Annotated in this window: 208 protein-coding genes, 1 tRNA gene, 2 pseudogenes, 1 riboswitch and 1 other annotated feature (1 of these 213 cut by a window edge); of the genes and pseudogenes, 43 read left to right on the forward strand and 168 right to left on the reverse strand. The window is 48.9% G+C overall.

The annotated features are described in order from the left end of the window. The 16 genes from H8S18_RS12390 to mazG all read right to left on the reverse strand — a co-directional run. On the reverse strand, nt 1-105 hold a 105-nt coding region (locus H8S18_RS12390), incomplete at its 3' end, for a GTP-binding protein (RefSeq protein WP_207721724.1). A 107-nt stretch (nt 106-212) separates the two neighbouring features. Continuing rightward, nucleotides 213-2,291 carry an elongation factor G gene (gene fusA, locus H8S18_RS12395; protein WP_186858595.1) on the reverse strand — a complete coding sequence of 693 codons (2,079 nt, stop codon included), beginning with the start codon at nt 2,289-2,291 and terminating at the stop codon, nt 213-215. Between the two features lie 383 nt (nt 2,292-2,674). Next, nucleotides 2,675-3,145 (reverse strand): 30S ribosomal protein S7, encoded by a 471-nt coding sequence (rpsG, locus tag H8S18_RS12400; RefSeq protein WP_186858596.1) that lies wholly within the window; start codon nt 3,143-3,145, stop codon nt 2,675-2,677. A 218-nt stretch (nt 3,146-3,363) separates the two neighbouring features. Next, a complete protein-coding gene (gene rpsL / locus H8S18_RS12405; RefSeq protein WP_186858597.1) occupies nt 3,364-3,738 on the reverse strand; it encodes a 30S ribosomal protein S12 in 375 nt (124 codons plus the stop codon). A 73-nt stretch (nt 3,739-3,811) separates the two neighbouring features. Continuing rightward, a complete protein-coding gene (locus H8S18_RS12410; RefSeq protein ID WP_186858598.1) occupies nt 3,812-4,060 on the reverse strand; it encodes a ribosomal L7Ae/L30e/S12e/Gadd45 family protein in 249 nt (82 codons plus the stop codon). A gap of 47 nt (nt 4,061-4,107) precedes the next feature. Then, a complete protein-coding gene (locus H8S18_RS12415; RefSeq protein WP_186858599.1) occupies nt 4,108-4,908 on the reverse strand; it encodes a hypothetical protein in 801 nt (266 codons plus the stop codon). Between the two features lie 85 nt (nt 4,909-4,993). Then, the gene (gene rpoC, locus H8S18_RS12420) at nt 4,994-8,563 is read right to left on the reverse strand and encodes a DNA-directed RNA polymerase subunit beta' (protein WP_186858600.1); all 3,570 of its coding nucleotides are present in this window, start codon (nt 8,561-8,563) and stop codon (nt 4,994-4,996) included. A gap of 74 nt (nt 8,564-8,637) precedes the next feature. Beyond that, nucleotides 8,638-12,420, reverse strand: a complete 3,783-nt coding sequence (rpoB, locus tag H8S18_RS12425) for a DNA-directed RNA polymerase subunit beta (RefSeq protein ID WP_243165157.1) — start codon at nt 12,418-12,420, stop codon at nt 8,638-8,640. Between the two features lie 331 nt (nt 12,421-12,751). After that, nucleotides 12,752-13,498 carry a DUF1638 domain-containing protein gene (locus H8S18_RS12430; RefSeq protein ID WP_186858601.1) on the reverse strand — a complete coding sequence of 249 codons (747 nt, stop codon included), beginning with the start codon at nt 13,496-13,498 and terminating at the stop codon, nt 12,752-12,754. Nucleotides 13,499-13,569: 71 nt separating this feature from the next. Next, nucleotides 13,570-14,667, reverse strand: coding sequence for a PIN/TRAM domain-containing protein (locus H8S18_RS12435; RefSeq protein ID WP_186858602.1), 1,098 nt, complete (start codon nt 14,665-14,667; stop codon nt 13,570-13,572). Nucleotides 14,668-14,779: 112 nt separating this feature from the next. After that, nucleotides 14,780-16,126, reverse strand: coding sequence for a DNA repair protein RadA (gene radA / locus H8S18_RS12440; protein ID WP_186858603.1), 1,347 nt, complete (start codon nt 16,124-16,126; stop codon nt 14,780-14,782). Between the two features lie 13 nt (nt 16,127-16,139). Next, nucleotides 16,140-17,330 (reverse strand): hypothetical protein, encoded by a 1,191-nt coding sequence (locus tag H8S18_RS12445; protein ID WP_186858604.1) that lies wholly within the window; start codon nt 17,328-17,330, stop codon nt 16,140-16,142. 18 nt (nt 17,331-17,348) lie between these two features. Next, on the reverse strand, nt 17,349-18,518 hold the full coding sequence (ispD, locus tag H8S18_RS12450) for a 2-C-methyl-D-erythritol 4-phosphate cytidylyltransferase (protein WP_186858605.1): 1,170 nt from the start codon (nt 18,516-18,518) through the stop codon (nt 17,349-17,351). A 3-nt stretch (nt 18,519-18,521) separates the two neighbouring features. Beyond that, nucleotides 18,522-18,764, reverse strand: coding sequence for an RNA-binding S4 domain-containing protein (locus tag H8S18_RS12455; protein ID WP_186858606.1), 243 nt, complete (start codon nt 18,762-18,764; stop codon nt 18,522-18,524). A 446-nt stretch (nt 18,765-19,210) separates the two neighbouring features. Further along, nucleotides 19,211-19,567, reverse strand: coding sequence for an HU family DNA-binding protein (locus H8S18_RS12460; protein WP_207721766.1), 357 nt, complete (start codon nt 19,565-19,567; stop codon nt 19,211-19,213). 43 nt (nt 19,568-19,610) lie between these two features. After that, nucleotides 19,611-21,029, reverse strand: coding sequence for a nucleoside triphosphate pyrophosphohydrolase (gene mazG / locus H8S18_RS12465; protein WP_243165158.1), 1,419 nt, complete (start codon nt 21,027-21,029; stop codon nt 19,611-19,613). Nucleotides 21,030-21,336: 307 nt separating this feature from the next. Between mazG and H8S18_RS12470 the strand changes: the two genes are divergently transcribed. After that, complete coding sequence (locus H8S18_RS12470) at nt 21,337-21,957, forward strand: MarR family winged helix-turn-helix transcriptional regulator (RefSeq protein ID WP_186858607.1); 621 nt, start codon at nt 21,337-21,339, stop codon at nt 21,955-21,957. A gap of 75 nt (nt 21,958-22,032) precedes the next feature. Here the strand turns inward: H8S18_RS12470 and H8S18_RS12475 are convergent, their stop codons facing one another. The 10 genes from H8S18_RS12475 to H8S18_RS12520 form a co-directional block, all read right to left on the reverse strand. Next, a complete protein-coding gene (locus H8S18_RS12475; protein WP_186858608.1) occupies nt 22,033-23,256 on the reverse strand; it encodes a peptidylprolyl isomerase in 1,224 nt (407 codons plus the stop codon). A 350-nt stretch (nt 23,257-23,606) separates the two neighbouring features. Continuing rightward, the gene (gene mfd / locus H8S18_RS12480) at nt 23,607-27,005 is read right to left on the reverse strand and encodes a transcription-repair coupling factor (protein ID WP_186858609.1); all 3,399 of its coding nucleotides are present in this window, start codon (nt 27,003-27,005) and stop codon (nt 23,607-23,609) included. A 25-nt stretch (nt 27,006-27,030) separates the two neighbouring features. Continuing rightward, nucleotides 27,031-28,200 carry an aminoacyl-tRNA hydrolase gene (gene pth / locus H8S18_RS14715; protein WP_243165159.1) on the reverse strand — a complete coding sequence of 390 codons (1,170 nt, stop codon included), beginning with the start codon at nt 28,198-28,200 and terminating at the stop codon, nt 27,031-27,033. A gap of 5 nt (nt 28,201-28,205) precedes the next feature. Beyond that, complete coding sequence (gene glmU, locus H8S18_RS12490) at nt 28,206-29,570, reverse strand: bifunctional UDP-N-acetylglucosamine diphosphorylase/glucosamine-1-phosphate N-acetyltransferase GlmU (RefSeq protein WP_186858610.1); 1,365 nt, start codon at nt 29,568-29,570, stop codon at nt 28,206-28,208. Nucleotides 29,571-29,696: 126 nt separating this feature from the next. After that, nucleotides 29,697-29,984 (reverse strand): septation regulator SpoVG, encoded by a 288-nt coding sequence (gene spoVG, locus H8S18_RS12495; RefSeq protein ID WP_186858611.1) that lies wholly within the window; start codon nt 29,982-29,984, stop codon nt 29,697-29,699. Between the two features lie 131 nt (nt 29,985-30,115). Next, nucleotides 30,116-30,910 carry a pur operon repressor gene (gene purR, locus H8S18_RS12500; RefSeq protein ID WP_186858612.1) on the reverse strand — a complete coding sequence of 265 codons (795 nt, stop codon included), beginning with the start codon at nt 30,908-30,910 and terminating at the stop codon, nt 30,116-30,118. Between the two features lie 10 nt (nt 30,911-30,920). Then, entirely contained in the window at nt 30,921-31,424 is a 504-nt protein-coding gene (locus tag H8S18_RS12505; protein WP_186858613.1) for a GNAT family N-acetyltransferase, read from the reverse strand. Continuing rightward, on the reverse strand, nt 31,424-31,618 hold the full coding sequence (locus H8S18_RS12510) for a DUF6485 family protein (RefSeq protein ID WP_186858614.1): 195 nt from the start codon (nt 31,616-31,618) through the stop codon (nt 31,424-31,426). The genes H8S18_RS12505 and H8S18_RS12510 overlap by 1 nt, the downstream gene beginning before the upstream one ends. 2 nt (nt 31,619-31,620) lie before the next feature. Then, nucleotides 31,621-32,058 carry a tRNA adenosine(34) deaminase TadA gene (gene tadA, locus H8S18_RS12515; RefSeq protein WP_186858849.1) on the reverse strand — a complete coding sequence of 146 codons (438 nt, stop codon included), beginning with the start codon at nt 32,056-32,058 and terminating at the stop codon, nt 31,621-31,623. Nucleotides 32,059-32,068: 10 nt separating this feature from the next. Further along, nucleotides 32,069-32,479 (reverse strand): hypothetical protein, encoded by a 411-nt coding sequence (locus H8S18_RS12520; protein WP_186858615.1) that lies wholly within the window; start codon nt 32,477-32,479, stop codon nt 32,069-32,071. A 95-nt stretch (nt 32,480-32,574) separates the two neighbouring features. Between H8S18_RS12520 and H8S18_RS12525 the strand changes: the two genes are divergently transcribed. The 4 genes from H8S18_RS12525 to H8S18_RS12540 all read left to right on the forward strand — a co-directional run bounded on the left by H8S18_RS12525 (nt 32,575) and on the right by H8S18_RS12540 (nt 35,475). After that, nucleotides 32,575-32,663, forward strand: a tRNA-Ser gene (locus H8S18_RS12525). A gap of 307 nt (nt 32,664-32,970) precedes the next feature. After that, the gene (locus H8S18_RS12530) at nt 32,971-34,422 is read left to right on the forward strand and encodes a LuxR C-terminal-related transcriptional regulator (protein WP_186858616.1); all 1,452 of its coding nucleotides are present in this window, start codon (nt 32,971-32,973) and stop codon (nt 34,420-34,422) included. Between the two features lie 240 nt (nt 34,423-34,662). Continuing rightward, nucleotides 34,663-35,022: a DUF5640 domain-containing protein gene (locus H8S18_RS12535; protein WP_186858617.1), complete on the forward strand. Its 360-nt coding sequence runs from the start codon at nt 34,663-34,665 to the stop codon at nt 35,020-35,022. A 39-nt stretch (nt 35,023-35,061) separates the two neighbouring features. Then, nucleotides 35,062-35,475 (forward strand): hypothetical protein, encoded by a 414-nt coding sequence (locus H8S18_RS12540; RefSeq protein ID WP_186858618.1) that lies wholly within the window; start codon nt 35,062-35,064, stop codon nt 35,473-35,475. 267 nt (nt 35,476-35,742) lie between these two features. On the opposite strand, the gene H8S18_RS12545 is transcribed toward H8S18_RS12540, so the two are convergent. From H8S18_RS12545 to H8S18_RS12665, 25 genes are all read right to left on the reverse strand, one after another. Continuing rightward, on the reverse strand, nt 35,743-36,324 hold the full coding sequence (locus H8S18_RS12545) for a DUF1989 domain-containing protein (RefSeq protein WP_186858619.1): 582 nt from the start codon (nt 36,322-36,324) through the stop codon (nt 35,743-35,745). A 636-nt stretch (nt 36,325-36,960) separates the two neighbouring features. Further along, on the reverse strand, nt 36,961-37,584 hold the full coding sequence (locus H8S18_RS12550) for a precorrin-8X methylmutase (RefSeq protein ID WP_186858620.1): 624 nt from the start codon (nt 37,582-37,584) through the stop codon (nt 36,961-36,963). Further along, a complete protein-coding gene (locus H8S18_RS12555; RefSeq protein WP_186858621.1) occupies nt 37,581-38,114 on the reverse strand; it encodes a cob(I)yrinic acid a,c-diamide adenosyltransferase in 534 nt (177 codons plus the stop codon). Before H8S18_RS12555 ends, H8S18_RS12550 begins: the two co-directional genes overlap by 4 nt. Before the next feature lie 3 nt (nt 38,115-38,117). After that, on the reverse strand, nt 38,118-39,572 hold the full coding sequence (locus H8S18_RS12560; RefSeq protein WP_186858622.1) for a cobyric acid synthase: 1,455 nt from the start codon (nt 39,570-39,572) through the stop codon (nt 38,118-38,120). Beyond that, nucleotides 39,557-40,639, reverse strand: a complete 1,083-nt coding sequence (locus H8S18_RS12565; protein WP_243165160.1) for a pyridoxal phosphate-dependent aminotransferase — start codon at nt 40,637-40,639, stop codon at nt 39,557-39,559. The genes H8S18_RS12560 and H8S18_RS12565 overlap by 16 nt, the downstream gene beginning before the upstream one ends. Beyond that, nucleotides 40,636-41,592, reverse strand: a complete 957-nt coding sequence (cbiB, locus tag H8S18_RS12570) for an adenosylcobinamide-phosphate synthase CbiB (protein ID WP_186858623.1) — start codon at nt 41,590-41,592, stop codon at nt 40,636-40,638. Before cbiB ends, H8S18_RS12565 begins: the two co-directional genes overlap by 4 nt. Nucleotides 41,593-41,642: 50 nt before the next feature. Then, nucleotides 41,643-42,752, reverse strand: a complete 1,110-nt coding sequence (gene cobT / locus H8S18_RS12575) for a nicotinate-nucleotide--dimethylbenzimidazole phosphoribosyltransferase (RefSeq protein ID WP_186858624.1) — start codon at nt 42,750-42,752, stop codon at nt 41,643-41,645. After that, the gene (locus tag H8S18_RS12580; protein ID WP_186858625.1) at nt 42,739-44,103 is read right to left on the reverse strand and encodes a cobyrinate a,c-diamide synthase; all 1,365 of its coding nucleotides are present in this window, start codon (nt 44,101-44,103) and stop codon (nt 42,739-42,741) included. Before H8S18_RS12580 ends, cobT (H8S18_RS12575) begins: the two co-directional genes overlap by 14 nt. Further along, on the reverse strand, nt 44,097-45,284 hold the full coding sequence (cbiE, locus tag H8S18_RS12585; protein ID WP_186858626.1) for a precorrin-6y C5,15-methyltransferase (decarboxylating) subunit CbiE: 1,188 nt from the start codon (nt 45,282-45,284) through the stop codon (nt 44,097-44,099). The genes H8S18_RS12580 and cbiE overlap by 7 nt, the downstream gene beginning before the upstream one ends. A gap of 3 nt (nt 45,285-45,287) precedes the next feature. Continuing rightward, the gene (locus H8S18_RS12590; RefSeq protein ID WP_186858627.1) at nt 45,288-45,641 is read right to left on the reverse strand and encodes a sirohydrochlorin chelatase; all 354 of its coding nucleotides are present in this window, start codon (nt 45,639-45,641) and stop codon (nt 45,288-45,290) included. Between the two features lie 10 nt (nt 45,642-45,651). Beyond that, nucleotides 45,652-46,908: a glutamate-1-semialdehyde 2,1-aminomutase gene (gene hemL, locus H8S18_RS12595; protein ID WP_186858628.1), complete on the reverse strand. Its 1,257-nt coding sequence runs from the start codon at nt 46,906-46,908 to the stop codon at nt 45,652-45,654. A 3-nt stretch (nt 46,909-46,911) separates the two neighbouring features. Continuing rightward, nucleotides 46,912-47,889 carry a porphobilinogen synthase gene (gene hemB / locus H8S18_RS12600; protein WP_186858629.1) on the reverse strand — a complete coding sequence of 326 codons (978 nt, stop codon included), beginning with the start codon at nt 47,887-47,889 and terminating at the stop codon, nt 46,912-46,914. Nucleotides 47,890-47,901: 12 nt separating this feature from the next. Beyond that, nucleotides 47,902-49,365: a uroporphyrinogen-III C-methyltransferase gene (gene cobA / locus H8S18_RS12605; RefSeq protein ID WP_186858630.1), complete on the reverse strand. Its 1,464-nt coding sequence runs from the start codon at nt 49,363-49,365 to the stop codon at nt 47,902-47,904. Continuing rightward, nucleotides 49,366-50,238 (reverse strand): hydroxymethylbilane synthase, encoded by an 873-nt coding sequence (hemC, locus tag H8S18_RS12610; RefSeq protein ID WP_186858631.1) that lies wholly within the window; start codon nt 50,236-50,238, stop codon nt 49,366-49,368. After that, nucleotides 50,216-51,418: a precorrin-6A reductase gene (gene cobK, locus H8S18_RS12615; RefSeq protein ID WP_186858632.1), complete on the reverse strand. Its 1,203-nt coding sequence runs from the start codon at nt 51,416-51,418 to the stop codon at nt 50,216-50,218. Before cobK ends, hemC begins: the two co-directional genes overlap by 23 nt. Beyond that, nucleotides 51,415-52,146: a precorrin-3B C(17)-methyltransferase gene (gene cobJ / locus H8S18_RS12620; protein ID WP_186858633.1), complete on the reverse strand. Its 732-nt coding sequence runs from the start codon at nt 52,144-52,146 to the stop codon at nt 51,415-51,417. Before cobJ ends, cobK begins: the two co-directional genes overlap by 4 nt. Then, nucleotides 52,143-53,129, reverse strand: a complete 987-nt coding sequence (locus H8S18_RS12625) for a glutamyl-tRNA reductase (protein WP_330598783.1) — start codon at nt 53,127-53,129, stop codon at nt 52,143-52,145. The genes cobJ and H8S18_RS12625 overlap by 4 nt, the downstream gene beginning before the upstream one ends. Before the next feature lie 5 nt (nt 53,130-53,134). After that, entirely contained in the window at nt 53,135-54,124 is a 990-nt protein-coding gene (locus tag H8S18_RS12630; protein ID WP_186858635.1) for a cobalt-precorrin 5A hydrolase, read from the reverse strand. Further along, the gene (gene cobM, locus H8S18_RS12635) at nt 54,121-54,876 is read right to left on the reverse strand and encodes a precorrin-4 C(11)-methyltransferase (RefSeq protein ID WP_186858636.1); all 756 of its coding nucleotides are present in this window, start codon (nt 54,874-54,876) and stop codon (nt 54,121-54,123) included. The genes H8S18_RS12630 and cobM overlap by 4 nt, the downstream gene beginning before the upstream one ends. Next, nucleotides 54,873-55,559: a precorrin-2 C(20)-methyltransferase gene (gene cobI / locus H8S18_RS12640; protein ID WP_186858637.1), complete on the reverse strand. Its 687-nt coding sequence runs from the start codon at nt 55,557-55,559 to the stop codon at nt 54,873-54,875. Before cobI ends, cobM begins: the two co-directional genes overlap by 4 nt. A gap of 12 nt (nt 55,560-55,571) precedes the next feature. Continuing rightward, nucleotides 55,572-56,702 carry a cobalt-precorrin-5B (C(1))-methyltransferase CbiD gene (gene cbiD / locus H8S18_RS12645; protein WP_186858638.1) on the reverse strand — a complete coding sequence of 377 codons (1,131 nt, stop codon included), beginning with the start codon at nt 56,700-56,702 and terminating at the stop codon, nt 55,572-55,574. A gap of 1 nt (nt 56,703) precedes the next feature. Further along, complete coding sequence (locus tag H8S18_RS12650) at nt 56,704-57,540, reverse strand: ATP-binding cassette domain-containing protein (protein ID WP_186858639.1); 837 nt, start codon at nt 57,538-57,540, stop codon at nt 56,704-56,706. Further along, nucleotides 57,531-58,316 carry a cobalt ECF transporter T component CbiQ gene (gene cbiQ / locus H8S18_RS12655; RefSeq protein WP_186858640.1) on the reverse strand — a complete coding sequence of 262 codons (786 nt, stop codon included), beginning with the start codon at nt 58,314-58,316 and terminating at the stop codon, nt 57,531-57,533. Before cbiQ ends, H8S18_RS12650 begins: the two co-directional genes overlap by 10 nt. Further along, a complete protein-coding gene (locus H8S18_RS12660; protein ID WP_186858641.1) occupies nt 58,313-58,642 on the reverse strand; it encodes an energy-coupling factor ABC transporter substrate-binding protein in 330 nt (109 codons plus the stop codon). The genes cbiQ and H8S18_RS12660 overlap by 4 nt, the downstream gene beginning before the upstream one ends. A gap of 14 nt (nt 58,643-58,656) precedes the next feature. After that, the gene (locus H8S18_RS12665; protein WP_186858642.1) at nt 58,657-59,394 is read right to left on the reverse strand and encodes an energy-coupling factor ABC transporter permease; all 738 of its coding nucleotides are present in this window, start codon (nt 59,392-59,394) and stop codon (nt 58,657-58,659) included. 120 nt (nt 59,395-59,514) lie between these two features. Beyond that, nucleotides 59,515-59,700, reverse strand: a riboswitch (cobalamin riboswitch). A gap of 637 nt (nt 59,701-60,337) precedes the next feature. Here H8S18_RS12665 and H8S18_RS12670 point away from each other — a divergent pair. Further along, nucleotides 60,338-60,952, forward strand: coding sequence for a hypothetical protein (locus H8S18_RS12670; RefSeq protein WP_186858643.1), 615 nt, complete (start codon nt 60,338-60,340; stop codon nt 60,950-60,952). Between the two features lie 252 nt (nt 60,953-61,204). Here H8S18_RS12670 and H8S18_RS12675 read toward each other — a convergent pair whose 3' ends face one another. After that, nucleotides 61,205-61,384: a hypothetical protein gene (locus tag H8S18_RS12675; RefSeq protein WP_186858644.1), complete on the reverse strand. Its 180-nt coding sequence runs from the start codon at nt 61,382-61,384 to the stop codon at nt 61,205-61,207. 100 nt (nt 61,385-61,484) lie between these two features. On the opposite strand from H8S18_RS12675, the gene yaaA reads away from it, so the two are divergent. Then, nucleotides 61,485-62,228: a peroxide stress protein YaaA gene (gene yaaA, locus H8S18_RS12680; protein ID WP_186858645.1), complete on the forward strand. Its 744-nt coding sequence runs from the start codon at nt 61,485-61,487 to the stop codon at nt 62,226-62,228. Between the two features lie 88 nt (nt 62,229-62,316). Here the strand turns inward: yaaA and H8S18_RS12685 are convergent, their stop codons facing one another. The 5 genes and pseudogenes from H8S18_RS12685 to H8S18_RS12705 form a co-directional block, all read right to left on the reverse strand. Beyond that, nucleotides 62,317-63,384, reverse strand: a complete 1,068-nt coding sequence (locus tag H8S18_RS12685; protein WP_186858646.1) for a DNA recombination protein RmuC — start codon at nt 63,382-63,384, stop codon at nt 62,317-62,319. A 421-nt stretch (nt 63,385-63,805) separates the two neighbouring features. Then, nucleotides 63,806-63,946 (reverse strand): annotated as a pseudogene (locus H8S18_RS12690) (transposase); the annotation flags it as partial. Nucleotides 63,947-63,985: 39 nt separating this feature from the next. Next, nucleotides 63,986-66,457, reverse strand: a complete 2,472-nt coding sequence (locus tag H8S18_RS12695; RefSeq protein WP_186858647.1) for an alpha-ketoacid dehydrogenase subunit alpha/beta — start codon at nt 66,455-66,457, stop codon at nt 63,986-63,988. A gap of 52 nt (nt 66,458-66,509) precedes the next feature. Further along, nucleotides 66,510-67,874, reverse strand: coding sequence for a dihydrolipoyl dehydrogenase (gene lpdA / locus H8S18_RS12700; RefSeq protein ID WP_186858648.1), 1,365 nt, complete (start codon nt 67,872-67,874; stop codon nt 66,510-66,512). A 167-nt stretch (nt 67,875-68,041) separates the two neighbouring features. Further along, a complete protein-coding gene (locus tag H8S18_RS12705; RefSeq protein ID WP_186858649.1) occupies nt 68,042-69,298 on the reverse strand; it encodes a dihydrolipoamide acetyltransferase family protein in 1,257 nt (418 codons plus the stop codon). A 221-nt stretch (nt 69,299-69,519) separates the two neighbouring features. On the opposite strand from H8S18_RS12705, the gene rlmD reads away from it, so the two are divergent. Further along, nucleotides 69,520-70,866, forward strand: coding sequence for a 23S rRNA (uracil(1939)-C(5))-methyltransferase RlmD (gene rlmD / locus H8S18_RS12710; protein WP_186858650.1), 1,347 nt, complete (start codon nt 69,520-69,522; stop codon nt 70,864-70,866). 555 nt (nt 70,867-71,421) lie between these two features. On the opposite strand, the gene H8S18_RS12715 is transcribed toward rlmD, so the two are convergent. The 17 genes from H8S18_RS12715 to H8S18_RS12795 form a co-directional block, all read right to left on the reverse strand. After that, nucleotides 71,422-73,887, reverse strand: a complete 2,466-nt coding sequence (locus H8S18_RS12715; RefSeq protein WP_186858651.1) for an alpha-ketoacid dehydrogenase subunit alpha/beta — start codon at nt 73,885-73,887, stop codon at nt 71,422-71,424. An 18-nt stretch (nt 73,888-73,905) separates the two neighbouring features. Continuing rightward, nucleotides 73,906-75,273, reverse strand: a complete 1,368-nt coding sequence (gene lpdA / locus H8S18_RS12720) for a dihydrolipoyl dehydrogenase (RefSeq protein ID WP_186858652.1) — start codon at nt 75,271-75,273, stop codon at nt 73,906-73,908. 10 nt (nt 75,274-75,283) lie between these two features. Then, nucleotides 75,284-76,543, reverse strand: coding sequence for a dihydrolipoamide acetyltransferase family protein (locus tag H8S18_RS12725; RefSeq protein WP_186858653.1), 1,260 nt, complete (start codon nt 76,541-76,543; stop codon nt 75,284-75,286). Nucleotides 76,544-76,756: 213 nt separating this feature from the next. Beyond that, the gene (locus H8S18_RS12730) at nt 76,757-77,722 is read right to left on the reverse strand and encodes a sugar-binding transcriptional regulator (protein ID WP_186858654.1); all 966 of its coding nucleotides are present in this window, start codon (nt 77,720-77,722) and stop codon (nt 76,757-76,759) included. Between the two features lie 54 nt (nt 77,723-77,776). Continuing rightward, nucleotides 77,777-78,232: a hypothetical protein gene (locus H8S18_RS12735; RefSeq protein WP_186858655.1), complete on the reverse strand. Its 456-nt coding sequence runs from the start codon at nt 78,230-78,232 to the stop codon at nt 77,777-77,779. A 56-nt stretch (nt 78,233-78,288) separates the two neighbouring features. Next, entirely contained in the window at nt 78,289-79,788 is a 1,500-nt protein-coding gene (gene xylB / locus H8S18_RS12740; protein ID WP_186858656.1) for a xylulokinase, read from the reverse strand. A gap of 1 nt (nt 79,789) precedes the next feature. Next, nucleotides 79,790-80,752 (reverse strand): transketolase family protein, encoded by a 963-nt coding sequence (locus H8S18_RS12745; protein WP_186858657.1) that lies wholly within the window; start codon nt 80,750-80,752, stop codon nt 79,790-79,792. A gap of 6 nt (nt 80,753-80,758) precedes the next feature. Further along, nucleotides 80,759-81,616 carry a transketolase gene (locus tag H8S18_RS12750; protein WP_186858658.1) on the reverse strand — a complete coding sequence of 286 codons (858 nt, stop codon included), beginning with the start codon at nt 81,614-81,616 and terminating at the stop codon, nt 80,759-80,761. 39 nt (nt 81,617-81,655) lie between these two features. Further along, on the reverse strand, nt 81,656-82,798 hold the full coding sequence (locus tag H8S18_RS12755; RefSeq protein WP_186858659.1) for a glycerol dehydrogenase: 1,143 nt from the start codon (nt 82,796-82,798) through the stop codon (nt 81,656-81,658). Between the two features lie 50 nt (nt 82,799-82,848). After that, a complete protein-coding gene (locus H8S18_RS12760) occupies nt 82,849-83,793 on the reverse strand; it encodes an ABC transporter permease (RefSeq protein WP_186858660.1) in 945 nt (314 codons plus the stop codon). After that, on the reverse strand, nt 83,793-85,289 hold the full coding sequence (locus H8S18_RS12765) for a sugar ABC transporter ATP-binding protein (protein WP_186858661.1): 1,497 nt from the start codon (nt 85,287-85,289) through the stop codon (nt 83,793-83,795). The genes H8S18_RS12760 and H8S18_RS12765 overlap by 1 nt, the downstream gene beginning before the upstream one ends. A 122-nt stretch (nt 85,290-85,411) precedes the next feature. Then, nucleotides 85,412-86,557, reverse strand: coding sequence for a substrate-binding domain-containing protein (locus H8S18_RS12770; protein ID WP_186858662.1), 1,146 nt, complete (start codon nt 86,555-86,557; stop codon nt 85,412-85,414). Nucleotides 86,558-86,761: 204 nt separating this feature from the next. After that, entirely contained in the window at nt 86,762-87,820 is a 1,059-nt protein-coding gene (locus H8S18_RS12775; protein WP_243165161.1) for a zinc-dependent alcohol dehydrogenase, read from the reverse strand. A 39-nt stretch (nt 87,821-87,859) separates the two neighbouring features. Then, on the reverse strand, nt 87,860-89,395 hold the full coding sequence (locus H8S18_RS12780; protein WP_186858663.1) for a xylulokinase: 1,536 nt from the start codon (nt 89,393-89,395) through the stop codon (nt 87,860-87,862). Between the two features lie 58 nt (nt 89,396-89,453). Continuing rightward, on the reverse strand, nt 89,454-90,581 hold the full coding sequence (locus H8S18_RS12785) for an SDR family NAD(P)-dependent oxidoreductase (RefSeq protein ID WP_186858664.1): 1,128 nt from the start codon (nt 90,579-90,581) through the stop codon (nt 89,454-89,456). A 25-nt stretch (nt 90,582-90,606) separates the two neighbouring features. Next, nucleotides 90,607-92,130 carry a xylulokinase gene (locus H8S18_RS12790; protein WP_186858665.1) on the reverse strand — a complete coding sequence of 508 codons (1,524 nt, stop codon included), beginning with the start codon at nt 92,128-92,130 and terminating at the stop codon, nt 90,607-90,609. Between the two features lie 9 nt (nt 92,131-92,139). Then, nucleotides 92,140-93,183, reverse strand: coding sequence for an alcohol dehydrogenase catalytic domain-containing protein (locus H8S18_RS12795; protein ID WP_186858666.1), 1,044 nt, complete (start codon nt 93,181-93,183; stop codon nt 92,140-92,142). Between the two features lie 209 nt (nt 93,184-93,392). Between H8S18_RS12795 and H8S18_RS12800 the strand changes: the two genes are divergently transcribed. Together H8S18_RS12800 and H8S18_RS12805 are read left to right on the forward strand one after the other, a co-directional pair. Further along, nucleotides 93,393-94,181 (forward strand): DeoR/GlpR family DNA-binding transcription regulator, encoded by a 789-nt coding sequence (locus H8S18_RS12800; protein ID WP_186858667.1) that lies wholly within the window; start codon nt 93,393-93,395, stop codon nt 94,179-94,181. A gap of 20 nt (nt 94,182-94,201) precedes the next feature. Continuing rightward, entirely contained in the window at nt 94,202-95,737 is a 1,536-nt protein-coding gene (locus H8S18_RS12805) for an ATP-binding cassette domain-containing protein (protein ID WP_186858668.1), read from the forward strand. A 131-nt stretch (nt 95,738-95,868) separates the two neighbouring features. Here the strand turns inward: H8S18_RS12805 and H8S18_RS12810 are convergent, their stop codons facing one another. Further along, entirely contained in the window at nt 95,869-96,642 is a 774-nt protein-coding gene (locus H8S18_RS12810; RefSeq protein ID WP_186858669.1) for a DeoR/GlpR family DNA-binding transcription regulator, read from the reverse strand. Between the two features lie 256 nt (nt 96,643-96,898). On the opposite strand from H8S18_RS12810, the gene deoC (H8S18_RS12815) reads away from it, so the two are divergent. Then, a complete protein-coding gene (deoC, locus tag H8S18_RS12815) occupies nt 96,899-97,552 on the forward strand; it encodes a deoxyribose-phosphate aldolase (protein WP_186858670.1) in 654 nt (217 codons plus the stop codon). Nucleotides 97,553-97,710: 158 nt separating this feature from the next. Here deoC (H8S18_RS12815) and H8S18_RS12820 read toward each other — a convergent pair whose 3' ends face one another. Continuing rightward, the gene (locus H8S18_RS12820; protein WP_186858671.1) at nt 97,711-98,337 is read right to left on the reverse strand and encodes a hypothetical protein; all 627 of its coding nucleotides are present in this window, start codon (nt 98,335-98,337) and stop codon (nt 97,711-97,713) included. 238 nt (nt 98,338-98,575) lie between these two features. Between H8S18_RS12820 and H8S18_RS12825 the strand changes: the two genes are divergently transcribed. Further along, complete coding sequence (locus H8S18_RS12825) at nt 98,576-99,559, forward strand: diguanylate cyclase domain-containing protein (protein ID WP_186858672.1); 984 nt, start codon at nt 98,576-98,578, stop codon at nt 99,557-99,559. An 80-nt stretch (nt 99,560-99,639) separates the two neighbouring features. On the opposite strand, the gene H8S18_RS12830 is transcribed toward H8S18_RS12825, so the two are convergent. From H8S18_RS12830 to H8S18_RS12890, 13 genes are all read right to left on the reverse strand, one after another. Next, nucleotides 99,640-100,692, reverse strand: coding sequence for a LacI family DNA-binding transcriptional regulator (locus tag H8S18_RS12830; protein WP_186858673.1), 1,053 nt, complete (start codon nt 100,690-100,692; stop codon nt 99,640-99,642). 89 nt (nt 100,693-100,781) lie between these two features. Then, complete coding sequence (locus H8S18_RS12835; RefSeq protein WP_186858674.1) at nt 100,782-101,471, reverse strand: L-ribulose-5-phosphate 4-epimerase; 690 nt, start codon at nt 101,469-101,471, stop codon at nt 100,782-100,784. Continuing rightward, the gene (locus H8S18_RS12840; protein WP_186858675.1) at nt 101,472-102,974 is read right to left on the reverse strand and encodes an FGGY-family carbohydrate kinase; all 1,503 of its coding nucleotides are present in this window, start codon (nt 102,972-102,974) and stop codon (nt 101,472-101,474) included. 5 nt (nt 102,975-102,979) lie between these two features. Beyond that, nucleotides 102,980-103,807 carry an L-ribulose-5-phosphate 3-epimerase gene (locus tag H8S18_RS12845; protein WP_186858676.1) on the reverse strand — a complete coding sequence of 276 codons (828 nt, stop codon included), beginning with the start codon at nt 103,805-103,807 and terminating at the stop codon, nt 102,980-102,982. Nucleotides 103,808-103,877: 70 nt separating this feature from the next. Then, on the reverse strand, nt 103,878-105,074 hold the full coding sequence (locus tag H8S18_RS12850; RefSeq protein ID WP_186858677.1) for a hypothetical protein: 1,197 nt from the start codon (nt 105,072-105,074) through the stop codon (nt 103,878-103,880). A gap of 17 nt (nt 105,075-105,091) precedes the next feature. Further along, nucleotides 105,092-106,294 (reverse strand): cupin domain-containing protein, encoded by a 1,203-nt coding sequence (locus H8S18_RS12855; RefSeq protein WP_186858678.1) that lies wholly within the window; start codon nt 106,292-106,294, stop codon nt 105,092-105,094. 23 nt (nt 106,295-106,317) lie between these two features. Then, entirely contained in the window at nt 106,318-107,676 is a 1,359-nt protein-coding gene (locus H8S18_RS12860) for a uroporphyrinogen decarboxylase/cobalamine-independent methonine synthase family protein (RefSeq protein WP_243165162.1), read from the reverse strand. 15 nt (nt 107,677-107,691) lie between these two features. After that, entirely contained in the window at nt 107,692-108,666 is a 975-nt protein-coding gene (locus tag H8S18_RS12865; RefSeq protein WP_186858679.1) for an ABC transporter permease, read from the reverse strand. Between the two features lie 10 nt (nt 108,667-108,676). Then, nucleotides 108,677-109,672, reverse strand: a complete 996-nt coding sequence (locus tag H8S18_RS12870) for an ABC transporter permease (protein WP_186858680.1) — start codon at nt 109,670-109,672, stop codon at nt 108,677-108,679. A gap of 13 nt (nt 109,673-109,685) precedes the next feature. Continuing rightward, the gene (locus tag H8S18_RS12875) at nt 109,686-111,170 is read right to left on the reverse strand and encodes a sugar ABC transporter ATP-binding protein (protein WP_330598775.1); all 1,485 of its coding nucleotides are present in this window, start codon (nt 111,168-111,170) and stop codon (nt 109,686-109,688) included. An 84-nt stretch (nt 111,171-111,254) separates the two neighbouring features. Further along, a complete protein-coding gene (locus tag H8S18_RS12880) occupies nt 111,255-112,289 on the reverse strand; it encodes a sugar ABC transporter substrate-binding protein (protein ID WP_186858681.1) in 1,035 nt (344 codons plus the stop codon). A 54-nt stretch (nt 112,290-112,343) separates the two neighbouring features. Beyond that, nucleotides 112,344-112,703 (reverse strand): L-rhamnose mutarotase, encoded by a 360-nt coding sequence (locus tag H8S18_RS12885; protein WP_186858682.1) that lies wholly within the window; start codon nt 112,701-112,703, stop codon nt 112,344-112,346. 372 nt (nt 112,704-113,075) lie between these two features. Further along, nucleotides 113,076-114,209 carry an MFS transporter gene (locus H8S18_RS12890; protein WP_330598784.1) on the reverse strand — a complete coding sequence of 378 codons (1,134 nt, stop codon included), beginning with the start codon at nt 114,207-114,209 and terminating at the stop codon, nt 113,076-113,078. A 338-nt stretch (nt 114,210-114,547) separates the two neighbouring features. Here H8S18_RS12890 and H8S18_RS12895 point away from each other — a divergent pair, with 338 nt between their 5' ends. Genes H8S18_RS12895 through mutY form a run of 3 tightly spaced genes read left to right on the forward strand, consistent with a single transcriptional unit; the run spans nt 114,548 to nt 117,524 of the window. Continuing rightward, on the forward strand, nt 114,548-116,197 hold the full coding sequence (locus tag H8S18_RS12895; RefSeq protein WP_186858684.1) for an AMP-dependent synthetase/ligase: 1,650 nt from the start codon (nt 114,548-114,550) through the stop codon (nt 116,195-116,197). Nucleotides 116,198-116,206: 9 nt separating this feature from the next. Beyond that, entirely contained in the window at nt 116,207-116,440 is a 234-nt protein-coding gene (locus tag H8S18_RS12900) for an acyl carrier protein (RefSeq protein ID WP_186858685.1), read from the forward strand. Further along, complete coding sequence (gene mutY / locus H8S18_RS12905) at nt 116,424-117,524, forward strand: A/G-specific adenine glycosylase (RefSeq protein ID WP_186858686.1); 1,101 nt, start codon at nt 116,424-116,426, stop codon at nt 117,522-117,524. The genes H8S18_RS12900 and mutY overlap by 17 nt, the downstream gene beginning before the upstream one ends. A 37-nt stretch (nt 117,525-117,561) precedes the next feature. On the opposite strand, the gene H8S18_RS12910 is transcribed toward mutY, so the two are convergent. The 26 genes from H8S18_RS12910 to H8S18_RS13035 form a co-directional block, all read right to left on the reverse strand. Beyond that, nucleotides 117,562-118,428 (reverse strand): sugar phosphate isomerase/epimerase family protein, encoded by an 867-nt coding sequence (locus H8S18_RS12910; protein ID WP_186858687.1) that lies wholly within the window; start codon nt 118,426-118,428, stop codon nt 117,562-117,564. After that, a complete protein-coding gene (locus H8S18_RS12915) occupies nt 118,415-119,074 on the reverse strand; it encodes a redox-sensing transcriptional repressor Rex (RefSeq protein ID WP_186858688.1) in 660 nt (219 codons plus the stop codon). Before H8S18_RS12915 ends, H8S18_RS12910 begins: the two co-directional genes overlap by 14 nt. 217 nt (nt 119,075-119,291) lie before the next feature. Then, on the reverse strand, nt 119,292-120,281 hold the full coding sequence (locus tag H8S18_RS12920; RefSeq protein ID WP_186858689.1) for an ABC transporter permease: 990 nt from the start codon (nt 120,279-120,281) through the stop codon (nt 119,292-119,294). Then, nucleotides 120,278-121,774 carry a sugar ABC transporter ATP-binding protein gene (locus tag H8S18_RS12925; RefSeq protein WP_186858690.1) on the reverse strand — a complete coding sequence of 499 codons (1,497 nt, stop codon included), beginning with the start codon at nt 121,772-121,774 and terminating at the stop codon, nt 120,278-120,280. Before H8S18_RS12925 ends, H8S18_RS12920 begins: the two co-directional genes overlap by 4 nt. Nucleotides 121,775-121,833: 59 nt before the next feature. Next, complete coding sequence (locus H8S18_RS12930) at nt 121,834-122,874, reverse strand: sugar ABC transporter substrate-binding protein (protein ID WP_186858691.1); 1,041 nt, start codon at nt 122,872-122,874, stop codon at nt 121,834-121,836. 62 nt (nt 122,875-122,936) lie between these two features. Next, nucleotides 122,937-124,358: a rhamnulokinase gene (locus H8S18_RS12935; RefSeq protein ID WP_207721768.1), complete on the reverse strand. Its 1,422-nt coding sequence runs from the start codon at nt 124,356-124,358 to the stop codon at nt 122,937-122,939. Next, nucleotides 124,324-124,938, reverse strand: coding sequence for a class II aldolase/adducin family protein (locus H8S18_RS12940; protein ID WP_186858693.1), 615 nt, complete (start codon nt 124,936-124,938; stop codon nt 124,324-124,326). Before H8S18_RS12940 ends, H8S18_RS12935 begins: the two co-directional genes overlap by 35 nt. 18 nt (nt 124,939-124,956) lie before the next feature. Beyond that, nucleotides 124,957-125,511, reverse strand: coding sequence for a BMC domain-containing protein (locus H8S18_RS12945; protein WP_186858694.1), 555 nt, complete (start codon nt 125,509-125,511; stop codon nt 124,957-124,959). A 2-nt stretch (nt 125,512-125,513) separates the two neighbouring features. Further along, nucleotides 125,514-125,786: a EutN/CcmL family microcompartment protein gene (locus tag H8S18_RS12950; RefSeq protein WP_186858695.1), complete on the reverse strand. Its 273-nt coding sequence runs from the start codon at nt 125,784-125,786 to the stop codon at nt 125,514-125,516. A 19-nt stretch (nt 125,787-125,805) separates the two neighbouring features. Beyond that, entirely contained in the window at nt 125,806-126,084 is a 279-nt protein-coding gene (locus tag H8S18_RS12955; RefSeq protein ID WP_186858696.1) for a BMC domain-containing protein, read from the reverse strand. Between the two features lie 15 nt (nt 126,085-126,099). Continuing rightward, entirely contained in the window at nt 126,100-126,408 is a 309-nt protein-coding gene (locus tag H8S18_RS12960; protein WP_186858697.1) for a BMC domain-containing protein, read from the reverse strand. A gap of 17 nt (nt 126,409-126,425) precedes the next feature. Then, nucleotides 126,426-126,782, reverse strand: coding sequence for a BMC domain-containing protein (locus H8S18_RS12965; protein ID WP_186858698.1), 357 nt, complete (start codon nt 126,780-126,782; stop codon nt 126,426-126,428). A gap of 4 nt (nt 126,783-126,786) precedes the next feature. After that, nucleotides 126,787-127,386, reverse strand: a complete 600-nt coding sequence (locus H8S18_RS14520) for a BMC domain-containing protein (RefSeq protein ID WP_207721770.1) — start codon at nt 127,384-127,386, stop codon at nt 126,787-126,789. Between the two features lie 406 nt (nt 127,387-127,792). Further along, nucleotides 127,793-128,194, reverse strand: coding sequence for a TIGR04076 family protein (locus tag H8S18_RS12980; protein ID WP_186858699.1), 402 nt, complete (start codon nt 128,192-128,194; stop codon nt 127,793-127,795). A gap of 577 nt (nt 128,195-128,771) precedes the next feature. Beyond that, nucleotides 128,772-128,897 (reverse strand): hypothetical protein, encoded by a 126-nt coding sequence (locus H8S18_RS14865; protein WP_279288471.1) that lies wholly within the window; start codon nt 128,895-128,897, stop codon nt 128,772-128,774. A gap of 102 nt (nt 128,898-128,999) precedes the next feature. Continuing rightward, a complete protein-coding gene (locus H8S18_RS12985) occupies nt 129,000-130,286 on the reverse strand; it encodes a class II aldolase/adducin family protein (RefSeq protein WP_186858700.1) in 1,287 nt (428 codons plus the stop codon). An 85-nt stretch (nt 130,287-130,371) separates the two neighbouring features. Continuing rightward, nucleotides 130,372-131,529, reverse strand: coding sequence for a lactaldehyde reductase (fucO, locus tag H8S18_RS12990; protein WP_186858701.1), 1,158 nt, complete (start codon nt 131,527-131,529; stop codon nt 130,372-130,374). A 193-nt stretch (nt 131,530-131,722) separates the two neighbouring features. After that, nucleotides 131,723-131,878 (reverse strand): DUF4368 domain-containing protein, encoded by a 156-nt coding sequence (locus tag H8S18_RS15140; RefSeq protein ID WP_186858855.1) that lies wholly within the window; start codon nt 131,876-131,878, stop codon nt 131,723-131,725. A gap of 53 nt (nt 131,879-131,931) precedes the next feature. Beyond that, the gene (gene rpe, locus H8S18_RS13000) at nt 131,932-132,597 is read right to left on the reverse strand and encodes a ribulose-phosphate 3-epimerase (protein ID WP_186858702.1); all 666 of its coding nucleotides are present in this window, start codon (nt 132,595-132,597) and stop codon (nt 131,932-131,934) included. After that, complete coding sequence (locus tag H8S18_RS13005; protein ID WP_186858703.1) at nt 132,560-133,822, reverse strand: MFS transporter; 1,263 nt, start codon at nt 133,820-133,822, stop codon at nt 132,560-132,562. The genes rpe and H8S18_RS13005 overlap by 38 nt, the downstream gene beginning before the upstream one ends. Beyond that, nucleotides 133,819-134,799 (reverse strand): type I phosphomannose isomerase catalytic subunit, encoded by a 981-nt coding sequence (locus H8S18_RS13010; protein ID WP_243165163.1) that lies wholly within the window; start codon nt 134,797-134,799, stop codon nt 133,819-133,821. Before H8S18_RS13010 ends, H8S18_RS13005 begins: the two co-directional genes overlap by 4 nt. Before the next feature lie 46 nt (nt 134,800-134,845). Further along, nucleotides 134,846-135,820 (reverse strand): ABC transporter permease, encoded by a 975-nt coding sequence (locus H8S18_RS13015; protein ID WP_186858704.1) that lies wholly within the window; start codon nt 135,818-135,820, stop codon nt 134,846-134,848. Beyond that, on the reverse strand, nt 135,820-137,316 hold the full coding sequence (locus H8S18_RS13020) for a sugar ABC transporter ATP-binding protein (protein WP_207721772.1): 1,497 nt from the start codon (nt 137,314-137,316) through the stop codon (nt 135,820-135,822). The genes H8S18_RS13015 and H8S18_RS13020 overlap by 1 nt, the downstream gene beginning before the upstream one ends. Nucleotides 137,317-137,431: 115 nt before the next feature. Next, entirely contained in the window at nt 137,432-138,490 is a 1,059-nt protein-coding gene (locus H8S18_RS13025) for a sugar ABC transporter substrate-binding protein (RefSeq protein ID WP_186858706.1), read from the reverse strand. A gap of 38 nt (nt 138,491-138,528) precedes the next feature. Continuing rightward, entirely contained in the window at nt 138,529-139,764 is a 1,236-nt protein-coding gene (locus tag H8S18_RS13030) for an anhydro-N-acetylmuramic acid kinase (protein WP_186858707.1), read from the reverse strand. A 243-nt stretch (nt 139,765-140,007) separates the two neighbouring features. Beyond that, a complete protein-coding gene (locus H8S18_RS13035; RefSeq protein WP_186858708.1) occupies nt 140,008-141,057 on the reverse strand; it encodes a LacI family DNA-binding transcriptional regulator in 1,050 nt (349 codons plus the stop codon). Between the two features lie 418 nt (nt 141,058-141,475). Between H8S18_RS13035 and H8S18_RS13040 the strand changes: the two genes are divergently transcribed. After that, on the forward strand, nt 141,476-142,441 hold the full coding sequence (locus H8S18_RS13040; RefSeq protein ID WP_186858709.1) for a sugar-binding transcriptional regulator: 966 nt from the start codon (nt 141,476-141,478) through the stop codon (nt 142,439-142,441). Nucleotides 142,442-142,573: 132 nt separating this feature from the next. Here H8S18_RS13040 and H8S18_RS13045 read toward each other — a convergent pair whose 3' ends face one another. After that, nucleotides 142,574-143,860 (reverse strand): PHP domain-containing protein, encoded by a 1,287-nt coding sequence (locus tag H8S18_RS13045; RefSeq protein WP_186858710.1) that lies wholly within the window; start codon nt 143,858-143,860, stop codon nt 142,574-142,576. A gap of 193 nt (nt 143,861-144,053) precedes the next feature. Between H8S18_RS13045 and H8S18_RS13050 the strand changes: the two genes are divergently transcribed. Continuing rightward, nucleotides 144,054-145,163: a class II aldolase/adducin family protein gene (locus H8S18_RS13050; RefSeq protein ID WP_186858711.1), complete on the forward strand. Its 1,110-nt coding sequence runs from the start codon at nt 144,054-144,056 to the stop codon at nt 145,161-145,163. Nucleotides 145,164-145,261: 98 nt separating this feature from the next. After that, the gene (locus H8S18_RS13055; RefSeq protein ID WP_330598776.1) at nt 145,262-146,458 is read left to right on the forward strand and encodes an ATP-binding protein; all 1,197 of its coding nucleotides are present in this window, start codon (nt 145,262-145,264) and stop codon (nt 146,456-146,458) included. 179 nt (nt 146,459-146,637) lie between these two features. Here the strand turns inward: H8S18_RS13055 and H8S18_RS13060 are convergent, their stop codons facing one another. After that, nucleotides 146,638-147,765: a radical SAM protein gene (locus H8S18_RS13060; protein ID WP_330598777.1), complete on the reverse strand. Its 1,128-nt coding sequence runs from the start codon at nt 147,763-147,765 to the stop codon at nt 146,638-146,640. A 121-nt stretch (nt 147,766-147,886) separates the two neighbouring features. On the opposite strand from H8S18_RS13060, the gene H8S18_RS13065 reads away from it, so the two are divergent. Then, nucleotides 147,887-148,078 carry a helix-turn-helix domain-containing protein gene (locus tag H8S18_RS13065; protein ID WP_186858712.1) on the forward strand — a complete coding sequence of 64 codons (192 nt, stop codon included), beginning with the start codon at nt 147,887-147,889 and terminating at the stop codon, nt 148,076-148,078. 5 nt (nt 148,079-148,083) lie between these two features. Here the strand turns inward: H8S18_RS13065 and H8S18_RS13070 are convergent, their stop codons facing one another. Beyond that, entirely contained in the window at nt 148,084-148,950 is an 867-nt protein-coding gene (locus H8S18_RS13070) for a LysR family transcriptional regulator (protein ID WP_186858713.1), read from the reverse strand. Nucleotides 148,951-149,072: 122 nt separating this feature from the next. On the opposite strand from H8S18_RS13070, the gene H8S18_RS13075 reads away from it, so the two are divergent. From H8S18_RS13075 to H8S18_RS13100, 6 genes are all read left to right on the forward strand, one after another. Then, nucleotides 149,073-149,612 carry a prolyl-tRNA synthetase associated domain-containing protein gene (locus tag H8S18_RS13075; RefSeq protein WP_186858859.1) on the forward strand — a complete coding sequence of 180 codons (540 nt, stop codon included), beginning with the start codon at nt 149,073-149,075 and terminating at the stop codon, nt 149,610-149,612. A 2-nt stretch (nt 149,613-149,614) separates the two neighbouring features. Then, nucleotides 149,615-150,415, forward strand: a complete 801-nt coding sequence (proB, locus tag H8S18_RS13080; RefSeq protein ID WP_186858714.1) for a glutamate 5-kinase — start codon at nt 149,615-149,617, stop codon at nt 150,413-150,415. A 619-nt stretch (nt 150,416-151,034) separates the two neighbouring features. Beyond that, on the forward strand, nt 151,035-152,531 hold the full coding sequence (locus H8S18_RS13085) for a sodium-dependent transporter (protein WP_186858715.1): 1,497 nt from the start codon (nt 151,035-151,037) through the stop codon (nt 152,529-152,531). Continuing rightward, on the forward strand, nt 152,528-153,034 hold the full coding sequence (locus tag H8S18_RS13090; RefSeq protein ID WP_186858716.1) for a DUF6560 family protein: 507 nt from the start codon (nt 152,528-152,530) through the stop codon (nt 153,032-153,034). Before H8S18_RS13085 ends, H8S18_RS13090 begins: the two co-directional genes overlap by 4 nt. Nucleotides 153,035-153,115: 81 nt before the next feature. After that, nucleotides 153,116-153,913, forward strand: coding sequence for an SDR family NAD(P)-dependent oxidoreductase (locus tag H8S18_RS13095; protein ID WP_186858717.1), 798 nt, complete (start codon nt 153,116-153,118; stop codon nt 153,911-153,913). Between the two features lie 93 nt (nt 153,914-154,006). Next, complete coding sequence (locus H8S18_RS13100) at nt 154,007-154,459, forward strand: GNAT family N-acetyltransferase (RefSeq protein ID WP_186858718.1); 453 nt, start codon at nt 154,007-154,009, stop codon at nt 154,457-154,459. A gap of 68 nt (nt 154,460-154,527) precedes the next feature. Here H8S18_RS13100 and H8S18_RS13105 read toward each other — a convergent pair whose 3' ends face one another. Further along, nucleotides 154,528-156,177 carry an AMP-binding protein gene (locus H8S18_RS13105; RefSeq protein ID WP_186858719.1) on the reverse strand — a complete coding sequence of 550 codons (1,650 nt, stop codon included), beginning with the start codon at nt 156,175-156,177 and terminating at the stop codon, nt 154,528-154,530. A gap of 276 nt (nt 156,178-156,453) precedes the next feature. Between H8S18_RS13105 and H8S18_RS13110 the strand changes: the two genes are divergently transcribed. Further along, the gene (locus H8S18_RS13110; RefSeq protein WP_066687698.1) at nt 156,454-156,663 is read left to right on the forward strand and encodes a cold-shock protein; all 210 of its coding nucleotides are present in this window, start codon (nt 156,454-156,456) and stop codon (nt 156,661-156,663) included. 132 nt (nt 156,664-156,795) lie between these two features. Here H8S18_RS13110 and H8S18_RS13115 read toward each other — a convergent pair whose 3' ends face one another. Together H8S18_RS13115 and H8S18_RS13120 are read right to left on the reverse strand one after the other, a co-directional pair. Continuing rightward, the gene (locus H8S18_RS13115) at nt 156,796-158,403 is read right to left on the reverse strand and encodes an amino acid permease (protein WP_186858720.1); all 1,608 of its coding nucleotides are present in this window, start codon (nt 158,401-158,403) and stop codon (nt 156,796-156,798) included. A gap of 293 nt (nt 158,404-158,696) precedes the next feature. Then, nucleotides 158,697-160,097 (reverse strand): glutamate decarboxylase, encoded by a 1,401-nt coding sequence (locus tag H8S18_RS13120; protein WP_186858721.1) that lies wholly within the window; start codon nt 160,095-160,097, stop codon nt 158,697-158,699. Nucleotides 160,098-160,449: 352 nt separating this feature from the next. Between H8S18_RS13120 and H8S18_RS13125 the strand changes: the two genes are divergently transcribed. The 4 genes from H8S18_RS13125 (at nt 160,450) to H8S18_RS13140 (ending at nt 164,272) form a co-directional block, all read left to right on the forward strand. After that, nucleotides 160,450-161,127, forward strand: coding sequence for a response regulator transcription factor (locus H8S18_RS13125; RefSeq protein WP_186858722.1), 678 nt, complete (start codon nt 160,450-160,452; stop codon nt 161,125-161,127). Beyond that, the gene (locus tag H8S18_RS13130; protein ID WP_186858723.1) at nt 161,124-162,455 is read left to right on the forward strand and encodes a HAMP domain-containing sensor histidine kinase; all 1,332 of its coding nucleotides are present in this window, start codon (nt 161,124-161,126) and stop codon (nt 162,453-162,455) included. The genes H8S18_RS13125 and H8S18_RS13130 overlap by 4 nt, the downstream gene beginning before the upstream one ends. A gap of 193 nt (nt 162,456-162,648) precedes the next feature. After that, the gene (locus H8S18_RS13135; protein ID WP_186858724.1) at nt 162,649-163,683 is read left to right on the forward strand and encodes a PTS transporter subunit IIC; all 1,035 of its coding nucleotides are present in this window, start codon (nt 162,649-162,651) and stop codon (nt 163,681-163,683) included. Nucleotides 163,684-163,858: 175 nt separating this feature from the next. Then, on the forward strand, nt 163,859-164,272 hold the full coding sequence (locus H8S18_RS13140) for a hypothetical protein (RefSeq protein WP_186858725.1): 414 nt from the start codon (nt 163,859-163,861) through the stop codon (nt 164,270-164,272). A 71-nt stretch (nt 164,273-164,343) separates the two neighbouring features. On the opposite strand, the gene H8S18_RS13145 is transcribed toward H8S18_RS13140, so the two are convergent. The 22 genes and pseudogenes from H8S18_RS13145 to araD form a co-directional block, all read right to left on the reverse strand. After that, a complete protein-coding gene (locus H8S18_RS13145; RefSeq protein ID WP_186858726.1) occupies nt 164,344-165,381 on the reverse strand; it encodes a uroporphyrinogen decarboxylase family protein in 1,038 nt (345 codons plus the stop codon). 566 nt (nt 165,382-165,947) lie between these two features. Beyond that, on the reverse strand, nt 165,948-166,781 hold the full coding sequence (gene mutM / locus H8S18_RS13150; RefSeq protein ID WP_186858727.1) for a bifunctional DNA-formamidopyrimidine glycosylase/DNA-(apurinic or apyrimidinic site) lyase: 834 nt from the start codon (nt 166,779-166,781) through the stop codon (nt 165,948-165,950). Between the two features lie 54 nt (nt 166,782-166,835). Beyond that, nucleotides 166,836-168,005 carry a tRNA uracil 4-sulfurtransferase ThiI gene (gene thiI / locus H8S18_RS13155; protein ID WP_186858728.1) on the reverse strand — a complete coding sequence of 390 codons (1,170 nt, stop codon included), beginning with the start codon at nt 168,003-168,005 and terminating at the stop codon, nt 166,836-166,838. Nucleotides 168,006-168,034: 29 nt separating this feature from the next. Then, nucleotides 168,035-169,180: a cysteine desulfurase family protein gene (locus H8S18_RS13160; protein ID WP_186858729.1), complete on the reverse strand. Its 1,146-nt coding sequence runs from the start codon at nt 169,178-169,180 to the stop codon at nt 168,035-168,037. A gap of 417 nt (nt 169,181-169,597) precedes the next feature. After that, nucleotides 169,598-170,986: a S1C family serine protease gene (locus tag H8S18_RS13165; RefSeq protein ID WP_186858730.1), complete on the reverse strand. Its 1,389-nt coding sequence runs from the start codon at nt 170,984-170,986 to the stop codon at nt 169,598-169,600. 295 nt (nt 170,987-171,281) lie between these two features. After that, nucleotides 171,282-171,734: pseudogene (gene tnpA / locus H8S18_RS13170) on the reverse strand (IS200/IS605 family transposase). A gap of 257 nt (nt 171,735-171,991) precedes the next feature. Then, nucleotides 171,992-173,416, reverse strand: a complete 1,425-nt coding sequence (locus tag H8S18_RS13175; RefSeq protein ID WP_186858731.1) for a sensor histidine kinase — start codon at nt 173,414-173,416, stop codon at nt 171,992-171,994. 146 nt (nt 173,417-173,562) lie between these two features. Then, on the reverse strand, nt 173,563-174,234 hold the full coding sequence (locus H8S18_RS13180; RefSeq protein ID WP_186858732.1) for a response regulator transcription factor: 672 nt from the start codon (nt 174,232-174,234) through the stop codon (nt 173,563-173,565). A 33-nt stretch (nt 174,235-174,267) separates the two neighbouring features. Then, entirely contained in the window at nt 174,268-174,705 is a 438-nt protein-coding gene (locus H8S18_RS13185; protein WP_186858733.1) for a DUF523 domain-containing protein, read from the reverse strand. A 128-nt stretch (nt 174,706-174,833) separates the two neighbouring features. Next, nucleotides 174,834-177,191 (reverse strand): endonuclease MutS2, encoded by a 2,358-nt coding sequence (locus H8S18_RS13190; protein ID WP_186858734.1) that lies wholly within the window; start codon nt 177,189-177,191, stop codon nt 174,834-174,836. 89 nt (nt 177,192-177,280) lie between these two features. Then, nucleotides 177,281-177,595: a cell division protein ZapA gene (locus H8S18_RS13195; protein WP_186858735.1), complete on the reverse strand. Its 315-nt coding sequence runs from the start codon at nt 177,593-177,595 to the stop codon at nt 177,281-177,283. Nucleotides 177,596-177,815: 220 nt separating this feature from the next. Further along, complete coding sequence (gene pheT / locus H8S18_RS13200) at nt 177,816-180,191, reverse strand: phenylalanine--tRNA ligase subunit beta (protein ID WP_186858736.1); 2,376 nt, start codon at nt 180,189-180,191, stop codon at nt 177,816-177,818. 75 nt (nt 180,192-180,266) lie between these two features. Next, entirely contained in the window at nt 180,267-181,283 is a 1,017-nt protein-coding gene (gene pheS / locus H8S18_RS13205) for a phenylalanine--tRNA ligase subunit alpha (RefSeq protein WP_186858737.1), read from the reverse strand. Nucleotides 181,284-181,462: 179 nt separating this feature from the next. Further along, nucleotides 181,463-182,224 carry a TrmH family RNA methyltransferase gene (locus H8S18_RS13210; protein WP_186858738.1) on the reverse strand — a complete coding sequence of 254 codons (762 nt, stop codon included), beginning with the start codon at nt 182,222-182,224 and terminating at the stop codon, nt 181,463-181,465. Nucleotides 182,225-182,405: 181 nt separating this feature from the next. Continuing rightward, nucleotides 182,406-182,765, reverse strand: coding sequence for a 50S ribosomal protein L20 (gene rplT, locus H8S18_RS13215; protein ID WP_186858739.1), 360 nt, complete (start codon nt 182,763-182,765; stop codon nt 182,406-182,408). 29 nt (nt 182,766-182,794) lie between these two features. Continuing rightward, on the reverse strand, nt 182,795-182,992 hold the full coding sequence (gene rpmI, locus H8S18_RS13220) for a 50S ribosomal protein L35 (RefSeq protein WP_186858740.1): 198 nt from the start codon (nt 182,990-182,992) through the stop codon (nt 182,795-182,797). Between the two features lie 48 nt (nt 182,993-183,040). Continuing rightward, a complete protein-coding gene (gene infC / locus H8S18_RS13225) occupies nt 183,041-183,550 on the reverse strand; it encodes a translation initiation factor IF-3 (protein WP_186858860.1) in 510 nt (169 codons plus the stop codon). A gap of 145 nt (nt 183,551-183,695) precedes the next feature. Next, nucleotides 183,696-183,820: a sequence feature (ribosomal protein L20 leader region), on the reverse strand. Nucleotides 183,821-183,899: 79 nt separating this feature from the next. Next, nucleotides 183,900-185,837, reverse strand: a complete 1,938-nt coding sequence (thrS, locus tag H8S18_RS13230) for a threonine--tRNA ligase (RefSeq protein ID WP_186858741.1) — start codon at nt 185,835-185,837, stop codon at nt 183,900-183,902. Between the two features lie 67 nt (nt 185,838-185,904). Beyond that, on the reverse strand, nt 185,905-187,281 hold the full coding sequence (locus tag H8S18_RS13235; RefSeq protein WP_186858742.1) for a GTP pyrophosphokinase: 1,377 nt from the start codon (nt 187,279-187,281) through the stop codon (nt 185,905-185,907). A 97-nt stretch (nt 187,282-187,378) separates the two neighbouring features. Continuing rightward, entirely contained in the window at nt 187,379-188,560 is a 1,182-nt protein-coding gene (gene nadE / locus H8S18_RS13240; RefSeq protein ID WP_186858743.1) for an NAD(+) synthase, read from the reverse strand. Continuing rightward, nucleotides 188,561-189,556, reverse strand: a complete 996-nt coding sequence (locus H8S18_RS13245) for a helix-turn-helix transcriptional regulator (RefSeq protein ID WP_186858744.1) — start codon at nt 189,554-189,556, stop codon at nt 188,561-188,563. Continuing rightward, complete coding sequence (gene araD / locus H8S18_RS13250; protein ID WP_186858745.1) at nt 189,546-190,223, reverse strand: L-ribulose-5-phosphate 4-epimerase AraD; 678 nt, start codon at nt 190,221-190,223, stop codon at nt 189,546-189,548. Before araD ends, H8S18_RS13245 begins: the two co-directional genes overlap by 11 nt. A gap of 179 nt (nt 190,224-190,402) precedes the next feature. Between araD and H8S18_RS13255 the strand changes: the two genes are divergently transcribed. Beyond that, nucleotides 190,403-191,611, forward strand: coding sequence for an OFA family MFS transporter (locus H8S18_RS13255; RefSeq protein WP_186858746.1), 1,209 nt, complete (start codon nt 190,403-190,405; stop codon nt 191,609-191,611). Nucleotides 191,612-191,678: 67 nt separating this feature from the next. Here the strand turns inward: H8S18_RS13255 and H8S18_RS13260 are convergent, their stop codons facing one another. Then, nucleotides 191,679-192,089, reverse strand: a complete 411-nt coding sequence (locus tag H8S18_RS13260; protein WP_186858747.1) for a PaaI family thioesterase — start codon at nt 192,087-192,089, stop codon at nt 191,679-191,681. A 389-nt stretch (nt 192,090-192,478) separates the two neighbouring features. On the opposite strand from H8S18_RS13260, the gene deoC (H8S18_RS13265) reads away from it, so the two are divergent. Continuing rightward, nucleotides 192,479-193,180 carry a deoxyribose-phosphate aldolase gene (gene deoC, locus H8S18_RS13265; RefSeq protein WP_186858748.1) on the forward strand — a complete coding sequence of 234 codons (702 nt, stop codon included), beginning with the start codon at nt 192,479-192,481 and terminating at the stop codon, nt 193,178-193,180. A gap of 52 nt (nt 193,181-193,232) precedes the next feature. Here deoC (H8S18_RS13265) and H8S18_RS13270 read toward each other — a convergent pair whose 3' ends face one another. From H8S18_RS13270 to H8S18_RS13335, 14 genes are all read right to left on the reverse strand, one after another. Continuing rightward, nucleotides 193,233-194,747, reverse strand: a complete 1,515-nt coding sequence (locus H8S18_RS13270; RefSeq protein WP_186858749.1) for a sugar ABC transporter ATP-binding protein — start codon at nt 194,745-194,747, stop codon at nt 193,233-193,235. A gap of 113 nt (nt 194,748-194,860) precedes the next feature. Continuing rightward, complete coding sequence (locus H8S18_RS13275) at nt 194,861-196,018, reverse strand: sugar ABC transporter substrate-binding protein (protein WP_186858750.1); 1,158 nt, start codon at nt 196,016-196,018, stop codon at nt 194,861-194,863. A gap of 51 nt (nt 196,019-196,069) precedes the next feature. Beyond that, nucleotides 196,070-197,071 carry an ABC transporter permease gene (locus H8S18_RS13280; RefSeq protein ID WP_186858751.1) on the reverse strand — a complete coding sequence of 334 codons (1,002 nt, stop codon included), beginning with the start codon at nt 197,069-197,071 and terminating at the stop codon, nt 196,070-196,072. 18 nt (nt 197,072-197,089) lie between these two features. Next, a complete protein-coding gene (locus H8S18_RS13285) occupies nt 197,090-198,373 on the reverse strand; it encodes a uroporphyrinogen decarboxylase family protein (RefSeq protein WP_186858752.1) in 1,284 nt (427 codons plus the stop codon). Nucleotides 198,374-198,551: 178 nt separating this feature from the next. Continuing rightward, nucleotides 198,552-199,592 carry an NAD(P)-dependent alcohol dehydrogenase gene (locus H8S18_RS13290; protein WP_186858753.1) on the reverse strand — a complete coding sequence of 347 codons (1,041 nt, stop codon included), beginning with the start codon at nt 199,590-199,592 and terminating at the stop codon, nt 198,552-198,554. Nucleotides 199,593-199,825: 233 nt separating this feature from the next. Beyond that, nucleotides 199,826-200,956 (reverse strand): ROK family transcriptional regulator, encoded by a 1,131-nt coding sequence (locus tag H8S18_RS13295; RefSeq protein ID WP_186858754.1) that lies wholly within the window; start codon nt 200,954-200,956, stop codon nt 199,826-199,828. A gap of 242 nt (nt 200,957-201,198) precedes the next feature. Further along, nucleotides 201,199-202,461 (reverse strand): O-acetylhomoserine aminocarboxypropyltransferase/cysteine synthase family protein, encoded by a 1,263-nt coding sequence (locus H8S18_RS13300; protein ID WP_186858755.1) that lies wholly within the window; start codon nt 202,459-202,461, stop codon nt 201,199-201,201. A 143-nt stretch (nt 202,462-202,604) separates the two neighbouring features. Further along, the gene (ymfI, locus tag H8S18_RS13305; RefSeq protein ID WP_186858756.1) at nt 202,605-203,339 is read right to left on the reverse strand and encodes an elongation factor P 5-aminopentanone reductase; all 735 of its coding nucleotides are present in this window, start codon (nt 203,337-203,339) and stop codon (nt 202,605-202,607) included. Between the two features lie 201 nt (nt 203,340-203,540). Next, nucleotides 203,541-205,445: a DUF2207 domain-containing protein gene (locus tag H8S18_RS13310; RefSeq protein WP_186858757.1), complete on the reverse strand. Its 1,905-nt coding sequence runs from the start codon at nt 205,443-205,445 to the stop codon at nt 203,541-203,543. 60 nt (nt 205,446-205,505) lie between these two features. Next, nucleotides 205,506-206,078: a LemA family protein gene (locus H8S18_RS13315; protein WP_186858758.1), complete on the reverse strand. Its 573-nt coding sequence runs from the start codon at nt 206,076-206,078 to the stop codon at nt 205,506-205,508. A 36-nt stretch (nt 206,079-206,114) separates the two neighbouring features. Next, nucleotides 206,115-206,459 (reverse strand): cupin domain-containing protein, encoded by a 345-nt coding sequence (locus tag H8S18_RS13320; RefSeq protein ID WP_186858759.1) that lies wholly within the window; start codon nt 206,457-206,459, stop codon nt 206,115-206,117. Nucleotides 206,460-206,550: 91 nt separating this feature from the next. Further along, the gene (locus H8S18_RS13325) at nt 206,551-207,828 is read right to left on the reverse strand and encodes a homoserine dehydrogenase (protein ID WP_186858760.1); all 1,278 of its coding nucleotides are present in this window, start codon (nt 207,826-207,828) and stop codon (nt 206,551-206,553) included. Nucleotides 207,829-207,846: 18 nt separating this feature from the next. Then, nucleotides 207,847-208,608, reverse strand: coding sequence for a type III pantothenate kinase (locus H8S18_RS13330; RefSeq protein WP_186858761.1), 762 nt, complete (start codon nt 208,606-208,608; stop codon nt 207,847-207,849). 39 nt (nt 208,609-208,647) lie between these two features. After that, the gene (locus H8S18_RS13335; RefSeq protein ID WP_186858762.1) at nt 208,648-209,238 is read right to left on the reverse strand and encodes an ECF transporter S component; all 591 of its coding nucleotides are present in this window, start codon (nt 209,236-209,238) and stop codon (nt 208,648-208,650) included. Nucleotides 209,239-209,368: 130 nt separating this feature from the next. Between H8S18_RS13335 and H8S18_RS13340 the strand changes: the two genes are divergently transcribed. Beyond that, nucleotides 209,369-209,965, forward strand: a complete 597-nt coding sequence (locus H8S18_RS13340; protein ID WP_186858763.1) for a TspO/MBR family protein — start codon at nt 209,369-209,371, stop codon at nt 209,963-209,965. 269 nt (nt 209,966-210,234) lie between these two features. Here H8S18_RS13340 and crcB read toward each other — a convergent pair whose 3' ends face one another. Next, nucleotides 210,235-210,600, reverse strand: a complete 366-nt coding sequence (crcB, locus tag H8S18_RS13345) for a fluoride efflux transporter CrcB (protein ID WP_186858764.1) — start codon at nt 210,598-210,600, stop codon at nt 210,235-210,237. Continuing rightward, the gene (locus H8S18_RS13350; RefSeq protein WP_186858765.1) at nt 210,597-210,902 is read right to left on the reverse strand and encodes a hypothetical protein; all 306 of its coding nucleotides are present in this window, start codon (nt 210,900-210,902) and stop codon (nt 210,597-210,599) included. The genes crcB and H8S18_RS13350 overlap by 4 nt, the downstream gene beginning before the upstream one ends. Before the next feature lie 295 nt (nt 210,903-211,197). On the opposite strand from H8S18_RS13350, the gene H8S18_RS13355 reads away from it, so the two are divergent. The 3 genes from H8S18_RS13355 to H8S18_RS13365 all read left to right on the forward strand — a co-directional run bounded on the left by H8S18_RS13355 (nt 211,198) and on the right by H8S18_RS13365 (nt 214,302). Further along, a complete protein-coding gene (locus tag H8S18_RS13355) occupies nt 211,198-212,580 on the forward strand; it encodes a glycine--tRNA ligase (protein WP_186858766.1) in 1,383 nt (460 codons plus the stop codon). A 170-nt stretch (nt 212,581-212,750) separates the two neighbouring features. Continuing rightward, nucleotides 212,751-213,803, forward strand: coding sequence for a nicotinate-nucleotide--dimethylbenzimidazole phosphoribosyltransferase (gene cobT / locus H8S18_RS13360; RefSeq protein ID WP_186858767.1), 1,053 nt, complete (start codon nt 212,751-212,753; stop codon nt 213,801-213,803). 7 nt (nt 213,804-213,810) lie between these two features. Further along, nucleotides 213,811-214,302 (forward strand): hypothetical protein, encoded by a 492-nt coding sequence (locus H8S18_RS13365; protein WP_186858768.1) that lies wholly within the window; start codon nt 213,811-213,813, stop codon nt 214,300-214,302. A 134-nt stretch (nt 214,303-214,436) separates the two neighbouring features. On the opposite strand, the gene H8S18_RS13370 is transcribed toward H8S18_RS13365, so the two are convergent. From H8S18_RS13370 to H8S18_RS13380, 3 genes are all read right to left on the reverse strand, one after another. Then, a complete protein-coding gene (locus H8S18_RS13370) occupies nt 214,437-216,494 on the reverse strand; it encodes a heavy metal translocating P-type ATPase (protein WP_186858769.1) in 2,058 nt (685 codons plus the stop codon). Nucleotides 216,495-216,661: 167 nt separating this feature from the next. Continuing rightward, nucleotides 216,662-216,958 (reverse strand): ArsR/SmtB family transcription factor, encoded by a 297-nt coding sequence (locus H8S18_RS13375; protein WP_186858770.1) that lies wholly within the window; start codon nt 216,956-216,958, stop codon nt 216,662-216,664. Beyond that, a complete protein-coding gene (locus H8S18_RS13380; RefSeq protein WP_186858771.1) occupies nt 216,951-217,532 on the reverse strand; it encodes an NUDIX domain-containing protein in 582 nt (193 codons plus the stop codon). Before H8S18_RS13380 ends, H8S18_RS13375 begins: the two co-directional genes overlap by 8 nt. 253 nt (nt 217,533-217,785) lie before the next feature. On the opposite strand from H8S18_RS13380, the gene H8S18_RS13385 reads away from it, so the two are divergent. The 4 genes from H8S18_RS13385 to H8S18_RS13400 all read left to right on the forward strand — a co-directional run bounded on the left by H8S18_RS13385 (nt 217,786) and on the right by H8S18_RS13400 (nt 222,868). Continuing rightward, nucleotides 217,786-219,987 carry a bifunctional metallophosphatase/5'-nucleotidase gene (locus H8S18_RS13385; RefSeq protein WP_186858772.1) on the forward strand — a complete coding sequence of 734 codons (2,202 nt, stop codon included), beginning with the start codon at nt 217,786-217,788 and terminating at the stop codon, nt 219,985-219,987. Next, the gene (locus H8S18_RS13390; RefSeq protein WP_186858773.1) at nt 219,971-221,284 is read left to right on the forward strand and encodes an HdeD family acid-resistance protein; all 1,314 of its coding nucleotides are present in this window, start codon (nt 219,971-219,973) and stop codon (nt 221,282-221,284) included. Before H8S18_RS13385 ends, H8S18_RS13390 begins: the two co-directional genes overlap by 17 nt. Next, nucleotides 221,281-222,279, forward strand: a complete 999-nt coding sequence (locus H8S18_RS13395) for an alpha/beta hydrolase (protein WP_186858774.1) — start codon at nt 221,281-221,283, stop codon at nt 222,277-222,279. Before H8S18_RS13390 ends, H8S18_RS13395 begins: the two co-directional genes overlap by 4 nt. Nucleotides 222,280-222,352: 73 nt before the next feature. After that, a complete protein-coding gene (locus tag H8S18_RS13400) occupies nt 222,353-222,868 on the forward strand; it encodes a ferritin (RefSeq protein ID WP_186858775.1) in 516 nt (171 codons plus the stop codon). Nucleotides 222,869-222,962: 94 nt separating this feature from the next. On the opposite strand, the gene H8S18_RS13405 is transcribed toward H8S18_RS13400, so the two are convergent. Both H8S18_RS13405 and H8S18_RS13410 read right to left on the reverse strand, forming a co-directional pair. Continuing rightward, nucleotides 222,963-223,586: a TetR/AcrR family transcriptional regulator gene (locus tag H8S18_RS13405; protein ID WP_186858776.1), complete on the reverse strand. Its 624-nt coding sequence runs from the start codon at nt 223,584-223,586 to the stop codon at nt 222,963-222,965. A gap of 14 nt (nt 223,587-223,600) precedes the next feature. Then, nucleotides 223,601-224,998, reverse strand: coding sequence for an MATE family efflux transporter (locus tag H8S18_RS13410; RefSeq protein ID WP_186858777.1), 1,398 nt, complete (start codon nt 224,996-224,998; stop codon nt 223,601-223,603). Between the two features lie 171 nt (nt 224,999-225,169). Here H8S18_RS13410 and H8S18_RS13415 point away from each other — a divergent pair, with 171 nt between their 5' ends. After that, nucleotides 225,170-226,021 carry a sulfide/dihydroorotate dehydrogenase-like FAD/NAD-binding protein gene (locus H8S18_RS13415; protein ID WP_186858778.1) on the forward strand — a complete coding sequence of 284 codons (852 nt, stop codon included), beginning with the start codon at nt 225,170-225,172 and terminating at the stop codon, nt 226,019-226,021. Nucleotides 226,022-226,023: 2 nt separating this feature from the next. Next, complete coding sequence (gene gltA / locus H8S18_RS13420; RefSeq protein WP_186858779.1) at nt 226,024-227,418, forward strand: NADPH-dependent glutamate synthase; 1,395 nt, start codon at nt 226,024-226,026, stop codon at nt 227,416-227,418. 50 nt (nt 227,419-227,468) lie between these two features. Here gltA and H8S18_RS13425 read toward each other — a convergent pair whose 3' ends face one another. Next, a complete protein-coding gene (locus H8S18_RS13425) occupies nt 227,469-227,666 on the reverse strand; it encodes a hypothetical protein (protein WP_186858780.1) in 198 nt (65 codons plus the stop codon). A 268-nt stretch (nt 227,667-227,934) separates the two neighbouring features. Between H8S18_RS13425 and H8S18_RS13430 the strand changes: the two genes are divergently transcribed. After that, on the forward strand, nt 227,935-229,611 hold the full coding sequence (locus H8S18_RS13430; RefSeq protein ID WP_186858781.1) for an outer membrane protein assembly factor BamB family protein: 1,677 nt from the start codon (nt 227,935-227,937) through the stop codon (nt 229,609-229,611). Nucleotides 229,612-229,677: 66 nt separating this feature from the next. Here H8S18_RS13430 and H8S18_RS13435 read toward each other — a convergent pair whose 3' ends face one another. Further along, entirely contained in the window at nt 229,678-230,397 is a 720-nt protein-coding gene (locus H8S18_RS13435) for a lysoplasmalogenase family protein (RefSeq protein ID WP_186858782.1), read from the reverse strand. A gap of 25 nt (nt 230,398-230,422) precedes the next feature. Then, nucleotides 230,423-230,686, reverse strand: the 3' end of a protein-coding gene (locus tag H8S18_RS13440) for a cation:proton antiporter regulatory subunit (protein ID WP_186858783.1). 477 nt of this gene lie beyond the right edge of the window; the window shows 264 of its 741 coding nt (coding positions 478-741); the start codon falls outside the window, past its right edge; its stop codon occupies nt 230,423-230,425.

The raw sequence follows: 230,686 nt of genomic DNA on the forward strand, positions 1-230,686 counted from the left end.
TACCATCGTGATCGCCGCTGTCAGCGTCGTTTTACCATGGTCTACGTGTCCGATCGTTCCGATGTTTACATGCGGTTTCGTTCTTTCAAACTTACCCTTTGCCATTGCTTTTTTCTCCTTAATATTCGTTTCTTATTCGTTTCATTGCGGCGGTTTTTATTGCCGCCTGTTTCCTCTGTTCTTCCAAAGTCCCAGTCTTTCCCCGGTACTTTTTACTTCTTATCGCCAGTCAGCTTCTCCACCATGCTCTTTGGAACCGGTTCATAATGGTCAAACTGCATTGTGAACTGGCCGCGGCCTTGCGTCCTTGAACGCAAATCCGTCGCATAACCGAACATTTCGGAAAGGGGCACCATCGCACGGATAATCTGTCCGCTGCCGCGCGCTTCCGTTCCTTCGATTCTCCCACGGCGGGAGTTTACATTTCCCATAACGTCGCCGAGATATTCCTCCGGAACAACCACTTCAACCTTCATCATCGGCTCGAGGAGGATGCTGCCTCCCTTAGCAAACGCTTCCTTGATTGCCATGGAACCGGCAATCTTAAAGGCCATTTCTGAGGAGTCAACTTCGTGATAGGAACCGTCGACCAGCGTAACCTTAAAGTCTACTACTTCGAAGCCGCCGACAATACCGCTCTTCGCCGCTTCCTGAATACCTGCATCGATTGACGGAATATATTCCTTCGGGATTGCGCCGCCGACAATTTTGTTCTCAAACTCATAACCGCTGCCGGGCTCCAAAGGTTCAACGTGAATCTTACAATGTCCATACTGACCTTTACCACCAGACTGGCGGACATATTTGCCTTCCACATCAACCGGCTTGGTCATCGCTTCCCTGTAAGCAACCTGCGGCTTGCCAACTGACGCTTCCACTTTGAATTCGCGGAGCATACGATCTACGATGATCTCAAGATGGAGTTCACCCATACCGGCAATGATTGTCTGCCCTGTCTCTTCATCCGTATACGCACGGAACGTCGGATCCTCTTCGGCCAGTTTCTGCAGTGCAACCGACATCTTTTCCTGGCCGGCTTTCGTCTTGGGCTCGATCGCTACCTGAATAACCGGATCCGGAAACACCATGTTTTCAAGGATGATCTGCTGCTTGTCGTCACACAGCGTATCGCCCGTACCAACATCTTTAAAGCCTACTGCCGCCGCAATATCGCCGGCTTCCACTTCGTTTACTTCTTCCCTGTGGTTTGCGTGCATGCGCAGAATACGCCCAATTCTTTCACGCTTTCCTTTTGTGGAATTAAGAACGTAAGAACCGCTCCTGAGTTTGCCGGAATAAACACGGAAAAACGCCAGCTTTCCAACAAACGGATCTGCCATGATCTTGAACGCAAGTGCGGCAAACGGGCCGTTCGGATCTGCCGGGCGTTCGACTTCTTCATCCGTTCCGGGCTTGATGCCCTTTACCGGAGGAATGTCAAGCGGGGACGGCATCAACTCGACGATTTTATCGAGCAAGGGTTGTACGCCCTTATTACGGTATGCGCTGCCACAGCATACCGGGATGATCGTACCGGCGATCGTTCCCTTCCGCAAAACTTTGATAATTTCTTCTTTCGTGATCGCTTCGCCCGCAAAATATTTTTCCATGATGGACTCATCATGGTCCGCCACCGATTCAATCAACTGTTCGCGGTAATCGTCCGCGATTTCCTTCATATCTTCCGGAATATCCACTACCTCGAATTTTGTACCCGTAGGATCGTCTTCCGGATATACAATTGCCTTCATTTCAACGAGGTCGATCACGCCTGAGAACGTGTCCTCTACACCAATGGGCAACTGAAGAGGCACCGGATTCGCACCGAGCCGCTCCTTAATCATATCGACTACGTTATAGAAGTCAGCACCCATGATGTCCATCTTGTTGACGAACGCCATGCGCGGAACGCCATAACCTTCAGCCTGGCGCCATACCGTTTCAGACTGCGGTTCTACACCGCCTTTCGCACAAAACACCGCAACAGCGCCGTCCAGCACGCGCAGGGAACGTTCTACTTCCACCGTGAAGTCAACGTGCCCTGGCGTATCGATGATATTGATCTGATGGCCCTCCCACTGCGTGGTCGTCGCAGCGGATGTAATTGTAATACCGCGTTCCTGCTCCTGTTCCATCCAGTCCATGACTGCATTACCGTCATGGGTATCGCCAATTTTGTAAGTTCTGCCCGTATAGAACAAAATACGCTCCGTCGCGGTGGTCTTGCCCGCGTCAATATGAGCCATGATGCCGATATTCCTTACTTTTTCAAGCGGAAATTTTCCAGACATTGTATCTCCTTTCCAATTCACTTAAAATTTATATCAAAAATTTTTTTACTCAACAGACAACAGTATACTTTTTCTGTGAAGCATATGCCACTCTTTTTACACAAAATTCACGCTGTCTTTACGATAAGTTTACTTCTCATAAAACCAGCTTCAACCCGCGCAACAGCGTACACACACAGCCGCGTGTTCGTTTAATGCCGCAAAACCATACTGCCCCATATTGTTTACTGAACGCTTGCTTCGCGGCCGAAACGGCAGGCACCTTAGAAACCCGGACGCTGCATTCCATAGAATCCCTGTAAAGCATCGGCGGTTTTACAGGGAATTCCCCCGCAAAACCGCTTCCGCAATTCCTGTTGCCATTCAGTTGATATGCCCGGCGCTTACCACCGATAATGCGCGAATGCCTTGTTCGCTTCCGCCATCTTATGCATATCTTCTTTTTTCTTCACACTTGCGCCCGTATTATTGGCCGCATCCATGATCTCCGCCGCGAGGCGTTCCCGCATCGTACGCTCTCCACGCTTATTCGAGAAGAGTGCCAGCCAGCGAATCGCCAGTGTCTGCCGGCGTTCAGGACGTACTTCCATCGGAACCTGATAGGTCGCACCACCGACGCGCCGCGCCTTTACTTCCAGTACGGGCATTACGTTTTCCATACAGGAATTGAATACGTCGATCGCATCCTGTCCTGTTTTTTCTTTGATTATTTCAAAAGCGTCGTAGCAAATCCGCTGAGCCGTCCCGCGCTTTCCGTCAACCATAATCTGGTTGATGAGCTTGGTTACGACCGTGCTGTTATACATAGGATCCGCTATTACCTCACGCTTCGGAACTCCACCACGTCTAGGCATTGAAAAGCCCTCCTTGTTCAATCAATAGTCAATAAAATTAAATACAAATCATTCGCCGAAAAATATTTTCCTGGCCAAAGCCTCTGCTCCAGTGAAGTTTGCTTCCTGACAAAGTACCGTAACTGAATGAACTAAGTAAGTTCTATCATAAAGAAGCATTCATGCACCGGCAGGGGTATTTTCACCATGCTATTCGCATTCTATATGCGAACAGCCGCTTATTTTTTCGGCATTTTCGCGCCATAACGGCTGCGCGCCTGTTTACGGTCCGCCACACCGGCCGTATCGAGCGCACCGCGGATAATATGATATCTTACACCAGGGAGGTCTTTTACCCTGCCGCCTCTGATGAGGACAACGCTATGTTCCTGCAGGTTATGACCGATACCCGGAATATAAGCCGTACCTTCCATACCGTTTACAAGGCGAACCCTTGCAATTTTACGGAGAGCAGAATTTGGCTTTTTAGGAGTCATCGTCCTAACCGCGAGGCATACCCCTCTTTTCTGTGGGGACTGCTTCAGTATAGGCGAATTCGATTTCGTAGCCTGAGTTTTTCTGCCGTGTTTTACCAATTGGTTTATGGTAGGCATACACGCACCTTCCTTTCTTAAATCATCAATTCTTACAGAATATAGTTTAAATTCTCCGCAACCCTGAAGAGAATTAGTTTTTAAGGATTGCAGCGCATGCGGCAGCAACATCGATACCGCACTGCGTCCCTAATTCGCGCATGGATTCTACGTTCACAACGTGAATATCCTTCTCGCCAATGGCTGATAAAACCTGCTCTTTTACGTGACCGTCCGCATCATCGGCAATGTATACCACCACGACCTCATCCGCGGCAAGCCCACGCAGTAATTGCTTGAGTCCAACCACTTTATTTTCGGCGTTTTTCAATTCTTCAAACATTTTGCTCCCTCAAAAAACGCAAAAAGCGCGCCTAAATATAATACCACTCAAATGTTAATATTGTCAAGCATCTCGTCTTCTTCCTCTTCCGCACACTCACACGGCCGTTTCAGACGATCGTAAATTTTGGTTTTATGGAAGAAAATCTTAGGCATACCGTCACTTCCCGTCTGGAAAAAGAACCATCCACGATTCAGCATTTGCTTTATAAGCGGTATTTCAGTCAAATTCACCTTGACACGCTTTTTGATCTTTTTCAAATGTGCAGCCGCCAAATTTTTTCCAAGAAAATACCCTGCCAACAGCATCAGTGCAATAAAGATGTAAGGCATAAATGCCATCCAATTCGCCATGGCCTGTCCAATCTGCGGAATCATCAGTAAAACAAAAGCCAATACGAGAAATCCCAGGAATGTCCCAATCTGTAAGGCGTCTGTCATTTTCATCGCCTTCTTGCATTCCTTGCCAACAGAGGCCTGAATGGAAAGGAGGGAACCAATCGGCGTGCGCACCTTCTTGCCAAGCCCCAAAATCATCCCTTTTTCCGCGTAAGGTTCGGGATGGGCCATTTCAAATGTCGCATAATATTCTGCTTTTTCAGGCGGCTCATCCTTGCAAAACTGGCATTCGTCCGACATATGCAGGTCGTCAATATTATCCGGAAGATAGGAAAGCGTCACTTTCCAGTGCTCAAGCGCCTCTTCTTTCTGGGCGCTTGATTTCAGCGAACTGATATAGCACTGATAGCATCCGTTTTTTCCGAGCCACTCACATAGCTCGCTGTCCGCAATCGGGCATCTTCCTTTGATTTCTTCGTTCCGCTGCGGATCATAATTTGTATTGCTCATTGAATCCTCCCATTGGGCGCCCGCTTACGCGGGTTTTGCAAAAAGCGGAGGCGTAAGCGCCTCCGCCCAGCATAATCACTGTTTTTCAGAGTTCAGTATCTGAAAGATCGTCGTCAATTTGGGCTGCGATATCTTCGTTGACCACATTACTGATCACGTCGATGTTCTTATAACGCTTCATACCCGTACCAGCCGGAATCAACTTACCGATAATAATGTTTTCCTTGAGGCCGAGCAGGGGATCCACTTTTCCTTTAATCGCCGCTTCGGTCAGCACCCTCGTTGTTTCCTGGAAGGAAGCTGCCGAAAGGAAGCTGTTTGTGGAAAGCGAAGCCTTGGTGATGCCCAGCAGCACGCGCGAAGCGGTTGCCGGTTCCTTGCCGCTCTCGATCATTTGCTCGTTCTCTTTATCGAAGTGGAAAATATCCACAAGCTCTCCCGGAAGCATCGACGTATCGCCTGCATCCTCGATCTTACATTTCTTCAGCATCTGGCGTACTATAATTTCCAAATGTTTATCCGAAATCTCAACGCCCTGCATCCGGTATACCATCTGTACTTCCTTCAGTAAGTATTCCTGGACGCCCTTAACGCCTTTGATTTTCAGGATATCGTTCGGGTTAATCGAACCTTCTGTGAGTTCGTCGCCCGCTTCGATCGCCTGTCCGTCTGCAACCGTCACGCGTGAACCGTATGGAATGAGGTATGTCTTTGCCTCGCCCGAATCATTTGCCACCGTAATCTCACGCTTTTTACGCGTATCGTTGATAGCAACCGTTCCCGCAATCTCGGAAATAACGGCAAGGCCGCGTGGTTTTCTCGCCTCGAACAATTCCTCGACACGGGGAAGACCCTGCGTAATATCACCGCCGGCGACACCGCCCGTGTGGAAGGTTCTCATGGTAAGCTGCGTACCGGGTTCGCCGATTGATTGTGCCGCGATAACGCCTACCGCTTCACCAATGTCTACGAGGTTACCTGTCGCCATGTTGGCGCCGTAGCATTTCGCGCACACACCATGCTCGCTCTTACAGGTAAACACCGTACGGATATAAACTTCCTCGATACCTGCTTTATCGATTTTCTCAGCAATTTCGTTGGTAATCATCTCATTGGCCTTGATGATTACATTGCCGTCTTTGTCAATGACATCCTGAGACGTATACCGCCCGCGGATCCTGTCTGCAAGGGGTTCGATAACTTCCTTGCCGTTCGTGTTCGTAAGCTTTCTGATCGGCACACCCTGTACCTGCTCGCCAAGGTTCTCGAAGCAGTCCACCTCGCGCACGATCACGTTATGCGAAACGTCGACGAGGCGTCGTGTAAGGTAACCCGAGTCGGCCGTTCGAAGCGCTGTATCGGCAAGTCCTTTCCTTGCGCCGTGCGAGGAGATAAAGTACTCCAGAACGGTCAGGCCTTCACGGAAGTTTGCACGAATCGGGATCTCGATGATCTCACCGTTCGGATCCGCCATCAGGCCGCGCATACCGGCCAGCTGCCTGATCTGGTTTGTTGAACCACGGGCGCCGGAGTTCGCCATCATGTAAATGGGGTTGAACTCGTCCAGGCTTTTCATCAGGGCGTCCGTTACCTTGTTGGTTGTTTCTTCCCAAACCCTGACCGCATTATCTTTCTTTTCCTTATCTGTCAGCAAGCCGCGCTTATACTGCTTTTCAATCGTCAGTACGCGGTCTTCCGCTTCAGCGATCAGCTTCTTTTTCGCCGGTGGAATCTTGATATCGGATACCGAAACCGTGATCGCGCCAATCGTCGAGTAGTGGAATCCCTGCTTTTTAATCGCATCCAGCACATATGAAGTTTTCGTGGGGCCGAGCTTCGCATAACAAAGGTCAACCAATTTTCCAAGCTGTTTTTTGTCAATCAGCCGGTCTACTTCAAATTTCAGTTCATTTTCGGGAATAGAACGGTCCATATACCCGAGGTCCTGCGGAATCGCTTGGTTGAAAATCACACGCCCCGTCGTCGTCTCGATGATGCCCGTCTTCATTTCTCCGTTCACTTCTTTGGTTACACGGATTTTCACCATTGCCTGAAGATCGATATTGCCCGTATTATAGGCAAGGATCGCTTCCTCAGGCGAAGCAAAAATACTTCCCTCGCCTTTTGCGCCTTTTTTGTGGATGGTCAGGTAATAAGAACCAATAACCATATCCTGCGTAGGCGATACCACGGGTTTTCCGTCCTGCGGTTTTAAGATATTGTTTGCCGCAAGCATAAGGAAGCGCGCTTCGGACTGCGCTTCCACGGAAAGCGGAACGTGTACAGCCATCTGGTCGCCGTCAAAGTCGGCATTGTATGCCGTACAAGCCAGCGGATGCAGCTTGATGGCACGCCCTTCGACAAGGATCGGCTCAAATGCCTGAATACCCAGCCTGTGCAGCGTGGGTGCACGGTTCAGGAGCACCGGGTGTCCTTTGATTACTTCTTCAAGAACATCCCAAACTTCAGGACGCACCTTTTCCACCATCCGCTTTGCGGATTTGATATTGTGTGCAAAACCTTCTTCCACAAGTTTTTTCATAACGAACGGCTTGAAAAGCTCGAGCGCCATTTCCTTAGGAAGTCCACACTGGTACATTTTGAGTTCCGGTCCAACTACGATAACGCTTCGTCCGGAATAATCAACGCGCTTTCCGAGCAGGTTCTGCCGGAAACGCCCCTGTTTGCCGCGCAGCATATCGGAGAGGGACTTCAGCGGCCTGTTGCCCGGGCCCGTCACCGGACGCCCGCGCCTGCCGTTGTCGATCAGTGCATCCACCGCTTCCTGCAGCATACGCTTTTCATTGCGGACAATAATATCCGGTGCGCGCAGCTGGAGCAGCCTGTTCAGGCGGTTATTCCTGTTGATTACACGCCGGTACAGGTCGTTGAGGTCAGAGGTCGCAAAGCGTCCCCCGTCAAGCTGTACCATCGGCCGCAGCTCCGGCGGGATGACCGGCACCACATCCATAATAATCCATTCCGGCTTATTCCCGGACTGACGGAACGCTTCCACCACCTCGAGGCGCTTGATCGCACGAATACGTTTTTGCCCCGTTGAGGTTTTGAGTTCCTCGCGCAGCGTCTGCGCTTCCGCTTCAAGATCCACCTTTTTCAGAAGAACTTTCACCGCTTCCGCGCCCATGCCCGCTGTGAACGAGTCCTCGCCGAATTTTGCCTGCGCTTCGCGATATTCCTTATCTGTCAAAAGCTGTTTGTATTCCAGGGGAGTTTCACCCGGGTCCGTTACGACGAAGGCCGCAAAATACAGCACCTTCTCGAGCGAACGCGGAGACATATCGAGGAGCAGGCCCATACGGGACGGGATTCCCTTGAAATACCAAATATGGGAAACCGGCGCGGCAAGCTCAATATGACCCATGCGCTCGCGCCGTACCTTGGCGCGCGTCACTTCCACGCCGCACTTTTCGCACACTATTCCCTTATAGCGGATTCGCTTATATCTTCCGCAATGGCACTCCCAGTCCTTCGTGGGGCCGAAAATGCGTTCACAGAACAGTCCGTCCTTCTCCGGTTTCAATGTGCGGTAGTTGATCGTTTCCGGCTTTTTCACTTCACCGTGCGACCACTCGCGTATTTTTTCCGGAGATGCCAAACCAATCTGTATCGAATCAAATGTATTGAGTTCAAACAAAGGTAACTCCACTCCTCTCTGCTATCTCAAAAAAATTATAAACACTCATACGTCCGTCCAAAATGGGGGGAACGTTACATATCGTCGGGTTCATTCAGGCCTTCCGTATCGATGCCTATGTCTTCGCTGATACCGATCTCCTCATCCAGGTCTCCGATTACATCGTCTTCAAAATCGTCGAAATCGATATCTTCATCTTCGAGCAGGCCGATATCCGGCAGATCAAGTTCATCCATGGAAAGATCATCCAGGTCCTCGATCACCATATCGCCCGCGTCAAATTCCTCATCGTCTGCCGGGAGGTCTTCCGCGCCTGCAATATTGATGTCAATCGCCATACCGTCATCGTCGTCCGTTTCCTTGATGGCAATCTCTCCCCTGTCTTCAGACAGGACCTTGATATCAAGCCCAAGGCTCTGCATTTCCTTAATCAGAACCTTAAAGGATTCCGGCACACCCGGTTCGGGGATGTTTTCCCCTTTCACAATCGCCTCATAAGTCTTCACGCGTCCGACTACGTCGTCCGATTTTACGGTCAGGATTTCCTGCAGGGTATTGGCTGCGCCATACGCTTCGAGCGCCCACACTTCCATCTCGCCGAAACGCTGCCCGCCGAACTGCGCTTTACCGCCAAGGGGCTGCTGTGTAACGAGGGAGTACGGGCCCGTGGAACGCGCGTGAATCTTGTCGTCCACCAGGTGATGAAGCTTCAGGATGTACATATAGCCAACCGTTACACGGTTTTCAAACGGCTCTCCGCTCCGCCCATCGTAAAGCACTGTCTTCCCGTCCGGCGAAAGCCCGCTCTGGGCAAGCAATTGTTCAATATCTTCCTCCGAAGCGCCGTCAAATACCGGCGTCGCAACGTTAAATCCAAGGGCGCGCGCCGCCATACCAAGGTGTACTTCCAGTACCTGCCCGATGTTCATACGGGAGGGTACGCCGAGGGGATTGAGGACAATATCGAGCGGACGGCCATCCGGCAGGAAGGGCATATCTTCCATCGGAAGAATACGTGAGATAACACCCTTGTTTCCATGGCGCCCCGCCATCTTATCGCCCACGGAAATTTTCCGTTTCTGGGCAATGTAAACGCGCACGAGTTTATTAACGCCCGCTGTCAGTTCATCTTTGTTTTCGCGCGTGAATATCTTCACATCGACGACCACGCCGCCCTCGCCGTGCGGAACACGCAAGGACGTATCACGCACCTCGCGCGCCTTTTCACCGAAAATTGCGCGCAGAAGGCGTTCCTCCGCGGTAAGCTCCGTCTCGCCTTTAGGCGTCACCTTGCCAACCAGGATGTCGCCGCTCCGCACTTCCGCACCAATGCGGATAATGCCGCGCGAATCGAGGTCTTTCAAGGCCTCCTCGCCGACGTTCGGGATGTCCCTTGTAATTTCTTCCGGCCCGAGCTTCGTATCCCGTGCCTCCGCTTCATATTCCGCAACGTGCATGGATGTGAATACGTCATCCTTCACAAGCCGCTCGGAAAGAAGCATAGCATCCTCGTAGTTGTAGCCCTCCCATGTCATAAACCCAATCAGCACGTTTTTGCCGAGGCCAAGTTCGCCGTCCGCCGTAGACGGCCCATCTGCGAGAACCTGTCCCGCTTCGACCCTTTGGCCTTCGTATACGATAGGAAGCTGGTTGATGCACGTTCCCTGGTTGGAGCGGGCAAACTTAATCAAATGGAATTCCGATTCCGTACCGTCGTCGTTCGCCACTACGATATTTTTCGCATCGACGCTTTTCACGACGCCGCTCTTTTTCGAAATAGAGAGTACGCCGGAGTCATAAGCCGCCTTGTATTCCATGCCCGTTCCGACGACCGGGGCCTCCGGAATCAACAGCGGTACTGCCTGCCTCTGCATGTTCGAACCCATGAGGGCGCGGTTTGCGTCGTCGTTTTCAAGGAACGGGATCAGCGACGTCGCAACCGAAACAAGCTGTTTCGGAGAAACGTCCATCAGGTCCACTTCATTCCTTGTCACTTCAACGATCTGGTCGCGTACACGGCACATAACGCGCTCACGTACGAACTGCCCGTTTTCGTCAATCGGTTCGTTTGCCTGCGCAACGATGAGGTCTTCCTCTTCGTCCGCTGTCATATACTGTACTTTTTCAGTAACAAGGCCCCTCTTCTTGTCGATAATACGGAAGGGCGTCTCGATAAAGCCATACTCATTGATTCTCGCATACGTGGAAAGAGAGCCAATAAGGCCGATGTTCGGACCTTCAGGCGTCTCGATCGGGCACATACGTCCATAATGCGAATGATGCACGTCACGCACGTCAAAACTTGCGCGGTCGCGGTTAAGGCCCCCCGGCCCCAGCGCCGACAATCTTCTCTTATGCGTCAGTTCCGCAAGCGGGTTTGTCTGGTCCATAAACTGAGAAAGCTGGGAAGAACCAAAAAACTCCTTAATAGACGCTGTTACCGGCCGAATGTTAATCAGGTTGGATGGCGTCGCCACGTCCATATCCTGAATCGACATTCTTTCACGCACCACGCGTTCAAGCCTTGTAAGGCCGACGCGGATCTGGTTTTGCAGCAATTCGCCTACAGAACGCAGGCGCCTGTTGCCAAGATGATCGATATCGTCCGTTACTCCAAGGCCATGCTTAAGGCCCAGGAAATAGCTGACAGAAGCAAACATATCGTCAATAATAATATGTTTCGGAATCAGCACATGAAGATTCTCTTTGATGGTTTCCTTGAGCTTTTTCTTGTCCGCTCCGCACTCATCGATGATTTCTTTCAGCGCCGGATAATATACTTTCTCGTTGATTCCCACCTCGGACGGTTTGAAATCGAGGTGGCTTTTCGCATCCACAAAACGGTTGCCGTGTACGCGCACCACATCCTCACCGACAGAAAGATCCACCGAAGCAAGTCCCGCATTTTCAATCGCAAGCGCAATTTTCGGGGTAATCACATCCCCTGCCGCAACGAGAAGCTCGCCCGTCTCTTCGTTGACGACGTTTTCTGCCGCGACCTGGTTTTCAATCCGGCTGGAAATTGCCAGTTTCTTATTGAACTTGTAGCGTCCGACACGCGCAAGGTCATACCTCTTATTGTCAAAAAACAGGGAGCCAATCAGGATATTGGCACTTTCCACTGTCGGCGGCTCGCCCGGGCGCAAGCGTTTATAAATTTCAAGGAGTCCTTCTTCCTTGATGGAAGTATTGTCCTTCTTGAGAGTCGCTTCAATATTGACGTCATCTCCAAAAAACGCGCGCAGGTCCGTATCCGTGGAAAGCCCCATCGCGCGCAGGAATACCGTCACCGGAAGTTTCCTGGTGCGGTCCACGCGAATATACATGCAGTCGTTGGAATCCGTTTCATATTCCAGCCATGCGCCGCGGTTGGGGATAACCGTAGAACTGAAGAGGTCTTTTCCCGTTTTATCCTTTGTAACTCCAAAATAAACGCCAGGGCTGCGCACAAGCTGGGAGACGATAACGCGCTCCGCCCCGTTGATGATGAAAGTACCTTTTTCTGTCATCAACGGAAAATCGCCCATGAACACTTCCTGTTCCTTGACTTCACCGGTTTCCTTATTGAAAAGACGCACCTGCACCTTTAGGGGCGCAGCATAATTAACGTCGCGTTCTTTACATTCCTCCACATCATATTTCGGTGTATCGGAGATGCGGTAATCGACGAATTCAAGCACCAGGTTTTCAGAATAGTCCGTAATGGGGGAGATGTCTTTTAGTACATCTCCAAGGCCCTCCTCTAAAAAACGTTTGTAAGAGTTCTTCTGGATTTCGATTAAGTCCGGCATATCAAGAACTTCTTTGATCTTGGAAAAGCTCATTCTCTTATTCGTTCCAAACTTAACTTCATGCATACTAAACAACAACTCCTATATTTAAATTGATTATTCACGATCCAAGGCATTGGCACGTCTTATCGCACTGCTTTTCCAAATGCTCCGAAATTGGCTTTCCAAAAGCATTTCGAATCGAACCGGTAGAGCCAATTCCCCACAGTACAACTATGCTAATGCAGTTTACTATATTATCACAGGAAAAACAAGATGTCAACAAGAAAATTTTCTCCAAACAAAATTTTTTCTTGCTGAAGCATAGCCTGTCGATTGTAGATGTAAATGAAAAAAATCAGTTGTTTCTCCCCGCTCAATATCCCGCCCGGCATCTTCTGTGTCCTGGCGGCCGTCCTTATTCGTAGGACACTATTTTTTGCCCGTCGAGGTAATCCGCAACAATCTTTTTACCCGGCGGCACGATGAGAAAATCCTTGTCATCCCATTCTCCGTTTAGGAATGCCGTCACGAGGCACTTATCGCCCTGTACGCAATCGTAATCCCAGCCGTAATGCTCTGCTGCGTGGCGGGTATATTCCTCATACTGCGGAAACGAAAGCTCATCCCATTTCACATAGGCGCACCGGTTATAATTTCCCGTAAGCTCGTTATAGAGCAAAAACTCTGCGTTTTCCTCTCCATACTTTTCCGCGTATACCCGCAGCATATCCTTTTCCGTTTCCTCCGAGGGCGTTCCCCCGTTTTCGATCCATGAAGCGTTATACCAATAGGTGCCGCTGTGCTGGTCAAAATATTCTTTATATCTTTCCTTTGATCCAAGAAAAAGCGTAATACAATCGTGCGCCCGGGGAATCACGATCGGATAGCGTTTGGACGACAACCCCACCGTTCCGTTGGAACACAGTCCATACCCCAGGAGGATTGCATCAAAGTCGCGTTCCGAAAAATAAGACCAATACGTGTGCAAATCCTCTCCCGAGTCAATCTTGTCAATTTCTTCCTGAAGTGCCTTTGCAAGCAGGGCGGGCGTATCATGCAGGCCTTGCCGCATGTATGTCACATCGATAAAATTTTCGCATTTCGCCGTAAGCAGCGAAAGCTCCCGGTACAGTGCCTTGCAGGCAATCATCTTCAGTCTCATATTCCCTCTCCCCTTTTCCTGTTGTTTGTAAAACCCAAGGCGCAGGTATACCCGCCCGCGCCGTTTGCGCCCTATCTTATTTTAGCAAAAATCATCCGGCCCGCTGCCGTTTGCAGTACGCTTGTTACCGAAACATCCAGCGTTTCGCCTTCCCTGCCCTTCGCGCCTTCTACAACGATCATGGTGCCGTCGTCAAGGTATGCGACTCCCTGGCTCGCTTCCTTGCCGTCTTTTACAATCGTAACCTTCATCTCCTCGCCCGCCATCAGGATCGGTTTCACCGCATTGGCAAGCTCATTGATATTGAATACCGGTACATCCTGCACCGCAGCGACTTTGTTGAGGTTGTAGTCGTTGGTAACAACCTTTCCGCCAAGGTCTTTTGCCAGTTTTAAAAGCTTGATGTCCACTTCCGGCACGTCCTCATAGTCCGCATCCGTAATTTTAACGGAATTTTTCAATTCCTTCTGCATACTGCCCAGAATGTCAAGCCCGCGCCTGCCGCGCGTGCGCTTCATGGAATCGCTCGAATCTGCTATCCGCTGCAATTCTTTCAATACAAATTCCGGCACAACAATATCCCCTTCAAACATTCCCGTCTTGCAAATGTCAAGGATGCGTCCATCAATAATAACGCTGGTATCGAGAATCTTGGGGGAAATATATCCTCCCGTTTCTTTCCTTGCTTCCGTTCCCTTGCCGGATTTACGCGCATGCAAAAAGGCTGTAAAATCGAACCGGCGGCGTACGCCCATGGAAAGGCCGATTGATCCAAATACAAGATACACAAGTATCGTCAGTGGAATCGATATCCATGCAATCGGAATCAGGCCGATGATAATAGATATCAACGCCGCTACTACAAGTCCTAATATGAGGCCGATCGTTCCGGCCAAAAGCGTCGCCGACGGTGTTGCCGCAAGCTTTGCCTCCACTTTTTTTGTGTTCTTTTCAAATGCGCCTGCCAGACGTTTTGATAAAATAAAAAATATGATTCCGGATATAATTCCACTTGCAATATAAACAACGAATGGCACCCACGTCTGAAGCGTGTTGAAAAGATCCGCCGATGCGAAGTAGTTGTAAAGCGTCACCCCGACCAATACCAGGCCCGGGCCGATGAAACATCCAACTACCACAATAAAAAGCCGCATCAGTTTATAAAACATCCTATCACTCCTTCCTATTTAATTTTATAGTTTACCTGTAATTGCATTACGGGTATTTACAGCTTAGTATAGAACAAATTTATGTCTTTTCTATGAACAGTCCTTGCGGGTTTCAGAAAACTTTTGCCAGGACGTCTGAAAGCGTTCCGACTCCCTCCACCCTGATTTTATAATCCACGCCCCGTTCCAAACTGTTTTTGGGCACAAATACCCGCTCAATTCCCATTTTGGCGCATTCCGCAATCCGTTTTGAAAGCTGCGCCACATGGCGTATTTCGCCCGAAAGCCCAACTTCGCCAATGAAGGCCGTGTCCCTCGGTACGCCCAGATTCCGAAGGGAAGATACGATGGAAATTGCCATTGCCAGATCCGCCGCATGTTCACGCACTTTAATGCCGCCCGCAACATTCACAAAAATATCCTGCTGATACAGTTTTAACCCGATTTTCTTTTCCAAAACCGCGCATACCATGTAAAGACGGTTCTGGTCAATACCCGAAACAAGCCTGCGCGGGATATTGAGCTGTGTATGGGCGCACAAAGCCTGTATTTCAAGCAGCATAGGGCGCGTCCCCTGCGTTGCCGCAAAAATAGAAACACCGCTCATGTCCTGCCCAAAATCCCCTTCAAAAAGCATGGTCGGGTTTTTCACTTCCATCATTCCTGCATCGCGCATCTCAAATACGCCGATCTCATCCGTGGAACCAAACCGGTTTTTTACTGCCCGCAGAATGCGCAGGTTCGATGTGCGTTCCCCTTCAAAATAGAGCACCGTATCAACGATATGTTCGAGAACGCGCGGACCGGCAATCGCTCCTTCCTTGGTCACATGCCCTACGATGAAAACGGCCATACCCATTTGCTTTGCCGCCTGTGTGATACGCGAGGCGCAGCCGCGCACTTGGCCGACACTGCCCGGCGCAGAAGAAAGATTCGCATCGTAAAGCGTCTGGATGGAATCCACAATCAAAAATTTGGGAGCAAGCTGTTCTACCCCGGCGAGGATACTGCCGACTTCCGTTTCCGCCATCAGGTAGATATTGTCCTCTACCCCGAGACGCTTTGCGCGCATTTTGATTTGGGAGGGCGACTCTTCCCCCGATACATAAAGTACATTTCCGTAAGCAGTCAGGTTCCTTGCCACCTGCAAAAACAAAGTGGATTTTCCGATCCCCGGTTCGCCCCCGGCCAGCGCCACCCCGCCGGGTACAACGCCGCCGCCAAGCACACGGTCAAATTCTTCGATTTTGGTCCGGAACCGTTTCCCCGATTCCAGCGGGATTTTATCAAACGTCACGATGCGCCCGGGAACAGCCACGCTCCTCCCCGCCGCAGGCGCGGAGGCTACCAGTTCTTCCGTCATGGTATTCCAGCTCCCGCACGACGGGCACTGGCCCGACCACTTTCCGCTCGCATAGCCGCATTCGCCGCATACAAACTGTGTTTTACTTTTTGCCACTCGTTTCCCTCCGTCAGGTCTCGGGTACGTAAGCGTACTTGACTACTTCGTCCAGTACGGCATTCTCTGTTGACTTATCCGTCTCATCATAATAACAGATTCCGCTTCCGTTTGCCGAGGCAAGGCGGTTTCTGGTCATATCGCTCGTAATGTGCGCGGTATCCGCCGCATTGGTATACGCTACATAAATTTGCCCTTCCTTCGAATAGACGACAAAATTGTCCCCAATGTCATAATCAAAAACGCCGTCTGCAAGCTTCATTGGTTCACCGCCTTCCGAAGACATCATCAGCGTACAGGAAGTGCTGTTTTTTTCTGTCCTGAATACAATCTGCCTCCCGTTTGTCTTGGGCCCGTATACGGAATTTCCAAAGTTGTAATCGTCAAATTCCGCGGTGTCCTCATGGAAAGCAATCCGTTTCAAAACGCTGTTTCCCTTTCCGTCCTCCACGGCCCAAACCATATCAGACTGCGAAATATCCACGTCGCTGTTTCCCTTGGTCGGTTCATATAGTTTTACCGTCGCGGGTTCGCGGGTTTTCACATTGTAGACATAAAGACGCTGTGTCTCGTTTCCCGCCCATTGCATAAAGGCAAGGCGCTCTCCGCTGAGCGAAAGGCTGGGCGGTGCGTAAGCGTATTCTTTGATTACAAACTGTTCGTCCTTTTCAAGGTCATATCCTAAAATCCGTCCTCCCCCTGCTGTCATACTGTCCAGGAAAACCGCAATATTGCCCGAAAGCACAGGCGAAATAAAATTGTCGTACTTTTTTTCCGTGTTGGCCAGCAGCCGCTCCTCGCCTGTTATCGTATTGTACACAACCACTCCGTTCAGCTGCTGGACGCTCCCTTTCTCCGCCTCAGTTGTAAAAATAATAGTATCTCCATCGATATACGGCTCGTTCTTCAACTGGTATTTCTTGTCAAAATACATTTCCCGGGATTCGATTTCCTTAGGAACGCCCTCTTCCTCCAGCGAAAAATTAGCCTCCACCTTCGGCTGGTAACGCAGCGAAGGATCCACGCCTTTGATCAGGTCCTCCACAAGGGGAAATCCAAAAAAGATAACGGCAAGTACGCCTGCCGCAATGCCCGCAATCATCAAGATAATCCGGAAGCGGATCCAGAAATTATTCCGTTTGATCCGGCTGAGCATCATCGGCTGCCGGACGGTTGTGATACTCCTGTGCTTATGTCTGCGCATATCTTCGTTCCCTTTATGTTAATGCCTCTTTTTTTGCAGGATACATACCGCTTGTGCGGCAGCGCCCTCGCCCCGGCCCACTGCGCCGAGATACTCTGTCGTCGTTGCTTTTACGTTCACATAGGAACGCGGCATCCCAAGCGCATTCGCTATGTTTTCAATCATCGCGTCCCGGTAAGGCATTACCTTCGGCTTCTGCATAATCAGGGTGCTGTCGATATTGATCACACAATAGCCATATTTTGTCAGTAGGCTTCCCACTTCCTTCAAAAGGTCAATCGAGTAGATATCTTTATAATTCGGATCCGTATCGGGAAACAATCCGCCGATATCCCCCATGCGTGCTGCGCCAAGAAGCGCATCCATAATGGCATGTACCAGCACATCCGCATCAGAGTGGCCATCCAGTCCAAACGCGCAGGGAATCTCCACCCCTCCAAGGATAAGTTTCCTGCCTTCAGCAAAGGCATGCATATCAAACCCATTGCCAATGCGTATATCAGACATCTGCTGTTTGCGCGCAATATCGGCGCCCTGCTCCACATCGGCGCGGGTCGTGAGTTTGATGTTGTCAGGCGAACCGGCGACAATATGTACCTCGCTGCAAATACGTTCGACGAGCGATGCGTCGTCCGTTCCCAAAAATCCGTCTTCTTCCGCCTGCGCATAGGCGCGCATGATCAGTTCACGCGAAAATGCCTGCGGTGTCTGCACGCAAACAAGCTCTTCCCGCGGGAGGGTCTCTTCCACCACATTGCGTTTGGTCCGCTTAATCGTATCCGTCGCAGGAATGGCTGCAACCCCGCTGCCGCAGCGTATGGCGCTCGCCGCGCAATCGCGTATAATCCGTTCCGTCACAAAACATCTCGCGGCATCGTGTACCATCACAATATCCGTATCCTCGGATACGAGCGGAAGGGCGTTCGCCACGGAATGCTGGCGCTCCTGTCCGCCTTCGCAAAAAATGCATCGCATACTTTTCACATATTTATTTGCTTTGCGTTCAATCGTCTCACGCTCTTCCGGTTTGCAGACGACAATCATATCCGAAAAAAGCCCTGTCGCCTCAAACGTTTTTAAACACCGCACTACAGCGCTTTGTTCATCGAATTTGATAAAAACCTTGTTGGTGTCCATTTTCATGCGGCGGCCGCTGCCTGCCGCAAGGATAATCGCACAAATTTTCATCGCTTATTCCAGCACCTCGTACATTCCTTCGGCTTCCTGCTTCTTTGTGGTTTCCACCAGAGCCAGCACACGCACACGAAGCGGTTTCGAGCCAAATTCAATGGTGATTTCGTCTCCAATTTTCACGGCGTAACTCGGCTTACGTTCCTTGCCGTTGACTAAAACGCGGTTCCCTTCGCACGCGGACTGGGCCACCGTGCGGCGCTTAATCAGCCGGGATACCTTTAAATATTTATCCAGTCTCAATCTTGTTTCCTCGCTTACAGCAAATTGATCAAATGCAGCGCATTCGATATGCTATATGCTTATCACAGGCCCGGCAAATGCTCGATGCACAATCATCGGAAACTTGTAATAATGCATAGATAGATATATTATATCTCTTTTTATGTCAGGATTCAATCTGCCGGCCGGTACCCGCCTGTGAATTTACGATTTGTTAAAATTTTGTTTGAGAAGCCAGATGTGGCCGGCCGGTCTCGCCGTCCGCATAAATTTCCTTCATGCAGTAGTCCGGAAAAACATAGAAGACATCCGCCTCTCAGCGTTCGCTTCCCTTGGGCTGTCTTTTCCGCTTTCGGTTGCTTTATCCCGCAAGAACGCCATCCTGCAAAACCGGTCTATGATCTTCAAGATTGGTTTCACATAACAAAAAAGGCATCCGCGACGGATGCCCTGTTTGCAATGTTTTCTTATTTTACAGCGTCCTTGAAAGCTTTTCCAGCCTTGAAAGCAGGAACTGTAGAAGCAGCAATCTTGATCTGCTCCTTTGTCTGCGGGTTGATGCCCGTTCTTGCAGCGCGCTTTCTTGCCTCGAACGTACCGAAGCCAACGATCTGCACTTTTCCGCCCTTTTTGATCTCTGCGATAATGCTGTCCGCAAATGCGCTCAGAGCAGCGTCTGCATCCTTCTTGGAAATTCCGGCCTTTGCCGCGATAGCAGCTACGAGTTCAGTCTTATTCAAAACTTTACCCTCCTTGAGATTTTTTTGTAAATTCCGGGCGGAGGCCACTCCGCGCGGTTTGACACTGTGATGATTATAATACAATCAGAGGCATAAATCAACCTATTTTTTTAGCATTTTCGCCTATTTAATCCGCTTTTTCACGCTTTGCCCGTTCCCATAATTCGTCGAGTTCGGCAAGCGTCATTTCAGCGAGTTCCTTTTCCGCATGTTTTTCCATATATGCCAAACGCGAAATAAATTTCTCACATGTCTTGTTCAGGCACAGTTCCGGATTGGTCTTCATAAGGCGCAGTACATTAACGATTGCAAACAGCAAATCGCCCGCCTCCCCCTCCATGGCGTCCGTTGTCCCGGCGCGCAGTTCTGCCTTCCATTCCGCGAGTTCTTCCTCTACCTTGGGAAGCGCTTCTCCCGCGTCATTCCAGTCAAAGCCAATTGCCGCCGCCTTTTTTTGCAGTTTATACGCCCGCATCATCGCTCCCATTGACCGCGGCACGTCGCGCAGTACATCCACAAAATTTTCATTGTTCTTCTCTTTGCGCTTAATGGCTTCCCAGTTTGTTACTACCTCGTTTGCCGTATCCGCCTTTCCTTCCCCAAAAATATGCGGATGCCGGTAAATCATTTTTTTGCACACTGCCGTTGCCACATCGTCAACGTCAAATTCCCCGCATTGCCGCGCAATCTCCGCGTGAAACACAACCTGCAGAAATACGTCGCCCAGTTCATCGTATAACGCGCAGACATCCTCCGCGTCAATTGCATCCACAACCTCATAGGCTTCCTCAAGGATATACTGCCGCAGGCTTTCGTGCGTCTGTTCCCGATCCCATGGGCATCCATTTTCCCCGCGCAGTACCTTCATAATGCGTACAAGATCATAAAGGCCATACCGCTCTTTTTCATAAAGGGAAACGGCAGGCAATATAAAAATTCCGCCCGTACCCAGTTCTATATTCCGGTCAAGATCGTAAAGCCTCACTCTGCGGGCCTTTCCCCCTGCATAAAGCAGTCCTTCCGTCTCTTCCGTGTAGTATTCCGATAAAGCGCATTTCACGCCTTCTGCCGAATAAGAGTTGTCCACTCCTGTAATCACAAGCGCTTTCGACGTATCGAAAACCATATCCTCCAGGTCACGTGCGCCGAATACGCCATATTCCCCGATAAAAAACGCCCCACGCGCCGCCGTAAGCGCTGCTGCCACCGCATTTCCGCAGGAAACATAGCATAGCTCGACTCCCTGCCGCGCCAGTTCCGCAAGAAAGCCGTTGGTACCCACATCGCCAAGCACACAAAAAACCGTCTTTCCGTCCGACTCTTCGGCAATACGCTGCGCCCCTGCTACATAGAGCGCATCAAAATCCTCCGCCGTAAGGAACAAGTCGTCAAGGGTAATAACGTTTTCATTCCATTCCTGAAGCTGCGCCGCGCATTCCACATGTCCGCTTTGCAGGATGATAAGGTCGGCCTCCCTGATCACCCGGGCCGCGCGCAGCGAAAGCATATCCGCTTCGGGTACGAGTTCAACAATCTGTAATTTCATAGCATTCTACACTCTCCATTCATTGACAGTTCTAAATTATATCCGCTTTTCCTGTGCTTTGCAACCGAACGAAACAGCGCCTTTCTCACTATGCAGGCAAATTCGCCGGGCGGCCGAAAATATTCTCCTCATCCGTCTTCCATAGCGTCCTTCCACTTCCTTTACGCTGTATATTTTATGTGTTTTCCATCGGTCTAAATATTTTTTAAAATATATTTCGGTACCTCATCATTTTGTTGTTGACATTTCGCCCCCCAGGGAGTATCTTATTATTTAGGTACCTTATTAATTTGAAGGAGGCAAAAAAATGAACCCATCTCAATCAAAGGATCTGATGGACCGTTTCCACCGCTTCGCTCACCTCTTGGGCCGTATCCATCATTTCTACCATAAACAAACAAAGGGCCCGCTGCTGCATCCCGGACAGGGAAGGCTTCTTTACCAGATTTTGGAGAAAGAGCCTGTCAGCCAGAAAGATCTTGCATTTTTGCTTGATATCCGCCCTTCGTCCCTGAGTGAACTTTTGAAAAAGCTGGAAGATAAAGGGCTCATCGCCCGCGCACCGGATGATGACGATAAGCGCAACATGGTCGTTACGCTTACAGGGGAAGGAAAAGCATTGGTGCAGCAAGCCGCACAGGGCAGGGAGGCACTGGAGGCGAAAGTTTTTGATCCGCTTTCCGAAGAAGAGCTTTCGCAGCTCTCTTCCCTGCTCGGTAAACTTACGGATTCATGGCAGGCCACGTTGGATGAGGCTGGCGAACCCAGTGAACCGCCGCATCACGGCCCCCACCGCGGTCCATGCGAAGGACCCGGGCCGCATCATGGCCCGCATCACGAAAGACGCCCGGGCGCGGACTCCTGCCCGCGCCGGCATCATACGGATTGGTGGGAGGAATCTTTCCCGGGTTGGAAAAACTGTAGGTAAAATTGTTTTACGACACTTCCAAAAGCAAAAAGGGGCCGTACACGTTGTGTACTGCCCCTTTATATAATCTTTCATTTATACGAATGTGGAAAGCCTGTCGGGATAAGTTTGGATCGCTTCCTCTTCCTGCCATTTTTCAAGCGTCTCGTTGAGGTGTGTCGTCTGCGCCTCACTCAGCTTGGTGCTGATGATGCTGTCCTTCACATCGTCAAAAGGAACCTCGCCGCCGCCCTCGCTCGTATATTGAATGATATGGTAACCATAATCCGTAGCGACAAGATCGGAAATCGATCCGACCGACGGAAGCGCCATGGCGGCCGTCTCAAACTCTTCTACCATACCGGAACCCGGGAACACAAGATATCCCTTGGTTTTTGCCGGTTCCACCGTCATACCCGAATCCGAACCGAGTTCCTCGATCAGCGCGTCGAAATCCTCGCCCGCTTTTGCACGCGCAAGCGCGGCATCCGCATCTGCTTTGATTTTGGCAAGTTCTTCCTCGAGCTTGGCGTCCGCTCCTTCCTCGTCGCCACTCTGGCGCAGGGAGCTGATCTCGCTCTGGACGTCGTCCGAAAGACCGATCAGTAGATTCTTGACATACCGCGCTCCCTGCGGTTCGTAAACCACGGTCCCGGAACTCTCATAAGTCGTATATGCCGTTGCGTCTTCATCAATTGCGGGTTTCTGCGTGGCCATCAGCTCGTCATAATAGGCTTTCGCGTCATCTTCGGAGTAGGTTACTTCGTCGTTCAGCTTTTCAACTTCTGCATTGATTGCATCCGTCTTAAGGGAATCCTCAACCGCCTTGTCGATATCGCCATATCCATACAGGTCGACATATTTTGCATACTGTTCTTCTATATAGGCATCTTTGTCCGTAATCGTATCATCGGCATTTGCCGTTTCTTCGATGCTGGTACGCAGGCTCTCGAGGGTATCTTCGATCCCCTGGCGTTTCTCCGCGCGCGCGTCATCCGTATCTGTTGCAAGGCCATCCGCCTGCGCATGCTGGTACAGGAGTTCGTTCTGTACAAACTGGGTCAGCATATCCTCCTTCATCGCCGTAAACTGTTCCGCGCCATATTGCTCGACAAACTGTTCGCGCGTCATGCCGTAAACCGTAAGGTTCATATCTACCTGATCCAGCACCTCGCCTTTGGTAATCTCCGTTCCATTCACTTCTGCCACAACTTGTGCACGGTCTTTATCTTCGTTGACCGATACCATGGAACACGATGCAAGCGCAACGCACAGAACGGCGCACACTGCCGTGATCATGATTTTTTTCATCCGATTCATAATTGCTATTGTTCCTTTCCAAATAAATACTATCCCGGCCGCGCCTTACGGCGCTTTAGAATTGCATAACGAAATCCTGCATTCCCTTGAGGAAAAAGAAACTGCCGGGCCCCCACAGTCATCTGCCATTTTTGCCCGGCGTCACCGGATATTCCATCTGGTTTTCCGTCGGCATCCGGCCGAAAGCCATCTCTCCCGGGCGTTTCCATCCTGCCGTATGCATAAACGGCTCCTGTGAAACGAATCTGTTCCCGGGAACGCCATCAGGCGGAAATCGCTGTTCGCTACGCTAACTTTTTTATTATACAAGAACGGCTGTAGATTTGCAATGCAAATCCGCTGTCCCTGTGTCAGCTTCTCCGGCGGCGCATTCTAATCCCACCCAGGAATTCCAGAAAGGCGTTTGTGTCAAACCCTTTTTCCGTCCTATAAACGAGCACCGGCGGAGTGGACGGTCTCAGTATAACATCATTCGCGCGTCCACTCACCATTTTTAACAGTTTTTTTACATTCGGATTCACGGTTTCCGAATACTTAAGCTCGATTCCATCCGTTTTCTTAATCACGCTTGCGATGCCTGCAGCGGCTGCATAGCTTTTCACCGTTGCGGTCACAATCAGGTTATTGACCTCTTTTGGAATCTTTCCATAACGGTCCGCAATCTCTTTCGAGGCCGATTTCGCGTCCGCGACCGTCCTGATCTTCGAAATCAGCTTGTAAATATCCATCTTATCTGTCTGGTTGCTGATATATCGGTCCGGAATATAGGCGGGTACGCCGAGTTCCACAGATGTTTCAAACTCCGCCTCCACATGCCTGCCTTTCGCCGTGGCGACTGCCTCGCGCATCAGTTTGCAGTACATCGCATAGCCCACGGTGGCCATATGCCCACTCTGTTCCGGCCCCAGAAGGTTCCCCGCCCCGCGGATCTGCAAATCGCGCATGGCAATCTTAAAGCCGCTGCCAAGCTGTGTAAACTCACGGATCGCCGCCATGCGTTTGGCTGCGTTTTCCTTCATACTGCCGTCTCCCAGATAGGTAAAGTACGCATATGCATTTTTATCCGAACGGCCCACGCGCCCTTTTAACTGGTAAAGCTGGGAAAGCCCGAATTTATCCGCTTCATATACAATAATCGTATTGACGCTGGGAATGTCGATGCCGCTTTCTATAATTGTCGTGCATACAAGCACGTCGTAGTCCCCGTCGATAAATCCCCCGACGACCCGTTCAAGTTCCGATTCGCTCATCTGCCCGTGCGCGGCTGTAACGCGCGCCTCCGGCACGTTGCGCTTCACATCGGCTACCAGCTGGTCCATTTCGCTGATCCTGCGGCACACAAGGTATGCCTGCCCGCCCCTGCCAATTTCGCGCATAACCGCATCCCGCAGGAGGCCGTCCGAATAGCGCATCACATAGGAATATGGCTGTTTGCGCATGGAAGGAGGCGTATCGAGCGTACTCATATCGCGGATTCCCACAAGCGACATTTCGAGCGTGCGGGGAATCGGCGTTGCCGAAAGGGTAAGCACGTCCACACTTTGCTTTAACAGCTTGATCTTTTCCTTGTGCGTCACGCCGAACCTCTGTTCTTCATCCACGATCAAAAGCCCAAGGTCGTTGAATTTCACATCATTTGAAAGCAACCGGTGCGTGCCGATCACGATATCGATTTTTCCGCGGCGCAAATCATCCAGCACCTGCTTGTGCTTTCCCTTTGAAAAACGGGTCAATCCGGCGATGGTCACGGGAAAATCGCGGAACCGCTCGCGGAACGTTTTGATATGCTGCCGCGCAAGCAGTGTCGTTGGCACAAGCACCGCCACCTGCTTTCCATCCGTTACCGCCTTCATGGCCGCGCGCATGGCAACCTCCGTTTTGCCATACCCGACATCCCCCAGCAGCAGCCTGTCCATCACACGCGGGGATTCCATATCCTTTTTGATTTCCTCGATGCTCTGGAGTTGCCCTTCCGTTTCCTCATATTCAAAGGAATCTTCAAATTGCTTTTGCCAAACCGTATCTTCCGGAAAAGCGTGCCCCTTGCTTTCAAACCTCTGCGCGTACAGGTCCACAAGGTCGAAGGCAAGCTTCAAGGCCGATTCGCGCGCCTTCGTTTTTGCGGTTTCCCACTCGCGGCCGCCAAGTTTTGAAAGCTGGGGCGGCGCGTCCTCGCTGCCAATATATTTTTGTACGCGGTCAATCTGTGCGGTCGGGATATAGAGCTTATCTCCCCCGCGGTATTCGATTTCCATATATTCCGCGACAGTACCGCCCGCTTCAAGCGTCTTAAGCCCAAGGTATTTCCCTTTGCCGTGCACGTCGTGCACCACAAAGTCCCCCGGGGAAAGGTCGCTGAAAATATCCTCCTCCGCATGCTGTCTCTGTTTCTTAACAGGCGCCTTTTTCACGCGGCCATAGATATCGTTCGCGCCCAATACAAGAATTTTCCCGGAAGGAACTTCAAACCCATAGGAAACATAATCCCCGCTGATGGAGAGCGGCGCCGACATTTCTTTTTCCACCGGGGCAATGACATCCAGTTCCGCAAGGGCGGAGGAAAGCGCCTGCGCCTTACCTCCCGCGAACATGCGCACAGAATAGCCGTGCTCCCGCCGGCTTTGGAGGTCTTTTGCGAGCTGGTCTATGCGGCCGCGGTATTCCACAGCGCCGTGCATATCCATATCTACCTCGCATACCGTCCTAAGCTGCGCGTTCTTCGTGCCCGCCAGGTCGATCACGTCCGCCGTTCTGTTTTTAATAAGGGTTTTCAGTTCTCCTATACTTTCACCCTGAACGGGAAAGGCTTCCCCTTCCGCCGCAAGATGGTTTGCCGTATCTGCAAATTCGATCAAAATACGTTTTGCTTCTCCGTAAATTCGTTCAAAATCGTCAAACAGCAGGATTGAACCCGGAAAATAATCGGAGATATAGGCCGGATCAAACATCACCGGCAAAAACGTATCGGCATTCTCAAAATTTCCGTATTCCTCCACATCGGCTTTGATTTGGCCGGCAAGCTTTCCATTTTCCTGTTTTTCAAGATACGCGAACAGCTTCTTCTTTTCCGTTTCGCCCAACACAACTTCGCGCGCAGGCGGGAGGCGGTACTCCGGAACCGGTTTTCCCGCCGATCTCTGCGTCTCACTGTCAAATGCACGGATACTTTCAATTTCATCGTCAAAAAATGTAACGCGCAGCGGCATTTTGGAATCCGGAGGATAAATATCGAGTATTTCCCCGCGCCGTGCAAACTCGCCGCGCGAATACACGGTTCCCACCCGTTCGTAGCCATTCCTTGCCAGTGTCTCCATGAGTTTTTCATCCTGGTAATGTTCGCCAGTCGTGAGGATGAGGCATGTTTGCCTGAAATTCTCCGGCGGAACGAGCCTTCCAAGAAACGCGCGTATCGAAAGAAACACCGGTTTCCTGATTGTCCCGGCATTTTTCATGACCTTTACGCGCACCAGTTCTTCGTCTCGTCCTTTGGCCTCCGCCGCGCGCAGGGAATAATCGTTTTCTGGAAAAAGTACTCCGGCCGCGGCCGCATACTCGCGCGCCGCCTGTTCGGTGTTGGTGACGCACAATACCTGCCGTCCGGCGTTTTTTGCAACCGCTTCTGCAAAAAATGCTTTTGCATGTGGCGTAACGCCAAAAACCGAGCAGGGCAAATTCCCTCCCCGGATACAATCCAATACATCCCGGAACGCGCCGCTTTTTGCAATCAACGGGCTCGCCGTTTCGTTCAATTCATGTTCCCTCTCGTTTCCAGAATTAAGATCCGTTAAACTTTGCTTGCGCTTTTGAAACGCCTTCCATCACAATACATTCGCAGGCGTCCGCCGCGCGGCCAAACATCTCCTGCGCCTGCTCCCGCTTTTCTTTTTCAAATTTTCCGAGTACATGTCCGATCAGGTTCCCCTCCGGCTTGCCGATCCCAATCCGGATGCGCGTGAAATCTCCCGAACCGGTGTAGCTTAAAATAGAACGCATGCCGTTGTGCGTGCCCGCGCTGCCCTTCCCGCGGATCCGCAGCGTACCGAATGGAATATCGATGTCGTCATATAACACGATCAACTTGGAAAGGCCGGCGTTATAATAGTTGAGGATGCCGTCCACCGCATAACCGCTGTTGTTCATAAATGTCGTCGGGCGAATGAGCATAACCTTTTCATTGCCAATCATGCCTTGTCCGGCATGCGCGTCGAATTTTGTCGCTTTCAATTTAATTCCATGACGCTTCGCTAGAAGATCAAGTGCCTGGAATCCTGCATTATGACGCGTATTTTTATATTTCAGTCCCGGATTTCCGAGCCCGGCGATAAAATACATAGTTCCCTCCAAAAAACAGAATGAATGCGCCCCGCGCGTCGCATCCCGCCTCTTTTGCTCGCTTCCCCGCTTCGCGGTAAAGCCTCGATTCGCGGCGGCTGCTCCTTTGCCCCACACGACCCGCTTCGCTGGGCTCGTGCGGGGACCCCTTGTTGCCTTTGCTCCGCGCGTGCTTCTTCCTGTCAATTCCCCTATTTTCTTCTGTCTTTCCAGTCCGTCTTTACAACTTGCCGGCTCCGCGCGATCGCGCGTCGCATCCCGCCTCTTTTGCTCGCTTCCCCGCTTCGCGGTAAAGCCTCGATTCGCGGCGGCTGCTCCTTTGCCCCACACGACCCGCTTTGCTGGGCTCGTGCGGGGGCCCCTTGTTGCCTTTGCTCCGCGCGTGCTTCTTCCTGTCAATTCCCCTATTTTCTTCTGTCTTTCCAGTCCGTCTTTACAACTTGCCGGCTCCGCGCGATCGCGCGTCGCATCCCGCCTCTTTTGCTCGCTTCCCCGCTTCGCGGTAAAGCCTCGATTCGCGGCGGCTGCTCCTTTGCCCCACACGACCCGCTTCGCTGGGCTCGTGCGGGGACCCCTTGTTGCCTTTGCTCCGCGCGTGCTTCTTCCTGTCAATTCCCCTATTTTCTTCTGTCTTTCCAGTCCGTCTTTACAACTTGCCGGCTCCGCGCGATCGCAAAGGCGTTGTCCGGAATGTCCTCCGTGATTGTGGAACCCGCCGCAATATATACGCCTCCGCCGACGCTCACTGGTGAAATAAGGTTTGTGTTGCATCCGATGAACGCGTCATCTCCTACCGAAGTGCGGAATTTATTCTTCCCGTCATAATTGACTACTACGACGCCGCATCCCACATTAATCCCCTTGCCGAAGTCCGAATCCCCGATATAGGTCAAATGGGAAACCTTTGTACCATCGCCGATCTTTGAATTTTTGATCTCCACAAAATCCCCGATGCGGCAATGGTTTCCAATGTGGGAATCCGGCCGTACATACGCATTCGGCCCCACAGTGGAATACTCCCCGATTTCCGCCTCCAGAACAACTGAATTTTGCACCTGCGTACCGCTGCCAATAACGCTGTTTCGAATGCGAGACCCAGGATAAAGAATTACATCTTCTCCGACGCGCGTGTTCCCCTCGAGCGTCACGTTGGGATAAATAACCGTGTCCTGCCCGATTGTGCAGTCCGCATCGATATACGTGTTACTAGGATCGATCAGCGTAACGCCGCTTTTCATGTGCTTTTCGAGGATGCGTTCACGAAGGATCCCCGACACCTGCGCAAGCTGTATACGGTCGTTTACACCCATGCACTCACGCGCGTCATTCGCAATATAAGCGCCCACCTTTTCGCCCCGCGCGTTCAGCAGGCCGACAATATCCGTCAGATAATATTCCCCCTGCGCGTTCGCAGGCTTTATTTCCTTTAGGCATTCAAGTAAAAGAGGTGTGCATACGCAATAGCATGAAGCGTTGACTTCCTGAATTTCACGCTGCTCTTCCGTCGCGTCTTTTTCCTCCACAATGGCGGTTACGTCGCCCAGCGTATTACGCAGAATCCTGCCGTACCCATAGGGATTTTCAAGCTGCGCGGTAAGCATCGTGCAGGCATAATTGCCTTTTTGTGCCGCGTCTACAAGCGCACGAACCGTTTCGGCGCGCAAAAGCGGCATATCCCCTGCAATAATCAGCGTATATCCTTCAAAACCTTCCAGTTCATGCGCCGCACACAGTACGGCATGCCCGCTTCCCCTGCGCTCCGCCTGCTCTGCATAGGAAACCGTGCTTCCAAGCTGTTCCTTTATTTCATTCATCCCGCGGCCGCATACGACAACGCACTTTTTGACGTCCACTCCATGCGCCGCGCCTACGACCCATTCAAGCAGGCTGCGCCCTGCCGCCTGGTGCAAGACCTTCGGCGTTTTTGACTTCATGCGCGTCCCTTCACCCGCTGCGAGGATAACTGCCATGCATTCTTTCATATTTGATTCTCCATAAATAGTATAATAAGTTTTCTCTTGGCCCTAACCTTATTTATTATACACAAAACCCATTTCCTATGCAAAATAAAAAAGGCCCTTCCTTATGGAAGAGCCCGTTTCTAAAGCTCAGTAATCTTCCAGCACCGGATTCATTTCCTCATCCGGCAGGCTTTCATATTCTCTGAGTATAATCTGCTGGATCATCTCTCTTGTATCCGAATTAATTGGGTGGGCGATATCCTTGTATTCGCCGCTTGGCGTTTTTCTGCTGGGCATTGCAATAAACAGGCCGCTTGCCCCTTCGATGATCTTCATGTCGTGGATCACGAACATGTCGTCAAACGTCACCGAAACGATCGCCTTCATTTTACCTGTTCCATCAATCTTTCTGATGCGAATATCTGTAATTTCCATTCTTCAACCCTCCACCTCGTTGTTAGACTATGCCGCTTTCCTAAAGCGGTGCTAAGCAAATCCACCCCATTGATTTTACTCAACTTTAATCTAACATATTTTATACAGAATTGCAACCGCTCAAAACCGCGTCAATATGCAGAAATTTCTATTTTTGTTTCGCTGAGTTCTTCCAATTCAAAAATTGCCTTATATCCGCTGATTCTTTTCTTTTGTGGATAACGGTTCACGATTGCTGCACCCATGCCTACCACGTCGATATTGAATTCCGTAAGCATATCGCAAATCGCTTTTACGGTGCCGCCTCCCGCAATAAAGTCGTCTACCACAAGCGCCTTGGTTCCTTCCTTAATCATGCGCTTGGAAAGCGACATCGTCTGCAGCCTGCGGGATGAACCGGAAAGATAGTTGATCGAAAAAACAGAGCCGTCCGTCAATTTGCTTTCCCGCCGCGCAATGGCAAGCGGCAGGTTCAGGATACGCGCGACGCTCATGGCAAGCGGAATACCTTTGGTCTCGACCGTAACGATAAAATCCGCTTTCGCGCCCGCGAACCATTCCGCCATAATTTGTGCCATTCCATCTACATAATACGGCGTACAGAAAAGATCTGCGATATACATATATCCCCCGGGCAGAATGCGCGAGGTATCCCTCATTTTTTCGGTCAGTTCTTTGAGCAGCAGCGCCCGCGTATTTTCAGGCATCCGCGGTATATAACGAATCCCGCCATGCGCGCCCGCCACGGTTTCCACACAGCCGATGCCCACGTCTGCAAATACCTGCTTAATCACGGCGGCGTCCTCGGAAAGACTGGATTTGGCTGCGCCGAACATTTTCTGGAAATAGTTCAGTGAATAGAGCTTATTCGGATGTTTGGCAAGGATCGCGCACATTGCCGCAATTCTCTGCTTTTTATTCTGCATGCCTTTTCCTTTATATGGGGAGTTCCATCACGTAGTCGTCCATCACAAAGCCCCCGCCAATGTCTTTGCAGATATCTTCCGTATTGGTAAACCCAAGATGCTCATAAGCCGCCAGCGACGAACGGTTGTTCTTTGCCACAGTAAGCCAGATACTTTTGAGCCGCAGGCCCCGCGCCATCTCACGCACCTCGTCCAACACGTCCCGCGCATAACCCTTTCCGCGGTACTCTTTCAGAAGGTAAATCTTACTCAGGAACAGCTTCCCCTGCGGATGGTTCGGCTCTATGGCAACATAACCTGCGTTAACCCCCAAAACGCGGATCAAATAATATTCGCAGCCCTGTGCGTCCGCATTCTTAATGGCCGGTACCGACTGGAATTGCTCCAGCATATATTCAATTTGGTCGCTTGATATAATACCAGCGTAGTGCTCCCGCCATATGGTATGCGCAAGGTCTGCCGCCGCCAAAAAGTCGCGTTCGCGGCTCACGCGTTTCAGTCTCGCCTTTGCCATTATCTTGCGTTCCAATCCCGGAGAAACGCTTCTACGCTGCGGTCCCCCGTTGCTTCCGCACGTTCGGAAAAATAACATGCGGGAAGCTGCCCCAGCTCCCGGTGATATTTTACACACTCGCAGCACAGTCCCATCTTCGAGCAATGGAACGAGCAGTTGCACATGCTTTTATTCTGTTCTTTTTTGCACTCCATTCTCAAACACCTCGTTTCCGCTTTTTTCTGAAATATGAGCTTAGAAGCTGCGCGCACTCTTTTTCCAGGATGCCGCCCGCAACCTCCGGTTTATGGTTGAGTTTTCCCTCCGCAAGGTCATATAATGTACCAAACGCGCCCGCTTTTTTATCATATGCGCCGAAAACGACGCGCGGGATGCGCGCATTAATCACTGCGCCCGCACACATAGGGCACGGCTCGAGCGTCACGTACAGCGTACAGCCCGGAAGCCGCCACCCGCAAAGCACTTCTGCCGCCCGTGCAATCGCGCTGATTTCCGCATGGCAAAGGGGGTTTTTTTCTGTTTCCCGCGTGTTGTGCGCCGCTGCAATAACCTCTTCATCCCGCACAATGACCGCCCCGATAGGCACTTCGTCAATCGCTTCTGCAAGCATAGCCTGCTCGATTGCGGCGCGCATCCATTTTTCGTCATCCACTGGCGCGCCCTCCCCCGCTTGTTTCCAGGGAAGAAAACATCAAAAGTCCCGTATCAAAATAGGTTTTTGCGGCTTCATACAGGGCATGGGCGGCTTCTTCGTCCTCTTCCGCAATTTCCATGCTTTCCCGAAGTGCCCGCGCGGTAGAAATAAAATTTTCGTTGATTTGCCGGATTTCCGTATCCTCCGTCGAAAATACCGCAAGCTCTCGTCCCAGCGTTTTCATGTCCGCCGTTACATACGGCGTCATCCCGCCGCCCTCCATCTGCTGCAAACCCGTTTGCAGGCGGGTAACCGCATCCAGGTCGTTGATAAAATTGTCGTAATGGTCGGCAGGCGTAAGGGCACACGCGCCAAGCAGCAGTGTCACCGCGATTGCAATGCCGAGAATAGGCTTTTTCAAACTGCCATTTCCTTCCGTGTTTTTTCTCTATTATACGAATTTCATTATCATATTGCAATTGCCGGCGCTTTTTGGTAAAATAAAATTCGTCACGTGGAGAGGTATCGAAGTGGTCATAACGGGGCGCACTCGAAATGCGTTTGTCTTAACGGGCACGTGGGTTCGAATCCCACCCTCTCCGCCACAATGGAAAGTCCATATGAAGTATGGGCTTTTTATTATAGTTGAAGCAGTTAACTTCAAACCCACAGGAGCCACGCAGTGGCGACTGGTTCGCCTTTAGCCCATGTGTTGCATGAGTATCCCACTCTCTCCGCCAAATATTTCAAATTTGAACCCCAATCCCGTATTTATAAATGAGGCGTTCGGATTTGTCGTTATTTTATAACAGTTTTGCCAGCGGTTTATTATTTGCTAAAAATAAAAATTTAAAGTAAAATTTATGATATATAATTATTTTCCTATTCGATGGGCGGTTGGAGAGACATTCTATGATTTACAATATAACCTTTGATATTTGCGCCGGAGTGATTTCCATTTTTTCTCTATATGTGATTATTTCCCAAAAAGGGTTACAGAAGGAATCCAATCAATTACTGCTATTTGTTATTATTGCAGCGCTGATTTCTGCTGTTTTTGATATCTGGAGTTCTGTCGGTAATTCTTATATAAATCAATATACGTATTTTTCACGGGATATCCTCAACTATATTTTCTTATTCGTCCATACCAGTACAGCATGCTTGTTTGCATGGTATATGATCGTATTGCTTGGATTGAAGCACCGTATTAAAAAACCGCTTTTTGTTCTGTTTCTGTTGCCGGAAGCCCTCGCCATTTTTCTACCGCTGGCGCTGAATCCGGTTTTAGGCTGGGTATTTTATTATGATGTAAATGGTATTTATTCCCACGGCGTTATGATCTACGCTTTATATGGTGCGGGATATTTATATATGTTATTGACGGTATATTTAGCAATCCGGTTTCGGAATCTATTGCTTAAATCACAGCGGTATGCGGCGATCATGCTGCTTATTTTCAGCATTATTCCTATTTTTGTGCAGCAGTTTTTTATGCCGCATCAACTTTTGGAGCTTTTTTTCCAGTCGATCGGCATTTTCGGATTTCTGACTACGGTAGAAAATCTGGACGCGATCTACAGTCCGGTTACGAAAGTATACAACCGCGCGGCTTTTTTACGGAGCATTAATTTGGCGTTCCAGAATCAGACAGACCTTAATGTGGTGATGGTCAAGCTTTCGCGTTCCCATTATTTTGGTATTGCCACACTCGGTGCAGGATATATTAATGGATTTATGGCCGGTGCGGCAGAATGGCTCAACAGCCTTTCTAAAAAAATAGACGTGTATGACTGCGAAAGAGGACATTTTGCTCTGACGGTATTCCGCGATAGTTATGATATGCAACTATTAACAGAGAAAATAGCCCGGAAATTTTCCGGTGAATGGCAGTACAAAAATCAAATGATTCGGCTTCCCATACAAATTTGCGCAGTAGATTTGAAGGCAACAGACTGGACGGTGGAAGACTTGATGCGTCTTGTAGATCTATCATATATCGGGCACAATGAGCAACCGGTGATCGTCAAGACAGAAGAATTAAAAGCTGCGGAACAGGAACGAACGGCTGGAGAATCCGAGGAGGGCCAATTTGCTTCTGACGTTTTAAATATGCTGGATTCTTTTGTAGAGCGGACCGCGGCATTGACTCCGGCTGAACGGAATATTCTGAAATATTATATAGACGGACGTGAAATTGCTGAAATACCGGGATTGGCATTTATCAGCATTCACACGGTACGAAAACATAATAAAAATATTTATCGGAAGCTTGCGGTCAGTACGAAAGAAGAACTGGTGCTCTATATTGACTTACTCCGCCGTAGTAACCGATTGGCTGAAGTTGAAAAATTGATCTATTAAAACAATTATAAAGCCTGACAAACCGAATTTTTTCAAGAATGGTACCCGCGTGGTACCGTTTTTTATTGTGGAATAAAAACGGAAGCAAACCAAAAAGTACCCGTCGGGTACTATCCTATTCCGTATAGATTTTGGTATTATCTTGAATAGAAAAAGGCCTTTTGCAGATCATCAATTCCATGTTGGCATGTTGGTGAAATCACAACTAAAAAAATTTAAAAATGATATGGGAGAGAAAAAATGAAAAAAGTTTGCATTGTTATTTTAGTTCTGTTTGTCTTGTGCCTGTTCGCGGGCTGCGGTGCAGGGGGAGCGCAAGAAGAAGCTTCACCTCTGGTGGGGAAATGGAAAAGCGCGGATCTTATGGAAGAAGTTTACGAATTTAAGGCAGACGGTACAGGCCATAATGAAAATGTGTTGCTGGCCTATGATTTCAAATATGATACGGATGGAGATCAGCTCAATATTTACGCTGAACTATTCGGAATGGAAAGTGACGAAGCGATGATGTTTTCCTACTCGATCAACGGCGACACTTTAATCTTGACAGATATGTCGGCAGGCGAAGAGGGCATCAGTTATGAGTATACGCGGGAATAATTTGCATGGACACGATTCAGGATTGGAAGAGGTGCACTTATGAAAACTTCAAAATTTTTAAAAGTAATGGGGATTATTATGCTGATTTTCGGGATCATCGCAATCATCGGCGGATTGCTTTCGCTGGCAGGGATCGGGATGGTCGTATCATTGGCAGGATTGGGCGGAGTGACAGTACCGGTGGAATTATTGACGGCGTCTCTTATTATAGCGTTGGTCAGCGCAATTTTTGAGTTGATTGCAGGAATTCTGGGAATCAAAAATTGGAATGTTCCGGAGAAAGTAAACGGCTGCATGATTTGTGGAATTTTAACTGTCACGTTGTGCGTCGTATCTATCATAATGACACTGGTGGGTTATCCTGACAGCTTTAGTATACTGTCCATCGTGGCAGGTTTGGCCGTCCCCATTCTTTATTTGATCGCGGCGTTTCAGTATAAAGCAAAACAATAAAAAACAAGCCGACAATTTTGGGGAGTCTGTTCTTTCACTTACAGATTCCCCAATTTATATGCATTTCAAAAATGTAATTTAAATTCAGAATCAAGGTATCTTTTGTTCAAAAGATAATAATTGTTTTAACTTGGATTCAGTTTGAGCATCTATTCTATTATAGTGAATAATTTTTTAGTTGATTGCAATGTTTCAGTATAGGAAAAAACAATACCACTACAAACCGCAGCCGCAGTATGAACTATCCTCCTCTTCGCTGTAATGGAATTAATCTTCTATCACAATTTTGACAGGAGAGCATTTACCTGAATTGCATTTGCTTTCGGAAACGCTGCAGGCTGCTATCCCCAATCGTACATCCATAAATGCTTTTAGCGTTACGCTGTCTCCGGCCTTGGAAAGCGGCGTCTCGACAGAAATAGTCCCATCCGTATTGATCTTTGTGTACATAAAAAAATTTACGGGATGTATAATAGGCCGCCGCTCTTTTAAGCTGGCGTTAATGTGGCCGAGGCAGTTCGGATGTCCCTCTCCATTGTGATAAAAGAAATCATACATTTCCGTCCTGCAGCACGGGTGCAGTAAATCGTGTTCCCCGACATCGTCCGCTAAAATCTGGAACATGGGCCTATAGAGATTCGTATAAATAATGCTATGCATTCCAAGGCGCAGTGATTCGTTGCAATCGATAGTAACGCCGGTAGACAAAAATTCATCGGGTTTATGCAGCACTTCAGCGAAAAAATCTACGACCTGGCCGCCATCTAAATCAACAATAGTTATGAGCTGGTTTTCCTTTACGTCGATAGACTTCCCGCTGCATGCTTCAATCAAAAATTCATTCTTCATAAAAAATTCCTTTGGTACGCCACATATAAATATCAAGCGGCCTGTGCCAACTCGAGTCCGCAGCCGGAATCCAATGTTCCATAAACTGCCAATCAACGATGCCTATAAAATAGTTATCGTCTTCAGTTGCAGGAAACTGCCCAAGGATATCATTTCCCTTCAACTATTTTAAAAATGGCAACGTTATTAGGCTGGAATACACGGGACAAACTACAGGTTGGTTCGCCAATGCCCTGCGTTTGTATAATGGCAAAATGCATTTACTTCTTGTCTCCAAGGAAGGCCCATGTACTATGATGTCTGGCTTGTTGGGGGTTCGAGTTTTACTTTTCCTCCTTCGCCGCGCATGCACTGCAAAAAAACGCCCGTCCATTGGCAGCGTTGGACTTTTTGCAGCGCAATAATTCTTTTATATGGTAAAAGAACTCTCTTACTTAATTTAGTGCAGTTTTTTGTTTTAAGAAAGGGCATGCGCCCACGCAGGTGCAGTATGAACTTTCCGCCGGACTTTTTGGGGTCCGCCGAAATAGCGATTCCCAGTATATTCTATCTATAATAATATACTGTCCTCAGCATCTTGCTGCCACAGATAAAACTATAGATGCAAGCAACATTCTGCCTTCCTGCAAATAATCATCAACAAATCATATACAGCATCGCATTGATAACCGCTGCCGCAATATTACTCCCTCCCTTTCTTCCTCTTGCAACAATTTGCGGAAGATCAGTATTCATAATTTGCTCTTTGGCCTCTATCACATTTACAAAGCCAACCGGAACACCTACGATCCCAGCCGGATTTATCTCCCCGGCTTCGTACAATTCTTTGATACGTAAAAGGGCTGTAGGGGCGTTTCCGATAGCAAAGACAATCTCTTTTTTTAATCCGCAGGCTTTTTCCATGCAGACCGCCGCCCGCGTAATATCTCTTTTCGCCGCCTCTTGCGCGACATCTTCGTCCGCCATGAAACAATGAACCCGTCCGCCCAAGCTTTCCAGTTTTTTCTTATTAATCCCCGTTTTCGCCATATTGGTATCAGTTACAATATCCGCCCCATTTGCAAGCGCAGACGATATTTTATGGACCGCATCATTTAAAAAGCACAAATTTTCCGCATAGTCAAAATCCGCGGACGTATGGATTGCCCGTAGAACAATTTTTTCCTCTTCCGGTGTAAAGCAAACATCCCCAAGTGTTTCTTTTATGATTTCCATACTGCGTTTTTCAATATCTGCCGGCTTTATATTTTCAATTTTCATTTTTCAATTCCCTTTCTTGCTTTTATGCCTTTATCATATGGATGTTTCACTTTTCTCACTTCGCTGATATAATCGGCTGCTGCGCACAGGCTTTCTCCCGGATTACGCCCGGTAAGAATCACTTCGGTTTTTCCCTGGGCTTCTTCTAAAAATGCGCAAACTTTCTCTTCCGTTATAAAATTACAGTTAATCGCGTCCAAAATTTCATCCAGGACAATTACATCATATTTTCTTTTCCGGAAAAGCGATATGATGCGGTCAAGGTATTCGTTACATTCCCGCATCACGTTTTCTTTTTGTTGCTCTGTCATGAATACTGTGAAACCCGGTTCACATTTTCCAGATAATATCGTAACATTTTCAAAGCGTTCCAGTCCGGCAAGCTCACTGGAATCCCCATCTTTTAAAAACTGTGCGATCAGCACACGATAACCACAGCACGCGCTGCGCAGGGCCGTCCCCATAGCCGCCGTCGTTTTTCCTTTTCCGTTTCCACAGTATATATGAATCAGTCCCAGCTTAGTTTCCATGCATCATACTCCCCTTTCGATTATCCGGTAGATGTAGGCCATATCCAGGGATTCCCGGACCGCGTCTGCCAGAAGATCGTATTGCTGCTGTTTATATGCCCTGATATCAACCGAACGAAAGTCCTTTTCGTCAATTCCTTTTTCCTTCAGTAAAGCCGAGAGGATCTCCCCGTTTATCTCTTCTGCATCAAAAATTCCATGCAGATAGGTTCCATAAACATTTCCTTTTTGTTCCAACATATGATTTTGTCCGTTATCTCCCATGTGGATTTCATAACCATCATAAGCCTTTTTACTGATATTTGCAAAGATTCCTCCTACGGTATTCAGCTCCCCACAAATCCTTTTTCTTGTTTTTTTTGCCCGGAATATGGTACTCCCGTCAAGGAGCCCCATCCCTTTGATTTCTCCGCCGCCTTCTACGCCGCTTTCGTCGCGGATGCTCCGGCCTAGCATTTGATAGCCGCCGCAAATCCCAAAAACAGGCACGCCCCGCCCTGCCCTTTTCAAAATTGCCGCTTCAAGTCCGCTGCTCCTGAGCCACTTTAAGTCTTCAATGGTATTTTTCGTCCCCGGAAGCACTATCATATCCGGTTCTCCCAACTCTTTCAACGCGGAAATATACCGAAGTGAAACGCCTCTCATATATTCAAACGGATTAAAATCCGTAAAATTTGAGATTCGTGGCAGTCTTATCACCGCAATATCAATTACGTTCGGAATAGCCTTTTTTTCGATACACTCCGCAAGGCTATCCTCATCGTCAATATCCACCTGCAAATAAGGAATAACGCCGCAAACCGGCACTTTTGCTATTTGCTCGAGCATTTTGAGTCCCGGCTCCAGGATCGTGATATCGCCGCGGAATTTATTGATAATCATTCCCTTGACGCGCTTTTTTTCTTCCTCGTCAAAAAGCAGCATCGTGCCTGCGAGTGAAGCAAAAACGCCTCCCCGGTCTATGTCTCCTACAATCAGCACCGGCGAATTGGATAGTTTCGCCATGCCCATATTTACAATATCCTGCTCTTTTAAGTTGATTTCGGCCGGACTGCCGGCGCCTTCCAGAACGATGATATCAAATTCCCCTGTCAACGACCGATACGCTTTTTGGATATGCGGAACCAACTTTTCTTTATTTTTATAATATTCCCTCGCGGTCATATTCCCAAGCACTTCTCCATTTACAATGACCTGCGACCCTTTATCGCTTGTGGGTTTCAAAAGAATTGGGTTCATCCTTATATCCGGTTCAATCCCTGCCGCTTCCGCCTGAACGACCTGCGCCCTTCCCATCTCGAGCCCGTCTTTTGTGATAAATGAATTCAACGCCATATTTTGGGATTTGAACGGCGCCACCTTATAGCCATCCTGCGCCAAAACGCGGCAAAGCCCCGCGACGACAAGCGATTTCCCGGCATTTGAAGTTGTTCCCTGTATCATTATGGATTTTGCCATGATAACCGATACTCCTTGTGAATAGATTCAATGAAATATTCATTTTCCTGTTTTGTTTTTACGGCAATCCTGAAAAACTCTTCTGAAAGTCCTCTGTAGTTTTCACAGGATCTCACGAGAATACCATATTTGCGCATTCTTTTCCCAAAATCACGGTTTGTCTTCAGCAGGATATAATTTGCCTTCCCGTCAAAGCATTTGATTCCGCATTTCTTCATTTCTTCCGTTAAGTAGGCACGCTGCGTTTTGATGTATTCTTTAGTCTTCCGGATATGAAACGGGTCGCTTAGTGCGGCAATACCGCACTTTGAAGCAACCGTCGAAACACTCCACGGCTGGCCCGCCATCGTTACGGCGGCGCAGATCTTTTCATCCGCACATAACAAATAGCCAAGCCGTATGCCCGCCATCGCAAAAATTTTTGTAAATGCTTTTAAGATAACCGTGCGCTTATACTCGTGCAATGCGTCCTTCAGGCTATACTCGTGCGTCTCCGCCAAAAAATCCATAAAACATTCATCCAGCACCAACACCGCTCCACAGTCGTCGCATTTCCGCGCAATCGTTTCGATCACTTCCCGTTCGGCGGCGGCCCCCGTCGGATTATTGGGATTGCAGATAAAAACCATATCGATATCGCTTGTAATCCTGTCTGCAATTTCCGCTTTTACGCGAAACCCGTTTTCCTCTTTCAGCAAAAAATACTCCGGTTCGCATCCACAGCTTATAAGCGCGGCCTCGTATTCGCTGAAAGTAGGCGCAAGAAGCAATGCTTTTTGTGGTTTCAAGCCTAAAACGATCCTGTAAATAAGGTCGGCCGCACCATTTCCACAGACAATACACCTCTCCTCTACTTTTTCAAATGACCCGATCGCCTGTTTTAGCTCCCGGCAAAACGGATCCGGATAGGCGCAATAGGATTCGATGTTCTCGAGAATCGCATCCTTAGCCCTTTGAGGCATACCCAGTGGATTTATGTTTGCTGAAAAATCTATGACCTTTTTTCCATGGCTGCCATAAATGTCTCCCCCGTGGCCATATTCAATCATTTTATTCGGTATTCTCATTTCGATACTATCCACCAAATCCATATTCTTACCGCTGCAAAAGCCAAAACGCCTATGACGGCTGTAGCATACATCAGCGTGTTCATTTTGCAGATATCGTCTGGATGCGGCTCCCTCACCACATCTCCAATTGTTTTCTTTCGGTACAGTTTGCCAAAATAAAAAGCGTCTCCCGCCAGTTGTATCCCAAGCGCGCCTGCCGCGACCGATTCTGTTTTAGCGCTGTTTGGGCTTGCATGGTTGTTCCTGTCTCTTCTGAATATCCTGACTGCATTTTTTGTATCGAGCCGCACAAATAAACTCCCCGCTATCATAAACAGGCCCGACAGCCATGCAGGAATGAAATTGAAAACATCATCCATCTTTGCCGCAAACCGCCCAAACTCTATATAAGCCTCGTTTTTATATCCGATCATGGAGTCAAGCGTATTGACGGCTTTATACAGAAATCCGAGCGGCGCTCCCCCTGCCGCCATATAAAACAGCGGAGCAATTACCCCATCCGATGTATTTTCCGCGACCGTTTCAACTGTTGCTTTAATGATCTGTTTTTGGTCGAGTTCCTTTGTATCCCGCCCGACAATCCACGAAAGGTATTTTCTGGAATTTGCGATATCATTCGCCTCCAGATAACGATATACCCGCATACTCTCTTTCTTTAGGGATTTCGCCGCCAGTATTTGATAGCAGAAAAAAATTTCCAGTGCAAGCGCAGCATAGAAGTTAAGCCTTGCCAGAAAAAAAAGCAGAAAAAACGGGATGCAAAAGCTAATCGCAATCGTGCCCAGCGCAAGGAGCGTTCCCCCTGTCCGCGGGGAAAAATATCTGCGCATAAAGGCCTCTCCTTTTGCTATAAATTTACCGATCAAAACGACCGGATGTGGAAGGCCGTGTGGATCTCCAAAGACCGCATCAAGCAAAAATGCCGCGATAATAATGAATGCATATATCAACTTTCCAAACCATCCGCCCCGCAGTCATAAACTACCATATTTTATCCCCGTCACGCCCTTCCGGGCACGCCTCCTCTTTCCTGTCGCACTCTATCTCTTTCCGCTTTATAATCGATATATTCTTCGATTTCAAGTTCCGAAAACGTCCCCATTTCCCGATACACCGCTAACGCCATATCTATCATTCCCATTGCACAGACGGCTCCCGTTCCTTCCCCGAGGCACATGCCTGCATCAATCATGGCTTCCAGGCCAATTTCTTTTAAAAGCGCCTTCCCCAGCGGTTCTCTCGATATATGTGAAGCAATCATATATTCCCGGGTTTTATCGCATATTTTTATAGCAAGCAACGCCGCGACCGCTGAAATCATTCCATCAATTACAATTGGAATGTGGTATATAGCTCCACCGATATATAGTCCCGTCATCCCACCGATATCAAGCCCCCCCAATTTAGAGAGCAGACCCACAGGATCGTTTTGATCTGGCCTGTTTAGCTCAATCGCCTGCCGTATCGCTTCAGTCTTCTTTTGAAACCGCTTTTCATCAAGGCCTGCGCCAATTCCCGTCACTTCCCTTGCCTTTTTTCCCAACAGGACAGCACCGACTGCAGCGCTCGTCGTCGTATTTCCAATCCCCATTTCACCTGTCGCAATGATATCTGCCCCCTGCTTTTTGAGCAGTCCAACGACTTCAATGCCTGTCATCACCGCTCTTTCCGCCTGCTCCCGCGACATCGCCGGTCCTTTTGTGATATCGTGCGTCCCCCTCATGATCTTTCTATTTAAGATTCCCTGCTCTGTCAGGGGATAACGCACCCCGATATCAACCGGAACTATTTCAGCGCCTATTTTCTTTGCCATACAGCATACGCTGGTCATTCCTTTGACAAAATTATCTGTTACCGCTGCCGTTACCGTTTGGTCAGATTGAGATACGCCCTGCGCGACAACACCGTTATCCGCACACATCGGTACAACGTATTTACGCTCCAGCCGGATGTCTGCGCTCCCCTGTATCGCGGCTATTTTTTCCACCGCTTCTTCCAAAAGCCCTAGACTTCCGAGCGGTTTTGCAATGCTGTTCCAACGTTTGTGGGAAAGCTTTCGTGCATTTTCATCCGGCAAGGTAATTTTTTCCAAATAACTATTCAATCCCATTTTGCTTGGTCTCCATTGCTTGTTTGATTAAATTTTCAAGATATTCCGGATGCGCCCCAAAATGCAGATGCGGATATCCCGCAAAAAGATTGCCCTCGCATAGGATACAAGCCCATCGTTTTCCCTGCTTCTCCGCAATAAAACCGTTTCCATTGTTGGTGCTGTCAGAATAATGAAATTCATGCGCATTCAACGTTTCGCCTTTTTTGCATAAAAGATTATCCTTTTGGGCCGTGAGGGATAAGTAGCCGAAACGCTTCAGTCCGCTTGTCATATAACTATCCCCCGATATGGCGCCGCACATTTCAAATTCTTTTCCCATTCTATCTTTTAAACGTTCTGTCAGGTACATAAATCCACCGCATTCCGCATATACCGGTTTCCCGGTTTTCACAAAGCTCCTGACGCTCCTTTTCATCGCCTTATTTTCAGCTAACTCTTTTGCATATTCTTCCGGATAGCCGCCAAACAACATCAGTGCATCCGCCTCTTCCGGTACGTTCTTGTCCGATGTAGGAGAAAAATATAGGATCTTCGCGCCGTAACGCTTCAAAATATCTATATTTTCGTTGTAAATAAAACAAAACGCCCTATCTCTTGCAACAGCAATCTTCACTTCATATTTGCATTCTGGCTTTCGCGTTTTCACAGGCTCCAGATCTTCGGCATCTTTTCCGAGTTCCAGCAGGCCGTCAATATCCAGGCACTCCTCGGCGATCCTGCCCATAAGCCTGATTTTTTCTTCTGCGTTTGCCGTCTCCGCCGCCGTAATAAGTCCAAGATGCCTGCTTTCAAGTGAAATCCTATTGTCCGGCGGAAAAAAACCAAATACGTTGATCGGAAGCGTCTCCTCCAGCATTTCTTTATACTTGAAATAGCTAGCTTTCGTACAGTTATTTAAGATTACCCCACGAATATGATTGTCTTCATAACTGAGGTAGCCTTTCACCAGCGCCTCCGCCGATGTGCTCATTCCCCGGACGTTCACCACAAGTATCTGCGGTGTTTTTGTCAGAAGAGAAATATGATTGGAACTTCCCCGGCTGCTGCCAAAGGCAATTCCATCATACATGCCCATAACACCTTCGATCACCGTAAAATCGCTTCCCGCCGCCTGCCGTTCCAACAGGGAAAGGATATTTTCCTCTCCATTCATAAACACATCGAGGTTCCCGGAATGCGTTCCAATCATTTTTTCATGAAACATTGGGTCGATATAATCCGGTCCACACTTCAGGCTGGAAAGTTTCAGGTTCCTGTTATGTAAAGCGCTTAAAATTCCGCAAACGACCGTTGTTTTCCCGCAGCCGCTATGTGTTCCTACGATCTGCAATCTCGGAATCCTCAACATACGCCTTCTCCCTTTATAAGGAAAACGGGATTTTTAGCAGTCATCAACGTATAGTTTCCTTTCTTTGTCCCTTCCGAAACATTTACACACACGATATTCTTCAATATTCCAAGCCGTTCAAAGCATTCTTTCACCGCACCCACGCTTTCTATTGCAACAGCGGCCGCGACAAAAATAGCTTGTGGATTTTTTTCTAAGATAAGTCTTACGATGCTTTCCATGTTGCCTCCGCTCCCGCCAATAAAAACTTTGTCTGCCGCAGGCAGCTCTTCCAGCGCTTTAGGGGCCGTCCCCGAAATAATTTCAACGTTATATGTACCGAATTTTTCTATGTTCTTTCGAATAAGGCTGCATGCTTCCTCATGCCGTTCTATGGCAAAAACACGGCTTTCCCGCGCTTTCATCGCCATGGCTACCGAAACGGAACCCGTGCCCGCGCCTACATCGTAAACTGTATCTGTCGGTCGTATTTCAAGCTCCGCAAGGGCGATATCTCTGATTTCCTGTTTTGTCATAGGCGTTTTCCCCCGGGTGAACTCTTCATCCTTTAGCGTCCGGAAGAAATCGGCGGCGCCCGGATTTTCAACGAGCATAACCGCCAAATTTCCGAACTCCATCTTCAGCTCTTTTGCTTTTCCTGTGATGATCCTTTCCGTTTTTTCTCCCAGGTTTTCGCCTATACTGACCAATACGTCCCCTAAACCGGAAACACACAGCTCATTCGTGATGTCCTGAATCTTTGTCTGCCCTCCGGTAAGTGCAAAAACCTTTTTATGATAGCACACTGCCGGCAGTACCCGGTTTTGCCTGCCATGGGCGCTTACCACTTTCACATCATCATATTCTTTGCCCAGTTTTGCGCAAAAATATTGCAGACTGCTGATCCCGTTAATAAACGTTATTTCCTCTTCCGGGAACGCTTCCCGTATCATTTTTGAAATACTGAAAAAGCCTACGTCTCCCGAGGCAAGCACGGCAATTCTGCTTCCCGGACCACAGGACCGGATGCGTTCTTCAAGCGCGCAAACAGGCACGCTTTCGCCGTTCCCAATGAAATGTGAAAAGCATTCCAAAAGCCTTTGCGCTCCGAAAACATAATCCGCTCTTTGAATCTCATGCTTTGCGGCGGGCAAAAGTAAATTTTCCGCCCCCATTCCGCAGCCTGCAACAACAATCTTCATAGCTTACTCCATAATCCTATCTGCAAGAATCTCTGCAAGTCTTGGATCCGTACCAAGCGTTTTACCCATCTCATAGGTAACTTCTGGCTTATCTTTCAGGAAGGCTTCTACTTCTTCAGGAATATCTTTATGGATATGCATTCCCGAAAAAAGGAAATAGGGAACAATTTTGACGTGTGTTACGCCTTTTTGCAGCAGGTTCTCCAGACCCTTTTCAATATTTTTTTCCGAAAATTCCATGTAGGCCGATTCAATGACTGTATCCACCTTTTTCGCAGCCATCCCGACAATCTTTTCAAAAGTTTCTTCCGTATCCTTTTTTCTGCTTCCGTGTGCAAGAATCAATACTCCGTTCATATTTTCCTCCTTAAAATTCCTGAATCGCCAATATTGTTTTTTCAATATCTTCGTCTGTATGCGCAGCGGAAAGGAACATCGCCTCAAATTGCGCGGGCGCCACATAAATTCCGTTCTTCAGCATATGGTTAAAATAAGCCGCATATTTTTCAGTATCGCTCGTTTTTGCCGTCTGCAGGTCTTTTACCCGGCTATCTGTAAAAAACGCGCTCAGGAGCGAACCGATCTGGTTTGTGGCAATTCCTTTCTTTTCAGAAAAAGCGCCCGCAATTTTTTGTGCCTTTTTGTTCAGCTCTGCGTAGATACCGGTGTTGTTCTTAAGGATCTGCACCGTTTTCAGCCCTGCCGCCATCGCAACCGGATTGCCGGAAAGAGTTCCCGCCTGATAGACGGCCCCTACGGGTGCAACGCATTTCATAATTTCTTTTTTCCCGCCGTAGGCGCCCACCGGCATTCCTCCGCCAATGATCTTCCCATAGGTAACGAGATCAGGCATGATACCAAAATATTCTGCCGCCCCTCCCGGCGCGAGCCTGAAACCTGTGATCACTTCGTCAAAGATCAGCACCGCATCATTTTCCTGCGTGATATCCCGCAGGCCCTGCAAAAAGCCATCCTCCGGCAATACAACTCCCATATTTGCCGCCACCGGCTCTACAATGACCGCCGCAATTTCTCCCCGATTGCATTCAAAAATATCTTTTACGCTTTGTAAATCGTTATAGTCGGCAAGAAGCGTATCTTTCGCCGTTCCTTTCGTTACTCCCGCACTGTCTGGCCGGCCCGCCGTGAGCACTCCGCTGCCTGCCGTAACAAGCATGGCGTCTGAATGCCCATGATAGCATCCACGGAATTTTACGATTTTTTCGCGGCCTGTAAATCCCCGGGCGACCCGCAAGGCACTCATCACTGCTTCCGTTCCGCTCGAACACATCCGAATCATTTCCACGCAGGGAACGGTATCGCAAACAAGCTCTGCCATCTCAACTTCTATTTCCGTAGCCGCGCCAAACGAAAGTCCGTCCCGGGCGGCTTTTACAGCCGCTTCTTCCACTTCCGCATTGCGGTGTCCTAAAATCATAGGCCCCCACGAACCTATATAATCGATATATTCATTGCCATCTTCATCCGTCATCCTGCTGCCGTTTGCCTTTTTTATAAATCTCGGGGATCCTCCTACGGCTCCAAATGCCCTTACCGGGCTGTTTACCCCGCCGGGAATCACCTTTTGGGCTCTTTCGAACAATTCTTTTGATTTTGGGTTCATTGCTTATATATCTCCTTTCCTGATGGCTTCACAGATTTCTTTCGCGTAATAGGAAATAAGAATATCTGCTCCCGCTCGGAAAATTGAAAGCGCGCTTTCGCACACAATACCGTATTCATCTACCAAACCCGCTTCTGCCGCTGCTTTTATCATGGCATATTCCCCGCTGACACTGTAAGCCGCTGTTGGCAAAACCGTATTCTCGTGTACCTTGGCAATCACATCCAGGTACGAAAGGGCGGGCTTCACCATGATAATATCCGCTCCCTCTGCCTCATCAAGACGGGCTTCCTTAACCGCTTCCCGTACGTTGTGGTAATCCATTTGGTAGGATTTCCGGTCTCCAAAGCTCGGGGCAGATCCTGCCGCGTCGCGAAACGGCCCGTAAAACGCCGAAGCGTATTTCACTGCATAAGACATAATCGCTGTGTTTTCAAAACCATTTTCATCAAGCGCCTCCCTGATAGCGCCGACCCGCCCGTCCATCATGTCAGAGGGCGCGACCATATCCGCGCCCGCCTGTGCATGGGAAAGCGCTGTTTTGGAAATATATTTTAACGTTTTATCATTATCCACATATTGTCCGTTTAAAATTCCGCAATGTCCGTGAGAGGTGTATTCACACATACAAACATCGGTAATAATATATACGCTGTCTTCGTACGCTTCCCGAATCGCCCGGATTCCCTGCTGAACCACGCCATCCGGTGCATAAGCTCCACTTCCGACCTCATCTTTTTCTTGCGGGATTCCAAACAGGATCACCTTATTTACACCGCATTCGAGGCTCTCGTCTATTGCTTCCTTTACTCTGTCCGGTGTAAAATGGAAATGCCCTTCAAGAGAGCCAATCGGTTCTTTTTCGTTTGTTCCTTCTTTCAGGAACAAAGGCAGAATCAGTCCTTTGGCGTTCGGATGGGTCTCCCGTACCATTTCCCTTATGTCCCTGTTTGCTCTCAGTCTTCTCGGTCTCTCTATCATTTTTCTCCTCCGTTATGCGCCAAAGTATTCCAGAGCAGCTTCTATCATGCTGTCTATCGACGCCTGCTTTGAAACAATAACATCAAATCCAAGCGCTTCCGCCTGGCGTGCCGTCTGTTTTCCGATACAAAGGGCAGACACACCGTTAAAGTCCTGATCCGTAGTTCCGCGTACGAAACTTTTCACGCAGCTTGCGCTGGTGAATGTAACAAGATCATATCCTTTTGCGGTTGGCAGGGCGTTTTCCCTGTAAAGGATATCGTACACAGCCGTTTCATCGAACGGTATCTCATTTTGTTCCAGGATCTTTGGTAAGTCGTCCGATCCTTGCCGCGCGCGCAGTAAAATGAGCCTATCATTTTTTGTAACCGTCCGTGTCGCTACCAGTTCCTTTGCAAGAATTTCTCCGCTGTATTCCGTTGGTATAAAATCGGCCCTTATCCCATATTTTTCCATCTCTTTTGCCGTTGCATTTCCAATGGCCGCAATTGTTTTCCCGTAAAGCATCCGCGCGTCCCCGGTTTTCAAAAGCCTGCAAAAAAATGCATTCACACCCGCCGGGCTGGTAAATATAAGCGCCGTATACCGGTTAAGATCAGGCATCGGGAAATCGCAGGGAACCGTTTCCACAGCCGGCATACTGGTAATGTCCGCTCCCAGTGCCTTCAGTTTTTCATACAGTACGCCAGCACGGTCTTTCGGCCGTGTAACGACGATTTTCCTGCCAAAAAGCGGCAATTTTGAAAACCAATCCATTTGACCGGATAGCAGGCAGACTTTTCCAACGAGGATAACTGCGGGCGAAACGACTTCATTCTGCTGAATAACGCTCCCAATCCTTCCGACGTCAGCAATAAATTTCCGCTGGTTCGCTTTCGTTCCGTTCTCTATGACGGCGGCAGGCATATCCGGCTCCATCCCGGCAGCCAATAATCCCTCCATAATCTCCCCTGCGTTTGAAACGCTCATCATGAAAACAAGCGTTCCGCCTATTCCAACGAGGCTTTGATAGTCAAGATCTAATTTTTCATTTTTCTTTTTATGGCCGGTTATGATATGGAGCGAGGAACAGAAATCCCTGTGGGTAACGGGAATGCCTGCATATGCCGCCGCGGCAATCGCAGACGTTATCCCCGGTACAACTTCATAGGCGATTCCGTATCGGTTCAGCGTCTCTATTTCTTCTCCGCCTCTTCCAAAAACAAAGCTGTCCCCGCCTTTAAGACGCACAACATCGCCCTTTTTTGCCAGCTTCGCTAAAAGTTCACTGATTTCCTGCTGCGGGACGGGATGGTTTCCTGCATTTTTTCCCACATCAATAAGTATGGCCTCCTCCGGGAGCATATCGATAATTTCTTTTCCCACCAGCCTGTCATATACTATCGTTTCTGCTTTTTCCAGAATTTTTTGCGCCTTCACCGTAAGAAGGCCTGCATCCCCCGGGCCTGCCCCGATCAAATATACTTTTCCAGCCATTTAACTTTCCTCTTTCATTTGCATTGCCAGATTAATTCCAATGGCCCTGCTCTCCTGTACGGGGCCGGTCATGGTCTTGACCAGCTTATTCCCGCTTGGCGTTATATAGTATCCGGTCAGCCGGATTTCGCTTTCCAGCACTTCGCAATAAGCCGCCGTTGGAACGCTGCACCCACCGTCCAGTGCACGTACAAACGCTCTTTCCGCCTGGGCCATAATCATGCTGTCTTTGTCGTTCAGCGCTTGCATGACTTCCCGCGCATAACCCGCTCTTGCCTGAACGGCAATGATACCCTGGCATGCTGCCGGGATCATTTCATCCGGTCCAAAAATTCTTGCAATCCTTCCGGCAATCCCAAGCCGCGACAAACCTGCTTTGGCCAATATCAGCGCCGAATATTCTCCCCGGTCCAGCTTTTCAAGGCGAGTGAGCACATTTCCCCGTACCGGCTTTACTTTCCATCCTTCATAGAGATTCTCAAGCTGCGAAGTGCGCCTTAGGCTCGAACAGCCAATCGGCCTGTCTCTTTCCATCCGTTCCTTTCCTTCTGGCAAAACAAGCGCATCCCGTGGGTCTTCCCGCTCCAGCACAGCGCATATCGGTATTTCTTCCGGCACTACCATAGGAACGTCTTTTAAACTATGCACCGTAATATCCACCCGTTCCTCGGTCAGCGCTCTATCCAATTCTTTGACAAATAGGCCTTTCCCGCCGATCTGGTCGAGCGTTTTGTCCAGTATACGGTCCCCTGCCGTTTTCATGGTTACAAGCTCCGTCCGGATGTCGGGAAATAATTTTTTGATTTTATCTATCACAATCTGCGACTGGATCACCGCCAGCTTGCTTGCCCTACTGCCCACTCTTATAATCATACAAACACTCCCTTACCTTTTGCGCGGCTTCTTTCACTTCCCCGTGATTCTTGCCACTCCCCACGATTCCCGCCGTTAGGTTCTCCGTTTCCGCAATCGCCGGGAAATAAAAGCTGCATTCTTCAGCGCAATCGGCAATGCTGGCAAATATACCCTGCCGTTTCGCGGCTTCTCCGATCTTTTGGTTCAACTCCCGGTCAGAAGTCGCTGCCACTACCAAAAAAGCACCTTCAATATCCTCCGCTTCAAATTCCTTTTGCTTGGCAAGTATCCTGCCCCGCTTTGCAAGCTCCGTCATTTCTTTTGAAAACGACCTTGAAACCACGACAATCTCAAAAGCAAAGCGGCAAAGCGTTTTTACGCGCCTGCTTGCAACCTCACCGCCGCCCACCACGACAGCCTTCTTCCCGCGTATATCGGCAAACAGCGGAAAATATCCCTTTGCTTCCTTACATTCTGTCAAAATAGTTTCCACCTCTTTTTTTGAAATACCATTTTTTTCTGCCGGTCTTTCTATTACGAGGAGCCGGACGCCCGTTTTTTTGGCCGCTTCCGCTTTTTCACCAAAACCGCCCGCACTGCCTGACTCTTTGGTAACAAGGTAACTGCAGCGGTACCGTTTTAAATCCGCCTCATTTTCTTCCACGGAGAACGGTCCTTTTTTTGCGATCACGTTTTCAAAGCCGAGCCTTCGGCATTTTTCTATACTCTCCCCAGCGGGCAAAATTCTTGGTATAACGCGTTTTTGGTACTCCGCAAGTACACAAAGCTGTTCTACCTCTTTTGCGCCGATTGCACAAAGAATGTTCCCTTCCGTACCGCTCAAATACTCCGCCGCCTGCCTGATGTCCCTGAAATAAACCGCATCCTCTGCCGTTTCCGCATCCCGCAGGAGTCTTATATATCTTACGTTCGTACGCGCGCAGGCTTTCCGGACGTTTCTCGTAACCGCCGAGGCATACGGATGCGTCGCATCTACCACCAGCCGGAAGTCTTCCGTTTGCAGCAGAGAGATAATTTCCTCTTCATCTTTCCTGCCGGATATAATGTGCTCATTCCCCTCCATAAGCTCTTTGCCATATTGGGTTGCAACGCAGGCAGAGGCGTCTATTCCGTTTTTTTCACAAAATTCCAGCAGCTCTCTGCCTTCCGTCGTTCCCGCAAAAATCAGGACTTTCATTTATTCTGATAACCCCTCGGCGTTACAAGCCGCCCGTTCAGCACCACCGTTTCGCTATTCCCCACGATCACCGTTGTAAACATATCGAGTTTCTGGTCTCTCAATTCTTCTAAAGTACAAAGAACATGGCACTCGCCTTCCCTGCCAATATTTTTCACATATCCGCATTTGGTATCGGCGCTTTTGCTTTTGAGCATGATCTGGCACGCCCGGGCAAGGTGGCCGGTTCTCTTTTTGCTGTATGGGTTATACAGGCAGATCACGAAGTCTGCCTTGGCGGCAAAATCGAGTCTCTTTTCTATTTTTTCCCATGGCGTAAGCAAGTCGGAAAGGCTAATCACCGCAAAATCGTGTATCAATGGCGCTCCCATAACGCCTGCCGCAGAGCAAGCCGCCGTTACCCCGCATACAACTTCTATTTCAACCTCTGGGTGCCCTGCGGCCACTTCCATCATAATGCCCGCCATGCCGTAGACGCCTGCATCTCCGCTGCACACAAAAGCGACGGTCTTTCCCTGCAAAGCAAATTCCAGCGCTTCCCTGCACCGCTCCAGTTCCCTCTTCATTGGAGTAGAGAAAACCTCTTTTCCCGCCGCAAGGTCGCCAATCAGCTTCACATAAAAATCATAGCCAACGATAACGTCGCTTTCCCGGATTGCGTTTACTGCTTCATAGGTCATGGCCTCTCTTTTCCCCGGGCCAAGACCCACCATATAAATCTTTTTCAAATTACCATTTTCTCCTTATAGGAAATCCATTTTTCAAAATCATCTTTATATTTTTTTACAATCAAGTCAATTTCTTCCTGTTTGCCCGCATGGCTTTCCAAAATAATATCCTTGCCTATCATATCAATATCAAAAAGCGAAATCCCTTGTATTTCCCCGATTCTCTTTTCAATATCCCTCGGCACGGCAAGGTCTACCAGTATTTTCGGTTTGTGTAAAAGCTGCGCAAACGGCTCTTTCTCTATCGTAAAATGTGGGCTCAGCGTTCCGCTCACAACGCAATCAAACCGTTCCATGACGCCGTACCGCTTCGCATAATCGACCGTCTTTACTCCTTCCGGCAGAATCGCTTTTCCTTTTTTATAAGAGCGAAGCGTCATCGTTACGTCATACCCGCTTTTCATAAGGGATAACGCCATCAGCTTTCCAATCTCTCCATTGCCGATCACGAGGATTTTTCCACTTCTGCGCAGGCTGCTGTCGATTAGTTTTGTTGCGTTGTCGCATACCCCATAATTTTCGCCTGAAAATTTTACTGTTGTTTTTATTTTTTTCGCGCCGGTAACTGCAAGCCTGAAAAGCACCTCGAGATAAGCGTCCGTCGCATTGCATCCGCGTGCAAAGGAAAGTGCGTCCTTAACCTGCGATATAATTTGGTCTTCTCCCCATATTTGCGATTTAATGCCGCATGACAGCTTGCATAAATAGGAAAAAATATCTTCGCTCTCTATCCTTGCATATTTCCGGTTCTCCTGTTCACAAGCTTCCGCGGCACTGCATAGGACTGAAAAAGCATTGCATCTATATCCGCGGGTACAGGAAAGGTAAATCTCCGTTCGGTTACAGGTTGAAAGGATAATGCACCCCGATATACTTTTATTTTTTAAAATCCTGGCATATGCCGCTTCCAACTTTTTCTTCGTAAAAGAAAACTTTTCCCTTATCTCAATACCGGCAGTCCTGTAGTCAATTCCTGCCATCACTATATTCAAAACCCAAACCTCCGTACTTCCGCAACGATTGCAGCCGTCATCCCTGCCCTCGCCGTTTTTCTTTTCAGATAGACTTTTTCCCCCTGTTCGCAGGCCCAAGCGCTTCTCTCGCATACGTTATCCGCGCCCACAATCCGTTTCACAAATTCCGAGGCTGCAAATTCGCCTTTTTGGCGCATGAGTTCATCTCCCGTAAACGTTTCAAGTTCAATAGAGAACTTCCGGCAGAAATCCAAAATGGCTTTTTCTTCTTGCTTCCGGTCAATGGTCGCCATTTTCTTTACGGCCTTCAGGCTAATATCGCAGTCAAAGAGCATATCGCAGATAAACCGTTCAAAGGCAGTGCTGTCCGTTCCCTTCCTGCATCCGGCTCCTATCGTAACAATTTTCGGTATCACATTGAGCGTTATAGGAAAAGGACGCTTGCTTTCTGTCAGGGAAAGGCATATTCCATGTGGGAACATTCCCTCTTGCACATTTTCCGGCAGAGAGCCTTCAAATTCAAAGTCGGAATAAAAGCCTACCGTTTCCCCCCTCAGCAGCGCGCCGGAAACATGTTTGATATTTTGAATATTTCCGATGACGCAGCCGTTTTCCCCGGCCCATGTGTCCACGGCAAAAGCACCATGGATATCCGTTCCGGTGGTAAGGATGCATGCTGCGCCAATCTTTTGTGCGATGGCTCTTCCCAGCCTGTTTGCCCCTCCAAGGTGCCCCGAAAGAATCGGAATCACATTTTTTCCCATGTCGTCTATCACAATAACGGCGGGATCCTCATCCTTTGCGCGAATAAATGGGGCGATTAGGCGCACGGCAATCCCGGCTGCGCCAATAAAAAGAAAGCTTTCGCAGTGCTCCCAGTTATTTTTAACAAACTCCGCAGCGCTTTCCTTCCCTTTATCATAAACGACCGCGTCGAGGCCCTCCCTTACGGCGGCGGCAACTTTTTCGCCGCTCTGCGTGAAAAACAGCACCGCGTGTTTCATTTGCTTGCCGTCCTGTATTCATGGGTAAACGACGGATCATACAATTTAGACCGTTCATATTTGCCGCCTAAAAAACCGCCCACATAAATCAATGCCATTTTATGGATCCCATGCTCCTCCGCCGTATTTGCAAGCTCTCCAACCGTTGTCCTCAGGATTTTTTCATCTTTCCACGTTGCTTTATACACAATCGCCGCCGGGCAGTCTTTCTCATATCCGCCTTCTATCAACCTTTTGGAAAGTTCATCCAGCATCGTGGAGGTCAGGAATATGACCATTGTGGCATGATGCGCTGCAAGAAGGCTTATATTTTCTTTGGGCGGCACCGGCGTCCTGCCCTCCATTCTGGTCAGGATCACCGTCTGACTGACGCCGGGCAGCGTAAGTTCTTCCTGAAGCGCCGCAGCGCCGCCGATAAAAGAGCTTACCCCCGGAACAACATCGTAAACAAGCCCAAGCGTATCCAGCACATCCATCTGTTCCCGGATCGCGCCGTAAATACACGGGTCGCCCGTGTGCAGGCGAACCGTCGTTTTTCCTTCCTGTTCCCCCCTGCGCATCACATCAATCACTTCTTCCAAAGTCATCTTAGCGCTGTTGAGAACCGTACAATCTGTTTTCGTATAGGAAAGAAGTTCCGGATTCACCAGCGATCCAGCATAAATTACAATGTCTGCTTCTTCAAGCAGCGTTTTCCCTCTCAGGGTAATAAGGTCTGCCGCGCCCGGCCCCGCGCCGATAAAATGTATCATTGCTCTTTCTCCTTTACGATCATCACGCAAAAATATCCTGTCGTTTCGTCTATCGTATCGAGGGAAGTATGAATTTTTTCGCCCTCCATACCGCACCTCTCGACTGCATATACCTCATTGTTTTCCATATTGGCAAACTTCTTGACCTTAAGAATGCTTTTTCCCGATTTCATAAGCACTTTATTTCCATCGAGCGCAAGCCCTTCTTCTGTGCCTCCATAAGATGCCGGAAGAATGTGGAGCGCTTGTCCGCCTTCACATAGGGAAAGGTCAAGCGCCGCGGCTGCGGCGCAAAAAGAGGTCACGCCGGGAATCATTTTTGTAGAATATCCCTTTTCTTTGAGCATATTGTGGACATACATCGTCGTCGAATAAACGGAAGGATCCCCCAGCGTTAAGAAGGCTACATTTTTTCCGCCGTCAAGTTCGGCCTGCAGCATTTTGCAGGAGTCCTCGTGGCACCGCGCCAGTTTCTCCTTATCCCGCGTCATCGCCATCGGGCAATAAAGAATATTCTTTTCCCCAACATATTCTGTCACAATCTCGAGTACGGCATTTTTTCCGTTCCCGCTGTCCGGCACTGCAATTACATCCGCGTTTTCTATGGTTTCAAGCGCTGCAACCGTTAAAAGCTTTGGATCGCCCGGCCCGGTTCCTACACTGTAAAACTTTCCCTTAGTCACTGTTCATACTCCTTAAAATGATATTTTCTCCGCAAGCTCAACCGCGCCGCCTGAAATAAAGACGGTATGTTCTTCGTTATCGAAAACAACAATTTCACATCTGGCCGCACCCTTTGTTCGAGCGCCTATTTTCTGTAATATACTTTCGCCGACGGACAGCAGCGTTTCTTTTTCCAGTCCTGCTTTTTTCAAAATTTCTATCATTTGCGCCGTGGTCAGGGCCTGCATAATTTCACGTACCGTTTCCTTGTTTGCGCCGGACAGTGCCGCATGCGCGGCAAACACTTCTGCCCTCGCGTCCGCAACGGAGGAATGCGTATTCATAACTCCCGCCGCGAGTTTTGAAATTTTCCCGATATGGGAAATAATCAAAATCTCCTTGAACCCGCAATACAAAGCATGATCGATTGCCTCACCGAAATAATTGGAAATTTTTACTCCCCTGGCAAGGTCGAGCCCCATTTTTTCACGGCAAAAGGCCTTTCCGTAGTTCCCCGCATTAAACAAAATCGCCTGCCTGTTTTCAGCGCCATATTTTTCAATTTCGGTTTTAATGGTTTCTATCACGGCGCGCTCGCTCATGGGTTCTACAATTCCCGTTGTCCCAAGAATAGAGATGCCTCCCACAATTCCCAGCCGGGGGTTAAATGTCTTTTGCGCGATACGCTCTCCGTTTTCAGCCTCCAGCTCTACGTCGAGCCCTCCTGCATATCCGCATTTTTCAGCAGTCTCCCGCACGCTTTGCGAGATCATTTTCAGGGGAACCGGATTGATTGCGCTTCCCCCTTTCGGGCATTTCAGGCCGTCTTGCGTAACGGTTCCAATTCCGGCCCCGCCAAAAACGCGAATAATGCCGTCTTTTCGTTTCGATACAAACGCCGTAATCTTGATTCCGTTGGTCACATCCGGGTCGTCTCCGCCGTCTTTAATCACGCTGCAAAACGCCCTTCCCTCCCGCAGCCCGCAGCCCGCGGGCGCAAGCTCCGCGGCTTTTCCGGAAGGCAGCTTCGCCCTTAGCGTTCGTGGTTCCTCGCCCTTCAACAGCAGCAAGGCCGCCCCTGCCGCCGCAGCGGCGCTGCACGTCCCCGTAGTATACCCGCACCTGAGTTTTTTTCCGTTTTTAATAACGAACATTTCTCTCATATCAAAAAAGCCCCTTGATGGACCGTCTGGCTTCGGAAATTGTCGCCGCTCGCACGTCTACGTCAAACCCATCTTCTTTTTGGAGGATTTCCATTAAATGTGATAATCTTGGAAGCCTCAGGTTATGTTCCCGCAATTTTTCAGGCTGGGAAAATACCTCTCCGCATTCTCCCGCCATCACAACCTTCCCATGGTCAAAAACATAAACATAATCACAGCACAGCGGGATCATATCGATATCGTGGGTCGATAACATCACTGTAAGTCCTTTTTCCTTCTTTAGCTGATTCAGGAGCTTGAGCATTTCGCTTACGCCCGACGGATCGAGTCCGGCCGTCGGCTCATCGAGTATAATCACCTCCGGCCTCATGGCAAGTACTCCCGCCAGTGCGGCCCGCTTCTTTTGTCCGAAACTTAACGCATGTGTCGGTTTGTCCAAAAATTCCTCGATCGCAAGCCATTTTACAACGTCCTCAACGATGGCCTTTGTTTCCTCCTCCGAACAGCCAAGGTTGAGGGGGCCATACGATATATCGCTTAATACGTCAGCCGAAAAAAGCTGGTCGTTCGGGTCCTGAAACACAATACCTACTTTTTTTCTAAGCTCGCGAAGCACTTTTTTGCTTTTGTAATTTATTTTTTCCCCTTTGAAATACACCTCTCCTTCTGTCGGTGTAAAAACACCGTTCAGGTTCAAAAAGAAGGTAGATTTCCCCGCGCCGTTTCCTCCCAGGAAAGCAGTCGTTTTTTCCTTAGGGACTGTAATACTGATTTGTTTTAGTGCATATGAATTTTCTTCATAGCAATAGGAAAGCCCTTCGGTTTTGATTATATCCATGGAATGAAATGCCTTTCCACAAATGCCGTAATGATGATTCCCACTCCAAGCAGTATACCTGCGGCAAGCCACGTTTTATGATTCTCATAAGTCTTGGGCAGCGCTTTCGCTTCACCGTCATAGCCGCGGGATTCAAGGGCGCAGTACACTCTGTCGCATCTTAAATATGTCCTTAAAAAGAGCGCTGCAACAAGCGTTCCCGCTGATTTTATCCCGCTTTTAAAATTCTGGTACCCGAGGCGCGAAGCCTGCGCCACCTTCATTTTATGCATTTCGTCTAAAAGTACAAAAATATATCTGTATATCATTTCTGCAAGTGAAATAAGAAGCTTTGGAAGCCTCATTTTGTGAAAAGCAAGAAGTATATCGTTAACAGGCGTATTGAGCGATATGAAATACATACAGGAAACCGCCCCCAAAGCCCGCAGAAAAAGATGGAGTCCATAAACCAGTGAATCCCTGTCCATTCCGTAAAACCGGTCCCCTATCTGCATCGAAAAATATAATCCGGCATTGCTGTCGTGCCCGGTTATAAAAATAGTAAGGGTTCCGATAATGAGGAAAGATAGCGGAATCAGCATGAGCCTTCCGTATGTTTTGAGCGATATATTCGCTTTGCTTACCGTCAAAATTGCCATAACCGCTATCACCACAACCGAGGCAATAACAGAATCCGCAAAAATACAAAGCAACAGCAAAAGGATGCCGGTGAACATCTTATTTTTAGGATCTTCATTTGCAATTTTAGATAGGTACGCAATATTGTCTATCTTCATCGTTTGCTCTCTTTTGGTTTCTTGTCTTTCTTTTGATCCGCTTCATCCGCTTTTGGCTTTGCGGTCATCCTGCCAAGGATAAAACAAATAATTCCGGAACCCGCTGCCGCTTGCACGCAAAACAGAAAAGATTCCACTTCTCCGCTCGGAAGCTCTATCCCGCTAAACCACGGCTCATAATTGGGGTCGATCTCGCCGATTGCCTCCTCGGCCTGTCCGTCCGCCCCAGCAAATTCAGCGCCTCCGCCTGAATAAAGAATCAGGGGAATAATGATAATCACAGCCGCTATCACAATAAGAATCAGATTTCTCTTAAATAATGTCATGCCGTTTTCCCCCCTTATAGTACGCGAAGTTCTTCCAGTTCCGGCTTCCTGTATTTTTTAATCACCCCGAAGATCACCACCGTCAATATTCCTTCCACAACAGCCAGCGGAAGCTGCGTTACGGCGAAAATCCCAAGGAATTTTATAACAGACTCCATCAGGCTCGTACCCGGGTGCGCCATTCCCATCTGGAAAGAAGTCGTTATATAGGTAATGAGATCTCCCAAAAAGGCCGCGAGGAAAACCGCCACGCTCAAATTTATTTTCATTTTTTTGCAAAGTTTATATATTCCGAAAGAAACCAGGGGGCCTGCAATTGCCATGGAAAATGTGTTTGCGCCTAATGTTGTGATTCCTCCGTGCCCAAGCAGCAGCGCTTGGAATACCAGAATAATAAGCCCGATGACCGAAGTTGCAAACGGCCCGAAAAGGATGGCGGAAAGGCCTACCCCCGTCGGGTGGGAACAGCTTCCCGAAACAGACGGTATTTTTAGCGCTGACAGCACAAAGGCAAATGCCCCGCATAGTGCAAAAAGCACAAGCTTTTTATGCGAACCGGAGATATTTCTTTTAATAGAGAAAAAGCCGGCTGCAATGAAGGGAATACACAGTACGCTCCATACAACCACCCAGGAAGGCTGCAGATATCCTTCCATGATATGCATCGCCCCGGCCTGCGCCTGCCACGCAAACAAGACGCTCACCGCGGCCAGGAGCGCGGTAATATTACGCTCTTTTTTCGAAAATATCATAAGTCACCCTTTCTCTGCGCTGAAAAAATAGTGTAAGCAATAAAAAAAATCCAATACAATTGCATTGGATTACATCAACATAAAATTACCGTAAACTTGCTTCTGTATCCACGCAGAACAAAATCATTCAACTGCAACGGCATGTTTTCTGGCTTAGCTTCATCATATCTTTTCGCCTTCCCAATCAAAGCAATCAGTGGCATAGTTGAAAAGATATTCCGCATTACAGCAACGGGATTGCGCAGGATTCACACCTGACTTCCATGACAATGTCATTTCTGACATTCCTTGCATAGGTTAAGTATACAAAAGTATCAAAAACGTGTCAACATAATATGCCTCTTTCATCCATTATAAAGTATGCGGGAGGCTCGTTGCCCGTTTCCCCGGAAATTTTCATTCATACGGCCCGCCCCGGCTTTTCCTTCCGTATTAATTTTGCCCGCATCGCTCGAAATGCGCTTGCCTGAACGGGCGCGCGGGTTCATATAAACCAGGCGGCGGGCGGTATATTTCCGCTCGTCGCCGCGTATGCAATGCAAAAAACCGCAGCGGCGGATTATGCTTTGCGGTTCAGCGGCTCTTTCACGCGGCAAAAAAGGTTCCTTGCCGTTCCGTTTCTCAAAAAAGACTTGCCCGCTGCAAGCCTTTCATATTGACATTCATTAAACCACCCCCTACAATAAACATAGGGAATTTCCCTGAAAATTTAAAAACGCAGCAGGCCCGGGGTGCGCAACCACCCCGGAACCCTGCTCAAAGGTGCCGACACACCCTCAAGCAGCCCCACTGGGGCACTGCGTTCAAGTATCATTATACAAGCCATTCGCTTGTTGTTCAATGACATTTTGACGCGCGAGGGTATTTGGCGTAGGCCAAGCACCCCGCGCGTTTTTATATTCCACGGGAAATTCCCAACCATTAAAAAAGGTGGTTGGGAATTTTGAGCAGGTTTAGTCACAAAGATATCCTTCTCTATGGGGATGGCAAAGAATATTCCACGCTTTGTTATAAAGACGTTTTCCTTGAAATCGCAGGCCTCCGCACGTCCTTTGAGGCCGTCCGCGGTTCCATTGATGCCTATGTAACGCTGGTTCTCGGGTCTGCGGCCTCGGCGTGGCGGAGTGAAATAGGGCGCAGCGGTACCGAATATTTCCGGGCGGTCGAAAAGCAAATTGATAGGCTGCTCGGCCTTCCGGAAAAAAAATCCGTGGAAGGCGAAACAAAATTTGATATCCTCCCCGGCCTTCTGATCTCATCGTCGGGCGGGAACTACTTTGAAAATGCGTGGAAGGAATATTCCACGGGTACGCTTGAAGAAAGGTTCCCCGCTTATTTTGATTTATCGGCTGCGGATAGGCTCCGCCATGAAATATCGGCCGTAGCGGGTGAAAAAAACGCCGGCCGCATCTTCACAATGCTGTGGCACGCGTTTTATCATTGTTCCTATCGGGAAGTCTTCCTCAAAAGTTTTCTGGATGGAATCACATCTTCCCTGCTGTCTGTCGAGCCGGATACGGCAAACCGCGTGTGGCAGGTTTGGCTGGATAATTTTTAATCCGCCGCGCTTTCCGTAACCGGATGGAAATAAGCGTGCGTGGAACCGGGTTGTCGGTACGTCTGTTTTGCAGTCCCGTTTTCGTATAGTTGGTATATACGTCTGTTTTGCCGCCGCACGATAGCTTCCGTCCTTCCCGCTGTTTTGGGGAACGAATCACGGCTGCAAAAATTGCCGGCTTTATCGCCGTCATTGCGGGTATGGTTTTGGTAAATGGAATAGGACGCGCGGAAAATGGCATTTCAGCGGGCCTTATCTTTCTTCCTTTGGTTTGTACTTCTTTGCCTGCGCGCTGTCACGTTCTTTTTCTTTGTACTTTTCTACGGTTTCCCGGAGTTGTTCGCGCTCCCTGCTTTGTTCCGCTTCATGCGTTTCGTGTAGCTGGCGCGCCTGGTTATCGTGCTCGGCAGCCCTGTGCCCGTGCATTGTCATAATCGTTTCCTCCCGTCATGTTTATTTGCTATAATACACCCTTTTGACACTGCATAAACCTTCCATTTTTGGTATACTGGGGAAATAGAAAGGAACTCTTATGAAAATCATCATCTCCCCTGCAAAAAAAATGAACCGCTATACGGACGAACCTGGATACGCGCGCCTGCCTTTTTTCCTGCGCGAAGCGGAACAGTTGAAAGAATGCCTGCGTGGTTTCTCTTACGAAGCTCTGAAAAGGCTGTTGTGCACCAATGACCGTATTGCCACACTGAATTTTGAACGCTACCGCGATATGGACTTACTGCGGGATCCTGCGCCCGCGCTTTTATCCTATGACGGCATCCAGTATCAATATATGGCCCCGCAGGTTTTTGAACGTTCTTATTTCGATTATGTAGAAAACCACCTGCGCATATTATCCGGCTTTTATGGGCTTTTGCGCCCCCTTGACGGCGTCGTTCCCTACCGGCTGGAGATGCAGGCAAAACTGAAAACGGATTTTTGCGATAACCTGTACGGTTTCTGGGGCGGAAAACTCTATTCCCGGCTCACCAGAAACGATCATACAATCCTGAATCTCGCATCTGCCGAATACAGCCGGGCAATCTCAAAATACCTCACGCCCGAAGTAACCTATATCACATGTACTTTTGGCGAATGGGAAAACGGAAAGATCAGGGAAAAAGGCGTTTACGTAAAAATGGCGCGCGGCGAAATGGTGCGTTTCATGGCGGAAAATAAAATCGAGAAGCCCGGGGACGTAAAATATTTCAACCGCCTCGGCTATTCTTACCGCAGCGGACTTTCTACTCCAACAAATTATATCTTCCTGAAGGGTTGAGTTGTACCCCGCGTTCCGCCGCACCCATGCTCTCCTGCGCCTTGGGGCGCGCTGAAGGCGTTCCTCCGCGGCGCTGGTCAGGGCTGTGTCAGGCGTCGAGTCCTTCCACGTCCGATAATCGGTTCTGAATGCGCTGTGAACGCTTTTGCACCGATTCCAGGTGATTCTGCGCCGCCGCGAGGGAATTTTGCGTTTTCCTCAGCATATCCCCAAATGTTTCAAACTCCCCTTTGATTTCTGCAAGCATGCCTTCGATCGCCGCAGAATGTTCCCGGATGGCCAGCGTGCGGAAACCGGTCTGCAAGCTCGTGAGGAACGCGCCGAGTGTGGACGGGCCGGTAACCATCACGCGGTATTTGCTTTGCAGCCTGTCCACAAGGCCGAGGCGGATAATTTCCGCATACAGCCCCTCCGAAGGCAGGAACATAATAGCAAAATCCGTTGTTTGCGGCGGTTTCACATACTTCTCGCTGATCTTTTTGGCCTCCGTAAGCACGGCCTGTATAAAATCTTTTTGGGCGGCTTGAAGCGCCTGCATATCTCCGCTGTCTCCAAGGGAGAGCACGCGTGCATAGCGGTCCATTGGAAATTTGGAATCGATCGGCAAAAGAATGTCGCTGCCCTCGTCGCGCGGCACTTTTACCGCAAATTCAACTGTACTATCCCTTGTAATACGCGCATTTTCAATAAATTGTCCGGGTGCGAGGAAGTCCGAAAGCAGTTTATAGAGCTGCACTTCTCCCCAAATGCCACGCGTCTTGACCCCAGACAGGATCGTTTTCAAATCACCGATTCCGCTTGTGAGCGCGCGCACTTCACCCATACTTTTATATACTTGTTCAAGCTGTTCATTTACCCGCGCAAAGGATGTGGAAAGTCCGCTTTTTAACGTAGTATCGAGCTTCTGGTCCACTGAAAAACGAATTTCATTTAACTTTTCTTCAACCGTGCGCCGCAGGACTTCAACGCTCTGCCCATTGACGGCGGAAGCTTTGTTTACCGCATCGAGCACCATACCGGAAAGAATCTGGAACTGGCTTGAAAGCTCTGTCCGCAGCGCGGCGTCGCCGCCCGTCTTTTTTCCCTGCCGCACAAGTATAACCGCGCACAGTATTCCGAGCGCCGCAAATCCTGCCGCAATGAAAATCATTTCCATAGAAAAACCTCCGCTTCAATTTTAATCCGGTTTTATCATACCATATCCGAATTGCAAACAAAGGCCGCCGCAGGAAAAAACAGCAGGAAAATTTTTTGCGGGGGCTTTTGTTCATCTGTGCTCATTCTGGAAAGTATATCCTCGGGAAAGGAAAATTCCCTCGTTCTCCCGCCGTTTAAGCAAATTTCCATACTCCATTCAACCGGCTTTCCACGCTTCCGTTCTCTTGGCTTCCGGCATAAAAGAAGCGGTTCCTTTCCTGCCTGCGGAGGAAACCCTATCGTTCAATGATGTGCAATCATAACTGCGCGTTCAGCGCGCAGTTTGCACTAACCCTGTAAGGGTATTTCGCTATCACCGCACCTTAAGGTGCTTGGCAGCCGACTTCCGTGCTGATTACTGGGCTGCCCCTAACAGGGGCTCAGTCCGGTCTTTTTATGTTGTCTGTTGCTTTGTCGTGGTCTTGCTGGTTTTGTATATATTTCTTTATTGTCTCTTCGTTCAGCCCGACCGTGCTAACGTAATAACCCTTGCACCAGAATGTGCGGTTTCCCAAAGCAAAAAAGGGCGGCCTTTTGGCCGCCCTTCCTGTTGCTTTTCATTATACGCCTTTTTTGTCGTTCTCAATCTGCTGGAGGATTGTCTGGTTTGTCGTGCAGGTATGGCCCGGCAGGGGCATAATACGCTCATGCACAGCGTCGATGATCCATTCCGGCTGCGGGAAGAAGTATTCTTCCAGTTCGTGTGCCGGCGTAATCCAGTTCTTTGCGCCCACAACCACCGGCGGTGCGTCGAGGTAATCGAACGCCATCTCGCTGATCGACTGCGCAAAGTCTTTCAGATGGGAACCACGCTCGCAGGCGTCGCCCGTGATGATGATCTTGCCCGTCTTCTTGACGGATTCGATGACCGGCTCGTAGTTGAACGGTACGAGGGAACGTGCGTCGATGATCTCCGTAGAGATACCGTATTTTTCCTGGAGGATATCCGCAGCTTTCGTAACCCTGTACAGCGTCGCGCCGACGGTAAGGATCGTCAGGTCTTTTCCTTCACGCTTAATGTCCGGTTCGCCAATCTTCACTTCGTAATAACCCGCCGGGACTTCCTTCTGGAACATTTCGCCAAGGTCGTACGTTCTCTGGCTCTCGAGGAAGATCACCGGATCCGTTCCGTTGAGGGCCGCATTGAGGAGCCCCTTCGTGTCATACGGCGTTGCCGGGAACACAACCTTAAGGCCCGGGATATGCGTGCACAGCGCCGACCAGTCCTGGGAGTGCTGTGCGCCGTATTTGGAACCAACGGAGCAGCGGAGCACAAAAGGCATCTTCAGAACGTCGCCGCTCATTGCCTGCCACTTGGACATCTGGTTGAACACTTCGTCGCCCGCGCGGCCGATAAAGTCAAGATACATCAGTTCAGACATTACGCGTCCGCCTGCCATCGCATAACCAACGGACGTACCCACAATCGCCGCCTCAGAGATCGGGGAGTTAAAGAACCTGTGGTACGGAATGGATTCCGTAAGGTTCGTATAAGCGCCAAACGCGCCGCCCCAGTCACGGTTGTCTTCGCCATAGGCGATAAACGTCGGATCCTGGTAGAATTTATCGATGGTCGCTTCAAAGATCGCATCGCGGTTCTGGAATGTCCTGTTCTTGGAAACAGGCTTGCCGTCCGCTTCGTATGCGCTCCGCACCTTCTTCGCCAGCTTCTGTACACGCGGATTTTCTTCCTTGGGCATGAGGACGTCAGGCTTCCTCGTCGTATCCATACTCGGGATTTCGAGGTTTGTAAACATCATGTCCGCAATTGCGTTCGGGTCTTTATCCAGATTGAGGCGCGGGGAAATCGTCTCGTCTTTGCCGAGTTTCACTGCCCATGTCATATCCTTGCGGATTCCAAGCTCGATTTCCTTAAGTTCTTCTTCGGTTGCCACGCCCGCTTCGATCATCTGCTGGCCAAATACTTTAATGGAGTCGATTGCTTCCCATGCGGCGATTTCTTCCTTTGTACGGTAAGAAGACGAGTCGGACGGGCTATGGCCGGAAACCCTGTAGGTCACGACGTCGAGGAGCACCGGTCCTTTGCGGTCTTCGATAATTTTCCGCTTGCGGCGGTAAGCGTCGATCACTGCCAGCGGGTTCATGCCGTCGATGCGCTCCGCATGCATTTCGTCAGGATTGAGGCCCGCGCCCAGGCGCGCGACTTCATGATATCCCATCGTCTCGCCGCAGGTCTGTCCGCCCATGCCATAGCTGTTATTCCAGATATTATAGATGATCGGCAGGCCGCCCTTGTGGTCTTCGTCCCACAACGTATTATACTGGTCCATTGTCGCAAAGTTCATCGACTCGTAAACAGGGCCGCAGCCAATCGAACCATCGCCAATATTGCAGATAACCATGCCCGGTTTCTGGTTGACCCGTTTAAAAAGCGCCGCGCCCGTGGAAATCGGTCCGCTGCCGCCCACGATTGCATTGTTCGGGAAAATGCCGAAAGGAATAAAGAACGCATGCATCGATCCGCCAAGCCCGCGGTTAAAGCCTGTCTGGCGGCCCCATGTTTCGGCGATCATGCCATACAGCAGGAACTCACGCGCCATATCTTTCACGTCTTTATACTGCGTATGTTCTTTCACAACGGCAAATGTCTCGCCGTCGAAGAAGTTCTCCATGATTTCCAGAAGCTGCTCGTCGGAAAGTTTCTCGATGCACGACATACCCTTTGCAAGGATTTCGCCGTGGCTTCTGTGGGAACCAAAGGAGAAGTCGTCCATGCCGAGTTCGAATGCCTGGCCAACATAAGCCGCCTCCTGGCCAATCCCAAGGTGGGCCGGGCCCGGATGGTTATATTCGATGCCTTCATACTGCCCCGTCGTTTTGATGGAATTGAGCATCGTTTCAAACTCGCGGACAACCCACATATCGCGATAGATATGTTTGAATTCTTCCTTGGTGAAGTTCTTCACTTCGTCCTTGACCGTCTTCTGGTAAGTGTTCATCGGGATATCTTTGAACGTGATCTTACCCGGTTTTCTCATTTGCTTCGGATCAATCGTCAAACACTTTGTCATTGTTTTTCTCCTTTATCTATAGACACTAATAATTTACAAATTTACAGCCGCCTTAAAGCTGCCAGATTGCTTCACGAATAATTTCGCTGACCGTTGGATGCGGGAACACGATTTTCTTAATCGCTTCAATATTCATTTCCTTGTCAACCAGGGCGTCCGCGCCCCAAATAATCTCGGAAGAATAGTTCGTAATCATGTGCACGCCGAGCAGCTTATTCCACTTATTGTCCACAATGATTTTGATGAAGCCGTTGCCGCCCTCGTTTTCCGCCACGTAACGGCCCGCAAACTGCATCGGGACTTTTTTCACCGTCACGTCAAGGCCCTTTTCTTTCGCGCTCTGCTCTGTTTCGCCCACACCCGCGACTTCCGGGTTCGTATAGATGACGCCCGGAATCGCGTTATATTTCATTTTATCTTTTTTGCCAAGCATGTTATTAACGGCAACTTCCGCTTCACGGTACGCCGTATGCGCAAGCATGGATCTTCCGTTTACATCTCCTGCCGCATACACTTCCGGAAGGTTCGTCTTCATATGCTCGTCCGTCACAACCGCGCCGCGCTCCGTGAGCACGCCGATGTTCTCGAGGCCAATACCTTGTGTGTTCGCTTTCCGTCCGATGCACACCAGCGTCTTGTCGCACTGCGCTTTCTGCTGCTTGCCTGCTTCCTCGTAAACGACTGCCCCATCCTCGATTTTTGTAACCTTGCAGCCCATCTTAAAGGCAATGCCCTTATCTTCATAGTTTTTCTTAAGCAGCTTTGCAATGTCCGTATCGATCGGCCCGCCAATCTGGTCGAGCATCTCGATCACCGTTACTTCGCTGCCCGCGGAATTGAAGTAGCTTGCCATTTCAAGGCCGATCACGCCGCCGCCAATAACAACCAGCTTCTCCGGTACTGCTTCGATGTCAAGGATTTCGCGGTTGGTAAGTGCAAAGCCTTTTTCATACTGGTCGTGAAGACCGTCGATCGGCGGCATCGCCGCTTCGCTGCCCGTTGCGATCAACAGGCGCCTGCCTGCATAAATCTTGCCGTCCGCTTCCACTTCATATCCGTCCGGGCCTTTGCCCTTAATCACGCCCGCTGCGCGTACCCACTCGACTTTCAGGCCCTTCAGCATGGATGCGATGCCGCCGGTAAGCGACTTCACCACTTTGTTTTTACGGGCAACAACTGCCGGATGATCGATCTCGATGCCCTGGCATTTTACGCCGTATTTATCCCCATGCTGCGCGCCGTCTTTGATTTTTGCCGAATACAGAAACGTCTTGGAGGGAATGCAGCCCTCGTTAAGGCACACGCCGCCTACATTTCTCTTTTCAATCAGAACAACCTTCATGCCCTCGTGCGCCGCGCGCTCACAGGCAAGGTACCCTGCCGGGCCTCCGCCCAGTACCACCAAATCATAACTCATAAATAACCTCCAAAGTTTATAAAGCCGCCGGAATCAGGCCGGCTGGAACCTTCGCAGGGCAAAAAACTTATGCGGGCGCGTATTGCTGCATACGCAGCCGGGCAATAAGTTTTCACCGGTATGCCAAGCATTTCAGCAAAATTGCGAAGCTTCAGGCGGCCTGCCGTTTATTTCGCCAAAAGCGCCATAAAATTTTCCAGTGTTTTGCACAATTCCTGCGCGAAACGCGAAGCCGGCGCACCGTCGAGCGCCCTGTGGTCGTAGGTAAGGGAAATTCCCATTGCCTGGTACGGAACCGCTTCCCCATCTACCATCTTAAGCTTCGTCTGGATATTGTTCACGCCGAGGATACCAGTCTGCGGCGGATTGATAACCGGTGTAAAATGTTCTACGCCAAACGTTCCAAGGTTGGAAACCGTGAAGGATGCACCCGAAAGTAAATCGGGAGAAATCGTTCCCTCCTGCGCCTGCTTTGCGAGGTCCTTTGCCGCAATCGCGATTTCGTTCAGGGACATTTTATTCGCTCCGAAAATAGTTGGAACAAGAAGTCCGCGGGGCGTGTCAACCGCCATACCAAGGTTTACGTCCGTAAAATAGCGCATCTTGTCGCCAAGGAAATGTGCGTTCAGATCCTTATGGCCCAGGATCACACGTGAAACTGCGAACAGGATAATATCGTTAAAGGTAATATTTGCAAGGCCCAGCTTTTCCGCATTTTCTTTCACAATTTTGCGGTATGCTATAATCTGTGTCGCGTCGAACGAGAAGGAATGCGTGAGTTGCGCCATTTCGGAAAGGGATGCATGCATGGATTTTGCGATCACCTTCCGGATGTTCGGAAGCGCTACGTCTTCATAGGCCGCCGCAGCTGCAGGAGCCTCTGTAGCCGCGGGAGCTGCCGCCGAAACCATGGCGTCTGCGCCAAGTTTTGAAAGTTCTAAAATATCACGCTCGATAATACGTCCGTTCGGGCCCGTAGGCACCGCCTTTGTAATATCGAGGCTCTGGTTTTCCGCAATTCCTCTTGCACGCGGGGAGATTTTAATGCGGTCTCCATCCTTCGCGCTGCCTGTTGCTGCAACCGCCGGAGCCGCTGCCGCCTGTGCCGGAGCTTCCTGTGCTGCCGGGGCCGCCTCTTCGCCTCCGTCTACCGTTGCCGCCGCCGCGAATCCGGAAATATCCTCGCCCGGCTGCCCGATTACGCACACGTTTTCAAGGCATGGAACATCATCGCCCTCTTCCGCCAGAATTGCAAGCAGCGTGCCCGCTACTTTTGCTTCTTCTTCAAAGGATGCCTTATCCGTTTCATACGAAAAAAGAACATCGCCCTCTGCTACGCTGTCGCCCACATTTTTGTTCCACTTTGTGATAATGCAGCTTTCCACAGATTGTCCCTGTCTTGGCATAATTACCGCTGTTGCCATCGAATTTACCTCCGTTATGGTCAATTTGTTAAAATATGGCGAAAATGTTAATTTCGCATGTTACAAATGCTTCATTTAGCAAATTCGCACATATTCTTGTTAAAATTTAACATTTTTATGTTTTTATTGTAACAAACGATCATTCTCTTTGTCAATGAATTTTGGCACCTTTTGTACGCCTTTTTCTACCAATCTTTCATCATATTTGATATAATAATGCTATGAAAAAAAATGATTTCATTGAACTCACAATTGACGACCTCGGAACAGATGGCCAGGGAATCGGCCATGCGGGGGAATTGGCGGTCTTCGTAGACGGCGCCCTTCCCGGCGAAACCGTGCGGGCTAAAGTAATCGCGCTCAAAAAGAATTACGCCGTGGGAAAGCTGGATGAAATCCTTGCGTCCTCCCCAATGCGGGTCAATCCGCGTTGCCGCGTTTTTGGAAAGTGCGGCGGCTGCACGTTGCAGCATCTTTCGTATGCGGCGCAGCTCCAATTCAAGCAAAGTTATGTGCAGGGCTGTATACAGCGTATCGGCAAACTGGATATCCCGGTAAATTTTCCCCTGCCTGCGCGGCATGAATATCGTTACCGCAACAAAGCTGCTTTTCCCGTCCAGCAAAACGGCGGGCAGGTAGAGGTCGGGTTTTATGCAGCGCATTCGCACCGCATCGTGGATGTAGACGATTGCAAAATCGAACCTTCAAATATCAAAATCGTCATGTCCCAGCTCCGCGTGTGGATTGTAAAAAACCAGATCCCAATTTATGACGAAAAAACGCATACCGGCCTTTTGCGCCATATTGTCCTGCGCGAAAACAAAGCAGGCGAAATTATGCTTGTTTTGTGCATCAACGGGGAAGATATCCCAAGCCGTTCCCATCTTATTATGTTGTTCGAATTTGTACTTCCGCAGGTGAAATCGATCGTATTAAATTGCAACACAAAGCAAACAAATGCGATTCTTGGCGAACGTTCTATTTGTATTTACGGTAAAGACCATTTGTTTGAAACGATTGGCGGCCTCGAATTTAAAATTGGCCCCCAGACCTTCCTGCAAGTGAATTCCGCGCAGACAGAAGCGCTTTATAATACGTTGTTTCGCATGCTCGGCCTCGGCCCGGCCGATTCTGTACTCGACCTCTATTGCGGTGCGGGAACGATTTCGCTTGCCGCAGCTCAGCGTGTCAAAAAAGTCGTTGGCATCGAAATTGTAAAAGAAGCAGTAGACGACGCAAAATTCAATGCAACGCTCAACGGTATAGGAAACGCTGAATTTTTTGCGGGGGATACCGCTGCGCTCCTCCCCTCCGTTCTTGAGCGTGAATGTATCAGCGCCGTGATTGTCGATCCGCCGCGCAAGGGCCTTGACGAATCCGTCGTGCGCATGCTCGCCTCTTCCGGCGTTCCTAAAATCGGTTACGTATCATGCAATCCTTCCACCATGGCGCGCGACCTTGCGCTATTTGCAGAACTCGGTTATAACGCGGGTATGATCCAGCCTGTCGATATGTTTCCGCAAACGACACACGTTGAGTGCGTGGCTTCATTGACTAAGACAGAGTAAGAAAACATAACGGAGTCTTTGCCGCTATGTCGCTATATAAAAATATAGGTATATAATATATATATGTAGAAATCTAATATAAAAAATATATTCTACAGTATACTGTGCAGTTTGAATTTGATAACTTTCTTACGGCAGATGGCTGCTTTTATGAAAACAGATATGTTGGGGTATCAATTTATGTTGGGCGCATAATAGGGCTTGGATGAATTCAACTTGATCTCTGCATATATAATTGGAGTATCCTATGAAAAACTGGAGACCAAGACCATCAGTTTAGTTGACGGTTTGCACTGGCCCTATAGGGGGCTGGTACCAGCCGTATATTTTTATATTTATATCCTTGCACTGCCGTTGTTAAACGGCAATATTACCTTTTTTCTATCGTTCATCCGGTTTGGTGATTTCTGTAACTAGCTAGCGCTAATGACAAAGACCCTCCCCTATCCATGCCAGGGGAGGCTTCACATTTATTTTAAAACGCCATCACAATTGGTATCGTGATGGCGTTTTACAGCATAAAATAGATTTATACTTTTTCTCCGCTTCCTGCGATTATACCCCCAATTTATTCCTACGGTTCATTTCAGTCACAGAAAAGGAATGTTTTGGCGTATATCCCGGCAGCGGCTGGATCTTCTGGTGATACGCGTCCAAAAACCAATCTGCTTGCGGGAAGAAAGAAGCCTCCAGCTCGTATACAGGAGTGATCCAATTTCTCGCGCCTAAAACAACCGGCGGCGCATCCAAATAATTAAATAGCGAAGAACAGATGTTCTGTGCGAAATCATTGATTATCGAGCCTTTCTGGCAAGCATCGCTCGCAATGATAATCCGTCCCGTCTTTTTTACGGATTCCTGAACAGGTTCAAAATTAAAGGGAACAATGCTGCGTGCATCAATTACTTCAGCACTAATGCCATATTGCCCTTCAAAAATATCAGCAGCCTCCAGCGCTTTATATAAGGTAGCGCCAATCGTCAAAATGGTCAAATCCGAACCTTTTTTCTTAACATCCGGTTCTCCGATTGGGATTTCATAGTACTCTTCCGGCACACCACCTTCGTGGAACGTCTCTCCAATTCCGTAAAGAGATTGACTCTCCAGATATATAACCGGGTCAGTTCCTGCGAGCGCCGCATTCAGTAGTCCCTTTGCATCATAAGGAGTGACAGGATAGACAATTTTTAGTCCTGGAACATGCGCACAAATACTTGACCATTCCTGGGAATGCTGCGCGCCGTATTTTGCTCCCACCCCCATGCGCAGTACAACCGGCATCCTGACCTGTCCTGCGGTCATGCTTTGCCATTTGGCAAGCTGGTTTAAAACTTCATCTCCTGCACGGCCCAGGAAATCACAATACATTAGTTCCGGGAGTGCGCGTCCGCCCATCATAGCATACCCTACGGCTGCTCCGACGATTGCAGATTCCGATATTCCCGAATTGAAAAGCCTGTGATAAGGTACGGATTGGTCAAGCTCTTTGTAGGCGCCGTATGCGCTTCCCCATATCCTGAGGTCTTCCCCAAACGAAACCAGGGTAGGATCTTCGTAAAATTTATCGAGCACCGCTTCAAAAATTGCGTCGCGCAATTGGATCACAGCTGAGGAGGGAAGTTTCTTGCCATTCTTCATCCCATCCCTGCTCCGCTTTTTCAGACGCTTAACGCGCGGATTTTCTTCTTTTGGCGCGGAAACATCTGCATCCCCAGCCTCCATTTTGGGTATGTGCCGATTGGAAAACATATATTTTTCAATGGCCTCCGGTTCCCTGAGAAGGTCCATACGCGGGGTTATGGTATCATCAATCGCCAGTTTGAACACAGAAAGAATCATTGCACGTATTTCATTGCGCAGTCCAGCCGTTTGCTCCCACGTCATGATCTTATTTTCCACCAGCTGTTTTTCATAATCGGAGATTGCGTCCTGCGCCTCCCAAGCCCCAATTTCCTCTTGGGTGCGGTTAGGGCTGGCATCAGACGTAGAATGGCCGCAGAAACGATATGTAATTATATCGAGAAGCGCGGGGCCTTGTCCCTCTTGCAGCAACTTTTTTTTACGTTTCATGGCGTCAATCACAGCAAAAACATTGAAGCCGTCTACACGTTCCGCGTGCATCTGTTCTGGATTGATCCCTGCGCCAACGCGTGCAAGAACGCCGTATGCCATGGTCTCGCCATTTGTCTGTCCTCCCATGCCGTATCCATTGTTATTAAAGTTGAACAAAACGGGCAGGCCGCCTTTATAGCTATCCTCCCACAGTGTGTTAAACTGGTCCATGGAAGCAAAATTCATCGCTTCCCATACCGGGCCGCAGCCAAGCGCGCCGTCCCCTGCATTTGCGATTACGATTCCTTTTTTCTTCATATTCTTTTTATACAACGCCGCACCTGCCGCAATCGGAGCACTTCCACCTACGATTGCATTATTTGGATAAACGCCAAAAGGAATGAAGAAAGCATGCATGGAATTTCCAAGCCCTTCCGCAAAACCATTTTTCCGGCCAAAAATTTCTGCCATGATACCGTAAAGATAAAATCTTTTTGCAAGTTCGCGGATTCCTGTGGAAAAATGTTCTTTTACCACCTGATATTGTGCGCCATTGTTCGATTGTTCCATGATTTGCTGAAGCTCATCATCCGTCAATTTGCGCAGTGCGGAAAATCCTTTGGCGATCAGTTCGCCATGGCTCCTGTGCGTACCGAATACAATGTCGTCACGATTAAGTAGGAACGCCTGCCCCACTGCCGCGCTTTCCTGCCCGATTCCAAGATGCGCAGGGCCGGAATAGTTATAGGCAATATCGCAATATTTCCCAGTCAGCCGCAAATCCTGTATCATAGTTTCAAATTCCCGGATTGCCAACATATCATAAAAAATATTAACAAGGTCTTCCTTGGAAAAATCCCCAAGGATATCTTTCATTCTTTTCTGATAGTCGTTCAGGGGAATATCGTTAAACGCCGCAGTTCCCCTTGCCCTGATTTGTTCCGGATCGAGATAAAGTTCTTTTGTCATGTTTTCATACCTCCAGAGTCATTCAGTAAATATCGTTTCACGGATGATCTCACAAACCGTCGGATGCGGAAAGATCGTCCTTTTGATCCCTTCAAGCGGAATCTTGTTCTGTATCATCAAAGTAAGCGGATATATGATTTCGGAAGCATATGAACAAAGCAACGATGCGCCCAGGATCGTTTGCCCTTTTCCATCCAAAACGAGTTTGCAAAATCCGCCGCTCAGGCCATTTTCGGCAATATGCCTCCCATTCAGGTTGATACTTGCTTTTTTGACAATCGTCTGAATTCCTTTTTCAGTTGCCTGTTGTTCCGTAAGGCCGCAGAACGCCGCCTCCGGCTGCGTATAGATCACACCCGGAATTGCAGTGTAATTCATTTCATCTGCCTTCCCCATCATATGATTGACCGCTACCTCGGCCTCCCTATAAGCAACATGTGCAAGCATATATTTTCCATTTACATCACCCGCCGCATATAATCCCGGAATATTGGTTTCACAATGCTTATCCACAACCGGAGCTCCGTGTTCCATATAAAGATTCATACCGGAAAGCCCCGGAATATTCAGGGAGGGCTTGCGTCCCATACACATCAGCAGTTTGTCATAAGGAAATTCCTGCGTTCCGGAAGGTGTTTTTACGCACGCTGTACTGCCGGAAACGTCAAAAATCCGGCTGCCCAGTACAAAATGGATTCCCATATTTTCCAAATTCCTTTGCAATGTTTGAGAAAGTTCCATATCGATCGGGCCGCCAATGTGCCCGGTCATTTCGACGACCGTTACCCGGCTGCCCGCAATACTGAAATAAGCAGCCATTTCAAGCCCAATCACTCCGGCTCCCACAACAACAAGCTGTTCGGGAATTTCTCTCATCTCAAGGATTTCCCGGCTTGTCAGCACCGATCCGTCAGCAAGACCGCCTGCCACTCCCGGAATATTAGGAATAACAGGCTCCGATCCTGTTGCAATCAGCGCTTTGGAAGTGCGAATGGTCTCGTTGCCGCAGGTAAGGACAAAGCCATTATCTTCCTTCCTGAGTCCAGCTTCCGTTTGAATTATATCAATGCCTTTGCGGGCCAAGGCGGAAGACACACCTCCCACGAGCGTCTTCACAACATCCTGTTTTCGGGCTATTGCCCGCGGGTGATGCAAGCGGGGATTTTCACACGAAACGCCAAACTCTTTGCCTTTATACTGCCCGTATTCGAATATCTTTGCGGCATGCAAAAGCGTTTTAGTGGGAATGCATCCCTCGTTCAGGCATACGCCGCCCACTGCGTTTTTTTCCGCCAAAATCACCTTTTTCCCAGCCTCGGCGGCGCGTTCTGCTGCGAGATATCCGGCGGGGCCGCCACCAATCACGGCAATGTCATATGTTTTCATGAAGCGCCTCCTAAATAAGCTGTTCAAATTGTTCCAGGTTTTTACACACTGCCTGCAGGAATCGGGAAGCCGGCGCGCCGTCTACCGCACGGTGGTCGTACGTAAGCGACAAATGCCCCGCAGGATAATACAGTATGCCTTCGTTCGTTTTTTTGACTGCATACTCTATGTTTCCCACACCAAGAATTCCAATCTGGGGCGGATTTAATATGGGGGTGAAGTCCGTTACCCCAAGGCCTCCCAAGTTAGATACGGTAAAAGTCGCGCCTATCATTTCTTCCGGAAGGATACTGCCGCCGCGGCACTTCGCCGCAAGTTCTTTGACTTTCCGTGACAGTTCAACCAAAGAGAGCGTCTGTGCCTTGGGGACTGTAGGCACCATCAAGCCCCGCTCCGTATCCACCGCACAGCCAAGATAGACGTCATCAAAATACTCCATCTCCGCATCGTTGAGCATATGTGCGTTCATATAATTGAACTGCGCCAACGTTTTTGCCGTTGCAAAAAGAATCATATCCGTAATCGTAATGTTTTTTTCGTCTCCCGGCGCAAGCTTCAGCCACTCGCGGTACCGTTGGATAGACGAAGCGTTATATGTCATATGATTGGTAAGCTGGGCAGTATTTCGGAGGGAATCCATCATATTTTTTGCAATCGTGCGCCGGATTGTCGGTATTTTCTCAATTCTTGATCCCTTTCTGTCAGACAGGCCTGTATCGGGCTGTTCGATTCCGAAATCTGTAGGTTTATTCTCCTTTTCCGGGACCGCCTGCATTGCATGGATAATATCCGCTTCAATAATCCTTCCTTCCGCGCCGGACGGAAGGATTCCCGTTACCTTAACCCCATTGACCTCCGCCAGTTGCCGCGCACGCGGCGATAAAAATCCCTGTGGCGCGGTTTCGGGTACGGATGCGGCGAAGTCTTTCTGCGCAGCGCCCGCTCCCCCGGGGACCGCCGGGACGGAAACCGGAGCTTCTTCTACGGTTTCCGCCGCGCCTTTCGCAGGAGAGATATTGCTGATATCTTCCCCAGGTTGCCCAATCACGCATACCGGGGTCATAACCGGAACCACATCATAGGGTTCGTAAAAGCATTTTAGGACTGTCCCTTCCGTTTCTGCATAAACGTCCATGGACGACTTATCCGTCTCGATCGAAAAAAGCGCGTCACCCTTGGCAACAGAATCGTTTTCGGATACAAACCATTCTCCAAGGATGCTGGTATCTTCATTGAGCCCTAAACGGGGCATATTGACAATCTCCGCCATATTACTCCTCCTTAAAATCTAGACTGTCCCTACGGGCCGGCCGTGTGGGACAGCGCTGCCGCAATAACTTTCACCGGATTCCATTTATCCGGCCGATTGCAGTATATCATTTGCAGAATTTCTGTCCAGTAAATCACCGATATCTGGCATAAATCCCAAAAAAATACTCTTTTGAAATTAGTTTCAAAAGAGCGACGCCAGCTTTTGCCCAATTTATTTTTTCAGCATTTTAGCTTTTTTTAAAATATCATTTGCCGTTTTTTCATCTGTATAGAGCCGGTTAATAATGCCTCCGCGCAGGGCTCCCAAAACGGCCTGGCTCTTATGTTTGCCAACCGCAATCCCAATCCGGTTTTCTTTTTCTTTGATGCTGGCAAGCGAAATACCCATAATCCGTTGAGTAATATTGCTCTGGATTTCATTCCCATTGATATCAAAGTGGCGTCCGGCAATATCCCCTACTCCGCCGCTGTGTGCAATTCTGTTATAAACGCTTAAATTATAGGTCCCCTCGTCGGTCAAAAATGTATCCCTTAAATCCATACCGCCAATGGAGAGGATTACGGTCTGCGCCTGATAGCAAAGGTTCATCACGTACCTGATGTTGGAATCAGCGCGCAGGACATCTGCGATATGTTCGGAATCCACCACCAGCGGAGCGGGCATAACAAAGCCCTGCGCGGAAAAAACCTCTGCAAATTTTTCAACAATATGCGCCGCTTTCATTGCCGCGATTGTACCTGTCACAAAACCGCTTAGCATACAAACCTTTACATGGCGCTTTTCGCGCGGCGGCGATACAAGATGCTTGGCAAGGTATTCCGCGGTACGCCCCCAATTGACGCCGACGATTTCTTCGTCCCGGATCAGGGCTGGAATATCGTGCGCCGCATATTCACAGACGTCATCCAGCCGGATAAAATAATCGTCCACAAACGATGGTATTACCACGCAGGAAACACCGAACCAGTCGGACAGCTCTTGTTGAAGCTGGATTACGGTTTCCCCCGAATAATTGATTTTAAATTCCACATATCCTAAATCTACCGCTTTGCGGATCAAGCGGGAAATCGTAGATTTGGAAACATAGGCCCTGCGCGCAATTTCTTCCTGGCTGACCCCTAACTGGTAATATTGCTTTGCCGCACTGATCATCAGTTGAAATTCAGTCTTATTCATTTTCATCTTTTCCGGCAGCAATACGGACAAAAATTCCCGCCTGCGCGTATCCGTTTATTTTGCACTTACCGTTTCCCCAAGCTCTACCATCCATGTATCCATTTCCGGACTGACCACCACCGCCTTGACAGGAGCGTCCTTTTCCAAAGAGATTGGTACAAAATGTGCTTTTCCGGGCGCAACGCAAAGCTGCATCCCCTCTTTTACATGGAGCATAACGCAAGTTTCCAGCAACGGTTTGCCATCTTCCAACGAGCAAAACAACATGACTCCGTCTCCGGAGGTGAAATAGAAAACTTCATAATCAGAATGATATTCCACTTTTGTATACTCCGGATTTTTGCAGCATGCTTCCACCATCCCGCCTGATATTTTGCTGTCCGCAAACTCCGCGGCCAGCCCGGATGGACGCCATGCAAAGTAATCCCCTGTCGGCGTTACTTCGTTTACCATAAATACTTCCAGCCCACTGACCAATCCCGGTTCCCATTCGCGTATATCGACTTGCATATTAAATCCCCTTTCATTTCCCATTCAGTTTTCCATCCGTTTCCCCGCCGGAAAATTCACCGCATTTTTGCAGAATGATTCATGATCGTTTCATTTGCACGGTATAACTCCCGGAAGGTTTCATAGCCTTCGTCATAAATCCCCGCATTCTTTTTGTCGGGATAGTAGTGCCGATTGTCATAGGCCACCAAACAGTCGCAGCCTTCTTTTGCGTCTTGAAAAATTCCTGTTCCGATTCCGGCTATAATGCCTATCCCTAGCGCCGCTTGTTCTTGTGCATGGGTTGATACAACTTCTTTTCCAAATATATCGGCTTGCATTTGCAGCCATAAGCCGCTGCGTGCACCCCCGCCGGAAGCAATGATTCTTTCCGTTTGAATCCCCGTTTCTTCCAAAACCCTGAGAGAATCTTTGAGGGCATATACGACACCTTCCATCACGGCGCGTATCATGTGCCGTGAATCATGCTTCAGTTTCAGTCCGAAAAAAAGCCCTGATGCATCCGGATTCATGTGCGGCGTGCGCTCTCCTCCTAAATAAGGCAGGAACAATACTCCTTCGCTGCCTGCATCGATTTCCGCGGCGCAGACCGTCATTTTTTCGTAGTTTGGAGCCTCCAATATATTATCGCGCAACCAACGCAGCGATATCCCGCCGCCCAGTACCGCTCCGAAAACAGTATAGGATTTTTCCGTTGCATTGCAGAACGTATGTGTGCGTAATTTTCTGTCGTACACATCGTTTCCGGAATAGGTTGCCATGGTACCGCCGGTCCCAATATTGGCGACCAGCAGCCCTTCCCGGTAAACGCCGTTTCCCATAATGAGGCCAGACTGATCCCCCGCGCCGTAAATAACGGGAATTCCTTTCCGAAGGCCTGTTTCCTCGGCCGCGCTTTGCGTTACACAGCCCGCAATATCAACTGATTCATGACAGGGAGGCAGGATACCTCCATCAATATCCAATTGATCCAGCATTTCAAAATACCAGTTGCGGGCGGGCAAATCGAACATCGTTGTAGAAGACGCGTCCGTCACTTCACAGGCCAGCTCTCCGGTCAGCTTCATGCGAATATAATCCTTGGCATTGCAAATCCGGTCAATTTTCCGGTAAATTTCCGGACGTTTTTCCTTGACCCACAGAAGGGAAGGCAATGCAAATCCTGTAAAAATGCGGTTATGGATATGGGCTGCAATGGCTTCCGCACCTACTTTTTCATAAATTTCTTCTACTTGCCTTTTGGAACGCTGGTCCACCCAAATGATAGAAGGCATATTGGGCCTACCGCCTTTATCCAAAGCAACCAAGCCGTGCATCTGCCCCGTAATCCCAATACTTTCTATAGCGTCATATTCTTTCCGGGCATCTTGCTTTAGCTGTCTGAGAACCTCCTTTGAAGCTCGCCACCAGTCTTCCGCATCTTCTTCCGCATAATCGACCTGTGGTACGAACACTTTATAATCTTTTCCTGCTGTTGCTATAATTCCTCTTTCGGTATCTATAACCACTGCCTTTACGCTCTGCGTTCCAAGGTCTATGCCAAGTATGATTGCCATTTCACACCTTCCTTGAAACCATTTTGAGCGCGGCCTCCACGATGTCTCCTGCCGTAATTCCAAACTTTTTCATCAAAAAATTCCTATCGCCGACTTCCCCAAATACATCCGGGGAACCAATACGCTGCATCGGTACCGGACAGCTTTCCACCAGTACTTCAGCAACAGCGGAACCGAGGCCGCCAATCCGGTTATGGTTTTCCGCAGTAACGACTGCTCCCGTTTTTTCCGCACATTCAATCACCAAGTCCCGATCTATCGGCTTTACGGTAAACATATCCACAACCTGTACCGATACGCCTTTTCTTTCTAATTCCCCTGCAGCTTTCAGTGCTTCCTGCACCTCAAGACCACAGGCAATGATGCTGATATCCGTGCCTTCGCGTAATATCATACCTTTTCCGAACTCGAATTTCGTACCTTCTTCATAGTAATTGATCACGCCTTTACGCGGGAAACGGACATAAAACATGCCATAAGTCTCCGCCATTTTCCCGACCGCAGACAGCATAAGATTGGTGTCGGCAATATCCAATATTGTAAGCCCGGGGAATGAACGCAGAACCCCCATGTCTTCCAGCGGCATATGGGTTCCCCCGTTGGTTTCCGCCGCAACGCCGGGGTCACTTCCCATCACTTTTACATTGGCTCCGTTGTAGCAACCGGAAAGGTATAACTGGTCTGCAATCCTGCGTGATGCAAATGCCCCGAAAGAATGAATAAACGGTATTTTTCCATTGACGGACATCCCCGCCGCGACACCCATCATATTGGCTTCCATGATTCCTACGTTAAAACTCTGTTCCGGATACCGCTTAAAAACGTTCCCGGTGCCAAGCGCACCTGCGAGATCCGCCTCAAGGTACACAACGTCGCGGTTCCGTTTCATTGCTTCCATCAACCCTTCGGCAAAAGCCTCACGCATGATGTTTTCTTTTTTCTTTGTTTCTGCTTGATCCTGCATTCCGCTTTACCTCCCTTCCCGGTTATCCGCAGCGCGAAGGGAATCCAATTCCCTGCATGCATCTTCCAGTTCCTGTGCGCTTACGCCGCAGGAATGACAATTGGCCATGGCCTCGTAATGGCTTACCCCCGCGCCTTTCACCGTGTGCAATACAACTGCGCTGGGCTTTTTCTGCTCAGACTTTGCCTGTCCGATCGCATCGGCAACCTGTTCAACGTCATTCCCATCGGCAACGCGAATCGCATGAAATCCGAATGCTTCAAACTTTTTTTCAATTTCTCCGAGACAACAGATTTCCCGTGTGGTGCCATCCAACTGTTTGCCATTGGCATCGATCAACAAAATCAGGTTATTTAACTTCCGATGGGCAATGAACAGGGCCGCTTCCCAAACTTGCCCCTCATCCAGTTCTCCGTCGCCTACAATAGCATAGGTATAGCGATTTTTCCCGTTGAGCTTATCCGCAAAAGCCAATCCGGCGGCAAGCGAAATGCCTTGTCCGAGCGATCCTGTAGTCATATCGACTCCTGGGGTTTTCTTCCTGTCTGTATGACTGGGCAGCATCGTGCCATTCCGGTTCAACGTTTTTAACATTTCCATGGGAAAATAGCCTTTTAAGGCGAGCGCCGCATACATCGCCGGGCCCGAATGCCCTTTCGAGATGACGATATAGTCCCGGTCTTCCCAGTTTGGATTTTGGGGATCAATGTTCATTACACCTCCGTACAACACCGCCAGTGTATCTGCGATAGACAAAGACCCACCGACATGCCCGACGCCCTTGGAGGCGATTGCTTCCAGCAATTTTTTGCGTATTTCTGCCGCAAACGACTTCCATTCTTTCAATTTATCCGGCTCTATCATAATTTCTCCTAACTGATATGCAATGCAATATTTGTTTTCTCAGACCAAGAGGGCATTTTTATATTGCTTTTTGTAGCGTTCGCCGATTTTGTCTGCAGTTGTAATTGCTGCCTCGACCATATCTGCATTTACTTCGAATGGCATACTGCCCCAACAGGAATGCATAGAGGCTTCGGCAATCTTTCGAATGTTTTCCGCCGTATTCGGCACTTGCAGGTCCGCAAGGCAAACAGGCAGCCCCACATCTATACAAAACCTGATCACTTCGTCCAGACGCTCATTGGAAGCATCTTCTATCACCAATTGCGTCAAGGTTCCGAACGCAACCTTTTCACCGTGGTAGGTCTTTGCCCCTTCCGGCAAAGAAGTAATGCCATCGTTAACCGAGTGCGCCCCTGCAGTCGCATTGTTTTCGAATCCGAGGCCCGAAAGCAGCGTATTGGTTTCTATGATGTTTTCCAGTGCTTCCGTTACTTTGTTCTCCTCGCATGCAATCTTTGCTTTCAATCCATCGCGGAGCAGCGTATCATAGCATGCCCTGGCGATTGCCGTAGCCGCAACCGTACGTTTAAAGCCGCCGTCATTATTGTAGACAAGATTCGGCGAATCCGATTTGCGGTTAGCCTCTGCTTCGATCAGCGTCGCCAGAGCATCGCCCATACCCGAAACAAGGAAACGCACCGGGGCTTTGGCAATAATTTCGCTGTCTACCAGCACCAAGCAGGGGCTATGGTCAAAAAAGAATTCCCCTTTATGCGAACCATCCGCATGATAGATTACGGAAAGGGAACTGGTGGGCGCATCGGTTGCAGCCGTCGTTGGGATTACGATATTCGGAATCCCGAGCGGTACTGCCACGGCATTGGCCACATCTATGGTTTTGCCCCCGCCGATTCCCAGAACCACTTCGGCATTCCAGTCTTTCAGTTCTTCCGCATGCCTTGCGATTTCTTCTTCTGTAACCTCGCTGTTGAATTCTATGGTATGCAGTTCATAGCCGTTCCCGCTGTAATAAGTTTGCAGCTGTTTTGTAAAATCTTCGAAGAAGAACTGGTCAATGAATGCTACGATCCTTTTCCCGAATTTATCTGTATAATGCTTTATATTTTTGAATTCCCCCGGGCCCTGAACATACCGCTCAGGGGAACACCAGCCTCTTGTCGTTTTGGTAAGCCTTGCCATAGGTCATATCTTCCTTTCTTTGTTTTAGTCTCATTGATCCAAATGTGCGTTTAAGCTTCTTTTTTATTAGAAGATGTTAACGTCTGCAACAATACGGAGGCAACGATGATGATGCCTTTGATAATGTCCTGCGGATACGATGGAACTGCCAGCAGGTTCATAATATTGCCGATCAGCGCAAGGATCAGTACACCGATTACGGCTTTTACGGCTGAGCCTTCCCCTCCGGACAGGCTTGCGCCGCCGATGACGCAGGCGGCAATGGCATCTAGTTCCATGCCTTCGCCTACGACAGGCGAACCAATTGCAGTCCTGGAGCACAGGAGGATGCCGGCGAGCGCACAGCATAGTCCGGAAATGACATAAACGCCGGTTTTATACAGCTTAACGCGAATACCTGCAAGGCGTACAGCTGTTTCATTGCTCCCTATTGCAATTACGATCCTGCCGAACGACGTATAATTCTGCATAAACCAGAAGGCAACTACCACAGCTACCGCAATGATGACCAAGGTTGGAATCACGCCGACGGCACCGGTTCCCAACCAGATGATGGATCCTTCAGGCGTTGGAATGGGCGAGCCGTTGGAGATAACAAATGCAACGCCGCGCGCCATTGTCATCATTGCCATAGAAGCGATAAACGGCGCCATTTTGGCATACGATACCAATACGCCCGTAATAATTCCACACAGTATCCCACACAGAAGGGCAATCATCATAGCTACCCCAAGACTCATACCAGCCACAAGGCAGGTTGCCGTAATGACGCTTCCCAGCGCCACGATGGAACCGACGGAAAGGTCTATCCCGCCAGTCAGGATGACAAACAGCATCCCCATGGAAACAATGATCAGGCCCGCATATTGCCTCCCTATATTTACGATATTGGTCGGTGTAAAAAAGTCAGGAGATATCGCAATACAAATCAGCACCGCGACGAGAAAGATGATATATGTACTATATTTTTTCAGAAAAAAAGTCGCTTTTTTCATCACATAACCCCCATGGATAATCCAATAATATTCTTGTCGTTCATATCCTTCTTTTCAAGTTCGCCAACAACCTTGCCCTGGCGCATAACCACGACACGGTCGCACATATTAATGACTTCCTCCATTTCGGAAGAAACCATAATCACAGCCACTCCCGCTTCTGCAAGGTCATTGATATTTTTGTAAATCTCGGCCTTCGCGCCAACATCCACGCCGCGCGTAGGCTCATCCAGTATAATTACTTCGCAATCGGCGGCAAGCCATTTCGCAAGCGAAACCTTTTGCTGGTTTCCGCCGGATAGGCAGGACACGCTGTCTTCCATATCGCCATATTTTGTTGTCAGCCGGGCTAAGATATCCCGCGTGAATTCCTTATCTTTTTTATGGTTGATGATGCCGAATTTACTGACCTTGCCAAGGGACGTCAGGGTTGTGTTCTCACGAATCGTACGCTCGATCACGATCCCCTGCTGTTTCCGGTCTTCAGAAAGCAATCCCACCCCGTGCCGTACCGCTGCGTGCGGGTCTTTAAACAGGATCTTCTGGCCTTTATAGGTAATGCTCCCGCTGTCAAGTTTATCGGCCCCAAACAAAGAACGCATGGTTTCTGTTCTTCCCGCTCCGACGAGCCCGCTGAAGCCGAGAACTTCGCCTTTATGTACATTGAAGGAAACATCGTTTACCATTCTTCCCGCTTTCAGATGCTCCGCCTTGAGGATTGTTTCTCCGATCTTTGCGTTTCGTTTGGGAAATAATTGTGATAACTCCCGTCCTACCATCTGGTAGATCAGGCTCTTTTTATCAATTTCGTCAATCCTGAATTCATTGACAAAATGTCCGTCCTTCAGCACGGTTACGGTGTCGCACAAATCAAAAATTTCATCCATCCGGTGGGAAATATATACGATTGCGATTCCCTGTTCCTTCAACTGCCGAATCAATTTAAAGAGCTTTTGGATTTCGGTAAAGGTCAGTACCGCGGAGGGCTCGTCCAAAACGAGTACGCGCGCATCCCGTGATAACGACTTGCATATTTCAACGACCTGTTGATAGGCGACACTCAGGTTCCCTACCTTTTCATCCGGATCAATTTCCGAAAATCCCAGTTTTTCCAGCAGGTCATGACTGTCTTTTTTCAATTTTTTCCAATTGATCATCAACTTGTTTTTGCCTACAAGGCGATCAATGTATATATTTTCTGCCACCGTCAAATGAGGCGCCAGCATAAATTCCTGATAAATAATGGATATTCCTAAATCGCGGCTGATACGTGGGGATGTAATGTTCCGCTCCACTCCATCTATTTTTATGCTTCCTTTATCTGCAGCAATCGCTCCCGACAAAACTTTCATGAGCGTCGATTTTCCTGCACCGTTTTCACCCACAAGGGCATGAATTTCCCCTGGCTTTACTGCAAACGACACATCAGTCAGCGCATGGACGCCTTTATAGCTTTTATAGATGCCTTCCATCTGAACTCTGTATGTTGTGTCCAATATGGTAACCTCCTGATCTTATGTTTTTGTCCGCGCCAATATCTTGATATTCTCCACTGGCCCAGTAAAAGCCCCGGCTCCACAGCCATTTTGGAAGCCGGGGCCCCTTTCATCTGGTCTTTTTAGAATATCGCATTGGGATCGTATAATTCGTCAACGTTTTCCGGCGTAATCGCCACTGCATCCGTATGGCTTTCTTCCGGATATGATGTGGGGTCTTTGCCTTCAACTAGGATCTCTTCCGCAATCTGGTATCCTAATTCGGCTACCTTATTGGGATTATTTTCGCCCGACGCCTTATAGGATGTTCCCTGCTGAATCAGTGCGAGTGCTTCCTTCTGGCCATCGCACGCTGCAAACATCTGTACCTGTTCCAGTTTATCGACGGCCCGGAGTGCTTCCATTCCGCCAATCAGCATGTTGTCATTTTCGCCGAGTACGCAATTAATGTTTGGGTTTGCGACAAGCAGGTCTTCCATTGCCGGCAAACCGTCGTCAGCCGTCCAGTGGGCCCAGCCCTGTCCGAGTACTTCGAAATTTGCGGCTTCGTGAAACGCTTTCCCGTTATCTGTAAGTTCCTGATTGAACTTTTCCGCTTCCACCCAAGCCTCTTCTTCCGTCAGACCCGCACGCGCTTCGATAATTCCGCAGAAAAGCCCCATACGCCTGTCTTCTCCGCCAGGATTTCCTTTATCCCCGCTCAATATAACCGAACTGATTGTTTCCCCTTCGTCGTAGCAGGTTGCGGCATATAGCCCGACTTTTCGCCCGTTGCCCCTGTTGTCGCTGAACACTGTCGTCACGACGCCTGCATCGGGGCTGATTCCGCTATCCAGCTCAATAACCGGTATGCCCGCCGCCGTTGCCGCCTGAACCTCGGGGATAGCCCCTTCCGAATCGATCGTGTTCAGGAAAATCAGATCCATACCCTGGGAGACGAATGTTTCCATATTCGCCATCTCTGTTTCGAGGCTGTTCTTCGCATCCAGGACAGATACCGTCCAGCCACGTTTTTCCCCTTCCTCCTGAATTGCATTTGCCAGTGCAAGGAAGAAAGGATTATCCATCGTTTTCTGTGCAAATCCAATTTTGAACGTTTTGCCTTCTCCGTCTGCCGCTGGTTGGGACGCTTCTGCCGCTTCAGATGCCGATGCCGAACTTTCCGCACTCTCGCTCACCGCCGGTGCGGCCTCTTGCTGCGCCGGAGCGCACGCTAACAGTCCAACACACAAGAGAACAGCCAATACTGCCATCAATAATTTTTTCATCTTTTTCCTCCATTTTTATATATTATTTTTTGCCACGTCTGCAGCAAAACGATTTTTTGTGTAAAGCTGTAAAAAGAAACTTCCTTGAATTGAAATCAGATTATCATCTTTGTTTTCACAATATTATCATACGAAATTTCGTTTGTCAATATTTTATTTCGAATACTTTCGTTTCAAAATCATTTTGACAAATAACCTTCACGATCAGTCAAATGTGACAACGCATTTACGTGAGATTTCTTTTCTCTCCAATTTTTTAAAAGCTTCGAGCACGTGGTCGAAATCATAGACATCCGATATAAATTCTTCCGGATCGACTACGCCTTTTTCTATCCATACCAATATTTGGGAAAAGGCCTGTTGCTCTTCCACTTTTCGCGGCATTTGCTGGAAAATGAGCTGCCAGTTATAATCCGCCCTGGACCAGTCAAGATTCATATCAAGATTTTCGGATATTCCATAACAGCAAATCTTACCGCGGTCTTTGATGATCCCCATGGCCTGATTGATTACGGCAGATGCGCCGGATGCGTCAATAACGTAATCCACGCCTTTGGGGCACACCTCATGTATCATGGCGTCTAAAGTTCCATCAGTATTATTGAAAACATAGTCTGCTCCGCACGTTTTTGCCATTTTGAGCTTTTCGTCTATGATATCGATCGCGAAAATAGGACCAACTCCCAAAAGATGCATAAATTTGATAAAGGTCTGCCCGACCGGCCCGCATCCGAACACTGCGACACTCTGATCGTGTTCTATCCCGAAAAATCTTATAGAAGCAAGCACCTCCCGCAGGGTAATAATAACAACGGCGTGATTCACGGGAATCTTTTTGTCAATTACGTTTTGCGCATAACAATTCGGGGGAAAGTCTGCCGAGTCCGGCAACACGCCGCTTTCCTGCAGTGCAACCACGTCGTCTACCGTGCCATATTCGGAAAAAGCGCCCCAGCCGCTTCCATAACCACCCAAAGGTCCGGCATAAGGCAGCAGCACCCGATCTCCTTTCCGGTAACTTTTCACTTTATCCCCAATCTCAACCACTGTTCCAACCGCCTCATGACCCAACATAAGCGGATACTGTTCTTTGCCTATCCCTTTGAATGCACGGTGAATCAGCTTGGTATCTGTTCCATTGCAAATGCCGCATGCCTCTATTTTTACCAGCGCCTGCACAGGAGTAGGAACAGGAACCGGCACTTCCTTAACCACAAGCGTGCCATCTTTTTCCACAATCAATGATTTCATACTTTTTGTCATAGCATTATCCTCCATATTTTTTGAAGCCGATAGTTCACCTTAAATCTTTACTTGTGCAAGCGCATCGCCAATATCGGACAAATCTTCAGCCGACCTCTTGTAAATCTCAAACATTTGCCTATATATTTCCACATTTTCCCGAACCGGCTCACACACGCTTTCCGTTTTATGCAATTTATCTATTTGCTCAAAATCGTTCCACAGCCCCGTTCCCACTGCTGCGCATGCAACTGCCCCCAAGGCGGCAGCCTGTTCATCTACATTGGTTTTTACTGTCTTTCTGTTATAGCAATCCGCCAGAATCTGGCGCCACAAGGCATTTTTACTGCCTCCCCCCACCAGCAGTATTTCTCCTGGAACGGAAGCGACCTTTGAAATCAGTTCCACACACACGCCCAGATTATATGCGATGCCTTCCAGGGCTGCGCGAATCATATCGCCGCGGGTGTGCTTAAAATCCAGCCCCAAAAAGCCGCCGCGAAGATAAAAACTTTTATCAAACGGCATCCCGCCGCCAAGGCATGGATTGAAAATCAGCCTATTGGCGCCGGGCGGCGATTTTCGTGCTTCCGACTGCATCAGTTCGTAAATATCCTCTCCGCATTCCTTCGCTTGCCGCAAAAGATCGGGAGCGATATGGTCGCGTACCCATTTGTATGCGGTGCCTCCTGCCGCAATACACAACGCCGAATTATAAAAATCATTCAGCAACGTAAATACATACGGATACCCCTGCGTATCAAGGACCGGCCGATCCGCTGTGAGCGCTACCCAACACGACGACCCCAAAGATATATATGCCCGGCCGCTTTTGTAGCCTTTTGCTCCGATGGCCATCATGGAATTATCCACGCCGCCGCACACGACAAGCATATCTTTTCCTACACCCAATTGTTCTGCCGCTTCTTTGGTCACGGTTCCAACGACATCCATGGAACCCATCACTTCCGGAAATAATTCCGCATGGATTCCCAGCGCATCGAGAATTTCTTTGCTGAACCGCCACTTTCGCAGGTCATAGGCCCCACTGCCGGATGCATAGGAATGATCGGTGGCCACCCTCCCGGTGAGCCGTAGATTAATATAATCCTTCGTGCCTATTATTTTGTTGATTTTTTGATATAATTCAGGGATATTTTCCCGATACCATACCGCCTTGAAAACGGGATATTGCGCGGGGTTCACTCCATTTCCTGTGATATTGTACCAACGTTCCCTGCCGAATTCGCGGAAAAAGGCTTTTGCCTGCGCTCCTGCCCGCGTATCCGACCAGATCGGAACCTCATCGAGAAGCGGAATATTATTCCGGTCCAGAGGCACTGCCCCCAAGCTGTGTCCGGAGATCCCGCAGCAATAAATATCCCCGGGGGCCGCACCGGACTCCTTCATTAGTTTATTTGTACTTCGTACTATGGCATTCCACCAATCCGCAGGCCTCTGCAAATGCCAGCCATGCCTGGGGAAAAAGGTCTCATACGGCTCAAACGCTTCCGCGATACAGGTTCCATCCATGTTATAAAGGGACGCTTTGTTCCCACCTGTCCCCAAATCCCAGGCAATCATTTTTTTGCCCATAGTATCCCCTCCCTTTCTCTGAAAAATACCAGCTAAACCTTTTCCATGAAATAAGTTGCTATTTCAGCATAATCTGCCCGCCTGAAACCGGGATGGCCTGCCCTGTTTCGTATTGCTGTTCCACACAATAATAAACGGCGCGGACAACGTCCTTGGGAGTGCATCCCCGCTTCATCGGCGTTTTATCTACATGGTATTTCCTGACGTCCTCTACCGTTTTCGCACCCGGCACCTTTCCAACTTTTAAATATTGTACAAAGAGGCCTTTCACTGGGTCACTCCACATGGGACCGTCGTAGTAATTTCCGGGGCATATCGCGTTGACTTTTATGCCGTTTCCCACCAATTCTTTCGCGAAGCTCTGTACGAGGCCGATGCCTCCAAACTTAGCTCCGGCATACGTAAAATTATTGATTGAGCCGTCAAGCCCGCTTTTCGAATTAATCTGTATGATATCTGCGGTAAATTCAGGATCGAACCTGTTCTCAGTTTTCATAACCGGAGCTGCAAATTTTGTGCCGATATAAACGGACGTATAATTCATTTTTGTCATAAACTCAAATGTTTTCATGTCCATCGTGTCAAGGCCGCCTCCGTGCGAGACCCCGGCGCTCATGATGAAAATATCGAGCCCTCCATAGGCAAGCACGAATTCCCGTATCATTTCCTCGGTCTTTTGTTCCTCCGTCACGTCTACAAAAAGCGGCATCGCCGTTCCATCCCCATACATTTCATTCAATATACGCGCCTTTTCCGCGGCTGCCTCCATATTGATATCCGCAATGCCGATTACCGCGCCTTCTTCCGCCATAGAACGGCCCATGCCTTCTCCAAACCCGCTGGCTCCCCCTGTAATGACCGCAAGTTTTTGCCGCAGCCGGCCCGTACGCGGCGTTTTTATTTCCCGTTTTGCCGTGCCCTTGAGCACCGCAAGGACATTATCCGCATCGGGTTTGCTTTTTCCGATGCAAAATGTTCCCACTCCTTCGGCTTGCACAACATCAATCCGCATGCCTTTGCTGCGCTTCAGCGCCTCTTCCATTTCTTCGCGGCTTCCACCAATGCGGAGGGTTTCCAGTTCCTTCTGGCCGTCAAATATTTCATCCGTAAAACAAACGCACCCTCTTTTTGCCAACAGCACACGGATTGCGGGCGCCAATTCCGCAGCGAATTTCTGATTGTTCATAGTTCCTTCCCTCTTTCAATACTCGTTATTCTAAAATTTGATTTATTTCACTAAAACATCCGTCCATAAGCTCCAGCGACCGCTCGTAGGCGTTTATAAACGGCCGATACTTTCTATGGTTTTCCATATCCGGCTCAGTTACGCCGCATTCTTTATTAATGCTATGGATCGTAACGGAAAGGTCGTTAAACAGGCCGACTGCATACCCGCCGATTACCGCCCCCGCTAAGGTTGCCGTATCCGTCCGGGATATCGTCGCTTCCGTAAGCCCGAGTATATCCGCTTTAATTTTGCGAAATTGAGGACTCTTCGCGGCACCGCCTACGGCCAGAATACGTCCGTACTCCTGTTCGGGAATCAGTTCGCGGATACGGTTCAAGTAAATTTTATATTCGTATCCGATACTTTCCATGATCGAACGGTACATATGGGCCTTCGTATGGTTCCAATTAAGCCGGAGCCAAGCCCCCCGCAGATTTTGACTGTTGGGGCATACCCGTCCTGCGTAATGGGGAATGAACAGCAGGTTTTCGCTTCCCGGCTCTATCTTTTCGATTGCACAGTTCAATTCGTCGTACGAATATTGATAGCCGCCGCTCAGCACGTTATCTTTGAACCAGTTGATGCACATACCTGCCCCGTTCATATATGCCATTGGGGTATAGAGCCCATCCACAACCGCCGCCGGATAAATAAGCATTTTTTTCCCGATATCGGGGATGAACCTATCTACAGCGCCGGCCAATGTAGATGCGGTTCCGCCCACGTCATACAATACTCCCGGGTGCGTTACTCCGGCCCCAAAAGCGCTCGCCGCCGTGTCGCCGCAGCCTGCCGCGACAGGAGTGCCTTCCGCGAGGCCCGAAGCTTCCGCCATTTGCTTCGTTACCCGGCCCGCGATATTCCATGGTTTTACGATCCGCGGGAATTTTTCCGGATCAAGGCCGAAGGTATCCAGAAGTTCCCCTGACCACTCTTTTTTTTCTACCGAAGCAAATCCTGCAAAATGCAGATATGTATGATCTATATATGCCCGTTCCGCATTTAAACCGCACATCTGCATTACGCAATATACAGCCGGCGGCACAAACTTCGCAATTTTCGCATAGGCCTCCGGTTTTTCATGCTTCCACCACAGTATCTTGGGGCCATGAGCATATGTGACCGGGCTCCCTCCCCCAATCTGCATATACCGTTCTTCCCCAGCCCTGCGGATCATATCGAAATATTTTGCGCATCTCTGATCCAGCCAACTGTCATATGGGGTAACGTTATTTCCGGCCGTATCGATTCCCATGATGCCCGCCATCTGGCCGTCGAGCGCAACTGCTGCGATGTCCGTATTGTTGATATCCGCCCGCTCAATATTTTGCTTAATTGTTTTAAGGCAGGAAGCCAGCAATTCCTGTGGATCTTCCTCTACGCGCCCGCCGCTGCCATAAACCAGATTGGATTTTTGGAACGCTTCCGCTATCGCGCGGCCATCGCGGTCATAAATAACCGTCTTTGTTCCCTGCGTTCCAACATCAACACCGACTAAATAATCCATGGCATTCTCCTATGCAATATCAATTATGGTTTTTAATCCCTTCCCCTGCGCCGTATGCCGTATGGCCTGTTCGATATCCCGGAGCGCAAAGTGATCTGTAATGATGCCTTTTACATCCAGTATTCCGCTGTCAATCAGCTTCATGGTAGTAAACACCATGTCTGTGTTGGCTTTGGTAGAACCCGATATATTCAGTTGCTTATAATGAATCGCATTCGTATTGATTGGTACGATCTCTTTTGCTTTTGGCAGCCCGCCAAAAAAGTTTACCCGGCCGCCGAACCCCATCAATTCAATTGCCTGTGCCTGTACCGCAGGCACAGGACATGCTGTTACGCAAACGTCCAGTCCGTTTCCTTCGGTTTCCTTATTCACCAATTCTTTCATTTTATCCGCGGGAACCGCTATAAAGTCCTCATCCACCTTGCAGCACAACTCCAGCCTCTCGGGCGAAACATCGCTTAACATCACTTTTGCCGCGCCTGCGAGTTTCGCCAGCTTTGCATGCATAACGCCGATTGGCCCCGCGCCGATGACCATTACATAATCCCCTATGTGGACCCCATAATGTAAAAATCCATTATATACGCAAGAGAGCGCCTCATTGACAGCCGCTTCTTCGTAGCTGGTCTTTTTCCCCAGCTCTGCAATATTTCCATATAACAACGCTTCCCGCGGGACCCGGATATATTCGGCAAAAGCGCCGTCTACCGTAACGCCCATGGCCTGTATATTGTTGCACAAATGGGAATTCCCGGCGACGCATGCCTTGCAGCGTCCGCATCCAATATTAGGCGCGAGAAACACCCTCTGCCCCTCTTTCCATTCCGTTACATTTTTCCCGACTTCGGCGATATCCCCGGAAAATTCGTGACCAATAATCAGCGGTCTGGTTTCGGAGGCCGCCTCCGCTCCATTTTGATACATCCTGATATCCGTACCGCAAAGGGCAGCCTTGCGGACCTTAACCAATATTTCATCATCACCTATTTCGGGCACTGGAATATTTTCCACCCTTAAATCGTTCGCACCGTAGAGCCTTGCCGCTAACATCGAGTTACCTCCATTTATTCTTTTTTATCATTTGAATACATTTTATTTGTTTTATTACGTTTAATTTCGTTTCGTAAGTTTATATTGCATATATTAGCAACATTTCGAAGGTTTGTCAATCTTTTTATACTTGTTTTTTTATTTGTTTTCGATTATAATAAATTTAATGTTCAAGATATCTTTAATATAGGAAATATAGGACGATAAATATGTTTGTAACGGAACGGCATCAGAAAATTCGCCAGATGATACTGGAGTACAAGCGGGTGGATGTTTCTAACCTCAGCCGTCTTTTTTCCGTATCAGAAGTTACAATCAGGAAAGATCTCGAGCAACTGGAAAAGGAAGGGTTCCTCGTCCGTACGCATGGAGGAGCCATATTAAATGAAGGATCGCTTCCACTTGAAAGCAGTATTTCTACCGCGGATCCCGATCTTTTACTGAAAAAGCAGAAAATTGGCGATGTTCTGGAAAAAATTATCAGCAACAATGAACTCATCTTTTTGGGCGCCGGTTCTACGTGTGCGGAAGTCTCCCGTAAATTGGTCACAAAAAACGAACTTGCCGTTATCACCAACAACATCAATGCGATCGTTATTTTATCGGAAAACCCCAATATTACGTTGATTACAACCGGCGGAAACGCAACACGCAAAAATAGCAGCATTGCCCTCACCGGTTCCGAGACCATTGAGTTTTTGAAGGGCAAATATGTTGATAAGGCCATTGTTTCGGCGGATGGCATCTCTTACCTCAATGGTTTTTCCTTGCAGAACGATATTATTGCCCAAGCATATACGTTGGTCTTCAATCAGGCAAACGAAAAAATCGTATGTGCCACAAGCGACAAATTTAATAAAAACGCATATTCAAGTTTCAGTCCTATCGACGGGATCGATACGCTTATCACCGATGCGTCCGCACCTGACGATTATTTGAAATATTTTTTCGATCATAATATCCGTGTATTCAATGCGTATGATATAGAAGATATTTAAAAGCCGGAGGAACAATCCTTATGGAGCCTGCCCGCGTACTGAAAGTAGAGGAAGTTTGTAAAAATTTTGATGACATTGCCTGCCTCAGCAATGTTTCTTTTGAATTGCGCCAGGGAGAAATATTAGGAATCGTAGGCGGCAACGCCTCTTCAAAAACTACTTTGATCAAAGCCATTTCCGGGGCGCGTACAATTGAAAAAGGAAAAATATCCGTGATAGACCAGCAGGGAAATGAAGTGGTAATTAGAAACACGGCTGATGCGCGGTCAAACGGTATTGCCGTGCTTCATGAAGATGCGATGATCTATAACCATTTTTCCGTTGCGGAAAATATCTATTTTGGGGCTTACTCAAAGGCAAATGTCAGCCGCGGCTGCGTTATTCACTGGGGCAATATCTACAAGATGGCTGAAAAGCTGTGTAATGATTTCGGGTTTAAGATCGATGTGCGTCAATCTGCCGCAACGCTTAGCATAGCGGAAAAGCAGATCATTGCGTTATTGCATGTGCTTGTACTGGATACGCGTATTCTCCTGATCGACGAGGCGTTTTCCGCACTGGGGGCATATGATACCGAAAAGGTATTGCAAATCATCAAAAAGCTAAACGGCACAGGGGTTTCCGTTATATTTCTGTCGCAGTCTCCCGAACATATCAGCAATATTATCGATTCAGTAATCATGATCCACAAAGGCGAAGTGGGCCGCAAAATAGAACGTACGGATGCTGATTTCCAAACAAAGCTGGAAGAATTCAATAAATTCCTCAATAGTTCCCCTTTTCCCAAGCTCGAGGTTTCAAAAGGACGTGTGCTTATGGAATGTTCGGGATTGTGTTATAAACATATTTTAAAAAATATTTCTTTTAAAGTCCGCCGGGGTGAAATCCTTGGCATCGTAGGGATGGCCGGATCCGGCCGTACCACATTGGCACGTCTCCTGTGCGGTGATCTCCATGCCAGCGGCGGGAGTATTTATATGGGCGGGGACAGTATCCATATGAAAACCCCGGTTGACGCGCGTAAAAATAAAATCTGCGCAATCCTTGACGATCGCGAGCAATATGGCATTATCCCGGCGTTTAGCCTGTCCGACAACCTTCTTTTTCCTAATTATCACAGCAATCAGGGAAAAGGGCCGTCGTTTTTTATCGGAAAAAAAGCATTTACCTCACATGCCCGCACTGCAATAGACAAACTGGCGATAAAGTGTACCAATCCCAGCCAGGGTATCGGGGAACTCAGCGCGGGCAATCAGCAAAAAGTGTTGGTGGCGCGCGGCTTCATTGCCAAGGCTGAATTGTTTATATTTGATGAACCCACACGCGGCCTGGATAATGCAGGGAAAATTCAGATATACAACCTTCTCAACGAAATTTCTATGAGCGGCAGGTGTGCGATTTTTATTACTTCCGATATTTCTGAAGCCATCGGCATGTGCGACCATATTCTTGTCCTGCGCGAAGGTACGCTGGTTGGCGATTGGTCGCGGAGCAATATGTCTGGTACGAATATCCATGAAAACCTCTACGAAGCTGCAAAAGAATCTATGATTTGATTTTTTCGTATTTTTATAAAGGCTTTCTCCTTCTATAGCCGTACGCAAAAAATTCCTGCGGCGGTCGCCGCAGGAGATAAAGGCTACAGGTTTGCTTCTATTTTTACGGGACAGCAAGATTGAACAACCTGTTATACTATTTTCAGCTCTATTTCTATACCCCGGATTAAGTCAATCCATTCGTTATCCAGTCCATGATCAGTAATAATCATATCGAAATCCGCCAAACCTGCGAATTTTGCCGGGCAAATCTTATTAAACTTCGAAGAGTCCACCAACAAAATTTTGGATAACGCAGTTTTTATGGCGGCTCTTTTGGTGTCCCGCTCATAGGGCTCAATACAGGTAACGTCAAATTTTCTGCTGACGCCGGCTGTAGAGATAAAAGCTTTGTTGATACAAGTGCGCTCGATTAAAGCGATTCCTTCCTGACTCTGGAACATCTGCGTATTCTTATGGTAATAGCCCCCGGCTGAAATAAGACCGCAATCATGCTTTTCCAGTTCAAACAATATATTCATATTATAACATAAAACGGTCAGGTTCATGTTATCCGGCAAATGGTGCGCAAGATACTGGGTTGTTGTCCCTGTGTCAATCAAAATCACATCATCCGGCTCCAAAAGAGCGGCCGCCGCGCGCCCAATTCGTTCTTTTGCCGATGAATGGAGAATGGTCTCGGATTCAAGGTCATATTCTTTATTCTGGAAAAAATCTTCATGCTGGATATAGACTGCTACCCCATTAATCAGGCGAATAATTCCGCTGTTTGCAAGCACTTCCAAATCCCTGCGGATTGTCATTTCCGATACGCAAAGGATTTGGGCCAGTTCTTTTAAAGAGGCCCCATTTCGTTCTCTCAGGATCTCTACTATTTGATTAAGCCGCTGCGCTTTTTTATTCATAGCAGTCCTTTCCCTTATCTTGCCGTCATCGGCCGAAGATTAAGATTACTAGTATTTTATCACAACATATTAAGTGCAGCAAATTTATGCAATGGAATTCTACATTTTTTATTGGAAATGTTTCAATCGCATCAAAAAATATCTAAATGTTTAATTTACAACATTTTTGTTGACTATTCTTCTTTATTTTGTTATTATTCCACCATAATATATTGTATCTCACCAAACAAGTTCAAAAATAATTTTGGAGGCGACTATGAAAGCAGAAGAAATCTTGAGCAGGACAGACCACACCATCTTGAAGGCATTTACAGCATGGGACGATATTGTAAAATTATGCGAAGAAGCAATCGAATTCAAAACGGCATCGGTGTGTATTCCCCCTTGCTATATCAAACGTGTCCATGGGAAATATGGGGAGAAGATAAACATATGTACGGTTGTGGGGTTCCCTCTTGGATACTCCGTTGCGCAAGCAAAATTAGCGGAAACCAGGCAGGCGCTGGCGGACGGGGCAAATGAGATTGATATGGTCGTAAATATTACCGACGTCAAGAACGGCGATTTTGACAAAGTACAAGAGGAAATCAGTTTGCTGAAAAAAGAAGTAGGCGATAAAATATTAAAAGTAATTATTGAAACCTGCTATCTCACTGAAACCGAAAAGATTAAGCTGTGCAAATGCGTTACCGATGGCGGGGCCGATTATATTAAAACATCGACCGGCTTTGGTACAGCCGGCGCACAGCCGGAAGATATCGAGTTATTCAAAGCCCACATTGGCCCCAATGTAAAAATCAAAGCAGCCGGTGGAATGAGTACCAAAAAAGACCATATTAGGTTTGTGGAGTTGGGCGCACACCGCTTAGGATCCAGCAAAGCCGTCTCCCTGTTTGGCAACAAAGGTTAAAATTGGTCATGCAGACCGTCTTTTTATAATGGAGTTTCCAGGCCCGGGAATTGAATGACTCCCGGGCTTTTTATAAATTTTGGTATTATTTGGGCGGAACAGGAGCATCTCCCAATAATTGGGGCCGTACTACCCTCTGCTCCCTGCCCATTCTGTTTTCAAACCATCCCATCCGCATAGACAAGCAATGCCTGCTCCAGGTCAAAAACATCCGCAGAGGCCGCCCGATAGTCCAGCACATAGCACGTTGTAAAATTTTTATGCTTCACAACTTCACGAAGCTCTTCCCCAGCCAGTGATATAAACCATGGAAACCGCGCTTTTTTCCTGTCGTACTCAGCCGTGACCAACAAAAGGTTTGCCGTTTTATAGCTGTGGTTCTTAAAATATTCTTTCTCATTTTTTTCCCACATTTTTGTTACGAGCAGTTCTTTTAATGCATCCATATTTTCTTCAAAGCTTGTAATCAGGCGTATTCGTTCCTCTTTTGGCTTTCCATGCTGGAACAGCTCCTCAAAATTTGCTTCTATTAATCGATACGCATCTTTGTTGCCAAAAACCGTTACCACTTCAAACAGGTGCATACCCGTTTCGTCACGCACGATAAAATCCCCGGGATCATGCGGCTCAATTGTACGGAACGTTCTACGGGTTTGCTCAAAACATACCAAAAGATGAAAGAGCTCTACCCGTTTTTTGAACCGTTCCGGCGGGGTACCGACATTATATTTTGTTACCAGCTTTTTACACTGTTCCGCGATTCTCTTTTTATTTGGAATATCCATACCTGTCCCTCAAGCTCCGCTCCCCTGCACAATTTCCGGGGACGCCGTTCCATTTCACCAATTATTATATATCAATCCGTTTTTTTAGTCGATAATCGATGATAAGGAAGAAATTATTTTCTCATATCTTTTGGAAATAAGTTCAGTACCGCTGTCTTTTTAACCGCGTGTATCGTATAATAATAACAAACGCAACAGTAAGCATACCGAAAATTTGCTTGATTATATGGAGACAATCATGACAAACGAACAGTTTCTTTGCGATACAACAAGAAAGTTCTGGAAATATTATCTTTTAACGCCCAGTGAAGAAAATTTCGGGGAAATCCTTACAGGATGCTCAGATCAGCTGGTTATGATCGGTACAGGGAAACATGAATTTTATGCATCCCTCGGCCAAGCCTGCAAAGGCCTTACTGCCAATCTTGCAGAGGCGGAGAATATACGTTTTGAAATTCTGGACGAATGGTACGAATGCCTTATGCTGGATCCGGAGATTTACCTCGTTTATGGCGGCTTATGGGCGCGTCAACAGGCAGAAGCCGGGGAAAGGGTGCTGGTAGACATGGATACCCGCTTCAGCGTTTTATACCGCAGGGAAGAAAACGGCTGGAAAATCATCCATTTGCACCACTCCATCCCATATTTCGATCAGCAAAACGGCGAATATTATCCGCGGTCCCTTTCCCAGAAGGCACGGGAGGCGCTTGAACTGGCAGAAGAATTCCAAAGAAAATCCGAGCTGGACCTGATGACCGGCGTTTACAACCAGGAGTCTTTCCGCAAATATTCCCGGGAGGCTTTGTTATCCGGGCAACCTGGAATCCTCTATGTATTCGATCTCGATCATTTTAAAGAAGTAAACGATACCTATGGGCATATTACGGGCGACGTATTGCTTAAACTTTTTTCCGGATTATTAAAAAAATATTTTGAAGGTGATATTATTGGACGCATCGGCGGCGATGAATTTGCTGTGTATGCAAAGGCTCCCGCAGGGCCGCAGGAGGAACGTGTCCGGAAAATCCTCTTTATGGAAGCGGAATACCGCAGGGAAGCAAAGAAAATATTGAATTCCGGAGATATCTGGAGCTGGTCCGCCGGGATCGGAACCTTCCAAAACGAAGAACCTTCCTTTACCGAATTGTTTGACCGCGTGGATAAGGCGCTTTACCGCGCAAAGCATTCGGACGGCGTATATTGCTGGTCTGACCGGGGATAAGTACAAATATAGTTGATACAAACCTGTTTTTCCAAACGACAAAAAAGGCACCGAAACGGTGCCTTCTGCATCCCCCCGTTTTACCACCGGGCGAGGTTCCATTCGCTTTCGCAATTTTTATTTGTAGACTGGCGTTCAATAAAGGAATGCACTATCTTTTTTTGTACAGGTTTCATATCGGGCTCCTCTATCATCTGCTGCAGAAGCTTGAATCCCTCCAACCCCAACGTATAAGCCGGAATATTAACCGTCGTGATTTGCGGGGAGACAAGCGTACCGGGAAAGATATTATCGCATCCGGTCAGCATCACTTCATCCGGCACCTTGATTTTCTTTTCGTGCAGGGCTTTCAGCGCGCCGATTGCGGACTGGTCGTTAACCGCCATAACCGCGTCAAAGATAATACCGCGCTCGAATGCATCGCACACAGCTTTATATCCGCTGAACGAGGAAAGGTTCCCTTCAAAAATGTATTCCTTGCGGATGGGAATGTGCGCCGCTGCAAGCGCTTCCTTATAGCCTTTGAGGCGTTCATGGCCTACGATAGTGGATTGCTTTGCCGAAATATAAAGGATATCTTTGCATCCCTTCTCCAGCAAATATTCCGCGATTTCCCGGCTGATCGAGACGTTATCAAGGTACAGGGCCGATACATAATTCGAATCCATATTGTATTCGAGGGACAGCACCGGAAAAGACTTTCCGCCGTTTCCCCCGGAAACAAGCTTTTTGGCCCATTCCCTTTTGTTTTTCATCTCGCAACACGAGTTAAGGAGAATGCCATCCACACGGCTGCGCTTGAACTGGCTGATCGCCTGCTTTTCTTTGGCGAAATCAAAATTGGTGCTTACAAAGGAAAACGTGTAATCTGTGTCGTCTGCAGCATCCCGCAAGCCATTGAATATCTGGGTAAAATATACGGAAGAAATTTCCGGTATTGCTACGCCGATATTGTAGGTCCGGTTGGATTTTAAACAGCGCGCGGCAATATTGACCTCATAACCGCATTCCTCGATTACTTTTTGTATCAGCCGTTGTTTTTCCAGACCGACATGTTTTTTCCCGGTCAGATAATTCGACACCGTAGCAATTGATACACCCGCCTTCCGGGCTACATCAATCATCCTTGCCATTTATTCCACCACGCCTTCCGCAGGATTTCCTGCCAAAACGAATTTTTCTTTTTCCTCAATGCCCTGAAAAGCCTTTTTTTGCAGCGCAATCATTTCTGTCCATAATAAGCATTCTTGCCGTGCTTCCTGCAAAAATGTTTTTCGAGCAGTACATCCTGCATCACTTCCTTTTGGGGAGTAATCATTTTTGCTGCAAACGCCATCAGTGCAACCTCTTCCAACACCACCGAATTTTCCACGGAGCTGCCAGCATCCGCCCCCCATGCAAATGGGCCATGGCTATGTACAAGTACGGCAGGAACATCCTTGGGATCAATTTCCCGGAAGGTCTCGACTATCACTTTGCCTGTATTCCTTTCATATTCCGTACAAATTTCTTCTTTCGTCATCTCCCGCGTGCACAGCACCGGGCCATAAAAATAATCCGCGTGCGTTGTCCCCAGCGCCGGAAGGGATTCCCCTGCCTGCGCCCAGGCAGTCGCCCACCTGGAATGCGTGTGCGTTACCCCGCCGATTCCGTCAAACGCCCGATACAGCTCAAGGTGCGTTGCAAGGTCGGAAGACGGCTTCAGCCCCTTTTCAACGGCTTTTCCATCAAGATCCACGAGTACGATATCCTCCGCACGAAGCTTTTCATATTCTACGCCGGAGGGCTTGATGGCCACCACGCCATGCTCCCGGTCAATTTCCGATACATTTCCCCAGGTAAATGTCACCAGCGAATACTTCGGCAAAAGAAGATTTGCTTCCAGAACACGCTGCTTCAGCTCTTCAAACATTTACTGTTTTCCCCCTTCTGCCGTTAGTTTTCCAATGATTTCATTATACAGTTCATATTTCTTTTTGTAAATTCTCACCTTATCCGGGTCAGGCTGAAATACGCGGGAAACACGCACCATCTTCCCTACCGCCTCGTCAAGATCCCGGCAGGTGCCCACTGCAACCGATCCTGCAATTGCGCAGCCAAGGCCGCCAAGTTCATTTCCCTCGATTGTTTTGACCGGGATTCCCGAAATATCCGCAAACATCTGCGACCACACCGGGGATTTGGCCACGCCGCCCGCAAGCTTCAGATAGGCCGGCTGGCGGCGTCCTTCAAGCAGCCGGTCTATATGGTTCATATGGCAGAACGCCACGCCCTCGTATACCGCGCGCAGCACATGGCTTTTATCGTAGCTGTTTACAAGGCCGAAAAAGCAGGCGCGGTCAAGGCCGTCTACATTGGTCCCATACAGAAAGGGCAGAAAAACCGCTCCGCTTTTTTCCGGAGGAAGCCCGTCTACCATTGCGTTGATCTTATCGTAAACCGACACGCCGTTCCGCTTGCATTCTTCCAGGTCTTTTTCCATGAAATTGGCAATAATCCATTCCATGTTCCCCGCTGAGGCCGGACTACTTTCCTCGATCAGATAGCTTCCGGGTACGCAAAACAGGGAATTACGCACATTTCCTTTATGGTATTCGGACGATACATATTCATTGATGGCCCACGTTCCCGTGATGACGCAAATATCGTCGTCCTGATGCGCGCCCATGGCAATCGCGCACGCATCAATATCAAACATGCCGCCGCATACTGCCGTTCCTTCGGGAATCCCGGTCTCCCGGCTCGCTTTTTCTGTAACATGCCCGCAGACATCGCACGAATAGCGAATCGGCGGCAGCTTTTCATAGACTTCCCCGATCCCGTAAATCTCGAGCAATTCGCGTTCAAATTGCGATGTTTTAAGATTCATAAGGCAGGTCCCGGAGTAATCGGTAATCTCTGCATACGCCTCGCCTGTCAGCATAAAACGGATATAATCTTTTGCTTCAAAAATCCATTCCGTTTTTGCAAGCACCTCCGGATCATTTTCCTTAAGCCAGCGCAAAAGGGCGACGGGCTGGCATTCGATCACATTTTGCAGTACTTTTTCCTTCGCCCGCTCATTTGTTCCGTCTGCCATCCACCTGCGTATGATATCGTAGGCCCTATGGTCCGTAGACGCAATGGCATGATAGGCCGGCTGTCCATCCTTTCCCCACAGGTAAAGGCCTTTTCCATGGCCCGAGCAGCCCACCGCAAGAATATCCCGCGCATCGATTGCCGCGCCCTCGATGCAGCTTTTGATGGTCTTTGCCGTGATCTCCCATAATTCAGCCATATCCCGTTCGTTGTAGCCTTCCTCCGGCACGATCAACGGGGTCTTATTTGCCGCCGATGCAATCTCCCGGCCCGTTTCGTCGAACAGGACAGCCTTGGTCATCGTTCCGCCGTTATCCGCTCCCAAAAAATATTTCATTCTCTTTACCTCTCTAAATACCGGGCCAGAAAATCGTGGGAAAATGCAAGCGTATTTTCCCAATCCGGTTTCCCATCCCACCAAAACTCCGCTGTGAAAGACCGTACCCCCTGCCCCTTCAGGCAGCGCACCACCGTATCAAAATCTACAGCTCCCTCTCCAAAGCGCATATCCCGGAATACGCCCGGTACCGTCTCCTTGAGGTGGGCGGCAACGATATGGCCTTTTCCCGCACGCACATCCTGCGTTACATTTTCCGTGCCGTTCGATACGTTTCCCATATCGGGGTAGACTTGCAAGTAGGGCGATCCAACCTCCCGCACATAATACATGGCCTTCTCTATGGTATTCATAAAATTGTTTTCCATCGTTTCGAGCGCAAGGATCACCTCGTTTTTCGCAGCCAGCATCGCGCTCTTATAAAGATTTTCCAAAAAGCGCTCTTTTGTTCCCACGCTTGACGTTTCACCATAATATACGTCATATCCGGCAAGCTGAATGATCCGGATCCCAAGGTCGCGTGCAAAAAGGATCGCTTCTTCCATAATGCGCATCCCTTCGCGTTCCGTTTCGGGAATTCCGCTTCCAATGGGATATTTCCGATGTGCGGAAAGACACATGCTTTTGATGCATCCGCCGCTGTCTGCCATTCTCTTTAAAAATTCTTTTCGTCTTTCACTGTCCCAAGCCAAGCGGGAAAGGCGCTCGCCGCTTTCGTCCACGCTGATTTCGATAAAATCGAATCCGGCGCGGCGTGCTGCCGCGAAACGTTCCTCCCATGTGATATCCGCCGGCATAGATTTTTCATACAGCCCCAGGCAATACTCTTTCATAAGATCCTCCTGAAATTTTTCGAGCCCGGTCAATTCCGGCCGGGCCCGTCATTTATCAGCGTCCGTGCTCTTACTTTGCTTTCGGTACGCCTTCATAGGAAGGAAAATGTTTTAAAACAACCAGTGGTTCCGTTTCGCTCTCGTTTTTAAACAACACGCCCTTTTTCGCCGCGTCATGCGATACAAAAAACTCGTCTTCGGAAAGCTGCCCAAAACGAAGCATCGTTGAAACGGAACATTTCAGCTTGCCGATGCTTCCGTATCCCTGCGTGAAAATGCAACCGTAAGCTGAATCATCTTTTACTACCGCCTGTTTCCCGGGTTTTACAGTGAGTTCCTTGGCGGCAATATAATCGTTTCCGTAAACGATCCATTTCACAAGGTAATCATCCGTTTCCTCGATTATGATAGGCGGCCTGAAATAATGCTTCCTGTAATGTGCATCCACATTCTTTTCCCAATCCAGAAGGTCCATCACGTAGTCGAGGTCATCCATTTTGTCTTCCGGACAGTTTTCCGTAAGGAAGCTGTAGTCATAAATTTCGCCGTCTGTAATGTTTTCAAACACAGAATTTACGTCCGAATTCCACTGCGGTTCATAAGTGAGGTAAGAACCGGGCGCATGGATTACGCCCGGCGGCGTATACCATCCCGTTCCGAGTTCTACGCGGTAAGCACGTGAAAGCTCTGTGATACGGATATCCCGCTTCATATAATCTTTGAGGCGTTCCTTGACCTCTTCGCGCGTCACGTCGGGATCAAATCCAAAATAAGTATGCGGAAATTTTCCCGGATAATTGTTATACTGCGGCGGGAAATAGTACGCTTCCGGTTTACCGAGCTTGCCGACGCGCTTTGCCGCTTCAAAGTCAAGGTGCAGGTGATGGAAAAGCGGGCCTTCATAATCGAAAAACTTGGAATACATCGGCCACGTACCATGCTTTGCATAAAGGTCCGTTCCTATGAGCTCGTCCCGAAGTTCATCTACAAAATCCTTCAGTGCGATCTTTCCTTCGCTGCTTCCTGTAATATTGACATAACTGATGCCTTCGTCCGGCGCTGCATCGTCCCCATTCATCGGGCAGATGACAGATGAAAACCACCGCTCTTTGATAGAGCCCCGCTTGGTTCCGAGCGCATAATAATCATCCGGATGGAGGCGCAGCCGCCGCCCCGCGCTTCCAAACCGCCGCGGTACGAATACCGGAATAATATTGAGGATTCCCTCATTTTCTTCTAATTTTTTTCTAATTGTCGTACTGTCCATAATGTTGCCCTTTCCTCTTATTTTCTGAGTATGGCGGGCGTACCCGCAAAATGTTTGAGCATAACAATGGGATCCGCATCGGACGGATTGAAAATCGTTACGCCCTCCCGCGCCTTTTTGGCGGACACGAAGAACTCATCATTGGTTTGTTCCCCATAGCGGATAAGCGCAGGGGTTTCGATGTCAAATCCGTCAAGCGTCCCATGCCCTTGCAGCATAATAAAGCCGTAGGCATGATCGTCCCTGATGGTAACGGCCGTTCTTGGTAAAACGATTAACCGTTTTGCATACACCTGCGGGCACCGATAGCAAATCCATTCTTCGTAATATCCCGCATCCTTCATTTCCTCTTCCGGATACACCGGGATGGGCCGCATCATCCGGTTTTCGGCAAAATGTTCATCCACATTGAGATCCCAATCGATTACATCCACAAGATAATCGAAATCGCCCAGTTTATCCTGCGGGCAATTTTTCCACAGCAAGTCTTCCGAAACGGTATGCCCGTAATACAGCACCGACTGGTACATCGCGTATACGTCCGAAGCAAATTGCGGTTCATAGGTACACAGGCTGCCCGGCGCATGCAGGACTCCGGGCGGCACGTCCCATCCGGTATCGAGCGTAAGTTTATATGCCGTCGAAAGATCCAGGAGCTTGTTGTCGCCTTTTGTGAAATTCATAAGGCATTCCTTCACCTGTTCTTTTGTGGTGCCCGGTTTAAACCCAAAGAAAGTAAAGGGGAATTCCCCGCCGTAATTGTTGAGCTGTGACGGGAAAAAATACATCTCCGGTTTTCCCTCACAGCCGACGAGTTTTGCATGTTCGTCACGGTGATGTACATGGTGGGGCAGCGGTCCCATGTTGTCGAAAAATTTGGAGAACATCGGCCATTTTCCGTACTGGTTATAAATCTCTTCCCCGATCAGCTCCGCTTTTAATTCTTCCACAAATTCTGCAAGCAGCGCTTTTTCTTTCCCATCCCTGCTTACCGCATAACTCATGCCTTCGTCTTCCGGCGTCTTTGGCCCGTTTTCCGCGTGTGTTGTGGAGGCAAACCAGCGTTCGTCGATTCCCCCGCGTTCAAGGCCCAGCTTGTAGGCATCGTCCGGGTGAAGCTTGATACGCATTCCCGGCCTGCAAAACGCGCGCGGCACCCAGGTAGGCGTTAACCGGAGCACACCGCCGCCTTCGTCGAATATCCTGTTTACTGTATTCATCGTTGATCCTCTTTTCCGTCAGATTATAAATTGCCGATTTCTTCCCTGCAAATTTCCACCCACCGGGAAGCATTGCGCGGATTATTCCCAAGCGTATTATTGTCTTTCATGATTAGTTCGGGTATGCAGTCCCTGGAACAATCAAGCGCCCTTTTAATGGTTCCGCGCACTTCATCTTCATCCAGCACAGGCATCGCAAGCGGCGACGGTATGGGCTTAAAGGAGGCGATATACCGGTCTCCAAGGTATTCCGGTACTTTCTCCCACTCGGCCCACGCCGAAATCGATACGCGGCGCAGGTTCGGAATCTGCCTGACATATTGCCAGCGCGTCGTTGTGGATTCACAGCATCCAAAGCAGTTAAGACCGAAGCGCGCGGCGATTTCTTTGTGATAGGGGAAAATAAATTCCCCATACATTTCCGCGCTGACTGTTGAGGTCTCCTGACTTTCCTCAAAGCCCCACATATCCTGTGTTGTAATCTTTTCGGGGGCGTTTGCCCAATTTGGCAGCTCATCCGTATATCCGAGGCCTCCGGAGCCGACGTATGCTCCTTCAGTGTTGAGGGCAAGCAGGCCTTCTTCCTCGAAACGGTCGAGTTTCTTCATGATTCCATCCGTCATCAGGCGCATCGTTTTGTGCATATAATCCGGCTCTAAAATAAAGTCACAGAGGAAATTCTCAAGGCCGCGAAGCATGATATAATCGACTGTCATGCCCATAGACCACCACCACACCGGGCGGCGGCGTACTGTGAGTATCCCATCAAACACCTCATGCGCGAGGGCAAGCACCCGATCGGATTCTTCCCAGTCAATCTCTATTTCCGGATAATGGATTTTAGGGAAATCCTTTTCATAATCCTGCAGGGGAGCGACAATTTTATATGCTCCCGCATTTTCACCGCCTTCTTTTTTGAGGTCAAGGCCCCATCCGTTGTCAGTAAATGAATAATGCACGTCAAAATACGGCTCTATGACCTTATCGTCCTTCAAATGTTCATGCCAGTAGATCAGCTTTAAAAGGTGCATCTCCCATACGCGTGCCATATTGTCATGACACTGGAGTTCTTTTGTTGTCACCAGCTCATTCCATCCATTTTCCGGATCGATAAACACTACCGGCTGTTTGGTTTTGAGATCGTTGTGCGCGGTCCAGAGCTTTATCTTTTCTTTCTGGATAGGCAGGGCCGCAATCTCCGCCACACGCGACCCCAGCGCACGCAGACGTTCTATTTCATCCGCGTCAAATGCGAACTTTGTCCCCATTGCCTTAATGGGCGGGAATCCTGTTGAAAGATGTTCCTTCGCCGGATCCCACGTTGAGGCGCCGCTGTTGGCGGCAGAGAGGACGCTGCTGACTTTCGTATCCTTATCGCTCATACTATTTTCCTTTCCTTATTCCGGATTTCCCACAGTAACCGGTTCTTCGTCGCTGCCTTTTTTACGCGAGGGAAGCGCGTCCATAATGACTACCACAACTACGATTGCGCCCTGAATCAGCTGCTGCATATAGGTATACACATTGATATATGTGAATATCTGGAGCAGCATGCCAATAAACAGCATGCCGAGCAGTGTGCGCACGGCGCTTCCCCGGCCGCCCGCAAGGCTCGTCCCGCCCAGAACTGCCGCTGAAACGACATACAAGGCGACGTCGGAACCATAGAGCGGCGAACCTGCCTGCAGTCTGCAGGTGAGCAGTGTGCCCGCAAGAGCCGCCGCGCCGCCGAGAATAGCAAACAGGCTGAACTTGATAAACCGGACATTAATGCCTGCATACTGCGCTACGTCGTAATTTCCCCCCGTTGCAAACACATTCCTGCCATATTTTGTTTTACGCAGGACGAGCTCTGTCAAGATCACGCAGCCAAAGAAAATCATAACTGTGACCGTAATGCCTCCCACATTTCCCATGGCAAGCTGGCGTGCGCTCTCGTTGACGGCCGGCATGGGCATGCCGTCGCAAAACGTCAGCATGATCCCCTTGATTGCAATCATGGTTGCAAGTGTCACAATAAAGGCGTTAATTTTGGTGATTGCCACAAAGAAGCCGTTGATACAGCCGATTCCCACACCGATCAGCGTCACGACGACGATCGTAAGCGGCAACCCGAGCGTTGGGAGCATCGCCGCAAACAAAAGCGTTGCGAGCGGCAGAATCGAGCTCACCGAAAGGTCGAATTCCCCGCCGATGATGGCAATGGTCATGGCACATGCCACAATTCCATAAATTGCCACCTGCGTCAGCAGCCCCGTAAGCGTGCTGTAGGCAAAGTAGTTGGGCGCGGCAAACGCCATAAAGACCAGCAATATCCCGATGCCGATTACTACAATATTTTTTCTGCAAAACTGCGAAATTTTTTCTTTCATACCATCCACCTCATACCGTGCGGGCTAGCATCTCGTTTTCGACGCGAATGCTCCGCTTGTCCATCAGCACTGCGACCATGATGATAATACCCTTCACGATCATCTGCTGATAGGAAGAAACGCCCATGACGTTGAGCGCATTTGTCAGGATGCCGAACATCAACACACCGATAACCGTCTTTGCCGCGCTGCCCGAACCTCCGCCCATGCGGGTGCCGCCCAAAACGACTGCCGCAATGGCATCGAGTTCGTATCCTTCTCCCTGGATAGGCGATGCGCTGGAAACACGCGAACACAGCATGACAGCACCAAGCGCGGTAAACAACCCTGCTACCGTATAGACCAGCACGCGGAATTTTTTCACTTTAATGCCCGAAAGATGCGTCGCCTCGTCGTTGATCCCGAGGCAATAATTGATGCGCCCGAACGTCGTTTTACGCAGCACAAATTGTGCGGCGATAACGGCAACCACAAAGATTACCACCGTGATGGGAACAATGCCCCATGAGCCCTGCCCGATTTCCTTAAAATCCGCAAAGGCTGCCGCATTTACGTTTGCACCATTGGTCACGGTAAGGGCCAGCGAACCAAGCGCCGTCGCCATGCCGAACGTAATGATGAAGGCGCTGCCCATCGTCCCGCCGGTAAGGGTAATGAAAATCCCGTTCAGTGTTCCGCATACCACGCCGACCGCAAGCGCAATCAGGATGGCAAGCGGCGTTCCCACGAGCGGAATCATGATAACGCATACCACGCCGCACAAAGACAAAATAGAACCCATGGAAAGGTCGACGCCGCCGGAGATAATGACAAACGTCATGCCGATGGCCAGCATTCCCGTTGCCGAAACCTGTTTTAAAATATTCAGGATATTCTGCCCTGTCAGGAATGCAGGGGAAATGATTCCCGCTACAATAATGATAGCCGCCAAAACGAACAGAATACCGTATTTGCTGATAATGAGGTCAAATTTCCCTCTTTTTTTGGAAACTGTTTTTTCTCCCACTGTTAAAGCCCCCTTAATTGATCGCGTGTTTTAACACGTTTTCAGGAGTAATCTCCTCCCCGTTCAGTTCCGCGCAGATCTTTCCGTCATGCATTACCATGATCCTGTCGCTCATAGCGATAATCTCATTCATTTCGGAAGAAATCAGGATAATTGATTTTCCCTGCGCCACGAGCTCGTTCATAAGCATGTAAATTTCATACTTGGCGCCCACATCGATACCGCGCGTTGGTTCGTCGAGTATAAAGATATCCGCGTCGGAAAACAGCCATTTTGCGATGACAACCTTTTGTTGGTTGCCGCCGGACAGGAAATATACGCGCTGTGTCACCGACGGGGCCTTAATTTTCAAAGAATCAAAATATCCCTTTGCGACATCCTTTTCCTTTTTCTTATTGATAAGATTTCCTTTGGACATTACTTTCTTGAGCTTTACAAGGCTGATATTTTCGGTGATGGGAAGCTCGAGGAGCAGCCCCTGCTTTTTGCGGTCTTCAGGGAGCAGGGCAATTCCCTCTCCTTTGGCCTCCATTGGGCTTTTTATATGGACCTGCTTTCCGTTGAGTTCAATGCTGCCCGCTGTCATTTGATCCGCTCCAAACAAAAGCCGCATCGTCTCTGTACGTCCCGCCCCAACGAGGCCTGCAAATCCGAGGATTTCACCGCGGCGCAATTCAAAGGAAACGTCCTGCACCCTGTCTCCGCGCCTGAGCCCTTTCGCCCGGAGGATGACATCCCCGATTTTTTTCTCCCTCTTCGGGAATTCCTGATCGAGTTTTCGTCCAACCATCATTTCAATAATTTGTTCCTTGTTTAAGTCTTCCACATTCCCCGTATCGATGATCTTCCCGTCGCGGAGAACGGTCACTTTATCGCATATCTGAAAAATCTCTTCCAGCCGGTGAGAGATATAAATTACCGTGATTCCTCTTTTCTTTAAGTCTTCCACGATGTCAAACAGTTTTTTCAGCTCATTATCCGTAAGTACGGCGGACGGTTCATCCATGATGATAATCTTCGCATCAAACGACATTGCTTTCGCAATCTCCGTCATCTGCATCTGTGCAACGCTCAGGGTTTCGACGGCTGCGCGTGGGTCGAGGTCATAATTCAATGATTTCAGCAGCTTTTCCGCCTCTTTGTAGATGCTTTTCCAATCGATCATTTTTTTCTTTCCGCCAAGCCTTCCGATAAAAATATTTTCGGCAACGCTCAGGGTATCTACCAGATTGAATTCCTGAAAAATAATGGATACGCCGTTTCTCTGGGCGTCCAGCGGGTTTTTGATGGAAACTTTTTTTCCACTGATGTAAATTTCCCCTTGGTCAGCGGAATAAACACCGTTTATAATTTTCATGAGTGTGGATTTTCCTGCGCCATTTTCGCCAACAAGCGCATGGACTTCTCCTTCCCCTACGGAAAAAGTCACATCGTCAAGAGCCATAACCCCCGGAAAACTTTTACTAATATGTTTCATTTCGAGCGCCGTGTTTGCCACTTTAAGCCCTCCCTTTCCTTTTTGGGGAGCGCATCCGCGCCCCCCAAAACCATTCTCAGATTATCCTTTGACCATTTTTGAGGACTATTCATTATAGCCGTGGTCGATTTCCTCACAGTTTTCTTTTGTTACAGGCAGGCATTCCGTCATGTACCATTCTTCAACTTCCTTGCCGTTGATTACGTCCATAGCCACATCGAGGGCCGTCACACCTTCCCAAGAAGGAGACTGTGTGCAGGTTCCGAACAATTCCCCGGCGAGCAGCGCTTCCTTGGATGCATCGCCCATATATCCGAGGCCGAATACTTTGATCTGATCCATTTTACCGGCAGCCTTGATTGCCTCGATTGCGCCAAGTGCCATAGTGTCATCCTGTGCGTAGATGATAGAAAGATCGGGGTACGCAGTGATAAGGTCGTCTGTTGCAGACATTGCTTTCGCTTTATCCCACTCGCAGATTTTCTGGTCCACGATTTCAATGTTGGAACCCTCGACCGCTTTCTTGAAGCCTTCCGTCCTGTAGATCTGTGCCTCCTGGCCAGCTACGCCTTCAAGGATCGCGCATTTTCCCCCATCCGGAATCTGCTCCACGGCCAGCTTTCCGACGACTTCACCTTCATATCCCGGATCGCAGCAAATAAGGGAATCCGTAAGCGGTTCTACTGAAGCATCCACGCGGGAGTTACAAATAATCAGCGGAATTTCCGCATCCGTAATCGCCTGTACGATGGAAACCGATCCAGCCATATCTACCGGCGTCAGGATGATCGCATCGATATCGCCCTGGTCAATCAGGGACAGTGCCTGATCGTACATTACCTGGTTGTCCATTTTTCCATCCAGAATTTGCAGGTCAACGCCCAGCTCCTTTGCATGATCCGTCATCGCCGTATCGAGATAGCCAAAATACGGTGCGGTCAGCAGGCCGTTCAGATAGACAATTTTTGTCGTTCCCTCTGCAGCAGGCTCGCTGCTTTCCTCTTCCGCCGGAGCCGCGGCCGAAGAAGATTCTTCCGCTGGGGCAGCGCTGTCACTGGGCTCCGCTGCCGGAGCCGCGCACGATGCAAGAATCGCAACCGACATCAGGACACAAAGTACAACCACTAACATTTTTTTCATTACTTTTTCCTCCGATTCTATTTTTCTCCCTATTCCAGGGAAATTTTAAACCCTTTAATGTTCTTCGAATTTTCCGGCAAGCTGTTGGTTGAGGTCGAAAACTTTACGCAGTCCGTCCGCATTGTCCACCGCTTTTCCAGTTTCATCAGCGAAGGGGGAAACGGCGATGAAATCCGCCACAAATTCCAGCCATTTTTTCCCCACTTCGCTTCTTCCGAATTTTTCAAGGTAAATTTCCATATCTTCGCACTCTACAAACACAAGCGCTTTATTATCCAAAATAAAAATCGTTTCTTCTTTTGTCCCGGCATCCTTCAGGCAATGCAGGAGTTCATCCCACGGGTTTAGGTGGGCATCAATATATTCCTGCAGCCTTTCCGGCTTTATCTCGTTGACCATACAATATTTTTTCATTCCCCTTTGCCCCGCCATCCGCGGGGCGCTCCTTTCCAAAATTGTGAACTTTCGTTCTTTTTTAGACCGTTTTTCTTGCAAGTAAAACGTTTAATTAATGGCGGCATATTTCCTGAAACCTAAAAATGCACTGCCATAAAATCCATTTTCTTTTGCTTTTACTGAAATTTTCGCTAAAATTATGCTAAAAATTGCTGTGTAGGCCGTCCGTTTCCGTCTAACAATATGCCAGTGGCGATGGCAATTTTGAGTTTAATTGTTAAACGTTTAACTTCTATCCGAAAAACTCTTGTTTATGCATTTAATAATATCATCTGAATTTATTTTGTCAATAGTCTTTTTTAGAATTTTCTAAATTTTTTATTTCCGGATTTAATCCATCATGCGTTTGCGCCCTGCGGAAAGCGCTAATATAAGCCCAGCCGCGGCGAGTCCTGCAATAACGAGAAACCCTGCCTCATAAGAAAATTTATCAGCGAAAATTCCCAGCAGCACTGGTCCCAGGGCCGATCCTATACTATACAGCGCCTGGTAGAGCCCCATACCCGCAGCTTTTTGATTGGGCTTTAGGTGGCGTACTGCGTTTGCCATAAAAATAGCCGTAAGCGAAGCATAGCCAAGACCTCCGATGAATTGCACGGCCATAAGCAGCGGAATGCTGTGGATAAACGGAACCGCAGCCGCATATCCGCCGAGAATCAGAAAGCCAACCACCGTCATGCGCGTATTGCCAAGCTTTATTCCCGCCTTCGTGGTGATGAAGATTGAACCCAAGACGGACGCCGCAATAAACAGGGCGCTCGCTATCCCAGTTTCTATGCCATTGGCCCCAATATCCTGCGCGATTTTTGGGGTAAAAGAAAATGCCGTCGCAAATACGATGGCTTTCACAAGAATACATAAAACAGAAGAAAGCAAAAGCTCCTTGTTTTTGATAATTACAAGCAAATCGTCTTTTTTGATCGTTACTTTTTTTGCCGGGGCTTCTTTTACGAAAAGCGAGGCGATTACGCCCGCGGCCCCAATGAGAAAGCTCACCAGAAACAGGGAGCGCATTCCTGACTTTTGGTACAAAAAGCCGCCGGTCAGAAACGCGGCAAAAATTCCCGCTTCTACTACGGCGCCGATTGTCCCCATGGCGCGGCTCGTTTCATTTTTTCCATAGTATTTTGCGTATAATACCGTAAATGCAACATACATCGTGCTCGAAAACCCGGAGACTATATTGCCGACAAACAGCATGATTGGATTGGGAAAGAAATACATTAGAACAGCGGCAAGCGCGGCAAACAGCATGCCCAGTATAATAAACGGTTTTTGTCTTCCCAGCGTATCCGATTTTATGCCTACCGGGAAACGAAGCACAAGCTGCGTAAAGGAATGCATACCAAAAATAATCCCCGCAATCGTCGCCGATACGCCAAGCGAAATCAAGAACGGCGTGAGGAATGGAATATATAAATATAAAGAAAACCAGAAAACACCGGTCACGACGAGCAATTGCACTTTCTTCAATCGGCCGTCCTCCTTTGAAGTATAAAATACCCGGTTTTCCGCGCTCCATAACACGCATAACCTATTTTTAATGAAACCGCATATGTGTTTTCACCAGCCTTATATTCACAAAATCCGCTTTACCTGCTATAATAATTTAAATAAATCAATAAATACCGGTGCATAGAATGCACCAACGTTGTATGCGGTGTGAAAGCGGGTTTACCGGAAAGCGCGGCCGTCGGCCGCCTGTATTTTCCGGTAAATATTTTCCGCTCTGCCATTCGGTTGCAAAGTATGCGCCGCGAAATTACAACAGCCTGTTAAAGAACAAACGAAGGAGAGACGTTTTGAAGCCCTATCCTTATTACGAAACACGTCCGGTGGCTACCTTAAAGGACGTCATTACCTGGCCTGTGCGGCGAACGCCTGAAAAGGACGCATTCCGCGTCCGCATCGACCGCAAACATTATAAAGGAATTTCCTGGAAACAGTTTGAAGACGACGTGAACGCCCTTGGTACGGCGCTCCTTGCCCGCGGACTTGGGAACGCGCACATTGGCGTAATCGGCGAAAACTCTTACGAATGGGTGCTCGTTTACATGACGGTATTGTGCGGCGCAGGGGTAATCGTTCCCCTTGACCGCGACCTTCCGTCCGAAAAACTCGCGGAGCAAATGCAGTTCGCGGACGCAAAGGCGGTGTTCTTTTCCAAAACGTACGAACCGATGATGCGGGAGCTTTCCGCTTCCCTTTCCGGAATGGAACTCTTTTCAAACATGAACGGAGCCGAGACCTTTGGCGCAACGCTTCATACTTTGCTCGAGGAAGGGCGCGCCCTGCTCGCAAAGGGAGATCGCGCATATTTGGATGCGCAACCGGATATTGAAAAGATGGCAGCGATTCTGTTCACCTCCGGAACTTCCGGGACCAGCAAAGCGGTCATGCTTTCGCAGAAAAACCTGATTACAAGCTTTGACTGCGCCTGTAAGCATATTAGCTATACGGGAGACGACGTTATGCTTTCCGTGCTGCCCCTGCACCATGCCTATGAAAGCAACTGCGGCATCCTGGCGATGCTCCACACAAGCACAGTCGTTTGCTTCAATGAAAACCTAAAATATTTTTTTGATAACCTGAAATTGTTCAGGCCCACAGGTATGTCGCTCGTTCCCATGTTTGCCGAGACGATGTATAAGCAAGTCCTCGAAGGCGCAAAACGGGCAGGAAAATACAAAAAACTGATGTTTGGACGCAGACTCAGCCACTTCATGCGAAAGCTGGGCCTCGGCGTCCCCCGCAAATTATTCCGCGATGTATACGAGCCATTCGGCGGACGGTTCAAAAAAGCCTTTGTGGGCGGCGCGGCACTTGACCCGCAGATCACGGCATTTTTCCGCGATCTTGGCATCGTGATGCTGCAGGGGTACGGAATTACGGAATGCTCCCCTCTGGTTGCGGTAAACCGCGAAAAGTATTATAATGATTCTTCGGTAGGCCCCGTCCTTCCCTGCTGCGACGTAAAAATCGACAACGGGGAAATCCTGGTCAGGGGCGACAACGTGATGCTCGGCTATTATAAGAATGTCGCGGCAACACAAGAGGCGCTTTCGGACGGTTGGTTCCATACCGGCGACCTTGGATACCTGGATGAAAAAGGGTTCCTGCACATCACCGGGCGTAAGAAGAACCTTATTATTTTAAGCAACGGCGAAAATATCAGCCCCGAAGAGCTTGAGACGCACCTTATGCGTATCCCGTATGTAAAAGAAGCCGTGGTTTATGAAAGCAAGGGCGTGATTACCGCCGAGATATTTCCCGATGCGGACGCTGCACAGGGCGAAGGTATCGCGGATGCGGAGGTTTTCCTGCGCGGGAAAGTCAACGAACTGAACGCGCGCCTGCCCCAATATAAACAGATACAGGCGGTCAGATTCCGCAATGCGGAGTTTGAGAAAACAACCACAAAAAAAATCAAACGGTTTGTATTAAATAAGTGAGGAATCCTAATGTTTGAAAAAATTGTCGCAATCCTGCAGGAATATTCGGGGGTAGATAAGAGCCTTATCGTCCCGGATGCACGGCTCACCGTAGATCTGGGCCTTAATTCCCTTGACGTAATTAATATTGTAGTGGCATTCGAAGATGAATTTGGCGTAGAAATTTCAAACGACGACCTGCGCACTTTCCAGTGCGTCTCTGATATAGAGGAATATTTGGAGCAACATGCCACAATATACTGAACAAAGGGATGGCCTCCCTGGAATTCCCGGTCCTCTGCTCCAGTGGTACGGGAAAAATGCACGCATCCTCCCTTGGAGGGACGTTCCCACTCCATACCGTGTGTGGATTTCCGAAATCATGCTTCAACAGACGCGCGTTACGGCGGTGATGCCGTATTACGAGCGTTTTTTGCATGCACTTCCAAACCCTGCGGCACTTGCTTCCGTGCCGGATGAAGAACTCATGAAGCTATGGGAAGGGCTCGGTTATTATAACCGGGCGCGCAACCTGAAAAAGGCCGCTCAAATCATTGTAAATGAATTCGGCGGAGATCTTCCGTCTTCTTTTGACGCTCTCCTGTCCCTGCCCGGGATCGGCAGCTACACCGCCGGCGCGATTGCCTCCATCGCTTTTGGCATTCCCGTACCCGCTGTAGATGGAAATGTTCTGCGTGTCATTTCCCGCGTTTGTGCAAGTTATGACAACATTTCAGACGCCAAGGTCAAGCAACGGATGGAGCAGGAGCTTACCGGAGTTATGCCGCGCGATTGCGCAGGAGATTTCAACCAAGCCCTGATGGAACTTGGCGCAACGGTCTGCCTGCCGAACGGCGGGCCTTTATGCGCACAATGCCCGCTTGCGGCATTGTGCAAGGCGCACCTTAATGGGCTGACAAACGCCATTCCTGTCAAGACCGCAAAAAAGAAGCGGCGGATCGAGGCGCGGACAGTGTTTGTCATTTTAAATAAAAGCAGGGTTGCGCTCAAAAAGCGCAAAGATACAGGCTTACTTGCCGACTTATGGGAATTTCCCAACACAGACGGCGCGCTTTCTCCCGCAGAGGCGGAAAATTATCTCCGGCAAAATGGTATAGAGCCGTTGGGGCTTGCGCCGCTTGCACCCGCCAAACATATTTTTACACACGTCGAGTGGCACATGACAGGGTATTTGGCAACAACCGCGCGGCAAGGCGGACAGTTTACGTGGAGCACCCGCAGCGGCCTAGAAAAAGAGTATGCGCTTCCCTCGGCGTTCCGGGTCTACAGTAAAGCTGCAATGCACAATCTAAAAATCCCGAGAACTGATTCCCCCGGAGTTTTTTGAGGTTCCAACCATCCGAAGCCGGCCGCAATCGTGTTTTCTACGCACAGTCCCACGCTTGCCGTATAAAAGCAAGCGAACGCCGCGCCGCTTCGTCAAAATCTATGCCCGGCATAACATCACGCCAAATCGAACAGGCATCGCCAATTTCTCCGCCTTTTTGCACAAGTGGTTCAAGAGTCAGTTTCCCCTGATAACCAATCTTTTTCAGCGCACCAAAAATTTCCGTCCACGGCAGGAAGCCGTATCCCGGCGGACGGCGGTTATTTTCTCCAAGATGCATATAGCCGACATACTCCCCCGCTTCGAGAATCGCTTCCGCAAAACCATTTTCTTCTATATTCATGTGGTACGTATCGAATTGTATTTTTACGTTTTTGCTTCCGACAGCTTTTAGATAGTCCAGCGCTTCCCGTCCGGTATTGAGCATAAAATGTTCATAACGATTCACAAGTTCGAGGCATATTTCAATTCCGCGTTCTTCTGCATAGGGCGCCAGACATTTCATACATTCCACAGACCGCTCTGTGTGCGCTTCCTTGCTGTCTACGATTTTTGAATTCCAGATGCCGTTCACAATTCCGCAGGCCGTTTTTGCTCCAAGCTCCGCAGCGATATCAAAATATCCTTTTAAATATTCTATGCCCGCTTTGCGCACATCCGCGTCCGGCGAAGATATATCGTATTCTTCCGGCGGATCGGATGCAAGTACAAATTCTACCCCCAGTTCCTCTCCTGTTTTCTTCAAAGCGTCGCGTTCCTGTAGGGTCATCTTCCGTACAGATTCCGCTACAAGCTCTATTACTTCAAAGCCGATCTCCGCAATTTTTCTTGTAAGCGCCACATAATCCGCGTCAAAATCACGCGTCCAAAATCCATAGAAAATTCCTGCTTTATTCTTCATCATCCCGCTCTCCCGCCCCTTTATGGGCTCCCTTATAGGAAAGCATCATCAGATTATCGTCAATATGCACATTTTCAATAAAGACATCTCTTTCAAACTCAAAAAAAACCGGATTGAAATTCAGGAACATCGTCACCCCATATTCGCTGATTTTTCGCGCAATCTCGCTCGTTCCTTCTGTAGGCAAGGCTAAAATTGCCGCAACAATATTTTCTGCTTTGATATATTCTTCAAGCCATTCCATATCGCAAACCTTAATCCCGTTGATTACCGCGCCAGCCAGCCTAGGATTGATATCGAAAAACGCTTTGATTTCAAATCCACAGTTTTTCAGTTCATCATAGTTACTAAGCGACTGTCCCAGATTGCCCGCGCCGATAATAATTGTGTTTTTCTTTGTTTTCAAATCAAGCAATTCGGTAATCTGCTCCAGGATCGCCGATACATTGTATCCTACGCCGTGATACCCATTATATAAAAAACGATTGAAGTCCTGCCTCACCTGCGAAGGCGATATCCCCATTAACGACGCCAGTTCATTCGACGAAATATATTCTTTGCCGAACTGCTTTTGCTCATTTAAATACCTATAATATCTGGGGAGTTTCCTGATCAGGTGCTTTGGATAATCCCTGTATTGTCCCGACATACAAAACAGTTCCCTTTCTTTTTCATTCCAATTTAAGTATCTCTTAAATCGGCTTATCTGTCAATATAATGTCTTTGTCGCCGATTTTCAAAAGCCGAAAATATATTGTAACTTTATTTATATCTTCTTTTCTTATGAAAATGTGTAATTTTAAGTCATTCTGTTGATGCTCTCATGAATATTTATTGGGCGGCCGTATGACCGCCCACTTTCTACCCTACTTTTTTATGCGTTTTTCGCGCGTCATCAACGATTGCAACACCACTGCAATCACAAGCACAATTCCCTGTACCATCATTTGATAGAAAGAATCCACATTAAGTTGTACAAGTCCATTATTCAAAATTCCTACAAAGATACAACCCACGACTACGCCGGGCAAACGCCCAATGCCCCCCGAAAGCGCCGTTCCTCCGAGTACACAGGCAGTAAATACATCAAACAGATAAGTGCTTCCTACTTGTGCAGATCCCGCATTTGTGCGCGCAGCAACAATCAGGCCTCCCAAGGAAGAAAATAATCCTCCCAGTATATACACAAGAACTTGGATCCTGTTGACGCGTATCCCGGAAAGGCGTGCCGACTCTTTGTTGCCGCCAAGCGCGTAACAATAGGTACCAAATTTTGAATATTTCATGAATAGTGACATAAAAATATAAAGTCCGGCCAAAATAATTACAGGAATTGGAACAGGCCCCCAATATCCTCTGCCAAGCGCTACAAAACTTTCTGGAAAATTGGAAATCGGCGTTGCCTGTGTAATGACATAGCCAGCTCCCTGGCAGATCTGCATTGTCCCGAGTGTCACGATGAATGACGGGAGATTCAGATAGGTCGAGAGCGTCCCGTTTAAAAGACCCGCTAACAGTCCGACACACATCCCAGCCGTGATAGAAAGCGGCATTGGTACGTCCATGTCGATCGTCAGCTTTGCTACCACGATTCCAGTAAGAGCCGCAACATATCCGACGGAGATATCCATTCCTCCTGTCAATATGACCATAAATCCGCCGATTGCAATAATTCCTACAATCGATACCTGACGTATGATATTGAGTATATTATCCGCATTAAGAAACGCCGGAGATGCGATCGAAAGAAATACGATCAACACTACCAAGGCAATATACAATCCCGCCTCTTGTTTAGACGTTGCATACCAGTTTTTAATTGAATTCAATGTTTTGGATTGGCTCTCCTTGCTCATAGCTGCTTTCCTCCCATCGCATATTGCATAATGACCTCTTGCCCCGCTTCTTCCTTGGTAAGTTCCGCAACGATTCGCCCATCGCGCACGACAAGTACACGGTCTGAAAGTTTCAGGACTTCCAGTAACTCCGAAGAGACCACAATGATGCTTTTTCCTTCCTTTACCATTCCATCCAGTATTGCATGGATTTCTTCTTTTGCTCCTACGTCCACACCGCGTGTCGGCTCATCGATCAATAAGATCTTAGGATCAGCGTTCACACATTTACTCACAACGATTTTCTGTTGGTTTCCTCCGCTGAACAGTTTTGCCTTTCGCAGGACATCTGGTGGACTGATCTCAAATTTTTTAACCGCTTCACGCGCTCTTTTTCTTACCTTTTTGTAGGAAATCATACCAGCTTTATTTGTCATTTTTGACAAACTTGCGCACGTATTGTTATATTCCATCGTCATTTCCATCATCAGCCCTTCCGATTTTCGCTCCTCGGGCACAAGCGCAACACCTGCCTGATAAGCGTCATAGGGCGAATTGATTTCCACCTGCCTCCCCTCAATCCATACTTCTCCCGAATCTTTTCGATCCGCTCCAAATACCGCCCGTATGATTTCACTTCTTCCCGCTCCTGCCAGACCAGCGAAACCCAAAATTTCACCGCGTTTCAGATTGAAATTGATGTCGTGGAGCTTGCCTTCCACATTCAGCCCCTTGACTTCCAAAATTACTTCATCCGTTGCGATCGATTTTCTTGGTTCGCTTTTCACCTCACGGCCGACCACCATTTTGATCAACGCTTTTTCATCAAGATTCTCCCGATCCGCCGTACCGATATATTGTCCGTCGCGCAGAACCGATACCCGATCCGCCAAACTGAACACTTCCTCAAAAATATGCGTAATATAAATGATCCCTACTCCCTGCTTCTTCAAGGCATTTACGACCTGATACAGGTTTGTCCGTTCCTGTTGCGCAAGCGCTGCCGTCGGTTCATCTAGTATGACCACTTTGGGATTTGTACTGATGACCTTTGCGATTTCCACCATCTGTTGCTCGGCAAAGGACAGCATTTGCATTTTTTTGGTAACGTCGATATCGAAGCCAAGGCGCTTCAAACTCTCCTGTGCTTTTTGTATGGAATATTTTTTGTCGATCACGTTTAAAAACTTTTTTGTTCGCTCCTGCCCCAGCATAAAATTTGTTGCGACATCCAACCACGGTACGATATTCAATTCCTGGTGTACTACGCTGATTCCCGCTTCTACCGCGTCAGCCGGACTTTTGACGTCGATTTTTCGGTCTTCTATAAATATTTCGCCTTCATCCGCACGGAATACGCCCGAAACAATCTTTATAAATGTGGATTTGCCCGCGCCATTCTCTCCTAGAAGGGCGTGTATTTCCCCACTTTTTACATCAAGTGATACATCGTCAAGAGCCTTTACGCCGGGAAATGACTTACTGATATTTTTAACACTCAATATCGTTCCCATATGCTTATCTCCTTTTGCCTACGGGAGGCCCGAGGGCCTCCCGTAGTAATATTCAAAGATTATTCTTCCATCAAGCCTTCTACCGTCGTTTTGTCGCACAGTTCAAACGGTACCTTGATCTCATATTCAAATTCTTCCCCGTTGACCGCTTTAAGCGCCATATCAACGGCAGTATCTGCCATAACGCGCGGCGGCAGATGCATGGTAACCTTGAACATCGATTCATCTGCCTGAATCAGATCCATAACATCTGGGTTCGTATAAAACGCGCATGCCACCGCATCTTCCTGCGTCATCCCGCGCGATTCCATCGCAGCTACTCCCCCGAGGGTACACTCGACATTTGCACCCCATAGCATGTTAATGTCGTCATTTGCAGACAGGATATTCTCCGTTACCGTCATGCCTTTTTCAGTTTCTGCCTGGCCATTCATGATTACCGCTTTCACATTCTCTTCTCCAAGTTCTGCTTTCAATCCTTCAAGAAAGCCGTTTTCCGCATCAAGACAGGGTTGCTCTGCCGGATAGGAAAGCACAGCAACGTTTGCTCTCCCATCAAAATGTTCTTTTGCGTAATCGGCCGCCCATTTGCCTTCCAATTTGCCCGTTTCATAGGTTTCAATCCCTACAAGCCCGGATGCAACGTGGTTTCCGTCCCCGTCAACGACATCAAGGTCACTTAGGATTACGCGCACACCCGCAGCTTCCGCTTCTTTAATGACAACGCCTACTCCGCCCGGGTCTACCGGGCAAAGGATAATCGCGTCGCAGCCTTGGGCAATCATATCCTCCATAAGACTTACCTGCTTTGCAGCATCGAATTTACTGTCTGCAGATATTACCTCGAAGCCCTTTTCTTCGGCTAATTTCTCAATTTCATCGACCCACGACACCCAATACGTGTGCCCAAGGTTGAAGACTGGAACCCCAATTTTAACCGTTCCATCTCCGTTTGCGTCCTCCGCTGACGCAACGCTTTCCTGAGCAGATTCCTCGGGGGTTTTACTGTCCTGCGGGGTTTCTGCAGGCGTGCATGCAAACAAAATACTCACCAGCATAACCATAACTACAACAAACACCAGTCGTTTCATCTTCTTCATCAAATTTTCCTCCTTGTTATTTGATTTTAGAATTGTAATCAGGTCTTTCCTTATATGAAATTTCAAAATTCACGAATTTTTGTCGAACCACGCAGCAGATTTGCTGCTTCCGACCTGTTGAGAAGTTCTTTCTGCCGGATCAACTGGGTACAAATATTTCCCATAGCCGTCGCTTCTACTGGCCCCGCATATAGTTTGAGGCCTGTTTTTCTCTTGATTGCATTGCAAAGATACGCGCTTTTTGCACCGCCGCCCAATACGTAAATGCTGTCGAATGTTTTCCCGAGAATACGGATGATGTCCCGCATGGTCTTTGCCACGGAATTCGCGATTCCATTCAGCACCGCCGCATAAATCTCAGCTTTTCCTTTTGGTTGCGGTTGTCCGGTGCGTTCAAGATATCCTAAAATCTTTTGGCACATTTTTCCCGGTTTCGTAAATTCTGGACTGTCCGGATCAATAGATCCCCCATATTCGGCTTCCTTTGCCCCCTTTTCCAGAAAACCGTAATCCATTTCCCATCCCCCGGTTTTCCACTCTCGCGCACATTCCTGCACAATGAACAATCCGTTGGAATATTTCAGGAAATTGATCTCTCCGTCAAAGCCATTCTCATTGCTGAGGCCTGCCTCAAAAGCCTCCCGGGTAATTACCGGCTCCTGCAAAAAACAGCCAGTCATGACCCAGCTTCCTGTGCTGACATAAAGAGCCCGTTCCACACAATGCGCCGGGACCGCCATAAGGGCGGAAGAGGTGTCGTGCCCACAGACCCGCATCACTGGAATTCTTTTTCCCTCTGGAATCCCCGCCACTCCTAAAATGTCGTTTCGTTCCGTTGTCTGCGGCAGCACATTGGGAAGCCCGAGGTGCTCCATGAGTTCCATATTCCAGTCGTCCCACTTAAGACTATACATCCCGGACGGACTGGCCAAGGTATTGTCAAAAGTTACTTCACCCGTAAGCAGATAGCAGATGAGATTAGCCATGAGCTGGATTGTCCGCGTTTTTTCAAACCAATACGGTGCATATTTTTTCCAGTAGCACAGATGTACAAGTGGGCAAATATCTTCTATTACTGTGCCGTTGCTTTCAAAAAGTTCGTAGCCCGAAATGACAGAGAAAACTTCTTCCGCAAATTCCTGTACCTGTGGGTCGCGGTAGGTCCGCGGCAGAAACAGGAGCCTTCCATGCCCGTCCAGCATTCCAAAGTCCGCTCCCCATGTATCAATTCCCATCGAATCCGCAGACGTACGCCCGATTGATTCTACTGCGAACCGATGCATTACTCCGATATCCCAGTAAAGATTGTCCTTCACACGCACCAGTTCATTCTTGCAGCGCAGCATCTCCCGATATCCAAGCCGACTGCCGTCAAAAATTCCTTCGATACTCCGCATGCTGCCGGCACCGTAATCAAGCGCCAGCACTTTTTTCGCCGCTGCCATCATATCACAGAAGCTTTTGGAATAAACCAACCATCGCATTAACTTCCGCGTTGTCAAGAAGCGTAAATGCCTCATCAAGATCTTTGGCCGCAATTACGATGCCATGATTGGGAATAAGCGCGCCTAGCGCCCTTTCCGGTATTTCACTGCGCCGATTATAAAAATAGGAAATCACTTCTTTTGCGAGTTCAGGCGAAGTCCCCTCAACCTCTTTGACGCATTCCATCGGACCGCCTGCAAAATATTCAAAGTTTTCCGTATAGACATCCAGTCTCTTTTTCGCCGCGGCATAGACAAGGCAATATCTCGGATGGGCATGCAGTACCGCTCCAACGCTTGGAATCGCCTCGTAGATGCCAAGGTGCATCATACTTTCACGCGTCATCATGGTCGGATCGTTTTCCACAACTTCCAAAGTATTTTCATCGAGTGCAATCAGGTCGTCCGGCTGAAGCTGCCACCGCAATTTCTCTCCTGCCATCATTGGCGTAACATAAATAAGCCCGTTATGCCTCACGCTGATATTTCCACCGCCTGCGTCGGTGAGCTGCCTGTCGAACATCAGCCGTCCCGTATTGATCATTTTGCATCTCATATAATCATTGCCAAAATTGCACATAGCTTTACCTCCAAGATATTAAGTTCCAAATAATGTTTTGTATGTCTGCTCATGCGGATTTGTTATAATCGTACCCGCCACAAATCCATTTCTCGTCCGGCATAACAGGGATGCCTTTTCTATCGCCGCGGTAATTTCCGCGATTCCGCCACAAAGGATTACCACCCCTTTACCGCCGATTCCGTTCGCCAGGCGCAATTCCCGCACCCATACGTCGGATGTTTTTGCCGCTTCATCTGCAGCATAGACCGCACTTGCCGCATCGCGCGTTTCCAGAATCCCCAGCGCATCTGTTTTTCTCTCAGCCGGCTGATGGTTCAGAATGCCATTGCTCAGATTGCCGATTACTATTGATTTTCGCAATGCCGGAAGATATTTTCCACGCAACATATGAACCGCTCCATACACGTCCGCATACCTCCCGCCAAAAATTATCAGATATCCTCCCGGGCATATCATCCCTGCCTGCAACAAGTGAATATCATTGTTTTTAATTGCACAGTCAAAGCCCGCAATTCCCTCGGCGATTCCCTGGAATTCCGCAATTCCTACAGCGGCCCCAAGATTTTTCATATCTACTCTCCCAGTACGGATTCCGGTTTGTCAATGATGCCCACGATTGCCGCATCTACCGGAGCGTTTTCCCTCCCTGTTCCGATGCGCGCGGCGCTTCCGGACGCAACGAGGACAACCTCACCTTCTCCCGCGCCGACACTGTCGATTGCCACTGTATAGCGCTGGACGAGCCTTCCATTTTCGATCATCTGCACAACCAACAGCTTGCAACCCGTCAGCTTTTCATTTTTTTTCGTCGCTACGACATATTGAACGATTTTGCCAAGCTGCATAACGGCACTTCCCTTCTATTTATTTCATCGCGGGGAGTATCTTTTCTACATCGCCGTGGGGACGCGGAATCACGTGCACCGCGATAAGTTCGCCAAGTGCTCCAACAGCTCCCGCCCCCGCTTCCGTAGCGGCTTTTACGGCGCCGACGTCGCCGCGCACCATCACAGACACATAGCCCGAGCCGATCTTGTCTACACCGATCAACTCCACATTTGCCGCTTTCACCATCGCATCCGCTGCCTCGATCAGGGCAGTAAGCCCTCTGGTTTCAATGATTCCCAGTGCTTCTTTAATCATGATTTTCCCTCCGTTTTATCCGATTTCTTCCACTTTGATTTCTGTTTCCTGTGTTCCAGGCAATATCTTCTCCATATCTGCATGCGGACTGGGAATAATATGCGCGGCAACGAGTTCACCAAGTCCGTTCACAGCCGCCGAACCCGCTTCCACTGCCGCTTTCACCGCGCCAACATCTCCCGTCACCATTACGGTTACATAGCCTGAGCCGATCTTTTCCATTCCCGCAAGCTTCACATTCGCCGCCTTTACCATTGCATCCGCGACTTCTACAAGCGCCGTAAGCCCCCGCGTCTCCACCATACCCAACGCTTCTCTTGCCATTTTTCCTCTCTCCTTTCTCATCCCGAAATGATCTTTATGATCTTAAAGATTGCATCGTCCGGCCGGGCCATCGTATGCGCCGCATAAAGCTCGCCCAGCCTCTGTACCGTTTCACTTCCGGTCTTTACCGCTTCTCTGACCGCATCGACTTTCCCCGCAACAGCTATGTAAATCAGGGCATTACCAATCTTTTGACTGCCAATCACTTCCACACCCGCTGCTTTGACCATACTGTCAGCTGCTTCGATCGCTGCCGTAATTCCCCGGCATTCCACGATCCCCAAAGCCTCTTTTCCAGCGCCTTCAGCTTCCGTTTTCCGCTCCTTTGCCTGATTCTTTTTCGCGATATCCGCCCCTGCTTTTTTCTTTCCCATTTTCTCAGTCACTTTTCAAATTTGTGTATTGGATCATTGGGTAGATCCCTTCGCACGGAAGCGCATTTACGTTGGAAGAAATTACATCGCCCACTTCCGCTGCCGCAGCAAGTCCCGCATCGACCGCGCCTCTCACCGCATCCGGTAGACCCGCCAGCTTTAGCGCCACAATCAGCTCAATTCCTTCACTTCCCTTCGTGCGTTCCATACCAACCAACCGCACATTCGCTGCTTTTACCGCCGCATCCGCCGCGGTCATGGCACAGATAAATCCGTATACCTCAATGATGCCAAACGCTTCCTTTCCAAACACAATCTTTTTTTCACGATAGGAATTATCAAGATACATCCGCGTCTGTGGATCCGGATTCGCCATAATCCGGTACGCAATCACTTCGCTCGCCCGTTCCGCTTCGGCGATCCCTGCCTGAACAGAGGCCGTTACCGCGCTTACTTCGCCTTCAACCACCAGCGTTACGAGACCGCCACCCATATCTTTTTTTATATCGACCAATCCCGTTTCCGCCGCCTTCATCATGGCGTCCATCACCATTATGCTTGAGGCAAGTCCTCTCACTTCCAGTAATCCAAGAGCTTCGTTCATTCCCGCAGCACTCCTTAAAGCCCGATATTATCAGTCCGTTAAGTTTCAATCGGTTCAATCGGTTCTTACTATCCTACAAGCAGGCAACCTATGATAAATTCAAATTTTGCAATGCAGTAATATTCCGCTCAATCATCAATTCATACATCGAACAAAATTTTCCATACCCGAAAAATATTGTCCTGTAATTTGATTGTCCAGCCATCTTCCCAATGCCAAAAGGGCCAAAAAACCAGAGAAAGCGTAGCCGATTTTTTAGTTTGATAATTTATAATAATACGAAATTTATTTCCCTGTTGAGACAAACAATTCGCAGACCGAGACATATTCGCTGTCCAGCATTGCACCCAAAAGCGTGTATGCCATATTTACCGAATTTTGCCTATTCTCTCTCAATGAATTGTAATTAAACCTCTTCGATGGAAAACGTAACATGATTATCTGGATCCGGGCAACCAAGCCGGATTTTTCCCTTGACCGGTTCCCACCAGAAATCCGCATTGCAAATCATTGCATTGATATAGGGCAGCAATCCCGAAAAGGCCGGAATACAAATCCCTTCCGGTGTTTTGTCTCCCTCCATATAGAAGGTCTCGCCTTCTACATGTCGTGCAACACACATCCCCTCTACGCGCTCCACCGTAATCTTGAATTTCTTAAGCGGCGGAGGCGGCACTTTCCCAATTAAGGATTTGCCATCGCCGATCGAAGCATCATCTGCAAATTTAGGAGCATCTGCATTGCGTGCCGGACCTGAACCAATCGCGCTTTTTACTAGTTGGTCGAGTTCTGATTTGTTTACCTTCATATTTATTACCTCCTTGTTGTATTTGATATTTGTATCTTAACATTAAGTTATATTTATGTCAATATTTTTTTAAAAATATATAAATAAAATACTAAAAGTTATATTTATATCCATTTTAAATGATTTTATATATGTTTATATATAGAATTTCATTAAAATTCATTTTACAATAACGTTATTTATATAACCAATTGTTGGACGTATACAAAAAAACGTTCCCTCTAGTAGACCACTCCCTGTTAAACAGGCAGAAAAAACCAATAGTAAGAAAAGAAAAAATTGCGTGGATTTACTCCTCAATTCAAAGGGAGTAAATCTGCTTTTTGTTTGGATACGCTCATAACTATAAAATTGAATTTATTCGTGCATCAGTTTCACGGCTTCTTTAATTGAAGCATTTTTTGTCAGTAGATGTACTTTGTTTTCAGTATTCCAAAGAAATTCTTCGACGGAGCGTTACTAAGCGGCATCCCTGCCCTTGACATGGAGGTAATACGTAGTTTCATCGCTCCTTACGTACTAATTGGCCGTGCTTCTTTGGCACGACAATATTCGCTTGCTTGTTATGGCGATTTACTCAGTTTTTGGCTTGAATTTTTTTCAGGCCAGGCGCATCTGCAATTTCCTGCTTGCTTTTCCTTTCTTTACGCATTTTTATGATTTGTTGTTCCAATATCTTGATGTGTGTATAGCTTCTTTTCATACAAATACCCCCTGTATAGTCTCTGTCCTACATCAGGGGGCTGGCTTGTGTCATTGTCTGTTTTTAGAGTTCAATCTAAAAAAGGAAATCCAACGCCACTCGTTACAGCTTAAACGCCGCCTCGATTTCCTTTACTTCTTCCGCCGTAATCGTTCGCGGCTCTCCCAACTGTTTTGCCGCCAAGACAGACTTAGCGGAATATTCCAGCACTTCCAGCCTGTCAAATACATTCAAAAGACCGGTTCCTGCAATCACCACACAATCGTTATCAATCATCTCAACCGGATTTTTCATGGATATCGTATCTACCACCTGGTTGTGCTCGAGAAGATTGGAGCCATACGGCAGCCGCTGCACTTGTTTGAGCATAATATAACTTTCTGGAATCAACCGTGCGTCGAACTCCGCCCCTGTTACTGCAAACGCCATAATATTCGGCGGATGCGCAATGGCAACTGCATTGATATCCGGATGTTTCTCGTAAATTGCCTGATGCATTTTTACGGCGCGCGATGGATTTTTCCCCTGCTCCTTGCGTCCATTGCGGATATTTACGATGTCTTCCGGCTCAAGGTACATCCTGTCTTTATTATAAGGCGTAATGATAAACGAACCGTCGGGCAGCCTGCGCGAGAAAGTTCCCTGTGTTGAAGTAAACAATTGCTGGTTATACGCCCGGCGGATAAATTTACACATGACCGAGCGGTAATACCGTTCGGCTGAGCTATATTCTCCCGGATAATAATCCTCGAGCTGTGGGAAAGAACGCATATAATACAAATTGAGTTCTTCCGGCGTAAGGATGCGTGGTTTTCCGAGCGGAGCCGCATTGATCTCGATGCGCGCACAGTAGTCGAGTGTTTCAAACTTCATGAACGCATCAAACATGTTCTGCGCGCCTACTACAACGCCGTGGCTTGCCATCATTACAATATCTGATCCATTTTCAAACTCCCGTGCAATCAGGCCGCCGAGTTTTTTTGAACCGGGAAGCGCATATCCCGCCGCCTTCACATTGTTGCAAATATAATTGACGCTCGCAATCATTTCTGTCTGCGGTTTCCGGCCAAGTGCGGAATATGCTACCAATGCCGGCGGATGTGCATGCAGCACAGCCTTCAGGTCCGGCCGTTTCTCATACACCATTTTGTGAAAAGGCAGTTCTACCGACGGTTTATGCGGGCCGAGGACCGTGCCGTCCGGTTTTACCTGCATGATATCTTCCCGCGTCAGCGTTCCTTTGTCAATCGATCCCGGCGTAATCCAGATGTCGCCGTCCGAATCCTTGATGGAAAGATTTCCGCCCGAGGTTGTTGTCATACCGAACGCATAAATACGCTCCATCATCATGCAAATTTGATCGGCGGGGTGCAGTACATGAAAATTCATAGGGATTCTCCTTTTCTTTGCGGCGCAGCCGCTTTGCTTCTTTTCATCCCGCAGGCGAAACCTCCCGCGGCCCTAAAAAATATCCTCAGCCATTCAGCGCCCAACGATATACTCCAAGAATGCTTTCCTCCGTCATATCCTTGGGATTTCCGCCTGTGCATACATCGCAGAAGGCCGACTTCGCCAATTCCTCGAGGTCTTCCTCTTTTACGCCGATTTCAGCCAAGGTCTGTGGAATCTCCACTGCGCGTGATAAGGCGCGCACCGCTTCGATTGCCGCGCGGCGGTATTCCGCCTGACTCATGTTATCTACATTCCCTACGCCCATGGCCCGGGCAATTTCACGATATTTTTCCCCTGTCGCGTCCTGGTTGTGTTCCATTACATAAGGCAGCAGCACCGCATTGGCAATGCCGTGCGGCGTATCGTAAAACGCCCCCAATGGATGCGCCATTCCGTGCACCACGCCAAGACCTACGTTGGAAAAACCCATGCCCGCGATATATTGCGCGGCCGCCATCTCTTCCTTTGCCTTCATATCGCCGTTGACCGCATCTTTGAGATTTTCCGCGATCATTTTAATCGCTTGCAGGTGGAACATATCCGTCATTTCCCACGCGCCTTTTGTCACATAGCCCTCAATGGCATGCGTAAGCGCGTCCATCCCCGTGGATGCCGCAAGGCCGCGCGGCATGGAAGCCATCATCCCCGGATCGACAATCGCAACCTGCGGAATGTCATGTACGTCCACGCATACAAATTTCCGTTTCTTTTCTTCATCCGTAATTACATAGTTAATCGTCACCTCTGCCGCCGTACCCGCCGTCGTAGGAATTGCAATCGTTGGCACCGCCTTTCTCAGCGTATTCGCCGTGCCTTCAAGGCTTACAACATCGGAAAATTCCGGGTTGCTGACGATGATTCCAACCGCCTTCGCCGTGTCGATCGACGATCCGCCGCCGATGGCAACCAGATAATCCGCACCGCTTGCACGAAACGCGGTTACTCCCTTTTTGACGATCTCTACCGTGGGATTTGCCTTCACCTGTGAAAAAATGTTGTACGCCATACCGCTTGCGTCAAGCAAATCCGTCACCTTGGCGGCGACGCCAAACCGCACCAGATCGGCATCCGTTATGATAAGCCCCTTTCTAAATCCCCGCCGCCGGATTTCCTCCGGCAGGTTCAAAAGCGCTCCTTGCCCAAAATACGATGTTTCATTCAAAATCATTCTCTGCGACATAATGGTAAACCTCCTTACAGTCGTGTAAAGTCCAATCTTCCCCTGTAGTTTTATTGTAACCCCTTTGCAGGTACCCTACAACAAAATATTAAAGGGAAATCAGCAAATTATCCCCGCATAAATCAGTTGAGGCTGCTTATGGTTGCGCTGCAAAAAACACCCCGCGCTAACGCGAATAAATATAAATGAGTGTTTAGTATAATTTTCCAATAAAACGGTAGTAAATATCGATCTGTTGAGTACGTTGTCTATCAATGCGTTGCGCTTGGTGGATAACTATTCTTTCTATACTGCCAGTTACTATCCTTTTAAAGCTAAAACGCCGCAGGTTCTTTCCTGTGGCGTTCAGATATAAGGCTTATGTTTCCAACACAAAATCCAAAAAACTGCTCGGTATAGTTTCTACCGGATGGCTTCGCGCAGCTTTTTAGCAGCCTCCGGGATCGTCATATCCGTCCGGAACAGTCCCGCACTCCCTGCTACAAAATTTCCCGCGCCGGCAGCTTTCATTTTCCTTGCATTTTCAAAGCTTACATTTCCATCAACCTGAATCACCGTATCTCGGTGACCTCGTTCATTCAGGTAGCTACGTACATTCCCAATTTTTCTCAGCATCTCTTCCACAATTGCCTGTCCTGCGAATCCCGGATTCACCGTCATTACCAACACGAAATCCGCCACATCCAGCACATATTCCAATACTTCAACAGGGGTAGCCGGATTCATTGCAACACCCGGATGTATCCCTTCCCTTTTAAGAAATTGCAGTAGTCTTTGCAGGTGAACCGTGCTTTCTGCATGTACCGATACTGTATCTCCCTTACGAAAAGGAAAGTATCCTGTTTTCAGGTCCGGGCGTTCTACCATTAAATGAATATCTAACGGTAAATCCGTCTCTCTCCTGACCTGTTCAATCATGCATACCCCCAGTGCATAATTGGGCACAAAGCTTCCATCCATAATATCAAAATGCAGGTACTCGATCCCCGCCTCCTCCATTGCGCGTATGTCCTTCCTCATATCCATAAAATCAGCGCACATCATCGATGCTGAAATTCCCGTCTTCACCTTTATACTCCTTTTCCTGTATTCCAGATTTTTTATGTTCTTTTTTGATTATTGTCATAACCGCCAGCATAACCAACGGAAATACAGCCGTTATCATCATTGCCGTCCGAAGACCCGCCTGGTCCCCGTTTACCGCGGAGACTCCCTGCGCGACCATGCCTGCAAGCCACGGGGCAAATGCCGCGCCCGCGTCTCCGCTTGCCGCAAGCACGGAGAACATCGAGGCCCCCGCCCGTGGGAAACGGTCTGCGGCAAGTACGATGCAGCCCGGCCACATGATGCTTACCGCGAATCCGCACAGGGCGCACGCCGCCAACGCCAGCGCACCGTTATTTGTAAATGCGATCAGTAAATATGCCGCCAACGCCAGTCCCGCGCCTGCAGTAAGGACATTCAGTAAATTTTTTCCGCCCGATTTGGCATAGAGGATCCTTCCTACTCCCATCATAAGCGCAAACATGCATACGCCTGCCGTATCGCCAATAACCTTGGGAAATCCCGCGGCTTTTTCCATAAACGTCGAGCTCCATTCCCCCATAACGTGCTCGGAAGCGGCCCCCAGGATAATACATAACGTCACAAGCAGAAAGTATTTGTTCCGCACGACCTGTTTAAGCGGCGTTTTCCGTTTCCCTTCTTTTACAAAGGGGGCAATCGGAGCTTTGGCAAATAAGAATATGTTGATTGCCGGGACCGCCAGCCATAGCAAGACAACCTGTTTCCAGCTTTCCGCTCCCCATGTATAAATCAGCAGCGTAGTAATAATAATGACCACGATCTGTCCCCAAGAGTAAAAGGAATGCAGTACGTTCATTGCCGAAATCTTCTCTTGGGTCGGAATTGCGTTCACGATAGGATTAATAAGCAATTCCAGCAGCCCACCGCCAATTGAAAATAGAATCGTGCCGATCAGCAAACCCGTAAATAGATCCGCAAACAAATCCGCCGCAAGTACAAATACCACCAGGCCCGCTATAGCCAGCGCCTGCGCTAATATTACAAAGGGGCGCGCCCCAAACGCATCGGCAGGCCTGCCGAATGCAAGATCAGATGCTACCTGCACGATAAAATTTACTGAGATCAATATGCCAAGCTGGGCATATGTGATTCCATACAGGCTTTGCAGGGGAACAAACAGGATCGGCGTCAAGTTTATCACAACCGCCAATACGATGTATCCCATATAACATGCCCGCACCGTATATCTGTAATCTGCTTTTTTCATATCCCTATCATTTTGCACAATTCCTGTTTTGCGCGCGTCTTATCTGGCACATACGATTTAAGCAGCTTTAAATTGCCCTGCACTTCGTACTCTCCCAGGCTGGCCGGCATAAGCACGCTTTCCCCGCATTGGATATATTCGCATTTACTTCCATACCTCAGCACTCCACAGCCTTCGACACAGGTATAGGTATGAAAGCGCTCTTTGTCTGTACAGCTTTGCATACAGGAACTGATCTCATAACATTCCCATGCAAATGCTTCATGGACAAAATAGATCGTCCGCCTGTATCCGCTGTGGTCGACGGAAACGCCCGGAGAGCGCCTTCCTTGCATATTGAGGTCGATCACATGGAACGCATCTTCCACATCTACTTTCCTTCCCCGTCCATAATCAAAGATACGGTAAGTCGTATTGGAGTTTTGCCCGATTTCCACCATAATCAGGTCGCTTCCCATCGCATGCACCAAACCGCTGTGAAGCAGGTATACATCTCCTTTTTTTGCTTCATACCGCTTCATGTACCTTTCCGTTTCCCCTGTTTTGATGCTCTTTCGGAATTCTTCTTTCGTACAATCCTTCGTACCCAAATATAAAAAGGGTTCCTCGAAGGTCTCCATCACATACCATGCCTCTGTCTTCCCTGCCGCCATGCCCTTGCTGCGCGCATAGTCATCATCGGGGTGTACCTGGATAGACAGTTTTTCCCGTGGATTGACCAAACGGATCATAAAAGGAAAATTCTCCGGATCTATCCCGCTTCCAAGCAGGTCATGGCCGAACATGCCGATCATTTCCTGTAATGTTTTCCCTATGTATTGCCCGTTTGTTACGACGCTCGTGCCTTCTTCATGGCAGGCAATATCCCATGTTTCTCCTATCTTCCCCTCGGGAAGATCGCTGCGGAACAATGAAAAATCCCGGCTTCCCCATATTTTATTGATATAAATATGATTAAACTTAAATGGATACAGCATATGTTACCTCCCTCATAAAGCCTTGCGGGGGCATGGTATCCCCCGCTTATGCCTTCTTCCTGCTTTTTGTATCTATAAGGACTGCAACGACAATAATCAGCCCTTTTACCACTTGCTGCCAATAGGAGGAAACATCCAGCAGTGTGAGTCCATTCGCTAGGACGCCAATAATAATTACGCCGATGACCGTTCCAAAAATCGTCCCCTTGCCGCCGGCCAAAGACGCCCCGCCCAAGATGACAGCGGCGATAACATCCATTTCAAATCCATCTGCTGCCGAAGGCTGTCCCGATCCGAGGCGCGCTGCCATCACAAGCCCCGCCAGCCCTGTAAAAAGGCCGCTCAGAGTAAACACGCCAATCTTTACTCTGTCGACGCTGATACCAGACCATTGACTTGCTTTGGAATTCCCGCCAACTGCATAAATATGCCGTCCAAACCGCGTGTATTTCGTAATAAAAATGCCAACGACAACAACTGCAGCCATCAACACAACCGGCAATGGGATCGCGCCCACGTATCCCGTTCCAAATTGCGTGAATCCTTCATCAAATACCGATACTGGGTTGCCACCCGTATAAATAAAGGATATTCCGCGGAAAATCTGCATTGTCGCCAACGTCGTGATAAATGCCGGGATTCGGCCTTTCGCGGTGATAAATCCGTTTACAAAACCAACTCCCGCGCCGATCGCGAGCGAGAATACTAAGGTCAGGAAGGGGCTTTGGGTCATTTTATATACCGTCGCGCCCATCACGCCGACAAATGCCATCACCGATCCCGGAGACAGGTCGATGTCTCCCAGAATAATAATCATTGTCATACCGACCCCAACGATACATATCATCGACACCTGCCGGAACATATTGAGCAGGTTATCCGGCGTAAAAAATGCGTTTGTTAAACAGGTAAAAACCACAAACAGGCCAACCATAATAAAAATAAGCGCATATTGGCGTAAGTTTGCAGCCTTTCTCCCACGCTTCTCTTCAGAAGCGATGATTACTTCATTATTCGACATTATTCATTCCCTCCAATCGCTGCATGCATCAGCTTTTCCTGATTGAGACCCGCAACAGGTGCATCCAGTGTTTTTTGTCCTTCATAAAGTACGATCACGCGGTCGCTGATGTGTAAAATTTCCGGCATCTCTGACGAAATCATCAAAATACTTGTTCCGTTTTCTGCAAGCTGCCTCATGATCGAATAAATCTCCGCTTTTGCTCCTACGTCGATTCCGCGTGTCGGTTCATCCATAATCAAAATGTCGGGTTTCATCGCCAACCACTTCCCCAAAACAATCTTCTGCTGATTCCCTCCGGAAAGCTCCTCTACCGCCTGTTCCTCGCTGCTCAAGGCTACTGAAAGGTTTTTGATATATTTCAGGGCGATTTCTTTCTCTTCAGCTTTTCGCATCCTGATCGGGCTTAAATTCTTCAGGCATGATAATACCAAATTATTTTGTACGGATAGGGATAAAACCAACCCCAATTCTTTTCTGTCTTCCGGAATTAGCGCAATTCCATTATTGATCGCGTCGATCGGCGACTTTATGGTAATCTTCCGGCCGTTTTTATACACTTCTGCTTCATCCGCTTTATCGATCCCAAAGATAATACGTGCCATCTCGGTCCTGCCTGCGCCCACGAGGCCAAAAAAACCTAATATTTCTCCTTTATGGAGCCTAAAATCAAAAGGCTTTGATTTCAGCGTAACATTTACGTTCACATTTTTAACTTCAAGCGCAATTTCCTTATCTTTATAATCCTTTGCCTGAGTATTCTTTTCTAAATTTAGTTTCCTGCCGATCATACATTGCACCAATTCTTCATTGGTAGTGTCCGCCGTTTTGAATGTATCGACAAATTTTCCATCCCGGAATACCGTGATCCGATCTGTTATTTTAAAGATTTCCTCCATTCGATGGGAAATATAAATGATACTCGTCCCCTTGGATTTCAGTTCGGTAATTAAATCAAACAGAATATCTACTTCACGATCTGTCAGACTGGAAGTAGGTTCATCTAATACAATAATATCCGCCTGATAAGACAGGCATTTTGCAATTTCAACCAGTTGTTTTTCCGCTATGCTTAATTCCGAGACAAGAGCACGCGGTTCTTTGTCTACTTTGACACGCTTCAATATATCCCGGGTATCTGCATATAGTTTTTTCCAATCCATTGTGCCCGCTTTTGTTTTGGGCTCCCTGCCGATAAAAACATTCTCGGCAATACTCATATTGTTAAGAAGGTTGAACTCTTGGAACACGATACTAATTCCCTGCTCCTGTGCTTCCTTTGGCGTAATATGTTCCATTCGTACCATATTTCCACCTTGATCCAGTTTTTCTACGATTCCGCTGTCCTTTGTATATACGCCCGTTAATATCTTCATCAAGGTAGATTTCCCTGCTCCGTTTTCGCCCATCAGCGCGTGTACTTCGCCCTCCATCAGATCGAATTGTACATTGTCAAGCACTGTAACGCCGGCAAAGGATTTGGTGATGCTTTTCATATTCAAAATTTTTCTGGGCACGTTACCACACCTTTCCAAATGATAGTACTCTTAATTTTTTTGAGCAGAGCGTGGGGAACCGCAAAGTTCCCCACGTCAACTCTACTTCCAATTTTTATTCAGCGGCAGCGTACTGTGCCTCACGTTCGATATATTCATCCACATTATCAGCCGTGATCAAGCCGATCGGCACGGAAATGAACTCTTCCACTTCTTCGCCATTGATCCATTTGAGTGCATTTTGCACTGCCTGATAGCCCATCTGGTACGGGTCCTGGGCAACTGCCATCGAGAATGGCGTTCCGGATTTGATCGCATTGAGATTATCTTCTGTTGCGTCAACTCCCGTAATCAGGATATCGGTTTTGCCGGCAGCCTGTGCCGCAGAAAGCGCACCCAAAGCGGAAGATTCGTTGGAGCCCGCTATGCAGTCCAAATCGGGATTCGCCTGCAGGATAGTCTCTGCCGCTTCCAGCGCTTTGGTCCGCTCAATTGCCGCCGTTTCGTTTGTCGCGACAATTTCGATTCCCTCCTGCGCATCCATCACTTCAAAAAAGCCTTCCTGCCGGTCGCGCAGAGATGTAATGCTCGGATTTCCCAACCATGCAACCGTGCCTTCTCCTCCCAACTGTTCTATAATATATTCCGCTTCCATTTTTCCGATTTCTTTATTGTCAGAAGAAACAAATGCCGTCACTTCACAGTTGTCTACATTGATATCGACCGGAAAAATTCCGATCCCCTTTTCCAGCGCTTCATTGCATACGTTGCTAAGCGCCGCAGAGTCGATCGGGTTTACCATAATTGCTTTTACACCTTGCTGCATCAGATTTTCCACGTCCGAAACCTGTGTTTCGACTTCATAATCAGCGGTAGTCACGACCAGTTGTACTCCCGCTTCTTTCGCCGCTGCTTCCGCCCCTTGCTGCATGGCTACGAAAAACGGATGAACGCTCTGTCCGAAAGAAAAGCCGATTTTTACGCCTTCTGCCGAAGCCACCTCCGTACTCTCTGCCGATTCCTCGGAAGCAGGTTCTTCAGATGACGCAGACGTTTCTGCCGCCGTCGATTCCGCAGGTGCGGAGACTTCCGCCACAGGTGCGCCGCAAGCTGCAAACAGCATTGCCGAAATGACCATTAAACATACCAGGGTTACAACAATAGACTTTTTCATGTTTTTCACCTCACGCTTTTGATTATTTTTAGGACATTTTAATCCAAAGGTCCAATATTTTTCGCCTTCCATGGCGCAAACGATACTTTCCCCAGTATCGTATACTGGGATGCATGGCATGCGGCCGGAATGTTATCCGCAATATTATGCATTGTCGAATATGCTAGGGTCGCAAATTTGCATGCTTCTTTATATTCCGGAGGGATACCGATCTCCTCGGAAGATGTTAGGCGGATGTTCCGGGGCAGTTTTTCCTGGATATATTTCATAATGGTCGGATTTTTTACACCGCCGCCGGAGGCGTACATCACCTTCACCCGCTCAATCATATCCTGCGGAATATAATCGTTCATATTGCGTACGATCGCTTCTGCTGTAAAGGCGCAGATCGTTGCCATAATATCTTCCGTAGAAAGATTTGAATATTTATCCAGCATCTTATTACTGTATTCCTCTGAAAAATCATATTTCCATCCGGAACGCGGTACAGGACGCTTGAAGAATTCATGCTCCATAAATTCCGCCAGCATTTTTTCATTTACCGTTCCCTTGGCCGCAACAGCACCGTCATAGTCGCACGGCTGCCCAAGAAGCCTTCTCGCCGCATTATCAGACATCAAATTCCCGGGACCGGTATCAAAGGCGACCATTTTACGGCGGTCTTTATATGCAAGATGCACATTTGCAATCCCGCCAATATTCAGCGTAAGTGTCGGTTCTTCCTTATCACGGAATAAAACGAAATCAAAATACTGCATCAACGGCGCCGCACTGCCGCCCCATACATGGTCAGCCTGCCGGAAATTCGTCACGGTAGTAATATTGGTCAGGCCGGCAATCACAGATGTATCGCCGATTTGGTAGCCGCACGGATACGGTCCATTCAGCCAGCGATGCACCCAGTCATCCTTTTGCGTATCTGTCATCGCTGCAATTTTCACATGGTCGGGCTGCTCCTGATAGAGCGTCTGGCCATCCACTCCCAGCACTTCGATATCCCTCGGATCAATTCCGTTTTCCTTCATGAACTGACGGACCGCTTCCGCCATCTGTGCCCCCGCAATATAAGTGAGACGGGTAAGCCCTACCATATCGACTTTATTGTCGAATGCAGGAACGATCATATCTTCCACTTCTTTAGGCCATTGATACGATCCTCCTTTCAAAAATTTTGTCGGTTTCGGAAAACCGTCTTCCGCAATTTCTGTTTCTGCAAGAATAACGTCAATTCCATCGAATGATGAACCACTGTTCATCCCCATAATTAATGCCATTTCTTCCTCCTGAATATAATTTGAGATTTACGTTTAATTTGCTTTTTAATGAATATGGTGATACAATTGTATTGGATAAAAGGGTACAAAAAGAACACACATCTTCTCCCTGATATCCGCTCATGCTACAAACACCGCTACATGTTTGTAGCATTTTTTTGTCTTTCCTGTGCTGCCTTTTTTAAACCGTAAATAAAAATCTATCTCTCCTATCTCATCACCTCCACAGCTTAAAGTAAATTTTTATTTTAAAAGGTTAATATCGTGGCATGATTGGCGTTCGATCATTTGTGTTTTGAGCACGATTGTTGATTCTCCAAACCATTCCTTATTCTCCCGTTTTGCGTTGATTTTCTCAAATAATTTTTCCGCAGCCAATTCTCCCATTTTTTGTGGATCCTGCGTTACCGTCGTCAACGGGGGATCAAGTATCTTCGCCAGTTCAAAATCGTCCCAAGCAATGAAACTGATATCACGGCCAATTTTTTTGTTCATTTCCCGTAGGGCCAATAACGCCCCTGTACATGTAATATTATTAAGAACAAATAAAGCCGTCAACTCCGCGCTTTGCGCCAACAACTCCTTAGTGAACCGATTCCCTTCTTCAACGGATGCAGTTCTCCCGATTTTGATATATTCCTTATGGCAGGGCACCCCTGCATCGCTTAATGCTTTTTTATATCCATCAATCCGCTCGTACATAGTCGATGTAAAAATACTTGCGATCAGGCCAATATTCTCGTGTCCCTTTTGGAGCAAATAGCGAGTCGCTTCATAGCTTCCTGAAAAATTGTCCGCCTTAATAATCAATTCGTTGACATTCAATAGTTCGCGGTCAATATATACTACCGGAACATCTCCGGCATACAACCTTTTTTTCGTAGCATCCAGTGTCATATCGTTCGGCTGCGCCGTTGCAATAATCAGGCCGTCAATGCGCTTTGCGTATAATGTTTTGATGGCTTTTACTTCCTCGTCGATATCTTCGCCCGTATTGGCAATAATCACACTATATCCTGCTTCAGCTCCTTTCACCTCAATGGAATGAATGATCTCGCTAAAAAACGGATTTGCAATATTCCCTACCAAGACCCCTATCGTTTTTGTAACCTGGCTCTTCATACTCTGCGCAATCGCATTGGGCATATAGCCAAGTTCCTTAGCTGCTTTCATCACCTTTAAACGCGCCTTTTCCGAAACGTTCCCGTATCCTCCGAGTACACGTCCGGCAGTCGCGGACGATAATCCCGCCTTTTGCGCTACGTCTATAATTGTAATATTTTGCTTTGCCATGCTTTCCATTTTTCCTTATACTCTCTCTTATATTTTGATAACGTTATCAATATTTCGAGTAAATACAGGGCGCTTTAGTAAAAATCCAAATCTTTTTTCCATGCATTCCAATGTTTTATAGGAATATACATATCTTCTCTAAATTTCGTTATCCCAAATGTACTCTAGATAAAAATTCTATTGAAATACTACAAATATTGACGTTATTTACGGTTTATTCTGCCACTGTTTTCATTATACAAAAAGGAAAAAATATTGTCAAGAAATTTATTGATAACGTTCTCTTTTATAAAACACTTTTTATACGGCTGTTTTTTGTACCGGTTTATTTTAAAAAATACTGCCGCTTGGCATTTTTGTCTCTTTTTTCTTTCTTTTCTATTTATGATATAATACGATCCGGGAGGGATGAGTGCCCATGAACGAAAAAGAATTTCAATTGATGATAAGCGCCGCAAAGCAATATTACCAGCTTGGCATCAGTCAGGAAGAGATCGCACGGAAGTCCTACGTCTCTAAATCCACAGTCTCCCGCTTGATCCGTAAAGCGGTCGATCTTGGGTATGTTGAATTTAAGATCAATTATTCGGGTGAAGAGGTAACTCACCTCCAACAGGAACTGTTCGATTCTTTCGGAATTCCCTGCACAGTGCTTCCCTCATTTGTAGATGATTACCTCCCGCGGCTGGACGATGTGTGCGCATATGCTGCGCGCGATATCCCCGTATATATTGGGAATGGCGAGACGGTGGGAGTCACATGGGGGCGTACAACCGAATATCTCGCTAAAAACCTGGTTCCCCCTTCGCAGGAAAAACGAGACGTAAAAATCTGTATGTTGAGCGGTTTCGTGACGGGAACCATCGCTTCCATGAAAGCAACTCATATTATCGAAAAATTCGCAGATATTTTTTCTGCACAGGGATTTGTTATGCCGGCTCCCCTGCTAGTCGATACGGAACATATCGCGCAGGTTCTATTGTCCGATTCCAATATACGCTACGTCATGAACCTTTGCCACAAGGCGCAGACGGTTATCCTTTCCGTAGGGGGAACAGACCTGAAGGATACGTTCCTGACAGACGAAGGGACCTATAATCTTAGCGTTTATAATAAAATCGCACACAGCGGAGGCGTTGGCGACATTGCGGGACGCAATTTCGACATTAACGGGAACGAGATCCAGAGTAATATTACCGGCCGGATCATGAGCATTCCGCTTGCCGACCTTAAGAAAAAGAGAAACCGTATCTGTATTGCGATTGGCGAGCACAAAAGCCATGCCATCTTGGGCGCCCTACGCGGTGGTATCGTGAATCGCCTTTATACAGACGAAATCACAGCGAAAGATGTCCTGAAAAAAGCCCGTTTGCTTAGAAAATAGACTCTTTTCACACAAAAAACCTTTTTGAAACTAATTTCAAAAAGGCAGCTTATCAAAAAAGGTCGCTTGCCGCGACCTTTTTTGATAAGCTGACACCCCTATTTCATTAGGGGTGTTAAAAGTTCCGGAAGTTTATTTTTTGTATTTGAGCCCAATTTTTTTGAAGTGGGCTACGCGGTTTTTGAGCTGTGGATATTCCCGCTTCATCTTGTCTGAATAGATGCTCTCTTCCGGATCGAGCGTCGCCGCGTTCTCATGCCCTACAAGCGCCCACGTGTTATCTGAAAGATGCTTGAACGCATCGTCGCGCTGCTTCATGCAAATAAAGCTTTGGCGCGGCTGATTGATATCTTCTCCGGATATCTCAAAAAAGTCAAGCCCGCGGCATTTATCCATCACGCGCACAAGCTGCTCCATCGTGTTGCGCGAGGGCATATAGGAAAGCGCTTCGAATCCAAGTTTCCTGACATACGGGAACAGTTCATCCAAATATTCATCCTCGAATTTCTGCGCTTTTTTGTCGCCTGTCGGGGATTCGGCAACATCCCCAAGGTAGCAGTAAGTTGGGATTACCCCCAACGTGCGGGCATAATCCACTACTTTTTTTACCGGAAAGCTGTCTTCCCCCTGCGCGATAAAAAACCGCGGCACCAGCTCTGATTTCAGCACGTTCAGCACGTCGTATTCATAGGCGGAAAATTCCGTATCCTCAAGCATTTTTTTCACATTCGGCTTAAGGGCAATCCCCATATCGTTTTCCAGGAAATGAATCAGTTTTTCGCCTTTTCCGTACTTCCCAATCAATTTTTTCGTAAGACCGAATAATATGTGGCGTTCCGTGATGCTCCCCCCATCGTGCGCCATGGAAAGAGGCTTTACATCCGCTTCAAAATCAAGTGCCAGACCGTAGGGTTTTATGATTTCGTTGAGCTTTTCCACCTGCCTGCGATTCCGTTCATTGCGTTTTACGCGTATTTGCGTAAGAAGCGCATCCATCTCGTCGATTTTATTGTGCGGAAGGCCGTGGAGGGCAATATAGGCCACTGTCGGCTCGTCCGGATTGTTCAGGGTGCGCCCTTTAAACGGAGTATCCGCAAAACTCACGCGCACTTCGCAGCCAATGGTAGTGGTGATTCCCATAATTTCCCCCGCCTCGATAAATTCCCGCGCACCGCTGATAGAATCGTGGTCAATGATTCCTACCGTCACGAGTCCGCTCATATAGGCATAGTAGACTGCCGCCGCCGGCGAATAGGGCGAAAAAGAATAGGTGGTATGAACATGGTTATTCGTATCCGCTGTACGCTCCGGCTCCGCTATTTCTCCAGCGTCGAGCATACGTCTGAGGCCGCGCAGCGCCTCGAGCCGCGCTTCCTTTTCCGGTGCGTTCAATTCCTGTAATAGTGTTTCCTTACTCATCGGTTCTCCTCCCTTTTCATAGCTCCCCAACATTTTGTTATTTTTTCACACGATTCTTGTTGAAAAGCACAAATAGATCACATATAATTAAGAAGTAATGTGTAATTCTTACAAATTCATTTTTACTATATCATGTTTACCTTGATTTTCAAAGGAAAATCTAAAATAAATTTTAGGAAAAGAGGTAACAAAATTGGATCTTACAGAGCTGATAAAACTTTCAAACGACTATGGCAAAAACGAAGATTATGTCCTTGCCGGCGGGGGCAACACCTCTCTCAAAGATGATAAGGAAATGTATATCAAAGGTTCGGGCACAACGCTTGCAACCATAACGGCAGATGGCTTTGTGGGGATGGACCGCGCAAAACTCAATGCGATGATGACGGCTGGCTACCCGCAGGGCGATACGGAACGCGAAGCGGCTTCGCTTGCGGATATGATGGCAGCACGGCTCCCCGGGTTCGAAGAAAAACGCCCGAGCGTGGAAACGACGCTGCACAACCTGTTTCCGTTCCGCCTGATCCTGCACGTGCATCCCGCGCTTGTAAACGGGCTGACTTGCGGACAGGACGGCGCAACGGTTGCGGAAGAGCTGCTGCCCGGCGAATTTGTATGGATCCCGCTTTCGCGTCCCGGCTATGTGCTTTCTCTCCTCTGCCGGAAAAAGCTGGCAGAATATAAAGAGAAATATGGCAAGGAAGCACAAATCCTTCTGCTCCAGAACCATGGCATTTTCGTCGCCGCCGATACGCGCGAAGAAATCGATACACTGATGAATCACGTAATGGAACGCCTGCGCAGCAAGCTTGGGCGTACGCCGGACTTCTCGGAGGCGTCCTGCGATACGAAAAAGGCGGAATCTTTAAAACGCGAGCTCGCCGCCCTTTATTCCCCGAATGGAAAGGCCGACCTGATATGCAATCATGAAATTCTTTCCCTCGTTGCTTCGAAACGTGCGTTTGCGCCTCTTGCCGCAGCCTTCACGCCTGACCACATCGTTTACTGCAAGGCGGAATTCCTGTATACGGAGTCTCCGGACCTGATGGATGTAAAGTTCAGGGAATTCATGGACAAAAACGGATATGCGCCTAAGGTTGTTTGTGTAAAGGATTTTGGCGCGTTTATCCTCGGCGATACGGATAAGGAAATCGCTACCTCGAAGATGCTCTTGCTCGACGCGGTAAAAATTGCAGTTTATTCGGAGAGCTTTGGCGGTCCACTGCACATGACCCCGGAACTGATCGATTTCATTACCAACTGGGAGATGGAAGCATACCGCCAGAAGGTAAATAAAGAATAACATATACTGTAAAAGGCGCTTTCCTCCGGAGGGCGCCTTTTTGATTTAGCGGCGAAAACGCAGTATAATAGAAACGTATTTCAGCAAAGAAGGACGGAATGATGGAAAATTTACAACAATTGGTCTTGAGGCTCCATTCGCTCGTTTTATTCCACGGCCTTTTGGAAGACCCTGTCGTACAGAAATTTATGATCCTTGCACAAACGGCGGAACAGGGCGACCCGGAGAAATGCGTGGCAGCGTATTCGGACTTTTGCGCACAGCTTTTTACGCGTGGGACGAATTTCAGCGATTATCTCCTGCAGGCGGTGCTTGAAAGCGAAAATCTTTACATATTGAAAAAGGCACGCGGTGCAAAAACCGGGGCCACACTGGAAAAATGCCTGAAAAATGAGCTTGCGGTTTTGCAGGAGCTTGCGGGAATCCAGTCCGCACAACTGAAGCGTCTTATCCCGTATGACGGATTCCTGCCCGACTGGGATTCCTCCGGGCACAATTTTCTGCAGATTTATAAAGAACGTATTGCGCACATCGGCACCTATGGCTACGGCCTGTTTTCAAAGTATCATTTCTTTACGGTTTCGGGCGGCGAACTCGCCCCGGTAAAACATCCGGATGAAACACGGCTGTCTGCACTTTCCGGCTATGAATACGAACGCGGCTGCGTGGTCAAGAATACGCTCGCTCTTTTGGAAGGCAAACCCGCCGCCAACGTACTTTTATATGGAGACAGCGGTACCGGGAAATCTTCCACTGTAAAGGCGGTGGTAAACGAGTTTGCGCAGCGGGGGCTCCGTCTGATTGAGATCAGGAAAAACCAATTGCGGATGATTCCCGCGCTGATTGACACTCTTGGCAAAAACCCGTTGAAATTTATCCTTTTCATTGACGATCTTTCCTTTACACGGGATGACGACGACTTCGGGGCGCTGAAAGCGATCCTCGAAGGCTCCGTTTCCGCGCGCACCAAAAACCTCGCGGTCTACGCGACGAGCAACCGCCGCCACCTGGTACGTGAGACTTTTTCCGAACGTGAGGGCGATGAGGTACATGCAAACGACACAATCCAACAGCTTACTTCCCTCTCCGACCGTTTCGGGCTGACGATCACGTTCTCCCGCCCGAACAGGGAACAATACTTCACTATCATTGATCATTTGTCAGAGCTTTACGGAGTCAAAATGGACAGCGGCGATCTGCACCGGCAGGCAGAGATTTACGCGCTTGAGCGGGGCGGGCGTTCTCCGCGTGTGGCAAAGCAATTTTTGGAACAGGTGCAGTCTATTGGCATCTGAAAAACAGGTTTCAGAGCGTGAAATAATGCGTATTATTCTATGTAATACAGTTTAAAAGCCGCTTAATTAAGCGGCTTTTTGTTGTTTCTATTTCAACATATGGAAAACAGCCTGCGGAACGCGCAGTAGCCGTCGCCCCTCTTGCGCGAGGGCTTGCGCACCTGCACACAGTTCTAAATTCAGCCCGGAAATATGCCGGTGAGATCAAAGGGAGGGATAAAACTTTCGTCCGCTGCCTTCCCTTCCTGGATAAATCCGTTCTCTATGCCAAGGCTAACCGCAAAATCGACCAGCGCGTCATATTCTTCCGCCCGGACCTGCCTGCGCAGTTCTTCCGGAAGCCGTTCCTTACATACGGGGGTGTACTGGCTCATCAGGCTCAGCCAGATCCGATTTCCGTAAGTCTCATACAGATAGCGGACGACCGCCCGTGAATCCTCGAGGCAGCCGGGCAAAAGCAGGTGCCGCACAATGACGCCCCGCCGCATCAATCCTTTTTCATCAAATTCCGCATCCCCCGCCTGACGCACCATTTCACGCAGGGCGCGTTTTGCCGCGAGCGGATACCCCGCCGCGTGGGAATAGCGCCGGGCAATGGAGGCATCCATATATTTGAAATCCATCAGGTAAATATCCACCATACCGGCCAGGAGCCGAAGCGCTTCCACACCTTCATAGCCCGAACAATTATATACGATTGGAAGCGTGAGGCCACGCTCTTTTGCGCGCGCAAGCGCCTCTATGATATGAGGGACATAGTGGGTCGGCGTAACGAGGTTGATGTTTGCCGCCCCCTGCTCCTGCAATTCCAAAAAGATATCCGCGAGCCTGCCCGTTGTGATCCCGGCACCGGCCTTCCCGCTGCTGATCCCGGCATTCTGGCAATAAACACAGTGAAGCGGGCAATGGGAAAAAAACACCGTACCCGAACCAACCGCGCCCGAAATGCACGGTTCTTCCCAAAAATGAAGCGCGGCACGTGCCACTTTGAGCTGCGCGCCCGCCCCGCACTTTCCTTTTTCCCCTGCCGTCCTGTCTGCCCCGCAGGCATGCGGACACAGGCGGCAACGTTTCAGCAATGGTTCCATGGAGCTATTATAGCATTTTTTCGCGGTTAAAACCGAATTCATAATGCAATTCCTGTTTTGGTTCCCATTCGGCGCACGGCTTCTGCCAAAATCCGTTGTTTTGGGGTGGAGGCGCAGCTTATCCCGCATGCAATGCCCGTACAGGACGGGCTTATATTCTTCCTCCAGCAGGATATAATGCTGGATATACCGGGCACAATGCCCGCACAGTTTTTCCATAGCGGCCTCCTTTTTTTGCCGGTATACCCTTTGAAAAACAGAAAATGTAATTTTAGGACAAGTAGACCTAAAATTCATAATTTTTATTTTTTGGACACACTTATTGCAGGAGATGATATTTATGGTATATTCAAGAATACGCGAACTGCGAATCGACCATGATTTAACACAATATCAATTGAGCCAAATTCTTTATTTAAGTCAAAAGACCTATTCACAATATGAAACCGGCAAACGGAAAATCCCAGTTGGGATTTTGTCCGCTCTTGCGGAATTTTATCATAGGAATACGCTTTTTCAGCTTGTGGGATAAGATTTTTAACGGTAACGAAGATACTCCAAGAACCGTTTGACTGCGAGTGAAGCGGTCTTTTTACTCCGCAGGGCAATCCCGATTTTCCGATATGCGGGTACATCTAATTCTTTTGCCATAATCCGGTATGGAACGCGCTTCAAAATCAATTCCGGCAAAATGCTGATACCAAGACCGCTTTCCACCATTGACATAATCGCGTAATCGTCCCATGTTGTAAAATGTACGTTGGGCGTCAGGTTACAACGTTCAAATATTTCCGATACTTCCGTTTTTGCGCCTTTCTCCAAGAGTATGAATGGTTCCTCACAGAGAGCCGCCACAGGGACTTTTTCAAGCTGCGCCAAAGCATGATTTTCCGGCAAAATAGTAAGCAATCTGTCCTGCTCTAAAAAAATGGTTTCAAAGCCGGAATAAGTTGGCAATCGCAGAAAGCCGCAGTCCACGCGCCCATCTGAAATCCATTCTTCAATTTCCGTATAATCGCCAAGCAATAATTCATAGTCAATGCCCGGATATGCTTTTTGAAATTCTTTAATAATATTTGGAAGCCAGTGCGTCGCCACACTGGAAAATGTGCCGATACGGATAAGCCCCGATTGCAGCCCGTTTAACTCGTCCACTTCCATTTGCAGTTTTTCATACTCCATGCAGACGTTTTTTGCATAAGGGAGCAGCTTCATTCCGTCGCTTGTCAGCTTAACGCCGGATTTTCCCCGTTCCAACAAAATGACCTTCCAGTCCTTTTCCAGGTCGTTTATCATACGGCTAATGCCCGATTGAGAATAATTCAGTATTTCTGCAGCTTTCGTGAAGCTGCCATACTCAACCGTCTTGACAAACGCCATATACTTTTGAATATTCATGTCCATGTTTTCGCCTCGTCCAATCCATCTGATTTTATCATATTTTTTATGATAAACATTTGTTTTTGTAATTTTAAGGAACATGGTAAACTGAGTACGTAAAAAAGTCAAGTAGGAGTGTGAGTGCAATGTTTTATGTAAGTGAAATCCAAACCGAAGCCCCTTGTCATTTTCAGACACCGCTTCAAGAAAAAGTTTATGAAGCATTAGAAAAACTGCAAATTCCTTTTCAGCGCGTCGATACGGAGGAAGCGATTACAATGGAGGATTGCGTTGCCATTGACGAAAAACTGGATATGAACATGGTAAAGACTTTGTTTCTCTGCAATCGGCAGCAGACAGATTTTTATTTGTTTATTACTGTCGGCAATAAGCCGTTCCGTTCTAAGAATTTTAGCAATGCGTTAGGCGTTGCCCGCGTTTCCTTTGCCCCCGCAGAGCAAATGGAAAGAATACTTGGTACGAAAATCGGGGCGGCAACTGTTTTCAGCAGCCTGTTAGATACAGAAAACAAGGTGCACATCATTTTTGATAAAGAAGTAATTACTGAGAAATGGTATGGGTGCAGCGACGGGACAACAACGGGATATATGAAAGTGCAGACAGAGGATATTTGCAAAAAATTCTTGCCCTACACTAATCATACGTTGTCTGTCATTGAGGTGTAAATATGGGGCTTTATCAAAATCGGATTGTTGTAAAAGTAGGGACTTCCACCCTCACAAATGAAATGGGTAAAAGCGACCTGCGCTCTTTTGACCGTCTTGCGTGTGTCCTATCCGATATTCAAAATATGGGATATGAAGTGATTTTGGTATCGTCCGGCGCGATTGCGGTTGGAACAAACAAACTGAACATGAAAGAACGTCCTTCCAGTATGCGTATGAAACAGGCGGCGGCAGCGGTAGGGCAATGCAGCATGATGTTTCTGTATGACAAATTTTTTAACGATTATGACAAGACAATCGCTCAGATCCTGCTGAATGCAGAGGATATGGAGCAGGAAGAAAAGAAAGAAAATCTGATAAATACATTCAATGCCCTGTTGGAAATGGGCATTATTCCCGTGGTGAACGAAAATGACTCTGTCAGCTATACGGAAATAGAATCAGAGGACAGGCTATTCGGGGATAATGATATGCTTTCGGCCGTCGTCGCGATTTTAGGCAGAGCGAAGCAGTTAGTCATCTTATCTGATATAAACGGCCTGTATGACGCAGACCCCCGGTTATATCCAAATGCACAGCTCATAAGCCGGATAGAGGCAATCGACGAAACAGTATATGCCCTTGCAGGCGGCGCAGGTTCAAGGCGGGGAACGGGCGGTATGAAAACAAAGCTTCGAGCCGCCGCGTTAGCGACTGCACAGGGAATAGATACCGTAATTACAAACGGGAAGATGCCGGAAGCATTATATGAAATCGTGAAAGGCAACAAAGCAGGCACTTTATTTGTGGGAAAAATGTCCTGAAGCAGCAATGAAGCCGCCTTTTTCCTTTTGAAAAAATGGATTTACGGAGGGTGTGCTAAAGTTGCCCTTTTTTAAGGATATGGCGGTATCAAGGAGGTATCGCCATGTCCTTTTTCTGTATTAATAATGTTTTCCAATCATCAAAAAAGCCAATCCCCTTGCACATGAGCATGAATACACATATTACCATGCACACTTAAATAGCTCATATTATCAAACGCCTACGCGGTTTTGCGGCTGCATGGGCGTTTGTTGTAATAGCCCCCTCCTACCGGGAAGAAAGTAGGTGAGTTAGATGATTTGTTCGGAAGAATACAAGGAGCACATCGCATACACCTTTGCTGCTTTTTGTAAAGCCGTTCTCCGCAATGCCGCATTTACTGCATACCATGATTTCGGATGGAAACAGAAATGGGAAGTGCCGCTTGAATACACAATATCCAAAACACCGCTTGAACCGCTCACAATGGATACTTATTTTGAGCCATACAATCATCTGACTGTCTTTGTGGTGAGAGGACAACTTTCTTCTTTTTTCTTTTTCCAAAGAAAAAAGCCTCCATCTATGATATAATGGTGCTATTCATTTAAATTTACTACATTATTAGGAGAAAGATTTATGAAACGGGAAACATGGGGGTCTCGCTCTAACTTTATTTTCGCGGCGATCGGATCCGCGGTAGGTCTTGGAAACGCATGGCGTTTTGCCGGGCAGGTGTACCAGAATGGCGGCGGCGCATTTTTGCTGCCGTATATCATTGCAATTTTTGCAATCGGTATTCCCGTTTTAATGATGGAACTTGCCATCGGCAAGAAATACCGCTTGGGCGCGCCTTCCGCGTTCGCGGCCATGAACAAAAAATTCGAATGGATTGGCTGGGCTGGAGTTATTATTGCTTTCATTGTCGCCGCGTATTATTCAACGCTGGTGGCATGGGTCGTGAACTATATTTTCGCCTCTTTCACAATGGCATGGGGCGGCGATCCCGCCGGATATTTCAACAACACCGTGCTCCATCTGTCCGAAAGCCCCGGTCAGCTCGGCGGTTTTTCCCTGCCTGTGCTGATCGGCCTGCTGATTACATGGCTGGTGGTCATTTTCTCCATGCGCAGGGGCGTGGAAAAGATGGCAAAGCTTGTCAAATGGATCGTTATCATTCCTGTTATCATCCTTATCGTTATGTGCATCCAGGCAGTAAGCATGCCCGGCGCGGCGGACGGCATCCGCTATTATATCACGCCGGACTGGTCGGCGCTCGGCAACTTTGACGTTTGGCGGGCGGCGTTCGGGCAGGTCGCCTACAGTATGAGCATCCTGTTCGCCCTCATGATTACCTATGGCAGCTTTCTTGAAAAAGGGAGTGATATTCCCAAAGACAGCATCGTGATCGGCCTTTCGGACATGGGGATCAGCCTGCTCGCGGGATTTGTGGTATTTTCCACACTCGGCTATCTTTCGTTCCAGAGCGGTGTGCCGATCGGCGAAATGAACTATCAGGGCGTGATGCTCGCATTCGTTACCTATCCGCAGGCACTTTCCGTATTCCCGGGCGGGCAGGTCGTGGGGGTGATCTTTTCCCTGTTGTTCTTCATCATGCTGTTTGCGCTTGCGATCGACTCCCTGTTTTCCATCGTACAGGCAGTTTCGACCGCGTTTTCCGATAAATTCAAATTTCCCCCGCGCAAGGCGCTGTACATCACATGCGCCGCGTGTGCCGCACTCTCGCTGCTGTTTGCGACCAACGCGGGGCTTTACTGGCTCGATATCGTCGATCACTTTGTGAATGATGGTAACTTGCTTTTCATGGGTATCTTTGAAACGATCGCCATAGCATGGCTGTTTGGCATCAATAAACTGCGCGAATTCATCAATTCCTCCACCACGATCAAAATCGGCAGGTGGTGGAACATACTGCTGAAATACGTTTGCCCGGTGGCGTTCCTCGTGCTCGCCGCGAGTTTCCTGTATTCCAACATCAGAACTCCATATGCCGGATACGAGCAGCAATACCTGTTTATCGGCGGTTGGATCCTCGTGATCGTGACCTTTGTGCTCGCGCTTATCATTCCCAAGCTGACAGGCCGGAGAAAAGAAACAGGTGAAGTAGTTTCATGATGGCTATGCTGCAAGTCCTCCTTGCCGCCGTACTGGTTGCGGTGGCGGTTCATTTTGTCCTCTATGCGGGAAAAAACGAGCGTGTGCCGGCGATCGATGCGTACCAGGATTTCACCGTGCGTTATCCCCGCGTTTTTCTTTGGCTTGCAGTCGTATTTTTCTGTTTCCTCTCCTGCGTCCTTTTGTTTCTGCTGGTCTGGCATAAACTCGACTGGATCAGCATCGTCCTTCTGGCAGTACTCGCGGCGTGCGGTGTTTATGTGCTGCTGCTGGCGCTCGTATGGCGCATCAAGGTATTTGAAGAATATATCGTTACATACAGTGTGTTTGGTGTAAAGAAACAGGTTTATTATAAAGACATCAAGCGCGCCGTCGTGACGAAAAAGCTTTTCTTTATAGAGACGGCGCTCAAAAAGTACAGGTTCAGCGCAAATGTGATCTATCGTGAAGAGCTATTGATCCGCCTGCGCGAAAACCATGTGGACATCGAGCGGTATCTTTAGCCCACAACGCCCCTTCCTTCACCCCCGGTGATCTGCGGAGGCCGTAAGGCGGATCTGCCGGTGTATAGAAGGGGTCTTTTTATGGAATTCAAAGATAAAAAAATCGTAATCACAGGAGCATCCTCCGGAATCGGGCTCGAGCTTTTGAAGGAGCTTGCAGCCGTGCCCGGTACGCAGATCATCGGCGTAGCGCGGCATACGGATCCGATCGTAAAGCTTGGGCTTTCGGATGTGACGGCGCTTTCCTACGATATGTCCGGTCCCGGGCATATCGACGCGCTGCTCGCCGAAGCCATACGGCTTCTCGGGCGGATCGACGTATTTTTTGCCAATGCGGGCTTTGCCTATTATGGAGAAGCCAATGCGGCCGACTGGACCCGTGCGCAGGATATTTTTGCGGTGAACACCTATGCGCCCATCTATACCCTGCAAAAGCTCGCTATCCTGCAAAAGGGCATGCCTTTTTATTATGTGGTGACGGATTCCGCGCTTGCCAAGGCGGCGATCCCGGGCTTTGCTTATTATTCCGCAACAAAATACGCGCTCGACGGTTTTTTTGAAGCGTACCGCTTCGAGCAGCCGCGCGATATCACGCTTTCCGTGGTCTATCCGGTGGCAACTAAAACGAATTTCTTCAAACGCGCCGCCGACTCCGCACCCCTGCCCTTCCCTACGCAAACGCCCGGCGAGGTCGCGCGGGCAGTGATCCGCGGCGTCCGCAGGGGAAAAAAGAAAATCTATCCGTTCGCCAGTTTTGGCTTTTTCAATTGGCTGTGGAATTTCCTGCCTTTCCTGAAAACCGGATACCTTGCGCTGGAAAACAGTAAATTCCAGAAATGGAGAAAAATACAGAAAAACAGCAGGGCAGGACGCGGCTGAGACCGCATACGGACGAAACTCCCCGCCGCTATAGCTGCCGCCTCTTTTTCAGGGAAATTGCCCGGATTATGAGGGCAAAAAATAGGAGGTTTTATGAAATATAGGCAAATGAAAAGCGGCGACCCTGCGGCTTTTTTGGAAAACCGTATGGAATTTGTTTCCACAATCCGGGAAATGGGCGATAGTTCTATTTTTCGCAGAAGGACGGCGGAATATCTTGCAAAGCACATAGAACGGGAGGACCTAATCGTATTCCTTGCAATTGACGAAGGGAAAATCGCCGCGTCGTGCATGGCCTGTATTTTTGAGACAGTCCCCCTGCCAAGCTGCCCGCGCGGAAGAAGCGCGGAGCCGCTGAACGTATATACAAAGAAGGATTTCCGCAGGCAGGGACACGCGGAGAAGTTATTGCGCTTGCCGCTTTCGGAAGCAAAGAAACGCGGCGTGGAAAAAATAGTCCTCGAGGCCACGGAAGACGGGCTTTCCCTCTACAAAAAACTTGGCTTCACGCCCCTTGAAGGGCAAATGGCGCTCCGCCTCTCCTGATTTTGAGAAATAGCCAAAAGCGCCCGCCGGGTATTCCAGCGGGCACTTTCTTTTGATATTTTGGCCTGTTATACCAAAAACCTCTTAATTGATTTTTTGGTCGTCTTTTCAAACTCGGTATCGCGCACATGAATCTTCTGTATACGTTTGAATACCGGAAGTGCACGGTTGACCTCTGCAAGTTCCTGCGCGAGTGTCTTTTCTGCAAGCGCACGCTCCGGCCCGCCTCCAAGGTAAACCTCTGCGGCAAGAACCCTTTCGTTCATGCCTTCTTCAAGCGGCGCATAGACTACAATTTCCAGAATGGAAGGGATTCGCTGCCGGATAAAATCTTCGATTTCTTCCGGATAAATATTTTTTCCGTTGCTTAAGACGATCAGGTTCTTTTTGCGTCCTGTAATGAACAAATATCCCTCGCTGTCGATATGCCCAAGGTCGCCGGTGCGAAACCATCCGTCCTGCAGGGCTTTACTGGTTGCAGCTTCGTCTTTATAATATCCGAGCATTACGTTCTCGCCCCGTACAAGGATTTCTCCTTCCCCATTTTCATCTTTCTCTGCAATTTTCACTTCACAGCACGGAATCGGCCTGCCGACAGAACCGTCTTTAAAAGCACGGTTTCCGTTAACGGAAACAAGCGGGGAGCATTCTGTAATTCCATATCCCGTGACCAAAAGAATGCCAAGTTCGCGGAATAATTTCATCAGGCGTTTCGAAAGGGGCGCCCCGCCGCACAAAAGAAGGCTCAGGTTTCCGCCGAAAAGTTCGCGGACTCCTGCAAAATATTCCGGACGATTGTCTTCCCCGCGGCTAAGTTCTTTCCGGCTTTTTTGGAGCAACGCCATAAAGGCTTCCTCCCCGCCTTCTTTTTGCCGCTCCTCTTTACGGATCATATATTCCAGGCGTTCGATGAAAAGCGGCACTAAAAACACCGCATCCGGCCGGAACAGCTTTAAATTATCGGCAAAGTACCGCAGGCTGTTATTGATGCAGATGGTCGTTCCGTTTTCAATCATCATTACAATTCCGTGCGTGCATTCAAAGGAATGGTGCACTGGCAGAACGGAAAGGCAAACTTTCCCAATTTCAAGGTAAGCAAGGCCGCCTTCCGCCGCTGCCAAAATGCTTTTATGAGTGAGCATGACTCCTTTGCTTTTTCCGGTTGTCCCCGAAGTAAATAAGAGCGCGCACATTTCCGTTTCGCCGATCTCCCGTTCTTCGTAGCCGTACTGCGCTTTTTGGCCTGTAAGCCCATAGAAGCTTTCGGAAAACGCATCGGGCCGGCCGTTCATATTGATGTAGTGCCTTACCCCTTGTACGGAGGACCGGATGTTTTTCATCGTATCGGGATATTCATCCGCAAAAATAACGCATTCCGCTTCGCTCTCGCGGAGGATGCCCGCAATTTCATCATCCTGCAATTCTTTATCGATCGGGACGATTGCCCCGACACCGCATACCACCGAGAAATAAGAGACCAGCCATTCATAACTTGTCGGCCCGATCACAGCTATTTTTTTGCCGGCTAACCCCAGCCCCAGCAATGCGTTTCCAAACGCATTCATATCGCGCATGAACGTCTCGTGTTTGATTCCTTTTACCTGCCTGTCCTCCGTGCGGATGCGAAGCATGTCGCGGTTCCCGTAGGAACTATGCGCATGGAAGAGCATTGACCTCAGGTTTTTTTCTTTTTTCAGCGGCGTAACTTTTTGGTGCATATTCACATTGCTTCCCCTGACTTTAAATAATTCATAATTTTCTCCTATCTGTTTGTTACTTTTATTGTAACACTGATTGCCTGTAAGTAATCCATTCCCATAAAATAAATATTTCGCGGTTTTATTTGACATTTCTCCGCTATTATGGTATAGTAAATAAGTATTAATGTATTTGATTGACCTCGTATTTGTGTAAATCGTCGTTCGTCATGGTTTACAGAAATATGAGGTTTTTCTTTTTGCATTGGATATAATTTTATTTTTGGAGGTACCACAATGAATAATGGTACAGTAAAATGGTTTAACGCAGAAAAAGGATATGGCTTCATTACAAATGACAGCACAGGTGAGGATGTATTTGTACATTTCTCCGCAATCCAGACCGAAGGCTACAAGGCTTTGAACGATGGGCAGCAGGTTACGTTTGATACGGAAATCGACGCGAGAAGCAACAAAGTAAGAGCTTGCAACGTGTGCGCTCTCTAAGCGAAAAATCAAAAATAGCCGGGAAATTCATTTCCCGGCTATTTTTATGTCTTTGATGCAGAAAGAGGCCATAGGGAGTTCCCATGACCTCTTTTTTCAGGCAGGGGGAGTCATCAGCCGCCTGAAAACATCTTACTTATTCTGGGGATTTTGCGGTCCCTTGGCCGCCCGGTCCGCATCCGCTGCCGCGTTTGCTCCTTTTGGGGCCGCGCTTGCATTTACCGACGCAGCCTGCGCCGTTCCCGCTGCGGCCTGTGACGCCTGTGTTCCGGCCGCCTCACCGTCCTGCACCGGAGGCATTTTCATGCCCGGGGGAAGCGGATTTTTCTTTCTCATGAAATGATATATGATAAACGGTATGAATATCACTATGATAAAGCTTATGATGAGGATCGTCAGATACTCCGTGGATGCATTCGCGCCCGTAAGCTGGGCCGGGGGAACGAAGGAAATCACCAGTGCGAAGACCGACATGATCAGGCCTACGATGGCCATCAGCAGCTTAACCGGTTTTTTCTTCGAAATCTCGAATGCCCTCGGCAGGTCGCTGTGTTTTCTTGCCAGCTTGATATAAGCCAGGAAGAAAATGATGTAGCCAACGATGTAGATGATGACTGTAAGAGAGATTGCCGTGAAGAACGAAACATTGCTTCCTCCGCCGCCGAACGTCAGGACTGCCGCCCAGATCGTTACGATTACGCCCTGCAGGAGCAGGAACTTTGTGGGGACGCCGTGTTTGTTCGTTTCAGAGAGTTTTTTCGGCAGAAGCCCGTTTTTGCCGGCTTCGAGCATCCCCCACGAAGGGCCGACCACCCATGCGGATACTTCCGCAATAACGCCGACTGCAATCAGGATTGCAATGACGCTGACGATCCAGTCCATACCGGTTCCAAAGTGGTGCACAAGGCCTTCAAAGCCCTGAATGACGCCTGTGGAGAGGCCAAGCTGGCTTTCCGGTACGACTGCCGCGATGGACGTGCCGCCAATCGTATTGAGGATAATCGCCAAAATTACCAGTATGATAATCGCCAGCGGATAATCTTTCTTGACGTTTTTCATTTCGTTGGCATGCGTTGCAGATGCTTCAATACCGGCGTAGGCCAGAATAAAGGATACAAACACAACCAGCGTGTTGAGTTTTGTGAAGTCCGGAATCAGCGCCTTTGCGTCAAGCGGCACAAGGCTCTTTCCGCCTGTCGTAAAGAAACCGATTGCAAGGGCAAACAGTACGATTGCGGGAATCATGATACCAAAAACAAAGCCGATCTTTGAAATCTTTGCCGTAAACTTCGTGCCCTTGAACTGCGAGAACGTCAGCGCCCAGAAAATAACCAGAACGCCGATGAACTTGATTGCCGGATTGCTGTTGAGTGCATCCCAGTGGAGTACATAGGAGAGCGCGCCGAGGATGAAATAAATCATTGTGACGAACCCAACTGTGATTTGGAACCACTGGAAGAAAATATTTGCAAAGCCCCACTTTTCACCAAGCATATTTCCCGACCATGTGTAAACGCCGCCGGTATCCCAGCCCTTGACCGTTGCCATCTCAGCGGATGACATTGCCACGGGCAGGAACCACAGAACGCCTGCCAGGATCAGGAAGAATACCAGGGAAAAACCTGAGGATGCAAATGTCGGATATTCGTAGACGGTCATGACCATGGAGGCCGTGATGGCGAAGAATCCGAATAATGTCAAATGCTTTTTGCCAGATGCGGCGGGTGCAGCACTTTTCATATCGTTACCTCCTTTGGAAAAGAAATCCTTTTCCGTATTCTTTCTCTTAACATGGAACCCGCTTCCGCGGCGTTCCTGCCGCGGAGCAAAGTCCTCAAAACTCGTTTTATACCGGGAACAAAAGTTCCCTTGCCGCGAAGCAAAAAACGCTTCGCAAATTCTATTTCGGGAAGAGGCACGCAGATGCGGTCTGGCTTTTTCAAGGATCCGCCGGCCACGATAGAACAGTATGCTTCATCACGGCCTGCGAATTTTACAGGAAAGCCCAATCTGCGCCGCGCAGGGACCCTTTCTTAGTGGGTAAAGCCCTGTGCGCCTGTCTTCTGCTTGCCGGGCGCGTCTTCCTTCGTATTCTTCTCCAGATATTCGATTGCCATCTTCATATCCTGGATCAGTGAATCCGCCATGTTATAGGAAAGGTCGGCGCGGACCACGTAACGCTGGATCAGCGTATCCGTCATATTTTCAGGCAATGTATATGCCGGGACCTGCCACCCCTTCATTGCGAGCCTGTCTGCCAGTTCATACAGCGTCCATTTATGTTTGCCCGGATCTTTCAGCTTATAGCAGATAACCGGGATGTTGCTGCCGTCATTGTATATCTCAAAGATACCAAAATCCTTAATTGCTTGCGTGAGGTGCAGGCCGACATCCCTTGTGTGGCCTTGTACCAGCCTAAGACCCTCAAGGCCGTAACGCATGAAGATATAATACTGGCCGATAATCTGGCTTCCCGAACGCGAGAAGTTGATTGCCATAGTCGGCTGTTCGCCGCCAAGGTAATTAACGTAGAAAATGAGGCGTTCCGGCAAATATTCCTTGCTCTTCCACAGAACCCAGCCGATACCGGGATATACGAGGCCATATTTATGGCCGGATGCATTGATGGAATGTACATTTTTAAGACGGAAGTCCCATTCGAGGTCCGGATGTACAAACGGCACGAAAAGACCGCCTGAAGCGCCGTCTACGTGGATACCGATCGGTACCTTTGCCGTTTTATTGTGTTCTTCTACGAGCTGGTCAAGCTTTTTGATATCGTCGAATTTTCCGGTATAAGTAATGCCGAGGATGCCTACGATACCGATGGTATAGTCATCGACATAGTCCATAACCGTATCCATATTCATGCTCATATGCTGTTCATCGAGGGGGACGAGACGCATTTCGATGTCCCAGTATACACAGAATTTTTCCCAGCAGACCTGATAGCCGGAAGAAATGACCAGATTCGGTTTTTTTGCATTGATGTCGATACCCGCTTTTTCAGCGAGGTCGCGCCAACGGAATTTCATCGCCATACCGCCGAGCATGCAGGCTTCGGAGGAACCTACCGTCGAAGTTCCCATCGCCTGTCCTTCGGGCGCGTTCCAGATATCCGCAATGATATTTACACAGCGGTTTTCCACTTCCGTCATCTGCGGGTATTCGGATTTGTCGATTGCGTTTACGGCAAGCGTTTCAGCCATCAGCTTCGTTGCTTCAGGCTCCATATACGTCTGGCAGAATGTTGCGAGGTTCTGTCTTGCATTTCCTTCGTCGATCAGCTCGTCTTTGATGAGGCGGTATGCCACTTCAGCCGGAACCGATTTTTCATTCAGCGCATTTTTCGGCATTGCTTCATCTGCCTCAAATACTGCGAGATTGGGGGATACGATCTTATTATCCTTCAAGGGTTTGTTAATATGTAACATTTTTATCACTCCTAAATTAATTATAGATTTTGGACTGCGCTCATACTTATGAACTGTTCATGAACAACTATGCTATATTTAACGCGCCCGAGAAAATCTAAACGGAATTCGCGGAATTTTAATCTATTACCGTGAGGGTCAAAGGTCTCCTGTAATGCCGTATTTTTATATTTATTCCGGAAACGCTTCATCTTCAATTCACAATAGTGCTATACTATTACAAGGATGGACAAGGCCGGCCCGGAGCTCCCAGGGAGCGGAAAGCTAACCAGCCCACACTGTTTTTACCGCATCTATTTGCCGGATTGCCCATGGACTGTAAAACAGAAATTTTATGATTCGGAGTGTTTTTATGTTTCATATACTCGTTGCAGAGGATGACAAAAATTTAAGACGGCTGATGGCGGCCTATCTTGAACAGGAAGGCTACGAGGTTTACCATGCTGAGGATGGCGAGGCCGCGCTTTCCATTTTGGATTCCACGCATATCGATCTTATCATCAGCGATATTATGATGCCGAATATGGACGGCTATGAGCTTGTAGAAGAGCTGCGTACAGCCGGGTTCACCATTCCCGTGCTGATGGTGACAGCGAAAGAAGCTTTCGAGGACAAGAAAAAAGGCTTTCTTGTGGGAACGGACGACTATATGGTTAAGCCCATCGATATGGATGAAATGCTGCTGCGGGTGGCGGCGCTGCTGCGGCGCGCGAACATTGCAAATGAACATAAGCTGCAGCTCGGGGACGATGTGCTGCTCGATTACGACAGCCTTACCGTGCGTGCACACGGAAAACTTTTCGAATTGCCTAAAAAGGAATTTTATCTGCTCTTCAAGCTGCTTTCCTATCCTAAAAAAATTTTTACACGCCAGCAATTAATGGATGAAATCTGGGGAATGGACGCCGAGGCGGACGAACGAACGGTGGATGTGCATATCAAACGCCTGCGTGAAAAGTTTGAGGATCTCTCCGAGTTTAAAATCATCACGATCCGGGGCCTCGGTTATAAGGCGGAACGGTACGTATGAGGCATTTTCGCTCGATCCAGTTAAAATTTATGTTCGTCTTTATCGGCATTTTGCTGATTGCATGTATTGCCGCAATGCTGCTTGCATCCGGCTTTGTGCAAAAATCTATTTTGAGCGAAATGAAAAGCCAGATCATGACGACCGCTAATAATATTGTCAGGTTGGCGGATACCGACCTCAACATGGAGGAAATCATTGAAACGGTATCCAATTCATTCTATTCCATCAGTGTCTACGACGCGGGCGAAACGACGCTTCCCAAAGGCGTAACTCCTGAAACGCTTTCTACGCTTGAGGAAAATACGGTTTATTTTGCATCGCAGGAAGGAAATGTTTTTCCTTACGCGCTTCTTCGCGTACGCGATTCTTATGTGATTATGACCCCGCACTCGGATAACAACGAACTGGTCAACTTCCGCAGCAGTGCAATTACAGCCCTGCTTTTTTGTGCGACTATCGGTGCAATGCTGATGCTGGTGGCGGTTATGCAGGTGACTAAGCCGGTGAAACGGCTTACCCGGGCGACCAAGGAGGTTGCCAAAGGAAATTTTGACGTGACAGTCGATTATGAATCGTGCGACGAGGTGGGGCAGCTCGCGCATCACTTCAATTTGATGACACGGGAACTCAAAAATATGGAATACCTGCGCAAAGATTTTGTAAGCAGCGTATCGCATGAATTTAAGACCCCAATTGCTTCCATCCAGGGCTTTGCCCGTCTTTTGAAAACAAAGGATCTGACGCCCGAAGAATTCAATGAATATACAGATGTGATTATCAGCGAAAGCGACCGGCTTGCTAAGCTGTCTTCCAATTTACTGCGTTTGTCCCGTCTGGAAAACCAGGCAATTCCCGAACCGGAGACGGAATTTTCCCTCGACGAGCAAATACGCAAAACCATCTTACTGCTTGAAAGCGACTGGAGCAAGAAAAATCTTGAGCTTGACATTGATATGCAGGATATCACATACGCGGGAAATGAGGAGATGCTTCAGCAGGTATGGATTAACCTGCTTTCCAATGCAATCAAATTTTCGCATGACGGTGGGATCCTGTGGGTGCGCCTCGCAAAGGAGCCCGGCTTCGTAAAGGTAGAAATCGGTGATAACGGCGCGGGTATTTCCGCGGATGCGCTGCCCCGTATCTTCGAAAAATTTTATCAGGGCGATCCATCCCATTCCAGACAGGGAAACGGTCTTGGTCTTGCGATTGTGAAGCAGATCCTCCAAAGCTGCGGCGGTGAAATTTCCGTAGAAAGCAAGGTTGGCAAGGGCACACGTTTTACGGTACGCCTTCCCTTGCCCGAAGAACAAAAGAAGAAAGCATGAGCTTTTTTTCGCAGATCCGGCTTGCAATAGAATTCGTTTTTTTGTATAATTAAACCCGCTGATTGGTATCATGTGCAGTTCAAGACACATGATTTCCGGGTTGTGAAACACTGTTTCCGGTATACGTACCACTCGAGAAGTACCGATATTTGCTGTTTGCAACAAATATTAAACTTTTTGGGAGGTATTTTTTATGCAAAGCAATTCAAACGCAACGGCAACCATTAAAAAATATGCAAAACGCTGGTTCATCGACGGAATGGGCGCAATGGCTCTTGGCCTGTTTTCGAGCCTCATCATCGGCCTGATTATTTCGCAGCTCGCTACCATTCCCGGTCTTTCCGTACTCAGCCAGTTTACCGAAGTGCTGAGCGCTCAGTCGCCCGTGGTGGGCGCTGCGATCGGCGTGGCAATTGCTTATGGCCTGAAAAACAAACCGCTGGTTATTTTTTCTTCAGCCGCAACCGGTGCATTCGGCTATGCAATGGGCGGCCCGGTGGGGGCGTATGTTGCCGCGCTCGTAGGAGCGGAAATCGGAAGGCTTGTCGCGGGCAAGACACCTGTCGACATCATTATTTCTCCTATCGTGACAATCCTCGCGGGCGGATTTATTGGCTTGCTGGTCGGGCAGCCGCTCAATACCTTTATGACTTGGCTTGGCGAGGTCATCAATTCCGCAACGGTACTTGCGCCGCTTCCCATGGGGATTATCGTATCTGTACTGGTGGGCATGGCGCTTACCCTTCCCATCAGCAGCGCCGCGCTGTGCATCATGATGGGGCTGAGCGGACTTGCAGCGGGCGCCGCGGTGGCTGGATGCTGCGCCAACATGATCGGCTTTGCGGTAATGAGCTTTAAAGAAAACGGCTGGGGCGGTCTTCTGGCACAAGGGCTCGGCACCTCTATGCTGCAAGTACCGAATATTTTGCGCCGGCCTCAAATCTGGCTCCCGCCGATCATCGCGTCGGCCATTGTCGGGCCGATTTCAACCATGGTATTCCAGATGACGAATACGCCGACCGGCGCGGGCATGGGTACTTCCGGTCTGGTTGGACAGTTTGGCGCCTGGGCGGCCATGAGCCCCACAACACCCGCTCCTATGCTGATTTTCGAAATCATTTTGGTTCATTTTGTGCTTCCGGCCGTCATTACATTGGTTTTTGCAGCACTTTTGCGGCGTGCAGGCTGGATTCGCCCACAGGATTTAAAGCTCGAGATGATGAAGTGAATCAAGACCGGCAGCCTTGGAACGGCAAAACAGGCAGGGAGCGCGGAAACGCGCTCCCTTTTCGATTGAACTTCCGCATATATTGAACTTCCGCATATTAAGAAAGATTTCAGAAAAAGCCTTATTTATTTGTAAGAACCGGGTTTTATAATAGCGGAAAAGCACGGAGGTTCTTATGAAAAAACAACTAATGCTTTTCATTGCAGTTTTACTATCTGTTGTAATTTCGATGGGATGCGGCCCATCCGGAAGCGATATACGGATTTCTATTTCGGGGACGCCGGAACTACATGAACAAAAATTTGTAAGCGACAGTGAAACCGCAAGCTTCTATGGAACAATTTCCGTAATTGGCAGCGCAGACCTGAAGGTGCTCTCCGCAGAAGGAAACGAACTTTACAGGGAGACGTTCGAAGACGTGCGCAAGCATGATCTTTCCATTGAGGTTCAGGGGCTGACGCCGGGCAACGAATACGTATTGCTCCTCGACGGGACAGATACCGTTTCATGTACGCTTACCTTATCAACGGACCAGAAGCTGACCGCGGGTATTTCTGCTCCGGCGGATTCCGGGGCGGCAGAACAGTAAATAAGAAAGACCACGCGGCAATGTGTGGTCTTTCTTTCCCGGGACTGTAACATGGAAGGACATTTTATGGCTTAATATTTACCGTAGGTCTTAGCGATTTCCACCATGCTTTTGGCTCGGTCAAAGGATGCGTTCGACGGGTATTCACAGCCCGTGGCGAGCATAAATCCTCCGCCCTTCGCAAAAACATCGATCTGTTCTTTGCATGTCTCTTCCCACTGCTCATCTGTTGCCGTTACCACCATGGGCGGCGGCACACAGCCAATGAGTGTAACCTCTTTCCCATATTTTTCCTTGCATTCCGCAAAATCCGCACAGTCGTCCGGCGGCCACAGGAACGAAATCGCCTGTGGATGCATCATTTCGATTTGCGCATCGAAATAAATACGCTGACCGCAGTTGTGGATCATGACAAGGCGGCCCCGTTCATGCACAAGATCCGCAAGTTCCTTGACGAGCGGGCCCTCCATTTCCATCCACATGTCTTTTGACATGATCGTTCCTGAAGCGAACAGCGTATCGAACATAACCGCATTTACGCCCGTATCGATAATTGCATTTACATAGTCTTTGAGGGTCTCATTGATTTCACGCGCAGCGTTTTTTACCGCGTCCGGGTCGTCATAAAGATCCATATACATATTTTGTTGGTTGCGCAGCATGGACAGGATGCCAAGCGGGCCGAACACGAAGGCCACGATTGGAAGTTCACTCCCCCGTGCTTCCACCAGCTTTTTGCACACGTCGATATGCATCATCATGCGCTCGGAAGTCCTGTAGTCTACCTTTTTGATTTTGACATATTCTTCAATGCTGCCGATAACCGATTGGCTGTAATCGGGGTGTGCAGCGTCATTTTCGTGAAAAATGAGCTTCTGCTCCCATGCGTCGCACTCTACCGATAGGTCAATCAGCGTTACAATACAATCAAGCTCGAACTCATCTGCCGCTTTGATAAGCGCGTTTGCACATACGCCGGCATCGGTAGACCATTGCTCATAGCTTGCATCCACGAGTTTTCTGGTGACTCCGCTCAGGATCGGATAAACAGGAACTCTGTCCGGTTCCTGATGATTTAGGGCCATTGCGACTCTTTCAATAGGTTTCATACTAAATTCCCCTTTCTCCCCATTTGGATTTATCTACATAATATTCTCCAGGCAGGTCTTTTATATTGCATCAACCGATAAATTTTTGCACTATTTTTTTCTTCTCAAAAAAATGCGATATAGTTAAAAAAAACAGAAAATTTTACAACTCCTTTTCCCCTGAAAAGCTTTTCGTATCCAAATATGCTATTATAGCCGTTGCAAATAGAGCGGCTTATAAAAATCACGCGCTTTCTGAAATGGGCTGCCGGATTCCTGCCGGCCTCGACGGGCTCAAGCAAAATATTCTTCCAATGGGTTGGCATATGCGCGAACCGGTGGGCGTTTGATGATGGAACAATCCGGCAATCTCTTGCCCTGCAAAATCAAAAAGTGTTTTACAGATAAAAAACAGCATATTGTGGCAGAATCATATTCGTTGCAGGCCGGCACGGCCTGAGGGCAGGCATCCCTCCCCTGAACGCACAAAATGGCAGGTGCAAAAATTGCATCTGCCATTTCAAGATTGCTTTTGATTCCGTCTTCCCCCGAAGGCAAGGCTCTGCCGCTCTACAGCGGACGTGCCGTCAGCGCTTTTTTCCCTTCTGGCAATGCGGACAGAACACGCTTCCCCGGCCTGCGATCACAATACGCCGGAGAGGCGTGCCGCAATGCGGACAGGGAGCGCCTTCGTGTCCATACACCTGTAAAAAAGGCGTATTGCGGTATTCCGTACCATTTCCCGCAAGATATTCCGCAGGAGTAACGGTATTTTTTTCGATGAAATAACCCAAACGTTCGGGAATCGTTTCCGCAAGCCGTTTCCACTCATTTTTGGTAAGGGAGTCCGCAGCCCTGTCCGGGCGAATTCTTGATGCGAACAGGATTTCATCCGCATAAATATTGCCAATTCCGGCAATTACGCTCTGGTCGAGCAGGCATTCTTTGACGGCTCTTTTCCGCCGGCCGCACAATGACTGCAAATAGGCTGCATCGAGCGTAGGATCAAAAGGCTCGGGCCCCAATTTATGCACGCCGCTTTTTACATCTTCCTCATCCTCTTTGACCAACCAAAAACGCCCGAAACGGCGGGGATCGATAAAGCGAAGTTCGTTTCCATCATCCAAACGGAACACAATATGGGTATGCTTCTCCTCCGCAGTATGGCGCGGGACAAGAAGCAGCCTTCCAGTCATGCGCAAATGAAGGACGATACGTTTCCCTTCAAGGCACATAGCGAGGAATTTGCCACGCCGGTCCATGCCCCGAATGCGTACGCCGGCAACGCCGCTTTGGAACATCTCCGCAGACGGATAACTGATGATTTCAGGACGGTTCAGGATCACCTGTTCAATGGTCCGTCCGGAAACCTGCGGCTCCAAAACCCGTCTTATTGTTTCGACTTCCGGCAATTCCGGCATCCCTTGAATCCTTTCTTCCCCGGCGCCTGCCGGGGATGATGGCATTTTCAAAACTTAACCAATGCTGATACGCTCCGCACCTTCCACCGCTGCGTCCACAAGCGCATCAATGTCAAGCACACTCTCCGCTTCCACAATTCGTTCAAGCCGTGGACGCGTGAGCGGGTGTTTGGGTACAAATACCGTACAACAATCCTCATACGGCAGAATAGATGTTTCATAGGTCCCGATCTTTTCCGCAATGCCTATGATATCGATTTTATCCATACCGATCAGCGGACGGAATACGGGCATTGAGGTCACGCTGTTGGTGACATAAATGCTTTCCATTGTCTGGCTCGCAACCTGTCCGATGCTTTCTCCTGTGACGATCGCCTGCGCCCCGCATTTTTCAGCGAGTTTTTGCGCAATCCGCATCATGAAGCGGCGCATGATGATAACAAGCATCTCATGCGGGCACTTCTCGTAAATCTGCATCTGGATATCCGTAAAGCTTACGACGTTCAAGTGGATTTTCCCGGCATACTCCGAAACGATTTTCGCAAGGTCAATTACCTTTTGCTTGGCCGCTTCGCTGGTATATGGAAAACTATGGTAATGTACGGCATTGATTTCTACGCCGCGCTTGGCGATCATATAACCCGCGACCGGGCTGTCGATTCCGCCGGACAGAAGGAGCATAGCGCGGCCATTCGAATGCTGCGGCATACCGCCCGCGCAAGGAATGATGTCTACATAACCATAGCACTGCTCGCGCACTTCGACATATACATTGAAATCCGGGGCATGCACATCCACGGAAAGGCCGGGAACGGCCTCAAGGATTCGTTCGCCAAGCTCAGCCGCAAGCTGCATGGAAGACAGCGGAAAACGCTTATCCGCGCGTTTGGCCTGAACCTTGAAAGTCGCCTCCTTAAGCCCTTGTTTGCCCATATAGTCCCGCACGAGGCGGATCATTGCCGCGCTTATGGAATCGATATCCTTTTCCATCTCTACAGCGGGGGAAACAGAGTGCAGACCAAATACTTTCGTGACCGCTTCAATCGCGCGCGGCATTTCTTCCTCCGCAATGCCTGTCACATAAAAGCGGCCATACCCCTTTTGCGTAACCGCATTTGGAAAAATCTTCAATGCACGTTTAATCGCCTTCAATTGCAGCGATTCAAAATGCGGTCTGTTCTGGCCTTTTAAATGAATTTCCCCATAGCGAACCAATAATATCATATTCTCGTCTCCAAACTAATATAAATCACTTATTTCCTCATAAATTTCCGCAATACAGCGGCATTTTTTTCAATCTCCCGCGCGGCAAAGCGCACCTCTTCTTCCGTATTAAACGGCGAAAAACTGATGCGCACCGCTCCTGCCGCTTCCTCCTGCGAAAGCCCGAGCGCTGCGGCAATACGGCTTTTTCCTTTTTTTGAGGAACAGGCCGAGCCTGTGGAAATATAGACGCCCGCCGCTTCCAGCGTATGAAGAAGCGTTTCCCCATTTACGCCCAACACGGAAATATTTACGATATGCGCGCAGGCATCCGCTTCATTTTCCGGCGAGAGTACCTCTACGTCCGGTATATTTGAACATTCGTTCAGAAAAATCTCCTTCAGGATATGCACATGCCCGGGATCAACCATTGTTTCGAAATATTCCGCCGCTGCCGCAAAAGATAAGATCCCCAGTGTATTTTGCGTCCCCGACCGCAGGCCGTTCTCCTGTCCGCCGCCAAGGATATAGGGTTTCAGGGGCGTATGGTCCTTATAAAAAACGGCGCCCGTGCCCTTATGCGCATGCAGCTTGTGTGCACTGACCGTATAATAGTCGATGTTCGACGTATTTTGCAGGCGCTCCTTGCAAAAAGCCTGCACACCGTCTGAATGGAACATAGCGTGCGGATTTTTTGCTTTCACAAGCGCCGCAATCCGCTCAATATCATTTTTTGCTCCAGTCTCGTTATTCACATGCATAATGCTGACGAGCGCGGTATCTTCGGTAACGGCATTTGCAACTGCCTCCGGCGACACCACGCCGTTCTTGTTCGTTGGGACAAACGTAACGCCGTATCCTGCGTTTTGCAGAAATTTAAAGCTTTCCTCCACGCACGGATGCTCTGCGCCACCGCATACATAATGCATATTTTTTTTCTGTTTTGCGCCGCGCAAAATAACCGTATTTGCACTTTCCGAACCGCAGCTTGTAAAAAAACACTTATGGCCCTGCCCGCCAAACACACGCAAAAGCGTTCCCTTGGCATCATCAATCTGCTTTTGTACACGCGTTGCACACGCATACAGCGCGGAAGGATTTTGCCATGCATCCGCAGCATAGGCTGTATAAATTTCCTTCAGTTCTTCGAGCGGCCTGGTGGTTGCCGCATTATCCAAATAAATTTCCCGTATCATAAAGACCATTGTACCCAATAAAAATTTCAGGCCGCGCCGGAGCCTGTTACAAATATTATAACATACTTGCAATTCAAATTCTTTTTTCTTTACCCCTCCCGCGGAAAAATATCCCGTCAAAGATAAGAGGCGCGGTTTCCCGCGCCTTAACTTGCCCGAATGTCCCGCTGCTTTGCGGCTGGACACTGTTCGAATTTGCGGCCACTTTACGAATGACCGCAAAACGCCAACCGCCCTATGCGCAAGCCGCCCCTGCCCGAATGTCAATGCGGCAAAGATGTGCCCTATTCCGAGGGTTCAAGCAGACAGGGGCGCGGAAAACCGCGCCCCTGGCCTTTTGTGTTCCTCCACACAATCCTTCATACCAAGCAAAACCTGCTGCGGCTCTGCTTCATACGGCACAAAGAAAATTATTTTTCAGCCAATATTATTCATATCCGCGAGTGTAAATTCCACCGAATACTCCTGGCCTTCCCGCCAGACCTTTGCTGTCACTTTTTCGCCGACTTCCTTTTGAGACAACACGGGCATATCCGCCCCGGCCGTAAGGTCTACGCCGTCTATCTCCGTAATGACATCATTTTGCTGCAATCCTGCCTGGTCTGCCGGGCCGCCTGCTGTAACGTCTACCACAAGTGCGCCGCGGGGCGTATCCCACAGCCTTGCGTCCACATCCGAAATCAGGCTGTAGGTGATACCAATTCCCGCGCGCGGAATACTGCCGTTTTCAATCAACTGCTGCGCCGTATCGATTGCCTTATTGATCGGTATCGCATATCCTACCCCTTCGGAAGTGAGAAGGTTCCCGTTCGCGTCCATTCCGGAATAATACTTTTTAGCCGTATTAACGCCGATTACCTTGCCATCCTCCCCAACAAGCGGACCGCCCGAATTTCCGGCGTTGATTGCTGCATCCGTCTGGATCATCTGCATTTTATTTCCGTCCAGCGCAATTTCCTTCTGCGCAATGCTTACATGCCCAACCGTAACGGAATTATTAAAGGTCTCCCCGCGAACATTACCAATGGCGACCGCAAGTTCCCCCGCCTTTACGGAGTCACTGTCTCCAATCGGCACTGCTTTGATTCCGAGGTTTTCCACCTTGATTACTGCAATATCCGAGCTGGAATCCCCGCCGACCTTTTCGGCGATATGCTCCTGCCCGTCCGGTGTCGTTACCTTAATCAGGTTGCCGTCCGCGATAACGTGGTTGTTGGTAAGGATATATCCTTCCGCTTCGGAAATTACAAAGCCCGTTCCCGCGTCAAGCGCCTGCTCAACCGGCTCCTGCCCCGAAACAAGCTGTTTATTATAAGCCGTAATCCCCACTACGCTGCCTGAAATGTTTTCGGCAATCTCAACCGCCGGATTTTGCGTATTCCGGATTCCCTGCGCTTCGCCGCCGAGAGAGGGCGCTTCGCCCGTTCCTTGTTCCTGCGTCTGCTCTTCTTTTGTAGGGAGCTGCTGCACAGGCAGGTTTGCCCCCGTCACTGCCGGCATAATAACAAAAGCCGTTAAAAGGCCGCCCGCTACAATACCGGCAACCGCCGATACCAATACCTTGGGAAATTTCCGTTTCTTTTTTTGTTCCCTAGGGGCTTCCCCAAAGGACGGCTCCTGCTGCCCTCCCGTAGTTTGCTGCATATTCGGCTGCTGCGCATAATAACCGTACACCGGCGTTTGCTGCGGCTGCCCCTGCTGCATATCGGGCTGAACCGGAGGCACATTTGCCTGGCTTCCCTGCCCCCCGGCTGATTCGGGCTGGCCACTCTGTCCGCTAAATTGGTTAAACTCGTTTTCGCTCATAAGCGCTCTAACCTCCCTGTGAAATTACCATCAGAAATAATGCCGAATGATTTGTTCAATCTTTATTCATTATGGTACGCGAATTATGTGAAAAATATATGAACAAATTTTTAAAAAACATCAAATCCCCGCTTTTTCGCACCGGATACCATCATACCACAATTTTTACGGTTTTTAGCCAAGACCACCAGCTAAGCTGGCGGCTTGCGCCGACTCCTATAAGGGCCCTGGTACCAGCCGCGCCTGATGGCACATTGAATTGTCTGTCAACTGCACCGTTTCTACAGGCTATCTCTTAAGGGGCTGTCTTATTTTTTCCTTTGTCTCCCGGCTCACCCGTAAACGGGTCTCTGTACTTCTTCAGGCTTATTTGACCTGCGGTAGTATCTTCCTGCAATTGACGCCTTATGTATTTTCTATCCTCTTTGCATTTTTGCCTACCGTATCTACAGAATACCCCCCCCACCAGAAACGACGCTTCCCATATTTGTACTTTAGATTGGCGCGCCTGCCGAATATCATCAACGAACTTTTTCTTTTGAGATATCTCATAATATCCGACACGCTATACTTGGGGAGGATTTTTAGAATCATATGCACATGTTCCGGGCATAATTCCACTTCTATGATTTCTATCCCATAATTCCCGTAAAATTTTTCCTATATACGCTCTTATCCTCCCTTATATTACCTGTCTCCTGTACTTCGGAGCGAATGCTATACTGTTCTGAATCACACGCTTCGCCATAAGGAAAGGTTATACAAAACATGATTTTTCCTTTTTGATAAATCCACGGGTCTGATTTGTTTAGATTGCTATAAACAATGCTACATGATATTTGCTTTCCCATGTTGTGTGTTAAGGTGTTTTTGTCCATTGTACTACCTCTTTTGCTTCTGTGGTACAGCTGGCAATCTGTCATCATTTTTGCATTGGAGTTTTTTCCTGAAGCTAAAGCTACATCAGAAAGGCCCGGGAAGCCTTTTCCCCGGGCCTTTGATGAATCAATCCGCTTTTTTGAGCGTGAACGTAAAAGTTGTGCCGTCCTGCTCATTCGACGTAACCCAGACCCTCTGCCCGTGTGCTTTCAGTATGTTCTTTACAATAGAAAGGCCAATTCCCGTTCCTTCTTTTTCCCGCGTGTGGGATTTATCGATCTTGTAAAAACGATCGAAAATATAGGGGATATCCTGCTCGGGAATGACGTCGCCGGAATTGCTTATCCTTACCCAGACGGAATCCCCATGCACTTCATCCGACACGCGAATCCTGCCGCCTTCATCCACGAACTTAATCGCGTTTTCAAGGATATTATGCAATACCTGGGTAAGGCGGTTCATGTCGGCCAGAACGTATACCTTGTCATCCGTAATATCTGCCTCCACCTCCAGGTTTTTTGCATTGATCTTACTTTCAAAAGAGAGCAGCACGCGGCGGATGAGTTCGCCGATATCAATATGCTCCATCTGCATTGGGAACTGTCCCGACTCGATTTTCGCAAGGTCGAGCATATCTGTAATCAGCAGGTTAAGGCGTTTGGACTCACCCAGTACGACTTCGAGATAGTGGTCGATCTCGTCCCTTGGAATAGTGCCGTCAAGTGCCGCTTGCACAAGCCCCTGAATGGAAGTAAGCGGGCTCCGCAGTTCATGCGATACATTGGCGATCAAGCTCTCACGTGACGCTTCATATTTTTTCAGGTCCCGCGCCACACTGTTGAACGTGTCTGCAAGCTGCCCTATTTCATCTTTTGAGCTCACCTTCAGGTGAATATCAAAATCCCCTTTTGCAAGCTGGCGCGCCCCGAGCGTTACCACGGAGAGGGGGCGCAGCATACTCCGCGAGAAGATATACGTCAGCACAATGCCGAGGGCCGCAGATATTCCCGCCGCGAGGACAATCTGCCGGTACATTGCCATAAGGGATTGTTCCATTTCGTAGATTTGCTTGTGTACGAATACGTATCCTGAAATCTGGTCGCCGCTCATGACGGGTGTGGCAACGGTGAGGACGGGCGTATTAAACACATTATTGGCTTCTGTAATTTTACGCACGGTATTGCCCTTGTTGAGCTCGGCAATCATGTCTTCATAATAGGTCTGGATTTCCTTTTGCGTGACGCTTGTGCGCCCGCTGGGATCTTCCATCAGCCATCCTGCAAGATCACTGTTGATTATCCATATGGCATTGTTGTTCGCTTTTGCTTTGGCGGCAATCTGTTCATTGAGCTGGTAAAAAGACAGGGCGCCGTTGGCATACAGGTTGATTAGGTTTTCCACCTCGTCTGCCGTGGTGGTCATCTGCTGCTTGCTGTCGTCAAGATAGGCTTTCCTGACCACCTGGCTCATCATAAGGCCGGACAAAAGCAGGGCGATCATGATGATCGCCATAAACAGCAGCATTATTTTACCAAAAATGGTTTTTATCATCTGTTTTCCCCGTCTTTTCGATTCTTATGGGATTATTATAATCGCTTTTTATGGCCAAAGTGTAAATAAATCATGACAATTAATATCTGCCCCATGCACAAGGAACCATAAAGAGCGCGCTGCATGGCGCGCAGAAAAAACGCTTTCTAAATTTCGAATTTATAGCCTACGCCCCACACGGTTTTGATCTGCCATGGTTCATCATCCTTAAATTTCTCGCGCAGGCGTTTGATATGTACGTCTACCGTGCGGGAATCTCCGAAATACTCGAATCCCCACACCTGCTCTAAAAGCTGGTCGCGCGTGAACACCTTGTTGGGCCGCGATGCGAGGAAATAGAGCAGCTCAATCTCCTTGGGCGGCATTTGTACTTCCCTGCCCTCATAGATTACCTGATAATTCTGCATATCGATCTTAAGGTTCGGATATTCGAGGATATCCGATTTATCTTCCTGATTGCTGCGCCGGATAACCGCCTTGACACGCGCTACAAGTTCCTTCGGGTCAAATGGTTTTACGATATAATCGTCCGCGCCGAGCTCGAGCGCCAGTACTTTATCAAACGTTTCTCCTTTGGCTGTCAGCATAATGACCGGCACATTCGATTTCGCCCTGATTTGTTTGATCGTTTCAATGCCATCCTGTACGGGCATCATAATATCAAGGATAACGAGATCATACTGCTTGCCGAAAAACAGATCTACCCCGATCGCTCCGTCCGCCGCCTCCGTGACTTCATAACCTTCCTTGCGCAAATATAGCTTGACTACCTCGCGGATATTTTTATCATCATCTATCACCAGAATATTTTGTTTCATCGGTTCTCTCCTTTTCGATGTGGGACTACTGTTTTAATGAATCTCCACTACCTTTATACCATGTTTTATAAGCAATGCGCAAGTCACGCCGCATCCATCCCGGAGCATTCCTTTAAACGTACCGTCGTAGATCTTTTCCACCCCGCACGACGGGCTTTTGGCTTTCAGCCACACTTCACGCGCGCCGTTTTGCTGTACACAGGCGAGAAACCTGCGCGCGCCGTTCAAAAATTCCTGCGTGACGCACTTGCCCTCTTTATTATAAACATCCGCCTCCCCGCGTAAAACGCTGAAACCGTCTCCGCCGCGAATCTCTGCCGGAGGACGCGGTATCCGAAGGCCGGACATCGCTTCCGGGCACGCGCATACCGCTTTTCCGTCTCGAACCAACCGCAGGACCTCATCATCCGGTTTCGCACTTCCGTCATATCTGCATTTTTTTCCCGCAAGGCAGGCGCTTACTACAATCATTTCGAATCTCCTCTGCTAAGCCCGCTGTTTGGATAACGGGAGGGCGCATCCACACGCCATATAAGGAATAAAAAGCCAGCAATTGCATCCGACGGCTTCGCACAAAAATCCAGCGTGTTTCGAACGCATTATTTCAGCGTTACCACTGTGACGCCGATTCCCCCCTCGCCGTATTCTCCCAGCCGCTGCTTTGCGACATGCGGATGGGTGCGCAAATATTGCTGTACGCCATTGCGCAGCGTGCCCGTACCCCGTCCATGCACGATACGCACTTCGGCATAGCCTGCAAGGAACGCGTCGTCGAGATATTTATCCAGCACAATGAGCGCGTCATCCACCGCCTGCCCATGCAGGTCGAGCTCCATGGGAACGGCCTTGCCACGGTTCAGCGTAACGCGCGACATGCTCTCCCGGACGTGTTTTGCTTCCGCCTCTTTGCCTGCCGCAAGTTCCGTGTAATGCAGTTCTACCGTCATAATGCCTGCCTTGAGGCGCACCATTCCCTTTCCGTTCGGCGGCTCCAGTACGGTTGCAGGCGCATCCATGGAAACGATCGTTACCGTATCTCCCGCGTGGATATCTTCAGGCTGCAATGTTTTGATCTTTTTTTGCAGTTTCTTATGTTTTTCGATGTACTGCTTTTTATGTTCGAGCTTCCCGCGTACTTTCTGAACCGTTTTCGTCCGCTGTGCCTCGTCCTGTTTTTTCAGCTTTCGCGTCTCCTTGATGACCTCTTCTGCCGTATCTTTTGCGTCGTTGATGATTTCAATTGCTTTTTCATTGGCCTGTTCGAGCATCCGCTTGCGTTTTTCATTCAGGCGCTGCGCCTCTTCCTCGGCACGGCGGCGCTGCTTCTTCGCTTCTTCCAGCGCCTGATAGGCCTGGTTCATCATCCGGTCCGCGCGGGACTGGGCCTTTTCCGCAGTTTCGATCAGGCGGCTGTATTCCACATGTTCCTCGTCCATATACTGCCGCGCACTTTGCAGGACATGTTTTGGAAGCCCCAGCTTCTGCGATATGGAAAGCGCGTTGGAGCGCCCTGCAACCCCCATCAGCAAGCGATAGGTTGGCGTAAGCGTAGCCGCATCAAATTCCATGCTGGCATTCTCGAACCCCTCGCGTTCCCCGGCAAACACTTTCAGTTCGCCGATATGCGTGGTTGCAATCACCGTGCATCCCTTACTGTCAAGCTCCGCAAGGACAGCCTGGGCAAGCGCACTGCCTTCCTGCGGATCCGTACCGGCGCCAAGCTCATCCAGCAGCACAAGGGAATCCCCGTGGGCGTGCTTCAAAGCGAAAATAATACTTTTCATATGGGCAGAAAAGGTAGAAAGCGACTGCTCGATGCTTTGCTCATCCCCAATATCCGCAAAAATCCCATCAAAAACCGGCATTCGCGCCGGGGACTTGGCCGGAAGGAAGAAGCCGGACTGGGCCATTGCCGCAAACAGGCCGACCAGTTTCAGCGTAACCGTCTTTCCCCCCGTATTGGGCCCCGTGATTACCAAGGCATGTACGCCATTTTTCATGTGCAGGGAAACGGGAACAACCTTTTGGGAATCAATCAGCGGGTGCCGTCCCTCATTTAATTCAAGCGTTCCCTTTTCCGTAAACGTGACGGGAACCGCCTTCATTTCAAGGCCAAGAGACGCTTTGGCAAAAAGCACGTCAAGCCCGGTCAGTATTTCAATATCTTCCCGGAGTTCCTTCTGGTAAGGAAACAGCAGGGATGTAAGCTCCGCCAAAATACGTGAAACCTCATGCGCTTCTTCTCCTTCGAGTTCACGGATGCGGTTGTTGGACTCTACAACGCCCGCCGGTTCCACAAAGAAAGTTGCCCCGGATGCGCTTTTTTCGTGGACAATACCGGGGACGTTGCCTTTATATTCCGCTTTGACAGGCACAACAAAACGGCCGTTCCTCTGCGTGATAATCGTATCCTGCAGATACTTGGAATCGGTCTGCGAACGAATCATGGATTGCAGCTTTTCCCGGATGGATTCGTTTTCCTTTCGCATGGCCCGGCGGATACGGGCAAGTTCCGGTGAAGCGTCATCGGCAATTTCATCCTCCGATAAAATACAGTCCGAGATACGCTTCAACGCAACGCCGTCATAAAAGAGGCCACGGGCCATTTCCGGAATCAGCGTTGCATTTTCGTCCTTTGCGGGTTTTGCAAGGGGGCCTGCTGCTTTGGCCGCACGGAACACACCCGCCACACGCAGCAACTCTCCGCACGAGAGCGACGCGCCCGTTTTCAACCGTTTAAGTTCCGCTTCAATGTGAGAAAATGCGCGCAACGGATATCCTGGACGTTTGATGAGCAGGGTTTCCGCTTCCATGGTTTTTTCCATAGCGAGCTTCGCTGCTTCACGCGTACGCTCCGGCCGGATTTTCTTTGCCGCTTCCGTTCCCGGCGCAGATACCGTTTTTTCCGCAAGCCGTTCCAGAATCCTATCAAATTCCAGCGATTTTGGTAAGTTCATTTCATTTTCCATAACAGGGATATTATATCACATTTTTATCTTGAAGCATAAAAAAAGACGGGAACCCCGGGGGTTCCCGTCCAAATTTTTTACCGCTTGTTGAATGGAGCGGTCCGGTTTCCGGCCCCCTGGCCTTTTTCCAGACGCTCGAGTTCTTTTTGCTTGCTCTCCAGTTCTTTTTTTGCTGCTGCCAGTTCATCGCTCGTTTTCATATAGTCATCCGCGATATTGAGCGACGTAAGCATAGCAAGCTGAATGTTATTGAGATCAGGATTGGCTTTTTTGAGTTCAGTCAGCTTCTTATTGACGTGAAGGGCAACTCTGTGGATATATTCCGCACTGTCCGTTCCACAAATGGTATATTCTTTTCCACCGATACTGACGACTGTTTTTGTTTTTTCCATATCCTGTCCCCCTTAAAATAACACATCTGCCGATGCTTCGGGATTCCTTATCATAAAATTCTACCGCTCTTGCTTTGTCCCTGGCAGAAACCTCCGGCAAATGAACCATCGGCCGTTTTGCCCGGCCCTGCGGGAGGATCCACCACATTTTCATGCAATCTTCCCAGGCAGAGAGTTATGCTCTCATTATACAACATGGCCTGTTTTTGCACAAGCCGCATTATTGGCGAAGCTGTGCGCCAAAATCCTTCTCCAGCACTTTCAGGATCTTTTTCATGACCGCATCGACATCTTCGTCCCGCATCGTTCCCTCTGGGCTGCGCATCGTAATGGCGTAGGCCACGCTCTTTTTCCCTGCGCCAACCTGTTCGCCGCTGAATACATCGAACAGCTCCACTTTTTCTACGCGCTTGCCGCCCGCCTTTTCCATAGCCGCCTTGAGATCGCCCGCACCGGTCTCCTGATCGACGATCACCGCCAGGTCGCGTGTCGCCGCTGGGAATTTAGGCAGTGCCCTGAACTTCATTTCCGGCTTTTCCGCCGCATACAGTTTTTCGAGGTCGATCTGCGCGATCACCGCGCGTTCCGGCATGTCGAACAGCTTCATGGTATCCGGATGCACGCTGCCCATCACGCCGATTTTTTCTTCCCCAACAAAAATATCGGCCGAAATCCCTGGATGCAAGTAGGGCTCATCCGCCCGTTCGCAGCGGATTTCCGCGCCGCTTGCAAGCCGCACAATATTTTCAACCACGCCTTTCATATCGAAGAAATCCTTGCTGCCCGCCTGCGCCAGCACAATCATCGGTACTTCGTGCGGAAGCGGCTCTCCATCCTGTGGGAAATATCCGCGCGATACCTCGAAGAGCTGTACATTTTCGTTTTTCCTGTTCTGGTTTAAGGCCACCACCGAAAGCATGTGCGGCACGAGAGTCGTGCGCATAAGCGAGGTATCATCCCCCAACGGATTGATGATCTTTACGCTTTCCGGTACATCCATCCCAATCTTTGCGTAATCCTGCGGGCCTGCAAAGGAATAGGTCACACATTCGAAAAAGCCTGTATCCCGGAGATAGTCTCTGACAACATCCGTCTTCGCTTCAAAATCCGACACCCGTCCCCGGCGAAGGTGGGTGAGCGCATCCGTTTCCGGGATATTGTCGTAACCGTAAATACGCGCTACCTCCTCTGCGATATCAGCCATGCCATAGATATCGCCGCGGAACGCGGGAATGGTGCATACGAGTTCGTCGCCAATGATACCTGTCTGTATAAATACGCGGTTTAAGTATTGCTGCATTTCTTTTGCCGAAATCTCCGTCCCAAGCTTTGCATTGATGCGCGCCGCGTTGACCTTGACGACCTTTTGCTTGAGGTCTTCATTCAGCACGTCAATCATACCGTTTGCTACCTTGCCCGCCCCCAGCTCATTGATAAGCGTGAGCGCACGCTGCATGGCAAACATGGTAGTTGCAGCATCCACTCCCTTGGAAAAACGCATGGAACTCTCTGTGGAGAGGCCAAGGCCGCGTGAAGTCTGCCTGATATTTCCATACATAAATTTGGCGGATTCAAATACAACCGTCTTTGTCTGGTCCGTAATTTCCGAATCGAGGCCGCCCATTACGCCCGCAACGCCGATCGGGCCTTCCTGATCGCAAATGAGCAGCATATTTTCCGTAAAGGTACGCTCCTTATCGTCGAGCGTTTTCATTTTTTCGCCATTCTCCGCACGGCGGACGACAATCTTTTTCCCACGGATTTTCGAGGCGTCGAACGCGTGCATCGGCTGGCCTGTTTCAAGCATCACGAAGTTCGTGATATCCACAATGTTATTGATGGGACGAATACCCGCTTCACGCAGGCGTACGCGCATCCATTCGGGAGATGGCCCGATCACGACGTCTGTCACCGCTGCCGCGATATACCGTGTGCACAGGTCGGCAGCCTGAATGTCTACGCTGACCAAATCTTCTGTTTTTATATCCTGCCGCTCGTCGTATTTGATTTCCGGCAGGTGGAATGCCACCTGATCGGCCGCCGATGCTTCACGCGCCGTACCGATCATCGAAAGGCAGTCTGGCCTGTTGGCACCGACTTCAAAATCAATGACCGTTCCGGAAAGGTTCAAAAGTTCGCGGATGTCCGTTCCCACTGCCGGTTCGCCCGCAAGGATCATAATGCCGTTTACGCCCGCGCCCGGGTAATCCTCTTCCTTCAAATTCAATTCCTCGCCTGAGCACAGCATCCCAAACGATTCCACTCCCCGGAGCTTGCCCTTCTTGATTGGGCCCGCCGGGAGCATGGACGGCGCTTTCGCAACCGGAATATAGGCGCCTTCAAACACATTATCCGCGCCTGTTACGATTTGCAGGAGGTCTTCGCCTCCCACGTCGATCATACATATTTGCAGCTTATCCGCATCCGGATGCTTCGTGATTTTTTCGATCCTGCCTACAACGACATTTTGAATATTTTCGCCAAGTTTTACAACTTCTTCCACGCCGTTTCCGGTCATAACCATTTTATCCGCCAGCGTGTCTGCGTCTGATTTTACGTCTGCGTAATCGCAGATCCATCTATAGGGTGCTAACATTTATTTATCCTCTTTCTATCGGTCTTAAGCAGGGCGCTTCGTATACGCCTCCAAATGTTCAAATCGTCCGGGCTCTTAAACAAACTGCCCTAAAAAACGTACGTCGTTTTCATACAGCAGGCGAATATCCGTAATGCCATATTTCGTATTCGCCAGACGGTCTATTCCGAGCCCGAAGGCAAACCCTGAATATTCATTGGAGTCAAGGCCGCAGTTTTCAAGTACGACCGGATTGACGAGCCCACAGCCCAGAACCTCGATCATTCCCGCGCCCTTGCACGCGCCGCAGCCCTTTCCGCCGCATACCGTACATGTTACGTCCACTTCGGCAGACGGTTCGGTGAAAGGAAAGAATCCGGGACGGAATTTTGTCTTTACATGTTCGCCATAGAAGTTACGGATGAACGTGTTGATCGTCCCCTTGAGGTCGGAAAAGCGAATGTTTTTCCCTATGACAAGCCCTTCCATCTGCATAAATACAGGCGAATGCGTCGCGTCCACATCGTCTGTACGGAACACACGTCCCGGGCACACCATGCGGATCGGCGGTTTTTGGGAAAGCATCGTGCGCACCTGCACCGGGGAAGTGTGCGTCCGCAGCACCACGTCCTCGCTGACATAAAACGTATCCTGCATATCGCGCGCGGGATGATTTTTGGGAATATTCAACAGCTCGAAATTATACTTGTCAAGCTCTACTTCCGGCCCTTCGTTGACGTCAAAACCCATACTGAGGAAGATATCCCGCACCTCGCGGTATACCTGCGTCAGCGGATGCAACGCGCCTAGCTCCTGCTTCCTGCCGGGCAGCGTGATATCCACGCGCTCCGCCGCAAGTTTTTCCGCGCTTTCTTTTTTCACAATTTCTTCCAATGCTTCCGTCAGCGATTCTTCCACAGCTTTCCTTGCCGCGTTGACCGTCTGCCCGAACACCGGGCGTTCTTCTTTTGGAAGGGTACCCATTTGCTTCATCAGCAACGTAATCTCGCCCTTTTTGCCGAGATATTTCACGCGAATGCCGTCAAGCTGTGCACTCGACTGCGCTGAGGCGATTTCGCCCTGCGCCTTTGCTACGATTTGCTCACATTCCATGTCTGTTTCCTCTCAACTATATACAATATTTCAAATATTTTATTAACAATTACCAGCACATACAGGTCCGGAATGGATCTGCAGCGCAGTTGCGGGCAGCGGTTTGCCTAAAGGCTTCGGATTTCCCCGTGCATGCCATACAGGAAAACGATGCAAACCATTCGATACTGTATGCGCGCTTACTCTGCAAGCGCGCGCCGTACATCATACATCATTATACCTGCCGCGACGCTCGCGTTCAAGCTTTCGGCCCGCCCATAGATGCGGATCTTGTAAAGCACATCGCTTAAGTCCTCCACTTCGCCCGAGATTCCCCGCGCTTCGTTGCCTACGACTACGCAGGCCGCCGCAAGCTCTTCAGGAAGCGTACCGCTTCCCCGAAGGGAGCCGGAGATAATCCTCACGCCGTTACTTTTCAGTTCAGCGAGACGCTTTTTCAGGTCACAAACCTCGACAGGCACATGGAATGTACTGCCCATTGCGGCGCGCTGCGCCTTAGGACCATAGAAATCCGCGCTGGTTTCCGAAATAAACACACCATCCGCTCCTGCCGCATCCGCCGTGCGGATAATCGTACCCAAATTTTTGGGATCATTCACATCGTCCATCGCCACATAAAAATTTCCATTGAAATCGGGCAGATTTTCCTGCTTTTTGAGACAGGCAAGTTCCTTCGGCGGCGATTTCGTATCCGCGATTTGCTGTACTATTTCATATGGTACAGATATTATCTTAACATTATGTTGCTTTGCAAACCGCATAACAGCGCTGTTTTTATCTGACGTGACAACACACTCGACCTCCTGCCCGGAAGAAATTGCCTCTTCGATGGTCTTCAGGCCCTCAATGATATACAGTCCTTGCTCATCCCGTGATTTTTTTCGCTTCAGGGACTTCAGCATCTTGATATATTCATTGGAATGACTTGTGATCTCTTTCATTTTGCGTCCCTTTCATCCAAACAGCTTCCTCCGCTTTTCCTGTTTCCGCCACAGGTTCCAGAACGCGTTCCAGGCACGCGGGCCCGCCGTTATTTATTAGCTGTGCTCCTTGCTTATGCATGCGCAATCATAAAAAGGGGGATAGTACTTAGCCTACTATCCCCCTAACGCTCTGCTTTGTTTATGCCTGCACTTTTTTCTTTGCCGTCTCAGCAAGCTGTTTGAATGCAGGTTTGTCGTTGACAGCCATATCAGCCAGTACTTTTCTGTTCAGGTCGATCCCATTTTGTTTGAGACCGTTCATAAACTGGGAATAGCTGATGCCGTTCTGCCTCGCTTCCGCATTGATCCGCACAATCCACAGCCGGCGCATGTCACGCTTCTTAAGCTTGCGGCCGGTGTACGCATAGTGCATGGATTTCATCACTTGCTGTTTTGCGGATTTATATTGTTTGGATTTTGCTCCGAAATAACCCTTTGCGAGTTTAAAAATTTTTCTGCGCTTTTTATGTGAGCTTACCGCTCTTTTTACTCTTGCCATTTTCTAAAACCTCCTCGTCTTCTTTCCGATTACTTATACGGGATCAGAACTTTTACGTTCTTCTGCTCTGCCGTGCTGATATAAGTACCCTTGCGGAGATTTCTCTTCCTCTTGGAGGATTTCTTATTCAATATGTGGCTCTTGTACGCTTTGGCTCTTTTGACTTTTCCCGATTTTGTGAGGCTGAATCTTTTTGCCGCGCCTCTATGTGTCTTCATCTTAGGCATCTTGACGCCCTCCTTCTGTATAAAAACTTTTCATTTGGCACTCTTTTACTACGCTTTGGGCGACAGGATCATAAACATACTCCGGCCTTCCATTTTCGCATTCTTTTCGACCGTGGCAACGTCTCCGAGCATTTCAAGAAACAACTGCATGACCTGCCTGCCCTGATCCGTATGGGAAAGCTGGCGGCCGCGGAAACGGATGGAGATTTTTACCTTATCTCCTGCTTCCAAAAACTTTTTGACGTTTTTGGCCTTCACTTCCATATCGTGCTTATCGATCGTAGCGGAAAGACGCATTTCCTTCAAAGTAATCACTTTTTGGTTTTTCTTTGCTTCTTTCTGCCGTTTATTCTGTTCAAAACGGTATTTGCCGTAATCCATCAGCTTACATACGGGCGGCTTTGCCTTAGGCGAAATATTAACAAGGTCAAGATCGGCCTCATCCGCCAGTTTCTGTGCTTCCCGCGAAGACATCACGCCAAGCTGTGCACCGTCTTCGGCAACTACTCTTACTTCCGGTTCTCTGATCTGCTCATTGATGAGCGGTTCGTTTGCGATTGGTTTTCCCTCCTATCGTCGCAACTCGCGCCTCTTACTTCGTCTTTCGCACTGTTGCTCCTCTTCCCCTTGCGACCCGCTTCGCTGGGCTCGCACGGGGGCCCCTTTTCCGGCTCTGTACTCCGGCACCTTATCTGGTTCCTGGCCGCCCAATAAAAAGCGGGCGGCATATGCCACCCGCAAAAATACCAACAAATACCCATTTGTTCGTTATTCTACCATACACACCCTTGTGTGCAGGTGAGAAGCGGGCAGCTTCTGCTTTGTTTTAACTTCCTTACTATATCATGCCATGCCATGCCATGTCAAGCAGTTTCTGGCGGCATTGCCGGCTTTTTGGGGCCAGCGGTCAAAAAATCACCTTATCGCGGTCCTGCTGCACTGCCATCTCGAGAAAATCATCCTGCGACATGTTCCCAATCTCGCCCTCGCCGCGGCGGCGCACCGCAAAGGTCCCGTCCGCGATTTCTTTTTCCCCGGCGACCAGCATATAAGGGATACGCTCGTTCCGCGCTTCGCGGATCTTGTAGCCAATCTTTTCCTGCCGGTCATCCACCGCAACGCGCAAACCAGCGCTCCGAAGGCGCTGTGCGTATTCGTGGCAATACGCCGCGGCCGCTTCCGTGATATTTAAAAGCCGCACTTCTTCGCTCATCATCCACATCGGAAGCGCCCCTGCATATTTCTCAATCAACATAGCGAGCGTACGCTCGTAGCAGCCGATCGACGAACGATGGATGATATACGGCGTCTTCTTCTGACCGTCCTTATCCACATAGGTCATCTGGAACCGCTCTGCCAGCGAAAAATCGATCTGCACCGTAAAGAGCGTATCTTCCTTACCGAATACATTTTTGAACTGGATATCGAGCTTCGGCCCATAGAACGCGGCCTCGCCTTCCTCTTCCGTGTATTCAAGGCCGGTATGGTCGAGTATCTTTCTCATCGCATCTTGTACGCGCTCCCATTCTTCCGCGTCGCCTACGTATTTATCGCGGTTGTTCGGATCCCATTTGGAGAAACGGTAAGAGACGTCGTTTTCAATGCCAAGCACCTTCATATTATATTTGATCAGGTCCAGAACTCCCATGAACTCGTCCTCAAGCTGCTCGGGCGTGCAGATGATGTGCCCTTCCGCAAGCGTAAATTGCCGTACACGGATAAGGCCGTGCATCTCGCCGGACGCTTCGTTGCGGAACAGTGTCGAAGTTTCCCCATAGCGGATGGGAAGGTCTTTATACGAATGATGCTCCGCATTGTAAACCGTATACTGGAACGGACAGGTCATCGGGCGCAGCGCAAGCACTTCGTCTTCCTTTTCCTCGTCGCCCAGTACGAACATACCTTCCTTATAGTGATCCCAATGCCCCGATATTTTATACAGATCGCTTTTTGCCATATACGGCGTTTTGGTCAGCACGTAACCGCGGCGCTCTTCTTCATCTTCCACAAAGCGCTGCAAAAGTTGGATCGTTTTCGCGCCCTTGGGCATCAAAAGCGGCAAACCCTGGCCCACAACCGGACTGGTGGTGAAATAATGAAGCTCACGCCCCAGCTTGTTGTGGTCGCGCTCTTCCGCTTCCTTCATTTTTTGCAGATGCTCGTCCAGTTCCTTCTGGGACGGAAATGCAATTCCGTAAATACGGCGCAGCATTTTATTCTTTTCATTACCGCGCCAATACGCTCCTGCCGTCCGCAGGAGTTTCGGAACCTTGACCTTGCCTGTAGCGGCCGCATGCGGGCCTGCGCACAGGTCGGTAAAATCCCCCTGTTCGTAAAAGCTCAGCACCGCGTCTTCCGGGAGGTCTTCGATGAGTTCAACTTTATACGGCTCCCCCGCATCCTTCATCTTTTGGATCGCCTCCGCACGCGGAAGGATATATTTCGTGAGCGGGATATTCTCGGCCACGATCTTCTTCATTTCCTTTTCAATCTTCGCAAGATCCTCGTTCGCGAACGGTTTTTCCGTATCGAAATCATAATAAAAGCCGTTATCCGTTGCCGGGCCGATCGCAAGTTTTGCGTCTGGATACAGGCGCTTCACCGCCTGCGCGAGTACATGGGACGCCGTATGCCAAACTGCCTTTTTGCCTTCTTCGTCGTCAAATGTCAGGATTTCGAGCGTCGTGCCGTCGGCGGGAACCGTATCAAGTTCCGTTACCGTACCGTCCACTTTCGCCGCAACTGCGGATTTGCCCAGTTTCTGACTCAACTCTTTTGCAATCTCAAGAGCGGTCATGCCATCCTTAAATTCTTTGACGCTGCCGTCAGCAAGTTTGATTTTCATTGCCTTTCCGTCCTCTTTTTCCTAATAGTTATCGTCCTTACATCTTACTTCCATCCAGGTCCTTTTGTCAATTTCTCGTTTCCAGATTGACACTGTTGTTGAGATACAGGAAATAGATGGTTTTTTCCTTGTTCCAATCGGGGTTGTCTTTGATGATATTAGCTACCGTCTTTTTGAGTGCCCGCGTCATTTCGACGATACCTTCTTCGTGCAGCAGGGTAATATCCGCATGCCGGCGGAATACATAACCCATTTCGCAAAGCAGGTCCGCTTTGATTTTCTTTGCCGTTTCCGCCGGGAAAACTTCTTCAAGGCGATGCAGCTCTGAGTTCGCCGTGAGCCGCCCCTTATAGTAGCGGATAAACGTTTCGAGTGCGTCAATCCTGCTGCCGCGCTCCAGTTCAAACAAAATCATGCAGTAAAGATGCCAGTTGAAATCCACGTTCATCAGCTTCTGGATTGTCGTGCCTACGGTGTCAATGAAGGGATCTCCCGTGTTAAATTCATGTTCCAGCTGGAGCGATTCGCGGAAGTTAATTTCTTCCCCGGTCATCGTGCCTGTGATGTAGAACATTTCCGTCATGACCCGCCCGTAATCCTCCATCTGCGCGGCATTGTTGACAATAAAGATATAATCCACAATGCTGTCACAGCTGTCTTTAAACTGCACGACAAAGCCAAGGTCATTTTTCATTTTACGCGCAATGGTATCATGGATCAACTTGGAAATAATATTCTGGATGTTCTCCTTACGGTAGTGGAGTTTAGAGCTGTTATCGCGCTTATAACGTTTATACAGCACATGCAGCTGATGGTCTACAAGATTCAGGTTTTCCTTGATAGACACCATATTTTCAATCACCTGCTGCTCCACCATAAAGTAGGAGGGATTTTTATAGATGATTTTATGCTCGATATCCCCCCAAAACATATTGACCATGGACTTGATCTGCACTTCAAAATTTACGCGTATTTCGTCTTCTTCGCCTTTATGGTCCTCATAACGCGCATCAATTTTATAAATATCAAAACCATTCTTTTGCTTGGCGGGCTGCTTTTCATTCAGCTTGAAACGCATTTTGGGAAATTTTTCATTATAATAAAAAATCTGGTCGTCCGTCTTGTCAAACAATTTAAGGAACAACGAATACACGTACGCTTCGTCATCATTGAATTTACATTCAACCCGCAGGCCGATGATATCCTGGATGTTGGCGACAATCTCTTCTTTTGTAGTATGCAGCCTGTAATAGCTGTTGCGTATCAATTTTTCGCGTACGCTTTCCGGCTCCTTTACGCGGTAGGAAACATTCAGCGTATATTCCGAATTCTTACACACGACGTCTTCCATCATATGCTTCAGGTCATGTGCAATGTTCTTATATTTATATTGAATGGTCTCGTAGTATTCGACCACTTCGTCTACATATTTAAAAATATCCATTCATAATCCCCTTTTATTCAGGCAATCAACCGTAAAGCATATTATTCCGCCCGGTTTACTCGTGCCCGCTCATTTCTTCTTGCTTATGTGCCGCTCCCTATTTCACTTTCGTCAGGCAGTCCTTGAGGAGCGTCACCTGGCAGCGGCTGTTCATCAGATGCAGCAAAATGCGCTGAAAGGTTTCGTCTACTTTCCCCGAAACCACCACATTCCGTTCGATATTATGCGCCAGCCTGCCATACGCGTCGTTTACCCCGCCGTCGCCTTCCGGTAAAAAACAATTATAGCGGGCGATCGGCGTATTGACCGTCTTTTTAATATCCGCATAAAACGTATCTTTCAGGTGCCCGTCCGTTACATAGACTACATTCTGCTCCGGATGCGCATTGATGTAGCCGACTGTCGAGTTTAAGACCCGTTCTTCCTCCACGGTTCCGATGTGGATATGCGTGACCGGTTCCCGGTGTGTATATTCATCTTTCAAAGAGGCCGCCAAGGCGCGTTTGTGCATGGAGCGGTCATACGCCGCTTCCAGTTTTTCACGCGCGTCGTCCGGAATGATGTTTCCTTTCAGATAGGCGCAGATATCCGCATAGCGGATGCCGAGTTCTTCCTCGTCCGTAGCGGAAATACCAAGCCCCGCTGCGGGTTGTTTTGAAAGCACCTCCGGCGGCGCGCCGTACGTTTTCGACATTTCATAAATATCGTCTTTGACCAGTTCCTGCAACGGATTGAAATCGCTGCCTCCATCGCCATATTTGGTATAAAAACCAGTGACCGCTTCCGTCGCGTGGTCCGTGCCCGCGACGAGCATTCCCTTTGCAAGCGCATACTGGTACATCATCCGCAGGCGTGGCTGAAGGTTGCCAAGCGTATAGGCATCCTGCGAAAATCCCTGCGCACCTTTGAGGTCGCTAAGCGCACCCGCATAACCGCCCGCAATAGAAACCGTATCGCATATGGTTTGCGGATTCAGGCGCATAATCTGCCGGGCGCTGTCTTCCGCGTCCTTGAAATCGCCCTGCACACCGTTCGGCAGGAGCACGATATACATTTGTTTTCCTTCCGCAGCGCATGCCTCGGCGCACAGGGCGGCGCACAGGAAGCTGTCCACTCCGCCGGAAACGCCGAGCACCACGCCTTTTGCGTTTGCCCTGTTCATATAGCGCCGGATAAAATCAACCGTCTGGGCTTTTTTACCCGCAATATATTCTTCCTGCCCCTGGCGGTCACGCCTGAAGTCAGGAGAAATGTCATTTAAAATCTGCCGCTGTTTCATTTACCGTTCCTCCGTATATAAAGCGCCCATGCGTTTTACTTCCTCTTTCAGTTCCCGCTTCAATCCCTCCGGCGCGAGCACCTCCGCCTGTGCGCCAAAAGAAAGCAGCCAACTTTTGATATCCGGTGTAATGGCCGCCTCTTTTTCAAACAACACTGCCCCGTCTTCGTCCGTAAGGCGGTCTGCCTTGCGTGCATGGTATTCCTTTACCAGCCGGGCCGCATCCCCGGTGAACCTGACCCGGATTTCCGTGAGTTCCTCGCCCGCCAGTTTATCAAACCGCGTCTTTCGGTAGTCTTCATAAAAGCGCTGGGGCACGGTGAACGTCTCCCTGAGGAGTTCTGCATCCTCGATCCGCGAGACGCGCAGGTCGCGTACCGCTTCACGCAAATGACAAAAACCGATGGTATGCCAACATCCCTCGCGTACCTCAAGCACATATGGATCGAATATCCGCTCCGCAGTTTCGCCCGTGGAAAAAGAATGGTAGCGGAGCCGGAGGCTGCGGGACGTTTCAAGCGCCTCCTGCACAAGTGCAAGGATCTCCTCGTCCGTTTCACTGTCCGCCGCGGCCTCGGGAACAATCTTTATCATCTTCTCCACGTTTTCCATCGCGCTGCGCGAAAGCTCGGGCAGTTTCCCCAAAATCCGGCGAACGATTTTAAGGGCGTCTTTTGCCATACCGAGGGATTCATATGTTTTCAACACCTGTTCCGTAAAATACAGCGATACAACCTCCGCCATGGAAAAATCCATATCAGAAAGGGCATATTTATCAGCCTTGTATACAAGTTTTCCATCCTGTTCTTCTTCATATACAAAAAAATTCTGCGAAATATAATCCATATCGCGCGCAACCATCCGCCGGGTGGCGTCAATATCCGCCATGCGCTTCAGGCTGTCGATAATTTCGTTGATGGTATACCCGCCTTTTCGTTGGGAGAGCAGGGACAAAATGAAAAGCTGGCGTTCTGTGGAGGTGGATTTATTGCTCATTCTTTCCTCCCTGTTTCCTTTGTACGTGCTTTTCAATCAGGTATTTGTTCATATCCGCATCTGTATTGAGGCGCAGCGTATAGAACGCCATTTCCGCCACATATTCGAGGGCGACCGCATTATCGACCGCATCCGCAATATCCCTGCCCCACACGAATGGCCCGTGGTTTTTAACGAGGATCGCCGGGGTTGTCATCGGGTCTTTTAATGTAAAAGCGTCCGCAATAATGCGGCCCGTATTTTTCTCATAATCCTTCGCAATTTCTTCCGGGCGCATGGTTCGCGTTACCGGGATATCATATTTGAAATAATCCGCATGCGTAGTGCCGAGATTCGGAATGCTTTCTCCTGCCTGTGCAAACACCGTCGCCCATTTGGAATGGGTGTGGGCAACGCTTCCAACCTGGGGAAACGCTTTATAGATTTCGAGGTGTGTGAACAGATCCGAAGAAGGCGTATGCGACCCTTCGAGTATCTTTCCTTCCATATCGCACACGATGAGGTCATCCGGCTTGATTTGAGTAAAGGCGATGCGGCGCGGCTTGATGACAATATAGCCCGTGCGCTCATCCCGCGCGGAAATGTTTCCCCAGCGCAGGGTGACAAGGCCGTTTTTCGCAAGTTCCTGGTTCGCCTTATATACTTCTATTTTAAGTCCTTCCAACATTTCGGTTTCTTATCCTCTTTCATTCATATGGCGCCCTCACAGCCACCGGTGGGCCATTCTCCGTTCCATTCTTATTTTACATCCTGCCGCGTGAATCCACAAGTCCGGCGTTGATTTTCGCAGTGAAATCATATACTATTAGGTTAATACATTAAAATCCGGTTTGGAGGGTATTTCTCATGGGAAAAAAAGAGAACAAGGCGCTGCCGCTTGTCGCGGGGGCGGTGATCCAACTGTGCATCGGAATCATTTACATCTGGAGCATTTTCCAGCCCGCCGTTATGGAATATTATTCCTGGAGCGCGGCGGACGCGTCCGTCACATTTTCCATTATGCTCGCCACCTTTGTACTCGGCATCGTAGCCGGCGGCAGGATCAACGACAAAAAAGGACCCCGTCCTGTGGTTTTCCTTGGCGGCATCCTGTTTTGTGCAGGTATTTTCCTTTCCTCCTTCGTACCGCGGGAGATGCCGCAACTCATCTGGCTGTTTTACGGCGGTCTTGCAGGGTTTGGCGTGGGCGCGGCCTATACTTCAACTATTTCTTGCGCGCAAAAATGGTTCATGGATAAGAAAGGTTTTGCAACCGGGGTGATCGTGTGCACCTTCGGGGCCTCAACGGTTGTTTTTACGCCTGTGGTCAACACCTTACTGAAAACAGCAGGCGTTTCCCAGACATTTTTTACGCTTTCCATCATTTTCCTTGCCGTTATCCTCGTTTTCGGCTGGTTCGTAAAAAATCCTTCCAGGGAATATATGGATAAATTTGAAATAGCGCTTCCCGATCTTTCCCGGCAAAAACAATATACGCCCGGCGAAGTTCTGAAAACAAAATATTATTACTTTATTTTCCTCAGTATGCTGCTTTTGACCCCTGCATATTTTATCATCAATCCGCTGCTGAAATCACTGGGGGAACTCCGCAGCCTTACCGAAGCCGCAGCCCTTGCGGGCGTGATGGCTACGGGTATGGCATCCGCCGCTGGAAGGCTTCTGGCGCCGTGGCTATCCGACCGCATCGGACGCAGGAACGTGCTGTTTTTGCTTTATGGAATCACGCTTGTAAGCATCCTGCTGCTGACGTTTGCGCAGAGTTACTTCTTCATTGTCCTCATCGCGCTCGTTTCTTTTGCCTTTGGCGGGAGCGCGGGCGTATATCCGGCTGTTACGGCGGATTATTTCGGCATTAAGAACAATGGGGTGAATTACGGACTTGTAATGATTGCGTTCGCGGTCTCCGGCCTGCTTTTCCCCGCCATCGCAAAAGTGGTAACGCCGGATGGTATTCCGTCGGCATGGACATTCCTTGTGCCTGCCATTGCCTCGGTTGCAGGCATCCTGATAACGCTGGCGCTCAAAAAGGACCGGGCAAAAAAAGCAACGACTTGATTTTGCAGCAGCTAATGAAACGAAACTAAAAAGCAGGGAAAATTCCCTGCTTTTTGGTTCCGGCAAATTACCGTTCCAGCCCGATGCTTCCTTCTTTGATAAACCCGGAAACGGTCATAAAGGCCACGGGCGTGCCAAGATCGTCCGTGATTTCGACTTCGTAAAGGCATGTTTTCCGTGTGAAGGCAGTTTCCTTTGCCCGCGCGACCAGCGTCTTGCCCTTTGGGGGACGTACATATGTGATGTTGTTGTTCAGGGACACCACATTTCCATGCTTGCAGTTGGCCGCAACCGCAAACGCGAAATCCGCAATGGTGAAAATCATTCCGCCTTGCACCACATTCCCGGCATTGAGATGCTGGTCTGCGATTTCCGCGGTACATTCGCATATGCCCTTATCTGCGCTTTTAATTTCAATCCCAAGCGCTTGTACAAACCTGTCCTGCCTGAAAAACTCTTTTACCCGTTCAATATCCATAGCTGCCACCTCGTTTTGATTATTCGCACAGAAAAATTATACAACAAAATATCGAAAAATTCTTCAATTTATTCATTGACAATACAGCGCTTCCCGGTCTATGATAATACTGCTTTCAGTAAATTAATTGTTGCGCCGCGCGCAACAGAAAGTATGGCAGCTTTTCATTGCGTGTGGTGTTTTCCCTCCCGGAAAACCTTGCGCGGGCTGTGTTTTGGTTCGGTATACCGCCGCCGCAGTCCCAAATATATGCTGCACAAGGCGGGCCAGTCAAAGGATGGTTTCCCCCGGAAACCGCAGTTTTCCGCAGACGGCTGGCGCAGGACGCTCTGGCAAGCTGCAACGATTGCTAACCAATAAAATTGTTTGAATTATCGGAGGATCATGTTATGGTTTCTTTGGAAACGCTGCCGGATATGATTGATATTACGGCTGTAGCGGCGGATACGCGCCTTTCGGATGTCGACCGCATTTGTGATATTGCAAAAGCCTATCACTGTGCTTCTACAATTACGCTCCCGTGTTACCTTGCACGCACTATGAAAAACACGATTGGTTATGAGCTTCTCCACGGCTCGGTAACGGGATTTCCTTACGGCGGAGAGCTTACATCCACCAAGGTTTACGAAGCAAAACAGCTTGAGCTTCTGGGCGCTCAGGAAATTGATATGGTCATGAATATCGGCGCGTTCCTTTCCGGTAATCTTAAGTATACAAAGCAAGATATTACGGCGGTATGCGAAGCCGTAAAAGTTCCCGTAAAGGTGATTATCGAAACGGCGCTGCTGGACGAAGCGCAAATTGCCAAGGCTTCCGAACTCGTAGCAAGCGCGGGCGCTCCCTGGGTAAAGAGCAGTACGGGATTTCACGGGAAGCCGACTACCGTTGAAATTGTGCGCATCATGAAAGAAGCCGCGGGCGAAAACGTAAAAGTAAAGGCGGCGGGCGGGATTCGAGACCTCGACACAATGCTGGAAATGGCTGACGCGGGCGCGGAGCGGTTTGGCCTTGGCGGACGCAGCTGTGAAAATATTTTCCTTGAGCTTGACAGACGGCTCGGGCGGGAAAACCTGATGGAATATATCAAATAAAACATACCAAATAAAAAGACGCACATTTTAAGGTGCGTCTTTTTATTTGGCCTTAGCTTTCACATCCTGTTGCGTAATACATAATTTTTTCTTCGGACAATTCGTTATGCATGAGTTCTCCCATAATCTTTCCCTCGTGCATCACAATGACCCTGTCACATAGAGTCAGCGTTTCCTGCATTTCAGATGACACGAGAACCACACTGATGCCCTGTTTTACCAAATCGTTAATAATGGCATAAATCTCCTCTTTTGCCCCAATGTCGATGCCCTGAGTCGGTTCGTCGAGAAACAGTACCTTGGGATGATTCATCAGCCACCTTGCTATGATGACTTTTTGCTGGTTTCCGCCTGACAGGTTTTTGATTAATTGATCAATCGTCGGCGTTTTTACCCTAAGTTTTTCGGCGTATTCACAGGTGATGCCGTCTTCGCCTTTTAAGTTCAACAGCCCTGATTTCCCGCGCATTTTTTTCAGATAAACTGACGTCATATTATCTTTTACACTCAGGTTCAGGAACAATCCCTGCGCTTTCCTGCCTTGGGGGACAAGTCCCATTCCGCATTCGATGGCTTCTCTGGCGCTCGCCATTTTTTTCTCCTGTCCCATGACCCGGATTGTCCCGCTATCCCTCTTATCCACACCGAAAACAGCCTGCAACATTTCGCTGCGGCCTGCGCCTACAAGACCAGTAATGCCGAGTGTTTCCCCTTCATACAGCTTCCAGCTGGCATGTTGTACTTTCCGGCCGACACATAAGTCCTCCACTTCCAGTACCACTTTGCGGTTCGTATAACTTTCCACAAAGGAATCCCTTATGGTTTCCATATTATATTCCCGGCCGACCATCAGGGAGATCATCCGCTGCATCGTCATATTCGCAGCCGCAGTGGTCTCAATGTGTTCTCCGTCGCGCATTACAGTGATCGTATCGGATAGCCGCATCACCTCATCCAATTTGTGCGAGATGTAAATAATAGTGATTCCTTTGCTTTTCAGGTCGCTGATGATACGGAACAGCGTTTCAACCTCAGATTGTGTGAGCGCGCTGGTAGGCTCATCCATGATAATCAGCTTTGCATTGAGTGCCAATGCCTTGGCAATTTCCACAAGTTGCTGCTGGGCGGTACTGATTTCCCGGATTAATGTTCGGGGATCAAGATAATCAAGGTCTACATATTTCATTGCACTGGTCGTATCCTGATATAATTTTTTCAAGTCTACCAGGCCGAGTTTGTTTTTTGGCAGCCTATTTTCGTATATATTTTCTGCAATACTCAACGCATTTGACAGGGAAAGTTCTTGGTGAATCATCGCAATCCCCATATCCTGCGCATGTCTTGGACTTTTCAACTTAATTTGTTTGCCACCGAAAAAAAGTTCCCCTTCCTCGGGCGTGTAAATTCCGGCAAGCACATTCATAAGGGTAGATTTTCCCGCGCCGTTCTCCCCCACGATTGCATGGAAATCCCCTCTTTTGATATCGAAACTAATATGGTTTAAGGCTCTTACCCCGGGAAAAATCTTTGATATGTTTTTGATCGAGTAGATCACTTCTGTATCCATATGCATATTCTCCAAGTATTCGGTTTGTCCGGGCATTCCTGCCGGACGTTTTTTACAGGGAGACTGCAGTATATACTTCAGCCTCCCTGCCTCAGGAACAAACTTTCCTACAATCAGCCATTTCCATAAACGTAGCCGATCTTATCCAGATATTCATCTACGTTTTCCGGCGTAATGACATCAAGCGCCGTGAACGCATTTCCTTCTACCTCCGGAGTGCCCGTAATGCAGTAATTGTAGCCATAAATGATTGGATTTGCGCCCTGATCAAACGGCCCTTGCGCTATGGTTGCCTGAATCGTATTATCGCGCAGGCCATCGACAATTGCATCCTGGTAATCGAAGCAGACCATTTTCAGTTCGCCTTGCAGGCCGAGGTCGCGGATTGCCTGGGCTACGCCAATCTGTCCGGATGCTGTTACGAGAATACCGTTCATATCCGGGTTTGCTGTAATCAGGTCTTTTGCAACCGTATATGCGACATCATCGTTGTCGTTGCATTCTACCGCCGGGATAACCGTAATATCGGGATATTTCTCCGCTAGTTCATCTTCCATACCAGTCCTGCGCAGTTCGTGGGAAGAAAGGCTGAACAGGCCTGTGATAATGCCGACCTTTCCTTTTTCATCCAGAAGTTCAGCCATCAGGTCCGCTGATTTCTGTCCTGCCGCATAGAGATCCTGCCCGACGAATGCAACCCGTGTGGACGGCTCGGTTGTATCCGTGTTATAGGTATATACATGGATGCCTGCCGCCGTTGCCTTGTCAATCGCCGGAATCAGCGTATCGGAAGCACCAAACAAAGTGATAACGTCATATTGCTGGACGATGCATGTTTCAATCGCATCCGACATCGCCTGCGCATTCATGTCTTCAAAAGTGATGATATCAACCTGGGCATTATATCCTTCCTGTGCCAACAGCGCTTTTGCAGATTCAATGCCGCTCACCACTTCCAACCAGAACGGTCCGTAAGGAATGCACAAGGATGCAATTTTGATCTCTTTTCCTTCTGTGTTTTCCACCGCCTCCACACTGATCCTGTCAAGGTCTACCTTCGCTCCTTCGATGATGGTCCCGGCATCAGCGGCACTCTCCGCCGGTGCTGCACTTTCTTCGCCTGTACTTTCACTTTCCGCAGGAGCCGCCGCACTCTGTGAACCGTCAGCCGAAGCCGCCGTTCCCGTGCCGCTGCCGCTGCAGGCTGCAAGCGCAAATACCAGAAGCAATACCGCACATAACAGTGCTACCGTTTTCTTTGTCTTTCTCATTTCTTTCCTCCCTAATTTGTTTTGATCTATTTCACTTGATATGAAATACGGTTAAACAACTTCTTTCCGGCGGTTGTTAATGATATTCTTGATCGGCGCAATGGACACTGCCACAAGAATTACAATGCCAATCATTGCCGTCTGCCAATAAGAAGTGACGCCCAGAAGCACGAATGCATTTTTAATCAGCCCTATGATAGCCGATCCTACAAGAACGCTCCACATTTTTCCTTCGCCGCCGGCCATACTGAATCCGCCAATGACCACGGCGGCAATTACATCCATTTCAAAGCCGCTGCCAAGTTGGGAATCTGCCGCATGCAGTTTGCCTGCCGCAACGATACCGCACAGTGCCGCAAGCGCTGCCTGAATTACATAAACCAGAAGCTTAAGGTTTTTGGTATTGATACCCGAGAGTTCAGCAGCGCGTTCATTGTTCCCTACGGCATAAATATTTCTTCCGGTCAGCGTCCTTGTTGAGAAGATCACGCCGACAATAACAACGATGAACATGATGATGACCGAGAACGGCAACTGCCCGACATAGCCGCCGCCAAGGAACGAAATCGGGCTGTCGAAGGTAACTGCCCTGCCCCCCGATATCAGCAACTGCGCCCCGCGCAATACATATCCCGTACCCAGCGTAACGATGAACGGCGCAATCCCAAGACGTGTAATGAGAAGCCCATTTGCGCAGCCGATCAGCATGCCGAGCGCAATTACGATGAAAAACACCGCAAACATGTTCATTCCTCCTGACAGCAGCACTGCGAGTACACATCCGCTGAATCCTAAGGTATAACCGATTGAAAGATCGATTCCGCCAGTGAGGATGACCAGGGCCATGCCGACGGAAACAATTGTGATCTGCGACATTTGTTGAAGGACATTGAAGATGTTGGCTGAAGTCATAAAATATGGACTCGCAAACGACATTACGACACAAATTGCCACAAGTGCTACCACGATGCCGAATTCACTGCTGTTGACAAACCTCCTGAATCCTCCCCGTTTTACATTCTTCTGAAGTTCTTTTGCTTCATTTCCACTCATAACTTCCATACTCCCCGTTTATTTGTTTTCCATTTTTTTATTGTAATCCGCGATTGCGGCGAACATCGCTTCCAGATTTTCCGCATCCGTCGGCCCCTGCACATTATGGATTGTATTGAACACAAAGCCGCCTCCCGGCGCAAAAATCCCAAGCCGCTGCGATACCTCTTCATACACCTCTTCCGGCGTTCCGAAGGGAAGCGTTTTTTGCGTATCAACCCCGCCGCCCCAGAACACGAACCGGTCTCCCCACTGTTGCTTCAGCATGACGGGATCCATTCCTTCGGCCGAGCATTGCACAGGATTCAGAATATCCACCCCGGCTTCGTACAGGTCCGGCAGCAATTCTACGATTGATCCACATGTGTGAAAAAAGACTTTCCAGTTTGTATTTTCATGAATCCATCCATTGACCTTTTGAAAGGGTTTGAGGTAAAATTCCCGGAACATGTCTTTTGATATATACGGTCCGTTTTGCGTTCCAAAATCTGTTCCGCTCACCATCATTACCTGCATTTTATCTCCGGTGGCTTCCTTAAGGAGCTTTGCATTTTCAATGGCGATTTCGGCTTGCATTTCATAGCAATCATGCACATAATCGGGGGCGGTGTAATATGCCAGCAGCCACTCCTGCGGGTCTCTGATTCCATCGGGTTCTTTCACGGCCGGCCCTTGCAGGAAGCCCATGTCTCCCATAGCAGTTAAGATGCTTGAATAAATCATGCCATATCCTGTGTTATTATAATAATAGTTGACCTTCTCTTCGACATTGCGCAGCTTGTGTTCTGACAGCACTGCAAAATCATTTTTAAAATCTTCCCTTGCACTTGATGTTGCCTCGTCGTATGGTTTCCTGATTCGTGTGATATTATTAAAAAAATATCCTCCTTCCATCAGCACTGCACACGGCTTTGTATTGCGGTCTCCACAGGGGAACATATAAATTTCTCTATCGGGGCCTTCTTTTACTTCAAACCCGCCTGCTACTTCGACCGGATCGCCGCTTGGAAGAGTCCAAGGTTTCCAGTCCTTGTTTTCAAAGCCATACACCGTGTAGTTGGGGTCAATTCCCACTACGTCGATCCCAAGGCATTCGCGGGTATCTTCTTCAATCATGCCTAGGAGTTGGAACGGTTCGTTTACCTTAACGGGTTTTTCCTCAAGGCCCATTTTCTCCCGCAGCAGCCGCAAGGCATGTGCCTGTATCCCCGTTACGGTTGTAGAACCCATGTCAACAACGACTTTTCCGGGATCTTCATGGTTTATTGTTTTAATCAGCCTTTCTCTGGAATCCAGTGCCATAACTACCTCCGTTATTTCAAATGTGTTGTTTATCTCGTTTTCGAATCGCGGCCGCAAAGGCCATTCGCTGCAAATGCGGCCCATATGAAAAATATGAATTGGCGAATATCGTTTGGAATTTTGGGCTTAGTCCTCAAGCTTTTGACCTCGTACTCTTCCCTGAGACATCTCTGATTGGTTAATTGATCCGGATAACCGCTTTCACCACATCGTTTTTCTGGTGCATATTTACGTCGAACGCATGCGCAATCTCTTCGAATCCAAATTCATGCGTCACAATTTTAGAGATGTCGATCAGGCCGGTCGACACAGCCTTAATTGCTTTTCCAAAAAGATTTTTATAACGGAAAATTGTTTTGATTTCGGCAACCTCACCCATCAATTTTGAAAAATTAAAGTCAAATTCATCCTGCGGCGCCATCCCTACCAGAACGATTGTTCCGCCCCGTTTTACAAGGTAGGGAGTTTGCTGCGTTGTTTTGACGGCCCCCGCCGTTTCAATTACGACTTCCGCGCCTTCCCCGCCGGTCAGTTTTTGACAGGCAGCCAACACATCTTCCTGCGAGGCGTCTATCACATTCGTCGCGCCCAGCTCAAGCGCTTTGTCCAAACGCTTTGGGATAACGTCAACTACGGTAATATCTGTAGCTCCGTGCGCCTTGCAGGCCAAGAGCGTGGTGAGTCCGATACATCCGGCTCCCAGGATCAGTACGCTGCTTCCGAGGGTTACGTTCCCCTGTTCTGCGGCTTCCAAACCGACCGACAAGGGTTCAATCAGCGCGCCTTCCTTTGAAGAGACAGTATCCGGAAGCTTAAATGCCATGTTCTCCGGGAATGTAATATAATTTTCGAAGCATCCCTGATACGGGGGCGTCGCCAGAAATTGTACGTCCGGGCAAAGGTTATATCTTCCCGTCTTGCAAAATTCGCACTCACCGCAGGTGATGCCCGGCTCAAGCGCAACCCGGTCGCCTTCCCGAAGGGTTTTTACGCCGTTTCCGGTCTTTACGACTGTTCCCGCGCATTCATGTCCTAGAATAAAGTCTCCATTCACGATGAAATCCCCAATGCGCCCGTATTCATAGTAATGCACATCACTTCCGCAGATTCCGACATATTCCAGCTTTACGAGAATCTCCCCGTCTCCGGGAACCGGCATCGGTATCTCTCTGATTTCCATTTTTTCCAAATCGGTCATAAAAGCCGCCTTGTTCGTCATGATTCAATTCCTCCGTTGATCATTCTGTGAACGTTCAAAGTATTTTGTTTTAATTAATTAAAATCATTTTAAATATGTTTTGAAAACTTGTTAATGGAAGTATACGTCAAAAAAATCTATGTGTCAATAGAAAATTTTATAATTCGGTAAAATTTTTAAAAAAATAATGCAATCGTATAAAAAAGCCTCCCGCTATCTGATACGGGAGGCAGCAAACGTAAATCCGGCTGACGTTATATGGAGTTTAAAAATTGGTCGACATAGTAGAGGGCACCGCCAACCGCCGTTGCCTCCGACTTGTAGCTGCATCCCTTTACGTAACTTCCGTCGAACTCAAATGTATTCCGTTCCGCAACAAGGCCGCGCAGCTGCCGGATCTCTTCCGCCCCCATCTGCGCCCCGACATATCCGCCAATTACAATGTCGCAGTCAAAGGCCATACGAAGATCGTTTACCCCCACAGCCAAATGGTTCAGGTATGTTTTCCATATCTTCAAATGCCGTTCGCTTCCATTGCGTATTTCGTAAAAAAAACGCTCCAGGTTTCCGTTTGTGGCATTGGAAAGTATTTTGGCATTACAATATACATCCATGCAGCCACGCTGCCCACAGTAGCAAGTTTTTCCATTGGGAACGATTGTGATATGCCCAAATTCACCGCCGCGCTGGTTTTTTCCAAAATTCACGGTGTTATTCAGTATAATACACCCGCCTACACTGTTATTCAGGGAAAGATAGACCATATCTACCGACTCTTTTTTGTTCCAGATTTCCGCAAACCCCGCCGCATTCGCGTCATTATTCAAAACGCAAGGGAAATCAAGGTATTGTTTAAAGCTTTCCAAATTGCCTTTTCGCATACCCAGAAGCGGGGAATATGTCATTTCAGAGCGGTCTTCGGAAACAATCGCCGGAACCGAAATGCCGACTCCAAGTATTTTTTCTTTTTCAATCTGCAGGCCGCTTATCATGTCATTGGTGAATTCCGCGACTTTTTTAAAATAAACCGGAGTATTTTCAAAAGGACACTTGATCCGCAGATTGGTTTTAATGTTACACCCCAAATCAATGACGACCCCCCCGATATGGTTCCGCGTTACATCGAGACCGACTGCATAGCGCGCTTCGGCATTATAGACAATGGCCTGTGCCTTCCTGCCTCCTGTCGACTCAAACATTCCTGCATCGACGATGAGGCCTTGTTCCTGGAGTTCCTTTATATTCTGCGCCACGGTTGGGAAGCTCATGCGCAGGGCATAAGCGATATCCTGTTTTGATTGCGGCTCTCTCTTATACAGGTAGCGAAAAATCTTGCTCCTGTTCATCTTTTTCAGCTCAATCGTGCTGACTTTACGATCATTCATAACTCCAGCCCAAACCTTTCGGCATTTCTATACTTTTACAAAAGACTTTTTTTATCATAATAAAATTGTAAACGATAAACGTTTAAATTGCAATTGTTATTCTCTAGATTTGTGTAATTTTTATCAAACTAGCCTATTAAACTGCATGGAACATACAAGGCAATTTTCCCCCATTAAAAAGGCCCATGACCGAGCAAAGTGCCATGGACCCTTTGATGTTTTATCATTTTGTTTGATGCCGCTCAGCGAACGGCCTGAAACCCTTTTTCCAGATCTTTGATAATATCGCCGATATTTTCTATGCCGACCGAAAGACGGATCATCCCCGGTGTGATGCCTGCGGCAACCAGTTGTTCATCCGAAAGCTGCCTGTGCGTTTCGCTCGCCGGGTGCAGCACACAGGTTTTTACTGTCGCCACATGCACCACGTTCGAAGCCAGTTCAAGGCTGTCCATAAATTTTACAGCCGCCCCGCGCCCTCCTTTGAGCGAGAAGGAAACGACGCCGCTTGCGCCTTTCGGCAGGTATTTTTGCCCCAGTTCGTAATACCGGTCGCTTTTGAGTCCCGGATAGTTGACCTCTTCCACCTCCGGCTGCGCCGCCAGAAATTCGGCCGCGGCCTGCGCATTCGCACTGTGGCGTTCCATGCGGAGCGCAAGCGTCTCAATGCCGAGATTCAATAAAAACGCTCCCTGCGCCGTTGGGCTCGCGCCGATATCGCGCATGAGCTGTGTGCGTGCTTTCGTAATATAGGCAAGTTTGCCGAACGTTTCCGTATACGTCACGCCATGATAGCTTTCATCCGGCTGTGTAAGTCCCGGATAGTCTTTCCAGTCGAAATTACCGCTGTCGACGATCGCTCCGCCAAGCTGTACTGCATGGCCGTCCATATATTTGGATGTAGAATGCGTTACGATATCCGCGCCGAATTCAAAAGGACGGCACAGGATGGGCGTGGCAAACGTGTTATCCACGATCAGCGGTACTCCGTGCCGGTGCGCGAGATTTGCAAAACGTTCAATATCGAATACGCTGATGGCCGGATTGGCAATCGTTTCGCCGAACACGAGCTTTGTGTTGGGACGAAAGGCCTTTTCAAGTTCGCTATCCGGTGCGTTTTGGTCTACAAACGTACATTCGATCCCCAGTTTTTCCAACGTTACCCCGAACAGGTTAATCGTCCCGCCGTATACTTCGGAGGCGCAGATCATGTGGTCGCCCGCTCCCATAATGTTCAGGAGCGCAATCATATTTGCAGCCTGTCCGGAGGAAGTACACATGCAGCCCACGCCGCCTTCGAGCGCCGCTATTTTTTCCTCCACGAACCCAACCGTCGGATTCGCGAGGCGCGTATAAAAATAGCCTTCCGCTTTGAGGTCAAAAAGATCTCCTATGTGTTCTGTGGAATCGTAGTTAAAGGTCGTACTCTGGTAAATTGGAAGCGCATGCGGTTCCCCGTTTTTCGGCTTCCAGCCTTCATGCAGGCATTTCGTCTCTACTTCCATATCGTTATACCTCCTGCTTTATATTTCTAGTATCATATCATAACTACATAATTTTTTCCTGCAAAAATGAAAAATCATTACCTCTTTGGATATGCAGGCCGAGTCTATGCAGAATCCTGCTTTTCCGCGTACATAGCGTAACATCAGATAACAAGGCCTCCGTTTGGGGACAGTACCTGTCCGGTGACAAAGCGCCCGCTTTCTCCCGCAAGGAATAATACGGCCTGCGCGATATCTTCAGGCGTCCCGAGGCATGCAAGCGGCGTTTCCTCTGCAAGTTCCCTCCGCGCACCTTCATCCAATCCCGCGGTCATATCCGTTTCGATTACACCGGGCGCGACGCAGTTGACCCGCACTCCGGAAGGCCCCACCTCTTTTGCCAAAGCTTTTGTGAAGCCGATCACCGCCGCCTTTGAGGCGGAATAGTGAACCTCGCACGATGCGCCTGTTATTCCCCAGATAGAGGAAAGGTTGACGATACATCCGCGTTTTGCGCTGACCATCCCCGGCAGTACGGCCTGCGTACACAGGAACATGCTTTTTACATTGACGTCAAACATATGCTGCCATTCTGCCTCCGTAATATCTGTAAACAGCTTTTGCTGCGCGATGCCCGCATTATTTACGAGCGCGTTTACACTGCCAAACCGGCATTCTATTTCCTGAATCATCTTTGCAACCTGCATGGCATCGGATACGTCTGCCCGGAAAAGATCCGTGCTTACGTGCATCCGGCGCAATTCATCCAGGAGCCCTTCCGCTTCCTGTCTGCTCTTATTATAATTTACCGCCACACACCAGCCCGCCCGGCCGAATGCAAGCGCACATGCCCTGCCAATGCCGCGTGACGCGCCGGTGATAAGAACCGTTCCGTTCATAACCGCCACTCCCGTTTTCTAATCATTTTTTTATCGCAGGCCCGAAGCGGCAAAGCCAGCTAAAAGGCGTGTTGCGATGCCTTCCCCGGGTGCCCTGTACGATCCCAGCGCAAGCGGATCGTATAGGGAAAAGGAGCAACCGCCAATAAGGCGATGCTTTGCCGTGAAGCGGCGAAGCTAGCTAAAAGGCGTGTTGCGACGTCACCAGCCACCGCCACCGCCGCCGCCAAAGCCACCACCGGAAAAGCCGCCGCCGGAGAAACCGCCTCCTCCGCCAATTCCGCCGCCGCCAAAACCACTGCCGCCGGAACTTTTGGTTGCCATCATATTCTGCTGCGTATAGTACAGGCTATTGGAAAGCATGCTCGCAAACCATATCGTCGTGAATACGGAGCCGTTATATCCGTAATACCAGCTTGGGGGCTCGACGGCAATACTTTCAAATTGCTTAGCCCATTTGTCCGTCACTCCCAAAACATACGCATAGGGCAATATGCTGTAGAAATATTTAGGATCGCCTTCTACCAGCATCTTAAGCTTATCCGCTTCCACCGTCTCGATGAAATGTTTGAGTCCGAGGATCCGGCCTGACCACTGTGCGCCCCGGTCCGTGCGCCTGCGCATTTGCGTGGCAAGAATCACCATGATGACAGACGCCGCAATGGGCACGACGGTCCACAGGCCAAAGCTATCCATACTGAACAGCGCCACCACTCCGAAGAATGCCGCGAATAAAATTACATTTACGATCATGGATCCCGTTTTGGCAGAAAGCTTTTCCGACCTCCACTTGTTTACATTTGTGCACAGCATAGACGTAAACATACCGCCAAATATCCATGCAATCGCCCCGGAAAAAATTGCCGCAAACCATTCGTAGGATTCCAGGTAATTCCCGAACGCAAACATGAGAACGGCGGGAAGCACCGCTACCGCGCTTGTAAAGCTTTGCCGCCTTGTCGATTTTTTAGTAAACACGAGGTTTTGTCCCGTTTGGTATTTATCCTTAATCCGGTCTTTTACAGCCGCGATGGTAGACGCAAACTTATACTGCATGTCTTTGATGCGCACGCTGTCCCGTCCCGCAAACATTTTGTCAAACAGGATACGCTCGTAATCGTTTGCCGTGTCTGGAAGGTCTTTCAGCTTCTGGAAGCGCAAATCCTTCTTATCCTCCTGGTGAATCTCAAGATTGCCCTGATCCGCCCAGTAGATAAGCAGAGATACCGCGTCCTTATCTTCCACAACGCCGTCTATGATATAACCTACATCCGCGGAGTTCATACCCTCGGGCGGATAAAATTCAACGGTTTGTATTTCCTGTTTTTTCTTTCCTGCGGTAGCATAGAGCGCAATCACGATGGCAAGCACCGCCAGGCCGCCGATAATCCATGGAAAAACCTGGCTATGCGGGTCGCGGGCGCCCACATAATATCCGTCCGGAAGCTCGATACGGATGTTGACGCCTTCATACGGCGCAATTTGCTGATCCACTTCGCCCGTAATTGTCGTACCGTCCACTTGGTATTTGAGCGCATCCATGTTATAGCCGGAAGTCCCATAGGAGCCCGTGGAAAAACCAATATTTGCCGTATCAAAGTCTTTCGGCATATAAATGGCAAAAGAAAAATGTTCCACTGGCGCGGGCCATAAGGGTTCCAGCAGGTTGAAATTGAATTCATCAAATTCCGGCCTGCCATCGTCGCCCGGATCCATCATATAGCCGAAATGATAGGTTTGCTCTCCCGTTACGTATGTGTCTGGATCACCCATTCTAATTTGGAGGATATCCCCGTCTTTTTCCGTATCATACTGCCCGTCTGCAAAAACATTACTTATTATAACCTGATAAGTATCTTTATAGATCTCACCATTGTAACGCCGCGTTACGTCTGCGCGCGTCGGGACATCGACCCCAAGCCCGTGCATGGGTTCTAGCCAGTTCACGGTCATCGTGTCTTCCACGCTGTAAGTGTTATTTTCATGTACTGTGATTTCCCTGTGGTAATCCTCAATCACAAAGTTGGAATTATAGGTCTGTGCAGATCCAACCGCAGGAACCAGCAGCACAACCAGCGCAACCAGAAGCAATAGAAATTTTTTCATAATCCCTCTTTAGCAAAATCGCAGCCGCTTTTGCGGCTGCGTATTTTGTTTCTGTGTTGTTTAGAACTGCACCTTCACGTTTTCGCGCTCTGCTGCATTTTCCACTTCATACATCGGCTGTTTCGTGAAGTTGAACTTTTTGGCGATCAGCCGCGTCGGGAAAGTCTCCAGCTTGGTGTTGAACATCCTCACGTTGGCATTGTAATATTTACGCGCATTTGCGAGATCTGTTTCCACCATATTGAGCTGGTTCTGCAAATCGAGGAAGTTCGTATTTGCCTTCAGGTCCGGATATGCTTCCGCTACCGCGAACAGGCTGCGGAGCGTTCCGGAAAGAATGTTTTCATTTGCAAGGCGTTCCTCTGTCGTAGAAGAATTCGCCACGCTGTTGCGGGCTGCCGTCACCTCGTCGAGCGTACCGCGTTCATGCGCCGCATACCCCTTGACCGTTTCCACAAGGTTCGGGATCAGGTCGAACCTCTTTTTGAGGTACACATCGATCGTCGCAAACGCTTCTTCGATGCCGTTCTTCATTTTGATAAAATTATTGTAAGCAACAATGTACCAGATGACAATAATGACGACGATCGCCGCTACAATGCCGATTAAAATCCAAAGCCATGTCAGATCCATCAGATTTCTCCTTTCGGGAAAGTTCCCCTGTGAGCGTTACCCTTTGACAATGATCGCGTGGAACACCAGTTCCCCGTCTCCCGTATTCCTGAGGCCATGCGTTTCACCATCATAGCAGATGGTGACGTCTCCGGCCGCAACGGGCACTGTTTTACCATTGTCGTTATATTCGCCGCTGCCCTGCGTAAGGCAGTATATCTCCGCCTCGCCGTGGTGCGGGTGATCGCTTACCGTCGCGCCCGGCTCGAGCGTGATTGTCGTAAGCAGGGAGAGGTTAGGGCACATTTCCGCATCCCCCAGCCAAGACATAAGCTGCGCTTTGCCTTCGCCGTTTCCGCCGAGCTTATCTGCCTGTACCGCTTCATGTTTTCCAATAATCATTCTTTTAAACTCCTGTCTTAATAGTGTCCTTTTCTTTACCGGGAGGCTCCCAAACCTTCGCAGCCTATTGCTTCGCAGCACCTGCGGGCAATTATTTTTCTACGCGGATGCAGTTTGGAACGCCGACCACCGCGTCAAGCTCCTTGATTTCTTCAATTGCCCGGCGCAGGTCAAGCTCGTGCGCTTTGTGCGTCACCAAAATCAGCGGCGCGCTGTCTTCGCCCGGCTTTGCACCTTTTTGGATCACGCTTTCGATGCTTACGCCGTGTTTACCGAAAATCCCTGCGATTTTCGCAAGCACACCCGGTTTATCCTGTACATCCGTTCGAATAAAATATTCCGTGAGCCAGTTGTCATTGAATTTGACGCCGGCTGCCTCGTAGGTATTCTCAAACGTCGCATAGCGCGGATGGTCCGCGTTGTGTACCGCATATACCATATCCGACACAAGCGCGCTCGCCGTCGGGAAATCCCCCGCGCCCTTGCCGTACCACATCATCTCGCCTACGGCGCTGCCATTGATGAAAATAGCATTAAACGAGCCCTTGATGCTCGCGAGCGCGTGGTCTTTGCGGATCATCGTCGGATGTACGCGCACCTCAATGCCGCCGTCCGCATCTTTTTTTCCAATGGCCAGAAGTTTCACCACATAACCGAGTTCCCGCCCGATGGCGATATCCGCCTTGGTGATCTTCGTGATTCCTTCGCAATAGATCTTATCTACAGGCACACGCGCGTGGAACGCCATCGAAGCGAGGATAGACAGCTTATAGCGCGCGTCGTAGCCTTCAACATCGCTTTCCGGGTTTGCTTCCGCATAACCGAGCTCTTGCGCTTCTTTCAATACATCGGCAAAATCGCGTCCCTCGTCGTCCATTTTGGTCAGGATATAATTTGTCGTCCCATTGACGATACCGTAAATCCGGTCGATGCTGTTGGCCTGCATGGAATCATTGAGCGCCCGCAAAATTGGGATTCCTCCGCCCACAGCCGCCTCGAAATAGAACCCTGCGCCGCTGCGCTTTGCCGCTGCTTCCAGGTCGGGCCAGTTCTGAGAGATCATGTCTTTGTTGGCGGAAACGACCGTTTTGCCTGCTTCGAGGGCTTTCAGGATAAATTCCTTGGATGGATGCTGGCCCCCCATGACCTCGGCTACAATAGAGATCTCCGGATCGTTTACGATTTCGTCGATATCCTTGGCTTTCTTCTCTTCCGGTACATCTACCGCATAAGAAAGAGCCAATGTCTTTTTGACCTCGAGACAGATTCCGTCTTTATGTTCGATGTTCTTTCCTTCCTGTTCAATCAGCTGATAGATACCGCCGCCTACGGTACCCATGCCGAGAATTGCCACTTTTACGTTTTTCATAGCTGTAACTCCTTTTCCTCAGCAGTTTTTCATATAAATTTTATTGAGACCGATCAGCGTAAGCGTCGGTATGATCTCGTCGATACAGTTTGTCTCCTGTGCAATCAATTCGGAAAAACCGCCTGTCGCCACGACCTTCGCGCCGCCCATTTCCGCCTGCATTTTTTCGACGATATACTGTACCTGCCCCACATAGCCGTAAATGATGCCCGCCTGCATGGACGTGACCGTCGTTTTGTTGATTACCGTTTCCGGGCGTTTAAGCTCGATCCGCGGAAGCTTGGCCGTGTTTTCCGTGAGTGCATCGGACGCGATCCGTAGCCCCGGGCAGATTGCCCCGCCGAGGAAATCCCCCTTCTCGGAAATCGCCCCGAAGCTCGTTGCCGTGCCAAAATCAATGGTGATGACCGGCCCTCCGAACAGTTCGTATGCGCCTACCGCATTTACGATACGGTCCGTACCGAGTTCCTTCGGATTATCATACTTGATGTTGATGCCCGTTTTGATGCCCGGGCCGACAAACATCGGCTTCTTTTTAAAATACTCACGCGACATATGGTCGAGCGTGTAGTTGAGCGACGGGATAACTGAGGAAACGATGAGTCCTTCAATGTCCATCGGCGTATGCTCAAGGTAGCTGAAGAAATCAATCATCTGTATTCCGTACTGGTCGGACGTTGCATCGATGTCCGTCGTCATACGAAAGGAATGCACGAGCACATTTCCCTGGAACATCCCACATTTGATGTTGGTATTGCCAACATCCATCACAAATATCATCTGCTGCACAATCTCCTTTGGGCGCGCGTGCCTGCGCGCTTATTCTGCCTGTGTCTTCTTTGCGGGCACAGCCCTGCCAAGGGCCGGCACCGTTTTTTTCAGTGCACGTACGATAGGCGGACACAAAAGCGCCGCAACCACCGCTTCGATAATGCCATTGAGGAGCGCCACCGAAAGAATGATGCCGCCGGCCACAATGCCGGAAAAGAACGCATACAGGAACCCAAGGTACAGCACGGTATTCGTGAGCGACCCCGCTACCGCCGCTACCCCGATATTGAGAAGCTCCCTTTTCGAATGCATCGCGCGGTATACGAGCGTGGCTACGAGAGGGATCAAGAGGCGCGGGACGATGATATTGACCATCAGCAACACTGGATTCGCCGCGAGCAGTGTCGGGCCGAATACATCGGACGGGATCTTTGCAATGCTTGTGACTGCAAAAAGTGCCGCGAGCGCGATGCCCGCTTTCCAGCCAAGCGTAAGCGTCCCGATGATGACCGGCAGGCACATCAGCGTAATTACGATGCCAAAAGGCGTCGCAATATAGCCGATGGGCGTGAAGCCGAAGATCAGGGTGACAGCGATCAAAATCGCCGTCAGAGTCAGCGTTCTTGTTTTTGTTTTCATGTTTACCTCCGCTCGAGTTCCGCATGCCGCGGATACCCTACCTTAGTGAATTTTAATGGACCGCCAGTTTATCCGTGCGCTTCGCGGGTATTATTAAGCTACGAATGCGATAGCGCCGGATGCGTTCCTAATGATTTATTATATCGCAGTCAGCCGCTACATTGCAAGAAATTATGAAAGGTTCCGGGATTCTTTTCCCGGCGGTAAAGGGGAAGGCAGAGTTATGTTTGTAATGACCTATAAGATGGAAGAAGAAAAACACGAAAAAAACAGGCGTACCGCAAGGATCATAGCTGCAATTGCCGTCACGCTCGCGGGCGCTATTGTCGCGAGCCTCGCTACGGATACCTCGTCGGCATGGTATGAAAGCTTGACGCTTTCGCCGCTCCAGCCTCCACCGTGGGCATTTGCGGCGGTATGGACGGTTTTATATGTCCTGATCGCAGTTTCTTTTGCCCTCGTAGTCTCGAAAAGACGCGTGTGCGGCGCAGCAGTGGTTGGTTACGTTGTCAACCTTGTCCTGAACGCGCTATGGTCGCCCGTCTTTTTCCTGGCATACATGCCCGGCCCGGCGCTCGTGGTTATGATCGCCCTGATCGTGAACCTTGTGATTCTGATGCGCAATGTTTCCGCCGTCAGCCGTCCTGCCTTCTATATGCTGGTCCCTTACATCGTGTGGCTCGGAATTGCGACGATCCTCAACGTTTCGGTCATTGTGTTAAATTAACCGTTCTTCCGGCATTTCCCCGGATATCCGAAACAAGGAGCTGTCTCGGAATAAAAAAGCGGAGACAGCTCGTTGCGCGCCGGAAAAAATTTCAGGCCAAAACAGACGGCAAAGGGAACAACAAATATAAACGACGGATCATTGGTGCCGTTATTCATTTATATGACGGCAGCGAGATTATCTTTTTGCTTTATTGTGAAAACCTGAACCGGCCCTGAAAAAGCGGGGCAAAAACGAATGGAGGTGTAATCCGGTATCGGCCTCTGCCGTTATATTGCCCGGATAACGAGTTTTCCGAGCCATGCCGCAAACACGCAGGCCGTGACGGAAAGAAGGATATTCAGCAGCGCAAAGAGGATATTACCCCCTTCAAGCAGGCGCAGCGTTTCGAGTGAAAAAGTAGAAAAAGTGGTAAAGCCGCCGAGGATCCCCAGCATCACCATTCCGGCTATACGCTCGTCCACGTTCCATTTCAGCGTTATTTGGAACACCATTCCGATGCAAAAGGAGCCGATGAAATTGACAAGCAGCGTCCCCCACGGAAAGCTGTCCGAAAAACTTTTGGTAAGAAGGCCCATTCCATAGCGGCATACAGCGCCCGCAAAACCGCCCGCGCCGATCAAAAGAATCGTCATTTCCCTTCCTCTTCTTCCCGGCGGCGCTGCCCGTCTGCGCGGCGCACCTCTTCCGTATACTCTTCATCGGGAATATTTTCCATGTAACAGCTCATCCCGCACTGCGGACAGGAGAGCAGGCGGTCCGTTCCCTGCCGCGAAGCAAAAAAGGTGCGCATTCCCGCCACCTTAAAACGCGCGCCGCAACGCGGACACTTAAAATGCCTCTTCGTTTGTATCCTGCAATAAAGCGCAATACACACGATGAAGACCGCAAGAGTCGAACATACCGTGATAATGCCAAACAAACCAATTCCGTTCATGGAAGTCTCCTTATCCGTATTTTTCCTTCATTTAGTATAGCACAGCATACGCTGTTCCAAAATGGGAGGAAAACGATTTTTGATAAAATATGCTTGAATTCCTCCTTTAAACTTGGTATGATTATGCCATAAACTGGATAGAGCGCGTTTTGCGGGCGTGGCGCCCCGCGCACATGAAACGCACAGAATGAAGGCGGGTTTTTGAACCAATCAGGGTGGAACCGCGGAAGGTGTTCTTTCGTCCCTATTCCAAGGGAGCGAAAGATTTTTTTTACAAATTTTTGGAGGAAAAACAATGGAAAAGACAATGGACAAAATTGTAGCGCTTGCAAAAGGGCGCGGCTTTGTGTATCCCGGCTCTGAAATTTATGGCGGACTCGCAAACTCGTGGGATTACGGCCCGCTCGGGGTGGAATTCAAAAACAATGTAAAGCGTGCATGGTGGCAAAAATTCGTGCAGGAATGCCCGTATAACGTAGGGCTTGACGCAGCGATCCTGATGAATCCCGAAGTGTGGGTTGCTTCCGGCCATGTAGGCGGCTTCAACGATCCTCTGATGGACTGCAAAAGCTGTAAAGAGCGGTTCCGTGCAGATAAGCTGATCGAGGATTATGTGGCGGAAAACGGGCTCGATATCGGGCCGGTGGAAGCCATGGCCAAAGAAGAAATGGAGGCCTTTATCGCGGAGCATATCGTGTGCCCATCCTGTGGAAAAAAAGATTTTACGCCCATCCGCCAGTTCAACCTGATGTTCAAGACCTTCCAAGGCGTCAATGAAGACACGGCTGCACAAATCTATCTGCGGCCCGAGACCGCTCAGGGGATTTTCGTCAATTTTAAAAACGTATTGCGCACCACGCGCCGCAAGATGCCTATGGGTATCGGCCAGATCGGAAAATCGTTCCGCAACGAGATCACGCCCGGGAACTTCATTTTCCGCATCCGCGAATTCGAGCAGATGGAACTGGAATTCTTCTGCAACCCGAAAGAGGAATTCGAGTGGTTCAATTACTGGAAGGATGCCTGCCACAATTGGCTTCTTGCCCTTGGCCTGAGCGACGAAAACCTCAAACTGCGCGACCATGCGCAGGAAGAACTTTCGCATTATTCCAATGCGACGACGGATATCGAATACCGTTTCCCCTTTGGATGGGGCGAACTGTGGGGCATTGCTGACAGGACGGACTTCGACCTCAAGGCCCATATGAGCCATTCCGGGGAAAGCCTCGAATACCTCGACCCGGTGACAAATGAAAAATATGTGCCGTACTGCATTGAGCCATCGCTTGGCGCGGATCGTGTGGCACTCGCATTCCTGTGCGAGGCATACGACGAGGAAACGCTGGAAAACGGCGATACGCGGACCGTAATGCATTTCCATCCGGTGCTCGCGCCCTTCAAAGCCGCGGTGCTGCCTTTGCAGAAAAAGCTATCGGAAACGTCGGATAAACTGTTCGCCGACCTTTCGAAGCATTTCAATGTAGACTACGACCTCGCAGGCTCGATCGGAAAGCGTTACCGCCGTGAAGACGAGATCGGCACGCCATACTGCGTAACGGTGGACTTTGAATCCCTCGAAGACGGGTGTGTGACTGTGCGCGACCGTGACACCATGGCGCAGGAACGCATTTCAATGGATGCGGTAAAGCAGTTTATCGAGGACAAACTCGTATTCTAATCCGAATCGTGAAAAGCGTATGCAAAATGCATACGCTTTTTTTCGCAAATCATAAAATTGTGCTATTTTTCCTATTGAATTACAAGAACGGGATGTGCCATACTGATTATGATAAAAATAATATCCCTACTACCCGGAAGGCCGGATCAACACAAAAGGAGGAGGAACGAATGATAGATTACACAGATGTATCGCCTTTGAGCGAAGATGCTATGGTAAATGCCCGCAGCCGCGTGGATTCCCTTTCAAAGCCCCTTGGCAGTCTTGGGCAACTCGAAGAATATGCCGTGAAGCTCGCGGGGATCCGCGGTTTTATAGGCGGTACGCTTGCAAAACGCGCCGTACTCGTATTTGCAGCCGACAATGGAATTTACGAGCAGGGGATTACTCCCGTCCCGCAGGAGGTTACTCCCATGCAGACCATCAATATCGCAAACGGCATTGCCGGGGTCAACGCCCTGGCTGCGCAGGCAGGTGCGGAAGTTGTCGTTTACAACGTCGGCGTTGCCCGGGAACTAAAGCGCAAAAATATTGTCGATTCACTCGTGATGCACGGGACAAACGACATGGCCACAGGGCCCGCAATGACACGCGAACAGTGTGAGCAAGCGATGAAGGCAGGCTATGAGGCGGCAACGGCACATGCGGGTTATGATGTTCTCGGCCTCGGGGAGATGGGAATCTGTAATACGTCTACAACCGCCGCCGTCGCATCCGTGCTGCTTGGAAAATCCGTTGTTGATATGACGGGCCGGGGCGCAGGGATTACAGACGAACAATATCAAAAAAAGGTTTCTGTAATCGAACAGGCAATCGAGCGCAACAGGCCCGATGCAGCTGACCCTGTCGATGTAATTTCCAAAGTTGGCGGACTCGATATCGCGGCGATGACAGGCGCATACCTTGCATGCGCGCATAATAGGGTGCCGGTCGTAATCGACGGCTTTATTTCGGCTTGCGCCGCCCTGTGCGCAATGCGCATTTGCCCGGAAAGCGTCTCTTATATGTTTGCTTCGCACAAAAGTTATGAACAGGGATATTCCGCCATTGCAAATGCGCTGGGCCTTTCCCCGGCGCTTACGCTCGAAATGCGTCTCGGAGAGGGCAGCGGCTGCCCGCTTATGTTTTATATCCTCGAGGCATCCCTCAGGATACTGGAGGATATGGGGACCTTTGCGGACGGGAGTATCGATCCGTCCGAATTTGTCGACCTGCGCAAATAGGGCCGCTATGAAACGTGAAATCCGGCTGAACGTTTTGCGCAACTGGCGCTTTGTGCTCGAATGGGCAACGTTTGTGAGCATCATCTGCATGATTGTGACCTTTGCCCTCACGGCAAGCATCCTGCCCATGCCCGCTCCTCCCCTGGACGCAAACGGGCTTGTGGCCAAATACGGGATGCGTACCGTGTTGTTTATTTTGTTTGCCCTTGGCGGCGGCATATGCGGATTGCTTTTTTTATTATCGCGGTTTCCACGTTTGTACCGGTACCCGGTGAAGATCAACGCAGGAAATGTCGAACTCCAATACCATATCGCAAAAATTGCCTTGTGCGCAGGACAACTCATCACGGTGGTAGTGACTTGCGTATTGATGATGCGCGTATACAACCAGAATATTACCACTGACTCGGCCGACTTCCGGGACATGCTGCTTCAGTCCGGTATTGCCGGATGCCTGGTATACCTCGTTTATTTTTTTACCGCGCGGCACTACCGTTAGCGCGGGGACGCCATTCCGCCATGAAGTTCGGGGAGCGGTATATCCGTCTTTTACACTTATTCGTTTTCAAGAAAAAAGCTGCTTCGGAGTGCCATCCGCAGCAGCTTTTATTTTTAAAAGTTCAAACTTTTCTGTTACGATCTTAACGCGCGCAAGGCGTTTACAACGGCAATCAGGGTGACGCCCACATCCGCGAATACGGCCCACCACATATCGGCAAAGCCGGCTACGCCCAATACCATAACCGCTGCCTTGACCGCAAGGGCGAAAATAATATTCTGCCACACAATGCGCCGCGTTTTCCTGGAAATGCTTACCGCCTGCGGAACGGAAGACGGCTCGTCCGTCATGAGAACGATATCCGCCGCTTCAATGGCCGCATCGCTTCCTGCGCCGCCCATGGCGATTCCTACGTCGGCACGGGCAAGTACAGGCGCATCGTTGATTCCGTCGCCCACAAAAGCCGCACTGCCCTTTTGGCCCTGGATGCGCTCCAGCGCCTCCACTTTATCCTGCGGCAGCAATTCACAATATGCCTCGTCCACGCCCACCTGCCGTGCGATGGCCCGGCCAATGCTCTGCGCATCTCCCGTGAGCATCGCGGTTCCGATACCAATTTTTCGAAGCTCTTCCACCGCGCTATGCGCATCGGGCTTTACCTGGTCGGCGATCAGCACGCTGCCAAGAAAGTCCCTGTCTTTTGCAACGTAAAGGACGGTTCCGGATTCCTGCGTTTCTTCATGGGCAACCCCTTCCCGCGCCATAAGCTTTGCATTTCCTGCGATGATCACGCCGCCTATGGTCTGTGCTTTGACGCCGTGGCCGGGAATTTCTTCATAACCCGTGCGGGCACACGGTTCTTTTCCGTAAGCCTGCAAAACCGAACGGGCAATCGGATGCGATGAATCCGCTTCCGCGCACGCCGCAGCCTGCAGAACCTCTTCACGCGTATGGCCTTTTGCCGGATAAACTTCCTTCACTGCAAATTCACCCTTTGTAAGCGTACCGGTCTTATCGAATACCACTTCCCGTACACCCGTAAGCGCTTCAAGGTAATTTGCCCCTTTGATCAGTATTCCTTTCTTTGAAGCCCCGCCAATACCGCTGAAGTAGGTCAGCGGAACGGATACCACCAGCGCACACGGACAGGAAATAACGAGGAACAGCAGAGCCCGGTAAATCCATGTGCTCCACATTCCCGTTACAAGAGAAGGCACAATGGCAACAATCAGGGCCGCAGCACATACGATCGGCGTGTAGTAGCGCGCAAATTTCGTAATAAATTTTTCTGCGCGCGCCTTTTTGTTTCCTGCGTGTTCCACAAGGTCAAGGATCTTTGCCGCGGTAGAATCGCCAAACTTCTTTTCTACGCGAAGCTCAAGCGTACCTCCGCCGTTCACGCTGCCTGCCAGCGCTTCCATACCTTCTGCAACGTCGCGCGGGAGGCTTTCGCCCGTCAGTGCGCTTGTATTGAGGGCGGATGTACCTGAAAGGACCGTTCCGTCGAGCGGTACTTTCTCAAACGGCTTTACGACAATGACGTCCCCTACTGCAACGGTAGCCGGATCAACCCGCTTTACCTGCCCGCCTGTTTTGAGGTTGGCATAATCCGGCCGGATGTCCATTAATTTCGTAATGGATTTCCGGCTTTTTTCTACCGCCATATCTGAAAGCGTCTCGCCCACCATATAAAACAGCATAACCGCCGTCCCTTCCGCAAAATCCCCGCTGCCTGTATAGATGCCGAGCACAAACGCGCCAATCGTTGCAACCGCCATCAGGAAATTTTCATCGAACACCTTGCCGCGCAGGATATTTTTTCCTGCAACCGCAAGTACGCCCGCACCGAGTACCAGGTAGGCTGCGAAAAAAATGGCGAAACGAACCCATAGGTTAAGTTCCATCACGCTTTGCAGGATATATCCGAGTGCAAAAATCGCCACTCCGATCACAAGGCGCATCAAATAGCTTTTCTTTCCCTCGTTTGTATGCGCATGCTCGTGCCCGCACGCGCAGGCGTGGCCGTGGTCATGAGCCTGGCCATGGCTGCAGCATTCCTCCCCATGTTCATGTTTGTCATGGCTGGCCGTGCAGCATGCGTCTTCATGCTCATGCGCCGATTTTCCATGGCTATGATCCATCCCGCACGCACAGGCTCTATCCGCATGGAGATGTACATGTTCCTGTTTCATTTCCGCCTCCTTCATATGAATACATGTTCATTTATTCATATGTATTATACCATATCCACACCATTTGTAAACCTACGATTCGATTCATTTTTGTAAAATTTTGTAATTGCAAGAAAAAAAGGCGGTATTTCCGCCTTTGAGGTGATCTGGTTGGGTTTAGTTTTTCTTTAGTGCCTTACATGTTCGAGTACCTGGTCGATTACGTGCAGGACATGCTCGTCATCAAGACTGTAGAACACATTTTTTCCGTCCTTGCGGCTTTTAATCAGGCGCGCAGCCTTGAGATTGCGCAATTGATGGGACACCGCGGACTGCTCCATCCCCACCGCCTCGCACAGGTGAGCCACGCACAACTCCTGGTTGTGGAGCGCAAGCAGGAGTCGGAGCCTCGTCTGGTCGCTGAGCATTTTAAAAATAACGCTCATATTTTCAAGTTCCCCGTCCGTTACCTTCCGATTACTCATGCGTTTCCTCACCCGCCTTTTCTGCCCCGCGCTGGAGCTGTTCGAGGATGATATAGGCTTTGAGTACGCAGGCAACGGTTTTGGCGTCCCTCAGTTCCCCTTTCAGGCACATTTCAACCGCCCGGCCCAATGGGATTTTCTCCACATGAATAAACTCATCTTCATCGAGACACTGTTCTTCCTGCTTGATATTGACCGCGAGGTACATATGGATCGCTTCGTCACAAAAGCCGACGCTGGAGTAGATTTCGCCAAGTGGCATCATGTCTGCCGCGACAATTCCCGTTTCTTCTTTTAGTTCACGCAACGCGCCGTCATATGCGTCCTCGCCTGCCACGTCGAGCTTGCCCGCGGGAAGTTCGAGCATTTCCCCGGCAAACGGGTAGCGATACTGGCGCACAAAAAACAAGTTCAGATCGCTATCCACCGCGCATACGCATACGCCGCCCTGATGCCGCACCACCTCGCGCAGCGCCTCTTTTCCATTTGGAAGACGCACCTTGTCTTTTTCTACCCGGATGATCTTTCCGTCATATACTGTTTCCGAAGAAATGGTTGTTTCTTTCAGTTCCATTGTTGCCTCCCTGCTTTCCTATCGAATCATAAAACAATGCGCTGGAATAGCCTGCTGGGGGTGGCGGATATACCTGCCGTTCCTGCCGGACCAGGCCATTCCTCCGCTTTCCTGATTGCCGGTCCGCGGCTTGCTTATCTTTTCTTATCTTACCACGCATCCCGCTTAAAATCCAGCGACATGGAAATTGCATCGTGTACGCTTTTTTGATATAATGCAGGAAACGCTTCATTGTGAAAATCATGGAGGCCCTATGCGTCTGAATAAATTGCCGGCGTTTCTGCTGGCGTTCCTGATTATGATTGTGATGGTTCCCGGTTTTGCATCCGCGGTTTCTGCGGAGGAAGAGACCGTCATCAATATTTACCATACCAACGATATACACGGCCATGCCGTAGGCAATGAAACGTCTATCGGTTATGCCCGGTTTCGCACCATGCTGAAGGAAGACGGGGCAGACGGCCGCCTTGTACTCGACGCGGGGAATGCCTTTTCCGGTACGGCTTTTGCCAACCTCAGCGACGGGCAAAGCATCGCGTCCCTGATGGAGCAGGTCGGTTATGACGGAATTTCGCCCGGCAACCACGATTTCGATTACGGCAGCGGAACTTTGGAACAGCTTCTCTCGGATTTCGGCATCAACGGCCTTGCCATCAATATTTTGAAAGATGGACAGCCTGTGTTCGAACCCTATCGTATTTTTCAGGAAAGCGGCATCAAAATTGGCGTAATTGGCATTGCTACGCCGGAAACGGAAGAAACCGGGGACCCGCGCGACCTTGAGGGACTCACGTTCCTCGGGGGAGACCCCCTCCTGACGTCTGTTCAAAGCGCTGTTAACGACCTGCGTGCACAAAATGTGAATGCCGTTGTGGTGCTTTCCCACCTCGGCACATCCGATCATACGGGAACAAGCAGCGTGGACGTCGCAACAAAGGTAAGCGGTATTGACCTGATCATTGACGGGCATTCTCACGACACATATGAGACCGGCTATATTTCCTATCCCGGATACATCCAAGGCAGGACGCCTATGATTGTTCAAACCGGAAAATATTTTGAAAATTTTGGAATTGCAAGCCTGACGTTTGATTCCAAAAAAGTTTTGGTTGGGGTGAGCGAACGCCTTGTGGACGCCGAAGAAGCCTCCGACTTTTCTCCTGACAAGAGCGTTGCGGAAACGATCATCGATTATGAAAAACAGCAGCAGCCCATTATGGCGAAAAATATTTCTTCCACTCCTGTTTTTCTCAATGCGGAACCAGCCTATCTCCTGACGGGAAGTACGAATTTCGGGCAATTGTGCACACAGGCCATGCTTGCGGATACCGGTGCGGATATTGCCCTGATAAGCAGCGGTATTATTTCAGGTTCCATCCCTGCCGGGCCGATTTCCTTCGGCACATTATACAATGCGCTTCCTTACGATAATTATATCGTTACCACCAAAATTACGGGAGCCGAACTCAAAAAACTGTTGAATACGCATATGCTGTTAGGGAACAGCTCTTTCCCGCAATTTGCGGGATTTGAAATCGTTGCCCAAAAGTACCTCAACGATGACGGCGAGACTGCGGCGGCAATCCAAACGCTTACAAAAGACGGAAAAGAAGTTGCCGATACGGACAACTTTACCATTGCAGTGCCCGATTTCATTTATTACGGCGGAGACGGCTATGAATTTTCTTCCCCTGTGCTGCAGGAAGGTTCGACGCTTTTCAGTGCGGTGACAGATTACTTGAACAGCAAATCAGGCGATGAGATTGAAGCGCTTTCGGCATCCTCCAATCTTACGATTTGGGAAGAAACCATCGATGCGGATAATGTGGTTGCCAAACTGGAAGCGGATGTGCCTGAAGATGTGCACATTTATCTGAACCAGGCGGCGGTTGTGCCCGAAAACGTAATCTATTCGCTGATTGGCAAAGACTGCAATTTGATTTTTACCGTCAACGGCGAACGCCCCTACTCTTTCATATTCAATGGTACGGAACTCTCCGTCCCAATGAATATCAATCTGGCTGCGAGCGTTTCACAAGATCCGCCGCAAGGCAAGCGTACTGCTTCTTCCGCCGACAAAAACGCCGTATTCCTAAACCTGGCGCGGAACGATTCCCTGCCCCCGGATACCGATATCAGTATCTACGTAGGCGACGTTTATCCGCCTGGTTCCTTCGTTTACCTGTACTACTATGATATGAACCGTGACATTCTTCCGCTCGATGAAAAAGGAATCGAAGTGGACGAAGCCGGTAATGTAACCTTTCCCGCAAATTCAGGGGTCACGTACCTTTTAAACTCCAAACTGCTTAATGCCGCGACAATTTTTGAAAATCCCACAGCCGAGCATCCCTTTGTTCTCGGTATTGTAGTGTTGGTTGTTCTATTTGCCGTCTGGGTTATTTTCTTCCTGATTACAAAAAAAGGGGCGCAGAAGCATGACAAGCAGCAATAAGTCTTTCAGGTCTGCCGTATGCCTGCTATTAATTGCGGCAGGCATTATTTTAATGGTTATACCCATCGCGGCTGTGCGGACAGCCGCGTTTGTTTTGGGCGTTGTGCTTACCGTTTATGGCGCACTGCGTATCCTGCAGTTTCTTTTTTCCCGTCACAGCAGTCTCGATATTACGCTTGGGACCTTTGTATCGGGCATTCTGACAACGGGGATTGGCGTAATCCTGATGCTGAATCCTTCCTTTGCAGATGTATTGCTTGAAAAGCTTCTCGCGGGCTGGATGATCCTGATGGGCCTGATCCGCCTGGTCATCAGTTATACCTATAAAAAATCCCGGGAGCCCCAATGGCTTTCTACCCTCATTTCCGCACTTCTCTCCATTGTGTTTGGCCTGGTCGTATGGGGCAGTTTTGCCGCGTGGGAATTTATCCTTGACCTTTTGCTTCCGGCCTATTTGATCGTTTTAGGCGGCTCCGGATTTCTTAATATCGTATTTGAACGCGTCTCGGACCGGGCGCGCGTTCCCCTGCCGCTCTGGATGGAGGCTTTTTTCCCGCAGAAAGCATTGAAAAGTGTGCGTAAAACGCTGGCAACGGGGGAAACGGGAAGCCTGCCGCCCGATTCGGTTTACATACACGGTATGAAAGTCGATACGGATGATATCGAGGTCTTTGTTCATTTTTCCGAACGCAGTGCAAGCGCATTTGGCCATGTGGACCTTGGTCTTGGGGATTATGTCCTTTCTTATGGAAATTACGATCATTCCAAAGAAGCCGTTTCCCTATTCGGGCTTCTGTACGACGGTATTTTTTTTGCCTGTCCCCGCGAGGAATATATTCAGTTTTCCGTATCCGAAGCAGGAAAAACTATTATGGGCTACAAACTTTCGCTCCCCAAAGAAGCGCAGGAACAGGTTGTCCGTAATGTAAATGCATTCCTTTCAAATTGCATGCCATGGTCTCCCGCAGAAAAAGACCGTGCCGCAAACGGCTATTCATGGGCCCTGAAAGAAATGGGAGCATTCCTTTATAAGGTTGTGAAAGGCAAATTCCGTACATACTTTGTGTTGAACACCAATTGTGCTTTGTTGGCCGAAACATTGCTCGACAAAACAGGCGTACCCAAATCCCGCGCCTTCGGCGGCGCAGTTACGCCCGGTTCCGCCTACGCGCTTTATGAACGCGAGCTTGCGAAAAAAAATAGTTTCGTTACAGGGAAAAAGACTTATCTCAATGATGACATGCTAAAAGACCTAAGTGAAAACACACAAAAGGGGAGTGCAGGGCAAACATCGTGAAGACAGTACTAAAATGGATTGCAAAAGCGTTATCAACCGGACTGTCTTTTGTATTGCTTTTTTGGCCTTTTTCTCCTAAGCCTGCCTGCTGGTTCCTGCGGAATGTGTTTCGCTTCGGTACCTATGTGCGGCCGAAGAAGTATCCTGCCCTCCGCGCGCGTGTGGGTATCAGGCGCAATCTTCGATATGCTTCTTCAAATAAAAAATGCGTACTCGATGTGCTCTCCCCCTTGATCGGCGCAGAGCCGCTGCCCATAGTATTTTGGCTGCACGGCGGCGCGTATATCGGGGGCGACAAGGCGGATGTGGAGGGTTACTGTGTCCAGATTGCCGCACAGGGTTATCATGTTGTGAATGTCAATTATCCGCTTGCGCCCGAAGCGCATTACCCTGCCGGGGTGCGTGCGGTGGCAGATGCCTGCTCCTTTATTTTTGCGCGGGCCAACCACTTTGGCATGGATCTTTCGCGCATTTATTTTGCAGGCGATTCCGCAGGCGCGCAGATGTCCGCACAGTTTGTAGCAGCGCAAATCGATACGGAATATGCCCAAAAATCCAAAATTTTGCAGGTTGTGCCGCGTGAAAACATCCGCGGCGTCGGCCTGTTTTGCGGGCTTTATGATGCGGCGGCATATGCCGGGAACTTTGATTCGCACACCCCCGTATCCTATGTTGTAAAACGTATCTTTTGGGGAGTCACAGGAAATGCGGAGTGGCGGCATGGACCGGAACTTAAGGAGGCATCCGTTCTCCATCATATTCCCCCATCCGGCTTCCCGCCCGTTTTCCTGACGGACGGCAATATCGGTACCTTTACCGAACAGGGAATGGCCTATGCACAGGCTCTCCGCGCTTGCGGAACGCCTGTCGAAGATACCTTTTATCCCCGTTCCGCGACTCTCCTGCCCCACGAATACCAGTTCAATATGCGGCGCGCCGCGGCGCAGGACGCCTTTAACCTTTTCATGAAATTTCTACAGCGCACAAAAAAATAGTTTTCATTTTTTCCTGCGTGGTATTATAATAATATCGAATTAAATTTTCATTATTTTAGGGGGTAAATTTATTATGATCAGCAAAAAAATGGAAGACATGCTCAATGAACAGGTAAAAAACGAATTTTTCTCCGCTTATTTCTATCTTTCCATGGCTGCATGGTTTACATCCAAGAACCTGAATGGGTTTGCGAACTGGTACACCGTGCAGGCGCAGGAGGAACGCGACCACGCAACGATGCTTATGAATTACATCCTGCGCGTAGGCGGAGATGCTGAATTCCGTGCAATCGAGGCGCCGGATACGGATTTCAAGTCTCCCATGGATGTTTTCGAGAAAACGCTGGCACACGAACAGAAGGTAACGGGTATGATTAACGACTTGATGGCCAACGCGCTCGATGAGCGTGACTTCAAGACGCAGCAGTTCCTGCAATGGTTCGTGACCGAGCAGGTGGAGGAAGAGGAGAACGCAAACGGCCTGATCGAAAAGCTGAAAATCAGCGGAAACAGCGAAGCCGGAATCCTCTATATGGACAACGAGGCGGCTGCAAGGACCTATACGCCTGCAACACAATCCGCCAACTAAGGTAAAGCACAAAACAGCGGAACATTCGTTCCGCTGTTTTTATTTTTCACTTAACCAGTAATAATCCTCCCTATCCGCCAGCAAAACGGCAGTACTAATTTTTCTCTTTCTTTGCCCGCCTTTTCCGCGGCGTTTTGAGAGCCTTGCTTTGCTTTTCCGCGTACGCAATGAACATATCATAGACGAGTACGGAGCGCCGCTCAATATTTCCCGCTCCGTGCAGCGAAACAGCGTTCAGCATTCCAAACAAAAGCTCGGAAAGCACTTCCCCATCTTCCTCCGTAAGTTCCGTTCCGCATTCAGAAAAGACGCGGGTGATGAGTTCGATCAGAAGCTCCTGCACCTGCCTGCGTATGCCAAACAGCGTACGTTCGATATACTCTTTATCTGATTCAAAATTTACGACCTGGTTGATTACGTCCTGCGGCGTTTCGACCATCCGTGCAATAAAACAATAGATGGCCCCATACAGCGCTTCTTTCGGCTCCTTGCCAAACACGTTGCGCATAAAATCGTTCATAATCTGTTCGATTTCCCCGGCAAGCACCTGGGCAAGCAGCGCCTCTTTATCGTCAAAGTGTGTATAGACTGTGCCTACCGAAAGTCCACTGACCTCTGCAATCCGGCGCATAGAAAGGCTATCATACCCCTCCTGGTGATAAATTTCAAGAGCTGCATTGATAATTTTCTGCGTTACATCTTCTATTTTTTTGGGCATAATCGGTTCCTTCCTTATTGCTGGGTATTGGGATCCAGCAATCCCATTGCATATTCCTCTTTTGTGCTTTTGATAAATTTAAAAATCCTGATGGCAAGAATCAGGGCAATGACGCCCGAGATCACATCCGCTACAAGCGGAGACAGCATGATGCCAAAAATCCCCAACACATTTGCAAGCACAAGCACCGTGGGAATAAGACACACTCCCTGCCGCGAAATGGACAGGATCAACGCCCCGCCCGCTTTGCCAAATGCCTGATGCGTCATCAGCATGATGAGCGTAAAAGCTGTGATTGTAAAGCCTGCTGTAAACCAGCGAAGCGCGGGAATTCCAATTTCCATGACATATGCATCCGTGGTGAACAGCCCCATCATCTGCGGCGCGAGCGCATAACATGCAAGCGTTACCAACGCGCCAATGCAGAGTGCGACGGAAATTCCGAATTTCATCGCCGTATTAAGGCGGTCAAATTTATGCGCGCCAAAATTATACCCCGCCACAGGCTGATATCCCTGAGAAAATCCAAATATTAATGCAAATCCCAGGAATTGGATTCGATTCACAATGCCAAATGCCGCTATTGCCGCGTCTCCATACGGCTTTGCGCACACGTTGATCACCGCAAAACCAATGGCTGCCAAAAGCTGCGTTAAGAACGTAGACGACCCGATGCGTACAATATACGAAACGATTTCTCTGCTGAAGCGAAATCCTTTCAACCGGAACTTTGCAACCGTCTTTTTTCTCCAGTAATGCGAAGAGAGGATGACGAAGGCAACGACCTGCGAAATGGCTGTTGCGACGGCGGCTCCCATGACACCCATATTGAATGTAAAAATAAAAAACGGATCGAGTATCATGTTGAGGACCGCACCGATGACCATTCCTACCATGGACTGTACCGCGCTCCCTTCCGCGCGAAGCAAGTTGTTAAGCGCCATATTGGTAAGCTGCACCGGCGAAGCAAGAAGCAGGATCAACGCATAATCGAGCGCAAGGCCAATGGTGTCTGCCGACGCGCCGAGCGCAAGCAGGATCGGTCTGGCAAAAATCCCTCCAACCACAGCCACAAGGACTCCTGACAAAAAAGAAAGAATGATGGTGGTGGTCGCCGTGCGCCCAGCCTTCTCTTTTTCCTGTGCGCCGAGGAGCCGCGAAAGGTAGGCTGCGCCCCCTGCTGCAAAAAGAATGGACAGCGCCTGGGTCAAAAGCATAATCGGCATATAGACTGAAACTGCCGCCGTACCGAGGTAACCCTCCGGCGACATGCTGACAAAGTAGGTGTCCGCCATGTTGTAAATTGCCATCACAACCATGCTGACAATGGCCGGAACCGCAAGTTTTACGATTGCGCCGGGCACCTTTGCAGTGCCCATCATTTCCGCGCGCTTATCTATTGTTTGCTCCATCTTAATGTTCTCCTGCGCATTTGCAAACTGAACGTGCGTTCATTTACATTTATCATATTATTATGCCTGTCCGCCAATGTCAACCGTTTATTTGACACTTGTAAGTCCCCGGTCCTTTCGTTTATAATATTTAAGTACGAATTTTGAATCTTATGTAATGGGGAGATCATTATGTTTAAAATTTTAAAGAAAGAAACACTGGCAAACGGCATTACCAAAATGGTGATTGACGCACCGCTGATTGCCAAAAAAGCACAAAGCGGCCAGTTCCTTGTCTTGCGTACGCATGAAAAGGGAGAACGCTTTCCGCTCACCATTGCGGATTTTGACCGGGCGGCGGGAACCGTGACCATTATCTTTGCACAGGTTGGAAGGTCCACCAAACAATTAGGCGAGCTTCCCGAAGGCGGGAATGTCCTCGACGTCGTCGGACCGCTCGGCGTTGCCTCCCACTTTGATCCGTCCATCAAAAAGGCGGCTGTCATCGGCGGCGGACTCGGCTGTGCAATTGCGCTTCCGCAGGCAAAACACCTGAAACAGATGGGTGTCTCCGTAGACATGATTGCCGGGTTTAAGACGAAAGACATTATTATCCTCGAGAAAGAAATGACGGACGCTTCCGACCGCTTGATTATTACTACGGACGACGGCTCATTCGGCATGCACGGTTTTGTGACGGATGCTTTGAAAAAGCAAATCGAAGACGGCGTAAAGTATGACATTGTGGTGGCCATCGGTCCTATTCCTATGATGAAATTCGTTTCCAAACTGACAAAGGAATATGGCATCAAAACAATCGTCAGCATGAACCCCGTCATGATCGACGGTACGGGGATGTGCGGCGGCTGTCGGCTTACCGTGGGCGGCGAAACGAAATTCGCATGCATCGACGGACCGGATTTCGACGGACACCAAGTAGACTTCGACGCGGCAATGCGCCGTCTTTCCATGTATGACGGTATGAAAGAACGCGAAGAGGACTGCCGGCTGATTCAAATGGCAGATAAAGCGGAGGACAAATAACCATGGAAAGAAATATGTCGCTTGAAAAAGTAAAAATGCCCGAACTTGATCCGCAGGTCCGCGCAACCAACTTTGAAGAAGTTGCCCTTGGGTACACGCCCGAGATGGCGCAGGAGGAAAGCAACCGATGCCTGGAATGCAAGAACAAGCCGTGCGTGTCGGGCTGCCCTGTACAAGTCAACATTCCTGAATTTATCCACGAAATCAAGGAAGGCAATTTCATGGCCGCTTACCAAAAAATCGTGGAAACCAACGGGCTTCCCGCCGTATGCGGCAGGGTATGCCCGCAGGAAAGCCAGTGTGAAAAATACTGTGTGCGCGGGAAAAAAGGAGAGCCCGTTGGCATTGGCCGCTTAGAACGTTTTGCAGCGGATTTTGCGATGAGCCAAGGCGCGCTTGGCGCGAAGAAAACCGCTCCGAAAAAAGGGAAAAAAGTCGCCGTGATCGGCAGTGGTCCATCGGGTCTTACCTGTGCTTCCGACCTTGCCAAAAAAGGATATGACGTAACGGTATTCGAAGCGTTCCATACGGCAGGGGGCGTTTTGAAATATGGAATTCCTCAATTCCGTCTTCCGAAAGAGATCGTTGATCTCGAGATTAACGTCCTGAAGGAAATGGGTGTAAAAATCGATCTCGATATGGTAATCGGCAAAATCCTGACGCTGGACGAACTCAAGGAAATGGGTTATGAAGCTATCTTTATCGGCAGCGGCGCGGGACTCCCTTCTTTCATGAATATTCCCGGCGAGAATTTCAACGACGTTTATTCCGCAAACGAATTTTTAACGCGCGTCAACCTGATGCATGCTTACCAGTATCCGTCCTACGATACGCCCATCAAGCCCTATCAAAGCGTAGCGGTTATCGGCGGCGGAAACGTGGCGATGGACGCGGCACGCTGTGCAAAACGTCTTGGTGCAGGACATGTATATATCGTATACCGCAGAAGCGAGGCGGAGATGCCCGCCCGTTTAGAAGAAGTCCATCACGCAAAAGAGGAGGGGATCGATTTCCGGCTTCTGGAAGCGCCTGTTGAAATCCTCGGAGACGAACACGGTAATGTCACGGGCATGAAAGATGTCCGCATGGAGCTGGGTGAACCGGATGCTTCCGGGCGGCGGCGTCCGGTGGTCATTGAAGGCAGCGAATATGTGCTCCCTGTGGACGCAGTGATCGTGGCAATCGGCCAATCCCCCAACCCAATGATAAAAAATGCTACGCCTGCCCTTAAGACGCAGCCATGGGGCGGAATTATCGTCAACGAAAAAACGGGCGAGACTTCTATTCCCGGTGTTTATGCAGGGGGTGACGCAGTAACCGGTGCAGCAACGGTAATCCTTGCAATGGGTGCGGGAAAGACAGCAGCGAATAGCATAGATGAATATTTAAGCAAATAATTTTTTGTTCCTAAAATGAAAACTGCGGTTTCCCGCCGCAGTTTTTTTATTCATTTTAATGCATAAAAATTCTTACCATGTGAAAAAAACACGCTTTTTCCCTCTTTTTTTATTTTTCCTCTTGACAAGCTTATTTTGGCGCAGCCATGCGATTTTTGCATTTGTGGATAACTCATTTCTGTATTTTCGCTTCCTTTTATAAAAAACGCCTTTGCAAAGCCATTTTTTACACAAAAAGTTATCCACATCCTTCTGTGGATAACCTCATTTTTTTGCGGAAATATGCGGGTTTTTCGCCTGCGGAAAACCCACGGGTATTTCTTCAAAACCTGACGAAAATTTTTCATGGCTTTTACAAAAAAACTTGTGAATATTTTTTAGGAAACATGTATAAAACGGCTGTTCCTTTTTTGTATACTTCTTATCTTTCGGCGGGTTCCCAATACGCCACTTTATTCATCCGGGCATTTGGGGTATAATAACAACAGAATTCATATAAAGGAGTTTATGCGCATCATGTCCCATCATTTTAAGCGTCACCATGCTTACTCCAAGGGATATCGTCCGCGGCGCCATAGGGGGCGGCTGCGCATCGGGCGGCTGATTCTCTTGATTTTAGTTTTCGCAGCGATTATTTCCGCAATTGTGTTCGGCATCCTATTTTTGATAAAGGCCGGGCCATTCGTAAGGGACGATGCTTCGTCATCCGTTCCTGCCGTAAATTCTGCGGCAGAATATGACGCACCTATGCAAACGGCGGACTCATCTGCTGTTCCTGCGGCAGTGGATGCAACACAACCCGCCGCCTTTGGCCTCACTTCCGAGATTGAACAGGACGGAAACATTGTTACCACTTTCACACGTCTAAAAGAGATCTTTTTTCCTGCGCCAAATTCCTATGCAAATGTTAGAGGAATTACAACCGCGGATGGCAACGATTACCGCGACAGCAGGAGCTTCGGCGGCTTTGAAGCTGGCGGAGGCCATCTGGAAACGCTTTGGCGGCAGGAAAGACCTTCTTCCGCAGCGGTGCAGCCCATCGCGGTCAGTTGGGATGCGGATATGCGGCAAATGATGAATTTATATCCAGACAAGGCATCAAGGGAAGACCTGGTGGAAATTTTAAGTTGTGGCGCTGACGGAACGCTTTCCTTCACTGATCTTGCCGATGGAAGCGCTACGCGCGACCCCATCTCTCTGGGATTCACGCCGGGCGGTGCCCTTTCCCTCGACCCGCGGGGATATCCTCTTCTTTATATCGGCGGGAACGCAGAAAATGCATGCATGAATATTTACAGCTTGATTACCGGAGAACTTCTTTACAAGTATGGCGGAGAAAAAGATTCCTTTGCCCTGCTCGATTCGGAAAGAGGATTTTCCTGCTCTCCCTTGGTTTCCGGAGATACCGATACGCTTATCTGGCCGGGCGGAAATGGAATTCTCTATACGATGAACCTGAATTCTGATTTTGACCGGGCGGCGGGCACCGTCTCGCTCAATCCCGATACGCCTGTGAAATACCGTTATACGGCAACAGGCGGCGCGGATAGCGCCTCCCCTGCAAGTTTTAGCATCACAGGGCTTTCAGCCTGGCGTAATTATGCATTTATTACAGATACCGGCGGTTATATACAATGTATTGACATAAACACGATGCAGCCCGTTTACGTACAGAAGCTGGGAGCGGGCATCGTTTCTTCCCCACTGATCGAAGAAGCCGCGGACGGTATTTACCTTTATTCAGGCAGCAAGTCTGCCAACGGGAATGCTTCCGTATATAAGCTCAAGGGCCTGTCTGGAGAAATTATCTGGCAGCGGGACCTTGCCTGTGGTGCGGAAGGCGGTTTCCTCTCTACTCCGGTATCCGGCCGCGGCGATCTTGACGGCATGATTTTCTGTATGGCTGCACAAGCGGATGGCGACAATGCGGTGCTTTTGGCGCTTACCTCGGATACCGGTGAAATCAAATGGGAGCAAAAGACAGGCCGTCCATCTGTTTTTTCACCCGCTGCCGCATATACTTCCAGCGGAACAGGTTACCTGCTCGAGGCGGGAGGCGGCGGGGCAATGCTTCTTGCGGGAAATTCCGGTGAAGTCCTCGGCACACTGGATGCTTTAAACGGCGCAGATTGTCCAGCCATTGTTTGCAATACGGTAGCTGTCCTGAACGGAACCGGAGTGCTCATCAAATAATAAGGTAAGGTATGCGAACAAAAGGCGGGATGCAAAATCATCCCGCCTTTTTGATTCGCCCTGTTATTAGGCAAACATGGGTTGCAGACTGAGCGCAATCAGGAAGGTTCCGGTGAAATACGTGATGGAATTCCAGGCTGTAATCGCGTTTTTCCTGCTGTGATATTTCCAAATCCCCAGCAAAAGATCTGAAATCCAAAAGAATATGGCGCCTGCGGCCATCAACGCATAAGAAATGGACTGCGGCCCAACAGGCAACGTCCAGTCATCCGGCGCTGCATCCGTAGGTACAAGTGCCGTGACAACCGCCTTTACCATCATAAGCGACAGCAAGATCATATAAACGGTAAGCGGTCCTTGCGCTTTTCCGAGCTGCCAGTTTTGCTTCTTCATTAGAATGAGTGCAACCGCGAGCGGAACAAGCGTCAGGATCAGTTCCACAGGATCAATTCCTTGCACGACGAACATAGAAGCGAGAAAAAGCGCCTGCGTCCCTGCAAAAAACAGAATGCCGCGATTGAATTTTCTTGCATCAAGTTCAATAAACCGGAGAAAGTAGTCGCCGGCCAGCGCACATACAAGGCCACACAGGATAAGCACCGCTCCCACAGAAATAGACGCCCCCCAGGAAAGTACTCCCCAAGCTCCTACGAGGCAAAAAATGCTGCTGAGTGTCATCTTTAATTTGGTCGCTCGGTTAAACTTCCCAAAAAGGTCTTCCCTCACGTAAAAACCAAGTAAAACAAAATATACTGCCGCAACAAAAATCAATTCCACTGCTACCATACCACACTCGCCCCTTTTCCTTAGCCTACTTGATCTCAGCCTCCTTCGGGCTTTCAATGCGCTTCCCGTCTTTTGTTACAGTAAAAAGTTCCATGATTTGTTCTAACTTGCCAAATACTACGAGTTTATCTCCCGTTTCAATTTCCGTGTCTTTGGTGATATAGTCGAGCACCTTGTCTGCCCGCTGGATGAGAATAATCCGCACACCGAAGTCTGCCACAAAGTTGAGCTGCCCCAGCGTTTTTCCACGAATACGTTCAGGCACTACCGCGATACTGATTCCGGCCAC

Origin of the sequence: Christensenella tenuis (assembly GCF_014287795.1) — a bacterium.
Taxonomy (GTDB): Bacteria; Bacillota; Clostridia; order Christensenellales; family Christensenellaceae; genus Christensenella; species Christensenella tenuis.

Excerpts from the sequence above, each read along its gene's own strand:
- H8S18_RS12885 (WP_186858682.1), bottom strand. The coding sequence starts at position 112,703 with ATGAAAAAATATTGTATGGTCAACGAGATAAAGCCGGAAAGGCTGCAG.
- H8S18_RS12925 (WP_186858690.1), bottom strand. The coding sequence starts at position 121,774 with ATGGGAACGATATTGAGTGTTAAAAATATCAGTAAGTCATTTCCCGGC.
- H8S18_RS12435 (WP_186858602.1), bottom strand. The coding sequence starts at position 14,667 with ATGTTTTATAAACTGATGCGGCTTTTTATTGTGGTAGTTGGATGTTTC.
- H8S18_RS12840 (WP_186858675.1), bottom strand. The coding sequence starts at position 102,974 with ATGAAATATTTTTTGGGAGCGGATAACGGCGGAACGATGACCAAGGCT.
- H8S18_RS12410 (WP_186858598.1), bottom strand. The coding sequence starts at position 4,060 with ATGTTTGAAGAATTGAAAAACGCCGAAAATAAAGTGGTTGGACTCAAG.
- rlmD (WP_186858650.1), top strand. The coding sequence starts at position 69,520 with ATGAAAAAAAATGATTTCATTGAACTCACAATTGACGACCTCGGAACA.
- H8S18_RS12590 (WP_186858627.1), bottom strand. The coding sequence starts at position 45,641 with ATGAACGGAGTATTGATTCTTGCACACGGAAGCAGAAAAAAGGATACG.
- hemB (WP_186858629.1), bottom strand. The coding sequence starts at position 47,889 with ATGATAGAGAGACCGAGAAGACTGAGAGCAAACAGGGACATAAGGGAA.
- H8S18_RS13195 (WP_186858735.1), bottom strand. The coding sequence starts at position 177,595 with ATGGAAAAAACAAAAACAGTCGTCAGTATCGGTGGAAAAGAATATACC.
- deoC (WP_186858670.1), top strand. The coding sequence starts at position 96,899 with ATGAAAGCAGAAGAAATCTTGAGCAGGACAGACCACACCATCTTGAAG.
- H8S18_RS12550 (WP_186858620.1), bottom strand. The coding sequence starts at position 37,584 with ATGAAAATTGAAAATATAAAGCCGGCAGATATTGAAAAACGCAGTATG.
- H8S18_RS13015 (WP_186858704.1), bottom strand. The coding sequence starts at position 135,820 with ATGTCGAATAATGAAGTAATCATCGCTTCTGAAGAGAAGCGTGGGAGA.
- H8S18_RS12415 (WP_186858599.1), bottom strand. The coding sequence starts at position 4,908 with ATGAGCAATACAAATTATGATCCGCAGCGGAACGAAGAAATCAAAGGA.
- thiI (WP_186858728.1), bottom strand. The coding sequence starts at position 168,005 with ATGATATTATTGGTTCGCTATGGGGAAATTCATTTAAAAGGCCAGAAC.
- H8S18_RS13300 (WP_186858755.1), bottom strand. The coding sequence starts at position 202,461 with ATGGAAGTAGAGACGAAATGCCTGCATGAAGGCTGGAAGCCGAAAAAC.
- H8S18_RS13385 (WP_186858772.1), top strand. The coding sequence starts at position 217,786 with ATGCGTCTGAATAAATTGCCGGCGTTTCTGCTGGCGTTCCTGATTATG.
- H8S18_RS13430 (WP_186858781.1), top strand. The coding sequence starts at position 227,935 with ATGTCCCATCATTTTAAGCGTCACCATGCTTACTCCAAGGGATATCGT.
- H8S18_RS12675 (WP_186858644.1), bottom strand. The coding sequence starts at position 61,384 with ATGACAATGCACGGGCACAGGGCTGCCGAGCACGATAACCAGGCGCGC.
- H8S18_RS13145 (WP_186858726.1), bottom strand. The coding sequence starts at position 165,381 with ATGAAACCTATTGAAAGAGTCGCAATGGCCCTAAATCATCAGGAACCG.
- cobA (WP_186858630.1), bottom strand. The coding sequence starts at position 49,365 with ATGGCTGGAAAAGTATATTTGATCGGGGCAGGCCCGGGGGATGCAGGC.
- H8S18_RS12850 (WP_186858677.1), bottom strand. The coding sequence starts at position 105,074 with ATGGACAGTACGACAATTAGAAAAAAATTAGAAGAAAATGAGGGAATC.
- cbiE (WP_186858626.1), bottom strand. The coding sequence starts at position 45,284 with ATGAAGATTGTTGTTGCAGGCTGCGGAATGGGGGCGGAAAATTTACTT.
- H8S18_RS13105 (WP_186858719.1), bottom strand. The coding sequence starts at position 156,177 with ATGCACCAAAAAGTTACGCCGCTGAAAAAAGAAAAAAACCTGAGGTCA.
- mazG (WP_243165158.1), bottom strand. The coding sequence starts at position 21,029 with ATGAAATTACAGATTGTTGAACTCGTACCCGAAGCGGATATGCTTTCG.
- H8S18_RS13375 (WP_186858770.1), bottom strand. The coding sequence starts at position 216,958 with ATGAGTAATCGGAAGGTAACGGACGGGGAACTTGAAAATATGAGCGTT.
- H8S18_RS12920 (WP_186858689.1), bottom strand. The coding sequence starts at position 120,281 with ATGAGCAAGGAGAGCCAATCCAAAACATTGAATTCAATTAAAAACTGG.
- cbiQ (WP_186858640.1), bottom strand. The coding sequence starts at position 58,316 with ATGAAGATAGACAATATTGCGTACCTATCTAAAATTGCAAATGAAGAT.
- H8S18_RS13355 (WP_186858766.1), top strand. The coding sequence starts at position 211,198 with ATGGAAAAGACAATGGACAAAATTGTAGCGCTTGCAAAAGGGCGCGGC.
- H8S18_RS12730 (WP_186858654.1), bottom strand. The coding sequence starts at position 77,722 with ATGAATAAGACTGAATTTCAACTGATGATCAGTGCGGCAAAGCAATAT.
- H8S18_RS13320 (WP_186858759.1), bottom strand. The coding sequence starts at position 206,459 with ATGATTATTGGAAAACATGAAGCGGTACAGGCAGATAAGCTCGGCGGA.
- H8S18_RS12800 (WP_186858667.1), top strand. The coding sequence starts at position 93,393 with ATGTTTGTAACGGAACGGCATCAGAAAATTCGCCAGATGATACTGGAG.
- H8S18_RS12660 (WP_186858641.1), bottom strand. The coding sequence starts at position 58,642 with ATGACATTATTTAAGAGAAATCTGATTCTTATTGTGATAGCGGCTGTG.
- H8S18_RS13350 (WP_186858765.1), bottom strand. The coding sequence starts at position 210,902 with ATGAACGGAATTGGTTTGTTTGGCATTATCACGGTATGTTCGACTCTT.
- cobK (WP_186858632.1), bottom strand. The coding sequence starts at position 51,418 with ATGAAAGTCCTGATTTTTGCGGGAACGACGGAAGGCAGAGAGCTGCTG.
- fusA (WP_186858595.1), bottom strand. The coding sequence starts at position 2,291 with ATGTCTGGAAAATTTCCGCTTGAAAAAGTAAGGAATATCGGCATCATG.
- H8S18_RS13290 (WP_186858753.1), bottom strand. The coding sequence starts at position 199,592 with ATGACGAACAAGGCGGCTTTTATGACCGATTTGGAAAAAATGGAAATC.
- H8S18_RS12865 (WP_186858679.1), bottom strand. The coding sequence starts at position 108,666 with ATGAAAGAAAAAATTTCGCAGTTTTGCAGAAAAAATATTGTAGTAATC.
- glmU (WP_186858610.1), bottom strand. The coding sequence starts at position 29,570 with ATGAAAGAATGCATGGCAGTTATCCTCGCAGCGGGTGAAGGGACGCGC.
- H8S18_RS14865 (WP_279288471.1), bottom strand. The coding sequence starts at position 128,897 with ATGAAAAGAAGCTATACACACATCAAGATATTGGAACAACAAATCATA.
- xylB (WP_186858656.1), bottom strand. The coding sequence starts at position 79,788 with ATGGCAATCATACTTGGCATAGACCTTGGAACGCAGAGCGTAAAGGCA.
- H8S18_RS13125 (WP_186858722.1), top strand. The coding sequence starts at position 160,450 with ATGTTTCATATACTCGTTGCAGAGGATGACAAAAATTTAAGACGGCTG.
- rpmI (WP_186858740.1), bottom strand. The coding sequence starts at position 182,992 with ATGCCTAAGATGAAGACACATAGAGGCGCGGCAAAAAGATTCAGCCTC.
- H8S18_RS13330 (WP_186858761.1), bottom strand. The coding sequence starts at position 208,608 with ATGATATTTGTGATGGATGTTGGCAATACCAACATCAAATGTGGGATG.
- H8S18_RS13085 (WP_186858715.1), top strand. The coding sequence starts at position 151,035 with ATGAAACGGGAAACATGGGGGTCTCGCTCTAACTTTATTTTCGCGGCG.
- H8S18_RS12845 (WP_186858676.1), bottom strand. The coding sequence starts at position 103,807 with ATGAAAGAGTATTGCCTGGGGCTGTATGAAAAATCTATGCCGGCGGAT.
- H8S18_RS13185 (WP_186858733.1), bottom strand. The coding sequence starts at position 174,705 with ATGATTGTAGTAAGCGCCTGCCTTGCGGGAAAAAAATGCAGATATGAC.
- H8S18_RS12785 (WP_186858664.1), bottom strand. The coding sequence starts at position 90,581 with ATGAACAATCAGAAATTCGCTGCGGAATTGGCGCCCGCAATCCGTGTG.
- H8S18_RS12735 (WP_186858655.1), bottom strand. The coding sequence starts at position 78,232 with ATGCAAGTCGATATACGCGAATGGGAACCGGGATTGGTCAGTGGGCTG.
- hemL (WP_186858628.1), bottom strand. The coding sequence starts at position 46,908 with ATGAACCCAAAATCAAAAGAATTGTTCGAAAGAGCCCAAAAGGTGATT.
- H8S18_RS13005 (WP_186858703.1), bottom strand. The coding sequence starts at position 133,822 with ATGAAAAAAGCAGATTACAGATATACGGTGCGGGCATGTTATATGGGA.
- H8S18_RS12855 (WP_186858678.1), bottom strand. The coding sequence starts at position 106,294 with ATGAATACAGTAAACAGGATATTCGACGAAGGCGGCGGTGTGCTCCGG.
- deoC (WP_186858748.1), top strand. The coding sequence starts at position 192,479 with ATGGTTTCTTTGGAAACGCTGCCGGATATGATTGATATTACGGCTGTA.
- H8S18_RS13310 (WP_186858757.1), bottom strand. The coding sequence starts at position 205,445 with ATGAAAAAATTTCTATTGCTTCTGGTTGCGCTGGTTGTGCTGCTGGTT.
- H8S18_RS13100 (WP_186858718.1), top strand. The coding sequence starts at position 154,007 with ATGAAATATAGGCAAATGAAAAGCGGCGACCCTGCGGCTTTTTTGGAA.
- H8S18_RS12960 (WP_186858697.1), bottom strand. The coding sequence starts at position 126,408 with ATGGCAAGAGAAGCGTTGGGTATGGTGGAGACGCGGGGGCTTACGGCG.
- H8S18_RS13275 (WP_186858750.1), bottom strand. The coding sequence starts at position 196,018 with ATGAGAAAGACAAAGAAAACGGTAGCACTGTTATGTGCGGTATTGCTT.
- H8S18_RS12770 (WP_186858662.1), bottom strand. The coding sequence starts at position 86,557 with ATGAAAAAATTATTGATGGCAGTATTGGCTGTTCTCTTGTGTGTTGGA.
- cobT (WP_186858624.1), bottom strand. The coding sequence starts at position 42,752 with ATGGGATTGAATAGTTATTTGGAAAAAATTACCTTGCCGGATGAAAAT.
- gltA (WP_186858779.1), top strand. The coding sequence starts at position 226,024 with ATGGAAAGAAATATGTCGCTTGAAAAAGTAAAAATGCCCGAACTTGAT.
- H8S18_RS13115 (WP_186858720.1), bottom strand. The coding sequence starts at position 158,403 with ATGAAAAGTGCTGCACCCGCCGCATCTGGCAAAAAGCATTTGACATTA.
- H8S18_RS13190 (WP_186858734.1), bottom strand. The coding sequence starts at position 177,191 with ATGAACTTACCAAAATCGCTGGAATTTGATAGGATTCTGGAACGGCTT.
- H8S18_RS13390 (WP_186858773.1), top strand. The coding sequence starts at position 219,971 with ATGACAAGCAGCAATAAGTCTTTCAGGTCTGCCGTATGCCTGCTATTA.
- araD (WP_186858745.1), bottom strand. The coding sequence starts at position 190,223 with ATGTTGGAAGGACTTAAAATAGAAGTATATAAGGCGAACCAGGAACTT.
- H8S18_RS12825 (WP_186858672.1), top strand. The coding sequence starts at position 98,576 with ATGACAAACGAACAGTTTCTTTGCGATACAACAAGAAAGTTCTGGAAA.
- H8S18_RS12715 (WP_186858651.1), bottom strand. The coding sequence starts at position 73,887 with ATGACAAAAGAACTTTATCTCGATCCGGAACAAATCAGGGCAAGGGGA.
- H8S18_RS13285 (WP_186858752.1), bottom strand. The coding sequence starts at position 198,373 with ATGGCACTGGATTCCAGAGAAAGGCTGATTAAAACAATAAACCATGAA.
- H8S18_RS13090 (WP_186858716.1), top strand. The coding sequence starts at position 152,528 with ATGATGGCTATGCTGCAAGTCCTCCTTGCCGCCGTACTGGTTGCGGTG.
- H8S18_RS13045 (WP_186858710.1), bottom strand. The coding sequence starts at position 143,860 with ATGAGTAAGGAAACACTATTACAGGAATTGAACGCACCGGAAAAGGAA.
- H8S18_RS12665 (WP_186858642.1), bottom strand. The coding sequence starts at position 59,394 with ATGATATTTTCGAAAAAAGAGCGTAATATTACCGCGCTCCTGGCCGCG.
- H8S18_RS13380 (WP_186858771.1), bottom strand. The coding sequence starts at position 217,532 with ATGGAACTGAAAGAAACAACCATTTCTTCGGAAACAGTATATGACGGA.
- H8S18_RS12795 (WP_186858666.1), bottom strand. The coding sequence starts at position 93,183 with ATGTTAGCGGCAAGGCTCTACGGTGCGAACGATTTAAGGGTGGAAAAT.
- H8S18_RS12860 (WP_243165162.1), bottom strand. The coding sequence starts at position 107,676 with ATGAGCGATAAGGATACGAAAGTCAGCAGCGTCCTCTCTGCCGCCAAC.
- H8S18_RS13175 (WP_186858731.1), bottom strand. The coding sequence starts at position 173,416 with ATGATAAAAACCATTTTTGGTAAAATAATGCTGCTGTTTATGGCGATC.
- H8S18_RS13030 (WP_186858707.1), bottom strand. The coding sequence starts at position 139,764 with ATGGCATTAATTATGGGGATGAACAGTGGTTCATCATTCGATGGAATT.
- H8S18_RS12650 (WP_186858639.1), bottom strand. The coding sequence starts at position 57,540 with ATGGATATAATCAAAACCGAAGGGCTTTCCTATTGCTATGAAGAAAAT.
- pheT (WP_186858736.1), bottom strand. The coding sequence starts at position 180,191 with ATGTTAGCACCCTATAGATGGATCTGCGATTACGCAGACGTAAAATCA.
- rplT (WP_186858739.1), bottom strand. The coding sequence starts at position 182,765 with ATGGCAAGAGTAAAAAGAGCGGTAAGCTCACATAAAAAGCGCAGAAAA.
- cbiD (WP_186858638.1), bottom strand. The coding sequence starts at position 56,702 with ATGAGAGAAATGTTCGTTATTAAAAACGGAAAAAAACTCAGGTGCGGG.
- H8S18_RS13060 (WP_330598777.1), bottom strand. The coding sequence starts at position 147,765 with ATGGAAAAACTGTGCGGGCATTGTGCCCGGTATATCCAGCATTATATC.
- H8S18_RS13075 (WP_186858859.1), top strand. The coding sequence starts at position 149,073 with ATGTTTTATGTAAGTGAAATCCAAACCGAAGCCCCTTGTCATTTTCAG.
- H8S18_RS13400 (WP_186858775.1), top strand. The coding sequence starts at position 222,353 with ATGATCAGCAAAAAAATGGAAGACATGCTCAATGAACAGGTAAAAAAC.
- H8S18_RS12810 (WP_186858669.1), bottom strand. The coding sequence starts at position 96,642 with ATGAATAAAAAAGCGCAGCGGCTTAATCAAATAGTAGAGATCCTGAGA.
- H8S18_RS12760 (WP_186858660.1), bottom strand. The coding sequence starts at position 83,793 with ATGAAAAAAGCGACTTTTTTTCTGAAAAAATATAGTACATATATCATC.
- H8S18_RS13425 (WP_186858780.1), bottom strand. The coding sequence starts at position 227,666 with ATGTGGATAACTTTTTGTGTAAAAAATGGCTTTGCAAAGGCGTTTTTT.
- H8S18_RS13035 (WP_186858708.1), bottom strand. The coding sequence starts at position 141,057 with ATGGCAAAGCAAAATATTACAATTATAGACGTAGCGCAAAAGGCGGGA.
- H8S18_RS12430 (WP_186858601.1), bottom strand. The coding sequence starts at position 13,498 with ATGAGACTGAAGATGATTGCCTGCAAGGCACTGTACCGGGAGCTTTCG.
- H8S18_RS13095 (WP_186858717.1), top strand. The coding sequence starts at position 153,116 with ATGGAATTCAAAGATAAAAAAATCGTAATCACAGGAGCATCCTCCGGA.
- yaaA (WP_186858645.1), top strand. The coding sequence starts at position 61,485 with ATGAAAATCATCATCTCCCCTGCAAAAAAAATGAACCGCTATACGGAC.
- H8S18_RS12555 (WP_186858621.1), bottom strand. The coding sequence starts at position 38,114 with ATGGAAACTAAGCTGGGACTGATTCATATATACTGTGGAAACGGAAAA.
- H8S18_RS12535 (WP_186858617.1), top strand. The coding sequence starts at position 34,663 with ATGAAAAAAGTTTGCATTGTTATTTTAGTTCTGTTTGTCTTGTGCCTG.
- crcB (WP_186858764.1), bottom strand. The coding sequence starts at position 210,600 with ATGACGATTCTTTTGATCGGCGCGGGCGGTTTTGCGGGCGCTGTATGC.
- H8S18_RS12565 (WP_243165160.1), bottom strand. The coding sequence starts at position 40,639 with ATGAGAATACCGAATAAAATGATTGAATATGGCCACGGGGGAGACATT.
- H8S18_RS13160 (WP_186858729.1), bottom strand. The coding sequence starts at position 169,180 with ATGATACGGGAAATTTATTTGGATAATGCGGCAACCACCAGGCCGCTC.
- H8S18_RS12945 (WP_186858694.1), bottom strand. The coding sequence starts at position 125,511 with ATGAAAAATCTTGGGGCCGCTGTAGGAATTGCGGAATTCCAGGGAATC.
- H8S18_RS12915 (WP_186858688.1), bottom strand. The coding sequence starts at position 119,074 with ATGTCGGGACAATACAGGGATTATCCAAAGCACCTGATCAGGAAACTC.
- H8S18_RS12560 (WP_186858622.1), bottom strand. The coding sequence starts at position 39,572 with ATGGCAAAATCCATAATGATACAGGGAACAACTTCAAATGCCGGGAAA.
- H8S18_RS13135 (WP_186858724.1), top strand. The coding sequence starts at position 162,649 with ATGCAAAGCAATTCAAACGCAACGGCAACCATTAAAAAATATGCAAAA.
- H8S18_RS13055 (WP_330598776.1), top strand. The coding sequence starts at position 145,262 with ATGATGGAAAATTTACAACAATTGGTCTTGAGGCTCCATTCGCTCGTT.
- lpdA (WP_186858652.1), bottom strand. The coding sequence starts at position 75,273 with ATGAAAACATATGACATTGCCGTGATTGGTGGCGGCCCCGCCGGATAT.
- H8S18_RS13255 (WP_186858746.1), top strand. The coding sequence starts at position 190,403 with ATGGGAAAAAAAGAGAACAAGGCGCTGCCGCTTGTCGCGGGGGCGGTG.
- H8S18_RS12530 (WP_186858616.1), top strand. The coding sequence starts at position 32,971 with ATGATTTACAATATAACCTTTGATATTTGCGCCGGAGTGATTTCCATT.
- H8S18_RS12630 (WP_186858635.1), bottom strand. The coding sequence starts at position 54,124 with ATGAAACACGCGGTGCTGTTTTTCACGCAGAGCGGCGAAAAAGTTGCC.
- H8S18_RS13165 (WP_186858730.1), bottom strand. The coding sequence starts at position 170,986 with ATGAGCGAAAACGAGTTTAACCAATTTAGCGGACAGAGTGGCCAGCCC.
- H8S18_RS14520 (WP_207721770.1), bottom strand. The coding sequence starts at position 127,386 with ATGAACGAAGCTCTTGGATTACTGGAAGTGAGAGGACTTGCCTCAAGC.
- H8S18_RS12705 (WP_186858649.1), bottom strand. The coding sequence starts at position 69,298 with ATGGCAACAGCGGTAATTATGCCAAGACAGGGACAATCTGTGGAAAGC.
- H8S18_RS12470 (WP_186858607.1), top strand. The coding sequence starts at position 21,337 with ATGAACCCATCTCAATCAAAGGATCTGATGGACCGTTTCCACCGCTTC.
- mutY (WP_186858686.1), top strand. The coding sequence starts at position 116,424 with ATGCCACAATATACTGAACAAAGGGATGGCCTCCCTGGAATTCCCGGT.
- H8S18_RS12685 (WP_186858646.1), bottom strand. The coding sequence starts at position 63,384 with ATGGAAATGATTTTCATTGCGGCAGGATTTGCGGCGCTCGGAATACTG.
- H8S18_RS13010 (WP_243165163.1), bottom strand. The coding sequence starts at position 134,799 with ATGCTGTATCCATTTAAGTTTAATCATATTTATATCAATAAAATATGG.
- rpsL (WP_186858597.1), bottom strand. The coding sequence starts at position 3,738 with ATGCCTACCATAAACCAATTGGTAAAACACGGCAGAAAAACTCAGGCT.
- tadA (WP_186858849.1), bottom strand. The coding sequence starts at position 32,058 with ATGCGCGCCGCAATCGAGCAGGCTATGCTTGCAGAAGCGATTGACGAA.
- rpoB (WP_243165157.1), bottom strand. The coding sequence starts at position 12,420 with ATGCATGAAGTTAAGTTTGGAACGAATAAGAGAATGAGCTTTTCCAAG.
- H8S18_RS12880 (WP_186858681.1), bottom strand. The coding sequence starts at position 112,289 with ATGAAAAAAATGTTAGTGGTTGTACTTTGTGTCCTGATGTCGGTTGCG.
- H8S18_RS13410 (WP_186858777.1), bottom strand. The coding sequence starts at position 224,998 with ATGGAGCAAACAATAGATAAGCGCGCGGAAATGATGGGCACTGCAAAG.
- H8S18_RS13180 (WP_186858732.1), bottom strand. The coding sequence starts at position 174,234 with ATGAAACAAAATATTCTGGTGATAGATGATGATAAAAATATCCGCGAG.
- cobM (WP_186858636.1), bottom strand. The coding sequence starts at position 54,876 with ATGATACATTTTATCGGCGCGGGGCCGGGCGCGGCAGACCTTATTACC.
- H8S18_RS12965 (WP_186858698.1), bottom strand. The coding sequence starts at position 126,782 with ATGGGAAAGAAAAAAGCAGGGGCGGATATCGCGAAAAAGAATCAGGCA.
- H8S18_RS13325 (WP_186858760.1), bottom strand. The coding sequence starts at position 207,828 with ATGAAAAACGTAAAAGTGGCAATTCTCGGCATGGGTACCGTAGGCGGC.
- H8S18_RS13245 (WP_186858744.1), bottom strand. The coding sequence starts at position 189,556 with ATGAGCAATAAATCCACCTCCACAGAACGCCAGCTTTTCATTTTGTCC.
- H8S18_RS13070 (WP_186858713.1), bottom strand. The coding sequence starts at position 148,950 with ATGGACATGAATATTCAAAAGTATATGGCGTTTGTCAAGACGGTTGAG.
- fucO (WP_186858701.1), bottom strand. The coding sequence starts at position 131,529 with ATGTCGCAGAGAATGATTTTGAATGAAACATCGTATTTTGGGCAAGGA.
- H8S18_RS13110 (WP_066687698.1), top strand. The coding sequence starts at position 156,454 with ATGAATAATGGTACAGTAAAATGGTTTAACGCAGAAAAAGGATATGGC.
- H8S18_RS12940 (WP_186858693.1), bottom strand. The coding sequence starts at position 124,938 with ATGTGCAATTTTGGCAATGATTATATGAGATGCAAAATGATCAATACG.
- H8S18_RS12835 (WP_186858674.1), bottom strand. The coding sequence starts at position 101,471 with ATGTTTGAAGAGCTGAAGCAGCGTGTTCTGGAAGCAAATCTTCTTTTG.
- H8S18_RS13340 (WP_186858763.1), top strand. The coding sequence starts at position 209,369 with ATGATTTATTATATCGCAGTCAGCCGCTACATTGCAAGAAATTATGAA.
- H8S18_RS12935 (WP_207721768.1), bottom strand. The coding sequence starts at position 124,358 with ATGCGATGGTTGGTTTATTCCAAAAGCTTCTGTGATATGATGGCAGCG.
- H8S18_RS13130 (WP_186858723.1), top strand. The coding sequence starts at position 161,124 with ATGAGGCATTTTCGCTCGATCCAGTTAAAATTTATGTTCGTCTTTATC.
- spoVG (WP_186858611.1), bottom strand. The coding sequence starts at position 29,984 with ATGGAAATTACAGATATTCGCATCAGAAAGATTGATGGAACAGGTAAA.
- H8S18_RS12475 (WP_186858608.1), bottom strand. The coding sequence starts at position 23,256 with ATGAATCGGATGAAAAAAATCATGATCACGGCAGTGTGCGCCGTTCTG.
- H8S18_RS12930 (WP_186858691.1), bottom strand. The coding sequence starts at position 122,874 with ATGAAGAAGATGAAACGACTGGTGTTTGTTGTAGTTATGGTTATGCTG.
- lpdA (WP_186858648.1), bottom strand. The coding sequence starts at position 67,874 with ATGAGTTATGATTTGGTGGTACTGGGCGGAGGCCCGGCAGGGTACCTT.
- H8S18_RS12985 (WP_186858700.1), bottom strand. The coding sequence starts at position 130,286 with ATGAATTTTCATGTACTGCACCCCGCCGATCAAATTTGCATGATGATG.
- ispD (WP_186858605.1), bottom strand. The coding sequence starts at position 18,518 with ATGAAAATTTGTGCGATTATCCTTGCGGCAGGCAGCGGCCGCCGCATG.
- H8S18_RS12750 (WP_186858658.1), bottom strand. The coding sequence starts at position 81,616 with ATGATAGAGCCGGATAAATTGAAAGAATGGAAGTCGTTTGCGGCAGAA.
- ymfI (WP_186858756.1), bottom strand. The coding sequence starts at position 203,339 with ATGAACGGAACGGTTCTTATCACCGGCGCGTCACGCGGCATTGGCAGG.
- H8S18_RS12900 (WP_186858685.1), top strand. The coding sequence starts at position 116,207 with ATGTTTGAAAAAATTGTCGCAATCCTGCAGGAATATTCGGGGGTAGAT.
- H8S18_RS12745 (WP_186858657.1), bottom strand. The coding sequence starts at position 80,752 with ATGCAGGATCAAGCAGAAACAAAGAAAAAAGAAAACATCATGCGTGAG.
- H8S18_RS13140 (WP_186858725.1), top strand. The coding sequence starts at position 163,859 with ATGAAAAAACAACTAATGCTTTTCATTGCAGTTTTACTATCTGTTGTA.
- H8S18_RS12540 (WP_186858618.1), top strand. The coding sequence starts at position 35,062 with ATGAAAACTTCAAAATTTTTAAAAGTAATGGGGATTATTATGCTGATT.
- thrS (WP_186858741.1), bottom strand. The coding sequence starts at position 185,837 with ATGAAAATCAAACTTGCTGACGGCAGCGTCAAAGAATTTAAGGATGGC.
- H8S18_RS12780 (WP_186858663.1), bottom strand. The coding sequence starts at position 89,395 with ATGGGCAAAAAAATGATTGCCTGGGATTTGGGGACAGGTGGGAACAAA.
- H8S18_RS13065 (WP_186858712.1), top strand. The coding sequence starts at position 147,887 with ATGGTATATTCAAGAATACGCGAACTGCGAATCGACCATGATTTAACA.
- H8S18_RS13295 (WP_186858754.1), bottom strand. The coding sequence starts at position 200,956 with ATGAATGATCGTAAAGTCAGCACGATTGAGCTGAAAAAGATGAACAGG.
- H8S18_RS12805 (WP_186858668.1), top strand. The coding sequence starts at position 94,202 with ATGGAGCCTGCCCGCGTACTGAAAGTAGAGGAAGTTTGTAAAAATTTT.
- proB (WP_186858714.1), top strand. The coding sequence starts at position 149,615 with ATGGGGCTTTATCAAAATCGGATTGTTGTAAAAGTAGGGACTTCCACC.
- H8S18_RS13405 (WP_186858776.1), bottom strand. The coding sequence starts at position 223,586 with ATGCCCAAAAAAATAGAAGATGTAACGCAGAAAATTATCAATGCAGCT.
- H8S18_RS12445 (WP_186858604.1), bottom strand. The coding sequence starts at position 17,330 with ATGCGCAGACATAAGCACAGGAGTATCACAACCGTCCGGCAGCCGATG.
- H8S18_RS12950 (WP_186858695.1), bottom strand. The coding sequence starts at position 125,786 with ATGCAGCTTGGCAAAATCGTTCAATATGTCGTAGCGACGAAAAAAAAT.
- H8S18_RS12695 (WP_186858647.1), bottom strand. The coding sequence starts at position 66,457 with ATGACAAAGTGTTTGACGATTGATCCGAAGCAAATGAGAAAACCGGGT.
- H8S18_RS12545 (WP_186858619.1), bottom strand. The coding sequence starts at position 36,324 with ATGAAGAATGAATTTTTGATTGAAGCATGCAGCGGGAAGTCTATCGAC.
- H8S18_RS12830 (WP_186858673.1), bottom strand. The coding sequence starts at position 100,692 with ATGGCAAGGATGATTGATGTAGCCCGGAAGGCGGGTGTATCAATTGCT.
- pheS (WP_186858737.1), bottom strand. The coding sequence starts at position 181,283 with ATGGAATGTGAGCAAATCGTAGCAAAGGCGCAGGGCGAAATCGCCTCA.
- H8S18_RS12580 (WP_186858625.1), bottom strand. The coding sequence starts at position 44,103 with ATGTTGAGGATTCCGAGATTGCAGATCGTAGGAACACATAGCGGCTGC.
- H8S18_RS13365 (WP_186858768.1), top strand. The coding sequence starts at position 213,811 with ATGAAACGTGAAATCCGGCTGAACGTTTTGCGCAACTGGCGCTTTGTG.
- H8S18_RS13120 (WP_186858721.1), bottom strand. The coding sequence starts at position 160,097 with ATGTTACATATTAACAAACCCTTGAAGGATAATAAGATCGTATCCCCC.
- H8S18_RS12955 (WP_186858696.1), bottom strand. The coding sequence starts at position 126,084 with ATGATTAAAGAAGCACTGGGAATCATTGAAACCAGAGGGCTTACTGCC.
- H8S18_RS13315 (WP_186858758.1), bottom strand. The coding sequence starts at position 206,078 with ATGGATCTGACATGGCTTTGGATTTTAATCGGCATTGTAGCGGCGATC.
- cobT (WP_186858767.1), top strand. The coding sequence starts at position 212,751 with ATGATAGATTACACAGATGTATCGCCTTTGAGCGAAGATGCTATGGTA.
- H8S18_RS13415 (WP_186858778.1), top strand. The coding sequence starts at position 225,170 with ATGTTTAAAATTTTAAAGAAAGAAACACTGGCAAACGGCATTACCAAA.
- H8S18_RS12755 (WP_186858659.1), bottom strand. The coding sequence starts at position 82,798 with ATGGCAAGGCTTACCAAAACGACAAGAGGCTGGTGTTCCCCTGAGCGG.
- H8S18_RS13260 (WP_186858747.1), bottom strand. The coding sequence starts at position 192,089 with ATGGATATTGAACGGGTAAAAGAGTTTTTCAGGCAGGACAGGTTTGTA.
- H8S18_RS12910 (WP_186858687.1), bottom strand. The coding sequence starts at position 118,428 with ATGATGAAGAATAAAGCAGGAATTTTCTATGGATTTTGGACGCGTGAT.
- hemC (WP_186858631.1), bottom strand. The coding sequence starts at position 50,238 with ATGATTATAAGAGTGGGCAGTAGGGCAAGCAAGCTGGCGGTGATCCAG.
- H8S18_RS13280 (WP_186858751.1), bottom strand. The coding sequence starts at position 197,071 with ATGAGTGGAAATGAAGCAAAAGAACTTCAGAAGAATGTAAAACGGGGA.
- H8S18_RS13235 (WP_186858742.1), bottom strand. The coding sequence starts at position 187,281 with ATGGATATTTTTAAATATGTAGACGAAGTGGTCGAATACTACGAGACC.
- purR (WP_186858612.1), bottom strand. The coding sequence starts at position 30,910 with ATGCAGAATAAAAAGCAGAGAATTGCGGCAATGTGCGCGATCCTTGCC.
- H8S18_RS12725 (WP_186858653.1), bottom strand. The coding sequence starts at position 76,543 with ATGGCGGAGATTGTCAATATGCCCCGTTTAGGGCTCAATGAAGATACC.
- rpsG (WP_186858596.1), bottom strand. The coding sequence starts at position 3,145 with ATGCCTAGACGTGGTGGAGTTCCGAAGCGTGAGGTAATAGCGGATCCT.
- H8S18_RS13210 (WP_186858738.1), bottom strand. The coding sequence starts at position 182,224 with ATGAAAGAGATCACAAGTCATTCCAATGAATATATCAAGATGCTGAAG.
- H8S18_RS13040 (WP_186858709.1), top strand. The coding sequence starts at position 141,476 with ATGAACGAAAAAGAATTTCAATTGATGATAAGCGCCGCAAAGCAATAT.
- H8S18_RS13335 (WP_186858762.1), bottom strand. The coding sequence starts at position 209,238 with ATGAAAACAAAAACAAGAACGCTGACTCTGACGGCGATTTTGATCGCT.
- nadE (WP_186858743.1), bottom strand. The coding sequence starts at position 188,560 with ATGAAACAGCGGCAGATTTTAAATGACATTTCTCCTGACTTCAGGCGT.
- H8S18_RS13025 (WP_186858706.1), bottom strand. The coding sequence starts at position 138,490 with ATGAAAAAGTCTATTGTTGTAACCCTGGTATGTTTAATGGTCATTTCG.
- H8S18_RS13020 (WP_207721772.1), bottom strand. The coding sequence starts at position 137,316 with ATGAAAAGCATCACCAAATCCTTTGCCGGCGTTACAGTGCTTGACAAT.
- H8S18_RS12980 (WP_186858699.1), bottom strand. The coding sequence starts at position 128,194 with ATGAAGGTAAACAAATCAGAACTCGACCAACTAGTAAAAAGCGCGATT.
- H8S18_RS12510 (WP_186858614.1), bottom strand. The coding sequence starts at position 31,618 with ATGGAGTGCAAAAAAGAACAGAATAAAAGCATGTGCAACTGCTCGTTC.
- H8S18_RS13270 (WP_186858749.1), bottom strand. The coding sequence starts at position 194,747 with ATGGATACAGAAGTGATCTACTCGATCAAAAACATATCAAAGATTTTT.
- H8S18_RS12820 (WP_186858671.1), bottom strand. The coding sequence starts at position 98,337 with ATGGATATTCCAAATAAAAAGAGAATCGCGGAACAGTGTAAAAAGCTG.
- H8S18_RS13370 (WP_186858769.1), bottom strand. The coding sequence starts at position 216,494 with ATGAAACAGGAACATGTACATCTCCATGCGGATAGAGCCTGTGCGTGC.
- H8S18_RS12790 (WP_186858665.1), bottom strand. The coding sequence starts at position 92,130 with ATGGATTATTTAGTCGGTGTTGATGTTGGAACGCAGGGAACAAAGACG.
- mutM (WP_186858727.1), bottom strand. The coding sequence starts at position 166,781 with ATGCCGGAATTGCCGGAAGTCGAAACAATAAGACGGGTTTTGGAGCCG.
- H8S18_RS12505 (WP_186858613.1), bottom strand. The coding sequence starts at position 31,424 with ATGGCAAAGGCGAGACTGAAACGCGTGAGCCGCGAACGCGACTTTTTG.
- H8S18_RS12775 (WP_243165161.1), bottom strand. The coding sequence starts at position 87,820 with ATGACAAAAAGTATGAAATCATTGATTGTGGAAAAAGATGGCACGCTT.
- H8S18_RS13435 (WP_186858782.1), bottom strand. The coding sequence starts at position 230,397 with ATGGTAGCAGTGGAATTGATTTTTGTTGCGGCAGTATATTTTGTTTTA.